The sequence below is a fragment of the Fuscovulum ytuae genome (assembly GCF_029953595.1).
Taxonomy (GTDB): Bacteria; Pseudomonadota; Alphaproteobacteria; order Rhodobacterales; family Rhodobacteraceae; genus Paragemmobacter; species Paragemmobacter ytuae.
Genome location: NZ_CP124535.1, coordinates 1,948,148 through 2,168,603, shown reverse-complemented (window position 1 = coordinate 2,168,603; position 220,456 = coordinate 1,948,148). Strand labels below are relative to the sequence as shown.

At 64.1% G+C, this 220,456-nt stretch carries 226 protein-coding genes and 3 riboswitches (2 of these 229 cut by a window edge); of the genes, 115 read left to right on the top strand and 111 right to left on the bottom strand.

Annotated elements, in window-relative coordinates:
- Window positions 1-615, bottom strand: the 5' portion of a protein-coding gene (locus QF092_RS10520) for a threonine-phosphate decarboxylase (protein WP_281463855.1). The gene continues 336 nt to the left of window position 1, outside the view; only the first 615 of its 951 coding nucleotides appear in the window; the start codon lies at window positions 613-615; its stop codon lies beyond the left edge, outside the window.
- Window positions 616-815: 200 nt separating this feature from the next.
- Between QF092_RS10520 and QF092_RS10515 the strand changes: the two genes are divergently transcribed.
- Entirely contained in the window at window positions 816-1,166 is a 351-nt protein-coding gene (locus QF092_RS10515) for a hypothetical protein (protein ID WP_281463854.1), read from the top strand.
- Here the strand turns inward: QF092_RS10515 and QF092_RS10510 are convergent.
- Window positions 1,148-2,203, bottom strand: a complete 1,056-nt coding sequence (locus QF092_RS10510; protein ID WP_281463853.1) for an NAD(P)/FAD-dependent oxidoreductase — start codon at window positions 2,201-2,203, stop codon at window positions 1,148-1,150. The genes QF092_RS10515 and QF092_RS10510 overlap by 19 nt on opposite strands.
- Before the next feature lie 49 nt (window positions 2,204-2,252).
- Here QF092_RS10510 and mnmC2 point away from each other — a divergent pair, with 49 nt between their 5' ends.
- From mnmC2 to QF092_RS10495, 3 genes are read left to right on the top strand one after another with little or no spacing between them, the layout of a single operon-like run.
- The gene (mnmC2, locus tag QF092_RS10505) at window positions 2,253-2,945 is read left to right on the top strand and encodes a tRNA (5-methylaminomethyl-2-thiouridine)(34)-methyltransferase MnmC2 (protein ID WP_281469919.1); all 693 of its coding nucleotides are present in this window, start codon (window positions 2,253-2,255) and stop codon (window positions 2,943-2,945) included.
- Complete coding sequence (locus tag QF092_RS10500; protein WP_281463852.1) at window positions 2,942-3,814, top strand: DMT family transporter; 873 nt, start codon at window positions 2,942-2,944, stop codon at window positions 3,812-3,814. Before mnmC2 ends, QF092_RS10500 begins: the two co-directional genes overlap by 4 nt.
- A complete protein-coding gene (locus QF092_RS10495) occupies window positions 3,811-4,698 on the top strand; it encodes a DMT family transporter (RefSeq protein WP_281463851.1) in 888 nt (295 codons plus the stop codon). The genes QF092_RS10500 and QF092_RS10495 overlap by 4 nt, the downstream gene beginning before the upstream one ends.
- On the opposite strand, the gene recO is transcribed toward QF092_RS10495, so the two are convergent.
- From recO to folK, 11 genes are all read right to left on the bottom strand, one after another.
- Window positions 4,695-5,417, bottom strand: a complete 723-nt coding sequence (gene recO / locus QF092_RS10490) for a DNA repair protein RecO (protein WP_281463850.1) — start codon at window positions 5,415-5,417, stop codon at window positions 4,695-4,697. The genes QF092_RS10495 and recO overlap by 4 nt on opposite strands.
- Before the next feature lie 37 nt (window positions 5,418-5,454).
- Window positions 5,455-5,790, bottom strand: a complete 336-nt coding sequence (locus tag QF092_RS10485; protein WP_281469917.1) for a DUF1491 family protein — start codon at window positions 5,788-5,790, stop codon at window positions 5,455-5,457.
- A gap of 74 nt (window positions 5,791-5,864) precedes the next feature.
- Complete coding sequence (era, locus tag QF092_RS10480) at window positions 5,865-6,782, bottom strand: GTPase Era (protein ID WP_281463849.1); 918 nt, start codon at window positions 6,780-6,782, stop codon at window positions 5,865-5,867.
- The gene (rnc, locus tag QF092_RS10475; RefSeq protein ID WP_281463848.1) at window positions 6,779-7,483 is read right to left on the bottom strand and encodes a ribonuclease III; all 705 of its coding nucleotides are present in this window, start codon (window positions 7,481-7,483) and stop codon (window positions 6,779-6,781) included. The genes era and rnc overlap by 4 nt, the downstream gene beginning before the upstream one ends.
- Window positions 7,480-8,271: a signal peptidase I gene (lepB, locus tag QF092_RS10470; RefSeq protein ID WP_281463847.1), complete on the bottom strand. Its 792-nt coding sequence runs from the start codon at window positions 8,269-8,271 to the stop codon at window positions 7,480-7,482. The genes rnc and lepB overlap by 4 nt, the downstream gene beginning before the upstream one ends.
- A gap of 42 nt (window positions 8,272-8,313) precedes the next feature.
- Window positions 8,314-8,757 carry a holo-ACP synthase gene (acpS, locus tag QF092_RS10465; protein WP_281463846.1) on the bottom strand — a complete coding sequence of 148 codons (444 nt, stop codon included), beginning with the start codon at window positions 8,755-8,757 and terminating at the stop codon, window positions 8,314-8,316.
- Window positions 8,758-8,761: 4 nt separating this feature from the next.
- Window positions 8,762-9,520 (bottom strand): pyridoxine 5'-phosphate synthase, encoded by a 759-nt coding sequence (locus tag QF092_RS10460; RefSeq protein ID WP_281463845.1) that lies wholly within the window; start codon window positions 9,518-9,520, stop codon window positions 8,762-8,764.
- A 49-nt stretch (window positions 9,521-9,569) separates the two neighbouring features.
- Window positions 9,570-10,241: a DUF2062 domain-containing protein gene (locus tag QF092_RS10455; protein WP_281463844.1), complete on the bottom strand. Its 672-nt coding sequence runs from the start codon at window positions 10,239-10,241 to the stop codon at window positions 9,570-9,572.
- A gap of 73 nt (window positions 10,242-10,314) precedes the next feature.
- On the bottom strand, window positions 10,315-12,432 hold the full coding sequence (locus tag QF092_RS10450) for a RelA/SpoT family protein (protein ID WP_281463843.1): 2,118 nt from the start codon (window positions 12,430-12,432) through the stop codon (window positions 10,315-10,317).
- A gap of 31 nt (window positions 12,433-12,463) precedes the next feature.
- Window positions 12,464-12,817 carry a DNA-directed RNA polymerase subunit omega gene (gene rpoZ / locus QF092_RS10445; protein WP_281463842.1) on the bottom strand — a complete coding sequence of 118 codons (354 nt, stop codon included), beginning with the start codon at window positions 12,815-12,817 and terminating at the stop codon, window positions 12,464-12,466.
- A 49-nt stretch (window positions 12,818-12,866) separates the two neighbouring features.
- Window positions 12,867-13,454, bottom strand: a complete 588-nt coding sequence (gene folK, locus QF092_RS10440) for a 2-amino-4-hydroxy-6-hydroxymethyldihydropteridine diphosphokinase (RefSeq protein WP_281463841.1) — start codon at window positions 13,452-13,454, stop codon at window positions 12,867-12,869.
- A gap of 160 nt (window positions 13,455-13,614) precedes the next feature.
- On the opposite strand from folK, the gene QF092_RS10435 reads away from it, so the two are divergent.
- From QF092_RS10435 to QF092_RS10395, 9 genes are all read left to right on the top strand, one after another.
- Complete coding sequence (locus QF092_RS10435; RefSeq protein ID WP_281463840.1) at window positions 13,615-14,190, top strand: LabA-like NYN domain-containing protein; 576 nt, start codon at window positions 13,615-13,617, stop codon at window positions 14,188-14,190.
- Window positions 14,187-14,768 carry a hypothetical protein gene (locus QF092_RS10430; RefSeq protein WP_281463839.1) on the top strand — a complete coding sequence of 194 codons (582 nt, stop codon included), beginning with the start codon at window positions 14,187-14,189 and terminating at the stop codon, window positions 14,766-14,768. The genes QF092_RS10435 and QF092_RS10430 overlap by 4 nt, the downstream gene beginning before the upstream one ends.
- 55 nt (window positions 14,769-14,823) lie before the next feature.
- Window positions 14,824-15,261 carry a YqaA family protein gene (locus tag QF092_RS10425; protein ID WP_281463837.1) on the top strand — a complete coding sequence of 146 codons (438 nt, stop codon included), beginning with the start codon at window positions 14,824-14,826 and terminating at the stop codon, window positions 15,259-15,261.
- Between the two features lie 70 nt (window positions 15,262-15,331).
- On the top strand, window positions 15,332-16,282 hold the full coding sequence (gene ispH, locus QF092_RS10420; RefSeq protein ID WP_281463836.1) for a 4-hydroxy-3-methylbut-2-enyl diphosphate reductase: 951 nt from the start codon (window positions 15,332-15,334) through the stop codon (window positions 16,280-16,282).
- Window positions 16,279-16,728 (top strand): YdeI/OmpD-associated family protein, encoded by a 450-nt coding sequence (locus QF092_RS10415; RefSeq protein ID WP_281463835.1) that lies wholly within the window; start codon window positions 16,279-16,281, stop codon window positions 16,726-16,728. Before ispH ends, QF092_RS10415 begins: the two co-directional genes overlap by 4 nt.
- The gene (locus tag QF092_RS10410) at window positions 16,725-17,180 is read left to right on the top strand and encodes a DUF3429 domain-containing protein (protein ID WP_281463834.1); all 456 of its coding nucleotides are present in this window, start codon (window positions 16,725-16,727) and stop codon (window positions 17,178-17,180) included. Before QF092_RS10415 ends, QF092_RS10410 begins: the two co-directional genes overlap by 4 nt.
- Before the next feature lie 145 nt (window positions 17,181-17,325).
- Window positions 17,326-17,796 carry a ribonuclease HI gene (gene rnhA / locus QF092_RS10405; protein WP_281463833.1) on the top strand — a complete coding sequence of 157 codons (471 nt, stop codon included), beginning with the start codon at window positions 17,326-17,328 and terminating at the stop codon, window positions 17,794-17,796.
- Window positions 17,793-18,458, top strand: a complete 666-nt coding sequence (locus QF092_RS10400) for a trimeric intracellular cation channel family protein (RefSeq protein WP_281463832.1) — start codon at window positions 17,793-17,795, stop codon at window positions 18,456-18,458. Before rnhA ends, QF092_RS10400 begins: the two co-directional genes overlap by 4 nt.
- Before the next feature lie 61 nt (window positions 18,459-18,519).
- The gene (locus QF092_RS10395; protein WP_281463831.1) at window positions 18,520-19,002 is read left to right on the top strand and encodes a transcriptional regulator; all 483 of its coding nucleotides are present in this window, start codon (window positions 18,520-18,522) and stop codon (window positions 19,000-19,002) included.
- A gap of 25 nt (window positions 19,003-19,027) precedes the next feature.
- Here QF092_RS10395 and QF092_RS10390 read toward each other — a convergent pair whose 3' ends face one another.
- Genes QF092_RS10390 through def (QF092_RS10375) form a run of 4 tightly spaced genes read right to left on the bottom strand, consistent with a single transcriptional unit; the run spans window position 19,028 to window position 21,225 of the window.
- Window positions 19,028-19,264 (bottom strand): GlsB/YeaQ/YmgE family stress response membrane protein, encoded by a 237-nt coding sequence (locus QF092_RS10390; RefSeq protein ID WP_281463830.1) that lies wholly within the window; start codon window positions 19,262-19,264, stop codon window positions 19,028-19,030.
- A 43-nt stretch (window positions 19,265-19,307) separates the two neighbouring features.
- Window positions 19,308-20,204, bottom strand: a complete 897-nt coding sequence (gene fmt / locus QF092_RS10385) for a methionyl-tRNA formyltransferase (RefSeq protein ID WP_281463829.1) — start codon at window positions 20,202-20,204, stop codon at window positions 19,308-19,310.
- The gene (gene def, locus QF092_RS10380; RefSeq protein ID WP_281463828.1) at window positions 20,201-20,704 is read right to left on the bottom strand and encodes a peptide deformylase; all 504 of its coding nucleotides are present in this window, start codon (window positions 20,702-20,704) and stop codon (window positions 20,201-20,203) included. Before def (QF092_RS10380) ends, fmt begins: the two co-directional genes overlap by 4 nt.
- Window positions 20,701-21,225 carry a peptide deformylase gene (gene def / locus QF092_RS10375; protein ID WP_281463827.1) on the bottom strand — a complete coding sequence of 175 codons (525 nt, stop codon included), beginning with the start codon at window positions 21,223-21,225 and terminating at the stop codon, window positions 20,701-20,703. Before def (QF092_RS10375) ends, def (QF092_RS10380) begins: the two co-directional genes overlap by 4 nt.
- A 222-nt stretch (window positions 21,226-21,447) precedes the next feature.
- On the opposite strand from def (QF092_RS10375), the gene QF092_RS10370 reads away from it, so the two are divergent.
- Complete coding sequence (locus tag QF092_RS10370; RefSeq protein WP_281463826.1) at window positions 21,448-22,620, top strand: MalY/PatB family protein; 1,173 nt, start codon at window positions 21,448-21,450, stop codon at window positions 22,618-22,620.
- A gap of 144 nt (window positions 22,621-22,764) precedes the next feature.
- On the opposite strand, the gene bhcR is transcribed toward QF092_RS10370, so the two are convergent.
- The gene (gene bhcR / locus QF092_RS10365) at window positions 22,765-23,580 is read right to left on the bottom strand and encodes an HTH-type transcriptional regulator BhcR (RefSeq protein WP_281463825.1); all 816 of its coding nucleotides are present in this window, start codon (window positions 23,578-23,580) and stop codon (window positions 22,765-22,767) included.
- A 151-nt stretch (window positions 23,581-23,731) separates the two neighbouring features.
- On the opposite strand from bhcR, the gene bhcA reads away from it, so the two are divergent.
- The 5 genes from bhcA to QF092_RS10340 all read left to right on the top strand — a co-directional run bounded on the left by bhcA (window position 23,732) and on the right by QF092_RS10340 (window position 29,341).
- On the top strand, window positions 23,732-24,922 hold the full coding sequence (gene bhcA / locus QF092_RS10360) for an L-aspartate--glyoxylate aminotransferase BhcA (RefSeq protein ID WP_281463824.1): 1,191 nt from the start codon (window positions 23,732-23,734) through the stop codon (window positions 24,920-24,922).
- Between the two features lie 58 nt (window positions 24,923-24,980).
- Window positions 24,981-25,964, top strand: coding sequence for a beta-hydroxyaspartate dehydratase BhcB (bhcB, locus tag QF092_RS10355; protein WP_420026453.1), 984 nt, complete (start codon window positions 24,981-24,983; stop codon window positions 25,962-25,964).
- Between the two features lie 4 nt (window positions 25,965-25,968).
- Entirely contained in the window at window positions 25,969-27,132 is a 1,164-nt protein-coding gene (gene bhcC, locus QF092_RS10350) for a 3-hydroxy-D-aspartate aldolase BhcC (protein ID WP_281463823.1), read from the top strand.
- A gap of 72 nt (window positions 27,133-27,204) precedes the next feature.
- Entirely contained in the window at window positions 27,205-28,164 is a 960-nt protein-coding gene (gene bhcD / locus QF092_RS10345) for an iminosuccinate reductase BhcD (protein ID WP_281463822.1), read from the top strand.
- 202 nt (window positions 28,165-28,366) lie between these two features.
- On the top strand, window positions 28,367-29,341 hold the full coding sequence (locus QF092_RS10340; protein ID WP_281463821.1) for a type I glyceraldehyde-3-phosphate dehydrogenase: 975 nt from the start codon (window positions 28,367-28,369) through the stop codon (window positions 29,339-29,341).
- Window positions 29,342-29,346: 5 nt separating this feature from the next.
- On the opposite strand, the gene QF092_RS10335 is transcribed toward QF092_RS10340, so the two are convergent.
- The 3 genes from QF092_RS10335 to puuE form a co-directional block, all read right to left on the bottom strand.
- Entirely contained in the window at window positions 29,347-29,820 is a 474-nt protein-coding gene (locus tag QF092_RS10335; protein ID WP_281463820.1) for an ureidoglycolate lyase, read from the bottom strand.
- A 98-nt stretch (window positions 29,821-29,918) separates the two neighbouring features.
- Complete coding sequence (locus tag QF092_RS10330) at window positions 29,919-30,761, bottom strand: bifunctional allantoicase/(S)-ureidoglycine aminohydrolase (RefSeq protein WP_281463819.1); 843 nt, start codon at window positions 30,759-30,761, stop codon at window positions 29,919-29,921.
- Window positions 30,758-32,173: an allantoinase PuuE gene (gene puuE, locus QF092_RS10325; RefSeq protein WP_281463818.1), complete on the bottom strand. Its 1,416-nt coding sequence runs from the start codon at window positions 32,171-32,173 to the stop codon at window positions 30,758-30,760. Before puuE ends, QF092_RS10330 begins: the two co-directional genes overlap by 4 nt.
- A gap of 155 nt (window positions 32,174-32,328) precedes the next feature.
- On the opposite strand from puuE, the gene uraH reads away from it, so the two are divergent.
- On the top strand, window positions 32,329-32,688 hold the full coding sequence (gene uraH / locus QF092_RS10320; RefSeq protein ID WP_281463817.1) for a hydroxyisourate hydrolase: 360 nt from the start codon (window positions 32,329-32,331) through the stop codon (window positions 32,686-32,688).
- Here the strand turns inward: uraH and QF092_RS10315 are convergent.
- Genes QF092_RS10315 through QF092_RS10300 form a run of 4 tightly spaced genes read right to left on the bottom strand, consistent with a single transcriptional unit; the run spans window position 32,673 to window position 34,979 of the window.
- Window positions 32,673-33,098 (bottom strand): PIN domain-containing protein, encoded by a 426-nt coding sequence (locus tag QF092_RS10315; RefSeq protein ID WP_281463816.1) that lies wholly within the window; start codon window positions 33,096-33,098, stop codon window positions 32,673-32,675. The genes uraH and QF092_RS10315 overlap by 16 nt on opposite strands.
- Before the next feature lie 2 nt (window positions 33,099-33,100).
- Window positions 33,101-33,313 carry a FitA-like ribbon-helix-helix domain-containing protein gene (locus QF092_RS10310; protein WP_281463815.1) on the bottom strand — a complete coding sequence of 71 codons (213 nt, stop codon included), beginning with the start codon at window positions 33,311-33,313 and terminating at the stop codon, window positions 33,101-33,103.
- Between the two features lie 56 nt (window positions 33,314-33,369).
- Complete coding sequence (locus QF092_RS10305; RefSeq protein WP_281463814.1) at window positions 33,370-34,044, bottom strand: hypothetical protein; 675 nt, start codon at window positions 34,042-34,044, stop codon at window positions 33,370-33,372.
- Window positions 34,041-34,979, bottom strand: coding sequence for a LysR family transcriptional regulator (locus QF092_RS10300; protein WP_281463813.1), 939 nt, complete (start codon window positions 34,977-34,979; stop codon window positions 34,041-34,043). Before QF092_RS10300 ends, QF092_RS10305 begins: the two co-directional genes overlap by 4 nt.
- Window positions 34,980-35,103: 124 nt before the next feature.
- Between QF092_RS10300 and QF092_RS10295 the strand changes: the two genes are divergently transcribed.
- Window positions 35,104-36,351 (top strand): urate hydroxylase PuuD, encoded by a 1,248-nt coding sequence (locus QF092_RS10295; protein WP_281469913.1) that lies wholly within the window; start codon window positions 35,104-35,106, stop codon window positions 36,349-36,351.
- On the opposite strand, the gene QF092_RS10290 is transcribed toward QF092_RS10295, so the two are convergent.
- Together QF092_RS10290 and QF092_RS10285 are read right to left on the bottom strand one after the other, a co-directional pair.
- The gene (locus QF092_RS10290; protein ID WP_281463812.1) at window positions 36,348-37,334 is read right to left on the bottom strand and encodes an aldose epimerase family protein; all 987 of its coding nucleotides are present in this window, start codon (window positions 37,332-37,334) and stop codon (window positions 36,348-36,350) included. The two genes, QF092_RS10295 and QF092_RS10290, sit on opposite strands and share 4 nt — an antisense overlap.
- A gap of 56 nt (window positions 37,335-37,390) precedes the next feature.
- A complete protein-coding gene (locus tag QF092_RS10285; RefSeq protein WP_281463811.1) occupies window positions 37,391-38,353 on the bottom strand; it encodes a zinc ABC transporter substrate-binding protein in 963 nt (320 codons plus the stop codon).
- 70 nt (window positions 38,354-38,423) lie between these two features.
- Between QF092_RS10285 and QF092_RS10280 the strand changes: the two genes are divergently transcribed.
- From QF092_RS10280 to QF092_RS10260, 5 genes are all read left to right on the top strand, one after another.
- A complete protein-coding gene (locus tag QF092_RS10280) occupies window positions 38,424-38,945 on the top strand; it encodes a Fur family transcriptional regulator (RefSeq protein ID WP_281463810.1) in 522 nt (173 codons plus the stop codon).
- 2 nt (window positions 38,946-38,947) lie between these two features.
- Window positions 38,948-39,718: an ATP-binding cassette domain-containing protein gene (locus tag QF092_RS10275; RefSeq protein ID WP_281463809.1), complete on the top strand. Its 771-nt coding sequence runs from the start codon at window positions 38,948-38,950 to the stop codon at window positions 39,716-39,718.
- Window positions 39,711-40,502 carry an iron chelate uptake ABC transporter family permease subunit gene (locus QF092_RS10270; protein WP_281469911.1) on the top strand — a complete coding sequence of 264 codons (792 nt, stop codon included), beginning with the start codon at window positions 39,711-39,713 and terminating at the stop codon, window positions 40,500-40,502. The genes QF092_RS10275 and QF092_RS10270 overlap by 8 nt, the downstream gene beginning before the upstream one ends.
- 237 nt (window positions 40,503-40,739) lie before the next feature.
- Window positions 40,740-43,238 carry a GcvT family protein gene (locus tag QF092_RS10265; RefSeq protein ID WP_281463808.1) on the top strand — a complete coding sequence of 833 codons (2,499 nt, stop codon included), beginning with the start codon at window positions 40,740-40,742 and terminating at the stop codon, window positions 43,236-43,238.
- 206 nt (window positions 43,239-43,444) lie between these two features.
- Window positions 43,445-45,163, top strand: a complete 1,719-nt coding sequence (locus tag QF092_RS10260) for a methyl-accepting chemotaxis protein (RefSeq protein ID WP_281463807.1) — start codon at window positions 43,445-43,447, stop codon at window positions 45,161-45,163.
- A gap of 3 nt (window positions 45,164-45,166) precedes the next feature.
- On the opposite strand, the gene QF092_RS10255 is transcribed toward QF092_RS10260, so the two are convergent.
- From QF092_RS10255 to xdhA, 12 genes are all read right to left on the bottom strand, one after another.
- Complete coding sequence (locus QF092_RS10255; protein ID WP_420026452.1) at window positions 45,167-45,991, bottom strand: glycoside hydrolase family 25 protein; 825 nt, start codon at window positions 45,989-45,991, stop codon at window positions 45,167-45,169.
- Window positions 45,992-46,039: 48 nt separating this feature from the next.
- Window positions 46,040-46,393 carry a carboxymuconolactone decarboxylase family protein gene (locus tag QF092_RS10250; protein WP_281463806.1) on the bottom strand — a complete coding sequence of 118 codons (354 nt, stop codon included), beginning with the start codon at window positions 46,391-46,393 and terminating at the stop codon, window positions 46,040-46,042.
- Window positions 46,394-46,484: 91 nt separating this feature from the next.
- Window positions 46,485-47,558 (bottom strand): NAD(P)/FAD-dependent oxidoreductase, encoded by a 1,074-nt coding sequence (locus tag QF092_RS10245; RefSeq protein ID WP_281463805.1) that lies wholly within the window; start codon window positions 47,556-47,558, stop codon window positions 46,485-46,487.
- On the bottom strand, window positions 47,555-48,460 hold the full coding sequence (locus QF092_RS10240; RefSeq protein ID WP_281463803.1) for an aldo/keto reductase: 906 nt from the start codon (window positions 48,458-48,460) through the stop codon (window positions 47,555-47,557). The genes QF092_RS10245 and QF092_RS10240 overlap by 4 nt, the downstream gene beginning before the upstream one ends.
- Before the next feature lie 74 nt (window positions 48,461-48,534).
- Entirely contained in the window at window positions 48,535-49,821 is a 1,287-nt protein-coding gene (locus tag QF092_RS10235; RefSeq protein ID WP_281463802.1) for an NAD(P)/FAD-dependent oxidoreductase, read from the bottom strand.
- Window positions 49,822-49,969: 148 nt separating this feature from the next.
- Window positions 49,970-51,067 carry a BMP family ABC transporter substrate-binding protein gene (locus QF092_RS10230; protein WP_281463801.1) on the bottom strand — a complete coding sequence of 366 codons (1,098 nt, stop codon included), beginning with the start codon at window positions 51,065-51,067 and terminating at the stop codon, window positions 49,970-49,972.
- A gap of 50 nt (window positions 51,068-51,117) precedes the next feature.
- Window positions 51,118-52,050 (bottom strand): ABC transporter permease, encoded by a 933-nt coding sequence (locus tag QF092_RS10225; protein WP_281463800.1) that lies wholly within the window; start codon window positions 52,048-52,050, stop codon window positions 51,118-51,120.
- A complete protein-coding gene (locus QF092_RS10220; protein WP_281463799.1) occupies window positions 52,050-53,138 on the bottom strand; it encodes an ABC transporter permease in 1,089 nt (362 codons plus the stop codon). Before QF092_RS10220 ends, QF092_RS10225 begins: the two co-directional genes overlap by 1 nt.
- Before the next feature lie 75 nt (window positions 53,139-53,213).
- Window positions 53,214-54,758 carry an ABC transporter ATP-binding protein gene (locus QF092_RS10215; RefSeq protein WP_281463798.1) on the bottom strand — a complete coding sequence of 515 codons (1,545 nt, stop codon included), beginning with the start codon at window positions 54,756-54,758 and terminating at the stop codon, window positions 53,214-53,216.
- The gene (gene xdhC, locus QF092_RS10210) at window positions 54,755-55,693 is read right to left on the bottom strand and encodes a xanthine dehydrogenase accessory protein XdhC (RefSeq protein WP_281463797.1); all 939 of its coding nucleotides are present in this window, start codon (window positions 55,691-55,693) and stop codon (window positions 54,755-54,757) included. The genes QF092_RS10215 and xdhC overlap by 4 nt, the downstream gene beginning before the upstream one ends.
- A gap of 110 nt (window positions 55,694-55,803) precedes the next feature.
- Window positions 55,804-58,104, bottom strand: a complete 2,301-nt coding sequence (gene xdhB / locus QF092_RS10205) for a xanthine dehydrogenase molybdopterin binding subunit (RefSeq protein WP_281463796.1) — start codon at window positions 58,102-58,104, stop codon at window positions 55,804-55,806.
- Window positions 58,101-59,558, bottom strand: a complete 1,458-nt coding sequence (gene xdhA / locus QF092_RS10200) for a xanthine dehydrogenase small subunit (protein WP_281463795.1) — start codon at window positions 59,556-59,558, stop codon at window positions 58,101-58,103. Before xdhA ends, xdhB begins: the two co-directional genes overlap by 4 nt.
- A 263-nt stretch (window positions 59,559-59,821) precedes the next feature.
- Between xdhA and dnaE the strand changes: the two genes are divergently transcribed.
- From dnaE to phoB, 7 genes are all read left to right on the top strand, one after another.
- A complete protein-coding gene (gene dnaE / locus QF092_RS10195) occupies window positions 59,822-63,253 on the top strand; it encodes a DNA polymerase III subunit alpha (protein WP_281463794.1) in 3,432 nt (1,143 codons plus the stop codon).
- Between the two features lie 275 nt (window positions 63,254-63,528).
- On the top strand, window positions 63,529-64,569 hold the full coding sequence (locus tag QF092_RS10190; protein WP_281463793.1) for a PstS family phosphate ABC transporter substrate-binding protein: 1,041 nt from the start codon (window positions 63,529-63,531) through the stop codon (window positions 64,567-64,569).
- 64 nt (window positions 64,570-64,633) lie between these two features.
- A complete protein-coding gene (gene pstC, locus QF092_RS10185) occupies window positions 64,634-66,088 on the top strand; it encodes a phosphate ABC transporter permease subunit PstC (protein ID WP_281463792.1) in 1,455 nt (484 codons plus the stop codon).
- On the top strand, window positions 66,085-67,437 hold the full coding sequence (gene pstA, locus QF092_RS10180; protein WP_420026451.1) for a phosphate ABC transporter permease PstA: 1,353 nt from the start codon (window positions 66,085-66,087) through the stop codon (window positions 67,435-67,437). The genes pstC and pstA overlap by 4 nt, the downstream gene beginning before the upstream one ends.
- Window positions 67,438-67,450: 13 nt before the next feature.
- The gene (gene pstB, locus QF092_RS10175) at window positions 67,451-68,248 is read left to right on the top strand and encodes a phosphate ABC transporter ATP-binding protein PstB (protein ID WP_281463791.1); all 798 of its coding nucleotides are present in this window, start codon (window positions 67,451-67,453) and stop codon (window positions 68,246-68,248) included.
- 13 nt (window positions 68,249-68,261) lie between these two features.
- The gene (phoU, locus tag QF092_RS10170) at window positions 68,262-68,975 is read left to right on the top strand and encodes a phosphate signaling complex protein PhoU (RefSeq protein ID WP_281463790.1); all 714 of its coding nucleotides are present in this window, start codon (window positions 68,262-68,264) and stop codon (window positions 68,973-68,975) included.
- A gap of 14 nt (window positions 68,976-68,989) precedes the next feature.
- Window positions 68,990-69,676, top strand: coding sequence for a phosphate regulon transcriptional regulator PhoB (phoB, locus tag QF092_RS10165; protein ID WP_281463789.1), 687 nt, complete (start codon window positions 68,990-68,992; stop codon window positions 69,674-69,676).
- Here the strand turns inward: phoB and cobF are convergent.
- The 7 genes from cobF to cbiT all read right to left on the bottom strand — a co-directional run bounded on the left by cobF (window position 69,661) and on the right by cbiT (window position 75,861).
- Window positions 69,661-70,434, bottom strand: a complete 774-nt coding sequence (cobF, locus tag QF092_RS10160) for a precorrin-6A synthase (deacetylating) (RefSeq protein ID WP_281463788.1) — start codon at window positions 70,432-70,434, stop codon at window positions 69,661-69,663. The two genes, phoB and cobF, sit on opposite strands and share 16 nt — an antisense overlap.
- Window positions 70,435-70,485: 51 nt before the next feature.
- On the bottom strand, window positions 70,486-71,151 hold the full coding sequence (locus QF092_RS10155; protein WP_281463787.1) for an energy-coupling factor ABC transporter permease: 666 nt from the start codon (window positions 71,149-71,151) through the stop codon (window positions 70,486-70,488).
- A gap of 33 nt (window positions 71,152-71,184) precedes the next feature.
- Window positions 71,185-71,402, bottom strand: a riboswitch (cobalamin riboswitch).
- A 62-nt stretch (window positions 71,403-71,464) separates the two neighbouring features.
- The gene (gene cobA / locus QF092_RS10150; protein WP_281463786.1) at window positions 71,465-72,187 is read right to left on the bottom strand and encodes a uroporphyrinogen-III C-methyltransferase; all 723 of its coding nucleotides are present in this window, start codon (window positions 72,185-72,187) and stop codon (window positions 71,465-71,467) included.
- Window positions 72,184-73,521 (bottom strand): cobyrinic acid a,c-diamide synthase CobB, encoded by a 1,338-nt coding sequence (locus QF092_RS10145; protein WP_281463785.1) that lies wholly within the window; start codon window positions 73,519-73,521, stop codon window positions 72,184-72,186. The genes cobA and QF092_RS10145 overlap by 4 nt, the downstream gene beginning before the upstream one ends.
- Window positions 73,518-74,297, bottom strand: a complete 780-nt coding sequence (cobM, locus tag QF092_RS10140; protein WP_281463784.1) for a precorrin-4 C(11)-methyltransferase — start codon at window positions 74,295-74,297, stop codon at window positions 73,518-73,520. Before cobM ends, QF092_RS10145 begins: the two co-directional genes overlap by 4 nt.
- A complete protein-coding gene (locus QF092_RS10135) occupies window positions 74,294-74,680 on the bottom strand; it encodes a cobalamin biosynthesis protein (RefSeq protein WP_281463783.1) in 387 nt (128 codons plus the stop codon). The genes cobM and QF092_RS10135 overlap by 4 nt, the downstream gene beginning before the upstream one ends.
- Window positions 74,677-75,861 carry a precorrin-6Y C5,15-methyltransferase (decarboxylating) subunit CbiT gene (cbiT, locus tag QF092_RS10130; protein WP_281463782.1) on the bottom strand — a complete coding sequence of 395 codons (1,185 nt, stop codon included), beginning with the start codon at window positions 75,859-75,861 and terminating at the stop codon, window positions 74,677-74,679. Before cbiT ends, QF092_RS10135 begins: the two co-directional genes overlap by 4 nt.
- On the opposite strand from cbiT, the gene QF092_RS10125 reads away from it, so the two are divergent.
- Window positions 75,860-76,627, top strand: a complete 768-nt coding sequence (locus QF092_RS10125; protein WP_281463781.1) for a cobalt-precorrin-6A reductase — start codon at window positions 75,860-75,862, stop codon at window positions 76,625-76,627. The genes cbiT and QF092_RS10125 overlap by 2 nt on opposite strands.
- On the opposite strand, the gene cobJ is transcribed toward QF092_RS10125, so the two are convergent.
- Genes cobJ through QF092_RS10090 form a run of 7 tightly spaced genes read right to left on the bottom strand, consistent with a single transcriptional unit; the run spans window position 76,585 to window position 84,498 of the window.
- Window positions 76,585-77,352, bottom strand: a complete 768-nt coding sequence (gene cobJ / locus QF092_RS10120; RefSeq protein ID WP_281463780.1) for a precorrin-3B C(17)-methyltransferase — start codon at window positions 77,350-77,352, stop codon at window positions 76,585-76,587. The genes QF092_RS10125 and cobJ overlap by 43 nt on opposite strands.
- On the bottom strand, window positions 77,349-78,089 hold the full coding sequence (locus QF092_RS10115) for a precorrin-2 C(20)-methyltransferase (RefSeq protein ID WP_281463779.1): 741 nt from the start codon (window positions 78,087-78,089) through the stop codon (window positions 77,349-77,351). Before QF092_RS10115 ends, cobJ begins: the two co-directional genes overlap by 4 nt.
- 2 nt (window positions 78,090-78,091) lie before the next feature.
- Complete coding sequence (locus QF092_RS10110; RefSeq protein WP_281463778.1) at window positions 78,092-78,721, bottom strand: precorrin-8X methylmutase; 630 nt, start codon at window positions 78,719-78,721, stop codon at window positions 78,092-78,094.
- The gene (cobG, locus tag QF092_RS10105; protein ID WP_281463777.1) at window positions 78,721-79,854 is read right to left on the bottom strand and encodes a precorrin-3B synthase; all 1,134 of its coding nucleotides are present in this window, start codon (window positions 79,852-79,854) and stop codon (window positions 78,721-78,723) included. The genes QF092_RS10110 and cobG overlap by 1 nt, the downstream gene beginning before the upstream one ends.
- Complete coding sequence (cobN, locus tag QF092_RS10100) at window positions 79,851-83,096, bottom strand: cobaltochelatase subunit CobN (RefSeq protein WP_281463776.1); 3,246 nt, start codon at window positions 83,094-83,096, stop codon at window positions 79,851-79,853. Before cobN ends, cobG begins: the two co-directional genes overlap by 4 nt.
- A gap of 9 nt (window positions 83,097-83,105) precedes the next feature.
- On the bottom strand, window positions 83,106-84,140 hold the full coding sequence (gene cobW, locus QF092_RS10095) for a cobalamin biosynthesis protein CobW (RefSeq protein ID WP_281463775.1): 1,035 nt from the start codon (window positions 84,138-84,140) through the stop codon (window positions 83,106-83,108).
- Window position 84,141: 1 nt separating this feature from the next.
- Window positions 84,142-84,498, bottom strand: a complete 357-nt coding sequence (locus tag QF092_RS10090) for a DUF1636 domain-containing protein (RefSeq protein WP_281469905.1) — start codon at window positions 84,496-84,498, stop codon at window positions 84,142-84,144.
- A gap of 97 nt (window positions 84,499-84,595) precedes the next feature.
- Window positions 84,596-84,826, bottom strand: a riboswitch (cobalamin riboswitch).
- Between the two features lie 45 nt (window positions 84,827-84,871).
- Here QF092_RS10090 and cobO point away from each other — a divergent pair.
- Window positions 84,872-85,513, top strand: coding sequence for a cob(I)yrinic acid a,c-diamide adenosyltransferase (cobO, locus tag QF092_RS10085; RefSeq protein ID WP_281463774.1), 642 nt, complete (start codon window positions 84,872-84,874; stop codon window positions 85,511-85,513).
- A 7-nt stretch (window positions 85,514-85,520) separates the two neighbouring features.
- Window positions 85,521-86,975: a cobyric acid synthase gene (locus tag QF092_RS10080; protein ID WP_281463773.1), complete on the top strand. Its 1,455-nt coding sequence runs from the start codon at window positions 85,521-85,523 to the stop codon at window positions 86,973-86,975.
- A gap of 9 nt (window positions 86,976-86,984) precedes the next feature.
- Here the strand turns inward: QF092_RS10080 and QF092_RS10075 are convergent, their stop codons facing one another.
- From QF092_RS10075 to QF092_RS10065, 3 genes are all read right to left on the bottom strand, one after another.
- Window positions 86,985-88,319 (bottom strand): sialate O-acetylesterase, encoded by a 1,335-nt coding sequence (locus QF092_RS10075; RefSeq protein WP_281463771.1) that lies wholly within the window; start codon window positions 88,317-88,319, stop codon window positions 86,985-86,987.
- A 107-nt stretch (window positions 88,320-88,426) separates the two neighbouring features.
- On the bottom strand, window positions 88,427-89,221 hold the full coding sequence (locus QF092_RS10070; RefSeq protein ID WP_281463770.1) for a hypothetical protein: 795 nt from the start codon (window positions 89,219-89,221) through the stop codon (window positions 88,427-88,429).
- On the bottom strand, window positions 89,218-90,252 hold the full coding sequence (locus tag QF092_RS10065) for a GSCFA domain-containing protein (protein ID WP_281463769.1): 1,035 nt from the start codon (window positions 90,250-90,252) through the stop codon (window positions 89,218-89,220). Before QF092_RS10065 ends, QF092_RS10070 begins: the two co-directional genes overlap by 4 nt.
- A 168-nt stretch (window positions 90,253-90,420) precedes the next feature.
- Window positions 90,421-90,632: riboswitch (cobalamin riboswitch) on the top strand.
- Window positions 90,633-90,663: 31 nt separating this feature from the next.
- On the opposite strand from QF092_RS10065, the gene QF092_RS10060 reads away from it, so the two are divergent.
- The 3 genes from QF092_RS10060 to QF092_RS10050 all read left to right on the top strand — a co-directional run bounded on the left by QF092_RS10060 (window position 90,664) and on the right by QF092_RS10050 (window position 93,559).
- A complete protein-coding gene (locus QF092_RS10060; protein ID WP_281463768.1) occupies window positions 90,664-91,530 on the top strand; it encodes an ABC transporter ATP-binding protein in 867 nt (288 codons plus the stop codon).
- Window positions 91,531-91,603: 73 nt separating this feature from the next.
- The gene (locus tag QF092_RS10055; protein ID WP_281469903.1) at window positions 91,604-92,506 is read left to right on the top strand and encodes an ABC transporter substrate-binding protein; all 903 of its coding nucleotides are present in this window, start codon (window positions 91,604-91,606) and stop codon (window positions 92,504-92,506) included.
- Window positions 92,507-92,548: 42 nt separating this feature from the next.
- A complete protein-coding gene (locus QF092_RS10050) occupies window positions 92,549-93,559 on the top strand; it encodes a FecCD family ABC transporter permease (RefSeq protein ID WP_281469901.1) in 1,011 nt (336 codons plus the stop codon).
- Between the two features lie 13 nt (window positions 93,560-93,572).
- Here QF092_RS10050 and QF092_RS10045 read toward each other — a convergent pair whose 3' ends face one another.
- Window positions 93,573-95,858 (bottom strand): adenosylcobalamin-dependent ribonucleoside-diphosphate reductase, encoded by a 2,286-nt coding sequence (locus QF092_RS10045; RefSeq protein WP_281463767.1) that lies wholly within the window; start codon window positions 95,856-95,858, stop codon window positions 93,573-93,575.
- A 127-nt stretch (window positions 95,859-95,985) separates the two neighbouring features.
- Here QF092_RS10045 and QF092_RS10040 point away from each other — a divergent pair, with 127 nt between their 5' ends.
- Window positions 95,986-96,414, top strand: a complete 429-nt coding sequence (locus QF092_RS10040) for a DUF1489 family protein (RefSeq protein WP_281463766.1) — start codon at window positions 95,986-95,988, stop codon at window positions 96,412-96,414.
- Between the two features lie 148 nt (window positions 96,415-96,562).
- Here the strand turns inward: QF092_RS10040 and QF092_RS10035 are convergent, their stop codons facing one another.
- From QF092_RS10035 to hisS, 4 genes are all read right to left on the bottom strand, one after another.
- The gene (locus tag QF092_RS10035) at window positions 96,563-96,907 is read right to left on the bottom strand and encodes a hypothetical protein (protein ID WP_281463765.1); all 345 of its coding nucleotides are present in this window, start codon (window positions 96,905-96,907) and stop codon (window positions 96,563-96,565) included.
- Between the two features lie 66 nt (window positions 96,908-96,973).
- A complete protein-coding gene (gene hisG, locus QF092_RS10030) occupies window positions 96,974-97,684 on the bottom strand; it encodes an ATP phosphoribosyltransferase (protein ID WP_281469883.1) in 711 nt (236 codons plus the stop codon).
- Window positions 97,681-98,781 carry an ATP phosphoribosyltransferase regulatory subunit gene (locus tag QF092_RS10025; RefSeq protein WP_281463764.1) on the bottom strand — a complete coding sequence of 367 codons (1,101 nt, stop codon included), beginning with the start codon at window positions 98,779-98,781 and terminating at the stop codon, window positions 97,681-97,683. Before QF092_RS10025 ends, hisG begins: the two co-directional genes overlap by 4 nt.
- Window positions 98,778-100,277 carry a histidine--tRNA ligase gene (hisS, locus tag QF092_RS10020; protein WP_281463763.1) on the bottom strand — a complete coding sequence of 500 codons (1,500 nt, stop codon included), beginning with the start codon at window positions 100,275-100,277 and terminating at the stop codon, window positions 98,778-98,780. The genes QF092_RS10025 and hisS overlap by 4 nt, the downstream gene beginning before the upstream one ends.
- A gap of 73 nt (window positions 100,278-100,350) precedes the next feature.
- On the opposite strand from hisS, the gene QF092_RS10015 reads away from it, so the two are divergent.
- From QF092_RS10015 to QF092_RS09970, 10 genes are all read left to right on the top strand, one after another.
- Window positions 100,351-100,542: a SlyX family protein gene (locus tag QF092_RS10015; protein ID WP_281463762.1), complete on the top strand. Its 192-nt coding sequence runs from the start codon at window positions 100,351-100,353 to the stop codon at window positions 100,540-100,542.
- Window positions 100,543-100,552: 10 nt separating this feature from the next.
- On the top strand, window positions 100,553-101,623 hold the full coding sequence (locus tag QF092_RS10010; RefSeq protein ID WP_281463761.1) for an AbrB family transcriptional regulator: 1,071 nt from the start codon (window positions 100,553-100,555) through the stop codon (window positions 101,621-101,623).
- A complete protein-coding gene (locus QF092_RS10005; protein WP_281463760.1) occupies window positions 101,611-102,261 on the top strand; it encodes a hypothetical protein in 651 nt (216 codons plus the stop codon). The genes QF092_RS10010 and QF092_RS10005 overlap by 13 nt, the downstream gene beginning before the upstream one ends.
- Window positions 102,262-102,426: 165 nt before the next feature.
- Window positions 102,427-103,353 (top strand): lipid A-modifier LpxR family protein, encoded by a 927-nt coding sequence (locus QF092_RS10000; protein ID WP_281463759.1) that lies wholly within the window; start codon window positions 102,427-102,429, stop codon window positions 103,351-103,353.
- Window positions 103,354-103,455: 102 nt separating this feature from the next.
- Window positions 103,456-104,532: a Hint domain-containing protein gene (locus QF092_RS09995; protein WP_281463758.1), complete on the top strand. Its 1,077-nt coding sequence runs from the start codon at window positions 103,456-103,458 to the stop codon at window positions 104,530-104,532.
- Window positions 104,533-104,693: 161 nt separating this feature from the next.
- Window positions 104,694-105,314 carry a 30S ribosomal protein S4 gene (gene rpsD / locus QF092_RS09990; RefSeq protein ID WP_281463757.1) on the top strand — a complete coding sequence of 207 codons (621 nt, stop codon included), beginning with the start codon at window positions 104,694-104,696 and terminating at the stop codon, window positions 105,312-105,314.
- A 36-nt stretch (window positions 105,315-105,350) separates the two neighbouring features.
- Window positions 105,351-105,941, top strand: a complete 591-nt coding sequence (locus tag QF092_RS09985; RefSeq protein WP_337250637.1) for a TIGR00645 family protein — start codon at window positions 105,351-105,353, stop codon at window positions 105,939-105,941.
- Window positions 105,942-106,016: 75 nt separating this feature from the next.
- Window positions 106,017-107,102 (top strand): histidinol-phosphate transaminase, encoded by a 1,086-nt coding sequence (gene hisC, locus QF092_RS09980; protein WP_281463756.1) that lies wholly within the window; start codon window positions 106,017-106,019, stop codon window positions 107,100-107,102.
- Entirely contained in the window at window positions 107,102-108,031 is a 930-nt protein-coding gene (locus QF092_RS09975) for a prephenate/arogenate dehydrogenase family protein (RefSeq protein ID WP_281463755.1), read from the top strand. The genes hisC and QF092_RS09975 overlap by 1 nt, the downstream gene beginning before the upstream one ends.
- Window positions 108,032-108,982 (top strand): extensin-like domain-containing protein, encoded by a 951-nt coding sequence (locus QF092_RS09970; protein WP_281463754.1) that lies wholly within the window; start codon window positions 108,032-108,034, stop codon window positions 108,980-108,982.
- Here the strand turns inward: QF092_RS09970 and QF092_RS09965 are convergent.
- Window positions 108,979-109,959, bottom strand: coding sequence for a DUF2125 domain-containing protein (locus tag QF092_RS09965; RefSeq protein ID WP_281463753.1), 981 nt, complete (start codon window positions 109,957-109,959; stop codon window positions 108,979-108,981). The genes QF092_RS09970 and QF092_RS09965 overlap by 4 nt on opposite strands.
- Window positions 109,960-110,023: 64 nt before the next feature.
- On the opposite strand from QF092_RS09965, the gene QF092_RS09960 reads away from it, so the two are divergent.
- The 3 genes from QF092_RS09960 (at window position 110,024) to QF092_RS09950 (ending at window position 113,424) form a co-directional block, all read left to right on the top strand.
- On the top strand, window positions 110,024-110,572 hold the full coding sequence (locus QF092_RS09960; protein WP_281463752.1) for a gamma-glutamylcyclotransferase: 549 nt from the start codon (window positions 110,024-110,026) through the stop codon (window positions 110,570-110,572).
- Between the two features lie 72 nt (window positions 110,573-110,644).
- Entirely contained in the window at window positions 110,645-111,829 is a 1,185-nt protein-coding gene (locus QF092_RS09955) for a biopolymer transporter ExbB (protein WP_281463751.1), read from the top strand.
- A complete protein-coding gene (locus QF092_RS09950) occupies window positions 111,826-113,424 on the top strand; it encodes a peptidoglycan -binding protein (protein WP_420026539.1) in 1,599 nt (532 codons plus the stop codon). The genes QF092_RS09955 and QF092_RS09950 overlap by 4 nt, the downstream gene beginning before the upstream one ends.
- 234 nt (window positions 113,425-113,658) lie before the next feature.
- Here QF092_RS09950 and QF092_RS09945 read toward each other — a convergent pair whose 3' ends face one another.
- The 3 genes from QF092_RS09945 to gloB form a co-directional block, all read right to left on the bottom strand.
- Window positions 113,659-114,621 (bottom strand): M23 family metallopeptidase, encoded by a 963-nt coding sequence (locus QF092_RS09945; RefSeq protein WP_281463749.1) that lies wholly within the window; start codon window positions 114,619-114,621, stop codon window positions 113,659-113,661.
- On the bottom strand, window positions 114,618-116,939 hold the full coding sequence (gene clpA, locus QF092_RS09940; protein ID WP_281463748.1) for an ATP-dependent Clp protease ATP-binding subunit ClpA: 2,322 nt from the start codon (window positions 116,937-116,939) through the stop codon (window positions 114,618-114,620). Before clpA ends, QF092_RS09945 begins: the two co-directional genes overlap by 4 nt.
- A 166-nt stretch (window positions 116,940-117,105) precedes the next feature.
- Window positions 117,106-117,873 carry a hydroxyacylglutathione hydrolase gene (gene gloB, locus QF092_RS09935; RefSeq protein ID WP_281463747.1) on the bottom strand — a complete coding sequence of 256 codons (768 nt, stop codon included), beginning with the start codon at window positions 117,871-117,873 and terminating at the stop codon, window positions 117,106-117,108.
- Between the two features lie 107 nt (window positions 117,874-117,980).
- Between gloB and QF092_RS09930 the strand changes: the two genes are divergently transcribed.
- Window positions 117,981-118,745, top strand: a complete 765-nt coding sequence (locus QF092_RS09930) for a class I SAM-dependent methyltransferase (RefSeq protein WP_281463746.1) — start codon at window positions 117,981-117,983, stop codon at window positions 118,743-118,745.
- A gap of 22 nt (window positions 118,746-118,767) precedes the next feature.
- Here QF092_RS09930 and QF092_RS09925 read toward each other — a convergent pair whose 3' ends face one another.
- On the bottom strand, window positions 118,768-120,846 hold the full coding sequence (locus tag QF092_RS09925; RefSeq protein ID WP_281463745.1) for a calcium-binding protein: 2,079 nt from the start codon (window positions 120,844-120,846) through the stop codon (window positions 118,768-118,770).
- Between the two features lie 346 nt (window positions 120,847-121,192).
- Here QF092_RS09925 and QF092_RS09920 point away from each other — a divergent pair, with 346 nt between their 5' ends.
- The 8 genes from QF092_RS09920 to QF092_RS09885 all read left to right on the top strand — a co-directional run bounded on the left by QF092_RS09920 (window position 121,193) and on the right by QF092_RS09885 (window position 127,601).
- Complete coding sequence (locus QF092_RS09920; protein WP_281463744.1) at window positions 121,193-121,753, top strand: F0F1 ATP synthase subunit delta; 561 nt, start codon at window positions 121,193-121,195, stop codon at window positions 121,751-121,753.
- On the top strand, window positions 121,753-123,291 hold the full coding sequence (gene atpA, locus QF092_RS09915) for a F0F1 ATP synthase subunit alpha (protein WP_281463743.1): 1,539 nt from the start codon (window positions 121,753-121,755) through the stop codon (window positions 123,289-123,291). Before QF092_RS09920 ends, atpA begins: the two co-directional genes overlap by 1 nt.
- A gap of 24 nt (window positions 123,292-123,315) precedes the next feature.
- Window positions 123,316-124,185 (top strand): F0F1 ATP synthase subunit gamma, encoded by an 870-nt coding sequence (locus QF092_RS09910; RefSeq protein WP_281463742.1) that lies wholly within the window; start codon window positions 123,316-123,318, stop codon window positions 124,183-124,185.
- A 17-nt stretch (window positions 124,186-124,202) separates the two neighbouring features.
- A complete protein-coding gene (gene atpD, locus QF092_RS09905; RefSeq protein ID WP_281463741.1) occupies window positions 124,203-125,621 on the top strand; it encodes a F0F1 ATP synthase subunit beta in 1,419 nt (472 codons plus the stop codon).
- A gap of 15 nt (window positions 125,622-125,636) precedes the next feature.
- A complete protein-coding gene (locus tag QF092_RS09900; protein ID WP_281463740.1) occupies window positions 125,637-126,029 on the top strand; it encodes a F0F1 ATP synthase subunit epsilon in 393 nt (130 codons plus the stop codon).
- 140 nt (window positions 126,030-126,169) lie between these two features.
- Window positions 126,170-126,520: an H-type lectin domain-containing protein gene (locus QF092_RS09895; protein WP_281463738.1), complete on the top strand. Its 351-nt coding sequence runs from the start codon at window positions 126,170-126,172 to the stop codon at window positions 126,518-126,520.
- 105 nt (window positions 126,521-126,625) lie between these two features.
- Window positions 126,626-126,979 (top strand): hypothetical protein, encoded by a 354-nt coding sequence (locus QF092_RS09890; RefSeq protein ID WP_281463737.1) that lies wholly within the window; start codon window positions 126,626-126,628, stop codon window positions 126,977-126,979.
- A 166-nt stretch (window positions 126,980-127,145) separates the two neighbouring features.
- On the top strand, window positions 127,146-127,601 hold the full coding sequence (locus tag QF092_RS09885) for a hypothetical protein (protein ID WP_281463736.1): 456 nt from the start codon (window positions 127,146-127,148) through the stop codon (window positions 127,599-127,601).
- 4 nt (window positions 127,602-127,605) lie between these two features.
- Here QF092_RS09885 and QF092_RS09880 read toward each other — a convergent pair whose 3' ends face one another.
- Window positions 127,606-128,625: a ribose-phosphate pyrophosphokinase gene (locus tag QF092_RS09880; RefSeq protein ID WP_281463735.1), complete on the bottom strand. Its 1,020-nt coding sequence runs from the start codon at window positions 128,623-128,625 to the stop codon at window positions 127,606-127,608.
- A gap of 91 nt (window positions 128,626-128,716) precedes the next feature.
- On the opposite strand from QF092_RS09880, the gene QF092_RS09875 reads away from it, so the two are divergent.
- Window positions 128,717-129,310 (top strand): 2-hydroxychromene-2-carboxylate isomerase, encoded by a 594-nt coding sequence (locus tag QF092_RS09875; RefSeq protein WP_281463734.1) that lies wholly within the window; start codon window positions 128,717-128,719, stop codon window positions 129,308-129,310.
- Between the two features lie 132 nt (window positions 129,311-129,442).
- Here the strand turns inward: QF092_RS09875 and QF092_RS09870 are convergent, their stop codons facing one another.
- The 6 genes from QF092_RS09870 to QF092_RS09845 all read right to left on the bottom strand — a co-directional run bounded on the left by QF092_RS09870 (window position 129,443) and on the right by QF092_RS09845 (window position 134,576).
- Window positions 129,443-130,477 carry a threonine aldolase family protein gene (locus tag QF092_RS09870; RefSeq protein WP_281463733.1) on the bottom strand — a complete coding sequence of 345 codons (1,035 nt, stop codon included), beginning with the start codon at window positions 130,475-130,477 and terminating at the stop codon, window positions 129,443-129,445.
- Complete coding sequence (locus QF092_RS09865; RefSeq protein ID WP_281463732.1) at window positions 130,477-130,932, bottom strand: YcgN family cysteine cluster protein; 456 nt, start codon at window positions 130,930-130,932, stop codon at window positions 130,477-130,479. Before QF092_RS09865 ends, QF092_RS09870 begins: the two co-directional genes overlap by 1 nt.
- 93 nt (window positions 130,933-131,025) lie before the next feature.
- Window positions 131,026-131,952, bottom strand: a complete 927-nt coding sequence (locus tag QF092_RS09860; RefSeq protein WP_281463731.1) for a bifunctional riboflavin kinase/FAD synthetase — start codon at window positions 131,950-131,952, stop codon at window positions 131,026-131,028.
- 35 nt (window positions 131,953-131,987) lie between these two features.
- Window positions 131,988-132,443, bottom strand: a complete 456-nt coding sequence (locus QF092_RS09855) for a MaoC family dehydratase (protein ID WP_281463730.1) — start codon at window positions 132,441-132,443, stop codon at window positions 131,988-131,990.
- Window positions 132,444-132,686: 243 nt separating this feature from the next.
- The gene (locus tag QF092_RS09850; RefSeq protein ID WP_281463729.1) at window positions 132,687-133,562 is read right to left on the bottom strand and encodes a TIGR01459 family HAD-type hydrolase; all 876 of its coding nucleotides are present in this window, start codon (window positions 133,560-133,562) and stop codon (window positions 132,687-132,689) included.
- Between the two features lie 93 nt (window positions 133,563-133,655).
- The gene (locus tag QF092_RS09845; protein WP_281463728.1) at window positions 133,656-134,576 is read right to left on the bottom strand and encodes a manganese-dependent inorganic pyrophosphatase; all 921 of its coding nucleotides are present in this window, start codon (window positions 134,574-134,576) and stop codon (window positions 133,656-133,658) included.
- Between the two features lie 194 nt (window positions 134,577-134,770).
- On the opposite strand from QF092_RS09845, the gene QF092_RS09840 reads away from it, so the two are divergent.
- Complete coding sequence (locus QF092_RS09840; protein ID WP_281463727.1) at window positions 134,771-135,574, top strand: sulfotransferase family 2 domain-containing protein; 804 nt, start codon at window positions 134,771-134,773, stop codon at window positions 135,572-135,574.
- Between the two features lie 9 nt (window positions 135,575-135,583).
- On the opposite strand, the gene QF092_RS09835 is transcribed toward QF092_RS09840, so the two are convergent.
- A complete protein-coding gene (locus tag QF092_RS09835) occupies window positions 135,584-136,594 on the bottom strand; it encodes a TraB/GumN family protein (RefSeq protein ID WP_281463726.1) in 1,011 nt (336 codons plus the stop codon).
- A gap of 214 nt (window positions 136,595-136,808) precedes the next feature.
- On the opposite strand from QF092_RS09835, the gene QF092_RS09830 reads away from it, so the two are divergent.
- The 4 genes from QF092_RS09830 to QF092_RS09815 all read left to right on the top strand — a co-directional run bounded on the left by QF092_RS09830 (window position 136,809) and on the right by QF092_RS09815 (window position 140,767).
- A complete protein-coding gene (locus QF092_RS09830; protein WP_101919067.1) occupies window positions 136,809-137,096 on the top strand; it encodes a co-chaperone GroES in 288 nt (95 codons plus the stop codon).
- A gap of 80 nt (window positions 137,097-137,176) precedes the next feature.
- Window positions 137,177-138,811: a chaperonin GroEL gene (groL, locus tag QF092_RS09825; protein WP_281463725.1), complete on the top strand. Its 1,635-nt coding sequence runs from the start codon at window positions 137,177-137,179 to the stop codon at window positions 138,809-138,811.
- Window positions 138,812-139,025: 214 nt separating this feature from the next.
- Window positions 139,026-139,931, top strand: a complete 906-nt coding sequence (locus QF092_RS09820; protein WP_281463724.1) for a DMT family transporter — start codon at window positions 139,026-139,028, stop codon at window positions 139,929-139,931.
- The gene (locus QF092_RS09815) at window positions 139,928-140,767 is read left to right on the top strand and encodes a DMT family transporter (RefSeq protein WP_281463723.1); all 840 of its coding nucleotides are present in this window, start codon (window positions 139,928-139,930) and stop codon (window positions 140,765-140,767) included. The genes QF092_RS09820 and QF092_RS09815 overlap by 4 nt, the downstream gene beginning before the upstream one ends.
- On the opposite strand, the gene QF092_RS09810 is transcribed toward QF092_RS09815, so the two are convergent.
- From QF092_RS09810 to QF092_RS09800, 3 genes are read right to left on the bottom strand one after another with little or no spacing between them, the layout of a single operon-like run.
- Complete coding sequence (locus tag QF092_RS09810) at window positions 140,739-141,215, bottom strand: GNAT family N-acetyltransferase (RefSeq protein WP_281463722.1); 477 nt, start codon at window positions 141,213-141,215, stop codon at window positions 140,739-140,741. The genes QF092_RS09815 and QF092_RS09810 overlap by 29 nt on opposite strands.
- Window positions 141,212-141,703, bottom strand: coding sequence for a GreA/GreB family elongation factor (locus QF092_RS09805; protein ID WP_281463721.1), 492 nt, complete (start codon window positions 141,701-141,703; stop codon window positions 141,212-141,214). Before QF092_RS09805 ends, QF092_RS09810 begins: the two co-directional genes overlap by 4 nt.
- Complete coding sequence (locus QF092_RS09800) at window positions 141,700-142,152, bottom strand: NUDIX domain-containing protein (protein ID WP_281463720.1); 453 nt, start codon at window positions 142,150-142,152, stop codon at window positions 141,700-141,702. Before QF092_RS09800 ends, QF092_RS09805 begins: the two co-directional genes overlap by 4 nt.
- A gap of 206 nt (window positions 142,153-142,358) precedes the next feature.
- Between QF092_RS09800 and QF092_RS09795 the strand changes: the two genes are divergently transcribed.
- Together QF092_RS09795 and QF092_RS09790 are read left to right on the top strand one after the other, a co-directional pair.
- Window positions 142,359-143,078 carry an alpha/beta fold hydrolase gene (locus QF092_RS09795; RefSeq protein ID WP_281463719.1) on the top strand — a complete coding sequence of 240 codons (720 nt, stop codon included), beginning with the start codon at window positions 142,359-142,361 and terminating at the stop codon, window positions 143,076-143,078.
- Window positions 143,075-143,482, top strand: a complete 408-nt coding sequence (locus QF092_RS09790) for a low affinity iron permease family protein (protein ID WP_281463718.1) — start codon at window positions 143,075-143,077, stop codon at window positions 143,480-143,482. Before QF092_RS09795 ends, QF092_RS09790 begins: the two co-directional genes overlap by 4 nt.
- A gap of 21 nt (window positions 143,483-143,503) precedes the next feature.
- Here QF092_RS09790 and QF092_RS09785 read toward each other — a convergent pair whose 3' ends face one another.
- The 3 genes from QF092_RS09785 to QF092_RS09775 all read right to left on the bottom strand — a co-directional run bounded on the left by QF092_RS09785 (window position 143,504) and on the right by QF092_RS09775 (window position 145,408).
- Window positions 143,504-144,571 carry a 5-(carboxyamino)imidazole ribonucleotide synthase gene (locus tag QF092_RS09785; RefSeq protein WP_281463717.1) on the bottom strand — a complete coding sequence of 356 codons (1,068 nt, stop codon included), beginning with the start codon at window positions 144,569-144,571 and terminating at the stop codon, window positions 143,504-143,506.
- Window positions 144,564-145,049, bottom strand: a complete 486-nt coding sequence (purE, locus tag QF092_RS09780) for a 5-(carboxyamino)imidazole ribonucleotide mutase (RefSeq protein WP_281463716.1) — start codon at window positions 145,047-145,049, stop codon at window positions 144,564-144,566. Before purE ends, QF092_RS09785 begins: the two co-directional genes overlap by 8 nt.
- 140 nt (window positions 145,050-145,189) lie before the next feature.
- Window positions 145,190-145,408, bottom strand: coding sequence for a YdcH family protein (locus tag QF092_RS09775; protein ID WP_101919056.1), 219 nt, complete (start codon window positions 145,406-145,408; stop codon window positions 145,190-145,192).
- Window positions 145,409-145,627: 219 nt separating this feature from the next.
- Between QF092_RS09775 and QF092_RS09770 the strand changes: the two genes are divergently transcribed.
- From QF092_RS09770 to QF092_RS09760, 3 genes are read left to right on the top strand one after another with little or no spacing between them, the layout of a single operon-like run.
- Window positions 145,628-146,050, top strand: a complete 423-nt coding sequence (locus QF092_RS09770; RefSeq protein WP_281463715.1) for an Hsp20 family protein — start codon at window positions 145,628-145,630, stop codon at window positions 146,048-146,050.
- Window positions 146,051-146,059: 9 nt separating this feature from the next.
- Window positions 146,060-146,290 (top strand): DUF1150 family protein, encoded by a 231-nt coding sequence (locus QF092_RS09765; protein ID WP_281463714.1) that lies wholly within the window; start codon window positions 146,060-146,062, stop codon window positions 146,288-146,290.
- 39 nt (window positions 146,291-146,329) lie between these two features.
- Window positions 146,330-146,950, top strand: a complete 621-nt coding sequence (locus QF092_RS09760) for a YdeI/OmpD-associated family protein (protein ID WP_281463713.1) — start codon at window positions 146,330-146,332, stop codon at window positions 146,948-146,950.
- Between the two features lie 82 nt (window positions 146,951-147,032).
- Here the strand turns inward: QF092_RS09760 and QF092_RS09755 are convergent, their stop codons facing one another.
- Both QF092_RS09755 and trxB read right to left on the bottom strand, forming a co-directional pair.
- The gene (locus QF092_RS09755) at window positions 147,033-148,739 is read right to left on the bottom strand and encodes a bifunctional sulfate adenylyltransferase/adenylylsulfate kinase (protein WP_281463712.1); all 1,707 of its coding nucleotides are present in this window, start codon (window positions 148,737-148,739) and stop codon (window positions 147,033-147,035) included.
- Window positions 148,740-149,054: 315 nt separating this feature from the next.
- On the bottom strand, window positions 149,055-149,993 hold the full coding sequence (gene trxB / locus QF092_RS09750) for a thioredoxin-disulfide reductase (protein ID WP_281463711.1): 939 nt from the start codon (window positions 149,991-149,993) through the stop codon (window positions 149,055-149,057).
- Between the two features lie 225 nt (window positions 149,994-150,218).
- Between trxB and QF092_RS09745 the strand changes: the two genes are divergently transcribed.
- Entirely contained in the window at window positions 150,219-150,719 is a 501-nt protein-coding gene (locus QF092_RS09745) for an Lrp/AsnC family transcriptional regulator (protein ID WP_281463710.1), read from the top strand.
- A 63-nt stretch (window positions 150,720-150,782) separates the two neighbouring features.
- Here QF092_RS09745 and QF092_RS09740 read toward each other — a convergent pair whose 3' ends face one another.
- The 4 genes from QF092_RS09740 to lgt all read right to left on the bottom strand — a co-directional run bounded on the left by QF092_RS09740 (window position 150,783) and on the right by lgt (window position 153,913).
- Entirely contained in the window at window positions 150,783-150,935 is a 153-nt protein-coding gene (locus QF092_RS09740) for a hypothetical protein (RefSeq protein WP_281463709.1), read from the bottom strand.
- A 271-nt stretch (window positions 150,936-151,206) separates the two neighbouring features.
- Entirely contained in the window at window positions 151,207-151,956 is a 750-nt protein-coding gene (pgeF, locus tag QF092_RS09735) for a peptidoglycan editing factor PgeF (RefSeq protein ID WP_281463708.1), read from the bottom strand.
- A gap of 2 nt (window positions 151,957-151,958) precedes the next feature.
- Complete coding sequence (locus QF092_RS09730) at window positions 151,959-153,023, bottom strand: class I SAM-dependent methyltransferase (RefSeq protein ID WP_281463707.1); 1,065 nt, start codon at window positions 153,021-153,023, stop codon at window positions 151,959-151,961.
- Window positions 153,020-153,913: a prolipoprotein diacylglyceryl transferase gene (gene lgt / locus QF092_RS09725; RefSeq protein ID WP_281463706.1), complete on the bottom strand. Its 894-nt coding sequence runs from the start codon at window positions 153,911-153,913 to the stop codon at window positions 153,020-153,022. Before lgt ends, QF092_RS09730 begins: the two co-directional genes overlap by 4 nt.
- 273 nt (window positions 153,914-154,186) lie before the next feature.
- Between lgt and QF092_RS09720 the strand changes: the two genes are divergently transcribed.
- The 7 genes from QF092_RS09720 (at window position 154,187) to QF092_RS09690 (ending at window position 158,862) form a co-directional block, all read left to right on the top strand.
- On the top strand, window positions 154,187-154,468 hold the full coding sequence (locus QF092_RS09720; protein WP_281463705.1) for an accessory factor UbiK family protein: 282 nt from the start codon (window positions 154,187-154,189) through the stop codon (window positions 154,466-154,468).
- 259 nt (window positions 154,469-154,727) lie between these two features.
- On the top strand, window positions 154,728-155,231 hold the full coding sequence (locus QF092_RS09715) for a type III secretion system chaperone family protein (protein WP_281463704.1): 504 nt from the start codon (window positions 154,728-154,730) through the stop codon (window positions 155,229-155,231).
- A gap of 27 nt (window positions 155,232-155,258) precedes the next feature.
- Window positions 155,259-156,062 carry a pyrroline-5-carboxylate reductase gene (gene proC, locus QF092_RS09710; RefSeq protein ID WP_281463703.1) on the top strand — a complete coding sequence of 268 codons (804 nt, stop codon included), beginning with the start codon at window positions 155,259-155,261 and terminating at the stop codon, window positions 156,060-156,062.
- Window positions 156,059-156,394 carry a tRNA-binding protein gene (locus QF092_RS09705; protein WP_281463702.1) on the top strand — a complete coding sequence of 112 codons (336 nt, stop codon included), beginning with the start codon at window positions 156,059-156,061 and terminating at the stop codon, window positions 156,392-156,394. The genes proC and QF092_RS09705 overlap by 4 nt, the downstream gene beginning before the upstream one ends.
- Window positions 156,394-157,347, top strand: a complete 954-nt coding sequence (locus QF092_RS09700) for a 2-hydroxyacid dehydrogenase (RefSeq protein ID WP_281463701.1) — start codon at window positions 156,394-156,396, stop codon at window positions 157,345-157,347. The genes QF092_RS09705 and QF092_RS09700 overlap by 1 nt, the downstream gene beginning before the upstream one ends.
- A gap of 100 nt (window positions 157,348-157,447) precedes the next feature.
- Complete coding sequence (locus QF092_RS09695) at window positions 157,448-158,113, top strand: sulfotransferase family protein (protein ID WP_281463700.1); 666 nt, start codon at window positions 157,448-157,450, stop codon at window positions 158,111-158,113.
- 122 nt (window positions 158,114-158,235) lie between these two features.
- Window positions 158,236-158,862, top strand: coding sequence for a Hint domain-containing protein (locus QF092_RS09690; protein WP_281463699.1), 627 nt, complete (start codon window positions 158,236-158,238; stop codon window positions 158,860-158,862).
- Here QF092_RS09690 and QF092_RS09685 read toward each other — a convergent pair.
- From QF092_RS09685 to QF092_RS09650, 8 genes are all read right to left on the bottom strand, one after another.
- Window positions 158,829-161,015, bottom strand: coding sequence for a 3-hydroxyacyl-CoA dehydrogenase NAD-binding domain-containing protein (locus tag QF092_RS09685; RefSeq protein WP_281463698.1), 2,187 nt, complete (start codon window positions 161,013-161,015; stop codon window positions 158,829-158,831). The two genes, QF092_RS09690 and QF092_RS09685, sit on opposite strands and share 34 nt — an antisense overlap.
- Complete coding sequence (locus QF092_RS09680) at window positions 161,012-161,473, bottom strand: cupin domain-containing protein (protein WP_281463697.1); 462 nt, start codon at window positions 161,471-161,473, stop codon at window positions 161,012-161,014. The genes QF092_RS09685 and QF092_RS09680 overlap by 4 nt, the downstream gene beginning before the upstream one ends.
- The gene (locus QF092_RS09675) at window positions 161,473-161,946 is read right to left on the bottom strand and encodes a cupin domain-containing protein (protein ID WP_281463696.1); all 474 of its coding nucleotides are present in this window, start codon (window positions 161,944-161,946) and stop codon (window positions 161,473-161,475) included. Before QF092_RS09675 ends, QF092_RS09680 begins: the two co-directional genes overlap by 1 nt.
- A complete protein-coding gene (locus tag QF092_RS09670; protein WP_281463695.1) occupies window positions 161,946-163,157 on the bottom strand; it encodes an acetyl-CoA C-acetyltransferase in 1,212 nt (403 codons plus the stop codon). Before QF092_RS09670 ends, QF092_RS09675 begins: the two co-directional genes overlap by 1 nt.
- An 11-nt stretch (window positions 163,158-163,168) precedes the next feature.
- Entirely contained in the window at window positions 163,169-163,804 is a 636-nt protein-coding gene (locus QF092_RS09665) for a glutathione S-transferase family protein (protein ID WP_281463694.1), read from the bottom strand.
- Window positions 163,805-164,061: 257 nt separating this feature from the next.
- A complete protein-coding gene (locus QF092_RS09660) occupies window positions 164,062-164,274 on the bottom strand; it encodes a hypothetical protein (RefSeq protein WP_281463693.1) in 213 nt (70 codons plus the stop codon).
- Between the two features lie 63 nt (window positions 164,275-164,337).
- Entirely contained in the window at window positions 164,338-166,116 is a 1,779-nt protein-coding gene (locus tag QF092_RS09655; RefSeq protein WP_281463692.1) for an acyl-CoA dehydrogenase C-terminal domain-containing protein, read from the bottom strand.
- 14 nt (window positions 166,117-166,130) lie between these two features.
- The gene (locus QF092_RS09650; protein WP_281463691.1) at window positions 166,131-166,532 is read right to left on the bottom strand and encodes a MerR family transcriptional regulator; all 402 of its coding nucleotides are present in this window, start codon (window positions 166,530-166,532) and stop codon (window positions 166,131-166,133) included.
- A 182-nt stretch (window positions 166,533-166,714) separates the two neighbouring features.
- Here QF092_RS09650 and QF092_RS09645 point away from each other — a divergent pair, with 182 nt between their 5' ends.
- The 4 genes from QF092_RS09645 to QF092_RS09630 all read left to right on the top strand — a co-directional run bounded on the left by QF092_RS09645 (window position 166,715) and on the right by QF092_RS09630 (window position 170,481).
- On the top strand, window positions 166,715-168,733 hold the full coding sequence (locus QF092_RS09645; protein WP_281463690.1) for a M3 family metallopeptidase: 2,019 nt from the start codon (window positions 166,715-166,717) through the stop codon (window positions 168,731-168,733).
- A gap of 61 nt (window positions 168,734-168,794) precedes the next feature.
- Window positions 168,795-169,661 (top strand): branched-chain amino acid aminotransferase, encoded by an 867-nt coding sequence (locus QF092_RS09640; protein WP_281463689.1) that lies wholly within the window; start codon window positions 168,795-168,797, stop codon window positions 169,659-169,661.
- A gap of 152 nt (window positions 169,662-169,813) precedes the next feature.
- Window positions 169,814-170,269, top strand: coding sequence for a universal stress protein (locus QF092_RS09635; protein WP_281463688.1), 456 nt, complete (start codon window positions 169,814-169,816; stop codon window positions 170,267-170,269).
- 86 nt (window positions 170,270-170,355) lie between these two features.
- Complete coding sequence (locus tag QF092_RS09630; RefSeq protein ID WP_281463687.1) at window positions 170,356-170,481, top strand: hypothetical protein; 126 nt, start codon at window positions 170,356-170,358, stop codon at window positions 170,479-170,481.
- A 6-nt stretch (window positions 170,482-170,487) separates the two neighbouring features.
- On the opposite strand, the gene QF092_RS09625 is transcribed toward QF092_RS09630, so the two are convergent.
- Window positions 170,488-171,507, bottom strand: coding sequence for a cytochrome-c peroxidase (locus QF092_RS09625; RefSeq protein WP_281463686.1), 1,020 nt, complete (start codon window positions 171,505-171,507; stop codon window positions 170,488-170,490).
- A 137-nt stretch (window positions 171,508-171,644) separates the two neighbouring features.
- Between QF092_RS09625 and QF092_RS09620 the strand changes: the two genes are divergently transcribed.
- The 10 genes from QF092_RS09620 to QF092_RS09575 all read left to right on the top strand — a co-directional run bounded on the left by QF092_RS09620 (window position 171,645) and on the right by QF092_RS09575 (window position 180,696).
- The gene (locus QF092_RS09620) at window positions 171,645-172,205 is read left to right on the top strand and encodes a NifU family protein (RefSeq protein ID WP_281463685.1); all 561 of its coding nucleotides are present in this window, start codon (window positions 171,645-171,647) and stop codon (window positions 172,203-172,205) included.
- The gene (gene tsaB, locus QF092_RS09615; protein WP_281463684.1) at window positions 172,195-172,818 is read left to right on the top strand and encodes a tRNA (adenosine(37)-N6)-threonylcarbamoyltransferase complex dimerization subunit type 1 TsaB; all 624 of its coding nucleotides are present in this window, start codon (window positions 172,195-172,197) and stop codon (window positions 172,816-172,818) included. Before QF092_RS09620 ends, tsaB begins: the two co-directional genes overlap by 11 nt.
- Complete coding sequence (locus QF092_RS09610; RefSeq protein ID WP_281463683.1) at window positions 172,815-173,231, top strand: GNAT family N-acetyltransferase; 417 nt, start codon at window positions 172,815-172,817, stop codon at window positions 173,229-173,231. The genes tsaB and QF092_RS09610 overlap by 4 nt, the downstream gene beginning before the upstream one ends.
- 180 nt (window positions 173,232-173,411) lie before the next feature.
- Window positions 173,412-174,407: a BMP family lipoprotein gene (locus QF092_RS09605; RefSeq protein ID WP_281463682.1), complete on the top strand. Its 996-nt coding sequence runs from the start codon at window positions 173,412-173,414 to the stop codon at window positions 174,405-174,407.
- A 113-nt stretch (window positions 174,408-174,520) separates the two neighbouring features.
- Window positions 174,521-176,077: an ABC transporter ATP-binding protein gene (locus QF092_RS09600; RefSeq protein WP_281463681.1), complete on the top strand. Its 1,557-nt coding sequence runs from the start codon at window positions 174,521-174,523 to the stop codon at window positions 176,075-176,077.
- Window positions 176,077-177,183, top strand: a complete 1,107-nt coding sequence (locus QF092_RS09595) for an ABC transporter permease (RefSeq protein ID WP_281463680.1) — start codon at window positions 176,077-176,079, stop codon at window positions 177,181-177,183. Before QF092_RS09600 ends, QF092_RS09595 begins: the two co-directional genes overlap by 1 nt.
- Entirely contained in the window at window positions 177,183-178,151 is a 969-nt protein-coding gene (locus QF092_RS09590; protein WP_281463679.1) for an ABC transporter permease, read from the top strand. The genes QF092_RS09595 and QF092_RS09590 overlap by 1 nt, the downstream gene beginning before the upstream one ends.
- A complete protein-coding gene (locus QF092_RS09585) occupies window positions 178,151-178,945 on the top strand; it encodes a purine-nucleoside phosphorylase (RefSeq protein WP_281463678.1) in 795 nt (264 codons plus the stop codon). Before QF092_RS09590 ends, QF092_RS09585 begins: the two co-directional genes overlap by 1 nt.
- A 78-nt stretch (window positions 178,946-179,023) precedes the next feature.
- Window positions 179,024-179,941 carry a sulfite exporter TauE/SafE family protein gene (locus QF092_RS09580; RefSeq protein ID WP_281463677.1) on the top strand — a complete coding sequence of 306 codons (918 nt, stop codon included), beginning with the start codon at window positions 179,024-179,026 and terminating at the stop codon, window positions 179,939-179,941.
- On the top strand, window positions 179,938-180,696 hold the full coding sequence (locus QF092_RS09575) for a TIGR02186 family protein (protein ID WP_281463676.1): 759 nt from the start codon (window positions 179,938-179,940) through the stop codon (window positions 180,694-180,696). Before QF092_RS09580 ends, QF092_RS09575 begins: the two co-directional genes overlap by 4 nt.
- A 31-nt stretch (window positions 180,697-180,727) precedes the next feature.
- Here the strand turns inward: QF092_RS09575 and QF092_RS09570 are convergent, their stop codons facing one another.
- On the bottom strand, window positions 180,728-182,032 hold the full coding sequence (locus QF092_RS09570; protein WP_281463675.1) for an MATE family efflux transporter: 1,305 nt from the start codon (window positions 182,030-182,032) through the stop codon (window positions 180,728-180,730).
- Between the two features lie 205 nt (window positions 182,033-182,237).
- On the opposite strand from QF092_RS09570, the gene QF092_RS09565 reads away from it, so the two are divergent.
- Window positions 182,238-183,383, top strand: a complete 1,146-nt coding sequence (locus QF092_RS09565) for a protoglobin domain-containing protein (protein WP_281463674.1) — start codon at window positions 182,238-182,240, stop codon at window positions 183,381-183,383.
- A gap of 3 nt (window positions 183,384-183,386) precedes the next feature.
- Here QF092_RS09565 and QF092_RS09560 read toward each other — a convergent pair whose 3' ends face one another.
- Together QF092_RS09560 and QF092_RS09555 are read right to left on the bottom strand one after the other, a co-directional pair.
- The gene (locus tag QF092_RS09560) at window positions 183,387-183,905 is read right to left on the bottom strand and encodes a PaaI family thioesterase (RefSeq protein ID WP_281463673.1); all 519 of its coding nucleotides are present in this window, start codon (window positions 183,903-183,905) and stop codon (window positions 183,387-183,389) included.
- Complete coding sequence (locus QF092_RS09555) at window positions 183,902-184,348, bottom strand: PaaI family thioesterase (protein ID WP_281463672.1); 447 nt, start codon at window positions 184,346-184,348, stop codon at window positions 183,902-183,904. Before QF092_RS09555 ends, QF092_RS09560 begins: the two co-directional genes overlap by 4 nt.
- Before the next feature lie 130 nt (window positions 184,349-184,478).
- On the opposite strand from QF092_RS09555, the gene QF092_RS09550 reads away from it, so the two are divergent.
- The gene (locus QF092_RS09550) at window positions 184,479-184,862 is read left to right on the top strand and encodes a MerR family transcriptional regulator (RefSeq protein ID WP_281463671.1); all 384 of its coding nucleotides are present in this window, start codon (window positions 184,479-184,481) and stop codon (window positions 184,860-184,862) included.
- Here the strand turns inward: QF092_RS09550 and QF092_RS09545 are convergent.
- The 7 genes from QF092_RS09545 to QF092_RS09515 all read right to left on the bottom strand — a co-directional run bounded on the left by QF092_RS09545 (window position 184,859) and on the right by QF092_RS09515 (window position 191,352).
- Window positions 184,859-185,656, bottom strand: coding sequence for an amino acid ABC transporter permease (locus QF092_RS09545; protein ID WP_281463670.1), 798 nt, complete (start codon window positions 185,654-185,656; stop codon window positions 184,859-184,861). The genes QF092_RS09550 and QF092_RS09545 overlap by 4 nt on opposite strands.
- Window positions 185,657-185,723: 67 nt before the next feature.
- Entirely contained in the window at window positions 185,724-186,527 is an 804-nt protein-coding gene (locus QF092_RS09540) for a transporter substrate-binding domain-containing protein (RefSeq protein ID WP_281463669.1), read from the bottom strand.
- 209 nt (window positions 186,528-186,736) lie between these two features.
- Entirely contained in the window at window positions 186,737-187,774 is a 1,038-nt protein-coding gene (locus tag QF092_RS09535) for a HesA/MoeB/ThiF family protein (protein WP_281463668.1), read from the bottom strand.
- Entirely contained in the window at window positions 187,771-188,235 is a 465-nt protein-coding gene (gene dut, locus QF092_RS09530) for a dUTP diphosphatase (protein ID WP_281463667.1), read from the bottom strand. Before dut ends, QF092_RS09535 begins: the two co-directional genes overlap by 4 nt.
- Window positions 188,236-188,299: 64 nt before the next feature.
- Window positions 188,300-189,496 carry a bifunctional phosphopantothenoylcysteine decarboxylase/phosphopantothenate--cysteine ligase CoaBC gene (gene coaBC, locus QF092_RS09525; protein WP_281463666.1) on the bottom strand — a complete coding sequence of 399 codons (1,197 nt, stop codon included), beginning with the start codon at window positions 189,494-189,496 and terminating at the stop codon, window positions 188,300-188,302.
- 159 nt (window positions 189,497-189,655) lie between these two features.
- Complete coding sequence (locus QF092_RS09520; protein ID WP_281463665.1) at window positions 189,656-190,477, bottom strand: ChaN family lipoprotein; 822 nt, start codon at window positions 190,475-190,477, stop codon at window positions 189,656-189,658.
- Window positions 190,474-191,352, bottom strand: coding sequence for an RNA polymerase factor sigma-32 (locus tag QF092_RS09515; protein ID WP_281463664.1), 879 nt, complete (start codon window positions 191,350-191,352; stop codon window positions 190,474-190,476). Before QF092_RS09515 ends, QF092_RS09520 begins: the two co-directional genes overlap by 4 nt.
- Before the next feature lie 81 nt (window positions 191,353-191,433).
- Here QF092_RS09515 and cobU point away from each other — a divergent pair, with 81 nt between their 5' ends.
- The 4 genes from cobU to QF092_RS09495 all read left to right on the top strand — a co-directional run bounded on the left by cobU (window position 191,434) and on the right by QF092_RS09495 (window position 195,062).
- Complete coding sequence (gene cobU / locus QF092_RS09510; RefSeq protein ID WP_281463663.1) at window positions 191,434-191,982, top strand: bifunctional adenosylcobinamide kinase/adenosylcobinamide-phosphate guanylyltransferase; 549 nt, start codon at window positions 191,434-191,436, stop codon at window positions 191,980-191,982.
- The gene (locus tag QF092_RS09505) at window positions 191,973-192,557 is read left to right on the top strand and encodes a histidine phosphatase family protein (RefSeq protein ID WP_281463662.1); all 585 of its coding nucleotides are present in this window, start codon (window positions 191,973-191,975) and stop codon (window positions 192,555-192,557) included. The genes cobU and QF092_RS09505 overlap by 10 nt, the downstream gene beginning before the upstream one ends.
- Window positions 192,558-192,630: 73 nt before the next feature.
- Window positions 192,631-193,503 (top strand): glutathione S-transferase N-terminal domain-containing protein, encoded by an 873-nt coding sequence (locus QF092_RS09500; RefSeq protein ID WP_281463661.1) that lies wholly within the window; start codon window positions 192,631-192,633, stop codon window positions 193,501-193,503.
- Window positions 193,504-193,547: 44 nt separating this feature from the next.
- Window positions 193,548-195,062 carry a YifB family Mg chelatase-like AAA ATPase gene (locus QF092_RS09495; RefSeq protein WP_281463660.1) on the top strand — a complete coding sequence of 505 codons (1,515 nt, stop codon included), beginning with the start codon at window positions 193,548-193,550 and terminating at the stop codon, window positions 195,060-195,062.
- A 30-nt stretch (window positions 195,063-195,092) separates the two neighbouring features.
- Here QF092_RS09495 and gshB read toward each other — a convergent pair whose 3' ends face one another.
- The 3 genes from gshB to rsmI form a co-directional block, all read right to left on the bottom strand.
- The gene (gene gshB, locus QF092_RS09490) at window positions 195,093-196,037 is read right to left on the bottom strand and encodes a glutathione synthase (RefSeq protein ID WP_281463659.1); all 945 of its coding nucleotides are present in this window, start codon (window positions 196,035-196,037) and stop codon (window positions 195,093-195,095) included.
- A 134-nt stretch (window positions 196,038-196,171) separates the two neighbouring features.
- Window positions 196,172-196,513, bottom strand: coding sequence for a YraN family protein (locus tag QF092_RS09485; RefSeq protein ID WP_281469879.1), 342 nt, complete (start codon window positions 196,511-196,513; stop codon window positions 196,172-196,174).
- Window positions 196,514-196,662: 149 nt separating this feature from the next.
- A complete protein-coding gene (gene rsmI / locus QF092_RS09480) occupies window positions 196,663-197,538 on the bottom strand; it encodes a 16S rRNA (cytidine(1402)-2'-O)-methyltransferase (RefSeq protein ID WP_281463657.1) in 876 nt (291 codons plus the stop codon).
- A 140-nt stretch (window positions 197,539-197,678) separates the two neighbouring features.
- Between rsmI and QF092_RS09475 the strand changes: the two genes are divergently transcribed.
- The 3 genes from QF092_RS09475 to murJ all read left to right on the top strand — a co-directional run bounded on the left by QF092_RS09475 (window position 197,679) and on the right by murJ (window position 203,229).
- On the top strand, window positions 197,679-198,836 hold the full coding sequence (locus QF092_RS09475; protein ID WP_281463656.1) for a penicillin-binding protein activator: 1,158 nt from the start codon (window positions 197,679-197,681) through the stop codon (window positions 198,834-198,836).
- A 70-nt stretch (window positions 198,837-198,906) separates the two neighbouring features.
- Complete coding sequence (locus QF092_RS09470) at window positions 198,907-201,681, top strand: [protein-PII] uridylyltransferase (RefSeq protein ID WP_281469877.1); 2,775 nt, start codon at window positions 198,907-198,909, stop codon at window positions 201,679-201,681.
- 3 nt (window positions 201,682-201,684) lie between these two features.
- On the top strand, window positions 201,685-203,229 hold the full coding sequence (murJ, locus tag QF092_RS09465) for a murein biosynthesis integral membrane protein MurJ (protein ID WP_281463655.1): 1,545 nt from the start codon (window positions 201,685-201,687) through the stop codon (window positions 203,227-203,229).
- Here murJ and QF092_RS09460 read toward each other — a convergent pair.
- Window positions 203,220-203,903: a rhomboid family intramembrane serine protease gene (locus tag QF092_RS09460; RefSeq protein WP_281463653.1), complete on the bottom strand. Its 684-nt coding sequence runs from the start codon at window positions 203,901-203,903 to the stop codon at window positions 203,220-203,222. The two genes, murJ and QF092_RS09460, sit on opposite strands and share 10 nt — an antisense overlap.
- A gap of 97 nt (window positions 203,904-204,000) precedes the next feature.
- On the opposite strand from QF092_RS09460, the gene trpS reads away from it, so the two are divergent.
- Window positions 204,001-205,047 carry a tryptophan--tRNA ligase gene (trpS, locus tag QF092_RS09455; RefSeq protein ID WP_281463652.1) on the top strand — a complete coding sequence of 349 codons (1,047 nt, stop codon included), beginning with the start codon at window positions 204,001-204,003 and terminating at the stop codon, window positions 205,045-205,047.
- A gap of 24 nt (window positions 205,048-205,071) precedes the next feature.
- Window positions 205,072-206,157 (top strand): hypothetical protein, encoded by a 1,086-nt coding sequence (locus QF092_RS09450; protein WP_281463651.1) that lies wholly within the window; start codon window positions 205,072-205,074, stop codon window positions 206,155-206,157.
- A 235-nt stretch (window positions 206,158-206,392) separates the two neighbouring features.
- Here QF092_RS09450 and QF092_RS09445 read toward each other — a convergent pair whose 3' ends face one another.
- Window positions 206,393-207,400: a GlxA family transcriptional regulator gene (locus QF092_RS09445; protein ID WP_281463649.1), complete on the bottom strand. Its 1,008-nt coding sequence runs from the start codon at window positions 207,398-207,400 to the stop codon at window positions 206,393-206,395.
- A gap of 72 nt (window positions 207,401-207,472) precedes the next feature.
- Here QF092_RS09445 and bcoG point away from each other — a divergent pair, with 72 nt between their 5' ends.
- From bcoG to QF092_RS09405, 8 genes are all read left to right on the top strand, one after another.
- Window positions 207,473-208,387 carry a 3-dehydrocarnitine:acetyl-CoA trimethylamine transferase BcoG gene (gene bcoG / locus QF092_RS09440; RefSeq protein WP_281463648.1) on the top strand — a complete coding sequence of 305 codons (915 nt, stop codon included), beginning with the start codon at window positions 207,473-207,475 and terminating at the stop codon, window positions 208,385-208,387.
- Between the two features lies 1 nt (window position 208,388).
- Window positions 208,389-208,832 carry a hypothetical protein gene (locus tag QF092_RS09435; RefSeq protein WP_281463647.1) on the top strand — a complete coding sequence of 148 codons (444 nt, stop codon included), beginning with the start codon at window positions 208,389-208,391 and terminating at the stop codon, window positions 208,830-208,832.
- 14 nt (window positions 208,833-208,846) lie between these two features.
- Window positions 208,847-210,304, top strand: coding sequence for a carnitine 3-dehydrogenase (locus tag QF092_RS09430; protein ID WP_281463646.1), 1,458 nt, complete (start codon window positions 208,847-208,849; stop codon window positions 210,302-210,304).
- A complete protein-coding gene (locus tag QF092_RS09425; RefSeq protein WP_281463645.1) occupies window positions 210,301-211,056 on the top strand; it encodes an SDR family oxidoreductase in 756 nt (251 codons plus the stop codon). Before QF092_RS09430 ends, QF092_RS09425 begins: the two co-directional genes overlap by 4 nt.
- 11 nt (window positions 211,057-211,067) lie before the next feature.
- Window positions 211,068-212,231, top strand: a complete 1,164-nt coding sequence (locus QF092_RS09420) for an acyl-CoA dehydrogenase family protein (RefSeq protein ID WP_281463644.1) — start codon at window positions 211,068-211,070, stop codon at window positions 212,229-212,231.
- A 263-nt stretch (window positions 212,232-212,494) separates the two neighbouring features.
- Window positions 212,495-214,492: an acetate--CoA ligase family protein gene (locus tag QF092_RS09415; RefSeq protein WP_281463643.1), complete on the top strand. Its 1,998-nt coding sequence runs from the start codon at window positions 212,495-212,497 to the stop codon at window positions 214,490-214,492.
- Window positions 214,489-215,292, top strand: coding sequence for a carnitinyl-CoA dehydratase (locus QF092_RS09410; protein ID WP_281463642.1), 804 nt, complete (start codon window positions 214,489-214,491; stop codon window positions 215,290-215,292). Before QF092_RS09415 ends, QF092_RS09410 begins: the two co-directional genes overlap by 4 nt.
- A gap of 85 nt (window positions 215,293-215,377) precedes the next feature.
- Window positions 215,378-216,997: a GMC family oxidoreductase gene (locus QF092_RS09405; RefSeq protein WP_281463641.1), complete on the top strand. Its 1,620-nt coding sequence runs from the start codon at window positions 215,378-215,380 to the stop codon at window positions 216,995-216,997.
- Between the two features lie 202 nt (window positions 216,998-217,199).
- Here QF092_RS09405 and betC read toward each other — a convergent pair whose 3' ends face one another.
- Window positions 217,200-218,708, bottom strand: coding sequence for a choline-sulfatase (gene betC / locus QF092_RS09400; RefSeq protein WP_281463640.1), 1,509 nt, complete (start codon window positions 218,706-218,708; stop codon window positions 217,200-217,202).
- Window positions 218,709-218,896: 188 nt separating this feature from the next.
- On the opposite strand from betC, the gene QF092_RS09395 reads away from it, so the two are divergent.
- Window positions 218,897-220,456: the 5' portion of a CocE/NonD family hydrolase gene (locus QF092_RS09395; protein WP_281469706.1), read on the top strand. 459 nt of this gene lie beyond the right edge of the window; the window shows 1,560 of its 2,019 coding nt (coding positions 1-1,560); its start codon is at window positions 218,897-218,899; the stop codon falls past the right edge of the window.

Below are 220,456 nucleotides of genomic sequence, written 5' to 3'. Positions count from 1 at the left end.
GTCAATCAGCGCGGGGTCGCCGATGGCAAAGCCCAAGCGGGCCCCCGCGAGGCCCCAGAATTTGCCAAAGCTTTTCAGGATCAGGGTGCCGGGGCGGGCGGCCTGCGCGATGTGGCTGGCGTCGGGGGTGACGTCGCAGAAGCTTTCGTCGATGACCGCGAAAGGGGTGTCAGGGGCGGGGTGAAGGCGGCCATCGGGGTTGTTGGGGTGGACGATGACGCGCGCTTCGGTGGCGTCATCGGTGACGGTCCAGCCACAGGCGCGGAAGGCGCGGGCGTGTTCGTTATAGGTGGGGGCGGGGATGGCCACGTTTGCCGGGGCCAGCACGGCCGGGATGCGGGCGATGAGCGCCGAGGCGCCGGGGGCGGCGATGAGGGCGGCAGCGTCGGGGATGGCCCAGAAGCGGCGGGCGGCCTTCTCCAGCGCGGCGAAGGCTTTGCGGTCGGGGAGCGCGGTCCATGCATCGTCGGGAAGGGCCGGGATCGGGTAGGGACGCGGGTTGATGCCGGTGGACAGGTCAAGCCAATCGGCGCGCGTGCCACCCCAGCGGGCAGTGGCGGCATCTATGCCGCCGCCATGGTCGGGGTCTGCGATTCGGGGTTCAACGCGGATCATGCGGCGGAGAGAGCCGATTGCGCGGCGCAAGTCCACCCTGGGTTTCGCGCAGGCAGAACGGGCCTAGTGGCCCGTTTCCTGCAGGAAAGCCGTGGCTGCGGCTTTTGCGCCACGGTTTCTTAACATCACGGTCATGTCTTTCCGTTTCCTTGATTTGGCCGGGTTGCGACGCAGACTTTGACCGGACGGAGGAGGCAAGAATGCTTGAATTCCTTTCGAAAGAGATCCGTGAGGGCCTTGAGGCCGCGCGCAAGCGCGACTTGCGGCGCAAATCGCGCCTGCGCGTGCAGGTGGGGGGCGCGGTTTTTCCAATCCTGCGGTTCTGGGATGAGGGTTTCGCCCTGGATGCCACGCTGACGCCCAACCTGCGCGGGTTGGTGGATGTCTATGACGGGGCCAACCATATCTTCCAATGCCTGATCGTTGCCTCGGTCGAAGAGAACGGGGAATTGGTCTGCGATTTCAAACGGTCAACCGCGGTGCTGGATCGGCCCGCGCTGGATTACTGGCGGGATGAGAATGCGCCGGTGGGTTATCTGCCGCGCGCCTGAAGGCTGGCCTCGACGCGGAAGCCGGGGGGGATGGTATCCTGCCCATTCAGGATGAGGTCGGCCATGGTGGTGGCGACCTTGGGGGCCATGCCGAAGCCGATCTTGAAGCCGCCATTGGCGATGTAGTGGCCCGGTCTGCCGGGCCATGCCCCCAGCATCGGCGCGCGGGATCGGGCGCGGGGGCGGATGCCGGCCCAGCGGTCCAGGATCTTTGCCTTGGTCAGGATGGGAAGCGCGGCGCGGGCGCGGGCGAGGATGTCGTCAAGCTGGGCATCGGGTGCGGTGGGGTCTTGCCAATCGTTTTCGGAGGTGGAGCCGATGGCAGTGGTGCCGTCGGCATGGGGCACGATGTGAAGCTGATCCGCGAAAAGCTGCGGCAGGTCACGTGCGTCGTGTTGCAGCAGAAGGGCCTGACCTTTGACACCCGCGCCGATGTTTTGGCCGAGCGCGTCATTGAGGGCAAGGAGGCCGGGATAGCCCGTGGCCCAGAGGGTGGGGCCTTGGGGGTCTTCTGCGCCGAAGGTGATCTCGGCCCCCTTGGCGCGCAGGGCAGCGGTCAGGGCGGCGGCGGCACGGCGGGGGTGCAGGCGGGCGGTGAGCGTGTCGTGGATGAGGTATCCGGTGGGGCTGTGCGGTTCCCAATCCGCGCCTGTGGCGGGGATCACGCGCCATTCGGCGCGGCCTTGCCAGAGGGTTTCGGATTCCGCGATCCGGGCGCGGGCGTTTTGCAGGGCGCGGTCATCGGGGATGGGTTGCAGGCGGCCCGACTGAAGATAGCCGGGATCGGTGCCGCCTGTGGCCGCGACCTCGGCCCACCAATCAGGGGCCATGAGCAGGCTTTCCAGCTGAAACTGCTTCTTATCGTTCCAGTTTTCCGGCACATGCGGGGCGAGCGCGCCGACAAGGCCACCGGACGACCCTGCGCCGATCCTGTCACGTTCGATCAGGCGGACGCGGGCGCCGCGGCGGGCGGCCTCCCACGCGCAGGAGAGGCCGAAGATGCCGCCCCCCATGACCGTCAGATCGACCCTTGCCATTCCCCTTGCCCTTGCCCATGGTCCGCCGCGATTTCGGGGTTTAGGGCATATGGGCGGCGGGGAACAGGGCGAGGCGGGGCTGGACTGGCGCGATGGGATCGTGCCCGTGTCGCGGCGGTTTGATGACCCCTATTTCTCGTTGGCCGATGGGCTGTCGGAGACGCGGCATGTGTTTCTGGCGGGCAACGATCTGCCCGCGCGGCTGCGCGACGGGTTCCATGTGGCGGAGCTGGGGTTCGGGACGGGCTTGAATCTGCTGGCCCTGTGGAGCCTGTGGCAGGGGCTGGGCGCGCCGGGGGTGGTGCGGTTCACGTCATTCGAGGCCTTTCCCCTGACGGCAGAGGACATGGCGCGCGCCTTGGCGGCTTTTCCTGAGGCGGCGGCAGTGGCGGGGCCTTTGCTGGCGCAATGGGCGGCGGGGGCGCGGGTGATTGATTTGCCGGGGCTGCGGGCCGACGTGATCTTGGGGGATGCGCGGGTGACGCTGCCCGATTGGGGCGGCGTCGCGGATGCGTGGTTTCTGGACGGGTTTTCGCCCGCGAAGAACCCGGAACTGTGGTCTGACGACCTGATGGCGGCGGTGGCGGCGCATACGGCACCGGGCGGCACCTTTGCCACCTATACGGCGGCGGGGCATGTGCGGCGGGCGCTGGCATCGGCGGGATTTGCGGTCGAACGGCGACCGGGGCATGGTAGGAAGCGGCATATGACGGCGGGGCATCTGGTGGAGCGGCAGGCATGAGCCGCAACCGCAGGGCGGGCATCTGGCTGATGATCGCCGCCGTGGCAGCCTTTGCTGCGCAGGACGGATTTTCGCGCCATCTGGCCAGCGAATATAACACGCTGATGATCGTGATGGTGCGCTATTGGGTGTTCGCGGGGTTTGTTCTGTTTCTTGCCATGCGGCGGCCTGAGGGGCTGCGCGCGGCGGTGGCGACAAAGCGGCCCTTTACGCATGCGCTGCGCGGCACGCTTTTGGTGGCGGAGGTCTGCCTGATCGTCTGGGGCTATACGCTGATCGGGCTGATCGAGAGCCATGCGGTCTTTGCCGTCTGCCCCCTGCTGATCGCCGCGATGTCGGGGCCTTTGCTGGGTGAAAAGGTCGGCTGGCAGCGCTGGGCGGCGATCGGGGCGGGGATGGTGGGGGTGCTGATCATCTTGCGGCCCACGTCGGGGGTGTTCTCATGGCCGGCGCTCTTGCCCTTTGCGGCGGCGACGATGTTTGCGCTTTATTCCATCCTGACGCGGGCCTCGGCCCGGGATGAACCCGTCTTTGCCGGGTTCTTTTGGGCCGGGATCATCGGCGCGGGGTTCATGACGGTGCTGGGCCTGCCGAATTGGGAACCCGTGGCAGGCGTCGATCTGGCGTTATTGGCCATTTACTGCGCGCTGGCGATCCTGTCGCATTGGCTTTTGACCAAATGCTATGAGATGGCCGAGGCGAATGTGGTGCAGCCCTATGCCTATTTGCAGATCGTCTTTGTCACGATCATCGGGATCGTGGTCTATGACGAGGTGCTGGCCCCGGCTGTGGCCCTTGGGACGGTGGTCGTGGTGGCGGCGGGGCTTTATTCGCTGTTGCAGGAACGGGGCAGGAAGGTCGCGGTATGACGGGGCAGGCCACGGCACAGGACACGCGGCTGGGCATCTGGCTGATGGTGGCGACAACGGTCGTCTTTTCGGTGCAGGACGGCATTTCGCGCCATCTGGCCGAGGCTTACAACGTCTATATGGTGGTGATGATCCGCTTCTGGTTCTTTGCCGCCTTTGTGATGCTGTTGGCGGCGCGGGACAAAGGGGGGATCGGGGCGGCGGTGAAGTCGCAATTCCCTTGGTTGCAGGTGGCGCGGGGGCTGCTGCTGGTCACTGAAGTCTGCGTGATGGTCGTGGCCTTTGTGAAACTGGGGTTGGTGGAAAGCCATGCGGTGTTCACCTGCTATCCGCTGCTGATCGCGGCGCTGTCGGGGCCGATCCTTGGGGAAAAGGTGGGTTGGCGGCGCTGGACGGCGATCCTGATCGGGTTTCTCGGCGTGCTGATCATCTTGCAGCCGGGCTATGCGGTGTTTTCGCCTTGGGCGCTGGTGCCTTTGCTGTCGGCCTTCCTGTTTGCGATTTATGGATTGCTGACGCGCTATGTGGCGCGGGGGGATAGCGCATCGGTGTCGTTCTTCTGGACAGGCACTGTGGGGGCCTTGGCCATGACGCTGGTCGGCATGTGGTTCTGGGAGCCGATGACGGGCGCGGATTGGGGCTGGATGCTGACGCTGTGCTGCACGGCCTGCCTTGGGCATTGGCTGCTGATCAAGGCTTTCGCGGTGGCAGAAGCCTCGGCCATCCAGCCCTTTGCCTATCTGCAACTGGTCTGGGCATCGGGGATCGGGCTGTTTTTGTTCGGCGAGGATTTGCGGACCAATGTCGCCATCGGTGCGGGGCTGGTGGTGGCGGCGGGGGTATTTACCCTGTGGCGGCAGCGCGTGAAGGCGCAGCAAGGTTAGGCGCGGCGCGACAGGCGGTCGATCAGTCGCGCGCGCGCCTCGGGCAGGGGGCGGCCGTTCAGCATGGGCCCCAATTCGCGGTTCAGGAAATGGCCGGTCAGGGCGAGGGCCTGGGCGATCTCGCGCGCGGAGGCGGGGCCTTGGCCGAGCAGCACCTGTGGCAGGGGCAAAAGGCGACTGGCCCAGTCGCCCGCGCCTTGGCGGCTAACGGCGCGACCCGTTTTGGGTGAGACATAGATCAGGTCATCGCGGCTGCCGGTGACGGCGCAGGTGGCAAGATCAAGGCCGAAGCCGATGTCTTCGAGGAGGAGGAGTTCCCAGCGCAGATAGGCGGGGGGCCAATCCGCCCCGGCCTCTAGCGCGTCAAGCAGCGGCAGGGTGGCCGCGTAAAGCATCGGGTGGGGTTCACGTTCGGCCAGCGCCACGCGGAGCATCGCGCAAACAGCGTTGAGGCCCGCCAGTGCAAGCGGATCAGACAGAAGCGCTGTGCGGGCGCGTAAGGGTTCGACGGTGAAAATGCCCAAATGGTCATCCAGCCGCGCGCGCCATGTCACCTGCAGCTGCGCGCCGGGTTGCAGAAGGGGGGCGATGCGGCGGGATGTGCCGCCGCGCACGACCCCGGCATGGCGGCCATGTTCTTCTGTGAAGACCTCGATGATCGCCGCGCTTTCGCCGTGGGGTCTGACCGATAGAAGCGCGCCTTCGTCCCGCCATTCCATGCGCGTGACTATCGGCGCGGGGCGCGCGAAGGGCAAGTCAGTCGGACAGCCCTGCCTCATCCAGAAGGGTGCGGCCGTGGCGATCCTCTACCTCGATCACCCAGAGGTCGGGGTCGCGGTCGCGTTGGCGGCGAAGGGTGGCGTCCACCTCGGCCTCGGGCCCCTCGGCCAGCGTGACCCAGACGCGGGCGCCTGTCATCAGGTCATAGCTGCGCTGCACGGCCTTTGCCTGCCCGTCAAGCGTGGCGCATTTCACGATCACCGCGCCTGCCGTCGCATCGCCTTTGGCCGTGACATAGACGGGGATATCCGCAAGCCGCAGTCGCGTCAGATAGGCAGATACCCAGAGGTCTGTTGTCAGGCGCAACGGGATGCCCCTTCATCTTGGCAAAAATACTCTCTGGGGGTCCGGGGGGCGAAGCGCCCCCGGGGCATCCCCCCCGCGCGTCAGTCGCCGTCTTTGAAATCCAGCCCCATTTCGGAATAGCGCTCGGCCTCTTCCAGCCAGTTGGGGCGGACCTTCACGGTCAGGAAAAGATGCACGGGGCGATCAAGGAAGGTGGCGATTTCGGCGCGGGCCTGTTGGCCGATGGCCTTGATGGTTTCGCCCTTGGCACCCAGCACGATGCCCTTGTGGCCGTCACGGGCGACATAGACCACCTGGTCGATGCGGGTGGAGCCGTCGGGGCGGTCCTCCCATTTCTCGGTCTCGACCGTCAGCTGGTAGGGCAGTTCCTCATGCAGGCGGAGGGTCAGCTTTTCGCGCGTCATCTCGGCCGCGATCATGCGCATGGGCAGGTCGGCGATCTGGTCTTCGGGATAGAACCACGGGCCTTCGGGGATCTCTGCGGCCAGCCATTCGCGCAGGTCATCGACGCCATAGCCGCGTTCGGCGCTGATGAGGAAGGTCTTGGCGAAGGGGAAGGCGTCGTTCAGCTTGGCCGTCAGGGCGAGCAGGGTTTCGGCCTTGACCTTGTCGATCTTGTTCACCGCCAGCGCCACGGTGGCGGTGGAGGGGATCTTGTCCTTGAGGTTGTCGATGATGGCCTGCACGCCTTCAGTCAGGCCGCGATGCGCCTCAACCAGAAGGACGATGATATCGGCGTCGGCGGCCCCGCCCCAAGCGGCGGCAACCATCGCGCGGTCAAGGCGGCGGCGCGGGCGGAAGAGGCCGGGCGTATCGACGAAGACGATCTGGGACTGGCCTTCCATACAGACGCCCCGGATACGGGCGCGGGTGGTCTGCACCTTGTGGGTGACGATAGAGACCTTGGCCCCAACCATCCGGTTCAGAAGGGTGGATTTCCCGGCATTGGGTTCGCCGATCAGGGCGACGAAGCCGGCGCGGGTTTCGGTTGCGGTCATTCCTGTTGCTCCATGCGCGCCAGAAGGGCGCGGGCGGCGGATTGTTCGGCGGCGCGTTTGCCCGGCGCGGTGCCGGAGGCGGTTTCGCCATTGGCGAGGCGGGCCTCGACGGTAAAGACGGGCTGGTGGTCGGGGCCGCTGCGGGCGGTTTCGGTATAGGTCGGGGGCGGCAGACCCCGGGCCTGTGCCCATTCCTGAAGGCTGGATTTCGGGTCGCGGGTATCGACCTGCGCGGCCTTTTCGATGCGGTCGCCCCAAAGCCGAAGGACGATGTCGCGCGCGGCGTCGAAGCCTGCATCCAGATAGATGGCGGCGATGACGGCCTCGAGCGCGTCGCCCAAGAGCGCCTCTTTCCGCCGCCCGCCCGAAAGCATTTCAGACCGGCCAAGTTTCAAGACATCGCCCAAGCCTACCTCGCGCGCGATTTCGGCGCAGGTTTCCTGACGGACAAGGGCGTTGAAGCGTGGGGCAAGCTGGCCTTCGGCGGCGGTGCCGTCCTGTTGAAACAAGGCGGTGGCGATGGAGAGGCCAAGGACACGGTCACCCAAGAATTCCAGCCGCTCATTCGAGGGACGGGTGGGCGAGGAGAGGGAGGCATGGGTGACGGCGCGCGCCAAAAGCTCGGGTCGGCGGAAGTCGTGCCCGATGCGGGTGGCGAAGGCGGCAAGGTCTGCCGCCAGCTTGACGCGCTGGCCGCTCACTCGACCGCCTTAAAGAAGCGGTCGGCACGCCATGTCCAGAAGAAGAGCATGGACCGTCCGGCGGAGGAGAAGATGATGCGGTCGGCGCGGCCGATCAGGTTTTCGGCGGGAACGAAGCCCACACCGCCCACGGCCTGACCAAAGCGCGAGTCTTGGCTGTTGTCGCGGTTGTCGCCCATGAAGAAGTAATGGCCAGCGGGGACGGTGAAGACATCGGTGTTATCGGCGAAGCCATTGGCGTCGATGTTCAGCACGTCGTGCTGGCGGCCTTCGGGCAGGGTTTCGGTGAAGCGCGACGAGGTGCAGATGCCGCCTTCGCCCACGGGGCCGTTTTCACAGCGCGGCAATTGGCCCATGGGACCTTGCTTTTCATAGACCTCTTCGAAGGTGCCCGCCGGGGTTTGGGGGACCATTTCGCCATTGAGGTAAAGGATGCCGCCCTTCATCTGCACTGTATCGCCCGGCAGGCCGACAAGGCGCTTGATGAAATCGGTGCCGTTCACCGGGTGGCGAAAGACCACGACATCGCCGCGTTCGGGTTCGCCACCGAGGAGGCGACCGGAGATCGGGCATGCCGAGAAGGGGCAGGAATAGCGGGAATAGCCATAGGCCATCTTGTTGACGAAAAGGAAATCGCCGATCAGCAGCGTGTCCTTCATGGAACCCGAGGGAATCCAGAAGGGTTGGAAGAAGAGGGTGCGGAAGACCCCGGCGATCACAAGCGCCCAGATGACGGTCTTGATCGTTTCGACGATACCGCTTTCGTTCTTGGCCTTGCTGCCTGCCATGGGTCCACTCTGCTTTGGTTTCCCGCATTTGCGGGTCGGCGTTCATTGCGCGTTGGGCGCGGGGGAGTCAAGTTCCACTGGGGCGCGGAGGGGGCGGGCCTCGATCACAACGAAGGCCTGCGCCCAAGGGTGATCGTCGGTGAGGGTGACATGGATCACCGCTTCGTGACCTGCAGGCGTCATGTCGCGCAGCCGTTCGGCGGCCCATCCGGTGACATGCATCACGGGTTGGCCAGAGCGGAGGTTGGTCACCGCCATGTCCTTCCAACTGATGCCCATGCGAAGGCCGGTGCCAAGCGCCTTGGAGCAGGCCTCTTTCGCGGCCCAGCGTTTGGCGTAGGTGGCGGCGATGGCGCGGGGGCGACCTTCGGCCTTTTTCTGTTCGCGTTCGGTGAAGACACGGTCCTTGAAACGGTCGCCAAAGCGGGCGAGCGTCGCCTCGATCCGGTCGATATTGGCAAGATCGGTGCCGATGCCGAGGATCATGCGGTTAGGCCTGCCCTTCGCGCGCTTCGTCCATGCGGCGGCGCATTTCTTCGATTGCGGGGCCGAGGCCGCGGAAGATCGACTCGCCGATGAGGAAATGGCCGATGTTCAGTTCCATCACCTCGGGCATGGCGGCGATGGGGGCCACGTTGTCATAGGTGAGGCCGTGGCCTGCATGCACCTCAAGGCCGAGGGCATGGGCAAGGCGCGCGCCCCGGCGCAGGCCTTCGAGTTCGTCGGCCGCCTCGACATCGCGCCCTTCGGCGAGGAGTTCGGAATAGTGGCCGGTATGCAATTCCACCACCGCCGCGCCGATGCGGGCGGAGGCTTCGATCTGGCGGGGGTCGTGGCCGATGAACATGGAAACGCGGCAGCCCGCCTCGCGCAGGGGGGCGATGTAATCCGCAAGACGGTTGTCGTCGCCTGCGACATCAAGCCCGCCTTCGGTGGTGCGCTCCTCACGCTTTTCCGGCACCAAGCAGACGGCATGGGGTTTGTGGCGGAGCGCGATGGCCTGCATTTCCGCCGTGGCCGCGCATTCGAAATTGAGCGGGATGGAAATGCCCGCCACCAAGGCCTCGATATCGGCGTCGCGGATATGGCGGCGGTCTTCGCGCAGATGGGCGGTGATGCCGTCGGCACCCGCAGCCTCGGCCAGCAGTGCCGCGCGGAGCGGTTCGGGCCAAGTGGAGCCACGGGCGTTACGGACGGTGGCGACGTGGTCGATGTTCACGCCGAGACGGAGGCGCCCGAGAGGTTTCATGGCCGTGGCCTTTCCGTTGTTCAGGTCTTTTGAGCGAGTCGGGGGGAGATTAGGGCGGTGAGCCGCCTTCGTCATCCCCATGGCTATTTTGTCCCGCGCCATGGGCTGCTTCGCCGCGATGGGTGAGTTTGGCGGCAGCGGCGGCCAGCGTTTCGCGCAGTTTGCGGCGGCGTTCGTTGCGTTCCTTGGATTTGGCGTCGCGGGCCTTTTGATAGGCCGTCACCAGCGGGATGGTGAGGTAGTAGAAGATGACCGACAGGATAATCCCCGGACCGAGCGCGCCCAGAAAATAGGGCAGGTAGATTTCGTGCCAGAACTGGATCAGTCCGTCCCATTGGGTGTGGGCGGGGCCGAAAAGCGCCTTGAAATTGAACCAAAGATCCGACCCCGCATTGGCGAAGGCCATGCCGATATATTCCGGAGATAGCGGTTTCTGGATGCCGAGCATCCAATGCCCCAGCGTCATTGCGAGGACGGCGAAGAAGGGCGTGGTGAGGGGGTTGGTGTTGAAGGTGGCCAGAAGGGCCGCAAGCAGATTGCCCTTCACCGCCCGCGAGGCCAGCCATGCGGCGATGAATTGCATGCCGGGAAGGGGAAGAAAGCCCACAAGCGACCCGGCAAAGACGCCGCGCGCGATGCGGTGCGGGCTGTCGGGCAGGCGGCGCATGCGATGCAGGACATATTGCGTTGCGCGTTTGAACCCGCCTTGGGGATAGACCATCTCGCGGGTCCACCCCCAAAGGGTGCGAGGATTGCGCCGCTTGAAAACCAAGTCTTTCTCCCAACAAGCCCGATCAGGGCTTTCGCGTCATATCGCGGTGACGTGAAATCTGGGCGACATCGGTCTCGGCCTCCAGCGCGGTCATGACCATGTGCAGATGTTCGACATCGCGAAGGTCCACATCGATGATGAGTCGATAATAGTCCGGCTTGCGGTCTGTAAACCTCAGATCCGAGATATTTGCCTTCTGTTCCCCGATCAAGGTGCAGATGCGCCCCAAGACGCCTGCATCGTTCGATATGGTTATTTGCAGGCTGACGGTGTGAACGGCGGCATGGCGACCGGAATGCCAGTGCAGATCGACCCAGCGGCCGGGTTGTTCTTCGAATTCTTCAAGCGCGGGGCAGTCGATGGCATGCACGACCACACCCTGCCCGCGATAGGTGATGCCAACGATGCGTTCGCCCGGCACGGGCTGGCAGCAGGGCGCGCGGCGGAAGGATTGGTCATCCGACAGGCCAACCACGGGGCGGGAGGCATCCACCTCATCGTCTTGGGCGCGGGCAAGTTCGGGGTAGAGGGTTTCGATGACGCGGCGGGCCGTGATTTCGGCGCTGCCCAGACGGGCGAGGAGGTCGGTTTCATCGGCAAGACCCAGCATCTTGGCTGCGGTCCGGAGTGCCTTGTCGGTGGCCTTTTTGCCGACATGGTCGAAGGCCGCGCGGGCGAGTTCCTGACCCAGTTTGACAAAACGGCCCCGGTCTTCTTCGCGTAGGCTTTTGCGGATGGCGGCCTTGGCGCGGCCCGTCGTCACGATATCGATCCACGAGGATTGCGGGCGCTGGCCTTCGGCGGTGATGATTTCGACGCTTTGGCCGTTTTTCAGGCGGGTCCAGAGGGGGACGCGGATGCCGTCTACCTTGGCGGAGACGCAGGAATTGCCGATGCGGGTGTGGATGGCATAGGCGTAATCAAGGGGCGTGGCCCCGCGCGGCAACTGCACCACGTCACCTTTGGGCGTGAAGCAGAAGACCTGATCGGAATACATCTCCATCTTCACATGTTCGAGGAATTCGTCGTGATCCTCGGCATCGAAGCGTTCCGTCAGGGTGGCGATCCAGCGCGCGGGATCGACGGCAAAGGGGTTCTGGGCGCGCACGCCTTCGCGATAAGACCAATGGGCGGCGACGCCTGCCTCGGCCACTTCGTGCATTTCGCGGGTTCTGATCTGCACCTCGACCCGCTTGCCATCGCGGCCTGACACGGTGGTGTGGATGGAGCGATAGCCGTTCGATTTCGGTTGGCTGATGTAATCCTTGAAGCGGCCCGGGACGGCGCGCCAGCGTTGGTGGATCACGCCGAGGATGCGATAGCAATCGGCCACCGACCCGCAGATGACGCGGAAGCCGTAGATATCGGAAAGGCGCGAGAAGGCGAGGTCTTTTTCCTGCATCTTGCGCCAGATGGAATAGGGTTTCTTGGCGCGGCCGTAGACATCGGCCTCGATCTGGACCTTTTCCAGTTCGAGCCGGATGTCGGCGGTGATCTTGTGGACCACGTCGCCCGCTTCTCGTTGCAGGGTGATGAAGCGGCGGATGATGGAATTGCGCGCTTCGGGGTTGAGGACGCGGAAGGCAAGGTCTTCGAGTTCCTCGCGCATCCATTGCATACCCATGCGGCCTGCAAGGGGGGCGAAGATTTCCATCGTTTCGCGGGCCTTCTGGGCCTGCTTTTCCGGCTTCATCGATTTGATCGTCCGCATGTTGTGCAGACGGTCGGCCAGTTTCACAAGAATGACGCGCAGGTCTTTCGACATGGCCATGAACAGCTTGCGGAAGTTTTCCGCCTGCTGGCTTTGGGCCGAGGACAGCTGAAGGTTGGTGAGTTTGGTGACGCCATCGACAAGTTCGGCCACCTCGTCGCCGAAGAGGTTGGCGATATCGGTATAGGTGGAGCGGGTGTCTTCGATCGTGTCGTGCAGAAGGGCGGTGATGATGGTGGCATCATCGAGCCGCTGTTCGGTAAGGATGGCGGCGACAGCAACGGGATGGGTGAAATAGGGTTCACCCGATTTGCGCAACTGGCCATCATGCATCTGAAACCCATAGGCATAGGCCTTGCGGATCAGATCGGCATTGGTGCGCGGGTTGTAGTTCCGAACGAGGGCGATGAGGTCTTCGACGTCGATCATCACCGCCCCGCTGGACGGGCCGTAGCCCGGATCAGTTGTCGCCTTGCGCTTCCATCAGGGCGCGCAGAAGCTTTTCTTCGGACATGTCGTCCTGCATCGGACGGTCAATCTCGCCCGACATCAGAAGCGCCATCTGGTCTTCTTCGGGTTCGTCGACCTCGATCTGAGTCTGGTGCGATTCGATCATGCGTTCGCGCAGCACTTCGGCCGACTGCGTTTCCTCGGCAATCTCGCGCAGGGCGACGACAGGGTTCTTGTCGTTGTCGCGGTCGATGGTGAGCGGCGAACCGGCGGCGATCTCGCGGGCGCGATGCGCGGCGAGCATCACAAGCTCGAAGCGGTTCGGCACCTTGTCAACGCAATCTTCGACCGTCACGCGGGCCATGGGCGACTCCAGTTCGGATGGGGGGCATGGAAGCGCCTATCTAGTCGTATCAAACGGGCTTGACAAGCGCTGAATCCGGGGAAAGCGGGCGAACCTCGGCGCGATCGGCGGCGGGAACGGCCGCAAGCATGGCGGCAACGGTCTGGCCCGAGACGGGGTGGACCCAATCCGGCGCAACATCGTGCAGGGGCACAAGGACGAAGGCGCGGTCTTGCATTCGGGGGTGGGGCAGGATCAGACGGTCTGGGGTTTCGACGCGCTGGCGGGCGGGATCAAGGTCGTGCCAAGCGGCGAAGGTGGCCGGATCGGGGGCGACGGTCGCGCCAAAGGCGATCAGGTCAAGGTCAAGCGTGCGCATCCCCCAGCGGGTTTCGCGGGTGCGGCCGAATTCCGCCTCGACCCGGTGCAGAAGGGCAAGCGTTCGGGCGGCATCCCAACCGGGGGGAATGGGGGCAGCAGCGGCTGCATTCACGTAATCGGGGCCCGCGCCGGGGGGGAAGCAGGGGGTGGCGTAGAGAGGGCTGAGGCGCAGGTCCGAAAGCCCCGCCTGACGCAGCATTTCAACGGCGGAATGCAGGGTTTGCGCCAGAGGCGCGTCCGCGAAGGGCAGGTTTGCGCCGAGGGCGATCAGGAGCATTTCTTGGGCCATGAAACTTCGGTTACACTTTCGTATAGTAGAACTTGAATGGATTCATCTTTTACGCGTAGCGTGCCTACGTTCACTTGGTGTTTTCTCTTTTCGGCGTAGATCACTTCCACATGTGGCCAGTGAACTGTTTTTTTGAGGGGAACTCATAATGTTTTACAAGGACGAACGGCTTGCGCTGTTCATCGACGGTTCGAACCTTTACGCGGCGGCAAAGGCTTTGGGGTTCGATATCGACTACAAACTTCTGCGGCAGGAATTCATGCGCCGGGGAAAGTTGCTGCGGGCATTTTACTACACGGCGCTTCTGGAGAATGACGATTATTCCCCGATCCGGCCCTTGGTGGACTGGCTGCATTACAACGGCTTTACCATGGTGACGAAGCCCGCCAAGGAATACACCGACAGCCAAGGGCGGCGGAAGGTCAAGGGGAACATGGATATCGAACTGACGGTCGATGCCATGGAACTTGCGCCGCGCGTGGATCATATCGTGCTGTTTTCGGGCGATGGGGATTTTCGTCCGCTGGTGGAAAGCCTGCAGCGGCAGGGCGTCCGGGTTTCGGTGGTGTCGACCATCCGCAGCCAGCCGCCGATGATTGCCGATGAATTGCGCCGGCAGGCGGATAATTTCATCGAGTTGGATGAATTGCGCGACGTGATCGGCCGCCCGCCCCGCGAGCCGCGCGCGTTCGACCGTGAAGAGGCCGTTGTCGAGGTCAAGTGACTGGACCCACGGCCATTGAGGGCGGGGCGGGGGAGGCAGAGGCCCCCGCCACCGCTGCTGGACAGGCGGGCGCAAAGCCTGACCGGATCATTCATTACACCCAAGATTACAGCGACGCCTTGGTGTGGGAGCGGGAATCGCCCACCCATCGCAAGCGCGACAAGGTGGCCTTGTTCGCCGCCTTTTTCGCAGGGCTTGGCCTGTTGAAGATGCTGAGCGGGGTGATGACCGATTTGGCCCCGTTGCATTCCGTGCCAGTGGCGGCGGTTCTGATGGCCCTGCCTTTCGCGTTGGTCATCCTGTTGCAGCGGCGCGACCTGCATCAGCGCGCGCAGCGGCGGGCGGATCAGCGCACCGGCGCGCGGCTGGAAATTTGGGGGGATCGGCTGGTCGAATATCGCGATGACCGGAAAGAGCCGCTGGCCTTTGGTGCGCTGGCGCTACGCGAGGTGCGCGAGACAGAGGGGCATGTCTTTCTGTCGACCGGGCGCGAGGTCATGATCGTGCCGACCCGGGCCTTCGTGAACCCGGCGGCGAAGGCCGCCTTCGCGGCCGAGTGGCAGGCGAAGATCGCGTGACCCCACGGCGCGGGCGGCCCTTGCGGCGGCGGGCGGCGGGTGCCATCTGGGCGGGATGATTTTCGGTTCCGCCCTGCTTGGCCTGTTCCTTGCCGCCTTTGTGGCGGCGACGCCCGTTCCCTTTCAATCCGAGATCATCTTTGGCGGCATGATCGTGGCGGAACCGGAGCGATTCTGGCTGATCCTTGCGGTGGCCTCGGTCGGGAATGTGCTGGGGTCTTTTGTCAATTACGCGATCGGGCGAGGGCTGGCGGGGCTGACATTGCCCGCGCGGTTTCGCATCCCCGAGGCGGCGATGGCACGGGCGGAGGGGTGGTTCCGGCGGTGGGGGGTGTGGTCGCTGCTGCTGTCATGGATGCCCTTGGGGGATGTGCTTACGGTGGTGGCGGGTGTTCTGAAGACGCCGGTCTGGCTGTTTGCCCTGCTGGTCACGGTGGCCAAGACGGGGCGGTATCTGGTGCTGGGGCTGATCGTGATGGGGGTCATCGGCTGAGGGGCGGTTGGCGGTTTACCGGGCGGGGGTTTCGGCCTATTTCTGCGGGGACGGCCCGAAAGGAAATGCGATGACCCTGCCCCCCCTGACCCTGTATCTGGCCGCGCCGCGCGGGTTTTGCGCGGGCGTGGACCGGGCGATCAAGATCGTCGAGATGGCGATCGAGAAATGGGGCGCACCGGTCTATGTGCGCCATGAGATCGTGCATAACAAATTCGTGGTGGACGGCTTGCGCGCCAAGGGTGCGGTGTTTGTCGAAGAGCTGGATGAATGCCCGCTTGACCGGCCTGTGGTGTTTTCGGCCCATGGGGTGCCCAAGGCGGTGCCTGCCGAGGCGGCCAAGCGCGAGATGATCGCGGTGGATGCGACCTGCCCTCTTGTCACCAAGGTGCATAACGAGGCGGCGCGGCATCACGAAAACGGCTTGCAGATGATCATGATCGGCCATGCGGGCCACCCGGAAACGGTAGGGACCATGGGGCAATTGCCGGAGGGCGAGGTGCTGCTGGTCGAGACGGTGGAAGATGTGGCGGGGCTGGTGGTGCGCGATCCCGGCAAGCTTGCCTTCATCACGCAGACCACGCTTTCGGTGGATGATACGGCCGATATCGCGGCAGCGCTGAAGGCGCGGTTTCCGGCGATCCTTGCCCCTGCGCATGATGATATCTGCTATGCGACGACGAACCGTCAGGCGGCGGTGAAGGCGATGGCGGGGAAGATTGACGCGCTGTTGGTGATTGGGGCGCCGAATTCGTCGAACTCCAAACGGCTGGTGGAAGTGGGGGCGAATGCGGGTTGCCCTTATGCGCAGCTGATCCAGCGGGCAGCGGATATCGATTGGCGGGCGCTGGAGGGAATACGGTCCATCGGGATCACCGCCGGGGCAAGCGCGCCGGAGGTTTTGGTGAATGAGGTGATTGACGCCTTCCGCGCGCGGTTCGCGACCACGGTCGAGATGGTTGAGACGGCGGTGGAGAATGTGGAATTCAAGGTGCCGCGCATCCTGCGGGAGCCTGCGTGAGCGACTGGGTTGTCTTTGAAGGGGTGGTCGAACCTTTGGACTGGGGGAAAGCCACCTACACCATCCTGCGGGTGCCGGATGTGGCGGCGGCGGCGCTGGGGGCCACGAGGCGGGTGGAAGGCGAGATTGCCGAGCATTGGGTGAACCTTGCCCTATCGCGGGCCCCGGTGGTGGAGGGGGTGTTCCTCTGGGCGGGGGCGTCGCTATTGGACCGGGCGGGGATCGTGCCGGGGAAGCCTGTGGAGGTGCGGCTGCGGCCTGCGCCTGAGGATCAGGTGGACACGCCCGAGGATGTGGCCGCCGCGCTGCGGGCGGCGGATATGACGGCGGTCTGGGACGGGCTGACGGCTGGCAAGCGGCGCGGGATGCTGTATCAGATCGGCAGCGCCAAGACCGCGCCCACGCGGGCCAAGCGCATAGATGCGATGATCGAAGGCCTGAGATGACAGCGATTCCCCGTTCTGCCCTGATCCTTGGCCTTGCCGGGTTGATCCCGTTCCTTTGGGGGGCGACGAATGTGCTGTTCCCGGCGACGGTGGGCTGGGGCGGGCAGTTCATGCCGCCAATGTTCATGGGAACCTATCTCAGCCTGACCTATGGGGTGGTGATCCTGTCCTTCATGTCGGGCGTGCTGTGGGGGTTTGCCACCAAGGCCAAGGGCGCGCAGGCAGGCGTGGGTTATGCGCTGTCGGTGATCCCGGCGCTGTGGGGGCTCTTTATGGTCAACGGTGCGCCGGGGGATGCGGCGGTGAACCTGTTTGCGGGATTCGCCGGGCTTTTGATGCTGGATTATGGCTTTGCGCGGCAGGGGTTGGCTCCGCCATGGTGGATGAAGCTGCGGGTGCTGCTGACGGCGGTGGTTCTGGCCTGTCTTGCAGTGCCGATCCTGATGGGGTGATCCTTGTGGCGGGCGGCGCAGGGGGCGTTCCGCCCCCTCGTCGCTGCGCTCCTCACCCCCTGAGAGTATTTTCGCCAAGATGAAGCAGGGCGTTGCGTTGACGGTCCCTGCCTCGCTGCCTACACGGGGGAAAAAGGAGCCGCCGATGCCAGAGCTATTCGCCTATACCGATGGGGCCTGTTCGGGCAATCCGGGGCCGGGGGGGTGGGGCGTGTTGTTGATCGCGCGCGAGGGCGATGCGGTGGTGAAGGAGCGCGAGCTTTCGGGGGGCGAGGCGCTGACCACGAACAACCGGATGGAATTGCTGGCGGCGATTTCGGCGTTGGAGACGTTGGCGAAGCCGTCCGAGATCACGGTGGTGACCGACAGCGCCTATGTGAAGAATGGCGTGACGGAATGGATCCATGGCTGGAAGCGGAACGGTTGGCGCACGGCGGGGAAGGACCCGGTGAAGAATGCCGAGTTGTGGCAGCGGCTGGATCAGGCGCAGGCGCGGCACAAGGTGCAATGGCGCTGGATCAAGGGCCATGCCGGGCATGAGGAGAATGAGCGGGCCGATGCTTTGGCGCGCGCCGGAATGGCGCCCTACAAGCCGGGGAAGGGGCGTGAGGCATGATCGCACCGGGGCTGGAGGCATCGGTGGCGACGATCCTTCCGGTGCTGGATTATGCCTCGGTCGCGGTCTTTGCCCTGACTGGGGCCTTGGTGGCGAGCCGCTCGCAACTGGATATCGTGGGGTTCATCTTCATCGCCTGTCTGACGGCGGTGGGCGGGGGCACGCTGAGGGATGTGATCCTTGGGCGGCCGCCGGTCTGGATCGGGGACCCGGCGCTTCTGGCGGTGGCGACCTTGGCGGCGGTTTTGGTGTTTTTCGGGGCGCATCTTCTGGAAAGCCGATATCGCGCGATTGAATGGCTGGATGCGCTGGCGCTTGCCGTGGCGGTGCCGGCGGGGGTGGGGGTGGCCTTTGCGGAAGGTCTTGGCTGGCCTGTCGTGCTGGTGATGGGAATGGTCACGGGCTGCATGGGCGGATTGATGCGAGACGTGGTCTGCAACGAAGTGCCGTTGGTGTTGAAGCAGGGCGAGCTTTACGTGACCTGCGCCTTTTGCGGGGCGGGAGTGGCGGTGCTGCTGGGTCTGGCCGGGGTGGAGGTGTGGCAGGCGCTGCTGGCCTGTGGGGGGGTGACGCTGGTCCTGCGGGCGGGAAGCCTTGGGTTCGGCTGGCGTCTGCCGGTCTATCGGGCGCGGCCGCCGAAGCCCGGATCGCCGAAGCGATAGGGGTTGATCGGCGGGCGCGGCTGGCGCAGGCTGGTTGGCGAATGATCGTTCAGGATATGACATGGCCCGACCGCGTTCCATTCCCGATGCCGTTATTTTCGATGCCGTCTTGGAGATGTTGGAGGCGCGGGGGCAGGTGTCCTTTGGCCTGGTCTCGGCGGCGGTTGGCCTTGCGCCGCCCTCTTTGGTGCAGCGCTATGGCGACCGGGAGGGGATGCTGCGCGGGGCGCTGATCCATGGTTGGGACGGGGTGGAGGCGGCGACGCGCGCGGCAGATACGGCAGAGGCCAGCGCGCAGGGGTTTTTGAAGGCGCTGGGCGCTGCGCTGCGGGGGGCGCTGATCTGGGCGTCCTTGGGGGATGAGGTGGTGGCGGCGCGGGCGGCGGCGTGGCGCGCGGAGGTGGAAGCGTCGGTTGCGCGCAAGGCCGGGTGCAAGGCCGAGGCGGCGGCGATGATCTTTGCGGCCTGGCAGGGGCGGATGCTTTGGTCCGGTGCCGGGGGCGCGGGGTTCCGGTTGCGCGATGCGGTGAAGCGGATCGGTTAGCGCGACGCCCGTCAGCGCGAGACGGTCAGCGCGAGACGTATTTCTGCCAGAGCCAGATGAGGAGGACCGCCCCTAGCACGGCGCCGACAAAGGCTGCGACCCATCCGGTGACCGAGACGAGAAAGCGAAGGATGCCCCAGCCCACAAGTGCGCCCCCGATGCCGATGGCGATGGTGGTGGGCACGTCGGTCTGCACGCGCATGAAGCGGGTGGCGAGGAAGCCTGCGGCGGCCCCGATGACAATGAGGATGAGGACGGGCATGGGTTCCTCCGATCTGCGGAAGAGTGTGGCGCAGGTTGTGCCGTCAGTCCAGTCGGTCGGGGAGGGAGAAGCCGTTCAGAAAATCTTGCGGCGATTGGGCCTTTTTCCCCTCGCGCTGGGCAAGGGTGATGGCGATGGCCCCTGTGCCGCAGGCGATGCTCAGGCCGGGAAGGACGGTGCCGGGGGTGCCTGAGCCTTTGGCAAGCCGGGACCGGAGGAGTTTGATCCGTTCCGTGCCGCCCATGCACCATGCGCCGGGGAAGGGGGAAAGGGCGCGGATCTGGCGGTCAATCTCGGCCGCGGGACGGGACCAATCAATTCGCGACTCAGCCTTGTCAATTTTGGCGGCGTAGGTGACGCCCTCAGTGGGCTGTGGTTCAGGGGTGAGGGTGGGCAAGCGGTCGAGCGCCTGAAGGATCAGGCGCGCGCCGATCTGCGACAGGCGGTCATGCAGGTCTTGGGTGGTTTCTTCGGGGCCGATTGGGGTGGCCTCGCGCAGAAGGACGGGGCCGGTGTCGAGGCCCGCTTCCATCTGCATGATGCAGATGCCGGTTTCGGCATCGCCCGCCATGATGGCGCGGTGGATGGGGGCCGCGCCACGCCAGCGGGGCAGGAGCGAGGCGTGGATGTTGAGGCAGCCTGCGCGGGGGGCATCGAGGATGGCTTGCGGCAGGATCAGGCCATAGGCGACAACGACGGCGACATCGGCATCAAGCGCGGCGAAGGCCGTCTGTTCTTCTGGGGATTTCAGGCTTGTGGGGTGGCGGACGGGAAGGCCCAGCGCAGCGGCGGCAGCATGGACGGGGGTGGGGCGCAGGTCCTTGCCCCGGCCTGCGGGGCGCGGGGGTTGGGTGTAGACGGCAACGATCTGGTGCCGCGCGGCGAGGGCCTGAAGGACGGGGACGGAAAAGTCCGGCGTGCCCATGAAAACGATTTTCACCCACGCCTCCGCAGCTTTTCCGCCTTGGCGATCAGCATTTTGCGTTTCAGGGGGGAGAGATGGTCGAAATACATCTTGCCCGCCAGATGGTCGATCTGATGCTGGACCGAGGTCGCCCAGAGATGGACGAAGTCGCGGTCTTCCATTTCGCCCTTTTCGTTCAGGAAGCGGACGGTGACGGCGCGGGGGCGTTCGATCACGGCCGAGACGCCGGGAAGGTTGGGCGAGGCTTCCTCATGCGTGCGGGGTTGGACGCTGGCATGGAGGATTTCGGGATTGGCCATGCGAATGGCCTGACCGCGTTCGTCGGAGCAATCCACGACGGCGAGGCGCAAGGGAATGCCGATTTGCACGGCGGCAAGGCCGTAGCCGGGCATGGCATCCATCGTGTCGATCATGTCGGCCCAGATGGCGCGGATGTCATCCGTGATGGCATCCACCGTCGCGGCGGGGGTCTTTAGCGCCGGATGGGGCCATGGCAGGCAGGGGCGGACCGTCATCCGCCCTGCCGCGCGCGTTCGCGTTTCAGTTTCTCCATCTTGCGGGTGATGAGCTGGCGTTTCAGCGGACCCAAGTAATCGATGAAGAGTTTGCCGTTCAGGTGGTCGATCTCGTGCTGGACGCAGGTGGCCCAGAGACCGGAGAACTGTTCCTCTTGCGACTTGCCGTCGAGACCCATCCAGCGGACGCGCACCTCGGCTGGGCGCTGCACTTCGGCATATTGATCGGGGATAGAGAGGCAGCCTTCGTCATAGGTCGACAGCTCTTCGGACGCCCAGGTGACTTCGGGGTTGAAGAGGACGAGGGGGCGGGGGGCCTCATTCTCAGCTTTGACGCAATCCATGACGATAAGGCGTTTGGTGATCCCGACCTGTGGTGCGGCGAGGCCGATGCCGGGGGCATCATACATCGTCTGGAGCATGTCTTCGGCCAGTTTGCCCATGTCGGGTGTGATCTCGGCGACGGGGTCGCAGAGTTTCTTGAGGCGCGGGTCGGGATGGATCAGGATGGGGCGGATCATGTGCTGTCGATAGCGGAAAAAGCCCTATGGGTGCAATGGCGGGACAGGGGTGGTGGGTTTGCTGAATGATTTGGGATAGTATTCTGAAAATTTGCAAAAAAGTGGGACAAAATGCTAGGTAAATGGTTGAGGGCAGAACATTGTATCGGCATCAATTTCCCGATTGGAACGTATGTTCTGACTTGATATTCCTGATTGCGGCAGCAGGACCAGAGGGCGGATATGGACTTTGACACCCCGATCAACCGCATCGGCACCCATTGCGTGAAATGGGACATGATGGAGAAGCTTTACGGCGTTCCGGCGTCGGAGGGGCTTGCCATGTGGGTGGCGGATATGGAGTTCCGGCCGCCCGCCATCGTCCAGCAGGCGGTAGAACGGTTGGCGGCGCATGGCATCTATGGCTATTTCGGGGATGACCGCGCCTATCTGGAGGCGATCCAGTGGTGGATGAAGACGCGCCATGGCTGGAACGTGGCGGCGGGGGACATCTTTACCACGCATGGTCTTGTGAACGGGACGGGGCTTTGCCTTGAGGCCTTTACCGCGCCCGGGGATGCGGTCGTGCTGACGACGCCTGTCTATCACGCCTTTGCCCGCACGATCAAAGCGGCGGGGCGCGAGGTGCGGGATTGTCCGCTTGCCTTGGTCGATGGGCGCTATGAGATGGATTTTGACGCCTGGGACGGGCTGATGACGGGGCGGGAGCGGATGTTCATCCTCTGCTCGCCCCACAATCCGGGCGGGCGGGTCTGGACGGAGGCGGAGCTGCGCGGGGTCGCCGATTTCTGCGTGCGGCATGATCTGATTTTGGTATCGGACGAGATCCACCATGATCTGGTCTATCCGGGGCAGCGGCATGTGCCGATGACGCTGGCCGCGCCAGAGATTGCGGACCGTCTGGTGATGATGACCGCGACGACGAAGACCTTCAACATCGCGGGCAGCCATACGGGGAATGTGATCATCGCGGACCCCGCGCTGAAGGCGAAGTTTGCGGCGAAGATCATGGCCCTTGGCATTTCGGGCAATAGTTTCGGGATGCATATGGCGACGGCGGCCTATTCGCCCGAAGGGGCGGAGTGGGTGGATGCGCTGATGGCCTATCTGGAGGGGAACCGGCGGGTGTTTGATGCGGGCATGGCGGGGATACCGGGCCTGCGATCCATGCCGCTGGAGGCGACCTATCTGGCATGGCTGGATTTTTCGGGCACCGGGATGGCACCTGCGGAATTCATCGGGCGGGTGGAGAAGGAGGCGCGGATTGCCACCAATCATGGCGCGAGCTTTGGGCCGGGGGGAGAGACCTTCCTGCGGTTCAACATCGCTGCCCCGCGCGCGATGGTGGTGGAGGCGGTGGAGCGCATGCAGGCGGCGTTCCGCGATCTGCAATAGCGGTTATTGAGCGGCGCCGCGTGCCGCGGCATTCCTTTGCCCTTCTGCCGGGGACTTCGCCCCGTCAGAAGGGAGGGGGGCTGCCGCCCCCGGACGCGCTTTGCGCGCCCTCCCCCGCGAGTATTTATTGCCAAGATGAAGGGCTTAGGGCGTGGGCTGCTGACCACCCGTGGCTTCGGTCACCTTGTCTGCTGCGGCGCGGACGAGGGCGCCGAGGCGCGTCGCATCTGAGAGGCCCATGCGGAAGGCCGGGCCGCTGACCGAGAGGCCCGCGACGGGTTCGCCATGGGCGTTGAAGATGGGGGCGGCGACGCAGCGCATGCCTTCGGCGCGTTCCTGATCATCGATGGCGAAGCCACGGTCGCGCGTGCGGGACAGATCGCGCAGGAGGGCGGTTTCGGAAGTGTGGGTGAGGGTGGTGAAGCGTTCCAACCCCTTGCGGGCAAGGATACCTTTCACCTTCTCTTCCGGATACCAAGCGAGCAGGGCCTTGCCGATGCCAGAGACATGCATGGGCGCAATGGTGCCGGGGGGGAAGAAAGCACGGATGGCCTGATGGGTTTCGACTTGGGAGAGGAAGAGGACCTCATCCCCCACCTCGACCCCGAGATTTGCGGTTTCGCCCGTGTCCCGCATCAAGGCATCCATCGCGGCGCGGGCGCGTTCGACGACCTTGGTCCGGCGCAGGAAGGCGGAACCCACGCGGAAGGCACCCGGGCCGATATGCCAGACCTGAGCGGGGTCTTCGGATTCGACCATCCCGTGGGATTGCAGCGTGATGAGGGCGCGGTAGACCGTGGCGACGGCCTGACCGGAGGTTTCGGCGAGTTCCGACAGCGTGAGGCCCGGATGATTGGCAAGGGTGGAGAGCAGGCCAAGCGCGCGGTCGAGTGCCTGCACCGTGTTTTGGTCGGTCTTGTCGTGGAAGGCCTTGGGGCGGCCGCGAGGTTTTGTGGGCATTTGAGCGGGTCCGTTTGGGGTGAAAAAGCGCAAGTCTCTGATTTGGAAAGAGGATAGAGCATTTTTCGTTTGTTGAAAAATGTTTTCGAAAAAATTGTGATGCGGCGAGGGAGGGCGTAGGGTGCCGCCATGCCCAAGAGAGGTGGTCGCCATGTCCTTCCAGAATCCCGTCTTCATTCCCGGCCCGACGAATATTCCAGAGGAGATTCGCAAGGCCTGTGACATGCCTACGCTGGATCATCGGTCAGCGGCCTTTGGCAAGCTGTTCCGTCCGGCGGTGGCGGGGGTCCGGCGCGTGCTGGGGATGGCGGGGGGTGAGGTGATCATCCTGCCGTCGACCGGGACGGGTGGCTGGGAAGCCGCGATTAGCAACACGCTGTCGCCCGGTGACCGGGTGTTGGCGGCGCGGTTCGGGATGTTCAGCCATCGCTGGATCGATTTGTGCCAGCGCCATGGGCTGGAGGTGGAGATCATCGAAACGCCTTGGGGGCAGGGTGCGCCTGTGGCGGCCATCGAGGCGGCGTTGCGCGCCGATACGGGCGGACGGATCAAGGCGGTGCTGGCCACGCATAACGAGACGGCGACGGGGGTTCGGTCGGATATTGCGGGCATCCGGCGCGCGATGGATGCGGCGGGGCATGAGGCGATGCTTTTTGTCGACGGCGTGTCGTCGATTGGGTCGATGCCATTCGAGATGGCCGCTTGGGGCGTGGATATCGCCGTGGCGGGCAGCCAGAAGGGATTCATGCTGCCTGCCGGGCTGGCGATCCTTGGGGTGTCGGACAAGGCGCTGGCGGCGATGGACGGGGCACGGCTGCCGCGGACCTTTTTCGACTTCCGCGACATGCTGAAAAGCTATGCCGGGGGAGGCTATCCCTACACGCCATCGGTGGGGTTGATCGCGGGGCTCGCGAAATCCATCGAGATGCTGGAGGACGAGGGGCTGGAGGCGGTCTATGCCCGGCATGCGCGGCTGGCCGAAGGGGTGCGGCGCGCGGTGGCGGCTTGGGGAATGCGGCCCTGCGCGGCCTCGCCCGACCTTTATTCCGAGACGGTGACGGCGGTGGTGGTGCCTGCGGGGTGCAATGGCACCGACCTCGTGAAGCTGGCCGCGGAAAAGTATGGCGTGGCTTTCGGTGTGGGGCTGGGCGAAGTGGCGGGCAAAGTGTTCCGCATCGGGCATCTGGGGATGTTGACGGATGTGATGGTGCTGGGTGGCCTTGCCACGGCGGAGATGTGCATGGCCGATCTGGGCTGGAACGTGCGGCTGGGATCGGGCGTGGCGGCGGCGGCGGATTTCTATCGCGGGTCGGCGGTGCCGATGGCGATGGCGGCGGAATGATGGAACCCGTGGGACCGGGGGCAAGCCCCCGGCCCAACGGGATATTTTCAGACAGAAAATGGAGGCGGCGTTGCGCGACATGGTGGAGATGGTGATACCGACTTATGACGATGTGCTGGCGGCCCATGCGCGGATCGCGCCTTATATCCATCGGACGCCGGTTCTGACCTCCAGCTTCCTGAACGAGCTGACGGGGGCGGAGCTTTTCTTTAAATGCGAGAACTTCCAGAAGGCCGGGGCGTTCAAGGTGCGGGGGGCGTCGAATGCCGTCTTTGGCCTGCGGGACGATCAACTGGAGCGGGGTGTTGCCACGCATTCGAGCGGGAACCATGCGCTGTCTCTGTCCTATGCGGCGGGGCGGCGGGGCATTCCTTGCACGGTGGTGATGCCGCGGACGGCACCGCAGGCCAAGAAGGATGCGGTGCGAGGCTATGGCGGAGTGATCGTGGAATGCGAACCGTCGACCAGCAGCCGTGAGGCGGTGTTTGCCGAAGTGCAGGCGCGGACGGGAGCGGATTTCGTGCATCCCTATAACGACCCGCGCGTGATTGCGGGACAGGGCACCTGTTCGCGCGAGTTGATGGAGCAGGTGGACGGGCTGGATGCTGTGGTGGCGCCCATCGGTGGGGGTGGGATGATTTCCGGCACCTGCCTGACGCTGTCGGCCATTGCGCCGCAGGTGGAGATTTTCGCTGCCGAACCCGTGAATGCCGATGACGCGGCGCGCAGTTTCCGGGCGGGGCATATCATCGCCGATGACGCGCCGGATACGGTGGCGGACGGGTTGAAGGTGCCGCTCAAGGAACTGACATGGCATTTTGTGAAGACCTACGCGACCGACGTGCTGACTGCGACGGAGGATGAGATCGTCGAGGCGATGAAGCTGCATTGGAAGCGGATGAAAATCGTGATCGAGGCCAGCTGTTCGGTGCCGCTGGCGGTGATCCTGAAGAACCCGGATCGGTTCCGGGGCAAGCGGGTCGGGGTGATCCTGACCGGCGGGAATGTGGATCTGGACAAGCTGCCTTGGATGAAAGGGTAAGGATATGAACGCGCAGGTGAAACTGGACGGGTTGGAAGTGGGCTATGACATCCCAGCGCTGCCGGGGATGGATGAGAAGGACATCCAGACGCCTTGCCTTGTGCTGGATCTGGATGCGCTGGAGCGGAACATCGAGAAGATGGGGCGCTTTGCCCGCGAAATGGGCGTGCGGCACCGGGTGCATGGGAAAATGCATAAATCGGTGGATGTGGCGCTGTTGCAGGAACGGTTGGGCGGGTCCATTGGCGTCTGCTGCCAGAAGGTGAGCGAGGCCGAGGTCTTTGCGCGGGGCGGGATCAAGGATGTGCTGGTCAGCAATCAGGTGCGCGATCCGGCCAAGATCGACCGTCTGGCGCGTATCCCGAAATTGGGCGCGCGGGCGATCTGCTGCGTCGATGATCTGGCCAATGTGGCCGACCTGTCGGCGGCGGCGGTGAAGCATGGGACGACCATCGAATGTCTGGTGGAGATTGACTGCGGCGCGGGGCGTTGTGGCGTGACGACGACGCCCGCTGTGGTGGACCTGGCCAAGGCCATTGATGCGGCGCCGGGGCTGAAATTCGCGGGCATTCAGGCCTATCAGGGTGCGATGCAGCACATGGACCGCTATGAGGACCGCAAGGCCAAGATCGACATCGCGGTGGCCATGGTGCGCGACGCGGTCGAGGCGTTGAAAGGTGAGGGCCTTGAATGCGACATCGTCGGCGGCGGCGGCACGGGATCCTATTATTTCGAAGGGAATTCAGGGGTCTATAACGAGCTGCAATGTGGGTCCTATGCCTTTATGGATGCGGATTACGGACGCATCCTGGACAAGGACGGCAAGCGGATCGATCAGGGGGAATGGGAGAATGCGCTGTTCATCCTGACCTCGGTCATGAGCCATGCCAAGGCGGATCGGGCGATCTGCGATGCGGGGCTGAAGGCCCAGTCGGTGGATAGCGGGCTGCCGGTGATCTTTGGCCGGACGGATGTGAAATACATCAAGTGCAGCGACGAGCATGGCGTGATCGATGATCCGGAAGGCGTGTTGAAGGTGAATGACAAGCTGCGGCTGGTGCCGGGGCATTGCGATCCCACCTGCAACGTCCACGATTGGTATGTGGGTGTGCGGAACGGCAAGGTCGAGGTGGTCTGGCCCGTCTCGGCCCGCGGCAAAGCCTATTGAGGAAAAGGGGGTGCGGGGGGCGTTGCCTCCCCCCGCGCGCCACGGAATGAAGTTACCCTGCAAGGATATGCGATGCTGATCGTTCCCGAGGCGCTGATCGCCGACCTCGTTTCGCCTGAGGATGCCTATGAGGCCGTGGCCGCCACCTTTGCCGCGATGGCGCGGGGCGAGGCCTATAACTTTCCCGTGGTGCGCGAGGCGCTGGGTGAAGGGCGGCAATACGGGTTCAAGTCGGGTCTTGACCGGGCGGGGGGGATGTTGGGCGTCAAGGCGGGGGGGTATTTCCCCGGCAATATGGCGCGTGGGATCACCAACCATCAGTCGACGGTCTATCTCTTTGACCCCGATACGGGGCGGCCTGTGGCGATGGTCGGGGGCAACCTTCTGACCGCGCTGCGGACGGCGGCGGCTTCGGCTTTGTCCATCGACCGTCTGGCGCGGAAGGATGCGCGGGTTCTGGGCATCGTGGGGGCGGGGCATCAGGCGGGGTTCCAGCTGCGCGCGGCGGTGCGGGTGCGGAAGTGGGAGCGCGTGATCGCGTGGAACCTGCATCCCGAGATGCTGCCGAAACTTGCGGAGGTGGCCGCGGAACTGGGGCTGCCTTTCGAGGCGGTGGGGTTGGAGCGGATGGTGGAGGCGGAGGCCATCATCACGATCACATCGTCGCCAGCGGCATCGCTGATGGCGGCGCATGTGTCGCCGGGAACGCATCTGGCCTGCATGGGGACCGATACGAAAGGCAAGCAGGAAGTTCAGCCTGCGCTGGTTGGCAAGGCGCGGCTTTTCACCGACGAGGTGGCGCAATCGGTGAGCATCGGCGAGGCGCAGCATGCGGTGGCGGCGGGGATGGTATCGGATGCCGATATCGTGCCGCTTGGGGCGGTGCTGACGGGTGCGGATGCCGGGCGGCGGTCGGAAGCGGAGATCACGCTGTTTGACGGGACGGGTGTTGGGTTGCAGGACCTTGCGGTGGCGGCGGTGGCCGTACAGCGCGCGCGGGAGCGCGGGCTGGGGGTGGAGGTGTCGGTCTAGCGAAATCTGTCGCAGATTTCGTGACGATTTCTGCACGCAGAAATCGGGGCACGGGTGGCGCGACGTCCGGTGGCGGTTCCTGTGTCAGGAACCGTTCCTGAGTTTGCGGCCCACTCCGCTTTTGATCATATTTCATTACAGGCATTGAACCCCCTGCGGGGGCGTGGTCTGTCTGGCGCATCGGGCGGGGAGGCTTGGTCACATGCGCGTCTTCATCAACGGGTTTGGGCGGATCGGGCGGTCGGTGCTGCGGGCGGCCTTGCAGACCCCGGCGCGCTGGCCGGGGCTGGAGATTGTGGGCATCAACGACATCGCCGGGGCGGAGATGTGTGCCTATCTCTTTGAATATGACAGCGTCTTCGGGCCTTGGCGCGGGACCGTCACTTTGGAACCCGGCGCGCTGGTGGTGGATGGGCGGGTAATCCCGCTGCATCGGACACCGGATGTGGCGACGCTCTCGCTGGCGGGGGTGGATGTGGTGATGGAATGCACGGGCCGCGCCGATGCGAGGGATGTGGCCGAGCGGGGCCTGCGCGCGGGGGCACGGCGGGTGCTGGTGTCGGGGCCGTCGCGGGCCGCCGATGTGACGGTGGTGCTGGGGGCCAATGAGGGGGTGCTGGCGGGGCAGGCGGTGGTGTCGAATGCTTCATGCACCACAAATGCGTTGGCACCTTTGGCGCGGTTGATCGACGATCATTGGGGCGTGGTGACGGGGTCGATGACGACGATCCATTGCTATACTGGCAGCCAACCCACGGTGGATGCGCCGGCGGCGGATTATCCGCGGTCGCGGGCGGCGGCCCTGTCGATGGTGCCGACGACAACCTCGGCCAGCCGATTGCTGGATGTGGTCTTGCCGCAGATCGCGGGGCGGATCGAGGGGTCAGCGGTAAGGGTGCCGACGGCCTCGGTTTCCTGCGTGGACCTTGCGGTGATGACGGCGCGGAAGGTGACGGCTGAGGAGGTGAATGCAGTCTTGCGTGCGGCGGGCGGCGTGATTGGGGCGACGGATCGGCCGCTGGTTTCGACCGATCTGCGTGCGCGGCCGGAGAGCATCGTGATGGCCTGCCCCGAGACGCGGGTCACGGGCGGGGGGATGCTGCGCGTGTTTGGCTGGTATGACAATGAATGGGGCTTTTCCAACCGCATGCTGGATGTGGCGCGGCTGATGGGGTGATCGCCTCAGGCGACCACGGTCCATGGGGTGGGATAGCGGTGCTCTTGCAGGTTCGGGGTGGGACCGATGCGATCCACCACGGCGAAGAGGCCAGGGGGGTGCAGGGGGGTGAGCACGCCATGCCAGGTGCCGCGATGCAAGTTGATCCCCTGCCTGCCATCGGTGAGGAAGGCGCGCGGGGCATGCGCGGGGCTTTCGGCCACGATGACGAGGAAGGGGTCGGCGGTCATTGGCAGAAAGGCCTGTGATCCGTCGGGGTGGCATTCGATGAGGTCGAAGGCGTAGGGAAGCGCGCGGGGTTCGGCCTTGAAGATGGAAATGCCTGCGCGACCGTCCAAGCCAAAGTCGAGCACGCCACGGTCATGGTGGCGGCGGCAGAGGCCTGCGTTGATGAGGCGGAAGTCGCCAGACGCATCAAGCACATCGCCAAAGGGAGCGAAGGCCGTGGCGGTGAGCGGTTCGGTTTGGATCTGACGCATGGCGTGCCTTCTGTTTGGCTTCGGACCGGGGGTTTTGACTCCCCGGACACCCGCAGGATGTTTTCCGACAGAAAATGTGCAGGTGGAAGGCGGTTCGGTCAGCGGGTTGGTCCGAAAGCGCCGGGGCCGCGGAGTTTGGCGTGGCGGTTGACGTCCTTGTAGAGGAGGTAGCGGAAGGGACCCGGACCTGCGGCATAGCAGGCCTGCGGGCAAAAGGCGCGGAGCCACATGAAATCGCCTGCCTCCACCTCGACCCAATCGGTATTGAGCTTGTAGACGGCCTTGCCTTCAAGGACGAAGAGCCCGTGTTCCATGACATGGGTTTCCTCGAACGGGATCACGCCGCCCGGTTGGAAGGTGACGATGTTCACATGGGCGTCGTGGCGCAGGTCGGTGGGATCGGCAAAGCGGGTGGTGGCCCAGCGGCCTTCGGTATCCGGCATCGGGATCGGGGCGAGATCGCGTTCGTTGATGAGGATAGGGTCGGGCGGGGCGATGCCGGGGGCGGGTTCATAGAGTTTGCGCAGCCAGTGGAAGCGGGTGGGTTCCGCGCCTTCGGCAAGGAGTTTCCACGGCGTGCCGGGGGGGATATAGGCGTAGGAGCCGGCCTCTACCTCGGCTGCCTGATCACCGATTGTCAGGGTGGCGAGGCCGTGGGTGAAGAAGAGCCAATGTTCTGCCCCTGTTTCGGGATCGGGCGCGTCCGAGCCGCCGCCGGGGGCGACCTCCATCACATATTGGCTGAAGGTTTCGGAAAAGCCGGTCATGGGTCGCGCGATCAGCCAGAGGCGGGTTTTCGTCCAGCCGGGGAGGTAGGAGGTCACGATGTCGGAGAAGACGCCCTTGGGCAGGAAGGCATAGGCCGTGGTGAAGATGGCACGGCCTGTCATCAGGGCGGTTTGCGGCGGAAGGCCGCCCTTGGGGGCGTAATAGCCGGTCATGGCAGGATGTCCTTGAGGCGGAGTTCGGCGATGCGTTCGACCTGTGCGCAGGCGGTGGCGAACTCGGTGTCGCTGTCATTGCCGATGCGGGTTTCAAAGGCCTGCAGGATGGAGGCCTTGGTGTTGTCGCGCACGGCGATGATGAAGGGGAAGCCGTGCGTGGCAACGTAATCGGCGTTGAGGCGCTGAAACCGTGTGCGTTCGTCATCGGTCAGTGCATCAAGCGCGGCACTGGCCTGTTCGGCGGTGGATTCGGGCGTCAGGCGTTTGGCAGCGGCGAGTTTTCCGGCAAGGTCGGGGTGAGCGCGCAGGACGGCGAGGCGCTGATCGCGTGGTGCGCTGCGGAAGATGCGGGTCAGCGCGTTGTGCAGGCCTGTGGCGCAATCATGCGCGGGGCCGAGTTCGAGCGACCAGGCGCCTTCGGCGATCCATGGGGAATGTTCGAAAATGCCGCCGAAGCGGGTGACAAACCTTTCGCGGGTCATTTGCGAAGGGCGTTCGATGCGGCGGTGGGGATGCGTGGCGGCCCAATGGCGCGCGATATCGATACGGCGGGCGAACCAGACGCCATCATGCTCTTGCGCGTAATCGAGGAAGCGTTTCAGTCCGGCAATCTTGCCCGGCCGTCCGATCAGGCGGCAGTGCAGGCCGATGGAGAACATCTTGGCGCGTCCATCAAGACCTTCGGCATAGAGGGTATCGAAGCTGTCGCGCAGGTAGGTGAAGAACTGCTCGCCCTCAATATAGCCCGGAGCGGTGGCGAAGCGCATATCGTTGGCCTCTAACGTGTAGGGGATGACGAGTTGGTCGCGGTCGCCGAGTTCCAGCCAATAGGGCAGGTCGTCGTCATAGGTATCTGAAATCCAGTCGAGGCGGGCAGTTTCTGCCGTGAGCCGCACGGTGTTCATGGAGCAGCGGCCCGTGTACCAGCCGCGTGGGGGGGCCCCAACGACTTCCTCATGCAGGCGGAAGGATTCGGCGATCTGGGCGCGTTCGGCATCTTCGGGCATGTCGCGGTGATCGACCCATTTCAGGCCGTGGGAGGCGATCTCCCACCCTGCCGACTTCATGGCGGCGACCTGTTCGGGGTTGCGGGCAAGGGCCGAGGTGACGCCATAGATCGTGACGGGAAGGCCGCGCTCGGTGAAGAGGCGGTGCAACCGCCAGAAACCCGCGCGTGCGCCGTAATCGTAAAGCGATTCCATGTTCCAGTGCCGCATGCCCGGCCAAGGTTGGGCCCCGGCGATGTCGGACAAGAAGGCCTCGGATTGCGCGTCGCCGTGCAGGAGGTTGTTTTCGCCCCCTTCTTCGTAATTGAGGACAAGGGAGATGGCGATCTTCGCCCCCCCCGGCCATTTCGCGTCGGGTGGGGTGGGGCCGTGGCCCCGAAAGTCGCGCGGGTAGCGGTTCACGGTGGTGTTCCCGATTGTGCTGTGCTGGCCAAAGCTTAGGCGGGAAGCGGGGCGGTGTTTATCAAAAAATGCCTGAAAGACCTATCCGAGGCTGATCCAGTCGCACATGGCGATGGGATCGGTTTAGGATTGGGCACGCAAGGCAGGAGGATCGCATGAGCGGTGGACGGTTGACGACCCATGTTCTGGATACGGCGCGGGGCAAGCCTGCGGCAGGGGTGAAGATCGCGCTTTACCGGGTGAGCGGGAATTCCCATCGCAAGATCGCCGAGACCGTCACGAATGCCGATGGGCGGACGGAAGCGCCAATGCTGATCGGGAAGGAGTTCAGCGAAGGGACCTATGAGCTGGTTTTCTTCGCGGGGGACTATCTGCGGGAAACGGGGCAGGCGGGCGAGGGCGTGCTGTTTCTGGACCAGATCCCGATCCGGTTCGGCGTGCCGGATGCGGGGCAGCATTATCATGTGCCGCTTTTGATTTCGCCCTTTGCCTATTCGACCTATCGGGGGTCCTGAGCGAGAGGGTCGATCCAATCGATGCCGAGAGGGGCGTAGATATCGGGGGTGAGGGTGGCCAGCCGCGCGCCATTGGCGCGGGCGATGGCGGCGTTTTGGGCGCAGGCCATGGGCAGGCGGATACCGGCGCGGCTGCTGCGGGCAAGGATGGCGGCAAGATCGCGGGCGGCGGCGCTGTCCAGTGGGAGGACGCGGCCTGCGAAATCTTCACCGACCATGGCGTCGATCTGGGCGATGCTGCGCTGACGCTTGCCTTCGGGGAGGCGGGCAGCGGCGGCGAGAAGCTCTGCCTCGGTCACGGTGGAGATGTGCAGGAGGGAGGCGGGATGGCGCGCAAACCAGCGGAAAAGGCGCGGGTCGGGGTCGGGTGCCATCAGCGATGACAGGATCGGCGTGTCGAGGAGGATCATCGTCAACCCCGATCAAGCAACGGCAGGGGTTCACCCAGATCGGCGAAGCGGGCGGCGATGGCGATGCCGAGATCGGCGCGCGGGTCGGTTGCGCCAACGGCAAGCCGGAGGATGTCGCGGGCCTCTTCCTCCATCGAGCGGCCATGGGTGGCGGCGCGCAGCTTTAGGCGGGCCTTCACGTCCTCTTCGAGGTTGCGGATGATGATGCTTGCCATGGTGGCCGGACTCCCACGTCGTCTTGACTGGGGTTACGGCTGATATCGTCGATATCTTAGGCGGGCATACCTTTGCGGCGTTGCACCCCACCTGCGGCGGTGGTGATGCGCAGAAGGCGGCGTCGATCGCGGGTCAGGGCGGCGTCGATAAGGCCGGAGAGGAGGCCGCGTTCCTTTAGATACGGGCCGAGACGGGAATGGATGAGGCCGGGGAAGAGGATATGGTCGGTGCCGGGGGGTTCGGGAAAGGCAAGCGCCTGATCGCGGTCATCGTCGAGGGCGTGGAGGAGGATCGTCCAAGGGCCTGGGGTCAGGGGCGGCGGGCCGGGATCTTTTAGGCGGGTGGTCCAGTGCTGCCAGCGGGGATCGTCGAGGCGCGATTGTGGGCCGATGGCGATGATCGCGTCGAGAGGGATGTGCGCGGCGGCACGAAGGGCCATGGCCGCGCCCATCGAAGAGCCGATGGCTAGGCGACGATGGGCGGGGCCCGAAGCGCCAAGAGCGTGGTGGAGGATTTCCGGGAAGGCGGGGTCAAGGCCCCAGCTGCGGGAGGCATCCATGAAGAAAACCGCGCGGCGTCCTTTCGCGCGGCTGGAGGCCACGAATTCCGGTGAAGGCGGGCGCGTCGGGTCATGGCCGATGCTGGAGAAGGCGAAGATGAGGTCGGACCCTGTGCCCGGGGCCAAGTCCACGCGCCACGGCGGCGCGTCGATCAGGGTTGTCAGGGTCATGCGGTGGAAAGGCTGGGCAATCCGGCCATGCGGGCAGCCATGTCTGCCTTGATACGGGCGACGATGTAATCGGTGAAAAGGCGGACCTTTGGGTCCTTTAGGCGGCGGTGCTGGGACAGGACGGACAGCTGAGTGGGCAGTGGTGGCGTTGCGGTGGCGACGGGCAGAAGACGGCCGTCTTTCAGATGTTCGGCCACTTCGAAGATCGGTTTCAGGACGATCCCGTGGCCATCAAGCGCCCATCCCGTCAGCACATCGCCATCATCGGATTCGTAGGGGCCCGCGATTTCAAAGCGGCGGGGGCCTTCGGGGGTTTGCAAGGTCCATTGGAATTCCTTGGCCCCTGGAAAGCGGAGGTTGAGGCAATCATGCCGATCCTGCACCAGCGCCGCGCCATCGGCGGGCATGCCGCGGCGGGAGATATAGGCCGGGGCGGCGCAGAGGATGCGGGGGCAATCGGCGATGAGGCGGACTTTGAGGGTCGAATCCTCCAGATGGCCAAGATGGAAGGCGATATCCAACCCTTCGGCGGTGACGTCGATCACGCGATCCGACAGGCGAAGGCGCAGGTCGATTTGGGGGTAAAGATCCTTGAAGGCCGGGACATGGGGCGCGATGAAGCGCCGCCCGATGCCCAAGGGTGCCGCGATGAAGAGGGTGCCGCGCGGGTTTTGCGTGACGTCCATCACGGCGGCCTCGGCCTCGTCTATCGTGTCCAGCACGCGGCGCGCGCCATCATAGAAGATACGTCCGTTTTCAGTGGGTTGCAGGCTGCGGGTGGTGCGGTTGAAAAGGCGGACGCCGAGATGCTTTTCCAATTCGGAAATGCGGGCCGAGGCGACGGCGGGCGAGCAGCGCTGATCGCGTGCGGCCGCACTCATGCTGCCCAATTCATAGACACGCACGAACATTCTGATGTTGTTCACATAGGACATCGCCGCCGCGCCCCATTCTTTGCCGGGATTTGAAAGTGATTGGGCATTTGAAGGATTAACAGGGGAATGCGGGGCGGTATAGCCTGCCGTCAAAAGAAGAAGGGGAGCCGTGCCGATGGAAGGCATTTATGATTGGGCCGTGCTGTGGGAATGGGTGGAGATCGCGGCGCGCTGGACGCATGTGATCACGGCCATTGCGTGGATCGGATCGTCCTTCTATTTCATCGCGCTGGACCTTGGCCTGCGAAAGGCCCCCGGCATGCCGGAACTGGCGCATGGGGAAGAATGGCAGGTTCATGGCGGCGGGTTTTACCATATCCAGAAATATCTGGTGGCGCCTGAGCGGCTGCCCGAACATCTGACGTGGTTCAAATGGGAAAGTTATGCGACATGGCTTTCGGGTTTCGCCATGCTGGTGCTTGTCTATTACCTTGGCGCGGACCTTTTCCTGATCGACCCCACGGTGATGGAGTTGGAGGTGTGGCAAGCGGTGGCAATCTCGGTGGCCTCGCTGGCTTTTGGGTGGCTGGCCTATAACACGCTGTGCCGGGTCTTTGTGAACGCGAACCAGACCGGGTTGATGGTGGCGCTGTTTGTGCTGCTGGTGGCGATGGCGTGGGGCTATACGCAGGTTTTTTCTGGGCGCGCAGCCCTGCTGCATCTGGGGGCGTTCACAGCGACGATCATGTCGGCCAATGTGTTCATGGTCATCATCCCCAATCAGAAGATCGTGGTGGCGGACCTGAAGGCGGGACGCAGCCCGGACCCAAAATATGGCAAGATCGCCAAGCAACGCAGCACGCATAACAATTATCTGACGCTGCCTGTGTTGTTCCTGATGCTGTCGAACCATTACCCCTTGGTCTTTGCGACGGAATATAACTGGCTGATCGCGTCGCTGGTGTTCCTGATGGGGGTGACGATCCGGCATTGGTTCAACACGCAGCATGCCCGGAAGGGCAGCCCGCATTGGACTTGGGCTGCGACGGTGGTGCTTTTCCTGATCATCGCGTGGCTGTCGACCGCGCCGATGAAGGTTGCGGCGGCGGGAGACGAGGCGGGGGCGCAGCTTTCGGGGACGGCTTTGACCTATGCCTCGGCCAGCGGGTTTGAGGATGTGGTGGGCATCGTGCAAGGCCGCTGTTCCATGTGCCATGCGGCGGAACCGGTTTGGGAGGGCATGTATTGGCCGCCCAAGGGGGTTGTGCTGGAGACGCCCGCCCAGATCGCGCATGAGGCGCGGCGCATCTATATGCAGGCGGGGCTGTCGCATGCCATGCCGCCCGGCAACCTGAGCTATATGGAGCCGGAGGAGCGGGCGGCCATCGTGCAGTGGTTTCGCGCGGCGGGGACGGGCGGGATCGACGGCTAGTCGCGGGTAAAGCGCCAGACGGTGTGCTGGCGGTAGTTCTGCCCCGGTTCCAGCGTGATAGAGGGAAAGCCCGGGTGATTGGGCGCGTCGGGCCAGTTCTGCGCCTCGATCGCGAAACCTTCATGCGGGCCGTGACCGGGGCGAAGGGCGTTGCGCCCGTCATAGACCTGCACGCCGGGATCGGTGGTAGAGACGACGAGGCCAATGCCGGTTTGCCCGGTCAGGCGAAGCGCCTCGCGCAGTTCACCCGGTGCAGTGCCGAGGACGTAACAATTGTCGAAAAGATCGGTGCCCAGTTCGATCCGCCGGGCCTTGCGGAAATCCATCGGCGTGTTGTCGACGGCGCGGATTTCGCCTGTTGGCGTGAAGTCGGGGGTTGTGGGAAGGTAGTGGTCTGCGGCGATCATCAAGCGATGGCCTGACCATGTGGGCGCGCCGTCGAGGTTCCAATAACTATGATTGGCAAAATTCATGGGCGTGGCCCGATCGGTCGAGGCATGGACCTGCAAATGCAGGCTGGCCCCGTCGACTTGCCATGCGGCGGTGACGCGGCGGTTGCCGGGAAAGCCGCCCTCGCCATCGGGGAGGTCAAGTTCAAGGCGGAGGCTGTCTTCTGTCACCTCGGCCAGGCGCCAGACCTTGAGATGCGTGCCTGCGCTGCCGGAATGGAGGCAATGCTTGCCGTCCTGATTTGCCTCGAACTGCAGGTCTTGCCCGGCGATGGTCGCGCGCGCATTGGTGAAGCGGTTGACCACCGGCCCGATGAGCGAGCCGTGATAACGCATGCCGCCTTCGTAATTCGACAGCCTATCTGAGCCGAGGGTCAGGTTGCGGGCCGCACCTTCCAGCCAGACACCTTGTAGCACCGATCCGAAGGTAAGGATCGAGACGGTTAACCCGTCGCGGCCAAGGGTGATGCGCTGCACCGCCTCGCCCTGCGCGGTTTTTCCGAAGGGCGCGATGCCCAGTTGCCGATCCGTCATTCGCTGTCCCCCTGCCAACCCAAGTCGTGACTTCGGAAGGCGCGGGGGTCAAGCCGTCAAGAGGTCTGAACGCAATCGACCATGGTCTGCGCCAAGGATCGCAGAAGGGCCGCATAGGCGCCCGGACCCGGATCTTGCATCGACCCGTTGGGATCAAGCGCGCCGCCGATGCGGGCCCCGGTGCCTTCGGCAATCTGTTCGACAAGGGCAGTGTCATACTGCGCTTCGGGAAAAAGGCAGACAGGCGTGCCTGCTGCCACGCCATCGCGCAATTCGGCAAGGCGCGCCGCGCCGGGGGCGGTGGCATCGCCCAAGGCGATGGAGCCAAAGATATCAAGGCCGTAATGGGCAGCCAGATAGCCGTAGGCGTCATGATAGACGACGATGGGCTTGCCCTTGAGCGGCGCGAGGGTGGTGGCGAGTTCGCTGTCCAGCGCGGCGATCTCTTTAGTGGCGGCCTTGGCGTTGGCGGTGTAGGTGGCTGCATTGGCGGGGTCGATCCGGCCAAGTTCGGCGGCAATCGCGGTCAGCCAGACCTGCGCATTGGCCGGATCAAGCCAGGCATGCGGATCAAGGCCGTCATGGCTGTGGTCGTGTTCATCGGCGGCTTTGGCGGTTTCTTCGTGGTCATGGTCATGGTCATGGTCATGGTCGTGCCCCGTATGCGCGCCGTCTTCGGAGAACTCCTGTGTCGTCGTCCCCGGCACGGTCAGAAGCCCAAGCTTGGCCGCGTCTTCCCCCAGCCCGTCAAGCGCGCGGCCAAGCCATGGAGTAAGCTCTGGCCCGATCCAGACGATGAGATCGGCCTCGACAAGACCCGCCGCCTGTGACGGGCGAAGTTGGAAGTCATGCTCTGACGCGCCGCGTTCCAGAAGAAGCTCTGGCTTGCCCAGATCACCCATCACCTGCGCGACGAGGGAATGCACGGGATGGATATCGGTGACGACGCGCGGCGCTTCGGCCAGTGCGGGAAGGGTGGCGGCGAGGGTGGCAAAGGCGGAGGAGATGATATAACGCATCGGGATGGCCCTTCCTGTGCAGTGCTTCTGGGCCTATGTATGTTATAAGATAACATGTCAAGAGGCCCGCATGGCGCATGAGCATGATCATTCCGATGCCTGCCCCGGTTGCGCCGCGCCGCCGCAGGTGGCTTTTGCGCAGCATGATCACAGCCATTGCGCGGATGATGTGATGGCGCGGGCCGAGGCGCTGGCGCTTGCACAAGGGGCGCGGCTGACGCCAGTGCGGCGGCGGGTGTTGGAGATTTTGCTGGAGGAACACCGCGCGCTGGGGGCCTATGACGTGTTGCAGCGGTTGGCGGCGGAAGGGTTCGGGAACCAGCCGCCGGTGGCCTATCGCGCGCTGGATTTTCTGGTGGAAAACGGGTTGGCGCATCGCATCCGGCGGCTGAACGCCTTTGCCGCCTGCATGCATCCGGGCGAGGATCATGCGCCGGTCTTCCTGATCTGCCGTGAGTGCAACCATGTGGCCGAGGCCCCGGCTGCCCCCGTGCGCGCGGCGCTGGAAGTGGCGGCGGCAGGGCTGGGCTTTACGGTGGAGCGGTCGAATATCGAGGCGCTGGGCCTGTGCCCCGCCTGCCGGGGGGCATGAGAATGGGCGCGCTGATCGGGGCCGAGCGGCTTTCGGTGATGCTGGAGGCGCATCCGGTGCTGACGGATGTCAGCCTGTCGGTGCAGCCGGGAGAGATCGTCACGATCCTTGGTCCGAACGGATCGGGGAAGTCGACGCTGCTGCGGGCTTTGCTGGGGATCGTGCCAGTCAGCGGGGGGCAGGTTAGACAAAGGCCGGGGCTGGTTGTGGGCTATGTGCCGCAACGGCTGGCCATTGATCGGACCATGCCGATGACGGTGCGGCGGTTCCTGTCGCTGCCGCGCCGGGTTGGGGATGCAGAGGCGGCGGCGGCACTGGCCCGCGTGGGCCTGCCCGAAGTGGCGGGGCGGCAGATGGCCGATCTGTCGGGTGGGCAGTTTCAGCGCGTGCTGCTGGCGCGGGCGCTGCTGTCAAAGCCCGATATTCTTATACTGGATGAGCCGACGCAGGGTTTGGATCAGCCCGGCGAAGCGGCCTTTTACCGCCTGATCGAAGAGGTGCGGCGTGAGACGGGGGTTGCTGTCCTGATGGTAAGCCATGACCTGCATGTGGTGATGGCGGCGTCGGATCGGGTGATCTGCCTGAACGGGCATATCTGCTGTGAGGGGACGCCAAGGGTGGTATCCACCGCGCCGGAATATCGCGCGCTGTTCGGGTTGGGCACGCAAGGCGCGCTGGCGCTCTATCAGCATGTGCATGACCACAGCCATGATGATGGCGAGGGGCATGCGCATGGGCATGCGCATCATCACCATGACCATCATCATGCTTGACGATTTCCTGATCCGCGCGGCGCTGGCCGGGGTGGGGCTGTCGCTGGCGACGGGGCCTCTGGGATCTTTCGTGGTGTGGCGACGGATGGCCTATTTCGGGGATGCGACGTCCCACGCGGCGATCCTTGGCGTTGCGCTGGCGCTGGCGGCCGATCTGCCAGTGACATTCGGGACGCTGGTCGTAGCTTTGGCCATGGCCTTTACCGTAGCCACACTGGCAGCGCGGGGCTGGGCGATGGACACGACGTTGGGGGTTCTGGCGCATTCGGCGCTGGCCTTCGGGTTGGTGGCGGTGAGCTTTGTTCCTGGCGCGCGGACGGACCTGTCGGCATGGCTGTTTGGCGACATCCTTGCCGTGACGCGGGGGGATCTGGCGCTGGTCTGGGGCGGCGCTGCGCTGGTGCTTGGCCTTTTGATATGGCGGTGGCAGGGCTTGCTGACATCGACGTTGAACGAGGATCTGGCCCATGCGTCGGGTCTGAACCCGGCGCGGGAGCGGTTGGTGCTGACGTTGGCCTTGGCCGTGGTGGTGGCGGTGGCGATCAAGGTGGTGGGGGCGTTGTTGATCGCCGCCATGCTGATCATCCCGGCGGCGGCGGCGCGGGGGCTTGCACGGACGCCCGAGGCGATGGCGGTGATCGCGGTCGTCATCGGCGCGGGGGCGGCGCTGGCAGGGTTGCAGTTATCGCTGTGGCAGGACACGCCCGCGGGGCCGTCGATCATCGCGGCGGCGGCGGTTTTGTTCGCGCTGTCGGCCTTGTTCGGGCGGGTGGGGCGGCGTTAGGGCAGAACCCTCTTCATTTTCTGTCTGAAAATACTGCACGGGGTTCGTCATCGGCCCCACCATCGGTTCAAGGGCCGATGGCGGACGGGGTGTGACACCCCCGGGGGCCTGCCATCCGGCGCAGGTCGCGCATTTTACAGCCATGTCGCTTTTGTCTGCCAAGGGTCGGGTTGTCTTGCCCGGTTTGCGCAGGTTCGGGCAGATAGGGTGCAAAACACCCATCCGCGGAGTCGTCCCATGAAGACCCATGTCAAAGCCCTTGTCGTCGGCGGCGGTGCCGTCGGGAACGGCATCGCCTACCACCTTGCCAAGGCCGGTTGGGACACGATGCTGGTAGAGCGGGACGAATTGACCGCCGGGTCCACATGGCACGCGGCCGGCCTGCTGCCGTTGTTCAACATGAGCTATGCGACCACGCATATTCACAAGTACAGCGTCGATTTCTACAAGGGGCTGGAGGCCGAGACGGGGCTGAACCCCGGCTTTTACGTGGTGGGCAATCTGCGGATGGCCCAGCGGCAAGAGCGGATGGATGAGTATATGCTCTATTCCTCGGTCGCTGAAACCGCCGGGGTTTATCACGAATTCCTGACGCCCAAAGAGATTAAGGATCGCTGGCCGCTGGTGCGGACGGAGGATCTGGTGGGGGCGCTTTATCACCCGCAGGACGGATATATCAATCCGGCGGACGTGACGCAGGCCATGGCCAAGGGCGCGCGGCAGTTGGGCGCGACGATCGAGCGGAAGATTCAGGTCGATGGCTATCGCTGGACGGGATCCGAATGGATCGTGTCGGTCACCAAGATGGAAGACCGGGGCGGCAATCTGGTGCCGACGGAAGAGAAATACGACATCCATGCCGAACATGTGGTGACGGCAACGGGCAATCATGCGCAGCGCACCGCGCGCCTGCTGGGCATCAAGATCCCCGCCATCCCGGTGGAGCATCAGTATATCGTCACCGAACCGGACCCGGCGCTGGTGGAGTGGCGCAAGACCAACCCGCAGCATCCGGTTCTGCGTGATGCGGATGCCAAGTGGTATGTCCGTGAAGAACGTGGCGGCTGGATCCTTGGTCCTTATGAAAGGAACGCCCCGGCGCGGTTCCTGTATGACGTGCCGCAGTCGTTCCGTGCCGACCTGTTCCCGCTGGATCTGGAACGGATCGAGGCGGAGTATATGTCGATGATCCACCGTATCCCGTCTTCGGAAACCGTGGGTCTGAAGGACGATTACAACGGACCCATCTGCTATACCCCCGATGGTAACCCGCTGGTCGGGCCCGTGCCGGGCTTGCGCAATATGTGGATCGCGGAAGGGTTCAGCTTCGGGATCACGGCGGCGGGCGGGACGGGCTATTACCTTGCCCAGATGATGACCGAAGGCGAGGCCGAGATCGACATGGCCTCCCTCGATCCCAAGCGTTACGGCAATTGGATGACCACCGAATATGCCGCGCGCAAGAATGAGGAGTGCTATGAGCATGTCTTCATCCTGCATCACCCGGATGAAGAGCGTGAGGCCTGCCGCCCGCTTCGCACGGCGCCCAACTACGATGCCCAGATCGCCATGGGCGCGCAGATGGGGCAGGTGAACGGCTGGGAACGGCCGAACTACTATGGCCCCAAGGATGCGCCCGCGTCCTTTGATCATGACAGCCGGTCGTTCCGGCGCGGAGCATGGTGGCCCTTTGCCGAAGCCGAGGCGCAGGCGATCCGCAACACGGCGGGGATCATCGATGCCACGGCCTTTACCAAGCACCTGCTGCGCGGGCCGGGGGCGACGGCCTTTCTGGATTGGTTTACCTGCAACAAGTTGCCGAATGTGGGCCGGATCAACCTGACTTATGCGCTGACCGATCATGGCACGACGCGGACGGAATACACGATCGTCCGGTTGAAAGAGAACGAGTATTACCTGATCTCGGCGGGCGCTTGGACGGCTTATGACGCTGATTTCCTGATCAAATCAGCCGAGGATTGGGTGGCGCAGGGTGGTGGATATGTCGATATCCATGACATCACCACGCAGTGGGGTGTGTTCGCTTTGGCAGGCCCGAACAGCCGGGCGATCCTGAAAGAGATCGTCAAGGATGCGGATCCCGAAACTGTGCTGGGCAACAAGCGGTTCCCGTGGCTGAGCTATCGTGACATCGAATTGGGCATGTGCCCGGTGCGGGCGGTGCGCGTGGCCTATACGGGCGAGTTGGGCTGGGAATTGCATCACCCGGTGGAGATGGGCCGTTATCTGTGGAACCTGATCTGGTCGGTTGGCGAGAAGCACGGGCTAAAGCCTGTCGGTGCGCGGGCGCAGAACTGGCTGCGGCAGGAAAAATCCTATCGCGCTTTCGGTAATGAGCTAGGCCGGGATGCAACGCCGCTGGAGGCGGCGCTGGATCGGTTCGTAGACATGTCGAAAGAGTTCCGCGGCAAGGCCAAGATGATCGAGACGGGTATCCGCAGCAAATGCGTGACGCTGCTGATCGATGGGCCGTCGGACACCGATCCGTGGGGGAAGGAAGCGCTTCTTCTGGATGGCGAGAAAGTCGGGCGTCTGACTTCGGGTGGTTGGTCCGTGGCCTTTGGCAAGCAGATCGGCATGGGATATGTGCGCCCTGATCTGGCCGAAGTTGGGACGAAGCTGAAGGTCAGGATGCTGCGGCAGGAATGGGATGCCGTGGTGACCGAGGACAGCCCATTCGACCCCAAGAACGCACGTATCCGCATCGACGGCTGACGCCGCGGATATCATGGATTGCAAAAGGGCATCGGGCGCAGGTCCGGTGCCCTTTTCGCTTTTATCCGCGCCGATCCATCCGTTTGGCGGGGTAGGGGCATCCCTTCGCCGCAGCGCGCGCGCTAACGACTTTGCGCGCCGAGCCGTTCTGGAGGCATCGGAGATATCATCCTGCGCATTTCGGCGGGTAGGGAAAGGGTTTGACCATGGTGGCGACGGTGGACAAGGCGAAGGCGGGCAAGGCGGATGCGGCGCTGGAGGCGCTGGCCTCTGAAATTGGAGTGCTGCGCACCCTCGACCATCTGACGAACCCTGTGATGCTTGCCGATGCCGATATGATCATCCGTTTCGTCAACGAGGCGGGTTTCAAGATGTTTGAGGCGATTGAGGAGGACATCCGTCAAGACCTGCCGCATTTCACTGCGCGCGATGTGGTGGGCAAGTCGATCGATGTTTTCCACAAGAACCCGTCTTACCAGCGTGGGATCATGACCGAACTTGCGAGCCCGCATGACGGCAAGTTCACCATCGGCGGCCGCAAGCTGGCCTTCCGGGCGATTCCGCATCGGGATGCATCGGGCAAGATGGTCGCGATGCTGGTGGAATGGCAGGACCGTACGGTGCTTGCGGAAAACGAGGCGCAGGTGGCGAACCTTGTGTCGGGCTTGGGCAAGATGGCCAAGGCGCATGAGAATGGGTTCATCCACGAATACATGGATGCGGACGGTTTCAAGGGCGATTTCGCTGTCGTTGTGACGGCGGTGAACAAGATGGTGCAGGATCACATCGCAACGAAGCGCAAGATCATCACTTGCATCGAGGCCTTTGCGGAAGGCCATTTTGATTATGCGATGGAGCGGTTCAGCGGTGACCGCGCCTTCATCAACGAGGCGATGGATGCGATTTCCGCCAATTTCCGGCGCACGATCAAGGAAATCGAGGCGATGTCGCAGGATATTGTCGATGGTCGTCTGGATCGTGAAATCCGCCCGTCCGATTTCCCCGGTGAATTCCGTCTGATCGTAGAGGCCTTTGAAAAGGCCTATGACGGTCTGAACAACACCTTTGCGCAGATCGGGACGCAGGTGCAGCAGGTTTCTGCCACCGTGGGGCAGATTGCATCAAGCGCGCAGATGCTGGCCGACAATGCGCAGGTGCAAAGCACGTCAGTCGATGAAATCTCGGCCTCGGCGGAAGAGACAGATGCGCAAGTGCGGGCCAATGCGTCAGCTGCGAACCTTGCCAGCCATCGGGCGGGGTCTGCCTCGACCGCGACGCGCGAAGGGCAGGAAAAGGTGGGCGGCATGGTGCAGGCCATGGAGGCCATCCGCACCTCGTCCGACGATATCGCAAAGATCATCAAGGTGATCGACGAGATCGCTTTCCAGACCAACCTTTTGGCGCTGAATGCAGCGGTCGAGGCGGCGCGGGCGGGTCAATATGGCCGAGGCTTTGCTGTGGTGGCGCAGGAAGTGCGCAATCTGGCCGGACGGTCGGCGCGCGCGGCACGGGAAAGCAGCGAGTTGATCGAGGATGCGGCGCAGCGCGTGGCATCGGGTGTTTCCATCGCAGATGAAACGCAGCGCGCCTTTACCCGGATCGCGCATGACATTTCTGAAGTGGAATCGCTTGTGGGCAGCATCGCTTCATCGGGCGATGAGCAATCGCGGGCGGTGGCGCAGATCACCACTGCCATTGGTGAGGTGGCCAATTCCGCCACGACGACCAGCAGCCAGGCAGAGCAATTGGCCGCCGGAGCGGCAGAGTTGCAATCCTCGTCCGAGGCGATGCGGAAAGCGATTGATCATTTCCGCCTGCGTCCCGGCGCGAAAGCCGGGGGCAAGCTGGACCTGAGTGGGGTTCCTGCCGGGCTGATGAGCCAGATCAACGCGATGCTGGCCAGCCGGGGGATTGCGGCAGAGTGATCGTCACGGGTGGCGGTTGGCCGCAAGCCAAGCGCCCCATTCCGCGGAAGGCCCGTCGAAGACGTTGATATCCACCTCTCCGGCGATGCCGGGGATGAGGCCGGTGGACGTGTATTGCCAGAAAGTCCAGTGCCGTCCGCCGTAGATGTCATCGGGATGGGCGGCGACGGACCGCAGCCAGAACGGATAGGGGCCGACGCGCCACATCTGATTTTCTTGGTAGAAATCGACAGTGGAATAGATGATGGGGCGCTGGCCGTAATGCGCTTCGACGATGTCGAGGAAGATCTTCGCCTCGGCCCGCAGCACCTCGGGCGGGCGGCGGATGGTGCAGGTCGGTGAGAAGGGCGTCCATTCCATATCAAGAACGGGCGGCAGCGCGCCGCGGGTGCGGGGCACATTGCGGATGAAGAAGGCTGCCTGTTCGGCTGCCGGGCGGCAATGGTAGAAGAAGTGATAGGCCCCGCGGGCAACGCCCGCGCGCCCCGCCCCGCGCCAATGATCGCGGAACATGGGATCGACCAGATCGCCGCCTTCTGTTGCCTTGATGAAGGCGAAGTTGACGCCATTCGCCCGCGCGGCACGCCAATCGATCGACGTTTGAAAACGGGCCACGTCAATGCCGTGAACGGGATAGCCATCTGGGCCGCCACGGCCAAAGCTGACAGGTTTGGCATCGCTGAAATTCGGGCGGGTGACGGCAGGCATGTCTACTTGCGGCACGGGAAGAGCGCCGGTTGTCAGAGATGCCGTTGGGGGTGCGCCGCAGGCGGCGAGGAAGAGGGTGAAGAGGAGGACAAGGCGCATGATGGTCTGATGCTGGCCCATCGCGTCGCGCCTGTCACCTGTCTTTGCAAGCACCCTGCAGCGCACCGCCTATTCGGCGGCGATGGCAGGTGCGGCAAGTTCATCCCAGCAGGCCAAGGCATGGGCCGCGTACATCAGCGCGGGGCCGCCGCCCATCTGGATGGACATGGCCAGCACATCGCCCAATTCTTCGCGCGTGGCACCGGATTTCATCAGCGCCTCGACATGGAAGTTGATGCATGGCTCGCAGCGTTGGCTGATCGCGATGGCAAGGGCGATGTATTCCTTTTCCTTGAAGGATAGGGGGCCGTTTTCCTTGACTGCCTTGGACAAGGTGCCGAACCCTGCGGCAGCGTCGGGGATAAGCTTGTTCATCGCGCGAATCTCGCCGCGCATTTCAACGATTTTTGACTTGTAACTCATGGTCCGGTCCCTTGTTTGCGCCAGCAAGGGTAAGGCCGCCCGTGGCGGTGCGCCTTGATTCAGGTCAATTTACATTCACAAAGTGGAATGTTTATCCGAAGCGGGCTGGATTGAGCGCGGCCACCAAGCCAAGGGAAAGGGCAGTGGGGGCGCCCCCGATCAGATCGGCGGCAAGGCGGCTTGCAGCAGGACAGGTCTGGAAACCATAGCCGCCTTGGCCTGCCAGCCAGAAGAAGCTTGGGTCTCGCGCATCGCGTCCGATGACAAGCACCCGGTCGGGGGAAAAGGTGCGCAGGCCCGCCCAGTTGGAGATCAGCCGGGTGACGGGTTCGGTGACCATTTCCTCATACCGCGCCAGCCCTTCGGCCAGCACCATGTCGTCGGCCCATGCGTCATGCGGGACCTGCGGGTCTTCTTCAGCGGGGGAGACGATCAGGGCACCTGCATCGGGTTTTGCATACCACGCCTCTCCCGCCCCAAAGAGCATGGGCCAGCGGGAGATGTCATGCCCTCCCGGCGCGGGAATACGGGCCATGGAGCGGCGGTTGGGGATAAAGCCCAAGGGGCGGATGCCCGCCATGGTGGCGACCTGATCCACCCAAGCGCCGGCGGCGTTGATCAGGAGTGTTCCAGTAAACTCGCCCGCGCCAGTTGAGACGATCCAGCCATCGGTGCCTTTGGCAATGGCGGTGACGCGCGCGCCCGTGACGATCTGCGCGCCGCGCGATTTCGCCTCGCGCGCGAAGCCCTGCAAGAGAAGATCGGTGTCGATGTCCCATGCGTGATCGGCGAAGGCGGCCATGGCGACCGTATCGCGGTTCAGGATCGGGACGATTGCGCGCGCCTCGTCAAAGCTGCAGCGTGTCATCTGCATGTCGCGCACGTCGCTGTCGAAGTCATCCTTCTGGTCGGGCTTGGCCACGATCATCAGGCCGCGGGGGGAGAGGATGTTTTCGGCCGCACGAAAGTGATCTTCAGAGGCAAGCGAGAGCTCCACCACCGCAGGTGCGCCGTAGCGGGGTTCATAAAGCGCGGCAGAACGGCCAGAGGCGTGGTGGGCAAGTGCGGATTCGGCCTCGAGCACCGTGACGGAGCCAAGTTCGGACAGGCGGGCAGCGGCAGAGATGCCTGCGATGCCGCCGCCAATGATGAGGAAATCGGTCATGCTTCTTCCAAACGGTCGGTGGCCGGCGGCGGCGCGGGATAAAGGGCCGAAAGCTCCGCGCGCAGGTGTGGGGTCATCGGGAAGGTCAGCGCAGCGAGAGAGGGGGCAAGCTGTTCGGGGCTTCGGGCCGATATCAGCGGGATCACTGGGGTGATCGGGCAGGACATGACCCAAGCCACGGCAAGTGTGGCCGGATGAGTTCCGCCTTCCGTGGCGATGTCGGCAAGGCCCTTGGCGGCCTTGTGCATCGCCTCGGGCGCGTAGCGGGCAGCGTAACGGTGATCTTCGGCCAGACGGCCCGCGCCGCCCGTGGCGTATTTCCCGGTCAGAAGGCCCCCGCCCAAGGGGGAATAGGCGTGAACCGCGATCTGCTGATCGGCGCACATGGGCAGAAGCTCTACCTCGGCCTGCCGTTTCACAAGGTTGAACATGGGCTGGATCACATCCACCCGGCTGCCGAAACGGGCAAGGATGGCTTGGGCTTTCATCACCTGCCATGCGGCGAAGTTCGAAAGGCCGATGCGGGCGATGCGTCCGGCCTGCTGCCATTCGACGAAGAGCGACAGGGTTTCCTCTAGCGAGGTGCCGGGATCAAAGCGGTGGAGGTAAAGGAGATCGACGCCCTCGACGCCAAGGCGGCGGCGGCTTTCGTCGAATTGCCGGGTCAGATTGGTGCGGCCTGCGCCGCCATCATAGCCCACCTTTGTGGCGATGGAGATATCGTCGCCCTGAGCAAAGCTGCCAAGCAGGCGCTCGGATTGCCCGTCGGTGTAGACATGGGCCGTGTCGAAATGGGTGATGCCTGCCGCGCGGCAGGCGTCAAAGAGCGCGCGCGAGGCGGCGGGGTCCGCGCGGCCGCCGAATTGCATACAGCCGAAGGCAAGGGGGGAGGGTGTCGTCATGGTGGCGAAACTGCCACGACGCGGAACGGAAGAAAAGCCGGGGGCCGCCGCTTTTGCGGCGATCCCCGACCCGGTCAGCCTTGCTTGGTTTCCTTCAGCTTGTCGATCCCCAGCGTCTTGAGCGCGAGGGTTTCGTAGAAGGGTTCCGACACGCCTTTGCGCAGTTTGCGGATGAAGTATTTCTCGAACCCGATCTTCGCCATATGGACCCATTTGCCGGATGATGACCAGTTCACGTTGCGCGGTGGGATCTGGGGTTGGGCGACGAAAGCCACGCCCCCATCGCCGAAATCGGCAAGGCAGACGGCGTTCCATGTCCCGACCTGATCGGGTGCCTTGCCACGCACAAGGTTGCCGATGTTATGCGCGGTGGCCGTGACCATGGATTCGATCATGAAGCCGGTTTTGGGGACGCCCACGGGGACAGGCGTTGGCCCCATCGGGGGGATGGCGACGCAGACGCCCACGGCAAAAATGTTGGGATAAGTGGGGTTCTGCTGGTGGCGGTCCACGATGGTGAAGCCGCGCGGGTTCGACAGGCCTTCGATGCCCGAGACTGGTTTGATCCCCCGGAAGGCGGGCAGCATCATGGAGAAGGCGAAGGGAAGTTCCTTTTCGCCCTTTGAGGTGCCATCATCGGCGATCTCTTCCACCGTCATCTTGCCCTGCTCGACCTTTTTCACCTTGGTCGAGGTCATCCATTTGATGTGCTTGGCGCGCATCTCGGATTCCAGAAGGCCCTTGGTGTCGCCCACCCCATCAAGGCCGAGATGGCCGATATAGGGTTCCGACGTGACAAAGGTCATCGGCACGCGGTCGCGCACTTTGGCCCGGCGCAGCGCGGTTTCGAGGATGAAGAGGAATTCATAAGCCGGACCAAAGCAGGATGCCCCCTGCGCGGCACCGATGATGACGGGTCCGGGGTTCTTGACCAGTTCTTCGAACACGAGCTTGGCCTGTTCGGCGTGGTCGATATGGCAGACCGATTGGGTAAAGCCGCCATGCGGGCCAAAGCCTTCGATTTCGTCGAAGGCGAGTTCGGGGCCGGTGGCAATGACGAGGTAATCGTAGGAAACCGACTCGCCATTCACCAGCGCGATGCGGTTTTCCTGTGGGTGCAGCTTTTCGGCGGCAACGGGGATGAAGTTGATCTTCTTCTTGGCCATGGTCGGCGCGAGATCGACGGTGATCTCTTCGCGGTCACGCCAGCCGACGGCGATCCAAGGGTTTGACGGAACAAAGTGATAGGTCGGGTCTTTGGTGACCACGGTGACCGTGTCTTCCTTCCGCAATTGTTCTTTCAGTTCATAGGCCATGATGGCCCCGCCAAGCCCGGCCCCCAGCACGACGACATGCGCCATCTGACATCCTCCCATGATGAGTCGCAGACATCAGTATACATTCGCATGCATGAATGTGTTAAAGAACTTGGCCCCTGCGACCTTTGCACACGGGGTGCAAGAAAAAGGCCCGCCGAAGCGGGCCTTTAGCTGCCATTTGGCACTCTGATCAGGACGGAATTTCGCCCGTGATACCTTCGACATAGAACATCATGCCGAGCAGGTCGCCATCCGGCGCGGTCGCGCCTTCGGCCAGCCATGCGCTGCCGTCCTGCTTGTTGATCGGGCCGGTGAAGGGGTGGTAGGTGCCCGCCGCGATGGCGTCGCGCATTGCTTCGGCCTCGGCCTTTACATCGGCGGGGACGGCATCGGTGATTTCACCGATTTCCACTTCACCGCCGGCGATGCCTTCCCATGCGTCGATCTGGGCATAGGTGCCGTCGAGCAGTTCACCCACCCGCTTCACGTAATAGGGCGCCCAGTTGTCGATGATCGACGAAACGCGCGGCGTCGGCTTGTATTCCGACATGTCGGACGCCTGACCAAAGCCGATGACCGCGCCGTTGGTCTTGGCCGCTTCGGCCAAGGGGGCGGTCGAGTCGGTGTGGGATGCGATCACGTCCACGCCCTGATCGATAAGGGCCTTTGCGGCATCGGCCTCTTTCGCCGGATCGAACCAGGTGAAAGCCCAGACGATGGAGAGTTCCACAGCCGGGTTCGCCTTCTTGGCGTGCAGGTAGTAGCTATTGATCCCCATGATCACTTCGGGGATCGGGAAGGACGCGATGTAGCCGATCTTGTTCGACTTGGTCATCTTGCCCGCGATATGGCCCTGCACAGCGCGGCCCTCGTAGAAGCGCGCGTTATAGGTGGACACGTTCGCATGGTCGCGCTTGTATCCCGTGGCATGTTCGAACTTGATGTCCGGGAACTTGGCCGCGACGGCATTGGTCGGGTCCATATAGCCAAAGGAGGTGGTGAAGATCATGTTGCAGCCCGACAGCGCCATCTGGGTCAGCACACGTTCGGCATCCGCGCCTTCTGGCACGTTTTCCTGCCAGACGATTTCGACCTTGTCGCCATAGGCTTCTTGCACGGCCAGCGCACCTTGATGGTGCTGGAAAGTCCAGCCGCCGTCGCCGATCGGGCCGACATAGACGAAGCCGATCTTCGCCTTTTCGAGACCCTGTGCAAGGGCCATCTTGCCCCCCATCATCGAGGCGAGGCCAAACGCAGCGCCGCCCTTCAGGATCGTTCTTCTCTTCATTTCTTGCTCCCGTTTGCGGGATCGGCAGCCGACCCCGGGTTGAGTATGCCTCAGCGTGAGGCGTGGAAGTTCTGGCCCAGAGAGGCAGGCGCGTTCAGCGCCGCCTTTCCCTTGCCAGAGGACATGATGACCAACACGAGGATGGTTATCAGATACGGACTCATCGACAAGTATTCGACCGGGATTCGGGCCCCAGCCGCCTGCAAATTAAGCTGTAGCACAGTGATGCCGCCAAAAAGATAGGCACCAAGCAGGACGCGCCATGGTTTCCAGCTTGCAAACACCACGATGGCCAGCGCAATCCAGCCTGCACCGGCGGTGATGCCGTCGGTCCATTGCGGCACGCGGATCAGGCTGACATAGGCCCCGCCAAGGCCCGCCATCGCCCCGCCGAAGAGGATGGCCAGCACGCGGATGCGCGTGACCTTGTAGCCCAGAGCATGGGCGGCATCGTGGCTTTCGCCCACGGCGCGCAGGATCAGGCCCAAGCGGGTGTATTTCAGAACCGCCCAGACGGCGGCCACCACCGCGATGGAGACATAGACCATCCAGTCATGACTGAAGAGAACCTCGCCGAAGAAGGGAATATCGGTCAGGGGGCCCATTGGCACCTCGCCTGTTGCGGGGGGTTTGATGCCCACATAGCCCTGCCCGATCATCGACGACAGGCCAAGCCCGAATAGCGTTAGTGCAAGCCCAGTTGCCACCTGATTGGCCAGAAAGACCTGCGTCAGCACGGCAAAGACAAGCGACAGCGCCGCCGCGCCCAAGGCCCCGCCGACAAAGCCAAGAACCGGGCTGCCCGTCCCCACCGCTGTGGCAAAGCCGCAGATCGCGCCCATGATCATCATCCCCTCGACCCCGAGGTTCAGGACGCCGGCCTTTTCCACCACCAATTCGCCGATCGCAGCAAGGATGATCGGGACCGAGGCCACCATGAGAGAGGCGATCAGGATTGCCGGGTTGATGCCGCCGAGATCCATCACGCCACCTCTTTCTTTGTGCCAAAGCGGATGCGGTAATTCGTCAAAAGGTCCACGGCCAGAAGGAAGAAGAGCAGCATCCCCTGAAAGGCCTGAATCGCCGCCGAAGGAAGGGAGAGCATAAAGCTGGCCAACTCACCCCCGATATAGGTGAGCGCCATCAAGAGCCCCGCCAGCAGGATGCCGATCGGGTTCAGGCGGCCAAGGAAGGCCACGATGATGGCGGTGAAGCCATAGCCTACGTTGAAGTCGATGCTGATCTGGCCAGAGGGGCCAGCCACTTCGAACAGGCCCGCCATCCCGGCCAGCGCGCCGGATAGGCCCATGCAGAGGATCACAAGTCGGTTCGGGTTGACCCCGGCAAAGCGGGCGGCCTTGGGGGCCTGACCAGCCAGCTTGATCTGATAGCCGAAGATGTGCCGTTGCAGCAGGATGTAGGCCGCGATCACCACAACGAAGGCCGCAATGACCCCCCAATGCATCCCCGTGCCGGGGATGAGTTCGGGGTTTGCCATGGCAGGGATTTGGCTCAGGTTTCGGCTGCCGGGAAAGCCGCCGCCTTCGGGATTGCGCAAAAGGCCGATGGACATCGACGCAAGGATGTTCTGCGCCACATAGACAAGCAGGAGTGAGACGAGGATTTCATTCGTGTTGAAGCGCGTCTTCAGGATCGCGGGGATCATCGCCCAGAGCCAGCCACCGAAAATTCCAGCGATGACCATGAGCGGAAAGACCCAGCGCGTTTCCACCGGGTAAAGCGCAAGCCCCACGGCCGCGCCGAAGATCGCACCCATAATGTATTGGCCTTCGGCACCGATGTTCCAGATGCCCGCGCGAAATCCCAAGGACAGGCCCACCGCGATCAGGATCAGCGGGCCTGCCTTCACCAGTAGCTGCGGGCGGGAATAGGCGGCGAACTGTTCGTTGAAAAGCGGGTCCCAAAAGATGGTGCGGATCGCCTCGACCGGGTTCTTGCCCAAAAGCGAGAACATGATGCCGCCCGCGATCATCGTCAGGATCACGGCCAAAACGGGCGTGGCCCATTGCCAGAAGGCGCTGGGCGAGGGGCGTTTTTCAAGCCGGATCATGCGGGGCACTCCGATGCGGGGCAGGGACAAATTCCTTCGAAGGAATGTGCAAAAGTTTTCGAATACTTTTGGGATTCAGCCTGCATGATGCGCGACCTCCATCCCGTGGGCACCGCCCATCATCAGGCCGATTTCGTCGATGGTCAGCCCTTCGACAGGCCGTGGAGGCGTCAGCCGCCCTTCGTTCAGCGCGGCGAAATTGTCTGCAATCTCAAGCAGTTCATCAAGGTCTTGGCTGATGACCACAACGGCAGCCCCGGCGGCAGCGCGATCAAGGATCGCCTGCCGGATGGATGCAGCGGCGGCGGCATCGACGCCCCATGTCGGTTGGTTGATGACGATGACGCCGGGGTCTTGTGAAAGCTCGCGCCCCACGACGAATTTCTGAAGATTGCCACCCGACAGCGCGCGGGCGGCGACATGGGTGCCGGGGGTGCGAACGTCAAACTCCTTGACGATCCCCTCGGCAAAGGTGCCTGCGGCAGCCCAGTCGATAAAGCCGCCCTTCACCAGCCCCTGGCGCACTGCCCCGGAGAGAAGTGCGTTTTCCACCAACGACATGTCGGGGGCCGCGGCATGGCCCAATCGTTCCTCTGGGGCTGCAACGAGGCCCGCCGCGCGGCGCGCGTTGGGCCCTGTGGCCCCCATCGGCTGGCCGTTGATCATTACGGCACCAGGTGCCGACCGAAGTTCGCCCGACAATGCGAGCAGCAATTCATCCTGCCCGTTTCCGGCAACGCCCGCGATCCCCAACACCTCACCTTTTGCAACGCGGAAGGTGATGTCCTTCAGGCTGGTGCCGAAAGGGATGGGGGAAGCGACCGAAAGCCCCGCGACCTCAAGTGCCGTGGCCCCTTTGGGTTGGGCCGCGCGGGCAGGGGGGGTGAGCGTGGCGCCGACCATCAATTCGGCCATTTCGCGCGCCGATCTTTCGCGGGGTGTGCAGGTCGCCACGACCTTGCCGCGCCTGAGGATTGTCGCCTCGTCGCACAGCGCGCGGATCTCTTCCAGCTTGTGGCTGATATAAAGGATTGCTGTCCCTTCGGCGGAAAGTTGGCGCAGCGTTTTGAAAAGGATTTCAACCTCTTGTGGGGTCAGGACGGAGGTGGGTTCGTCCATGATAAGGAGTTTTGGGTCCTGCAAAAGGCAGCGAATGATTTCGACCCTTTGGCGTTCGCCTGCGGACAAGTCCCCCACCATCCGGCCCGGATCGAGGGGAAGGCCATATTCCTCTGACACCGCGCGGATACGGGTGGCGAGTTCACGCATCGGCGGCGGGTTCTCCATGCCGAGGGCCACGTTTTCGGCGACGTTCAGCGCCTCGAACAGGCTGAAATGCTGAAACACCATGGCCACGCCGGCCGCGCGGGCGGCGCGGGGTTCGGCGGGTTGATAGGGTTGTCCGCGAAAGCGCATCGCGCCGCTATCGGGTTTGACAAGGCCGTAGATCATCTTGACCAGTGTCGACTTTCCCGCGCCGTTTTCGCCCAGAAGGGCATGCACCTCGCCCTCGCCGATGGAGAAGGACACATCACTATTGGCGACGACACCTGGATAGGCCTTGGTCACGCCCTGAATGGCCAGAAGTTCCGGCCTTTGGGGGTTGGGGGGCACTGTCATCCCGCGTTCTCCTGTCGTGACGCGCGTTCGGTTCTCTGGCGCAGGAAGGCCGTGGCGACGCCAACGGCTATGGCCTGCGGATGCTTGCCAAGGGCGGGGTCGCCGATGGGGCAGTCGATGCAGGCGATGGCAGCCGGGCTGTGGCCCAATGCAGAAAGGCGCGACCTGAAGCGCGCCCATTTTGTGGCCGATCCGATCAGGCCGCATTGGGCGAAGCCATGGGTCAATAGGCGGTGGCACAGATCGAGGTCGAGCGCGTGTGAAAAAGTGACGATCAGATGTTCGGCATCCTTTGGGGCCAAGGTGACCGCCTGCGCGGGATCGTGGTCGACCCTTACTATAACGCTGTCGGGGATGGCTTCGGGAAAGCGGTCTGGGGCGGTATCGACCCATGTGATCGCCACCCCGGGAAGTGGGGCCATCACGTCCACCAGCGCGCGGCCTACATGGCCCGCGCCCCAGATCCACAGATGGCGGTCCGGGCGAGAGACGGGTTCCACCATCCAGCCTTGTAGAAGCACGGGGCGCGGCAGCAGGCCTTCGCCACGCGCCTTTGCAAGAAGGCGCTTTACCGAAAGGGGCATCGGGCGCCCATCGATGGGGCGGACAAAGACCCCAGCCTCGGTTTCAGGGAGCGTGGTTTCGGTAAAGACCTCGGTCAGCAGGGTAACCGCTCCGCCACAGCATTGGCCCAGTTTGGGACCCAAGGCTTCGCGCGTCAGCATGGGGCGGGTTGCCGCCAGATGGGCACGGGCGCGGATGGTGGCCTCATGCTCTAGAGCGCCGCCGCCAATGGTGCCGGATTGGCCGGTGGCCCAGACGAGCATGGAGGCCCCCACCTCGCGCGGGCTGGAGCCGTCATGCGCGGCTATAACGACGCGAGCGGTGGGGCCGTGGGCGGCGATTGTGGCGCGGAGGGAGGTTAGGTCAAACATCTGAGCCACCTCGTGGAAAGCGATTTCTGCACGCAGAAATCGCGGTGAAATCTGCGCGCAGATTTCGGTGCGGAATTTGCGTCAAATTCCGCTTCGCAATGAAACGTATGTCACGCATTGGCACGCACCCGCTTGACTGCCGCCAACACTCGCTCTGCGGTGGCAGGGGCGTCGAGGGCCGGATAGACGCTTCCGTCCCCGCAGGCGGCCACCGCATCCGACAGCGCCATCAGCGCCGATATGCCCAGCATGAAGGGTGGCTCCCCCACGGCCTTCGATTTCCCCACCGTTTCTTCGCGGTTGGCGCGGCCCCAGAGGGCGACGTTGAATATGCGTGGGCGATCGGAACAGGCGGGGATTTTGTAGGTGCTGGGCGCATGGGTGGTCAGCCGCCCCTTGGCGTTCCAGACCAATTCCTCGGTCGTAAGCCAGCCTGCGCCCTGCACATAGGCCCCTTCGACCTGCCCGATATCCAGCGCTGGGTTCAGACTGGTGCCAGTGTCATGCAGAAGGTCAGCCCGCAGGATGCGGTTTTCGCCCGTGAGTGTGTCTATCACCACCTCGGTCACCGCCGCGCCATAGGCGAAGTAGAAGAAGGGTCGACCTGTGCCACGGATGCGATCCCAGACGATCTTGGGCGTCGCATAAAAGCCTGTGGCCGAAAGGGAGACGCGCGCCTGATAGGCCCAGTTGGCCACGCGGGCGAAATCGTAAGCCTCGCCAGCGACATGGACGACACCATCGGCGAAACGCACCTTGGCGGGCGTTGTCTGGTGCTTTTCGGCCAGGAAGGCAGCAAGGCGGGCGCGGATGGTTTCGGCCGCCGCCTTTGCCGCCATCCCATTGAGGTCTGACCCCGATGAGGCCGCGGTGGCTGAGGTGTTTGGAACCTTACCAGTATCCGTTGCGGTGATCTTCACCATCCCGGCATCGACGCCAAAGACCCCCGCCACGACCTGTGCAACCTTCTGGAACAGGCCCTGCCCCATTTCCGTCCCGCCATGGTTCAACTGGATGGAGCCGTCCTGGTAGACATGGACCAAGGCGCCTGCCTGATTGAGGTGGGTCAGCGTGAAGGAGATGCCGAATTTCACGGGCGTCAGGGCAATCCCACGTTTCAGGATAGGGGAGGCTGCGTTCCATGCCGCGATCTCGGCCCGGCGTTTGTGATAATCACTCGTCCGTTCCAGTTCGGCGACGAGGTCTTGGCCGATGAAATCCTCAACCGCCATGTGGTAGGGCGTGGTCTGCACCGGCCCCGGTTCCGCCGCCGCGCGGTAGAAATTGGCACGGCGCACCTGAAGCGGGTCTTGCCCCAAGGCATGGGCGATGTGGTCCATCACCCGTTCCATCCCCACCATCCCCTGCGGCCCGCCAAAGCCTCGGAAGGCTGTGGCGCTTTGCGTATGGGTTTTCAGGCGGTGGCTTTCGATGCGGATGTCGGGCAGGTGATAGCAGTTGTCGGCATGCAGCATCGCCCGGTCGGCCACGGGCAAGGACAGGTCCTGCGCCCATCCGCAGCGGAAAAGATGGGTGAATTCCAGCCCCGTCACCTTTCCCTGATCATCAAAGCCTGCGCGGTAAAGGATGCGCAGATCATGCCGCTTGCCCGTGATCATCATGTCATCGTCGCGGTCATAGTGCATCTTGCAGGGACGCCCCGTGCGGGTGGCCATCACAGCACAGGCGATGGCGAGCGCGTTGCCCTGGCTTTCTTTGCCGCCGAAGCCACCGCCCATGCGGCGCACCTCGACCCTCACGCTGCTCATGGGGAGATGGAGGGCGTGGGCGACCTTGTGTTGGATCTCGGTCGGATGCTGGGTGGAGGAGAGGATGGTCACATCGCCCCCTTCCTGCGGCAAGCAAGCGGCGACTTGGCCTTCGAGGTAGAAATGTTCCTGCCCGCCGACCTCGAACGAGCCCTCCACGGTACGGGGGGCCTTGGCGATGGCGGCGGCGGGGTCACCTTTCGTCCAGATCACCGGGCCTTGTTCGAAGCGGCTGTTGGCGGCAAGCGCGTCATCCACCGTCAGGATCGCGGGCAGTTCCCTGTAGCTGACCTTGGCCAGATGGGCGGCGCGGCGTGCGGCAAGGTGGCTGTCGGCGGCGACGAGGAAAAGGGGTTGGCCGAGGTAATGAACCATCCCGGTGGACAGGAGCGGTTCATCATGCACCGAAGGGCTGCAATCCGGCATCTCGGCGAAGTCTTTGGCAGACAGGACCGCCACCACTCCGGGGGCGGTGCGGACGGCAGAGAGGTCCATCCCTTCAATTTCACCATGCGCGATGGTGGAGAGGCCGAAGGCGAGGTGAAGCGCATCGGCGGGCAGCGGGATGTCGTCGATATAGCGCGCCTGACCCGTTACATGGAGCGGGGCCGCATCATGGGGAAGGGGTTTGCCGATCGTCATGGCGTGACCTCCAGCACCGAGACGGGGCTGCCGTTCAGATCGTGGAAATAGCGGGTCAACAGGTTGGCGGCGGCCTCAAGCCGATAGGCGGCGCTGGCGCGCATGTCGGAGAGGGGCGTGAAATCCTGCGCGAAAGCGGGAAGGGCTGCGGATATGGTCGCGGCGGTCCATGGCTGGCCTGTAAGGGCCTGTTCGACATGGGTGGCGCGTTTGGGAATGCCTGCCATTCCCCCAAAGGCGATGCGGGCGGCGATGATGCGGCCATCTTCGATGGTCAGGTTGAAGCAGCCGCAGACGGCCGAGATGTCCTGATCGAAGCGCTTGGAAATCTTGTAGCAGCGCAGGGCGGGGGCCTGTTCTGCAAAGCTGATGCCCGCCACGAATTCGCCGGGGCGACGGTCTTGCTTGCGGTAGTCGAGGAAGAAATCCTCAAGCGGGATGGAGCGGAGGTCATCCCCGCGGCGCAGGTGCAGCGTCGCGCCGAGCGCGATCAGCGCGGGTGGGCCGTCGCCGATGGGAGAGCCATTGGCGATATTGCCGCCAATGGTGGCGGCATTGCGGACCTGTTCGCTTGCGTAGCGGCGGAAGAGTTCGGCCAAGGAGGGCAGACGGTCCTGCACAGCCTCGCGCAGGGCGGCGATGGTGACGGCGGCGCCGACATGGAGCATGCCACCCTGCCGTTCGATCTGTTGCAGGTCGCTGACGCCATTGAGGAAGGCGACGGGGGCAAGATCGCGGAGGTGCTTTGTAACCCAGAGGCCGACATCGGTAGCGCCCGCGATGAGGGTGGCATCGGGATGGGCAAGATACCAGTCGGCGAGGTCGTCCGAATTGCTGGGGCGAAAGGCTTCGCTGGGCACGGCTGGGGGGACAGTCGTCCCCCCAGACCCCCCGGCACCTTTTTTGGACACCTCGGTTCCCATGGACCCGTCGGATTTGAGTATTTGGGCCAAGATGAAGCTGCGGTCGGTTTTCATCCAGTCGGGGACCGGGGCATCGACCACGGCTTCGGCGGCGCGGATGATGGGCGCATAGCCCGTGCAACGGCAGAGGTTGCCCGCCAGCACATCGTCATGGTCACGCCGCCCGTTGAGATGCGCCACCGCCATGGAAACAACGAAACCGGGGGTGCAGAAGCCACATTGTGAGCCGTGATGGGTGACCATCGCCTCTTGCACGGGGTGCATTTCGCCCGTCGGGCCGGAAAGGCCTTCGACGGTGCGGACGGCTTTGCCGTGCAGCTGGGGCAGGAAGAGGATGCAGGCATTCAGCGCGCGGCTGCCGCCTTCGTCCGTCACCATCACGGTGCAGGCGCCGCAGTCGCCTTCGTTGCAGCCTTCTTTTGTGCCAGAGAGCCCACGCGTTTCGCGCAGGAAATCCAGAAGCGTGCGTGTGGGGGGCATATCCGCCACCCGGACAGGCGTTCCATTCAGGAGAAACGCGATCCCTGCCATCGTTCAACCCGCCGCCTTCTCCCCGTTCGAGGCGTTTTGCGTGGCCGCCCGATGCGGCGTAAAGCGGGCCACGCGCCCCATGCCCCCCGTTTGTCGGTTCGGGCCTTCTTCTCTTTCTAACAGTGAAGCGCGCCGCTTCGCCACATGGCAAGCGGAACCTTTCTGAAATCCGGCGAAGCAGTTTCCGGTTTTGCCGAAAGACTGTGCGTGGATGCAGTTTGGCTGACCTTTCCGTGGCGCTGGTGCTTCGCTAGGCTGGGGGTATGACAAATGCCCCCCGATTCATCCATCTGCGTGTCCATACCGAACATTCGCTGCTGGAAGGCGCGATCCCCGTGAAGAAGCTGGTCAAGCTGGTTGCGGCGGCAGAGATGCCTGCCGTGGCGGTGACCGATACCAATAACATGTTCTGCGCGTTGGAGTTTTCGGTTCTGGCCAAGGATGCGGGGCTGCAGCCCATCGTGGGGTGCCAAGTCGCTGTGGCGCATGATCCGGCGCAAGCGGGGGAAAAGCTACGGATGCCCGCGCCGGTGGTTCTGCTGGCACAGTCCGAGGCGGGTTACATGAACCTGATGAAGCTGAATTCCTGTCTCTATCTGGATAAGGCAGGCCAGCTTAATCAGGTCACGCTGGAGGAGTTGGAGCGGTACTCGGCGGGCCTGATTTGCCTGACGGGCGGGGCCGAGGGGCCGGTGGGGCGGTTTTTGCAGCTGGGGCAGGGGGCCAAGGCGCGTGCACTGATGGAGCGGTTGGCGGCGGCCTTTGGTGACCGGCTTTATGTAGAATTGCAGCGCCATCCGGGTGAGGGTGGGCGCCTGACGGAGGCCGAGACCGCGACAGAGCGGGGTTTCGTCGAGATGGCCTATGACATGGGCCTGCCGCTGGTGGCCACGAATGACGTCTATTTCCCGAAATCCGAGATGTATGAGGCGCATGATGCGCTGATCTGCATCGCGGAGGGGGCCTATGTGGACCAGAGCCAGCCGCGCCGCCGCCTGACGCCGCAGCATTATCTGAAGTCCGAGGCAGAGATGTGTGCGTTGTTCGCCGATCTGCCTGAAGCCCTTGAAAACACTGTAGAGATTGCGCGGCGCTGTGCCTTTATGGCGGCCAAGCGCAAGCCGATCTTGCCGCGCTTTGCCGATGACGAGGTGCAGGAATTGCGCCGTCAGGCCAATGAGGGGCTAAAGAACCGGCTGGCCGTGATCCCTCATGCTACGACGGTGGAAGAGTATCAGGCCCGGCTGGATTTCGAGTTGGACATCATCGAGAAGATGGGGTTCCCCGGTTACTTTCTGATCGTGTCTGATTTCATCAAATGGGCCAAGGCGCATGACATCCCGGTGGGGCCGGGGCGGGGATCGGGGGCGGGGTCGTTGGTGGCCTATGCTTTGACCATCACGGACCTTGACCCGCTACGCTATGCCCTTCTTTTTGAACGGTTTTTGAACCCAGAACGGGTGTCGATGCCGGACTTCGACATCGACTTCTGCATGGATCGCCGGGAAGAGGTGATCCGCTATGTGCAGGAACGCTATGGCCGCGAGAAGGTGGGGCAGATCATCACCTTCGGGGCGCTGCTGTCGAAGGCGGCGGTGCGGGATGTGGGGCGGGTTTTGCAGATGCCTTATGGGCAGGTGGACCGGCTGTCGAAGATGATCCCGCTCGAGGGGGTAAAGCCGGTTTCCATCACCAAGGCCTTGGCGGACGAGCCGCGGCTGCGGGAGGCGGCGAAGGAAGAGGTGGTGGGGCGCCTTCTGACCTATGCGGAACAGATCGAGGGGCTGTATCGCAACGCGTCGACCCATGCCGCGGGGGTGGTGATCGGGGACCGTCCGCTGGATGAGCTGGTGCCGCTGTATCAGGACCCGCGGTCGGATATGCCGGCCACGCAGTTCAACATGAAATGGGTCGAGGCGGCGGGTCTGGTGAAGTTCGACTTCCTTGGTCTGAAGACGCTGACGGTGATCCAGAACGCGCTGGACCTGTTGAAGCTGCGGGGTGTCACGCTGGATATCAGCTTGATTCCATTGGATGATCAACCGACTTACGAGCTTTATGCTGCGGCCAAGACGGTGGCGGTGTTCCAGGTGGAATCGAGCGGCATGATGGATGCGCTGCGGCGCATGAAGCCCACCTGTATCGAGGATATCGTGGCGCTGGTGGCGCTGTATCGCCCCGGCCCGATGGAGAACATTCCCGTCTATTGCGAGGTGAAGAACGGGCAGCGGGAGTTGGAGTCGATCCACCCGACCATCGACCATATCCTGAAGGAAACGCAGGGCATCATCGTCTATCAGGAACAGGTGATGCAGATCGCGCAGGTCATGGCGGGCTATTCCCTTGGGGGCGCGGATTTGCTGCGCCGCGCGATGGGTAAGAAGATCGCCGAAGAGATGGCAAAGGAACGGCCCAAATTCATCGAAGGGGCAAAGGCTACCCATAATATCGACGCCAAGAAGGCGGGTGAAGTCTTTGACCTGTTGGAGAAATTCGCCAATTACGGGTTCAACAAATCGCACGCCGCCGCCTATGCTGTGGTGAGCTATCAGACGGCTTACCTGAAGGCGAATTACCCGGTGGAATTCATGGCGGCGGTCATGAATTGCGATATCCACCTGACCGATAAGCTGGCCGTCTATAAGCGCGAGGTGGACAAACTGGGCATCACGACGGTGCCGCCTTGCGTGAACCGGTCGCTGGCGACCTTTACCGTGGTGGAGGGGCAGGTCGTCTATGGCCTTGGCGCGTTGAAGAATGTGGGCGTCGATGCGATGCGCACCATCGTTGAGGCGCGGGGTGGCCAAGCCTTTGTTTCCCTTTTTGATTTTGCGCGGCGTGTCGATCTGAAACGGGTTGGAAAGCGGCCCTTGGAGATGTTGGCGCGGGCGGGGGCCTTTGACATTCTGGATGCGAATCGGGCGCGGGTGTTTGAGGCGCTTGATTCGCTGGTCGCCTATTCGGCGGCGGTGCATGAGGCGAAGGTGTCTTCGCAGGTGTCGCTGTTTGGCGAGGCGGGGGCAGATATCCCCGAACCGCGGATTGCCAATCGGGATGATTGGTTGCCCGTGGAGCGGCTGGCGCAAGAGCATATGGCGATTGGGTTTTACCTGTCGGGCCATCCGCTGGATGACTATATAGCGGCGCTGAAACGCAAGGAAATCAAGACTTTGGCCGAGGTGACGAAGCTCGCGGAGCGGGGCACCTGCGTTGTGAAGATGGCGGGGTCGGTGTCGGCGCGGCAGGAGCGGAAGTCGGCCAAGGGGAACCGCTTTGCCTTTGTGTCGCTGTCTGATCCGACCGGGCTTTATGAGGTGACGGTGTTTTCCGACGTGCTGGAAGCGGCGAGGGATCATCTGGAACCGGGGCGGAATGTGGTGCTGACGGTGCGCGCCGACCCGGATGGCGATTCGGTCAAACTGCTGGCCAATGGGGTGCAACCGATTGATTCTGTTGCCTCAGAGGCGGGGGCGACGGCGCTGCGCATCCATTTGAACCGCGCGGAGGCGGCGGCGTCGGTGGCGGCCTTGCTGGCGCGGGTGGAGGGGCGGTCGAAAGCGCAGGTCACCATCTGCGTGCCCGATGACACGGGGCGCGAGATTGATGTGACATTGCCGCAGCCCTATCCGGTGACACCGCAGATCAAGGGCGCGATCAAGGCGATGCAGGGGGTGGTGCTGGTCGAGGATATCTGACCCCGGCAGGCCCCTTAACGCAAGGTGATTTCCCAATTCGGTCAACCGTTTACCCCCCGCAGGGGGGACGAAACGGTTGTGCCCTGTTTTGTGCCGGGTTTTGTGCAGCAAACTGTGGCCACGCACGCCGGGGTCAGGATTGGTTAACCCGTCTCTGGAACGGGTTCGTTACAGAACTGTCACATGATCTTTGCAGAGCCGTCACGCAGCAGCGGTAGCAGGGCGGGGAAGCGGCGCCCGTGCGGGGGGTCGCGGATCACCAGATGGAGAGAGACATGACCTCCCTGAAGCTTACCCTTTCCGCAGTTGCCGTGCTGGCCGGGACGACCGGTGTGGCGCTGGCGCGCGACAATGTGCAGATCGCCGGTTCGTCGACCGTGCTGCCCTATGCCACCATCGTGGCCGAGGCCTTTGGCGAGAACTTCGACTTCCCGACCCCGGTCGTGGAAGGCGGCGGTTCGGGTGCGGGCCGCAAGAAGATGTGCGAAGGCGTGGGCGAAAACACCATCGACATCGCCAACTCGTCGAGCCGCATCAGCAAGTCGGACATCGAACTGTGCATGGCCAATGGCGTGACCGACATCATGGAAGTGCGCATCGGCTATGACGGGATCGTTTTCGCGTCCAAGGTTGATGGCCCGGAATTCGCCTTCACGCCCGTGCATTGGTACAACGCTCTGGCGGCGCAGGTTCTGAAGGATGGCGCACTGGTCGACAACCCGAACAAGTCCTGGGCCGAAGTGGATGCAGCACTTCCCGCGCAAGACATCCTGGCTTTCATCCCCGGCACCAAGCACGGCACGCGTGAAGTGTTCGACACCAAGGTGATCGTGAAGGGCTGTGAAGACAGCGGCGCCTTTGAGGCCTTCAAGGCTGCCAATGGCGGCGACGAGGACAAGGCTGAAGAACTGTGCATGACGCTGCGCACGGATGGCGTGTCGGTCGATATCGACGGCGACTATACCGAAACGCTGGCCCGTCTGGACGCCAACCCGATGGCCGTGGGCGTGTTCGGCCTGAGCTTCTATCAGAACAACACCGACAAGCTGCGCGTGGCGACGATGTCGGGCGTGGTTCCGACGGTCGACTCGATCGCCAAGGGTGAATATCCGGTGTCGCGTCCGCTGTATTTCTACGTGAAGAAGCAGCATATCGGCGTGATCCCCGGCCTGAAGGAATACATCGAATTCTTCGTGTCGGACGATATGGCTGGCCCGGATGGCCCGCTGGCGGCCTATGGCCTTGTGTCGGACCCGGAGCTTGCGGCGACGCAGGCGGCCGTGGCGGCCGAAGAAGTGATGGCCCCGCTGCAATAAGCTGGACCAAGGGGGCGGTGCCGGTCGGTGCCGCCCCAGTCTTTCTTGCCAGCCGGGGGGCGGCATGTCGGTTTTCCTGATCCTTACCGTTTTGGGCGTTCTGGCGGCGGCGGGCTTCGTCCTTGCGCGTCAGCGGGCGATGGCCCTTGTGGGCGGTGATGCGCGGCAATTGCATTCGCGGCCGCATTATTATGGCTGGCACGGGGCGATCATGGCCGCGGTGCCGGCGCTGCTGTTTCTGGCGGTCTGGCAGATCGCGCAGCCTATGGTGATTGAGGGCCGTCTGGCAGGGATGTTCCCGGCCGAGATGGTGCAGGATGACAGCGCGCGCACGCTGCTTTTTGCCGATGTGCGGCGCATCGCTTCGGGGCTGGAGGCGGCGATTTCCGCAGGTGCGATGGGCGCGGATGAGGCGGCAGCCTTGGATGCAGGCGCGGTGCGCGAGCGGCTGGCCGCCACGGGCGTGGCGCTGGGTGCGGATGTTCTGCCCGAGACGCTGGCCGCAGCACAGGAATACCGGGGCTTGGCCACGGTGGGCGGGCTGTGGAAGACGGTTTTCGTGCTGGCGCTGGCGGTGGCGGGGCTTGCCTATGCCATCAAGGCGACGGGGCCGCAGTTCCGGGCGAGGAACCGGGTGGAGGGCGTGGTTCTGGCCCTGCTGATCCTTGCCTCGACCATCGCGATTCTGACGACGGTGGGGATCGTCCTGTCGATGCTGTCAGAGAGCATCCGGTTCTTCGGGATGTATCCCATTCAGGATTTCTTCTTCGGGCTGACATGGTCGCCCGCCTTTCAGGGCAATTCGCAGCTTGGCCTGATCCCGCTGTTGTGGGGGACGCTGTATATCACCTTGATCGCGATGCTGGTGGCGGTGCCTGTGGGCCTGTTCGCGGCGATCTACCTTGCGGAATTTGCAGATGCGCGCGTGCGGTCGGTGGTGAAGCCGTTGATCGAGGTGATCGCGGGGATACCGACGGTGGTCTTTGGCCTGTTCGCGCTGGTGACGGTGGGGCCGCTGATCCGCGATTGGATCGCCATGCCGACCGGGTTGGGGAATTCGGGGTCTTCCGTTGTGACGGCGGGGATCGTGATCGGGATTTTGAACATCCCGTTCATTTCGTCGCTGTCGGATGACATCATCACGGCGGTGCCGCAGTCGATGCGAGACGGGTCGCTTGGTCTGGGGGCGACGAAGGCCGAGACGGTGACGCAGGTGGTGCTGCCTGCCGCGCTGCCCGGCATCGTGGGGGCCGTGCTGATGGCCACAAGCCGGGCGATTGGCGAGACGATGATCGTGACGATGGGGGCGGGGGCTGCGGCGCAGCTGAACCTGAACCCGTTTGAGGCGATGACCACGATCACGGTGAAGATCGTGAGCCAGCTGACGGGGGATACAGAGTTCAATTCGCCCGAGACGCTGGTGGCCTTTGCGCTGGGGATTTCGCTGTTTGTCATCACGCTGTGCCTGAACGTTTTCGCGCTGTGGATCGTGCGGCGGTACCGGGAGCAATACGAATGACCGATGTCATGGCAGGGGCGCCCGGTGGGGCGCGCGGCGGATCGCTTTTGGAGGGCAGCGCGCGGACCAAGCGGCGGCGGGCGCGGGAATGGCGGATGAAGGCCTATGGCATCGCGGCCATCGTGTTGAGCCTGTCGACGCTGTTTTTCATGCTGGCGACGATCCTGCTGGATGGGGTTTCGGCCTTTCGGCAGGCGACGATCACCTTTCCGGTGATGGTGGATGCGGCCGTGGTGGACAAGGCGGGCAACCGCAACCGCGAGGAAATGGCGAAGGTCACGACCATCGGGTATAAGCGGCTTTTGTCGCAGGCCTTTGTCGCGCATCTGGCGGCGGAGGGGATCGATACGGCGGGGATGCCGGAGAAGGATCTTGCGGCGATGCTATCGGATGACGGTCCGGCGCGGCTGCGCGATAGGGTGCTGGCCGATCCGTCGCTGGTGGGGCAGGTGGTCGAGGTATCGGTCTATGCCACGGGGCGGATCGACGGCTATCTTAAGGGCCGCGTCACGCGCGAGACGGCAGAGCGGGATACCAATGTCACGCCTGCGCAGCTTGATCTGACGGATCGGCTGGTGGCGGCGGGGATGCTGAGCCTGCCATTCAATTGGGGGTTCCTGACGGGGCCGGATGCATCGGACCTGCGGCCCGAGGCATCGGGTCTGGGCGTGGCGATCATCGGGTCGCTGTATATGATGGTGCTGGTGGCGCTGATGACCGTGCCCGTGGGCGTGGCGGCGTCGATCTATCTTGAGGAATTCGCGCCGAAGAACCGATTCACGGACCTGATCGAGGTGAATATCTCGAACCTTGCGGCGGTGCCGTCGATTGTCTTTGGCATCCTTGGTCTGGCGATTTTCATCAACTTCATGGGGCTGCCGCAATCATCGAGCCTTGTGGGGGCCTTGGTCATCTCGCTGATGACGCTGCCCACGATCATCATTGCCACGCGGTCGGCGATCCGGGCGGTGCCGCCGTCGATCCGTGAGGCGGCGCTGGGGATTGGGGCGTCGAAGATGCAGCTTGTCTTCCACCATGTGCTGCCCTTGGCCATGCCGGGCATCATGACGGGGACGATCCTTGGTCTGGCCTCGGCCCTTGGCGAGACAGCGCCCCTTTTGCTGATCGGGATGGTGGCTTTTGTCACGAACTATCCTGCGGGGCCTTTGGAAGGCGGGATCATGGACCCGGCGACCGCGCTGCCCGTGCAGGTCTATTCCTGGGCGTCGCGGTCGGACCCAGCCTTTATCGAGCGGTCTTCGGGGGCGATCATCGTGCTCTTGGTCTTTCTCGTGATCATGAACGTGGCGGCGATCCTGCTGCGGCGGCGGTTCGAGCGGCGGTGGTGAGGGGGCGGTTGCAATGAACGACATGCGGTTGGTGGAGCGGGACGTGAGCAACAGGCAAGCCAAGATCGAGGCGCGCGGGGTGCAGGTGCATTACGGCGAAAAGCACGCGCTGAAGGATGTCGATGTGACGATCCTTGACCGGACGGTGACGGCGTTCATCGGGCCGTCGGGCTGCGGCAAGTCGACCTTCCTGCGTTGTCTGAACCGGATGAACGACACGGTGGCAACGGCGCGGGTCGAAGGGAATATCACGCTGGACGGGCAGGATATTTACGATCCGCGCATCGATCCGGTGCAGTTGCGCGCCAAGGTGGGGATGGTGTTCCAGAAGCCGAACCCGTTTCCCAAGTCGATCTATGACAATGTGGCCTATGGGCCGAAAATCCACGGTCTGGCGCGGACCAAGGCGGAACTGGATGAGATTGTCGAGACATCGCTGAAGAAGGCTGCGCTGTGGAATGAGGTGAAGGATCGCCTTGCGGCCCCCGGCACCGGCCTTTCGGGCGGGCAGCAGCAGCGTCTGTGCATCGCGCGGGCGGTGGCCACGGCGCCCGAGGTTCTGTTGATGGATGAACCCTGTTCGGCGCTGGACCCCATCGCCACGGCGCAGGTGGAGGAATTGATCGACGAGTTGCGGACCCATTTTTCGGTCGTGATCGTTACCCATTCCATGCAGCAGGCGGCGCGTGTCAGCCAGAAGACGGCCTTCTTCCACCTTGGCAGTCTGGTTGAATATGGCGAGACGGGGCAGATTTTCACCACCCCGCAGGACCCAAGGACCGAGGCCTATATCACCGGCCGGATCGGCTGAGGGAGCGCGCAAGATGAAAGACCCGCATATCCTTTCGGCCTTTGACCGCGACCTTGAAGCCGTGCAGGCGCATGTGCTGCGGATGGGGGGGCTGGTGGAGCAGGCGCTGCTGGATGCCGCCGAGGCCTTGGAAAAGCGCGATGAGGGGCTGGCCCAGAAGGTGCGGGCGGGCGATGAGGCCATCGATGCTCTGGAACAGCAGATCCAGAGCGAATGCGCGCGCCTTCTGGCGCTGCGGGCGCCGACGGCGGGTGATCTGCGGGTCGTGCTGTCGGTGATGCGGATTGCCGCCGCGCTGGAACGCGCGGGGGATTATGCCAAGAACCTTGCCAAGCGGGCGCTGGTTCTGTCGAACATGGCACCTTTGGAGGGCACCTCGGCGTCGATCCAGCGGATGGCGCGGACGGTGGTTCTGCGCCTGAAAGAGGCGCTGGATGCCTATATCGCGCAGGATGTGGCGGTGGCGCAGGATATCCGCGCCCGCGACCGCGAGGTGGACCAGATGTACAACTCGCTGTTCCGCGAGTTGCTGACGCATATGATGGAAGACCCGCGCAACATCAGCGCGGCGATGCATCTACATTTCATTGCGAAGAACATTGAACGCGTGGGCGACCATGCGACGGCGATTGCCGAACAAGTGATCTATCTGGCGACCGGCGAAGTGCCGGGGGATGAGCGGCCAAAGGCCGATCTGGTGCCGGGTGTTTCGACCCTTGAGGGATGAAGATGGAGCGCGTCATGGTTCAGCAGCCGAAGGTTCTGCTTGTAGAGGACGAATTCGCGCAGCGCGAGGTGCTGGCCTATAATCTTGAGGCCGAGGGGTTTGACGTCATTCAGGCCGATAATGGCGAGGATGCGCTTTTGCTGGTGGATGAGGATCATCCCGACATGATCATCCTTGACTGGATGATGCCCAAGGTTTCGGGGATCGAGGTTTGCCGTCGCTTGAAGATGCGGCCCGAGACGCGGGCGATCCCGGTTATCATGCTGTCGGCGCGGGCGGATGAGGTGGACCGCGTGCGGGGGCTGGAAACCGGCGCGGATGACTATGTCATCAAGCCCTATTCGATGGTGGAGTTGATGGCGCGGGCGCGGGCCCAGATCCGCCGCGTGCGGCCATCCACCTTGGGCGTGGTGCTGGAATTTGACGGCATCCGGCTGGATACGGAAACGCATCGGGTGTTCAGGGGCGAAAAGGTGCTGAAGCTGGGTCCGACGGAGTTTCGGCTGCTGACGGCTTTCATGGAAAAGCCGGGGCGCGTGTGGTCGCGCGAACAGCTTTTGGATCGGGTCTGGGGGCGGGATATCTATGTCGATACCCGGACCGTGGATGTGCATGTGGGCCGTCTGCGCAAGGCGCTGTGCGTGCATGGCGATGAAGATCCGATCCGCACGGTACGGGGATCGGGTTACGCGCTGGGCTGAGCGGTGCGGCGCATCAGGTAGATGTCCATGATCCAGCCGTGATCGGCGCGCGCCTTGGCGCGGGTGGTGCGGATGGTTTCGGCGACCTGCGCAAGCGGGCCTTGGATCAGGATCTGTTCTTCCATCCCGACATAGGCGCCCCACCAGATATGGATGCCCTCGGGGGGCAGCGCGTCGAAGGCGGCACCGCTGTCAAGCATGATGACCACCGTATCGGCATCCTGCGGCCAGCCTGAACTGCGCAGTTGGCGGCCTGTGGTGATGACCACGGGTTTCGCAAGGTCATTGAGCGGGATGGCATGGGCGGCGCAGAGCGCCTGAATGGCAGTGATGCCGGGGATCACACTGAGTGTCAGCGGCAAGTGGCCTGCGACACGGTCGGCGATGCGCAGCGTGCTGTCGTAAAGCGAGGGGTCGCCCCAGACCAGCAGCGCCACATTCGGGCCGCCGCCTTGGGCAAGGTGTTTCTCGATCTCGGCCCGCCAGAGCGCGGCGATGGTGTCGTGCCAGTCGTTGACGCGGGTCAGGTAATCGGGTGTTGCGGGGTCGCGCGTGGGCAGGTCAAAGGGCGCGATACGGGTGCTGGGGTTTGTCAGGTTGGCGCGGCAGATCGCCATGCGCAGGCCGGCGAGATCGGCCTTGTCGTCACCCTTGAGCGGCAGAAGGATCAGGTCGGCCGCGTTCATGGCGCGGATCGCCTGTCCCGTGACGTGATTGGGGTTGCCGGTGCCGATGCCGATGAGAGTGAGGTGGATCATGCTGTGCTTTTGGGGCGGCGGGGCCGGTATCGGCCCCGCGCCTTTGGGGGATCAGGCGAAGAGACGCGGTGTGACCAGCGCGCCGGGGGTGCGCCCCTTGAAGCGGCGGGCGGTGGCAAGGAGGGCCAGATCGACCAGCGGTTCGATCAGCACAACCGTCATATAGGCCGCGCCGAAGAGGGCCACGTCGGACATGGCGGATGCGCCCTGACCCCAGAAGACCCAAAAGGCCACCCAGGCGACGACGCCACCCTGATAGGTGGCCGAGAGTTTCACCACATCCGTGTAGCGCAGATCGACATAGGCTGTGCCCGCCGGGATGATGCGCCGCGCGATCATGGAAATCGCAAAGAGCGGGACAAGCAGCGTGGTGACGTTCATACCGTATTGCGGCAGGTCGATGGGGGCGAAGAAGAGGCCCTGAATAAGTAGGCCCAGCGCAAGGCCCAGCGCGGCGGGGCCGGCGCCGAGGATCAGGAAGAGGCTGGAGCCGAGGATGAGATGCACCTCGCTTACGCCAACGGCGGTGTGGGGGGCCAGTTCGAAGAAGGCGAAGGTCGCCACGGTAGCAATGGCGCTGCGGATCGCGATGGCGGCCGGGCCTTGCGCGCGCAGGTCGCGGGCGAGGATCATGGCCCCGGTGGCGGCAGCGGCGGAAGCCGTGGCGTAGCCGAGCATCAGTTTGGCCCCATCGACGAGGCCGGGTTCGATATGCATGTCTTTCTCCTTGCCGTCACACCCGACGGCGGATGGTTTCTTTGATGCGAGGCCGGTCTCCTGGCTGGCGGGTCGGTGCGGCCATCCGCCTTCCCGGCCCCAGAGGGGCCAGTGGCATGAAGGATGGCCGCTCGCCGCTGACAGTCGCGGGGGCGGCTGGGGTGGGGGCGCCGCGATTTGGTCCGCCCTTCCCCATTCCCGTTTGAGCCCGTTGCTGTGACGCGTGGGGCACCTTGCCCTGCCGTTCTGCGCCTGCGCCATGCGGCGGTCAAGCACGAAGGCGACATCGGCATAGGTGAATGCGTCGTCCCGATCAGGGATCGGCGAGGGGGCCGTAGAGGATGAGCGCGGGCTGGTCGCCGCGTGTTTCCGCCAGTTGGGCGGCAAGGGTGACGACGGTCAGACGGGTGAGGGTCTGTTCGGGATGGGTGACCGCCTCGGCCAGCAGGGCGGGGGTGTCGGGGGGCAGCCCGTGGGCGATGAGTTGGGCCGCGAGCGTTGGGAAGGTGCGCTTGCCCATGAAGACGACGGTCGTCGCCTCGGGGTCGGCCAAGGCGGGCCAGTTAAGGCCTTCGGGCAGGCCACCCGTCACATCGGCACCGGTGATGAATTGCACGCGGCGTGCGGTCAGGCGGCGGGTGAGGGGGATGCCAGCGGCGGCGGCGGCGGCACAGGCGGAGGGGACGCCGGGGATGATTTCATAAGCGATCCCTGCGGCGCGGAGGGCGACAAGCTCTTCCTCCAGCCGCCCGAAAAGGCCGCCATCGCCGGATTTGAGCCGCACCACCCGCGCGCCCGTGGCGGCGTGATCCACAAGAAGGCGGCTGACATGGTCCTGCCGGGGGGAGGGGCGGCCTGCGCGCTTGCCCACCGCCACCAATTCCGCCGAGGGCGCGGCATGGGTGAGGAGGGGGCCGGAGGCGAGGTCGTCGAAGAGGATGACATCGGCCTCGGCCAGACGGCGGGCGGCCTTGAGGGTAAGGAGTTCCGGGTCGCCGGGGCCGGAAGAGACGAAGGAGACGAAACCGGGGGTCATTGTGCTGCCTCGGCAGGGGCGATGAGGTGGAAGAAGGTGCCGCTGGTGATACCGCCCTGCGCGTGGCGTTGGTAGGAGCCGGTTTCCGCGACTGCAACCCCGTTTGCGTCGGTGACATGGGCAAGGGGGGCATCGGGCTGCGACAGGATCGTGGCGTAGTGGAATTCGTGGCCGCGGAGCGCGGGGGCATCGGCCAGCCCCGGCAGGCCGAGATGCGGGCGGGCAAGGCGGTAGCCAAGGTGCATGCGGCGTTTTTCGAAGCTGGTCTCTAGGCCCAGAAGGCCCGCCATACGGTGGCGCGTGCCATCGGCGGCGACGAGACCCGCGCCAAGGGCCATATAGCCCCCGCATTCGCCATGGACGGGGCGGGTTTGGGCGAAGGCGGTCAGCCCGTCGCGGAAGGTGTCGCAGGCCGCAAGGCGGGGGGCATGGAGTTCGGGGTACCCCCCCGGCAGCCATGCGACGGTGGCAGAAGGGTCGGGGGCCTGATCGGCGAGGGGGGAGAAGGGCAGGATGGTCGCGCCTTGCGCGCGCCAATCGGCGATGAGGTGGGGATAGACGAAAGAGAAGGCCGCGTCGCGGGCCAGCGCGATACGTTCGCCGGGGGCGGGGATTGGTTTTGCGGCCGTGGCGGGGGCGTGGGCGGGTCGGGCTGCGGCGCGGATGGCGGCGAGGTCGCAATGGGTGGCGACGAGTTGGCCGAGCGCGTCGAGTTGGGCGGCCAGTTCCGGCAGCTCTTCGGCCTGCACGAGGCCGAGATGGCGGGCGGGCAGCGCGATGTCGCTGCGTTTCGGCAGCGCGCCGAGGACGGGGAGGCCGGCGCGTTCGAAGCCCGCGCGCAGGAGGGATTCATGCCGGGGCGAGGAGACGCGGTTCAGGATCACGCCTGCCATGGTGACGGCGGGGTCGAAGCGGGCAAGGCCCACGGCGACAGCGGCGGCGGTCTGTGCCTGACCGCCCACGTCAAGGACAAGGAGCACGGGCCAGCCCATGCGGGCGGCGATATCGGCGCTGGCGCCGTTGCCGGTTTCACCGGGCGTGGCGGTGCCGTCGAAAAGGCCCATGGAGCCTTCGGCGATGGTGATATCGGCCCCGGTTGCTGTGGCAGCGAGTGTGGCAAGGCGGGCGGGCGTCATCGCCCAGCTGTCGAGATTGGCCGAGGCGCGGCCCCTAGCGGCGGCGCTGTGGAAGGCGGGGTCGATGTAATCCGGGCCGCTTTTGAACGGTTGCACGGTTAGGCCTGCCGCGCGGAAGGCCGAGATAAGCCCCAGCGCGACGGTTGTCTTTCCGGTGCCCGAGGCGGGGGCCGAGATGAGGAGGCCGGGGGGGATCATGCGGATTCGGGGAAACGAGGGGAGGTGCCGACGGGGCGATAGCGACGGTCGTAATCGCCGGCGTAAAGGCGGGATTCGTCGAAGTCTTCCGCCCCGAGGGCATGGCCCACAAGGATGAGGGCGGTGCGTTCACCTTCGCCGATCTTGGGATCGATCGTCGAAAGCGTGGCGCGGTGGATGCGTTGATCGGGCCAAGAGGCGCGGAAGACCACGGCGACGGGACAATCCGGGCCGTAATGGGGGGTGAGGCGTTCCTGCACATCGGCAAGGACATGGACCGACAGGTGGATGGCGAGGGTGGCCCCGGTGCGGGCGAAATTTTCCAACGTCTCGCCATCGGGCATGGCAGAGGCACGGCCCGAGGTGCGGGTGAGGATCACCGATTGTGCCACGCCGGGCAGGGTGAGTTCCGCGCCAAGGGCGGCGGCGGCGGCGGCGAAGGAGGGCACGCCGGGCGTGACATCGTAGGGGATGCCAAGGTCGCGCAGGCGGCGGAGTTGTTCGCCCATGGCCGACCAGACGGAAAGATCGCCTGAATGGAGGCGGGCCACATCATGGCCTGCGGCATGGGCGGATTGGATTTCTGCCATGATCTCGTCCAGCGACAGGGGGGCGGTGTTCACGATCCGCGCGCCTTGGGGGCAGTGGGACAGGAGTGCCTCTGGCACAAGGCTGCCAGCGTAGAGGCAGACCGGGCAGGCGGCGATAAGGTCGCGGCCACGCAGCGTGATGAGGTCGGCCGCGCCGGGGCCTGCGCCGATGAAATGGACGGTCATGGGTGGAATCCTTGGGGGTTTGGTCCTTGGCTGGTGGCGATGGCGAGGGTGGCCATGCCGTCGGGCGCGGTGATCCGCGCGAGGGTGAGCGTCGCGCCGGGGCCTGCGGCGGAAAGCGCGGCGGCCTCGGCCAGCGATCCGGTGTTGAAACGGGTCTGGATGCGAGGGGATTGGGTGGGGGTGGGGATGCCGTCGATGGCGACGGCATGGAGCGGCAGGGCGCGGGCCTTGGCCAGTGCGGTCAGGGCCGGATGGGAGGCTTTTTCCGTGGCGGTGGCGAGGGCGTGGACGGGGTGGCCTGTGGTTTCCTCGGCCCTGTGAAGGAGGGCCGTGAGGGTTGCGAGCGTGGTGGCCGCGCGCAGGCCGATGCCGGCGACGATCATCGCGTTACGCTCCATTGCACGACGGGGCGGGCGGCGGTCCAGCCGTGGAAGCGGCCCAAGGGGGTGGCCTCGGCGAGATCGATGCGCAGCAGGTGGCCGCCATGGGCGGCATGGCAGGCGGCAAGGGTGGATTCGGTTTCCAGCGTGACGCCATTGGCGACAAGGCGGGTGCCGGGGGGGAGTGTGTCCCAAAGATGGGCATGCAGCGCGGCATCGCCGCCGCCGCCGACGAAGACGGCATCGGGGGTCGGAAGGGGGGCGAGTGCGGCGGGGGCGGTGCCTTCTATCACGGTCAGGCGGTGTTCGATGCCGAAGGCCGCCGCATTGGCGCGGATATTGGCGGCGCGGTCGGGGCGGGCCTCGATGGCGATCGCGGTGCCGCCTGCGAGGCACCATTCGACCGAGATGGAGCCAGAGCCTGCGCCGATGTCCCAGAGCCTTTCGCCCGGTCTGGGGGCGAGGGCGGACAGCGTCAGGGCGCGGACGGGGCGGCGGGTGATCTGGCCATCGCTGGCGAAGAGGTCGTCGGAAAGGCCTGAGGCGCGGGGCAGGCCTGCCGAGGCGGGCAGGTCGCGGCCGTCAATGGCAACGGCGAGGGGGGCGGTGAGATCGTCGGTGATTTCAGAGGCGGGGCGCAGGCGTTCGCGGGGGCCGCCCAAAGCTTCGCCCACGGTCAGACGGGCGGCGGCGAAGCCGTTGTCGCGGAGCCATGATTGCAAGGCGGGCAGGGCGGCGGGGTCGCGCAATGTGCAGAGCGCGCGGGTGCCACGGGCAAGGACGGGGCGCAGGCGGGCGAAGGGCGCGGCGTGGAGGCCGAGGCAGAGCGTATCCTCCAGCCGCCAGCCCATGCGCGCGGCGAAGAGCGAGAAGGTTCCGGAAATGGGGTGCGCCTGCCATTCGGACGGGTCCAGATGCACGGCAACCGATCCGCCCGCGCCGAACCAGAAGGGGTCGCCGGATACGAGCATGGCGGTGGGTTCGCCACGCCGCGCGAGGAGGGGGGCAAGGTCGAAGGGAATAGGCCATTCCATGGCCCTTGCGGCGTCGATCCCGGCAAGCGACAGGTGGCGGGGGGCGCCGAAAACGGCGGTGGCGGTGGAAAGGGCGGCACGGCTTGCCTCGGACAGGCCTGCCGGTCCATCTTCGCCCAGACCGATGATGAAGAGCCAAGGATCAGCCATGACGCGCCTTCTTCTGCTGGGTGGCACGACCGAGGCCAGCCAATTGGCCGAAGCCCTTGCCGCGCGGGGCGTGGAGGCTGTCTTTTCCTATGCGGGCCGGACCGATGCGCCCAAGGCCCAGCCCCTGCCGCTGCGGGTGGGGGGCTTTGGCGGGGTGGCGGGCTTGGTGGAGTATCTGCGGGCGGGCGGCTTCACCCATGTTGTAGATGCGACGCATCCTTTCGCCGCGCAGATGAGCGCGCATGCCGTGGCGGCCTGCGCCGAGGCGGGGGTGGGCCTGATCGCGCTGGAGCGGCCCGCATGGCAGGCCGAGCCGGGGGATGATTGGCTGGGTGTGCCAGATGTCGAGGGCGCGGTGGCCGCGCTGCCCAATGCGGGCGCGCGGGTGTTTCTGGCCATCGGCAAGCAGAGTCTGGAGCCGTTTGCCGTGAAGCCAGGAAATTTTTATCTGCTGCGGTTGGTCGATCCGCCAGAGGGGGCGCTGCCCCTGCCCGATGCAAAGGCCGTGATCGCGCGGGGCCCCTTTACGGCGGAGGGGGATCTGACGCTGATGCGCGATCATGGGATCACGCATGTCGTGGCCAAGAATGCCGGGGGTGCGGGGGCGGAAGCGAAGCTGGTGGCCGCGCGCGCGTTGGGGCTGCGGGTGGTGATGATCGAGCGCCCTGCCATTCCCGCGCGGCGCGTGGTGGGGGATGTGGATGCGGTGCTGGACTGGCTGGGTCATTCGGCATCCGTGGGGGCGGGCACCGAACGGGGGGTATAGACCCAGCGGCCCACGCGGCGGGTGGCTTCGTTGCCGACAATGACGACGGTGCGCATATCGGCCATTTCGGGCGTCGCCTCGGCGAGGGTGACGGTGGAAAGCTGTTCCTCGGGCGTGGAAACGGCGCGGGCGAATGTGATCAGGCGGGCGGGTTCGCATTCCTCGCGCAATATCTCTAGCACGCGGGTGAACTGGTGCGGGCGGGATTTCGAGCGGGGGTTGTAGAACGCCATCGCAAAGCCGCCTTGGGCGGCGTGGCGCAGGCGGCGTTCCACCTCGGCAAAGGGTTTGAGGTTGTCGGACAGGTTGATGGCGCAGAAGTCATGCCCCAAGGGCGCACCCGCGCGGGCGGCGGCGGCCAGCATGGCGGTTATGCCGGGGAGGATGCGGATATCGGTGTCGGCCCGGTCGGGGCGGGTTTCCAGCGCCTCAAACAAAGCGGAGGCCATGGCGAAGACGCCGGGATCGCCAGAGGAGACGATGACCACGTGGCGGCCTTGGGCGGCCATGTCGAGGGCGGTCTGGGCGCGGTCAAGCTCGACCCGGTTGTCGGATGGGTGCAGCGTCAGGCCGGGGCGGGGGGCGATGCGGGCGACATAGGGGATGTAGCCGACGATATCCGTCGCCTCGGCCAGTGCGGCGGTGACTTCGGGGGTGACGAGGGCATCGGCACCCGGTCCAAGTCCCGCGACGGTGACACGGCCCGCTTGTTGGGTCGGGGTCATTCCTCGGCCTCCGTCAGGGGGCGGCGGCCATGGCCGTGGACAAGGACGATCGCGAAATAGGGGCAATCGGTGGCATCCACATCGGCGAGACGGGCGATACGCTGATTGGGCATGGTGCCACGTTCGACAAGCCATGCGTCGTCAAGGCGGCCTGCGGCGGCAAGGGCGCGGCGGACGCGGGGCAGGTTGCGGCCCGTTTTCATGATGGCGAGTGCGTCGGCGGCGCGGATGTGGCGGATCAGGTCTTCTTCGGGCAGGGTGCCCATGAGGACGGAGAGGACATCGTCGCCCCATGTGATCGGCTCGCCCGTCGCGTTCCAGCAGCCCACCATGCCGGGGATGCCGGGGATCACCTCGACCGTCACGCGGTCGCGCAGGCGGATGTGGAGGTGCATGAAGGAGCCGTAGAGGAACGGATCGCCTTCGCAGAGGACGACGATGTCGTGGCCAGCCTCTGCGAGGGTGGCGAGGCGGTCGGCCCAGTCATCGTAGAAATCCGAAAGAAGGCGGTTGTAGTCAGGGCTGTCGAAGGGGATTTCCGTCGTGACCGGGTATTCCATCGGCAGTTCGGTGGCATCGGGATGGAGCATGCCGTCCACGATGCGCCGCGCCTGCCCCTGACGGCCCGCCTTGCGGAAATAGGCCACATGCCGCGCAGAACGGATCGCGCGGTCAGAGCGGACAGAGATCAGATCGGGGTCGCCGGGGCCAAGCCCGGCGCAGATGATGCGGCCCATCGTCATTCCTTGCGGCTGGCCAGAGCGTTGACGGCGGCGACCGTGATGGCAGACCCGCCGAGGCGGCCCTTGACGATCACGCTGGGGACGGGTGGGGCGGCCATGAGGGCGTCCTTCGATTCCGCCGCACCGATGAAGCCGACGGGGCAGCCGATGATCGCGGCGGGGCGGGGGCAGGCGGGGTCTTCCAGCATGTTCAGAAGGTGGAAAAGCGCGGTGGGGGCGTTGCCGATGGCAACGATGGCCCCCGCCAGATGCGGGCGCCAGAGTTCGAGGGCGGCGGCAGAGCGGGTGGTTTTCATCTCTGCGGCCAGCGGGGGAACGGCGGGATCGTGCAGGGTGCAGATCACCTCGTTCTTTGCGGGCAGGCGAGGGCGGGTGATGCCTTCGGAAACCATGCGCGCGTCGCAGAGGATGGGTGCGCCCTGTTCCAGCGCGGCGCGGGCAGCGATGGCCATGCCGGGTGTGAAGTGGACGAATTCTTCGAGCCCGACCATGCCTGCGGCGTGGATCATGCGGACGACGACGATTTCTTCTTCCGGGGTGAAGCGGGCGAGATTGGCCTCGGCCCGGATGGTGGCGAAGGACTGTTCGTAAATCTTCGCGCCGTCGGTTTCGTAAATATGGGGCATCAGAACAGTCCTTTCAGGTCGATGCCTGTGGCATCGAGGGCGCGGGCGCGGGGGGCATCCTGCGCGGTGCCACCTTGGATCAGGTCAAAGCCTGACGGGGTGGCGACGAGGGTGAGGTCGGCGGGGCCGGGATGGGCGCAGCCCTTGGCGCAGCCGGAGAGGTGGAGGGTTCGGCCCGGTGGGACCTGTGCGGCAAGGCGGCGGGCGAGGGGGCGGATTTCGGCATGGGCCTGAAGGCAGCCGGGGGCGCCGGTGCAGGCCTCTACCCGCCGGAGGGGATCGTCTTGGGAAAGGATTAGACCGGGGAGGGTGGGAAGGGTTTGCAGCCCTTCGATCAGGACCATGCGCCATGGGGTGATGCGGAGGTTGCCCAAGGCGGCGAGGCCGGAGAGGGTGGTGGCGGTCATCTGGCCGAATTCGAAGGCGACGAGTGCGCCTTGCGGCACGAGGCCGGGGCCGGGGGGTGTTTGCGCGGGGGCGGGGGTGGCGGTGCGCGGTAGGGCAGGGCGGTGGCCGCGCGCGATATGGGCGGCCATGCGGCCGCGCCCATCGGTGATGCCGCCTGTTTCGGTGAACCAGCGGGCGAGGGCGATGGCCTCTGCGGCGGCGGTTTCGGTGGTGACGGGGATGCCGTGGGGCAGGCCGTCGGGGCGCAGGATCAGGCCGCCGTCATGCCCCCGCTCAAGGCGGATGTCACCTGCGGTGGCGGTCAGGATCGGGGCAGGGCCAGTGTCGATGACGAAGCCGAATTTGCCGGGGAGGGGTGGGACATCGGCAAGCGCGACCGCGAGGGTTGCCGCGAGCGCATCTGTTTCCCCATCCGCGAAAGGGGTGACGAGGATGTTGCGGCGGGTTTCCGACAGGATGTCGGGATCGATCAGGCCAAGCGCGCGGAGGTCGTCGATCAGCGCCGCATGAGTGCCTTCGGTCACGCCGCGCAATTGGACATTGCCACGGGCGGAAAGGTCGATCAGCCCGTTGCCGTGGCGGGCGGCGGCCTGTGCCAGCCCTGCGGCCTGCGCGGCTGTGAGACGGCCATTTGTGGGGCGGACGCGCACCACAAGGCCATCGCCCGATGCCATGGGGCGCAACGCGCCGGGGCACCAGCCTTTCACGGTGAAGGCGGGGGTCATGGCGCGACCTCCAGCGTGGCGGCGATGGAATTGCGGCGGGTGACCCAAAGCCCGGCCTCGGCCAGTCGGCGGAACATGTCGCGCAAGGCCGCGAGGGCGGCGGGGTTCTCACGCTCCATGAAGGCGGTGATGTCGTCCCGGCCCAAGGTCGCGTCGTGGTAGAGGTCGAAGAGATGCGGCGGCACCACGCCCGCGAGATGGGCGAAAGCGGCCATGTGGTCGAGTGTGGCGGCAATCTCGGCAGCACCCCGGAAGCCATGGGCGGCCATGCCATCGGCCCATGCGGGATCGGCGGCGCGGGCGCGGACAACGCGGGCAATTTCTTCGGTCAGGCTGCGGGCGCGGGGCCGGTCAGGTTGCGTGGCGTCGAGGTGGTAGAGCGCAGGCTGCGCGGCCCCAAGGCGCGAAAGGGCGGCGGCGAAGCCTGCCTCATGCGCGGCATAGTCTGCGGCGAGCAGCAGATCGCTTTCGGGTAGGTCCTGCGCATGAACGAAGCTATCGGCAGCGCGCAGGCGGGTTTCGAGGGCGGCGCGGTCATTCTTTGACTGGCCATCGATGCCGATGGACCATGAGGAGGCGGCGATCCACGCCTCGCCCGCTGCGGCGCGGGCCTCGGGGGTGAAGTCGTCAAGTTGCGCCATCATGCCGAGGCCGTATTGGCCGGGTTTTGGCCCAAAGACGCGGGCGGCGCGGGCGCGGTAGGGGTTGTCCTCGGGCGACTCGTCGCGTTCGGCAAGGGCCTGCGCACCGGTTTCAAAGAGGGTGGCAAGGCCGGGGAATACATCGCGGAAAAGGCCTGAGACGCGAAGGGTGACGTCGATCCGCGGGCGGTTCAAGAGCGCGAGGGGGATGATTTCCACCCCCGACACACGGCCCGATCCGGCATCCCAGACGGGGGCAAGACCCGCAAGGTGGAGGGCCATGGCAAATTCCTCGCCCGCCGTGCGCATGGTGGCGCTGCCCCAGAGATCGACGACAAGGCCGCGCGGCCAATCGCCGTGATCTTGCAGGTGGCGGCGGAGGAGTTCTTCGGCCAGTTTCACGCCTTGGGCCTGTGCTGCGCGGCTGGGCACGGCGCGGGGATCGACGGCAAAGAGGTTGCGCCCCGTGGGCAGGACATCAGAGCGGCCACGGGCAGGCGAACCGGAGGGGCCGGGAGCGACGCGGCGGCCCGAGAGGGCGCGGAAGAGGCCGTCGCGTTCCGCATCCCCGCATTGGCCGCGACCGAGGATGTGCAGCCCCTCGCCATATTGGCTTTCCTTGATGTCGCAGACGAAGCGATCAATCCGGGTGATGGCCTCGGCGGCGGAGGCGGTGGCGGGGAGGCCGAGATCGGCCTCAACCCCCAGCGCCTGCGCCTCGGCCCGGATGGAGGCGATCAGGCGGTCGCGGCGGGCGGGGTCAAGCCCATCGGCGGTGGAATATTCGTCCAGCAGGCGTTCCAGCCCGTGCATCCCTTCGGGTAGGGCGGCAGCGCGGAGCGGTGGGGGCAGGTGACCAAGGGTAAGGGCGCCGATGCGGCGCTTGGCCTGCGCGGCTTCACCCGGATCATTCACGATGAAGGGGTAAATGACGGGCAGGGGGCCGATCAGTGCCTGTGGCCAGCAAGTGGCCGAGAGGGCCACGGATTTGCCGGGCAGCCATTCCAGCGTGCCATGCGCGCCCATATGGACCAGCGCATGCAGGTTCTGCGCCCGCAGCCAGAGGTAGAAGGCGACATAGGCATGGCGGGGAGTGCGGGAGAGGTCGTGATATTCGCCGTCGCGCAAGGCGACCTCGCCCCGTTCGGGTTGCAGGGCGACCAGGGCGTTGCCGCGATGGAGTGCGGCGAAGCGGAAGGATTGGCCATCGCAGGCGGGGTCTTGGGCAGGTGCGCCCCATGCGGCGGTGAGGGCCTCTTGCAGGTCTGGGGGCAGGGTGGCGAGGGCGGCTTGGTAATCGGCCAGCGGCCATGCCAGCGTTTCGGCCATCAACGCCGCGCCGAGATTTTCGCCCGGTTCGACGCTGTGATTGGCGGCGGCGAGGTCTTGCAGAAGCGCCTCTGTCGAGGCGAGCGCGTCGAGCCCCACGGCATGGGCCAGTTGATGCGCGCGACCGGGATAGGTGGAGAGGACCACGGCGAGGCGGCGATCCGGCGCGGGCGTTGTGGCGAGGCGGTGCCAAGCGGTGACGCGGGCGGTGACGGCGGCAATGGCGGCGGCATCGGCGCGATGGGCAAAGCGCGAGAATTGCAGATCGGCGTCGCGCTTGCCGGGGGATTTGAACGAGGCGAGGCCTGCAAAGAGGCGGCCATCCACCTCGGGCAGGACGACATGCATGGCAAGGTCGGCGGGCGACAGGCCGCGGTCCGATGCGGCCCAGTCGCGGCGGCGGGCGGTGGAGAGGGCGATTTGAAAGACCGGGAAATCGCCCGCATCGAAGGGGGTGGAGCCATCATCGGCGCGGGCCGAAAAGGCGGTGGCATTGACCACGGCGGCGGGGTTCAGGCGCGTGAGGTGAGGTCTCAACCAGTCGGTGAAGCCCGGCACCTTGAGCGAGGGGGCAAAGACGCCCGTTGCTGCGAAGCCAGCGGCGCGGAGCGATCGGATCAGCGCATCGACAGTGTCGGTATCGGCGGCGGTGAGGTAGCTGCGGTAGAAGCTGACGAGGACGGTGGGTTGGTCGGCAGCGTCGGGCGGCGGGATCACGCCCCGGTCGGGATCGTAAAAGCCGAAATCGGGCATCCGCTTGTCGCCCGGAACGGGGGGGGCGTAGAGGCCTGCCGCCAGCGCCAGTTGTGCAAGCGCCGCCTGTGCAGCCACCGCGCCGCCGGCATCACAGAGCGCCTGAAGGCGGCGCAGGGTGGAGACGGGCAGGGTAGAGGCGGCATCCAGCGCGGGATCGGGGCGGCCATCGGCGGGGAGGATGGCCAGCGCCAGCCCCTTGCGCTGGGCAAGGTCGCGGATGGAGGCGATGCCGTAGGGCCAATATGCCTCGCCCCCGATGAGGCGGATGAGGATGGCGCGGGCACCCGAAAGGGTGCGGTCTATGTAGGTGTCGACAGAGACAGGGTGGCGCAGCGCCACGATGTTTTGCAGTCGGGTCGGGGGCAATGTGCCCCCCGCCCGGTGCCAGCCTGCGGCGAAGGCGCCAAGGTCGCTGTCGGAAAAGGACAGCACCACAAGATCGGCGGGGTCTTGGCCCGGATCATAGGGGGTGTCGGCTGTTTCCAGACCGTGGCTTTCGCGGAAGACGACGTGCATGGCGCGGGATCAGACCCCCAGAACGCGGCGGATCGCGGACTCATCAATGTCGTCATGTTCCGCGATGACGACGAGGCGGGATTGGCGGGGCATGGTTCCCCAGGGACGGTCGAACTGATGCCGGACGCGTTCGCCCACGGCCTGCAGCAAAAGGCGCATCGGGCGGCCTTCGACGGCGACATAGCCCTTCACCCGCAGGATGCGGTTTTCACGGGCGAGGGTTTGGACGCGGGCGACGAGGTCTTCGATATCGGCCACCTCGGGCAGGTCGATCACCACAGAGTCGAAATCGTCATGTTCGTGGTCGTCATGGCCATCATGATGCGAGGGGCGGGCGGCGAGGTCATCTTCGGCTGCGGCATTGAGGCCAAGGATCACGCGCGGGTCGATGCTGCCATCGGTGACGTGGATGATGGGCAGGCGACGGGGGGTTTCCGCCTCGATCACCGCGCGGGCGGCGGCGAGGCCTTCTTCGCCCGCGAGATCGGCCTTGGTCAGCAGGATGATGTCGGCGCAGGCGATCTGATCTTCGAAGACTTCGGAGAGGGGCGTTTCGTGATCAAGGCTGTCATCGGCGGCACGCTGGGCGTCCACGGCGACCGGATCGGGGGCGAAGCGGCCAGCGGCCACGGCTTCGGCATCGGCCAGTGCCACGACCCCATCGACGGTGATGCGCGAGCGGATCGCGGGCCAATCGAAGGCCTTGAGGAGCGGCTTGGGAAGGGCAAGACCGGAGGTTTCGATCAGGATGTGGTCGGGGCGCTGGGGCAGGGCCATCAGTGCCTCGATCGTGGGGATGAAATCGTCGGCCACGGTGCAGCAGATGCAGCCATTGGCCAGTTCGACGATGTTTTCAGCCGGGCAAGCCTCATCTGCGCAGGATTTCAGAATGTCGCCATCCACGCCCACGGTGCCGAATTCATTGACGAGGATGGCAAGGCGGCGGCCCTGCGGGTTCAGCATCAGGTGGCGGATGAGGGTGGTCTTTCCCGCGCCGAGAAAGCCGGTGATCACGGTGACGGGGATCTTGGTCAGGTCGGTCATGTCAGGACTCCAGCGGGGGAAGACGGGCAAGGCTTTGCTTGCGGAAAATGGTCGGGCGTTCGCGCCACGGCACAACGCCGTTCGATGAGGCGGCATAGAGCGCGGCACCGCGCAGAATCTCGGCCACGTCATCCGTGGTCATGCGGCCATAGATATAAGACCAAGCGCCGGGCTTTGTCAGCGCGACGGAACAGCCGTTGTCGCAGGCCGACAGGCATTCGACGGCGCGGATGGTGATCATGGCATCTTCATTGGCGGCGGTGAGCGCCTGATGCAGGCGCTGGCCGGGGCAATCCTGCCCTTCGGGCACGGGCTGGCCCGCGCGGCAGGTGGTGCAGACGTGCAGAATGGTGGTCATCCCACCCCCCAAGTTCATGGTGCCGACGGGGATGGCCTGCGGGCGGGCGCGCGTTGCCGCTGCCTGCATCCGAAGGTCGCGGAACACCCCGCCCGCGCGTTTCAGTCTGGCTCTGGCAGGTCTCCCGGCTTGCGGATATCGGGGCGGGGTTTCGCCCCGGCGCTCTGCCCGCCTTCCCGAACCTTGCGGCCAGTGGCGTGGGGCAGACCTTTCCGGTCACGGTCGCGGGGGCGGCTGCTTTCGGTGCCGCGACGTGATGGGTCGCAAAACCGGTCGCATTCCCTCTTGGCCTGTCTTATGGACAGGCACCAGCGCCTTTGTGGCTCCTCCTCTGCCACAAGGGGCGAGACTGTCAAGGAAAAGGAACGGCAGGATGAATGACGGGAACGACATGCCCATCCTTGACGATGCGGCGGAACTGGCGCGGCACGCGGCCAAGATGGCCAAGAAGAAGGCCGCGCGCGACCGGATGATGGCGCAGAAGACCGATGGCAAGGGGCTGGTCATCGTGCATACCGGGGCGGGAAAGGGGAAATCTTCCTCGGGCTTTGGCATGATCCTGCGCTGCATCGCGCATGGGATGCCCTGCGCGGTGGTGCAGTTCATCAAGGGCGCGTGGGATACCGGCGAACGCCGCCTGATCGAAGGGAATTTCGGCGATCTGTGCGAGTTTCACGCCATGGGCGAGGGGTTCACATGGGAGACGCAGGACAAGGCGCGCGACATCTCCGCCGCAAAGGCGGGGTGGGAGAAGGCGAAGGCGCTGATCCGCGATCCGGGTATCCGATTCGTCCTGCTGGACGAGATCAACATCGCGCTGCGCTATGATTATCTGGACATCGCCGAGGTGCTGGCCTTTCTACGCGACGAAAAGCCGCCGATGACGCATGTCTGCCTGACGGGGCGGAACGCGAAGGAAGAGCTGATCGAGATGGCCGATCTTGTGACGGAGATGACGCTGGTGAAGCACCCGTTCCGGTCCGGCATCAAGGGCCAGCCGGGGGTGGAGTTCTGAGGCCGTTATGCCTGCGCTGATGATCCAGGGCTGCGGGTCGAATGTCGGCAAATCCATGCTGGTGGCGGGATTGTGCCGTGCGGCGCGGCGGCGGGGGCTTTCCGTTGCGCCCTTCAAGCCGCAGAACATGTCGAACAATGCCGCCGTGACGGCGGATGGGGGAGAGATCGGGCGGGCGCAGGCCTTGCAGGCCTTGGCTTGCGGGTTGGAGCCGGTGGTCGATATGAACCCGGTCCTTCTGAAGCCCGAAAGCGAGACGGGGTCGCAGGTCATCGTGCAGGGGCGGCGGCTGACCACAGCCCGGGCGCGGGATTATGCGAGCCTGAAGCCGCAACTGATGGGGGCGGTGCTGGAAAGCTTTGGGCGGCTGCGGGAGGGCCATGATCTGGTGATCGTGGAAGGGGCGGGTAGCCCGGCCGAGGTGAACCTGCGCAAGGGCGATATTGCCAATATGGGATTTGCCCGTGCGGCGGGGGTGCCGGTGATCCTGACGGGGGATATCGACCGGGGCGGCGTGATCGCGCAGCTGGTGGGCACGCAGGCGGTCATTGACCCCGACGATGCCGCGATGGTGGCGGGCTTCCTGATCAACAAATTCCGGGGCGACCCGCGGCTGTTTGACGATGGCTATGCCTTTATCGAGGATCGGACGGGGTGGCGCGGGTTTGGCGTCGTGCCGTGGTTTGGGCAGGCGCATCTGCTGCCTGCCGAAGATGCGCAAGACATCCCCGCGCGGCCTGTGGGCGAAGGGGTGGTGATCGCCTGTCTGACCCTGTCACGGATCGCGAATTTCGATGATCTGGACCCGTTGAAAGCGGAGCCGGGGGTGAAGCTGGTGATGGTGCGGGCGGGGGAACCAATCCCGGCCGAGGCGCGGCTGGTGATCCTGCCGGGCAGCAAATCGACGCGCGGCGATCTGGCATTCCTTCGTGCGCAGGGCTGGGACGTGGACCTTGCCGCCCATGTGCGGCGGGGGGGGCACGTGCTGGGGATCTGCGGGGGGTATCAGATGCTGGGTGCGTCGGTCGCCGATCCGGAGGGGATCGAGGGGCCTGCCGGGGTAACGGCGGGGCTGGGACTGCTGGCGGTGGAGACGGTGATGACCCCCGACAAGCGGCTAGACCGGGTGCGGGCGGTGGAGGCCGCGACCGGCCTGCCGGTCGAGGGGTATGAAATTCATATCGGGCGGACGGCGGGACCGGATTGCGCGCGACCCTTTGCATTTGTTGACGGCCGGGCCGAGGGCGCGATCAGTGCCGATGGCCGGATCGTGGGAAGTTATCTGCACGGGCTGTTTGCAGCGGATGATTTTCGTGCGGGCTACCTGGCGCGGCTTGGCATCGCCAGCGCGCCGCGCCGCCATGCCGCCGAGGTGGAGGCGGCGCTGGAGGCGCTGGCCGATCATGTGGAGGCGCATCTGGATGTGCCGGGATTGCTGCGCGTGGCGGGTGTGGCGGTGTGACCTGCCCGGTCAGAGCAGGAAATCAGCGTCCGTCATGCGGGTGACACCGGTCACGAAGACGGACCAATCCTCGACGCCGTCACCATTCTGATCGCCAAGCAGGCGGCCCCCTGCGGCATCGAACCAGAATGACCGTTGCCCGCCGCCCAGAAGGCCCGATGTGCCGTTGTAGGTGGTATCGAAGGCGACAAGGTCGATCTTGTCGACCCTCGATTGGAAATCGGTTATGCGATCCGCCCCGTTGCCCGACCCCGCAGTGGCGGCGGAGGTGAAGATGAAGACATCGGAACCTGCGCCCCCTGTCAGCTCATCCTGACCAAGCCCGCCATTCAGCCGGTCATTCCCAGCGCCGCCAAGCAGCCTGTCGCGCCCATTGCCGCCGAAGAGAAGGTCGTCGCCATCGCCGCCTTCAAGAAGATCAGCCCCGGCGCCGCCTTGCAGGATATCGCGCCCGGCTTCGCCATAAAGGCTATCCTGCCCGCTGCCGCCGAAGATGCGATCATTGCCTTCGCCGCCCCACATCCGGTTGCGGCCAGAGGTGGCCTCGATCAGATCATCGCCCCTGCCGCCGCTAACGGCATCATTGCCGTCCCCGGCAAGGACGGTGTCATTGCCACCCGCGGCGCGGATCGTGTCATCGCCGATGCCGATGATCCGGTCGGCCCCGGATGTGCCGTCCAAGCTGCGGGGCTGCTGCGGGGCAGGGGCTGGAGCGGGGGCAGGGGTGTTGACGGCTTGTTCGGCAATCGCGCCTGCCAGACGGTCGAGCATGGCGGGGCTGTAATGCAGCGGGTCCTTGAACATGGCGGCGGGCGAAAGGCCCGCCTCACGCGCGACCGCATCGGGATCAAGCGACAGGATTCGGTCGGAGCCCGCGTCAAGCTTGCGCTGTTCATTGATGATGGTGGTCCAGTTCTGGCGACCCGCTGCCTCGGGCGCCTGAGTGGATAACTGAACGCTTAGCACGTCGAAGTCCGTCTGCCGGCCAGGAAGGGCGGATTGCAGCGCGGTGTCCACGCGGGTGAGGAGCGATTGAAATTGCGCAGCATAGGTTTCGGCGCGGGCGAAACCGTAGGTATCCGCCTCACCCTGCAGCCAGATCAAGCTGCGCAGGGTGGCATCGGGATTGGCGCGAAGGGTGGAAATCGCAGTGTTGATCAGTGTGTCGCGCATATCGCCGGATTGGAACCAATCCGTCCCTGCGCGGCCCCAGGTCAGGGGCGCGCCCCCGCTGGAGACCGACAGAACGATGGCGCCGGGATCGCGGGCGAGGAGTTCGGCGCGGATACGGCTTTCGGCGGCGACGGCGTTGCTTTGCCCGGCGATGATATAAACATTGGTCATGCGGCACCCCTTTTGAGATGCCCGCATGCTGGGTCCCGCTGGTTCAGAAATCCTTGACGCGCCTGCCCGATGCGCGCCGAAAATTCCTGCAATTATATATGTTTAGGTTAAGGGTTGGTGTCTGTTCGAGCAGTAATGCCCCGCAGCAGAAGTACCCCGTAGTCCTGATTGGCATGGAGGATGTCGGACTTGGGCTGCGCTTGGGCAAGGTTCACAAGACGGCGCGCCTCGGTCGAATAGGGGAGGGCGGTGAAGGCGTGGCGATGGATTGTCGTCTCTGGCTGGCGGTGAAGCTGTGCGCCGAAGTCGCGGGCGAGGTCTTTGGTGGCGTCATGGAACAGGGTCGCCGCGCGGGCCAGAAGCCGCAGCCGTGCGAGGCGGCGCAGGCCTGCGCCAGAGGCGATGCTGCGATCGGCCAACACTTTTTCAGAGGGGAAGGGTTGCGGCATGAGGTGGATGGGGCGGTCGGCAAGCGCCGGCACGGCCCGCAATTCGGCCAGAAGTCGCCCTGCGGGCGTGGCGCGAAACGCCTCGGCCACAGCGAGGCGGAGGACGGGTTCGGTGATGGTGGGCCGTGTCTCGGCCCCGATTTCGCCGCCCCAATCCAGGATGTCGTAGGTATTGAGGACCTGCACCAGCGGAAAGAGGCTGATCCCGCCGCCGATGATGACAAAGGCATCCTGCGCGGCAAGGTCATATTCGGCGGGCTGATCAAGGCGGGCGAGAACGTCACGGAAGGCGGGTGTGACGGCCCGGATCGTGGTGCCTGTCACGGCATGTTCAGGCGGGCCGCTGCCGGGACGGACGAAGAAGGACATCTGCCAATCGGTGGGCCAGCCGCCTCTGCGCCACGCCTCGATCATGCAGGCTGCGTGGGAATCGCCAAAGACAAGGACCCTCATTCGCGGACCGCCGCGAGAAGCACTTCGTCGCAAAGTTCGGCGGCGGCGGCCTCTTCTGGGTCTGGCCCGTCTTTTGGTTTGCGTCGGCTGAGGGCCGATTGTCCGGCGAAGAAGACATCCATGATGGTTTCAACGACTTCGGGGCGCACCTCGCGCTGATCGGGGCCAAAGGCATCGCGGAAGGTGGGGTTCTGCGTCGCGATTTCGTATGAGGGGAAGTAATCGGCGATGGCGTGGTTGGCGCAGACCTCATCCACTGCGGCGCGCAGCACGGCCTTGGAGCGGGATGTGGCCCCCAGAACATGACCACCCGTCGCCGTGGCCATCAGGGGCACGGGTGACACGGTGAAGATGAAGCGCAGGTCCGGGTTCAAGCGGGACAGAAGCGCGATGGTGCGATCCAGTTCACCGATAACCTCGGCCACGCGGGCATTGTGGAAGACATGGGCGGAATCCGCGAAGGCCGGGTCCACCACGGCCGGGCAGAGCGGATAGACTGTGCCCGTGCGGGCATCCTGCCAGCGTTCCGTCAGGCCAAGGGTGAAGATGAACACCTCTGCCTCAAGAAACATCCGGCGCAGTTGGGCGAGGTGGGAAAGGCGCGCGGCCTCGGCCATATCGCGGGAGGGGTAGCCGCCCGGTTCCAGCCTTGGGCGCAGGCCATCGAACCAGCGGCCATCCTTTTCCCAGAAGGTTTCGTCGCGCAGGTGATCGGCGAAGGCGTCTTCGGCCAGTTGGAGGAGTTGGGCCGTGCTGTAGATATTGCCGAAACGGGCGGAAAAGAGGCCAAAGCCCAGTTGTGCCGCCGTTGTGGGGGTTAGGCCCGCTGGCACGGGTTCCAGATCGAGGAAACGGGCCGAAGAGGCGCGCAGTTCATGGCCGATCTTTTGGGCAAAGCAGCTTCCTGCCGTGGCGACGGTTGCTTCGGGGGCGATAAGAACCTTGGGTTCATAGAGTTCGCGCAGGCGAAAGTCACCCGATGCGAGGCAGCGTCGCCAGAAGGAACGGTCGGGAAGCGCGGAATAGGACATGATACGGCACCAGAACAGATCGGACCCACGGTGCGCAGGTCTGGGGCAAGCCTAAGGCGGAAGGCGGGGGCTTGTCACCCGGTCGCGTGCGGCTTTGCCGCGGCGGGGATGGCGCGAAGGGTGGGGCGGATGCCGCTTTCGGATTTGACAGGGGCATGGGCGCGGGCGATGCTATAGGCGATGGTTCCCGGCAGGCCAAAGGCGTGGCTGGGTGAAAAGGGAATACGGTGTGGTGTAGCCATCAGGCGCCAAATCCGTGACTGCCCCCGCAACTGTGAGCGGCGAGCGACCCCCGATGCCACTGTGTCCGATTGGGCGCGGGAAGGCGGGGCAAGCCGAGACCCGCGAGTCAGGAGACCTGCCATCAGGACCCGAAAACCACCGGGCGGGGTGCCCCGGAAGGAGTGTCTGATGGATGCGTCATTGCGGCAGCCCCTTGCCGCGCCAGTTATCCCCATTGGTGCCGATGCCGGCACTGGCCCTGTTTTGCGTGCGCTGGCGGCGGATGCCGTGGCGGCGGTGGCCCTGCAGGGCGTGAGTTGGGGGCCGAAGGGGCAGGATGATATCCTGACCGATATCAGTTTCGCCGTGCCGGTGGGGCAGATCGTGGCCGTCTGCGGGGCGAACGGGGCGGGGAAATCCTCGCTTCTGCGGCTGATCTATCGCCATCACGCGCCGCGCCGGGGTGAGGTGCGCTTGATGGGGCAGGACCTGTGGAAGATGGGAGCCGATGCTGCGGCGCGGCAGGTGGCGGCGGTCTTGCAGGACACGCCGGGGGAGTTGGACCTGACCGTGCGGCAGATCGTGGCGCTGGGCCGCCTGCCGCATCGGCGGGGATGGGGCGCTGGCTTCGCGCGGCCCGAGGCGGGCGCGGCAGTTGAGGCGGCGCTGGAGCGGATGGACCTTGCCGCGCTGGCGGATCGGCGCTTTGCCACCCTGTCGGGGGGAGAGCGGCAGCGGGCAATGGTGGCGCGCGCCTTGGCGCAAGAGCCGCGGGTGATCGTGCTGGATGAGCCGACCAACCATCTGGACATCCGCCATCAGCTGGACCTTTTGCATCTGCTGCGGGGGCTTGGGCTGACGGTGATCGCGTCCTTGCACGACCTGACGCTGGCGGCGGGCTTTGCCGACCGGGTCTTGGTGCTGCATGGGGGCCGTCTGTTCGCCGATGGACCGCCTGCCGCCGCGCTGGATGAGGCGGTGCTCGCCGAAGCCTTCCGCGTGCGCGCGGTGGTGGACCGGAGCGGCCCGCGCCCGCGATTTTCCTTTCATCTGTGACAACTTGACCTGAAAGACCTGACCCATGTTGACGACGATCGGCCGAGTGGCCGCCTTTGCCTTGCCCGCCCTGATGATGGCCGCCCCTGCGCTGGCCTATCCTGTGACGGTGCAAAGCTGCAGCCGCAGTGTGACCTTCGACGCCGCGCCCGCGCGTGCGATTTCGAACGATTCGAACCTGACGGAGATGATGCTGGTTCTGGGCCTGCGCGACCGGATGGTGGGCTATACTGGCATTTCCGGCTGGAAAACGCTGGATGAGGAGATGCGCGAAGGTGTGGCGGAACTGCCGGAGCTTTCGGCCAAGTATCCCACGAAAGAGGTGCTGGCGGGGGCCGAGGCGGATTTCTTCTTCGCGGGCTGGAATTACGGGATGAAGGTTGGCGGCGAAGTGACGCCTGAGACGGTGGAGCCTTTGGGGATCAAGGTCTATGAACTGACCGAAAGCTGCATCCATATCGGGCCGAAGGCGAAGTCGAGCATGGAGGACATGTATGTCGACATCCTGAACCTTGGCCGCATCTTCGGGGTGGAGGCGAAGGCCGAGGAACTGGTCGCGGGCTGGAAGGCACGGTTGGCAGACCTGACGGCGGGGGTTGATCGCAGCGCCCCCTTGCGCGTCTTCGTCTATGACAGCGGGGAAGAGGCACCTTTCACCGCCGGGGCCTATGCGATGCCCACCGCGCTGATCGAGGCGGCTGGGGGCAGGAACATCCTTGATGATCTGGAAAAAAGCTGGGCCGAAGTGGGCTGGGAGGCCGTGGTGGAACGGAACCCGGAAATGATCGTCATCGTGAACTATGGCGATGTGACGGCCGAGCAGAAGATCGCCTTCATGAAGGGCAACCCGGCCTTCGCCAGCATCGATGCGGTAAAGAATGACCGTTTCGTGGTGCTGGACTATGTTGAGGCGACGCCGGGGCCGCGCAATATCAAGGCGGTGGAAAAGCTGATCGCCGGGTTCTGGGGCAACTGAACCGTGGCAGACCTCGCGCAAACATCATCGACGCCGCGCCGGATCGGCGCGGGGATCGGCCTTGTGCTGGGCGCGGGGCTGGTTCTGGCCTTGTCAGTGGTGGTTGCGGTGTCGGTCGGGGCGGTGCCGGTGCCCTTGTCCACAGTCTGGGGCATTGCGGTGGAGCGGGTGCTGCCCGGTGCCGCCGCAGGTGACTGGAGCGCGGGGCAGGCGGCGATCATCTGGGAGATCCGCTTTCCGCGTGTGGTGCTGGCGGGGCTGGTCGGGGCGGGGCTGGGCGTGGTGGGGGCGGCGTTGCAGGCCGTGACGCGCAACCCGCTGGCCGATCCACATCTTCTGGGCATCTCGTCCGGGGGGGCCTTTGGGGCCATCGCTGCGCTTTTGCATACGGGTATGTTCCTTGGCCTTCTGACCGTGCCGTTGATGGCCTTTGGGGGGGCGCTGGCGGCGACGCTGCTGGTTCTGGGCGTGGCGCGGGTGGCGCAGGCCACCAGTGCGGACCGCTTGGTTCTGGCGGGGGTCGCGGTCAGCTTTGTGATTATGGCAGGGGCGAATATCCTGATTTTCCTAGGCGATCCGCGCGCCACGCATACGGTTGTGTTCTGGATGCTGGGCGGGCTTGGGCTGGCGCAGTGGGATCATCTGATCTGGCCCGTGGCGGTGCTGCTGCCATGCGGGTTGTGGCTTTGGGCGCAGGCCGGGCGGTTGAATGCGCTGGCTTTGGGCGATGAGACGGCGGCGAGTCTGGGGATTGAAGTGGGGCGGTTCCGGCTGGCCGTCTTTGTCATGGCCGCGCTGGTGACGGGGGTGATGGTCGCCTTTTCGGGACTGATCGGCTTTGTCGGGCTGATGATGCCGCATCTGGTGCGGTTGGTGGTGGGCGGGGATAATCTGCGCGTTCTGCCCGCCTCGGCCCTTGCGGGGGCGGTGTTCCTGATCTGGGCGGATGCGGCGGCGCGCGTGGTGCTGGCCCCCGAGGATATGCCCATCGGGGTGGTCACCGGCCTGTGCGGCGGGCTGTTCTTCCTATGGCTGATGGCGCGGCGGGCGTGAGGGGATTACCCCCTCAGCCGCATTTGGAATAGCCGCAAGAGGCGCAGGTCATGCAGCCTTCGATCATGCGCATGTCATAGCTGCCGCAGGACGAGCAGGCCTTGCCTTTGGGGGCACCGAGTGCCACGACCTGCGCCTGGGGATCGGATTTCAGACCCAGCCCCTCCCCCTCGATAAAGCCGATATCGATGAGATGGCGTTCGATGACGCCGCCGATGGCCGCAAGGATGGAGGGGATATAACGCCCGTCCATCCAGGCCCCGCCGCGCGGGTCGAAGACGGCTTTAAGCTCCTCTACCACAAAGGAAATATCGCCGCCGCGCCGGAAGACCGCGCTGATCATGCGGGTCAGGGCGACGGTCCAGGCGAAATGTTCCATGTTCTTGGAGTTGATGAACACCTCGAACGGGCGGCGGTGGCCTGCGATGACGATGTCATTGATGGTGATGTAGAGGGCGTGTTCCGATCCCGGCCATTTCAATTTGTAGGTCTGGCCTTCCAGCGCGGCGGGGCGGTCGAGCGGTTCGGAAAGATAGACGACCTCGGCCCCGTCTTGCGATTGGCGGACGGCGGCGGGGGCATCGGCCGGGGTCTTTTCTGACGCCTCGGACACGGTGAGGACGGAGCCGGTGACATCGTTCGGCCGGTAGGTGGTGCAACCTTTGCAGCCCTGATCCCATGCGGCCATATAGACCTCTTTGAACGCGTCAAAGCTGATGTCTTCGGGGCAGTTGATGGTTTTGGAGATCGACGAATCCACCCATTTCTGCGCCGCCGCCTGCATGCGGACATGGTCGAGCGGGGGCAGGGTCTGGGCGTTGACGAAGTAATCCGGCAGGGGGGCGTCGCCCATCTTTTCGCGCCAGAGGCGGACGGCGTAATCGACGACCTCTTCTTCAGTGCGCGAGCCGTCTTTTTGCAGCACCTTGCGCGTATAGGCATAGGCGAAGACGGGTTCGATGCCAGAGGAGACGTTGCCTGCGTAAAGGCTGATCGTGCCCGTGGGCGCGATGGAGGTGAGGAGCGCGTTGCGGATGCCGTGCTGGCGGATGGCGGCCTTCACGTCGTCATCCATATGGGCAAGCGACCCGGAGGCGAGGAATTTCTCTGCATCAAAGAGTGGGAAGGCCCCCTTTTCGCGGGCCAGATCGGCAGAGGCAAGGTAAGCGGCGCGGGCGATGGCGTGCATCCACTGTTCCGTGATTTCTGCCGCCTTTTCAGAGCCATAGCGCTGACCGATCATCAAAAGCGCATCGGCAAGGCCGGTGACGCCTAGGCCGATGCGGCGTTTCGCCTGTGCCTCTTGCGCCTGTTGGGGCAGGGGGAAGCGGCTGGCATCCACCACATTGTCCATCATCCGCACGGCAGTGCGGACGAGCCGATCCAGCGCGGCCATGTCCATGGCGGCATCTTTGGTAAAGGCATCCTTAACCAGTGTGGCGAGGTTGATGGAGCCCAGAAGGCAGGCGCCATAGGGCGGCAGGGGCTGTTCGCCGCAGGGGTTGGTGGCGGCGATGGTTTCGCAATAGGCGAGGTTGTTCATCGCATTGATGCGATCGACGAAGATCACGCCGGGTTCGGCGAAATCGTAGGTGTTGCGCATGATGCGATTCCACAGATCGCGCGCCTGCACCGTCTTGTAGACCTTGCCATCGAAAACGAGTTCCCACGGACCATCCGCCTTGACCGCCGCCATGAAGGGATCAGTCACTAGCACGGAGAGGTTGAACATCCGTAAACGGGCGGGGTCTTTCTTCGCCTCGATAAAGCTTTCGATATCGGGGTGATCGCAGCGCATGGTGGCCATCATGGCCCCCCGGCGGCTGCCTGCGGACATGATGGTGCGGCACATCGCATCCCAGACATCCATGAAGGAAAGGGGACCGGAGGCATCGGCGGCAACCCCCTTCACCTCGGCCCCGCGGGGGCGGATGGTACTGAAATCATAGCCAATTCCGCCGCCTTGCTGCATTGTCAGCGCGGCCTCTTTCAGCCCGTCGAAGATGCCACCCATATTGTCGGGGATGGTGCCCATAACGAAACAGTTGAACAGCGTGACGGAGCGGCCGGTGCCCGCGCCTGCCGTGATGCGTCCCGCAGGGAGGTATTTGAAATCCTCCAGCGCGGCGTAGAATTCCGCCTCCCAATGGGCGGGATCAGCCTCCACCTCGGCCAAGGCGCGGGCGATTCGACGCCATGTATCCTCAACCGTGCCGTCGAGGGGCGTGCCGTCGGCCTCTTTGAGGCGGTATTTCATGTCCCAGATCTGCTCGGCGATGGGGGCGGCGAATCGGGACATGCGATTTTCCTTGGTTTTGCGGTTTTCGAGGAGGAACGCACAAGATAGGCGCAATGGGCCGGTGCGTCAAACCTTGCGGGGACGTTAACCACAGCTATCCTCTGGGGCCGGAAGCACCGGGGGATTCGTGGGCCATATCAACCTTCTGAAGCTGTGTGTCGGCGCGGATAGTGTCGAGGATCTGACCGATTGGCAGGAGAGCCAGCGGCATCGCTGGCCGAAGGGCTGCGCCATGCATGTGACGCGGATGTGGCCCAAGCGCGAGGCAGAAGTGCTTGCCGGCGGGTCGCTTTATTGGGTGATCAAAGGGGTGATCCTTGCGCGGCAACGCATTGTCGGGCTTGAGAAAGTGGAAGGCGCGGATGGCATCCTGCGCTGCGCGCTGGTGCTGGATGCCGAGGTGATCCGCACCGAGGCGGCGCCGCGCCGGCCGTTTCAGGGATGGCGCTATCTGGAGCCGGAGGAAAGCCCGCGCGACCTGCCCAAGGGGCGGGCGCGGGAAGAGGCGCTGCCGCCCGAATTGGCGCAGGCCTTGGCGGAGATCGGGCTGCGGTAGCGCCGCGCGCTGCGTTAATGGTTGGGGATGACGGTGGGATGGGCCCATGCCGAAAACGGTTGTGCCCTGTTTTGTGCCGGATTTTGTGCCGCAAACTGTGGGCACGCAGCGAACGCCCCGGTGATGGGGCGTTCACTTTGGCAAGGCCTTAGAAATTGTTCGGGTTGCCCTCGACCAGCGTGCCGGTGCCGTCTTCGGCCCCGTCCTTGATCCATGCGACCTGATCGCCGTTGATCCGCACGCCCCAGCAGCTTGCGCCTTCGCCATAGTCAAAGCACATGGCATCGCCGTCGACGGTCCATTTGCCCGTGTAGCCATCACCCTTGATGGTGCCGTCTTCGGCATAAAACTCGGTATAGGCGCCGGAGGCGATCATGGAGCCTTGGACGGTTTTTCCGGCGATGGTGCCCTTGATCTGGTCGCCTGTGGCGAGGTCTTGGGCAAAGGCGGGCAGCGCCAAAAGGAAGGCTGCGGCGGTGAGGCGAAGATGCATCTGGGGTTTCCCTTTCATTAACCTGAAGGGGAGCTAGCGCGGGGTGTCCGCCGTCAAGCCGGGATGTCAGAGATTGGCGGGAGTGGTCAGCCCAAGGCGGGTGCAGAGCGTGGCAAGGGTGGCGCGGTTCTGCGGCCCCCAATCGGCGGCACGGGCAAGGAAAAGCACCGCCTGCGATTGATGGATCAGCCCGTCGGAGAGGACCTTGAGGTGGTTGGCGCGCAGCGTTTCGCCTGTTGAGGTGATGTCGGCGATAGCCTCGGCCGTCAGGTTTTTCACGGTGCCTTCGGTGGCGCCTTGGCTGTCGACCAGCTGGTAATCCGCGACGCCGTTCTTTGTCAGGAAGTCGCGGACGAGGCGGTGGTATTTGGTGGCGATGCGCAGGCGGTGGCCATGGGTCGCGCGGAAGGCGGCGGCGGCGGCGTCGAGGTCGTCGAGCGTATCCACGTCGATCCACGCCGCGGGCACGGCGAGGACGAGGTCGGCATGGCCAAAGCCCAAGGGGGCGAGTTCGGCGACCTGCGCGGGCCAATCGGCCAGCTTGTCGCGGACGAGGTCGGACCCCGTGACGCCAAGATGGATGCGGCCTGCGGAGAGTTCGCGCGGAATCTCGCCCGCAGAGAGGAGGACGAGTTCGACGCCGTCGATCCCATCGACTGCGCCGGAATATTCGCGATCATTCCCGGTTTGGCGCATGGCGATGCCACGGGTGCCGAACCATTGAAAGGTCTTCTCCATCAACCTGCCTTTGGAGGGGACGCCGATCTTGAGCATCAGGCAACCCCTTTCAGGCGGGCGACGAGGCCGGGGCGGATGACGCCCCCCACGGCGGGGATGGAGCGGCCTTGACCCAAGACGGCGGTCAGCGCGTCATAGCGCCCGCCAGAGGCGACGGGGGGAAGGGCCGGGTCGGCGGCGTGGAAGCTGAACACGAAGCCGTCGTAATATTCGAGGCTGGTGCGGCCATGAGAGGCTTCGAAAGGCAGGGTTTCGGTATCGATCCCCAAGGCGGCCAGCGCGTCAAGGCGGGTGGCGAAGCGGTCCACCGCCGGGGCGATGGCGGGCAGCATGGGGGTGATGCCGCGCAGATGATTGAGCGCGGCGCGGGCCGGGGCCTGAAGCGAGAGGAGGTCGTAGAGGAGCGCGGCTTCGGGCGCGGCGATGGGGGGCGTGGCGGCGTCGTCGATCAGGGCGTGGGCGCGGGCGGCGATGTCATCCGCCGTGCGCAGGCCGACGAGGGTGCCTGCGGCGTCTATCAGCGCCTCGGGGCTGTCTTTTTGCAGATGGCGGAGGAGCGCGGCGCGGGCGGCGGGCATCGGCGCGCGGCCTGAGAAACGGTCAAGCAGCGCGCGAAAGCGGTTGGGGCGCCAGATGTGGCGCAGAAGGGCGGCCTTGCGGCGGTCGGTGGTGGACAGGCCGCGCACGGCGGCCATGAGGATGCCGATATCGCCTGTCGCCGCGCGCAAGGACAGGGGGGCCAGAAGGCGGGTGAAGAGGGCGAAGACCTGCGCATCAGCCTGTTCGGGGGCGGCGCGGTCGAAAAGCTCGAACCCGACTTGGAGGTATTCGTTGGCGCGGGCGCTGGGGCTGTCCTGTTTCCTGAACACCTCGCCCATATAGCAGTAGCGCGCGGGTTCCGCGCCATGGGCCATATGGGCCTGCACCACGGGGACGGTGAAATCGGGGCGCAGCATCATTTCGCCGCGCAGGGGATCGGTGGTCACATAGGCGCGGGCGCGGATGTCTTCGCCGTAAAGGTCCAGCAGGGTTTCAGCGGGTTGCAGGATGTCGGCCTCAACCGGGACTGCGCCTTCTGCGCGGAAGGCGGCGAAGAGGGTTTCGGCCTCTTGTCGGATGGCGGCTTTGGGGGTCATTTCCCCAGCATCTTTTGGACGGCGGCCACCAGATCGGCGCGCGGCACTTCGAGCTGTGCGGGCCGGTCCTTCCATTCCTCAAGCGTCGCGTTCTGCGCGATCTGCGCGCCAAGGATGAGGTCCTTGAGGATCACGGTGCCCTTTTCGGATTCGTTCCCGCCTTGGATCACGGCGATGGGAGAGGCGCGCTTGTCGGCGTATTTGAGTTGGTTGCCGAAGTTCTTGGGGTTGCCCAAATAGACTTCGGCCCGGATGCCTGCGTTGCGGAGATCGGCGACCATGGCCATGTAATCGGCCATGCGGTCGCGATCCATCACGGTGACGACGACGGGGCCTTGGGCATCGGTGCTGACGCGGCCCTTGGCGCGGAGTGCGGCAAGAAGGCGGTCGACCCCGATGGAGACGCCGGTGGCGGGGACGGATTGACCCGTGAAGCGTTTGACGAGGTCGTCATAGCGGCCCCCCCCGGCGACGGACCCGAATTGGCGCTTGCGGCCCTTTTCATCGAGGATTTCGAAGGTCAGTTCGGCCTCATACACGGGGCCAGTGTAATAGCCCAAGCCGCGCACGACACCGGGGTCGATGAGGATGCGGTCGGGGCCATAGCCTTGGCGGTCGAGGAGGTCGGCGATGGTTTCAAGCTCGGCCACGCCGTCCGATCCGATGGCAGAGGGGCCGACCAATTCGCGCAGGCGGGCGGTGGTTTCGGCACCTGTGGCGCGACGGGCGGCCATGAAGGCCATGACGACCTCGGCCTGTTCGGGGGCAAGGCCTGCGCCTTTTGTGAAATCGCCGCTTTCATCCTTGCGGCCTTCGCCAAGCAGGGCGCGGACGCCGGTTTCGCCCAGACGGTCGATCTTGTCGATGGCGCGCAGGACGATGCCGCGTTCATTGGCGAAGCGGCCGGGATCGGTGGGGTCGAGGACGCCTGCCACCTCCATCACGCCATTGAGGACTTTGCGGTTGTTCACCCGGACGATGTAATCGCCGCGCGGGATGCCGACGGTTTCAAGGGCGTCCGATAGCATCGCGCAAATCTCGGCATCCGCGGCCACGGAAGGGGCACCGACGGTATCGGCGTCGCATTGGTAGAATTGGCGGAAACGGCCGGGACCCGGCTTTTCGTTGCGCCAGACAGGGCCCATCGCATAGCGGCGATAGGGGGCGGGCAGGTCGTTGCGGTATTGCGCGGCGACGCGGGCCAAGGGGGCGGTCAGGTCATAGCGGAGCGCGAGCCAATCCTGATCTTCGTCTTGCCAGGCAAAGACGCCTTCATTCGGGCGGTCCACGTCGGGGAGGAATTTTCCCAGCGCCTCCACCGTTTCGACGGCAGAGGTTTCGAGGGGGTCAAAGCCGTAGCGGTGATAAACCTCGGCCACCTTATCCAGCATGGCTTTGCGTTCGGTCACCTCGGCCCCGAAATAGTCGCGGAACCCTTTGGGGGTTTCGGCGCGGGGGCGGCGTGCCTTGGACTCGGTGGGTTTGTCCTGTGCCATCGGTCGGACCTTCGCTTTCTGTCGCCGCCCGTGTAACGGAAGGGGCAGGACGCGGCAAGCGGCGGAGGGCGCGATGGTCGAGCTTGAGGAACGGGTGGCGCATCTGATGCGGGCGGTGGATGATCTGTCGGATGTGGTGGCAGGGCAGGCGAAGGAAATTGAGCGGCTGACCCGGCTGGTGCAGCTGCTGGTGGAGCGGGAGGCCGAGCGCGAGGCAATGGCCACGGATGGCCCGGCCGCCAATGTGAAGCCGCCGCATTGGTAGGTTGCGGGCGATGCGGGTGCCGGACGGACTGAGGCGGGTGGATTACCCCGCATTGGCCATGACGCTGTGCCTTGGCGCGGCGGGGGGGATGGTGGCCTTGATGCTGCATCTGCCGCTGGCACTGCTGCTTGGGTCGCTTTGCGTGACGGGGGTGATTGCGGCGGCGGGCTGGCGGCCTTTCGGGCGGGGGATCACGCTGCCCATGAAGCTGCGGTCGGCCTTCGTGCCGGTGATCGGGGTGGCCATCGGCGGGGCCTTCACGCCTGAGGTTCTGGGGCAGGCGGGGGCGTGGTGGCCGTCGCTGCTGGCGCTACTTTTGTTCCTGCCCTTGGCGCATGCCATCGGGTTTGCCGTCTATCGGTTGGGCGGATTGCCGAGGCTGGAGAGTTTCTTCGGTGCGGTGCCCGGCGGGTTGATCGAAACGGTGCAGATGGGGGAAGAGGCGGGTGGGGATGTGCGCCTGATGACGGTGCTGCAATTCCTGCGGTTGATCCTGACGATCCTGTTCGTGCCGTTGATCTTCATGGGGCTGACGGGGGGTGCCGTGGGATCGGCGAGCGGGGCGCAACTGCCTGCCGCTGCTGTTCATCTGACGGTTTACGAGGTGGCGGTGCTGTTGGCGGCGGGGGTCTTGGGTGTGTCGGTGGGGCGGCGGCTGCGGTTGCCTGCAGCGATCATGACGGGGCCGATCCTGTTTTCCGCCGTGGCCCATGCGGTGGGTCTGGTGCATGGGGTGCCGCCTGCATGGCTGGTGGGGGTGACGCAGGTGGTGGTGGGCTGCGGTCTTGGCGCGCGCTTTGTCGGGGCGGATGCGGCGATGCTGTGGCGGGCGGCGCGGCTGGCGGTGGTGAATGCGGTGCTGGCGCTGGGCCTTGCCTATGGGTTCGCCATGCTGTTGGCGGACTGGGTGCGCGAGCCTGTGGCGGCGGTCTTTCTTGCCTTTGCGCCGGGTGGGTTGGCGGAGATGAGCCTGATCGCTTTGAGCCTGCAAATGAGCGTGGTCTATGTGACGGTGCATCACGTCGCGCGCATCGTGCTGAGCGTGATGATAGCCAAAGGGGCGCGGCGGTGGATCGGATAAGGCGGATGCGGCAAAGGGATTGGGCGCTGGTTTTCGGGCTGGGCTGTGCGGCGGTGGCGGCGGGTCTGTCACTGGCGGGCCATGCGGGGGCGCAATGGGATGCTTTTGTGGTGCTGCTGGGGGCCTTGATGCTGCTGCGGGGGGCAGTGGAGGTGCCGATGGCAACCCGTGCGGAGGGCGTGGCGCGGGCGCTTGTGCTGATCCTGCTGATCTTTGCCTTTTCGGCGGTCAATCGCGCGCAGGGTGGTGTCGCCGGGGCGGTGGCAGGGGTTTTCGGGAATTGGATCCTATGGGCCGTGGCCGCGCTGTTGATTGCGCTGCCGATGCTGCGGCGGGGGCTGGGCTGGGGGATGTCAGGCGCGCGGGGCGCGGAGGTTTTGCTCTTGGCGGCGATGCTGGCGGGGCTGGCGCTGTGGTCGGGCGAGGATGCGCTGCGGCTGCGGCTATTGGTGGTGGCGGCGGTGCTGGCGCAGGTGGTGCTGATCCTTCCGCAGCGGGCGGGGCTTGGCTGGGGGCTGGCGCTGGGCGTGGCTGCGACGGCGCTGGCCGTGCCGCCGGGAGGCATGGTCTGGCCCGTGGCGGTGGTGGCGCTGCCCTTGGGCGCGGCGCTGGGCCTGTGGCGGGCGGCGCGGGGGTAAGGGGCGGAGCGGTGGGTGATAACCGCTTGGCCCCGAGGCAAAGATTGCCGATTTGACACAGTCGCAGCCGAGGTTCCGGGGCCGTCGGGTGGTTGGGCTGGCGTGAGGAATCAACAAAGGTTAATATCAACATCGGCCTGGGGGGGCTGATGAACGGATTGACCGATGACCTTACCCAGATCGGCTTTGGCCGCCCTTCCTTTGATGATTGCACTTGCCGCCGTGGCATCCCCGGTTGCCGCGCAAGAGCGGATGACCTTGGGCTGGGGCCGCCTTTTGACCAATGACGCCATCGGGGATGGCGAGGATCGCTGGCGGTCGGGGTCTTATGTCCTGAGTTGGGTGCGCGGGCCGGAATGGACGGGTGCTTTGCCATCGCGCCCCGGCGAGATCTTGGAGTTTCGGCTGCGGGCCGAGACGATTGCGCCTGCTGATCTGATTACCCCTGCGGCGCTGGATCGGCGCTATGTCGGGGCGCTGACGCTGGGTGTGCATACGCAGTTCGAGACGCGGGGGATTGAGTCAAGCCTTGGTCTTGATGCGGTGATCGTCGGGCCGCAGACGGGGATCAGCGATATTCACGGCGATCTGCATGATCTGCTGGGGCTGGCCGCGCCCACGGTGTTTGGGGCGCAGCTTGGCAATGATGTGCTGCCCACGGTGACGGCGGAATTCGGGCGGAGTTTCGAGATAGGGCCACAGGCGCATCTGCGCCCCTTTGTCGAAATGCAGGCCGGGGCGGAAACCCTGCTGCGGGTGGGGGGCGATCTGACCTTTGGCGGATTTGGCACGGGCGCCTTGATGATCCGGGATTCGACCACGGGGCAGCGCTATCGCGGCACAGGGATCAGCGGCGCGGATGGGTTCAGCCTGACGATGGGCGCGGATCTGGCCGAGGTCTATGACAGCCAGTTCTTCCTTTCCACCGATCCAATCACCCCCAAGGATAGCCGTGCCCGTGCGCGGGTTGGCCTGCATTGGCAGGGCAGCCAGAACGAGGTGTTTTACGGGCTGACATGGGTGGGAGAAGAGTTCGAAGAACAGCCCGAAGGGCAGGTTCTGGGGGCGATCAACCTTCGGTTGCGGTTCTAGCCTCTGCGAAAACGCAGACTGTTGCGTGAATGCAATAGCCATTGGAATGTAGTGCTGATAGCCTGTTGGTAGAAAAAAATAATACGAGCAGGCAAGACAGGCATGATAACGGGCTCTCGTGGCACGTTCGTCATTTCTTGGACGCAGACTGAAGTTGATGGTGTGGCGGGTGCGGCCATCGATCTTTTGACGGTCGGTGCCGCGTGGCGCTGGACGGGTTCGGCTGTGCGTGTGGATGGCGCGGCGGACCTTCTTCTTCTAGAGGCGGCCGAAGGGGCGGCGGAAATCAGGAAACGTGCGGCGCGCATGGTGCGCCGCTTGATTGGCACGGCCATCGGTCGAGCGACGGAAGCGGACGAGGAGCTTTCCGACGAAGACGAGGACGAAGTGCCGGATCAGGGGTTCATCGTCACCGATGGGGTGACGAGCTATGCCCTGACCATCATCCCGGTGCCGGACAGCGGCACGCGGCTTTTGATGATTTTGGGCGAGGTGCCGCCTGCGAACCGCGATCTGTGGGTGGTGCGGACATCGATTGACCGCGCGCGGGTTGCGGCGGGTGGGCGCGAGGGCGGCGGGGTCATCTGCTTTACCCCCGGCACGCGGATCGCGACGCCAGAGGGGCCGAAGCTGATACAGGCGCTGCGCCCCGGCGATCTGGTTCTGACCAAGGATGACGGGCCGCAAGAGGTGCTGTGGATGGGGCATCGGCGCATGTCGGGCGCGCGGCTTTATGCGATGCCGCATCTGCGGCCGATCCGGTTCCGGGCCGGGGCGATGGGCCTTGATCTGCCGGAGCCGGACCTGATCGTGTCGCCCGCGCATCGGATGCTGGTGAAGGGCGCGGCGGCGCAGGCCTTGTTTGGAACCGCTGAGGTGTTGGTGCGGGCGGAGGACCTGATCAACGATAACTCGATCATGGTGGACCTTGCTTTGCGCGAGGTGACCTATGTGCATATCCTGCTGGAGCGGCATAACGTCGTCTTCGCCAATGGGATCGAGACCGAAAGCTTTCACCCGTCCAACACCGCGCTTGAGATGATCGATTCAGGCCAGCGGGCGGAGCTTCAGCGGATGGTGCCGGGGATCGAACGGCGGCCCGATGCCTATGGCGATTATGCGCGGCGCAACCTTTCGGCCAGCGAAGCGGCGCTGCTGCGCCATGACATCGCCGCGTGAGGCGGCTGTTGACTCTGCCAAAGTGGGATGTATAAGTCCCCGATCCCGGCGTTCTGCGCCGGGGTTTTCATTGGTGTTGGTGGCCCCCGCAAGGGGATGCCTGTCGGGCCTTCGGGCCAAAGGACAACGCCCTTCACGACGACATATGAAGGAGATCAGCGGTGACGAAACGCACCTCTGCCAAGTACAAGATCGACCGCCGCATGGGCGAAAACATCTGGGGCCGTCCGAAATCCCCGGTGAACAAGCGTGAATACGGCCCCGGCCAGCACGGCCAGCGCCGCAAGAACAAGCTTTCCGACTTTGGCACGCAGCTGCGCGCGAAGCAGAAGCTGAAGGGTTACTATGGTGACCTGACCGAAAAGCAGTTCCGCAAGATCTATGCAGAAGCGGAACGGGTGAAGGGCGACACCGGCGAAATGCTGATCGGCCTCTTGGAGCGCCGTCTGGACGCGGTGGTCTACCGCGCCAAGTTCGTTCCCACCGTTTTCGCTGCCCGTCAGTTCGTGAACCACGGCCATGTGACCGTGAACGGCAAGCGCGTGAACATCGCGTCCTACCGCGTCAAGGAAGGCGATGTGGTGGAAGTGCGCCAGAAGTCCAAGCAGCTTGCGCTGGTTCTGGAAGCTGTTGCCCTGACCGAGCGTGACGTTCCGGACTACCTTGAGGTTGACCATTCCAAGATGGTCGCGAAATTCGTCCGCACCCCGGGCTTGGGCGATGTGCCCTATCCGGTGCAGATGGAACCGAACCTCGTCGTCGAATACTACGCGAAGAACTGATTTCTGCGCCTTAGCGTGGATGGAGGCCCGCCCTTTGTGGCGGGCCTCTTGCTTTTCGGATCGGGCATTCCAGTTTCGCTGAAAATGGAGGCCATGATGGGCGAACGGCAGACGGCTGAATCCTTGGTGGAGCGGGGGCTGTTTGCCAGCCGCTGGCTGATGGCGCCCATGTATCTGGGGCTGACCGTGGCGCTGTTGATGCTGCTGGTGATCTTCTTCCGCGAGCTGGTCTATTACGTGCCGCAGATGATGAGCCTGAGCCCGGAAAAGACGATCCTTGTTGTCCTGACGCTGATCGATCTGACGCTGGCGGCGAACCTGCTGCTGATCGTGATGTTTTCGGGCTATGAAAGTTTCGTGTCGAAGTTCGATTTCGACGTGGGAACGGATCGGCCGGGCTGGATGGGCAAGGTGGATTTCGGCGGTCTGAAGATGAAGCTGATCGCGTCGATCGTGGCGATTTCGGCCATCCATCTTTTGAAGCGGTTCATGGAGATTGGGGACCCGACCACGCCGCCGCCGGATGAGGGGCATCTCTTCTGGCTGACGGTGATCCATATGAGTTTTGTGCTGTCGGGCGTGCTGATGGCGTTGATGGATTGGCTGCAAGCGCGGTCGGCGAAGTGAAGGCGGCGATAAACCGTCTGGCCTTGGCCCCCGCGCAAAGCTAGAACCCCGCAGGAATGGGGGAATCTTGCCGATATGACCGACGCCATCCGACCGCAGCCCGGTATCCTTGACATCGCGCTTTACGAGGGCGGGAAGGCGCATGTCGCGGGCATGACCAATGTGGTCAAGCTTTCGTCGAACGAGAATCCGTTCGGCCCGTCTGACCGCGCGAAAGAGGCGTTTCAGCGCAGCGTGCATTCCCTGCACCGCTACCCGTCGACCGACCATGCGTCCCTGCGCGAGGCGATTGCCGAGGTGCATGGGTTGGATGCGGGCCGCGTGATCTGCGGTGTGGGGTCGGATGAGATCATCACCTTTCTGTGCCAAGCCTATGCTGGACCCAAGGATGAGGTCGTGTTCACCGAACACGGGTTCCTGATGTATCGCATCAGCGCGCTGGCCGTCGGGGCGACCCCGGTCGAGGTGCAAGAGCGCGAGCGGACCACGGATGTGGATGCCATCCTTGCCGCCTGCAATCGGCGCACGAAGCTTGTCTTTATTGCAAATCCGAACAATCCGACGGGGACGATGATTTCGAATGCCGAAATCGCGCGTCTGGCGGATGGGTTGCCGCGTCAGGCCATTCTGGTGCTGGATGGGGCCTATGCGGAATATGTCGAAGGCTATGATGGCGGGCTGTCGATCCTTGAGGCGCGTTCCAACGTCTTTATGACGCGGACCTTTTCCAAGATTTACGGTCTTGGCGGGTTGCGGATCGGTTGGGGCTATGGGCCGCGCGCGATTGTCGATGTGCTGAACCGTATCCGGGGGCCGTTCAACCTGTCTTCCACCCAGTTGGAGACGGCCGAGGCGGCGGTGCGTGATCAGGATTTCGTCAACCGCTGTCGGGCCGAGAATGCCCGGATGCGGCATTGGCTGTCCGAGGCGCTGGCGGAATTGGGCGTGCCATCGGATACGTCGATGGCGAATTTCGTGCTGGCGCGGTTCGCGAGCGAGGAAGAGGCCGTGGCCTGCGATGCCTTCCTTCAGCAGCAGGGGCTGATCGTGCGGCGGGTCGCGGGATACAAGCTGCCGCATTGCCTGCGGATCACGGTGGGGGATGAGGCATCCTGTCGTCGGGTCGCGCATGCCGTGGCGCAGTTCAAGGGCGTCAAGTGATGGCGATGATCTACGAACGGGTTGCGCTGATCGGGCTGGGGCTGATTGCTTCGTCCATGGCGCATGCGATGAAGGCCAAGGGTTTGGCGGGCGAGATCGTGGGTTACGCGCGCAGTGCGGAGACGCGGGCGGCGGCGCTGGAGATCGGGTTCTGTGACCGGGTGGAACCTTCGGCGGCCAAGGCTGTGGCGGGGGCCGATCTGGTGGTGCTGGCCGTTCCGGTGGGCGCGATGGGGGCGATTGCCGAAGAGATCGGGCCGCATCTCGCACCGGGTGCCACGGTCACGGATGTGGGGTCGGTGAAGCAGGCGGTGATTGCCGCCGTGGCCCCGCATATGCCAGAGGGCGTGCATTTCATCGCGGGTCACCCCATCGCGGGGACGGAACATTCCGGGCCGCATTCGGGCTTTGCCACGCTGTTTCAGAACCGCTGGTGGCTGCTGACGCCAGAGGGTGCGGATGTGGGAGCGGTGGCGCGGCTGCGCGCGCTTTATGAAGGGTTCGGGGCAAAGGTGGATGAGATGGATGCCGCCCATCACGACCTTGTGCTGGCGGTGACCTCTCACACCCCGCACCTGATTGCCTATACGATGGTGGGCGTTGCCGATGACCTGAGCCGGGTGACGGACAGCGAGGTGATCAACTATTCCGCTGCGGGCTTCCGGGATTTCACCCGGATCGCGGCATCGGACCCAACGATGTGGCGGGACGTGTTCCTGACCAACAAGGAGGCGACGCTGGATATCCTTGGCCGCTTTACCGAAGAATTGTTCGCGCTGCAGCGGGCGATCCGGCTGGGCGATGGGGACCATCTGCATGCCTATTTCACCCGCACGCGCGCCATAAGGCGCGGGATTATCGAGGCGGGGCAGGATACGGCGGCACCCGATTTCGGGCGCGTGGCGCTGGCCGCGCCAAAAGGCGGCTGAATGCGGTTCGGTGTGGTTGGTGCCTTGTGTCTGTGGTCTGTCTTCGTCCTGATGGCGGGGGGGGCTGTTGCGCAGGAGATGTCGACCTCACCCCGCCCCTTGCCGCGCCCCGGTGTCGAGGCGGCCCTTGCCGTGCAGCCTGCGCCCGTGATCGGAGGATTTACGTCGCTGCGCCCGCGTCCGCGCCCTTGGGGGGCGGTGGCTGCGGCCCCCGTCACCGCAGCGCCGATGACGCAAGCCCTGCCCCCGCAGCCTTCGGCGCTTGTGGCACAGATTCCGGTGGTGCGGCCAAGACCGCGCCCTGAAGGATTTGGCCGTACCGTGGCGCAGGCGGCATCAGCCCCGCCCCCCGTGGTGGAACAGGAGAGAGAGCGGCGCGGCGGTCTGCTGGGTGGTCTTTTTGGGCGGCGCGACCGCGAAGAGCGGGCCGAGCGCGGGCAATCCGGTGACGGTTTCGTTTGTGGGGATCGCGACATCCGGGGCGAGGAGCTGGCGCGGATCACGTCCAATGTGCGGGGCTGCGGGGTGGATGACCCCGTGCGCGTGACCATGGTGGATGGCGTGCGCCTTACAACACCCGCCACCATCGACTGCCCCACGGCGCGGGCCTTGAAGGATTGGATCAACGAAGGGGTGCGCCCCGCTTTCGGGCGGCAGGAAGTGGTGGAGCTGCGCGTGGCCGCGAGTTACATCTGCCGGCCTCGGAACAATATCCGGGGCGCGAAGATCAGCGAACATGGGCGCGGCAAGGCGATCGACATTTCGGGCTTCATCCTGTCGAACGGACGCGAGCTATCGGTCAAGGGCGACTACAATCGGCAGATGCGCCGCGCGCATCGTGCCGCTTGCGGCATCTTCGGCACAACGCTGGGGCCGGGATCGGATGGCTATCACGAGGACCATCTGCATTTCGACACGGCCAGCCATCGCGGCGGGCCCTATTGCCGCTAGTAAAAGCGCGGTGCCGGGCCAAGGGGCAGGGGGCCAAGGCTCATCCATCCGTTCTGGAAGGTGAGGGGGAGGGGCAGAACGTTCGGGTCGTCGCCTTGCTGTGCCAAGATTTCCAAGGCGCGGGTGACGGTTTGGGATTGCTGGGGGCCGATCAACCCTGTCGCGACAAGAACGGGCACAAGTTTGCGCCAGTTTTCCACCCGCAGGTCAATGCGGCCTTCGGCGGTGCCATCGGTGGCCGGGGTCACGCTGCCCGAGGCAGAGAGGACCATATCCCCCCAGCGGATCAGCCCTTCGCGCAGGGTGATGTCTTGCAGCGTGGGGGCGGTCTGGCCCATGTGGCGGTCAAGCGGGGCGGAGAGGCCAAGCAGGCTGTCGATGCGGATGAGGTCGATCTGTTCGGGCAGGTCTTCGGTCGAGGACAGGCCAGCGGAGGAGGAGACGGTGGTCATTTCCAGCGCCAGTTCCTGCGCATTGGCGCGGTCCACGGCGCGGCGCAGGCCAAGACGCAAGGTGGCGGCGGCCATGTCCCATCCGGCCGAAGAGCGCAGCGCCAGCGTATCCACAGCCACCGCGCTGCGATCCAGCGTCAGGTCGGTGCCGGGAACCAGCACGGCACTGGCCTGAAAATTGGCGCTTGTGATGGCAAGATCCTGCAAGGGCAGGGAAATGGTCTGTTCCGTGGGCAGTGTGGCGATGATGTGCCACGGCTTCCACGTCATCATGAAGACCTGCGCGAAGGGGGCCTGCCAGCCAAAGCCCGTTTCGGCGTTGGAAAGCCGGGGTTCTGTTACGGTCAGGTCAAAGCGGTTGGGAAAGCCCGCGACGGTGATGCCCTGCTGTTCGGCGGTCAGCGGGCCGCGGTCTTGTGCGGCAAACCAACCCGTGACGCCCCGTTCCATCGCCTGTGAGCCCACGACCCAATACCCGGCCCAAAGCGCCGAGACGACAAGGACGACGATCAGAAGCGCACGCATCTTCAACCCTTTCCTTCACTTGCGGGGTGCTGTTTACAGGGGGGCGCAGAGGAGGGCCAGTCGGATGGCGGATGCGCTTTGGGTCTTCGGCTATGGATCGCTGATCTGGGATCCGGGGTTCCCGGTGGCGGAACGCGCGGTGGCGCGGTTGGACGGGTGGCATCGTTCTTTTTGCATGCGGTCGATCCATCACCGCGGGAGTGTAGAGGCACCGGGGCTGGTGCTGGCGCTGGACCGGGCGGCGGGCGCGCATTGCGACGGCGTGGCCTTCCGGGTGGCCGAGGGGCATGAAGCGGCGACGCTGGCCGCGCTGCGCGAGCGGGAATTGGTGTCGTCGGCCTATCTGGAGGTGACGCTGCCTGTCTTACTGGCGGGTGGGGCCGAGGTGGCCGCGTTGGCCTATGTGATCGACCCGGATCACGTGCAGTATTGCGGCGGGCTGCCCCTAGAGGAACAGGCGCAGATCATCGCGCGGGCCACGGGCGGGCGGGGGCCGAACCGGGATTACCTGTGGTCCACCGCCGCGCATCTGGCCGAACTTGGCATCGGGGATGAGGATCTGGACTGGTTGGCGGGCCGGGTCCGTGACATCGTGACGATGACGCAACACTGATCAACGACCGCTTGGCAGGCAGGGCGGGCCTGCTATTCTGCGGCCAAGGGCAACGAGATACGGGCAGGGTGGATGGACAAGCAGCGCGGCGAAGTGTCAACGACCTTCAGCCAGCCGATCCGGCAGATCGTGATGATGCTGCTGGTAACGGGTCTGGTGGGCAGCGGGGCATGGCTGATCCACAGTCAGGTGACGGGGATCTTCCAATCGAACCCCTTGGTGAACGGGTTTATCCTTGGGGTGTTCCTGCTGGGGGTGGTGACCTGTTTCTGGCAGGTGCTGATCCTGATCCAATCCGTAAGCTGGATCGAGGATTTCGTCCGCCACGTTCCCGGCCATGACGCGACGAAACCGCCGCGATTGCTGGCGCCTTTGGCGTCGCTTTTGCGATCGCGGGGGGCGAAGATGCAAATCTCGTCCTCTTCTTCCCGGTCGATCCTTGAATCGGTCGCGACGCGGATCGACGAGGCCCGGGATATCACGCGCTATTTGGCCAACCTTCTGGTTTTCCTTGGTCTTTTGGGGACGTTTTACGGTCTGGCCACCACGGTGCCTGCGGTTGTGGAAACCATCCGTTCCCTTGCCCCGCAAGAGGGGGAGACGGGGCTTCAGGTTTTTGAAAAGCTGATGTCGGGGTTGGAAAGCCAGTTGGGCGGGATGGGGACGGCGTTTTCCTCATCGCTGTTGGGTTTGGCGGGATCGCTGGTGATCGGGCTTTTGGAACTTTTCGCCGGGCATGGGCAGAACCGATTTTACCGAGAGTTGGAGGAATGGCTGTCCTCCATCACCCGCGTCAGCCTGACGGGCAGCGATGGCGAGGGGGGCGATACGGCCGCCATGGCGGCGGTGCTGGATCAGGTGCAGGCGCAGATGGATGCGCTGCAAACGCTGTATACCCAATCCGATATCACGCGGGTGATGGTCGAGGATAAGATCGACGATCTTGCCCGCGCCATCGCGCGGTTGGCCGAACGGCGGGATGGCGGTGGCGGGGCCGATCTGGCCGCCGCCTTGACGCGGATTGCCGAGGGGCAGGAACGGCTGATCGCCGCCGTATCGGGCGAGGGGGGCGGGGCCATGGGGTCGGATGCCGAAAGCCGGATGCGCTTGCGGTCGATCGATGTGCAACTGTTGAAAATCCTTGAGGAAATGTCGGCGGGGCGCGAAGAGTCCTTGGCCGATCTGCGGGCCGATATCGCGGCCTTGACGGCGGCGATCCGGGCCATGGCGCGCGGCGCGCCAGCAGGGCGGGGCTGACCATGGCGCTACGGTCCCGGCGCGATTCATCAATCATCTGGCCCGGCTTCGTGGATGCGGTCACGACGCTGTTGATGGTGATGATGTTCGTGCTGACGATCTTCACCGTGATGCAGGTCGTGCTGCGCGAGACGATCACCACCCAATCGAACGAGTTGGACAGCCTGACCGACCAGATCGCGCAATTGGCTGATGCGCTGGGCCTTGAACGGCAGCGGGCGGCGGGGCTGGAGGCAGAGGTGGGCAACCTGACCGCATCGCTGACGGCGGCGCAGGCGGAAGGGGAGCGGCAGGCGGCGCTGATCACCACGCTGACGGGGCAGTTGGCGACGGCTGAGGGCGCGCTGGCCGATGCGCAGGGACGGATCGCGTCATTCGAGGCGCAGGTGGCGTCGCTGCTGGCAGAGCGCGACGCGGCGCGGGGGCAGGTGACGGAGCTGACGGCATCGGTCGAAGCCCTTGAAGATGCACAGAAAAGGCTGATCTCCGAGCAGGAGGCGCTGCAACTGGCGCTGGCGAAGGCGCGGGACGAGGTGGATGCCAATGCGGAAGCCGCACGCTTGATGGCGGCGCGGCGGGCGGCGGTGGAGGCGTTGATCACGTCACTGCGCAGCCGGGCCGAGGGGGCAGAGGCGCGGCTGTCGGAGGAAGAGGCCGGGCGTCTGGTGGATGCGGCGGCGCTGGAGGAGTTGCGGGAAAAGCTGAAGGGGGCGGATGACGAATTGGCCGCGATGACCCTTGCGCTGGAGGAGCAGAGGCGGCGGGCGGAAGAGACCTTGACCCTGCTTGCCGCGGCCGAGACCGAGGCGGCGAAAGCCGTGGAAGGGCAAACGGAACGCGATGCGGTCCTGGCGGCGGCGGAACGCGCGCTCAGCGAGGAACAGGCCAAGTCCTTGGACGCGCAGAGGAAAGTGGCGCTGCTGAATGAACAGATCGGGGCGCTGCGGTCGCAATTGGCGCAGTTGCAGGCGGTGCTGGATGAGAGTGCCGCGCGAGATGAGGCGGCGCAGGTGCAGTTGCAATCGCTGGGCACGCAGTTGAACGCGGCATTGGCGCAGGTGGCGGCGGAACAGCGGCGGCGGGCCGAGTTGGAGGCGGCAGAGGCGGCACGGTTGGCCGCAGAAAATGCCGATCTGGCGCGGTATCGGTCTGAATTCTTTGGAAAACTGTCCGAGCTTTTGGAGGGGCGCGAGGGCGTTCGGGTGGTGGGAGATCGGTTCCTGTTTTCATCCGAGGTGCTGTTCCAACCGGGGGCGGCGGAATTGGCGCCCGAAGGGCAGGCGCAGATTGCCGGGGTGGTGGAAATCTTGAACGAAATCAGGGGGGATATCCCGCCCGAGATCGACTGGATCATCCGTGTGGACGGCCATACCGACAATGTGCCGCTGTCGGGTCTGGGCGAGTTTGCGGACAATTGGGAATTGTCGCAGGCCCGCGCGCTGTCGGTTGTGCGGTTCATGCAGGAAAGCCTTGGCTTTCCGCCAGAGCGGCTTGCGGCGACGGGGTTCGGGGAATACCGCCCCGTGGCGGCCGGGGATGACGAGCTTGCCCGCGCGCAGAACCGGCGGATCGAATTGAAGCTGACCGAGCGTTGAAGACAGGCGTTAAGATCGCCAGTTTTTCCCTTTGATTTCAGAGATATGACCGATAACGGTTGTGCCCTGTTTTGTGCCGCCTTTTGTGCAGCAAAGTGTTCATACAAATTTCGGCAGGGATCGGTGTCGATTCATGGTTAACGGTGCGATTCTGCAGGGGTGGCCCCGCCCCAGCCTTGTGCCGTGGCCTTTTGAAACCCATGGGGCCCCGGCGCGGGGGGCGGGCGCGATTGGCTATTGCAGCGTCAGGGTTGCCGATTGGCGGCCGAGTTCCGCGCCATTGCGGGTCAAGACAGCCTCGCCCCGGTAATCACCCGCAGGCCAGCCGCCGGGGGGCGTGCGTTTGCCGCCCGCGCGGAAGGCCACGGCCTGCGTGCGGTCGATGGCGACGTCTTGGCGAAAGACCTCTCCCCCCGGGCCGGTGATGGTGAGGGTGAGGGTATCGCCCTGTTTCGGGCCGAAATAGGTGGCCCAGAAGACGAGGGCGGGGGTGTCGGTCGGCAGCGTGGCAGGGCTGGGCAGGCCGTCCTTGATGGCCTGCCATTCGGGGACGGCGGTGGCAAAGCCTGCGCCGGTGAAACCGAAGGGATCATAGGCGATGGGGGTGGCCCAGAGCTGGCCATCGATGGGCGCACCGCAGGCCGGAGTGGCGGCATCGGGTGCGAAAGGATCAAGCGCCACGCCATCCTTGCGGACAGCGATATGGACATGCGGGAATTCGGTATTGCCCGACAGGCCCACAAGGCCGAGTTGGGCGCCAGTGTCCACCTGATCGCCACTGCGCACGGCGATGGAGCCACGTTTGAGGTGGCAATATTGGGTTTGCCAGCCATTGCCGTGGTCGATCACAACGCCATTGCCGCAATCGCGCCCCTCAAGCGGTGGGGCGGCGGGGTCGGAGATGGCGATATCCGCCATCCCGTCACGGACGCCCGTCACCCTGCCGGGGGCAGAGGCAAGGACTGGGACGCCCGCCTGCATCGCGGCCAGATCGTCCAGCGCGAAATCGGTGCCGTCGTGGCCGTTATAGGTGAGATGGCCGCAGGCCAGATCGGCCATGCCGGGGCCGGGGTCGCGGTCGAAATGGTTCTGGATATGGCAATCCTCGCCCAAGGTGCAGGCGATGGGCAGGCCCAATTCAAAGGCCCCCGCCGAGGTGGCGAGGGCCAATGTCAGTGCTGCCGCAGAGCGGATCATTCCGCGGTAAGAAGCGGCGGTTTCTGGCCGGTGAGGCGGGGCTTTTGCGGTTCCTGCACTTGCAGGTCGATCGCATCGTCCTTGACCGCCACGCGGACCAGACCGCCTTTCGTGAGCTTGCCAAAGAGAAGTTCTTCGGCCAGCGGCTTCTTGATGTGTTCCTGGATCACGCGGCCAAGGGGACGCGCGCCCATCTTGTCATCATAGCCCTTGTCGCCCAGCCATTGGGCAGCCTCGGGCGTGAGTTCGATATGGACCCCACGATCCATGAGCTGTGCTTCAAGCTGGAGGACGAATTTCTCGACCACCTGAAGGATGATCTCCTTGCCCAAGGGCGCGAAGGAGATGACCGCATCCAGACGGTTGCGGAATTCCGGCGTGAAGGTGCGTTCGATGGCGGCGGTGTCTTCGCCCGTCCGACGGTCGCGGCCAAAGCCGATGGCGGCCTTGGCCTGTTCGGAGGCGCCTGCATTCGAGGTCATGATCAGGATCACGTTGCGGAAATCGACCTGCCGACCGTTGTGATCGGTCAGCTTGCCGTGGTCCATCACCTGCAACAGGATGTTGTAGACATCCGGGTGCGCCTTTTCCATTTCATCGAGCAGGAGCACGCAATGCGGGTGCTGGTCCACGCCATCGGTGAGCATGCCGCCCTGATCAAAGCCGACATAGCCCGGAGGTGCGCCGATCAGGCGGGAAACGGCATGTTTCTCCATGTATTCCGACATGTCGAAACGCAGGAGTTCCACGCCCAGCGAGCTTGCCAGTTGCTTGGCCACCTCGGTTTTGCCCACACCCGTCGGCCCGGCAAAAAGGTAGTTGCCGATGGGCTTTTCGGGTTCGCGCAGGCCAGCGCGGGCGAGTTTGATCGAGGCGCAGAGAGCCTCTACCGCCTTGTCCTGACCGAAGACCACGCGCTTGAGCGTCTTTTCCAGATCGCGCAGGGTTTCTGCATCGTCCTTGGAGACGTTCTTCGGGGGGATGCGGGCGATTTTCGCGACCACCGCCTCGATCTCTTTCGTCCCCAGCGTCTTGCGCCGCTTGCTTTCCGGCAAGAGGTGCTGGGCCGCCCCTGCCTCGTCGATCACGTCGATGGCGCTGTCGGGCAGCTTGCGGTCGTTGATGTAGCGATGCGCCAGTTCCACCGCTGCCTTGATGGCGTCGGCGGTGTAGCGCAGGTCGTGGTGTTCCTCGAAATGCGGTTTGAGGCCCATCAGGATCTTGATCGCATCCGGCACGGTGGGTTCGTTCACGTCGATCTTCTGGAAGCGCCGCGACAGGGCGCGGTCCTTTTCGAAGTGCTGACGGAATTCCTTGTAGGTGGTGGAACCCATGGTGCGCAGCTTGCCACCCTGAAGCGCGGGCTTCAGGAGGTTGGAGGCATCCATGGCACCGCCCGACGTGGCACCGGCACCAATGACGGTGTGAATTTCGTCGATGAAGAGGATGCCGTCGGGGTGATCCTCCATCTCTTTCACAACGGCCTTCAGGCGTTCTTCGAAATCGCCGCGATAGCGGGTGCCAGCAAGCAGAGCCCCCATGTCGAGGCTATAGATCGTGGCGCCTGACAGAACCTCTGGCACCTCTTTCTTGACGATCTTCCAGGCAAGACCTTCGGCGATGGCCGTCTTGCCCACGCCGGGATCACCGACGAGGAGGGGGTTGTTCTTGCGGCGGCGGCAGAGGACTTGGATCGCACGCTCCACCTCGGCCTCGCGGCCGATGAGGGGGTCAACGTCGCCCTTGATGGCCTTCACGTTCAGATCGACGCAATATTTGGAGAGGGCGCTTTCCTTCGCCTCGCCCGCCTCGGCCTTGGGGGTTTCCTGACGTTCTTCATCGGCACCGGACACCGGGCGGCTTTCGCCATAGGACGGGTCCTTGGCGACGCCATGGGCGATGAAGTTGACGGCGTCGTAGCGCGTCATGTCCTGTTCTTGCAGGAAATAGGCGGCGTTGGATTCCCGTTCCGCGAAGATGGCGACAAGGACATTGGCCCCCGTCACCTCATTCCGGCCCGACGATTGCACATGGATCGCCGCGCGCTGGATGACACGTTGGAAGGCGGCGGTGGGCACAGCCTCGGACCCTTCGACATCCGTCACAAGGGTGGAGAGGTCGTCGTCGATGAAATCGATCAGCGTCTTGCGCAATTCGTCAAGGTTGACCGAGCAGGCTTTCATGACGCGCGCGGCATCGGGTTCATCGATCAGCGCGAGCAGCAAATGTTCAAGCGTCGCCAATTCGTGGCGGCGGGCATTGGCGAGGGCCAGGGCGCCGTGGATGGCCTGTTCAAGGGTGGTGGAAAACGATGGCACGTTTGTGGTGCTCCTGTCTCTCAGGGCGCGGAGGAGGGTCCTCCGAACCGTGGCCTCATACAGTTAGAGTTCGGCTAATTTCGACCCACTTCAAGGGTTTTCTGGCCAGTTTCGTGCTTTCCTGCATCCTGGACGCAAAATGTGATCATCATGCGGCAGGCATTGTTCAGAACCTGTCCTTGCGCGCGCGGATTTCGGCGAAGGTTTCGACGTCGGAGGCATCGGGGCGGCCTATGGCGGACTTCAGGCCGGGCAGGTGGGCGCGCAGGAAAGGGTTGGTGTCGCATTCCTCAGAGAGCGGGACGGGGACGGAGGGAAGGCTTTCGCGGCGCAACCCGGCGACCCGTTCGATACGAGAGATAAGCGCGGGGTTTGCGGGTTCAAGGGTCTGGGCGAAACGCAGATTGCCGGTGGTGTATTCGTGGCCCGAGCAGATGAGCGTTTCCCCCGGCAGCGCAGCGAGGCGCGAGAGGGAGGCCCACATCTGCGCGGGCGTGCCTTCGAAGAGGCGGCCGCAGCCCGCGGCCATCAGGCTGTCGCCGGTGAAGGCAAGGTGGGCAGCGGGGATGTGAAAGGCGATATGGCCGATCGTGTGGCCGGGGACGGGGAAGGTTTCCACCGTCTGGCCCGCAAAGGTAAAGGTGCCATCGTCGGGCAGCGCCGTGTCGAGGGGCGGTAGGCGATGGGCATCGGCGGCGGCCCCCGTCACCTTCGCGCCTGTCGCCGAACGCAGGGCGGGGACGCCGTCGATATGATCATTGTGGTGATGCGTGAGCCAGATGTCGGTCAGCCCCCAGCCGCGCGCGGACAGCGCGGCAAGGATCGGCGCGGCCTCTGGCACATCGACCACCGCCGTTGCGCCGCTGGCCGGATCATGGACCAGATAGGCGTAGTTGTCGGCAAGGCAGGGAAGGGTGACAAGTTCAAGCGGCATGGTCTTTGATCCGATCCTTTGTAGACTGGCCCGCAGAAGGGGCCTTGCATGTTCCGCGCCAGATGGGGCGTCATGCACAGAGTGAACCGGGGAGAGAGCCAGAGGCAATGCATCTTGATGTGCAGGACCTGCGGAACTTTTACTACCGCACCCAGCTGGGCCGGGTGGCGCAAAGGGCGATCCGGGATCGGGTCGTGGACCTTTGGCCGGTGCAGAGCGGGCAGACGGTGGCGGGGTTCGGTTTTGCCGTGCCACTCTTGCGCCCTTATCTGGCCGATAGCCGACGGGTGATCGGTCTGATGCCGGGGCCGCAGGGCGTGATGCCCTGGCCTGCCGGGATGGAGAATGTCAGCGTCCTTTGCGAAGAAACGCATTGGCCTGTGCCGACCGGGCTGGTGGACCGGCTGGTGATGCTGCACGGGCTGGAGACTTCGGAACACCCGACGGCGGTTTTGGAAGAGGCGCATCGCGTGCTGGGGCCGGGCGGGAAGGCGCTGGTCGTTGTGCCGAACCGGTCGGGGCTGTGGTCGCGGCGGGATGGCACGCCCTTCGGCTTTGGCCGCCCCTATTCGATGACGCAGCTGGAGACGCAGCTGAAGCGGCACGGGTTCACGCCGGAACGGACCTGCGCCGCGCTGTTCGTGCCGCCGTCATCGGCGCGGTTCTGGCTGCGCACGGCGGATTTCTGGGAGGGGATCGGCCGGCGCTTTGGTCCTTGGCTGGCGGGGGGGGTGCTGATGGTGGAGGCCAGCAAGCAGGTCTATGCCCCCACGCGCGGGGGTCTGGGGGCCTTGGCGCGCAGGCCGTTGAAGGTGCTGGAAGGCGTGGGCAAGGGCGTGCCGGAACCGGCGATGAACCGGAAGGGGGGGTGAGCCCCCCCTTTTGGCGCCGCCATCAGGCGAAGGCGACGCCACGGTTGATGGTCAGACGCGGATCGTCGAGGGCGAGGTTCTGGTTCCAGATGATGGCCACCCGATCGTCGCCGACAAGGATTTCGGTGTAAGGGTCATCGTTTATGTCATCGAGGGGATCGACCGGAAAGTAGCGCGTGGTCAGAGCACCGGTCAGATCCTTGTCGATATCGAGGATAAGTTGGTCGCTTTCGGATAAGTCCCGGACTTCGGCAGGCGCGCGGCCTGCGATGACGTGATCTTCCGCGATGCCGAAGGTGATGCTGTCATTCCCTTCGCCGGAAATGACAGTGCTGCCCATCCATGCGCGGATCGTGTCGTCGCCGGATCCGTCCCCGATCTCGAGGCCTTGGGCGTAATTGAGGTCCGCGGTGACGACATCGTTGCCAGCGCCCATATTCATCAAGACCCGAACGGAGCGCAGTTCCGTCGCAGGGGCCGACGGGTCGTCGCGCAGCATGGCGCTATCATCGCCATCGCCCCCAAAGAATTCGTCCTCGAAGAAGTTGTCCTGTGCCGATGGGGCGAAGGTGCCATCCGAGATGAAGCTGTCATTGCCTGCGCCTCCAAAGACGACGGATCGACCATCGCTGTCGAGGTAGATGTCGTCACCATCGCCCAAGCCGACGCGCCCGGCGCGCGCGGAATCGCCGCCGGTGACGGAGTCATTGCCCGCCCCCATCATGGCGAGGGGTTGATCTCCGGCCAGCGTGATGGTGTCAGCCGCACCAGTCCCGGTGGTGATGCTGTCGTAAAGGCCCTCAGTGGGCGGGGGCGGAGCATCGGCCAGAAACGCGCTGACGGTGCCACGGCTGAAGGTGAAATCGTCAAGCTTCAGTCCGGTCACCCCCTTGACGATGATCGTCGAAATGTTCGGGACGGTGTCAAAGGGGCCAACGTACGGCTCTTCCCAGACAATGGATAGGGTCGTGTCGATGCCGTCATCGGTAAGATCAAGCGCGCTGGGCGTACCCTGCATGTCGACTTGGATGCGGTCTTGAGATTTGGTGAAGTCAGTGATCGTTGTGGTATTGGACGGATCGGGCGCGAATGAATTTTCCAAAGTCTGGACGTAGAATAGGTCGTTGCCTACCCCGCCGGTGATTTCTCCGCCGATATCGGCAAGCAGCGTGTCATTCCCGGCGTCACCGAAGCCATGCACGCCCTTGCGGATGATGACAATGTCGTCTCCGATTCCACCAAAAAATTCGATAGGCTCGTCCTGGCTGGACAAGGTCAGACCCATATTCAAACGGTCGTTCCCGGAACCGCCGAAGAGTTTGCCTGCACCCGTTTCCGAGGGATCATTCGGCATACCCAGTACAAGGCCCGGAAGGAAGGTGAGTTGGTCATCTCCGTTGTTGCCATAGAGGGTCGTGTTTACGGTGCCCCGCAAGGTGTCGTCTCCCGCTCCCCCATAGGCGGTGCTGTCTTCCACTGCCGTCAACCAGTCGTCCCCATTGCCACCATAGGCGGTGCTGCTATCGAATGTTCGCAGCCAGTCGTCCCCGGAGTCGCCATAAACAACGCTTGAGTCTGCCGCGGCGAAGCCGTCGTTGTCGTCGCCGCCATAAGCGGTGCTGGAGCCTTCTGTAGAAAAGAAGTCTGAACCTGCGCCGCCATATGCGAAGCTTTGGTCGGTCTGGATGAACTCATCGTTGTTTTCGCCTCCAAAGAGGACGCTATTGTCCGCGCCTTTCAATAGGTCTTTGCCGAAGCCACCATAGCCGATACTGCGGTCAGAAATGGTGAGGGTGTCCCGCCCGACATCGCCATAGGCGGTGCCTGATCCGCGGGCAGAGAGGGTGTCGTCGCCGCCAAGCGCATGGACACTGTCATCCCCGGTCAGGATCAACTCGTCTCCCCCAGCCGTGCCGCGCGGGCCGGAGGGGGTGTCGTTGTCGTCGTCATCCGCGCCGTCATCAACGCTGCCGCCGCCTGCGTTGCGGGCGGAGGGGGAATTCGTTCCGTCGGGGACGGCCGCGTCGTCGTCATCATCATCCATCATGAAGCTGACGCCGGCGGCGGCGGCGAAAAGGCCGGCAAGCAGGAAGAAACCCATGATTCACTCGCACAAAAGAAACTCGGAACACAAAAATGCTACCAAAGGTTGCGCTTTTGACAAAGCGATTTTGCGATGCCGCCGGGCGGGTGATTCTGCGCTGCGGCGACGGTGTTTGGCCCCGTCTGGGGGCGCAAAGAGTCGCAGGGGCGGATGTCGGGCGCTAACGTTCTGGAAAAGCTGACCGGAACAGTCACGTTCCCGCGACCTTCCCGGTTGCAGGGTTGGTGGACCTCTGCTAATGACGCCGCGAAATCAAGAGACGCGGGTGGTTGCCCGCGCCCACTGACCCTTTGTGCCCCAGCGTCCTGCGCGGGTGCGGGGTCCTGACAGCGGAAGGGTTGACGTGTCCGAACCTGCTTCGATCTCCTCCGGCATCGCCGCAAGATATGCCACTGCCTTGTTCGAACTGGCCAAGGACGCCAAAGCGCTGAAGGCGCTGGAAGCGGATGCCGAGGCTTTGGGTGCCGCGCTGGAGGCCAGCGCCGACCTGCGCGAGATGATCGCCTCGCCCGTCATCAGCCGTGACGATCAGGCGGCGGCCATTGCCGCGCTGGCCAAGAAGATGAAACTGTCGGAACTGACCGCAAATACGCTGGCCCTGATGGCTGCGAAGCGCCGCCTGTTCGTGCTGGCGGCGTTGGTTGCCGACCTGAAGGCCCGCATCGCCGAGGAAAAAGGCGAAGTGACGGCCGAAGTCACCAGCGCCGCTGCGCTGTCGGCCGATCAGGCGAAGAAACTGGCCGCGACGCTGAAGGCGCGTGTCGGCAAGGATGTGAAACTGAAAGTTGCCGTCGATGAAAGCCTCATCGGCGGTCTTGTCGTCAAGCTGGGCTCGACCATGATCGACACGTCGGTGCGGTCGAAGCTCGCGGCTCTCCAGAATGCAATGAAAGAGGTTGGGTGATGGGAATCCAGGCTGCTGAGATCTCTGCGATCCTCAAGGAGCAGATCAAGAACTTCGGCAAGGACGCCGAAGTGGCCGAAGTGGGGCGTGTGCTGAGTGTCGGCGACGGGATTGCCCGCGTGCATGGTCTGGACAATGTCCAGGCCGGCGAGATGGTCGAATTCCCCGGCGGCATCCGCGGCATGGCGCTGAACCTTGAAGTCGACAACGTCGGCGTCGTGATCTTCGGGTCCGACCAGGACATCAAGGAAGGCGATGTCGTCAAGCGCACCAAGTCCATCGTGGACGTGCCCGCCGGTGACGCGCTTCTGGGCCGCGTGGTGGACGCGCTGGGCAACCCGATCGACGGCAAGGGCCCGATCGCGGCGACCGAGCGTCGCGTGGCCGACGTGAAGGCCCCCGGCATCATCCCGCGGAAATCGGTGCATGAACCCATGGCGACCGGCCTGAAGGCCGTGGACGCGATGATCCCCGTTGGCCGTGGCCAGCGCGAACTGATCATCGGCGACCGCCAGACCGGCAAGACCGCCGTCGCGCTGGACACGATCCTGAACCAGAAGGTCTATAACGAGGCCGCCGGTTCGGATGAATCGAAGAAGCTGTATTGCATCTATGTCGCGATCGGGCAGAAGCGTTCGACCGTGGCGCAGCTGGTGAAGAAGCTGGAAGAGACGGGCGCGATTGCCTACACGATCGTGGTGGCCGCCACCGCGTCGGACCCCGCGCCGATGCAGTTCCTTGCGCCTTATGCCGCGACCTCGATGGCGGAATATTTCCGCGACAACGGCCGCCATGCCTTGATCATCTATGATGACCTGTCGAAGCAGGCTGTTGCCTATCGTCAGATGTCGCTGCTGCTGCGCCGTCCGCCGGGGCGTGAAGCCTATCCGGGTGACGTGTTCTACCTCCACTCGCGTCTGCTGGAGCGTTCGTCGAAGCTGAACGAGGATTTCGGTTCGGGCTCGCTGACCGCGCTGCCGATCATCGAAACGCAGGGCGGCGACGTGTCGGCCTTTATTCCGACGAACGTGATCTCGATCACCGACGGGCAGATCTTCCTTGAAACCGAACTCTTCTATCAGGGCATCCGCCCGGCCGTGAACACCGGTCTGTCGGTGTCGCGCGTGGGGTCTTCGGCGCAAACCTCGGCCATGAAGTCGGTGGCGGGCAAGGTGAAGCTGGAACTGGCGCAGTATCGCGAAATGGCGGCCTTTGCGCAGTTCGGTTCCGACCTTGATGCCGCGACGCAGCAGCTTTTGAACCGCGGCGCGCGTCTGACGGAACTGATGAAGCAGCCGCAGTACTCGCCGCTGACCAATGCCGAAATCGTCTGCGTGATCTATGCGGGCACCAACGGCTATCTGGACAAGGTGGCGGTCAAGGATGTGGGCCGTTTCGAAGCCGGTCTTCTGAAGCATCTGCGCACCAAGGGCGCGGCGCTGCTGGAAGACATCACCAAGAACGACCGCAAGGTGGCGGGCGATCTTGAGAAGGCGATCCGCGCGGAGCTTGATGCATTCGCCAAAGACTTCGCTTGATTTGGCCCTTGAGGGAGTAGGCAGATGCCCAGCCTGAAGGACCTAAAAAACCGTATCGGAAGCGTGAAGAACACGCGGAAGATCACGAAGGCGATGCAGATGGTCGCGGCGGCGAAACTTCGCCGCGCCCAAGAGGCTGCGGAAGCGGCCCGCCCCTATGCCGAGCGGATGAATGCCGTGATGGCGGGGCTGGCCTCTTCGGTTGGCAGCTCTGCCTCGGCCCCCCGTCTGTTGGCGGGTACGGGGTCGGACAAGGTGCACCTGTTGGTCGTGATGACCGCAGAGCGCGGGCTGTGCGGCGGCTTCAACTCCACCATCGCGCGTCTGGCGCGGGCGCATGCGCAGCAACTGCTGGCACAGGGCAAGACGGTGAAGATCCTGACCGTCGGCAAGAAGGGGCGCGAACAGCTGAAGCGCGACCTTTCGGCCCATTTCGTGGGCCATGTCGACCTGAGCGAAGTGAAGCGCGTGGGCTATGCCAATGCGCAGACCATCGCCAAGGACGTGATCGCGCGCTTTGAGGCGGGTGAGTTCGATGTGGCGACGTTGTTCTACAACCGTTTCCAATCGGTCATCAGCCAGATCCCGACCGCGCAGCAGGTGATCCCCGCGCAGTTCGAGGGCGATGCGGCGGTCAGCACGCTGTACGATTATGAACCCGGCGAAGAGGCGATCCTTGCGGATCTGCTGCCGCGCGGGGTAGCGACGCAGGTCTTCGCGGCGTTGCTGGAGAACGGGGCGTCCGAGCAGGGCGCGCGGATGTCGGCCATGGACAACGCCACGCGCAATGCGGGCGACATGATCAACAAGCTGACGATCCAGTACAACCGTTCGCGTCAGGCCGCGATTACCAAAGAGCTTATCGAAATCATTTCGGGCGCTGAGGCGCTCTGAGGAACCGGAGAGACAAGATGGCACAAGGCAAAGTCACGCAGGTGATCGGCGCCGTCGTTGACGTGCAGTTCGATGGGGCGCTTCCGGCGATCCTGAACGCGCTCGAGACGGACAACAACGGCAAGAAGCTGATCCTCGAAGTTGCGCAGCATCTGGGCGAAAGCACCGTGCGCACCATCGCCATGGACGCGACCGAAGGTCTGGTTCGTGGCGCGGTGGTCAAGGACCTTGGCGCGCCGATCTCGGTGCCGGTGGGCGACGCAACGCTGGGCCGCATCCTGAACGTGATCGGCGAGCCGATCGACGAAAAGGGCCCGATCGCCGCGACCGAGACCCGCGCGATCCACCAGCCCGCCCCGGACTTCGCGGCGCAGGCCACGGAAAGCCAGATCCTTGTGACCGGCATCAAGGTGATCGACCTGCTGGCACCTTACGCCAAGGGCGGGAAGATCGGCCTGTTCGGCGGTGCCGGCGTGGGCAAGACGGTTCTGATCATGGAACTGATCAACAACATCGCCAAGGTGCACTCGGGCTATTCGGTGTTCGCGGGCGTGGGTGAACGGACCCGTGAGGGCAACGACCTCTATCACGAGATGATGGAATCGGGCGTTATCAAGGTGGATGACCTTGCCTCGTCCAAAGTGGCGCTGGTCTATGGCCAGATGAACGAACCGCCGGGCGCGCGTGCCCGCGTGGCGCTGACCGGCCTGACGCTGGCCGAACAGTTCCGCGACCAGTCCGGCACCGACGTGCTGTTCTTCGTGGACAACATCTTCCGCTTCACGCAGGCGGGTTCGGAAGTGTCCGCGCTTCTGGGCCGTATTCCTTCGGCCGTGGGTTACCAGCCGACGCTGGCCACCGACATGGGCGCGCTGCAGGAACGCATCACTTCGACCAAGGCGGGGTCCATCACCTCGGTTCAGGCGATCTACGTTCCGGCCGACGACCTTACCGACCCGGCGCCGGCAACCTCCTTCGCGCACCTTGACGCAACGACCGTTCTGTCGCGCGCCATTTCGGAACTTGGCATCTATCCGGCGGTGGACCCTCTCGACTCCACCTCGCGTCTGATGGACCCGCAGATCCTTGGCGATGAGCATTACGGCGTCGCTCGTCAGGTGCAGGGGATCCTTCAGCGCTATAAGTCGCTGCAGGACATCATCGCCATCCTTGGCATGGACGAACTGAGCGAAGAGGACAAGCTGACCGTGGCCCGCGCCCGGAAGATCCAGCGTTTCCTGTCGCAGCCCTTCGACGTTGCGAAGGTCTTCACCGGATCGGACGGCGTGCAGGTTCCGCTGGAAAAGACCATCGCCTCCTTCAAGGCTGTGGTGAATGGCGAATATGACCACCTGCCCGAGGCCGCCTTCTACATGGTGGGCGACATCGACGAGGTGATCGCCAAGGCGCAGCGCCTTGCTGCGCAAGCCGCGTAAGAAGGGAACAGGCCGATGGCAGGCACGGTGCAATTCGACCTCGTTTCGCCGGAGCGGAGGCTTGCCTCTGTCGCCGCGACCGAGGTGCAGATCCCGGGGGCCGATGGCGACCTGACGGCGATGGAGGGGCATGCCCCCACCATCACCACGCTGCGCCCCGGCATCCTGAAGGCGGTCGCCGCTGGCGGGGCCAAGGCCTATGTCGTGACGGGCGGTTTTGCCGAGATCACGGCGGGCACGGTTTCGGTTCTGGCCGAACGCGCGGTGCCGGTGGAAGAGGCGAATGCCGCCCTTTTTGACGCGCTGGTGGCCGAGGCGAAGGACGCCGCTGCCGGGGCCGAAGACAAGGACAGCGCGGAAAAGCTGATCAGCGACATGCTGGCGCTGCGTGCGGCGGTCGGGCAATAAGCCCCCGCTGGTAAGATAAAGAAAAGGCCCCGTCGGTTTGGCGGGGCCTTTTTTCTTGCTGGCAGAGTGGTTGTCGCCACTATGATGATGTGATCGGTGACGTAGTAAAGGGTGAATGGTTTCGCATGAGAAAGCCGAGGATGAAGCGTCTCTCCCCCCATTCTGTCGGGATTTTGCAGGGCAGCCGCGTGCTGTTTTCTGATTATGCCACCGATGGCGTGATGTGGACGGGCGAGGGGGACCGCGAAAGCCGCTTCACGGTGAATTTCAACGAACCCTTCCTTGCGCCACCTGCGGTGATGGTGGGCATTTCGCTGTGGGATACCGATCACAAGACGAATATGCGCGCCGATCTGGTGGCCGAAAACATCACCGCGACCGGGTTTCACCTTGTTTTCCGCACTTGGGGCGACACACGCATCGCCCGCGTCCGCGCGGATTGGACGGCGATCGGCCCCGTGCGGGATGAGGAGGATTGGGAGATCGGGTAGCAGAAAACCTTTGGATTTCTGGGGGTTTCCCCCTAGCATTCATGGCGTTCTGTGCCCATTTCCGCCTGCTATGCATGGCAGGGCTGATTGTTCTGGAGTGAATTGATGATCGGAGTGGTGACCCACAGCTATCCTAACGGCAGTTTTGACGTGTTTTTTCCGGAAGGGCAGTTTGGAGCGAAGGGATTCTCCAAAGCTGCGCCGACCGGTGAACGGTTTGAACCGGGCGACCAGATCGATTGCCAGTTTTCGCCAGGCGGAAGGGGCACTGTCATCAAGGCCGTGCGGGTGACGGCAGAGCAAAATCTTCCGGAGCCAGAGGCCGGCGTTGCCGCGACGAGGACAGGAAAGCCAACAGCCATGGTGGTCAGCGGGTGGCGAGGGCCTATCCCTGAGGAGAAGGCAGAGACCGTTTCGATGCCGAAGGACGCATCGCAGATGCGCTTTCATGTGAAATGACTGAGCGGAGGTCGGCATCCACCTTGGTTTGATGCTGCCACTTTTAAAGAGTGCCCTGTTGTTTTCGCAAGCGCCCATAACCCACCGCAGATCTGTCATCTGTTCATCCCATGTCGCGTTGGCGGCGCTTCGCGCCTTGATCCAACCGGGAGACGTTCTCTTTGGGATGGATGGGCCAAAGCCGATCACCGCATTCCAACGCAAGCGCGGTTATCCCGAAAGGGGCGCATCGGCGACCCACGCTGCGATTGCGGACGAGAACGGGCTTATCTTGCACGCGGTCGCTGGCGGAACCTGCTTGCAAGGTTCGTTGGATTACTTCCTTGGTCGGGAAGTTGCCGTCGGACGGTGGTCTATGCCGGAAAAGGATCGCCGGGTGGGCGAGTTGCTGCATCAGGCCCGGCTGATGGTGGGACGACGCTACGAAATGGGACGAATGTTCCTGTCGCTGGTCACATCAGCGCGCGCGAGGGACCCATTCGTCTGTTCCACATTTGTGGACGCAGTATTCCTGATGGCATTTGACGACGAAACGCCCCTGCACCGTGAGGGGCTGCCCTTGCTGGCGCCTTTTGTTTGCCCGGCCCATCTCTTCATTCAGCCGGGCCTTCACGACCCCTGAGGCGTTAGCCCCGCTGATACATGCCTTCATAAATCGGGACGAGGGTTTCCGTTTCGAAGAGCGACGAGACCGAGGTTCCGTTCCAGATGTTCAGGATGGCCTGCGCGAAGATCGGCGCGGTGGGGACGATGCGGATGTTGCTGGCGGATTTCACGCGGTCGGTCGGTTCGATGCTGTCGGTGATGACGAGCGACTTCATCACTGAATTCTGCACCCGCTCCACCGCCGGGCCGGACAGGACGCCGTGGGTGATGTAGGAATGCACCTCGGTTGCGCCATTTTCCAGCAGCACCTCGGCCGCTTTGCACAGCGTCCCGGCCGTGTCGCAGATGTCATCCACGATGATGCATTTGCGGCCCCGGACATCGCCGATCACCGTCATGCCCGCCACTTCGCCCGCTTTTTCCCGCCGCTTGTCCACGATGGACAGGGGCGCGTTGATCCGTTTGGCCAGTTCGCGCGCCCGCGCCACGCCGCCCACATCGGGCGAGACGATCATCAGATCCTCCATCTGCCCCTTGAAATGATGTTCGATATCAAGGGCAAAGACGGGGCTGGCATAAAGGTTGTCGACGGGGATGTCGAAAAACCCCTGAATCTGCGCCGCGTGCAGGTCAAGCGTCAGGACACGGTCCACCCCCGATGTCTCGATCAGGTTCGACACCAGTTTCGCGCTGATCGGCGTGCGGGCCTTGGCGCGGCGGTCCTGACGGGCATAGCCGAAATAGGGGATCACGGCGGTGATGCGCGCGGCGGAAGACCGGCGCAGCGCATCGACCATGATGAGAAGTTCCATCAGGTTGTCATTGGCCGGGTTCGAGGTGGGCTGGATGACATACATATCCTCGCCCCGGACATTTTCGAACACTTCGACGAAAATCTCCTGATCGTTGAAGCGTTCGACCCGCGCATCGACGAGGTTGACCGACATGCCCCGGTGCATCGACATGCGGCGGGCGATGGATTTGGCAAGTGACAGGTTCGCATTGCCGGAAATCAGTTTCGGCTCGGTGATGGCGGGCATGTGGTTCTCCGGTGGGCGGCGGATTCGCTGTTGGCCGTGTGTTAACACCGCGTTACGGTCTTGGGAACCAAGGGCAAGCGAGGGCGCGCAAATGGCGCAGATCGACTACTTTTTCACCCCCATTTCGCCATGGGTCTATCTGGCCGGGGATCGGTTGGAGCGGATCGCGGCGCGCCATGGCGCGTCGATCCGCTATGTCGCGCTGGACGGGCCAGCGCTCTTTCCCCGGACGGGGGGGCAGGTGTTGGCCGAGCGGCATGAAAGCCGGAAGGCCTATCGCTTGCAGGAACTGACGCGGTGGTCAAAGCGGTTGGGGATGAAGCTGGATTTGCAGCCCTTTTTCTTTCCGGTGAACCCCGCCCCTGCGAGTTACGCAATCATCGCGGCACAGGCGGCGGGGGGCGGCGATCTGGGGGCCTTAGTGCAGGCCTTTCCGCGTGCCGTTTGGGCCGAAGGGCGCAATATTGCAGAGGATGAGGTGGTAAAGGCGATCCTGGCCGAGAACGGGTTTGACCCTGCGGTGGCGGATCGAGGGATGTTCACGGCGGCGGATGTCTATGTGAGGAACCTTGACGAGGCTGTGGCGCGGGGCGTGTTCGGCCTGCCCTTCTATATCGTGGGGGAAGAGCGGTTCTGGGGGCAGGACCGGCTGGAGCTGTTGGAAGATCATCTGGCGGGGCGATAAGGCCGCGCTTTGGGGGGTTCCCCCCTCTCCCGCGTGAAGAGCGGGGGCGGGAGGGCACCTTCAGGCAGCCGGGGTGAGGGTGGCAGCCTTGCAGGTGAGTATTTGGGCCAAGATGAAGGGGCAGGTCGCGCCTTAGGGGGCGAGGGCCGCGAGGAAGCGGTCCACGTGATCCTCGGCCGTGTTCCATGAGGCGACCATGCGGGCGGTTTCGCGGCCATCGGGCAAGGGGCGGAGGTCGTAATAAATGGCGCCCGCCTTATGCAGGCGGGCATGGCCGCCCGGTTCCCAATTGGCAAAGACCATATTGGCATGGGCCGGATGGGTGAGGGCCGCGCCTTGGGTGGCGGCGATCCCTTGGGCAAGGCGCTGGCCCATGGCATTGGCGTGGGTGGCAAGCCGTAGCCAGAGGTCATCTTGCAGATAGGCCTCCATCTGGGCGGAAAGGAAGCGGTGTTTGGAAAAGAGGTGCCCGCCGCGTTTGCGACGAAGTTCGAGTTCCCAAGATTTCGCGGGGTCGAAGAGGATGACGGCCTCGACCCCCAGAAGGCCGTTCTTGGTGCCACCGAAGGAGAGGGCGTCGATGCCCGCCTGCCATGTCATTTCGGCTGGTGTGGCCCCTGTGGCGACCAGCGCATTGGCAAAGCGTGCGCCGTCGAGGTGGCAGGGCAGTCCGTGGCCCTTGGCAATGGCGGTGAGGGCGGCGATTTCGGCGGGGCTGTACATGGTGCCCGCCTCGGTCACATTGGTGAGGGAGAGGCAGCCCCGCTGCACGCCATGCACGCCGGAGGCCCCGGTGGTGGCCAGTGCCTCGGTCAGGGCGGCGGGGGTGATCTTGCCATGGTCCCCGTCGATCAGGGCGAGTTTCGCGCCATTGGTGTAGAATTCCGGCGCACCGCATTCGTCTTCGGCGATATGGGCGTGGCGATGGCAGAAGACCGCGCCCCAAGGTGGGGTGAGCGTGGCCAGCGCCAGCGCATTGGCCGCCGTTCCGGTGGCGACAAGGTGGACAACCGCCTCTGGCGCATCAAAGAGGCTGCGCAGGTGGGCGGTGACGCGGGCCATGATGTCATCGGCGCCATAGCTGCGGGCATAGCCTTCATTGGCGCGGGCGAGGGCGGCCATGATTTCGGCAGGCACGCCGGAGGTATTGTCAGAGGCGAAGAACATCAGGGTTTCTCATCGATAATGTAGTCGTCCCAGTCATCCTCATCGACCTCAAATTCGGGGATGGTCTGGCCACGGACGGAATTGCCGGAGCTGTGTGTGCTTTCGGGATCGCCGGTGATGAGGGGGTGCCAGTCGGGCAGGGGCTGCCCTTGGTAAAGCAGGCGATAGGCGCAGCTGCGCGGCATCCAATAGGCGATCTTTGGCAGGGTCTTGGGGGTAAGGCGCACGCAGTCGGGGACGAATTGGTGGCGGATTTCGTATTGCGAACAGCGGCAGGTCTGACCGTCCAGAAGGCGGCAGGCGATGCGGGTGTAATCTACCTCGCCCGTGTCTTCATATTCGATCTTGTTCAGGCAGCATTTGCCGCAGCCATCACAGAGCGACTCCCATTCGTCTGGGGTCATCTTGGCGAGGGGGACGGTTTCCCAGAAGCGGGGGCGTGGTTTCGCGGTCATGCGCGCGAAGGTGCGCCGGGGCGGGGGAAAAGGGAAGGGCTGGGTCAAATGCGTTCGACCGAATTTGCAAATTTCTTCGAGAAATTTGGTGGGTCAGAGCGCGGCCAGAATTGTGCGGGCTTGCGTGCAATCCGCCTCCATCTGGGTGATGAGGGCATCAAGACTGTCGAATTTTAACTCTGGCCGCAGAAAATCGATGAAGGCGATGGAGAGGTGCTGGCCGTAGAGGTCGCCCTGGAAATCGAAGAGGAAGGTTTCAAGGTTGGGTCGGTTTTCGCCGAACATGGGCCGCACGCCAAGCGAGGCCGCGCCGATCTGGGGGCCTGCCTGCGGGCCGGTCAGAATATCGACCTTTACCGCATAGACGCCATGGCGGGGCAGGTGCAGGCCATCGACCGACATGTTGGCGGTGGGATAGCCCAATTCGCGGCCGCGCTTTTCGCCGTGGATGACCTCTCCCTCGATCCGGTGCCAATGGCCGAGCATAGCGGCGGCGTCTCGAGCGCGGCCATCGGTCAGGGCCTGCCGGATCGCGGTGGAGGAGACCTCGGTCCCGCCAACGGAAAGCAGGGGGGCGATGGTGACGTCGAAGCCGTGGCTTTGTCCCAGCGCGGTCAGGTCGGCAGCGGTGCCTGCGCGGCCCTTGCCAAAGCAGAAATCGGCACCGACGACGACATGAGACACGCCAAGGCCCTCTGCCAGCACGTCACGGGCGAAGGCATCGGGGGTCAGCGCGGCAAGCGTCCGGTCGAAGGGCAGTTGATAAAGCTGCTGCACGCCCAGTTTGGCAAGGCGGTTTGCGCGCGCCTCGGCATTCATCAGGCGGAAGGCCGGGGCGTCGGGGGCGAAGACCTGCCGCGGATGGGGCTCGAATGTGACGATGCCCAAGGGGGTATCGGCGCGACGGGCAAGGTCGATCACCGAGCGGTGGCCCAGATGGACGCCATCGAAATTGCCCATGGCGACAGAGGCGCCGCGGCAATCGGGGGGCAATCCTTGCCAGTGGTGGTGAACGCGCATCTTTCCCCGGGGCGGGGTACTTTGCCCCGTCAGTATCAGTCGAACTTCCGCGAGGGCGCCAGAACCAGCGCCTCGCCCTTGAGGACGACGGTATTACCCACGGCGCAATGGGTTTCAAGGGTCACGCGGCGGCGGGCATGGTCGATCGCGGTCACCTTCACCTCGGCCCGGACGGTATCGCCGGGGCGGACGGGGGCCATGAACTTGAGGCTTTGGCCCAGATAGACGGTGCCATGACCGGGAAGCTGTTCGCCGATGACGGCCGAGATCAGGCCCGCCGTCAGCATCCCATGCGCGATGCGGCCCTGAAAGATCGTGTCCTGCGCATAGGAATCGTCGAGGTGGACGGGGTTCCGGTCGGTGGAGACTTCGGCGAACATTTCGATATCGCGGTCGGTCACGGTTTTCAGCAGCGAGCGGGTCATCCCGATTTCGAGATCCTCGATGCAGATGGTGCCGCGGGGCTGGTTGTCGATGGCGCGAGCGAACATGGCCGAATCCTTGACTGTGCTGGCGCGACACTAGCCTATGCCGCGCTGCGGCGCAATTCGGTTGGGTAACTTTTTATCCTGAGTGCGACTTTTCGCGCAAGAATGTTGCGAGTGGGGTGTAAATCCCGGCGCAGATTTCGCGGCGGTTTCTGACGCGAGGGGCCGGCCTTTCATCCGTCGCGCAGCGGAAAAGACCCGGAATGTGGGTCACATCCCGGGGCGATTTCTGCGTCCGAGATCACATCATGCCAGGAAGGGGATCGCGTGGGTGGGCGACAGCTGCTGCGCATCCAGCCAAGCGCGCAACCGGGCCGGGTCGGGGCGGGCGGGATCGGGGCCGAATTCTGGGGCGGCGATGCCTGCCGTGACGAAGAGCGTGTCGATCCCTTCGCCGATGCCGCCTTGGACATCTGTCGCGATGCCGTCGCCTATGGCAAGAATGCGCGCGTCATCCTGTCCGGTCAGCGCGGCAAGGCGGCGGCGGGCAAGGTCATAGATCGGCGGATGCGGCTTGCCGTAGTAAAGGGCGGTGCCCCCCATCTCGGTATAGGCCTGTGCCAGCGCACCCGCGCAGTAAAGCCGCCGTTCCCCCAGATCGACGATCAGGTCGGGATTGGCGCAAAGCATGGTCAGCCCGCGCGCCTTCATCATCAGGAGAGTGGCGCGATAGTCGTCGGGCGTTTCGGTCAGATCGTCCTTGAGGCCGGTGCAGACCACGCCCTCTGCCTCGGCCAGCGGCACGCGGGTGATGGCAAGGGAGGGGGCGTCGGCGGGCAGATCGGTGAAGAAGGTTTCGTCCTTGGCCGCGCCGATATGGTGGATGCGCGTGCCGATCACGCCGGACAGAAGGGCGTATTGCGTCGCGTCACCAGAGGAGACGATTTCATCCCAAGCATCGGTCGGAACACCAATGCGGGCAAGCTGCGCAATGACCGAGGATTTCGGGCGGGGGGAGTTGGTCAGCAGAAGGACAGTCTTGCCGTGCGCGCGGAAGGCACGCAGCGCCGCGACGGCGGCGGGGAAGGGGGTCTGGCCATTGTGCAAGCACCCCCAGAGATCGCAGAAGATGGCGTCATAATCGCCCGAGATGCTGGCAAGGCTGGGGATGAGGTCGGTCATGGGGCAGGCCTTTCCGCGCGGGGGCAGGATGGGAAAAGGCCGGAGCTTGCGCCCCGGCCCCAAGGCAGGATGGGCAATGTTGCCTATCCTACCTTACAGTTTCAGCGCCGGGATGATCTGCTTTTTGCGCGACATGATCCCCGGCAGGACGACGGTATCGCCCGTGACGGTGCAGCCGAAGGAGGCTTCGGCGATCTGCTTGACCAGATCGTTGGGCACCAGAAGGGTCGCCTCTTCGCGGATGATGTCCACGACAAAGAGAAGCACCTGATCGGCCCCGTCTTCCTTGGCCACATCGACCATCGACGCCATCAGGCTGTCCTTGCGATCCAGAACGACTTTCGGCGCGGTGGTTTCAAGGACCGAGACGCGCAATTCCTTGCCCGCGACGGTGTATTCCTTGCTGTCCATGCGAAGGAGTTCCGCATCCGAGAAGGCCGAGACGTCAGATTTCGCCTCGAACATCTTCGATGCCAGATCGCCCATGTCCACGCCCAGATCGGCGGCGAGTTTCTCGGCCACCGCGCGGTCATGCGGCGTGGTGGTGGGCGAGCGGAATTCCAGCGTGTCGGACAGGATGCAAGACAGCATCGCGCCCTTGATCGCCTTCGGGGCCTGCGCCACGGCAGCGCCCATCAGATCATGCATGATGGTGGCCGTGCAGGCGAGCGGGCGGATCGTGATGTCGATCGGCGTCTTGGTCTTGATGCCGCCCACCAGCAGGTGGTGGTCGATGATGCCTTGAATCTTGGCCTCGTTGATCGAGGGCGGCAGTTCGGCGGGGTTGTTGGTGTCGACGATAACCACATGGTCATCGGCGGTCACGTCGGCGATGATGGCGGGTTTCTCAAGGCCCCAATGTTTCAGCACGAAGGCGGCTTCGGTATTGGGTTCGCCCAGAAGGACGGGTTTGGCGGGGGTGCCCATCACCTCGGACAGATACCAGGCCCAGATGATGGGCGATCCGGTCGAGTCGGTGTCGGGGGATTTGTGGCCGAAAACGAGGGTGGTCATGACATACGCCTTGGATGGGTGATTTTGCCGCGCTTATAGGCAAGCTGCGCAGGCTTGTCACGCTTGGCCATGCGGAAATGCTGCGCTGCGGCAGGAAGGCGCGGGTTTGCCGCTAGGTGGGTCAGCGGGTTGACTGGAGGCGAGGGTCCGGGGCACTCAGGGAGGGTAATCCGGGTCTGTTGCGGGTAGCGAGTATGGTTGGGGACGGAAATGCCGCGCGCCGGGTGGCCCGCGATCTGGCCAAGGAATTTGGCACGACGGTCAAGACGATGGAGGCGTTTCTTCACCGCTTTGGGCCGCGCTGGACGCAAGAGGGGCGGTTCGCCTCGGATGCCGATCTGATGTTCTTTGTGCATATCCCCAAGACGGCGGGCATGTCTTTGGGCGAAAGCTTGGCGGCGGCCTTTACCAAATTCCGATCGGTGGCATGGCCGCATGTGGAGCGGAACTTTCGCCTGCAGGTGCGGCAGGCGCTTTATCTGCAGACGCAAAAGCCAATGCGGCAAGTGGTCATGGGCCATTTCGGCTGGAAGGAATTGCAGACTTTGCACCAGCAGGACCTGCCGTTGAAATGCGGGGCATTGCTGCGCGACCCACTGGCGCGGCTGGTGTCGAACTTCAACTACAACCGATCCGAGGCGCATCCGGGGCATGGCGCGTTTCGCAAGCGATTTGCCGATGTGGAAAGCTATGCCCGCCAACAGCCCTTTGACCTGCAGATGACACAGGCCATCGGTTGGGTGGATTCCTTTGATCGCGCGCTGGCGCGGTTCACGATGCATTACAGCTTTCTTGGCGTGACCGAGCGGATGACGGCATCCCTTGCCCATCTGGCGCGGACGCATGGACTGACGGGGCTAGAGGAGCGGCGGGTGAATGTCGCGCTGATCCCGCCGACGGAAAGCATTTCGGAAGAGCTGATCGAGATCGTCGAGAGGCGCTTTCACAACGATGCCAAGCTGCACCGTTTGCTCATGCGCCTTTATGACGAGGTTTAGGGGCAGGGGTCAAAGCGGCAGGCGTTCCAGCGCAAAGCCCGCCTCTTCCAAGAGGCGCAGCACGCCGGTATCCCCCGGCAGGTGAAGGGCGCCGAAGGCCGCAAGGACCGGACCTTCCTCTGCCGCCGTGACAAGGACGGGGATCCAGGCGCGGTTGCGATCTGTCATCAACACCTGTTCCATGCGGGCGAAATCGGCCTCGATCTGTGCGGGGTCCTGCCCCGGCAGACGCAAGGACAGCGCGCGGGTCAGTTCCCAGATCACACGGCTTTCCCCTTGGAAATAGGCATCGGCCAGCGTGACGGAATAATCCGCCGAGATGGGTTCAAGCGCGAGGGAAGAGCGGATCATCGCCAACTGATCCTCCAACGACATGGCGGCGAAGAGGCGGAAAACGGTGTCATGACTTTCCAGCGCTTGCAGCGGAATGCCGTTTTCCTGCGCGCGGGCGATGACTAGGCCATCCAGCCCGCCCATGCCCTCCTCCATCCCGTCCAGCCCGCAGGCGGGCAGGGCCAGCAGCATGGAGACATACCAAGGCCGGAACTTCGACACCATGAAGGGCGGCATCCCGCGTTCGCGCATCGCATCGGACAGAAGTTGCCATTCCGGGTCGGTGAGTGCCTCGCGCAGGGTGGGGCCTTCGGTCTGCACCATGAGAGAAGGGTCGCGCGCGAGGTCGGACATGAGGGCGGCTTCCTCATCTGGCCCGGCCTCGACCAGAACGGTGGAGGCGCTGTCGATCAGGGGGGAGATGCGGTCCATGGTGGCGGCGTGGCGCGGATCGTCGAGGTGATAGGTGCCGATCAGGTGGATGGTCTGGTCGCCCCGCGTGGCACGCCAGAAATTGCCGCGCGGATAGGGCACCCGGTCGGCGGCATCGAAAAGCGCGCGGCGTTCGGCCTCGGGCATCGAATCGATCAGGTTTTCCCCCACGCATTCGGCCCGCGCCGCGGGCAGCGCGACCGTGAGGGTCAACGCAAGCGCCAGAAGGACTGTGGACAAGCGGGCGGGAACCATGGGCGCATCCTTGACCGGACGGAATGCGGCAAAGGTGGCATCGGCAACGGGGTGAGAAAAGGGGGCGCGGCGGATGTCGCGGAATTTTCACACAATGCAGCGGGCCGGGGGTGTTGACAGGTCGAAGGGCATTGCCTAACTGAAGCGTCGTTAGCACTCAGCCAATGCGAGTGCTAAGATCAACATGAACCTGGAACCTAGGGAGTGTTCTCAGATGGCATTCAAACCGCTGCATGACCGTGTGCTGGTCCGCCGCGTCCAGAGCGACGAAAAGACCAAGGGCGGTCTGATCATCCCCGATACCGCCAAGGAAAAGCCCGCCGAGGGTGAGATCGTCGCCGTGGGCGACGGCGCGCGCAAGGATTCGGGCGAACTCATCGCTCCGGCCGTGAAGTCGGGTGACCGCGTGCTGTTCGGCAAATGGTCGGGCACCGAAGTGACCGTCAACGGCGAAGAGCTGCTGATCATGAAAGAAAGCGACATCCTCGGGATCATCTCGTGATGCGCCGGTGGGGTTGAACCCCACCCTACGGGCAGATGCCCGCATGATCGTTGCAACCAGAATTCAGAGGAGTAAGCACCATGGGTGCCAAGGACGTACGTTTTGATACCGATGCCCGCGACCGTATGCTGCGCGGCGTCAACATCCTTGCCGATGCGGTGAAGGTGACGCTGGGCCCGAAAGGCCGCAATGTTGTGATCGAAAAGAGCTTCGGCTCGCCCCGCATCACCAAGGACGGCGTTTCCGTCGCCAAGGAAATCGAACTGGCCGACAAGTTCGAAAATATGGGCGCGCAGATGGTGAAGGAAGTCGCTTCCCGCACCAATGACGAGGCGGGCGACGGCACCACCACCGCCACCGTTCTGGCCCAGGCCATCGTCAAGGAAGGCATGAAGGCGGTCGCCGCCGGCATGAACCCGATGGACCTTAAGCGTGGCATCGACATGGCCACCACCAAGGTCGTGGAAGCCATCAAGGCTGCTTCGCGTCCCGTCAAAGACTCGGACGAAGTGGCGCAGGTCGGCACCATCTCGGCCAATGGCGAAGCGCAGATCGGCCGTTTCATCGCTGATGCGATGCAGAAAGTCGGCAACGAGGGTGTGATCACCGTCGAAGAAAACAAGGGGATGGAGACGGAAGTCGAAGTCGTCGAAGGCATGCAGTTCGACCGCGGCTACCTGTCGCCCTATTTCGTCACCAATGCCGACAAGATGATCGTCGAGCTGGAAGACGCCTTCATCCTGCTGCACGAGAAGAAGTTGTCCTCGCTGCAGCCGATGGTTCCGCTGCTGGAAGCCGTGATCCAGTCGCAGCGCCCGCTGCTGATCGTGGCCGAAGACGTGGAAGGCGAAGCGCTGGCGACCCTCGTGGTCAACAAGCTGCGCGGTGGCCTGAAGATCGCTGCCGTCAAGGCACCGGGCTTCGGTGACCGTCGCAAGGCCATGCTGCAAGACATCGCCATCCTGACCGGCGGTCAGGTGATCAGCGACGATCTGGGCATGAAGCTGGAATCCGTGACGATCGACATGCTTGGCCGCGCCAAGAAAATCTCGATCAACAAGGACAACACCACGATCGTCGATGGTGCCGGCGACAAGGCCGAGATCGAGGCCCGCGTGTCGCAGATCCGCACGCAGATCGAGGAAACCACCTCGGACTACGACCGCGAAAAGCTGCAAGAGCGTGTGGCCAAGCTGGCGGGCGGCGTTGCCGTCATCCGCGTGGGCGGCATGACCGAAGTCGAAGTCAAAGAGCGTAAGGACCGCGTTGATGACGCGCTGAACGCGACCCGCGCTGCGGTGCAGGAAGGCGTGATCGTCGGTGGTGGCGTGGCGCTGGTGCAGGCGGGCAAGGTGCTGAACGGCCTGAAGGGCGCGAACAGCGACCAGGATGCCGGGATCGCCATCGTCAAGCGCGCGCTGGAAGCGCCGCTGCGTCAGATCGCAGAAAACGCAGGCGTGGACGGGGCTGTCGTCGCGGGCAAGATCCGCGAAAGCAACGACGTGACCTTCGGCTTCAACGCGCAGACCGAAGAATATGGCGACATGTTCAAGTTCGGCGTGATCGACCCGGCCAAGGTGACGCGCACCGCTCTGGAAGACGCGGCTTCGGTCGCCTCGCTTCTGATCACCACGGAAGCGATGATCGCGGACAAGCCGGCTGACAAGTCCGCTGCCCCCGCCGGTGGTGGCATGCCGGGCGGCATGGATTTCTGATCCCCTTTCGGGATCGGATGGGGAAGGGGCGGCCGCAGGGCCGCCCCTTTTTCTTTCCGGCTTGTGTGGATGCAACTGCGGCGCGGGATGTCCCATCCTGCGGGACGCCCGCCTCCTGCCCTGCGTTGCGCGGGGGGGCGACGGTTTATTTGAGTATTTGGGCCAAGATGAAGGGGGCTTTTGCCTTTCCCGTGGCGGCGTTAGGCTGCGCGCCATGAACAGGAATTTCATGATCGCAGCGGGGCTGGCGGCGTTGGCGTCGCTGTGTTGGGCGGGCAATTGGGTGCTGGGGCGGGCGATCCGCGCCGACGTCCCACCATTCGGCCTGACCTTCTGGCGCTGGGCCTTGGCGGCGATGATCCTTTTGCCATTTGGCTGGTCGCGGCTGCGGTCGGATTGGGCGGTGGTGCGGGCGCATCTGCCACTGGTCGCGGGGATGGCCCTGCTGTCGGCGGCGATGTTCCAGTCGATGACCTATATCGGCCTGCATTCGACAGAGGCGATCAACGCCCTGCTGGTTAGCGCGACGATGCCTGTTTTCATCGTCATCATCGCATGGATTGTCTTGCGCGAAAGGTTGACGGCGCGGCAGGCGGCGGGGATCGGGGTAAGTTTCTGCGGCGTGGCCTTCATCATTGCGCGGGGCGATCCGGGGCGACTGTTGGACCTGCATTTCAATGTTGGGGATGCGTGGATTTTGGCGGCGCTGGTGGTCTGGGGGCTGTATTCGGTGCTGCTGAAGTTCAAGCCCAAGGCACTGTCGCCGGTGGGTCTGACCTTTTTCATTGCCGTGATGGGGGCGGGGTTCATCCTGCCCTTGCATCTGTGGGAGGTGGCGCAGGGGATGAGCGTGCCGCTGACGGCGGCGGGGATCGGGTCGGTGCTGTATACAGGCATCTTTGCATCTGTCGTTGCGCTCTTGTCCTATAATGCTGCCGTGGCGCGGATCGGACCGTCGCGGTCGGTCTTTTTCCTGCATCTGATGCCCGTCTTCGGCGCAGGCTTGGCCGTGGTCTTTCTGGGCGAGCGGTTGGAGGCTTTTCATCTGATCGGCTTTCCCATCGCGCTGGGGGGCGTTCTTTTTGCCACCTCGTCGCCCCCCGCAAAGGCGCGGGCATGAGACTGTTTTTGCTGACCGCGCTGGTGATGGTGGCCTTCGCGGCAAATTCGGTTTTGAACCGTCTGGCGGTTGGCGCGGGCGAGATCGGGGCGGTGGAGTTTGCGCTGATCCGTCTGCTGGCAGGGGCGGTGGTTCTGTTGGCGCTGGTCGCGATCCGGGGGCGGGGCTGGCGCGGGGCGACGATTGCAGGCGTGGCGGGGCTGGCGGTCTATCTGTTCGGCTTTTCGCTGGCCTATGGGCATCTGGATGCGGGGACCGGGGCGCTGATCCTGTTTGGTGTCGTGCAGATGACGATGTTCGGCGGTGCGCTGCTGTCGGGCGAGGCGGTGCCCATGCGGCGCTGGGCGGGGGCGGGGCTGGCCTTGGCGGGGCTGGCCGTGCTGGTGGCCCCGGCAGGTGGGGCTTGGACGGGCTTTGCCGCCATGGCGGCGGCGGGTCTGGGCTGGGGCATCTATTCATTGGCCGGGCGCGGGGCGCGGGATGCGCTGGCGGCAACGGCGGGAAATTTCGCGCTGGCGCTGATCCCGGCGGCGGGGGTGGCGCTGGCGGTTGGGGTGGAGTTTGAGGCGGTTACGGCTTGGGGCGTCGTGCTGGCGGTGCTGTCGGGGGCCGTCACGTCGGGCCTTGGCTATGCGCTGTGGTATGCCGTGCTGCCTGCACTGGGGGCCGCGCGTGCGGGGGTGGCGCAGCTGACGGTGCCATTGATCGCGGCAGCGGGCGGGGCTGTGCTGATCGGGGAGGGTGTCGGCTGGCGCTTTGCGCTGGCGGCGGCGCTGGTTCTGGGGGGCGTGCTGCTGGCCAGCCTGCCTAGAGCGGCTTTGAAAGGCGATGGATGAGGTTGCGGCCGTCGTGCCGGGTGACCCCGGTGGGGCGGAAGCCTTCGCGTTCCCAGAAGGTGCGGCCGCGGGGATTGGACTCGAGCACGGCGAGATAAAGGGCAGGGGCGCCCGCCGCACGCGACAGATCCTCGATATGCGAAAGCATTCGCGCGCCGTGACCTTGGCCGCGCACCCAAGGGGCAAGGATCAGAAGGCCGAGATAGGCATCCCCCGGTGCAGGAAACCCGAAACTGAGTTCTGCAAGCCCTGCCAGCCGACTTTCGCGGAACAGACCCAGCCGAATGGATTGCGTCGGATCGCAGCCCGGCGGGCAATCGGTGAAATACTCTCGTGCGGCCGAGGGGCCGGGGGCCTCGCCATCGGCGAGGATGTAGTAATCCGCCGCCTCTTGCAGAAAGATGGCGACGGCGGGCAGGTCGGTTTCGGGGAAGAGGGGCCGGATCATGGATGGGCTATGGTGATGACCTCAAGTTCCGTCCTACCCGACGGCTTTACCCAAGTTACCACATCCCCGACCGACGCACCTATCAATATCCGAGCAAGCGGGGATTGCGGGGAAATCCTGCCCTGCGGGGGATCGGCCTCATCCTCGCCCGTGATCTGAAAGCGCTGTTCGCGGCCTTCGTCATCAAGGACGGTGACGATCAGGCCAAAGGCGACCTCGGTCAGGGGAAAGGTGGCCGGGTCGATCAGGATGGCCGAGCGCAGGCGCGCCTCAAGATAGCGGATGTCGCGTTCGGCAGCGGCCTCGGGGAGTTTGTCCAGCCTGTCAGGGCGGGCTTTCAGGGCGGCCAGACGTGCCTGTGTGTCGCGCAGGCGGGAATGGAGCGCCGCAAGGCCCGTAGGGGTGACATGGTTGGGATAGGGCGAGATCGGCAGATCGGGCAGGGGGTCAAGCGCGCCATCGCCTTCCTTGACGAAGGCGCGGCTCATCGGACGATCCGCTCCAACGGGTCATAAAGCGGCACGTCCCCCCATGCAGCGGCGGGCAGGCTGTCGGGCTTGAACCGGATGCGCCCAAGGGTCAGGTCTTCGCGGCTGAAGAAATGGCGATCGGTGACGATGCCTTCGGGGTCTTTCCAGCGCGGATCAAGGCTGCCGCCCGTGATCGTGGCATGGAAGAAGAGGTCGATCTGGTGAAAGCCGGTTGCCGGGTCGTGGAATTCATTGACCATGGCCGGGGCATGGACGGCGATGGTGAGGCCCGTCTCTTCCATCACCTCACGGGCGAGATTGTCGGGGATCGACTGGCCGGAATTCAGCCCTCCGCCGGGCGCGCACCAGAGATCGGATTTGCCGGACGGATAGGCATTGACGAGGAGAAGGCGGTCCTCGTGCAGGATCAGGGCGCGGGCGGCGATGCGGTGCGGGCGATAGGGCATGGGCCGCAGCGTGGCGCGGGGCGGTGGGTTTGTAAATGGGAATGCGGGTATTCTGCGACGGTCCGGGCTTCGCATGGGCGGGTTTCCCGGCCGGATGCGGCGGCGCGGGCGGACAGGGCGGCAGATGAGTATTTGGGCCAAGATGAAGGGGCAGGATCGCGCGCTTGGGATTTGGCCTTTTGTCATGGCCGGGGTAATCTTGCCCCATGATCCGGCTGGTATTTCCCCTTTTCCTTCTGGCCACGCCGGTGCAGGCGGATTGCGTGGTGCTGCTGCATGGTCTGGCGCGGACCTCTACATCGCTTGTGCCGATGGCGGCGGCCTTGGAGGCGCAGGGCTATCACGTGGTGAACGAAGGCTATCCATCGACAGAGTTTCCAATTGAAGAGCTTATCCCCCGCGTCGGCGCAGCAGTGGCGGAATGCGGGGCGGAGCGGGTGCATTTCGTCACCCATTCCATGGGTGGCATCCTTGCGCGGGGCTGGCTGGCCCTGCATCGACCACAGGTGATGGGGCGGGTGGTGATGCTGGCCCCGCCCAATGGTGGATCGGAACTGGTGGATGCCTTTGGCGATATCGGGGCTTTTGAATGGGTAAACGGCCCGGCGGGGATGGAACTTGGCACCGGGGCGGGATCGATGCCCAAGGCGCTGCCTTTGCCGGATTACGAGCTTGGCGTGATCGCAGGCGACCGGTCGCTGAACCCGATCTATTCAAGCGTCATTCCGGGGGCGGATGACGGCAAGGTATCGGTTGAAAGCACGCGCCTGCGGGGCATGACCGACCATATCGTGCTGCCTGTGACCCACACATTCATGATGATGAACCCCGTCGTCATCGCCGAGGCGGTGGAATTCCTGCGCCACGGGAAATTCGACCCCGGCATCGGCTATGGCGCGGCGGTGGAACGGCTGGGGGGGCCATGAACGCAGATTTTTACGGCGGCATTTCCAAACGGGTGTCGCGCTGGACGGGTCGGCCATCGACCTTTCTGCTGGCGCTGGGCGTGATCGTCACATGGATCGTTACGGGGCCGATCTTCGGCTTTTCCGATACATGGCAGTTGGTCATTAACACCGGCACCACGATCGTGACCTTCCTCATGGTCTTTCTGATCCAGAACACCCAGAATCGCGACACGGCGGCGATCCAGTTGAAGCTGGACGAATTGATCCGGGCCACGGCGGGCGCGCATAACGCGCTGATGGATCTGGAAGAGTTGGACGAAAAGCAGATCGAGGCCTTCCGCAGCCGTTATGAGCGGCTGGCGGCAAGCGCGCGGGCAAAGCTGGCGCAGGGCGGGGTGGATACGGATACGCCAGAGGCGTGAGGCTTGCCCCTGTCCGGGGCCTTAGCCGACGATCCGGTTCACATGGCCCATCTTGCGGCCCGGCCGCGCCTCGGCCTTGCCATAGAGGTGAAGTGCTGCGTTGCGCTCTTTGGCAATGGCGGGCACGCGCAGGATGTCATCCCCGATGAGGTTTTCCATCACCACATCGGAATGGCGCGACCCGTCGCCCAAGGGCCAGCCTGCCACGGCACGGATATGCTGTTCGAACTGGTCCACCGCGCAGCCATTCTGCGTCCAATGGCCGGAATTATGCACGCGCGGCGCAATTTCGTTCACGATCAGGCCGGAGGAGGTGACAAAAAGCTCCACCCCCATGACGCCCACATAATCCAGCGCATTGAGGATGCGGGCGGCCAGAAGGATGGCATCCGTGCGCTGGCCGGGCGAGAGGCGGGCGGGGATGGTGGTGGTGGCAAGAATGCCGTCCTTGTGGACATTCTCGCCGGGGTCATAGCAGGCGACCGATCCATCGGCCCCGCGGGCGGCGATGACGGAAACCTCGTGGGAGAAATCGATGAAACCTTCAAGGACGGCAGGCGCGCCCTGCATGGCGGCCAGTGCCACCTCGGCATCGGCGGGGCTGTGCAGGCGGGCCTGCCCCTTGCCGTCATAGCCGAGCCGCGTGGTTTTCAGGATCGCGGGCGTTCCGATCCGGGCGATGGCTTGGCGGAGATCATCAAGCGTCTGCACCGCCGCATATGGCGCGGTTGTCAGGCCGAGCGAGGTGAGGAAATCCTTTTCGGCGATGCGGTCCTGACTGACGGCCAGCGCGCGGCGGTTCGGGCGGATGGGATGCGTCGCCTCTAACACATCAAGTGCGGCGGTAGGGATATTCTCGAACTCATAGGTCACCACATCGACCGATGCGGCAAAGGCCGCCAGCGCGGCAAGATCGTCATAGGCGGCGGTGGTGACGCGGTCTGCCACATGGGCGGCGGGCGGGTTGGCGCTGGGCTCAAAAATATGGCTGCGAAAGCCAAGGCGAGAGGCTGCGACCGACAACATGCGCCCCAACTGGCCACCGCCAAGGATGCCGATGGTCGCGCCCATGGGCAGGGGATCAGTCATCCGAGGGCTCCTCTGGGATAGAGGCAGAAAGCGCGTCACGCCACGCCTGCAGGCGCTGGGCCAGCGCAGGGTCGGCAAGGGCAAGGATGCCCGCCGCCATCAGCCCTGCATTGGTGGCCCCGGCAGCACCTATCGCCATGGTGGCCACCGGAAATCCCTTGGGCATCTGCACGATGGAATAAAGGCTGTCGACACCGGAAAGGGCCTTGGTCTGAACCGGAACGCCGATCACGGGGAGGCGGGTCTTTGACGCCATCATGCCCGGCAGATGCGCGGCCCCGCCTGCGCCCGCAATGATGACCTTCAGCCCCCGTTCGGCGGCGGTCTTGCCATAGGACCAAAGCCGGTCGGGCGTGCGATGGGCCGAGACGATCTTGGCCTCATATGTGATGCCAAGCTCTTCAAGGATGGCGGCGGCTTCCTTCATCGTGGCCCAGTCGGATTGCGACCCCATGATGATTCCAACGTCGATGGCCATGCGCGCCCCCGGATTGCGTTATTTTGGCGGGTATAGAGGATTGGGGCGCGGGGGCAAGCCTGCCGGACTGACGGGCCACATGGCCCCTCCTAAAGGCCTCGGTTGTAAGGTAGGACGGGCCATCCGGCCCATCCGCCCTGTCAGGCGATGATGTCGGGGATAAGCTGGTCTTCCAGCTTCACGATCTGGTCTTTCAACGCGAGCTTTTGCTTTTTCAGCCGCCGCAGGGTCAACTGATCGGGCCGCCCGGCGGTTTCAAGTGCATGGATTGCTTCATCAAGATCGCGATGCTCGCGCTTGAGCACTTCCAGACGGACGCGGAGCATGTCTTCGAAGTTCATTTCGCTGGGCGCGTTCATGGCCTTGCCTTTGGCGTGAGTGGCTTCTTCTTCCCTTTCATCAATATAGTGATTCTCTGGCCTTGCGGGAAGGAATCTGTCTGAAAAACGCGGAAATCCGCATCCTTCCTTCCCATCAGGGGGACTTGCAGCCCTGCAATGCGCGCCCCATATTTCAGGGGCTGGCGGTTGCCGTGACCGGGGCCGCCGGGAATGTCGCTTTGACGAAGGGCATGACCGATGACGAAACTAACCTTTGGCACCCATCCTTTCCTGCTGGGCTTTGAACAGCTGGAACGTCTGGTGGAACGCACCGCCAAATCCTCGGAAGGCTATCCGCCGTTCAATATCGAGGCGACTTCGGAAAACGCGTACCGCATCACGCTGGCTGTAGCAGGGTTCCGCGAGGATGATCTGGCCATCACGGTCGAGGATCGACAGCTTGTCGTGCGCGGTCGTCAGGCCGAAGAAGTGGGCGAGCGGGTCTATCTGCATCGCGGCATCGCAAGCCGCGCCTTTCAGCGCAGTTTTGTCCTTGCTGATGGGGTCGAGGTGGCGGGGGCCAGCATGGAGCATGGGCTTTTGCATATCGACCTGAAACGGGCGATCCCCGAAACGGTCGTGCAGACCATCGCCATCAGTTCGCGTCCCGGTCGGAAGTGAGGAAGTGCCATGGATGTGAAATTCGAAGGTTTCCCTGAAGGCGGTGCGCGGATCGTCTATGTTCGCCCCGTGAAGGTGGCCGACCTGCCCGCCGAGGTGCAGGCCCATGCGGGCGGTTTGCAGACGATCTATGCGCTGCATGATGCGGCAGGTGGCGACCGGCTGGCGCTGGTCAAGGATCGCGCGCTGGCCTTCGCACTGGCGCGGCAGAATGATCTGGCGCCGGTGAACGTGCATTGAAGGGGGCTGCGGGGTGTACCCCCCCCCTACGGGTGGCGTATGATCACCGAGATTGAGGACTATTTCGCCAAAGGCTGCGGGCGTTGCGCGCGCTTTGATACGGCGGACTGTTCTGCCCTGCGCTGGGGTTCGGGCGTGGCTGCGCTGCGACAGCTTTGCCTTGCCGCAGGGTTGGAAGAGACGGTGAAATGGGGCCATCCCTGCTATGTCCATGCCGGGCGGAATGTGGTGCTGATCGGGGCCTTGCGGGGTGACTTCCGGCTGAACTTCTTTGAGGCGGGGTTGATGACGGATCCCGATCAGATTCTGGAACGGCAAGGGCCGAACACGCGCCATCCTGACATGATCCGCTTTACCGATGCGTCACGGGTCGCGGCGCTGGCTCCTGTGATCCGGGCCTATCTGAACGAGGCGATGGGTCATGCCGCAGCCGGGCGACGCATGCCCAAGGCCGCAGACGATATCATCTTGCCCGATGAATTGGTGGAGGCGTTGGCTATGGACCCAGAGCTTGCCGAGGCCTTCCACGCGCTGACACCGGGGCGTCAAAGAAGTTATGTCATCAACCTGAATGGGGCCAAGGGGGCCGAGACGCGGGTCCGGCGGATCGCAGGGTTTCGCGCGAAGATCATGGCAGGTAAGGGCGCGACGGAACGCTAGGCCGTCTGAACGCGAAAGGCCCCGCCAGAGGGCAGGGCCTTTGTCTCTTGGGCCGAGGCGGGGTGAACCCCGCCGCTTGCCATCACGCCTTGATCAGACCCATCGCTTCCAGCTTCAGGATCACCTGCTGGGCGCAGTAATCGACGTCGGTGCCTTCGGTATCCACCCGCAATTCGGGCGCGTCGGGCGCTTCGTAGGGGTCGGAAATCCCGGTGAATTCCTTGATCTTGCCTTCACGGGCGAGCTTATAAAGCCCCTTGCGGTCGCGCTTTTCGCATTCCTCGATGCTGGTTGCCACATGCACCTCGATGAAGGCGCCAAAGGCTTCGATCATCTCGCGCACGGCCCGCCGCGTGGCGGTATAGGGCGCGATCGGGGCGCAGATGGCGATCCCGCCGTTCTTGGTGATCTCGCTTGCAACATAGCCGATGCGGCGGATGTTGATGTCGCGGTGCTCCTTGCTGAAGCCCAGCTCAGACGACAGGTGCTTGCGGACCACGTCGCCATCCAAAAGCGTGACCGGGCGCCCGCCCATTTCCATCAGCTTGACCATCAGCGCGTTGGCGATGGTGGATTTGCCCGAACCGGAGAGGCCGGTGAAGAACACGGTAAAGCCCTGCTTGGACCGGGGCGGCGAGGTGCGGCGCAACTCTTTGACCACTTCGGGGAACGAGAACCAGTCCGGAATCTCCAGCCCTTCGCGCAGGCGGCGGCGCAATTCGGTGCCGGAAATGTCCAGCACGGTGGACCCTGCCGGAACTTCATCCACCGGATAATATTGGGCCTTTTCCTGCACAAAGACCATCTGTTTGAAATCGACCATTTCGATGCCGATTTCCTTTTGATGCTGCGCCACAAGTTCCTGCGCGGCATAGGGATCGTAGAAATCCTTGCCTTGAGAGTTCTTGCCGGGGCCTGCGTGATCGCGGCCCACGATGAAATGGGTCAGGCCGTGGTTCTTGCGGATGATGGCGTGCCAGACCGCCTCGCGCGGGCCGGCCATGCGCATGGCAAGGTTCAGCAAGCTTAGGTGGGTGGTGGAGGTGGGGTATTTGTCCAGCACCGCCTCATAGCAGCGGACACGGGTGAAATGGTCCACGTCGCCGGGCTTTGTCATGCCAACGACCGGATGGATCAGAAGATTGGCTTCGGCCTCTTTCGCGGCGCGGAAGGTGAGTTCCTGATGCGCGCGGTGCAGCGGGTTGCGGGTCTGGAAGGCCACGATGCGGCGCCAGCCCATCTTGCGGAAGAAGGCGCGCAACTCATTCGGCGTGTCGCGGCGGGCGCGGAAATCGTAATGCACGGGCTGCTGGATGCCGATGATCGGGCCGCCCAGATAGACGGGCCCTGCCACGTTGTGCAGATAGTTCACCGCAGGATGGGCAAGGTCATCCGCGCCGAAAACCAATTCCGCCTCACGTGCCTTGTTGGGCACCCATTTGTCGCTGATCGACAGGATCGCAAGGATGACGCCTTCCTGATCGCGCAGCGCGATGTCCTGACCGGGTTCCACCTTATCGGCAAAGGCCTGTGACACATCGAGTGTCACCGGGATCGGCCAAAGCGTGCCATCGGCGGTGCGCATGTTTTCCACGGTGCCGTTGTAATCGGCTTCGGACTGGAAACCCTTGAGGGGATGGAAGCCCCCATTCATCAAAAGCTCCAGATCGCAGATCTGACGCGGGGTCAGGTCCCATGAGGGCAGCGCCGCCGCCTCGTGTTTCATCTTCAGCGCAGACTCATGCGAGATATAGAGTTCGGGAATAGGGGCGGTATTGGAAAGCGTCATGCGAAACGGGCCTCTGGTGCGATACGCGCGGGGCGGGAACGGCCCCGCCTGTCGCGGCGCGCTTTACGCCTTTGGCGAACGGATTTCCAGCAAACAAGGGTTAACGCAGGCGAATAGGGCAGAAATGCCGCGCTTTCCGCGCGGGATGGAACGCTGTTCCAGAGGCTGGGTCGAGGGGTGGAGGGTGTTTCGCCCTTTGCCCTGCGCCCAGATCAGCGCATCGTTACCCAGAAACCGCGCCGTTTTCTGATACAGAAAACGGGGCCGGAATTTGTGTCAAATTCCGGGGAAATTTCTGCGTCAGAAATTTCCGGCTCAGTGACCGGCCAGCCAGCGTTCGGCATCGAGTGCCGCCATGCAGCCCATGCCCGCGCTGGTCACAGCCTGACGATAGACATGGTCGGTCAGATCGCCCGCCGCAAAGACACCGGGGATAGAGGTGCGGGTCGATCCCGGTTCCACCTTCACATAGCCGCCATTGTGCATCTCAAGCTGGTCCTTCACCAGTTCGGAGGCCGGCGAATGACCAATCGCCACGAAGAAGCCCGCACAGGGGATATCCGTCGTCTCGCCCGTATTCACGTTACGCGCCCGGACAGCGGTCACGCCAAGGGGTGTTTCGTCGCCCAGCACCTCTTCGACGGTGTGGTTCCACAGCACCTCGACCTTCGGGTTCTTGAACAGGCGGTCCTGCATGATCTTTTCGGCGCGGAAACTGTCGCGGCGGTGGATCACGGTCACCTTGGTGGCGAAGTTCGTGAGGAACAGCGCCTCTTCCACCGCCGTATTGCCGCCGCCGATCACCACGACCTCTTTACCGCGATAGAAGAACCCGTCGCAGGTCGCGCAGGCAGACACGCCAAAGCCCTTGAATTTTTCCTCCGACGGCAGGCCCAGCCATTTGGCCTGTGCGCCCGTGGCAAGGATCACGGCATCGGCGGTATAGGTGGTGCCGCTATCCCCCTGGGCCGTGAAGGGGCGGTTTTGCAGATCAAGGCTGGTGATGTAATCGGTGATCACCTCGGCCCCCATGGCGCGGGCATGTTCTTCCATCCGCACCATCAGATCGGGGCCCTGCACATGGGTGTCACCGGGCCAGTTTTCGACCTCGGTCGTGATGGTCAGCTGCCCACCGGGTTGCAGGCCTTGGACAAGGATCGGCTCCAGCATGGCGCGCGAGGCATAGACGGCGGCTGTATAGCCCGCCGGACCCGAACCGATGATCAGAACCTTGGTATGCCGCGTCTCGCCCATCTTATCCCCCGTTCACGATTGGCCCCACGATATAGGCAAAGCGCAGCGCGGGGGGAAGGGTGCGCGGGGCATGGCCGGTTTGCGCGGATTTTGATCGTTTGTTTGAAACGAAGGCGATTTTTTCTTGCGCATCGTTGAAACAATATTGCGCGCAGGGCGTGGCGGGCCTATCTACACGGTCAATCCGGTATGCGATAATAGACCGGAAGAAGGGAACCTCGCGCCATGGCCGGATCGAAGCTTGACCCGATCGATCGTCACATCCTTGCCGAATTGCAGGCCGATGGGCGGATGACGAATGTGGAACTGGCCAAGCGGGTGGGCATCTCGGCCCCGCCTTGTCTGCGGCGGGTGCGCACGCTGGAAGAGGCGGGCTATATCAAGGGCTATCACGCCGATATCGACGCGCGCGAACTGGGGTTCGAGGTGCAGGTTTTCGCCATGGTCCGCCTGCAAAGCCAGGCCGAGGCCGACCTGTCGGCTTTTGAAGAACGCTGCCGGAACTGGCCGCTTGTGCGCGAATGCCATATGCTGAACGGCGAGATCGACTTCATCCTGAAATGCGTGGCCCCCGACCTGTCATCCTTCCAGAGCTTTCTGACGGGCGAGTTGTTGAAGGCCGAAAATGTGGCGACGGTGAAGACCTCGCTTGTGATCCGCTGCGCCAAGGATCAGCCGGGCGTTCCCTTTGACGTGCTAGAGGCGCGGTTGGCGCGCAGCGCCTGAGGCTGGGTTCGGGATTGGCAAAGGCCGGGCAGGGTGCCCGGCCTTTTTGCATGTCGTGCGGGATTAGCGCGCGGCGATGGCGCGCGGTTTGGCGGGGGTGGCGGCGGCCTTCACCGCCTCGGGGCGGCGGCGGGTGTTGCGCTGCCAAGGCAGGTTCGGCATCGGCTCAAGGCTGGCGGCGATCACCGATTTCAACCAGCGGCGTTCCTTTTTCATCGTCCCTCTCCGTCCGTGATGGGTGTCGGGCTCTGCTGCCCTGTTGAGGTAAATTTGCCCTCGGTTTGCGGCAGGGTTTGGGCTGATGACGCAGAAAATGCGGGTCGGGTGGCGGGGATGGGTGGCCAATTATGGCGGCTTTGCCATGCCAAAGGTGGGCTGCTAAGGCATTGAATCTTTTATCGTGTTTCCAATATCGCAACAATCGGGCGTGGTTGTTTCCACAAATGCGACAATGCCGTGGCAGCCGCTTGCCGGATTGTCGCCGCAATCACAGCCGGATGGTCGAGATCAGGCGCCCGTAATCCGCTTCACCCGCATGGGTGGTGCGGCGGTAGGAAAAGAATCGCTCCGAATCGCGATAGGTGCAGTGGCGCGTCCATTCCGCATGGCCCACACCCGCCGCGCGCAGGCGCGACAGGCCGAAGGCGGGCAGGTCAAACAGATAGCGCCCGTTCTGGCCCGCGATGAAGAAGCGGGCGCTGTCGCGGTCGTCATCGGTGAAGGTTTCAAAGAATTCGGGACCGACCTCATAGGAGGGCTGGCTGATCGTGGGGCCGATCACGGCGACGATATCGTCATGCCGCGCGCCAAGGGTCACCATGGCGTCAACCGTCGCCTCCAGCACCCCGTCGCGGGTGCCGCGCCATCCGGCATGGGCCGCGCCGATCACCCCGGCCTTGGGATCGGCGAAAAGGACAGGCTGGCAATCGGCGGTCAGAACCCCCAGCGCAAGGCCCGGCGTTGCCGTCACCATTGCATCGGCGCGGGGGCGTTCCGTGAGGGGCGCGGTGACATGGATCACATCGGGGGAATGCACCTGATGGATAGAAATCAGGTGATCCGGCCCCACCCCCATCGCCTCGGCCACGCGGGCGCGGTTGATCGCCACCACCTCGGCCTGATCCGACGATCCGGGGCCGCAGTTCAACCCGGCAAAGATGCCGGACGAGGCCCCCCCCTTGCGGGTGAAGAATCCGTGATGCACGGGCAGAGCGTCGGAGGTGATCTTTTCAAGCATGATTACGCATCAAATCCGGGCGGGGGCGGGAAAGCGGAAGGGTAAAGGGCCAGCGCCTTGAACAGCGAACCCATTTCGGTGGCCTCGGTCAAGCGGCGATGCGCGGCAAGGTGAGATTGCAGCGCTGCCCCCGTCAGCCCGCGCGCCAGACGTTCGGCCCGCGCGCCGATCCCCAGCCGCTCCAAAAGCACGCCCTGCGGGATCATGCGGCTGGCACGGGCTGGGGCGGCGGCCATGGCCAGCGCCTCGAAATCCACATGGGCGGTCAGATCGGCCTCGCCCGGTTCGGCAAGCGGGTCGGTGAAACGGTGGTCCTTCAGCGCCTGAAACGTGTCCCCTTTGGACCGCCAATCGCCATAGTCGATGATCAGGGCCGCGCCGCCATGGGCGGCGATGCGCGCGCCGATCTGTTGGGTGATGGGGGCGGCGGCGGGGCATAGCTCGACGATATCGCCTTCGGCGGTATCGGCCAGACGGTGGGACAGGGCGGCCAGCGGGGCGGGGGCGCTTTTGCCAAGCGCCAGCCGATCGCCCGCCAGCCCAACCACGGTTTCGGCCCAGCCATCCCCGGCGCGGGTGAATTGCCGGATCGGGAGGGCATCGAAGAATTCGTTGGCCATCAGGAAGAGTGGCGCATCCGGCAGCTCCTCAACGCGGCTTGCCCATGAGATCGGACGGTCCCCCAGCGTAGCGCGCTGCACCTGCCGCAAGGTGGCCGATGCCTCTACCAGAACCACCTGCGCTGCCGCATGGAACCCGGGCACGCCGCGTGTGGCCCGGAGCGCATCGGCCATCAGCGTGCCGCGACCGGGACCAAGTTCCGCCAGCGTGAAGGATGCGGGCGCGCCTTGGTCAATCCATGACTGCGCAAGGCAGAGGCCCAGAAGTTCTCCAAACATCTGGCTGATTTCCGGTGCGGTGGTGAAGTCGCCGCCCCTGCCAAAGGGATCGCGCGTGGCGTAATAGCCGTGTTGGGGGTGGAGCAGGCAATCCGCCATGTAGTCGGCCAGCGTCACAGGCCCCATGGCCGCGATGCGTGCCGCAAGGAGGGCGGCCAGCGCCGTCATGGGGCGGATCGGTTGGCGCTGCGACGGGCGCGGGCGATGAACCAGACCCCTGCCGCGATCATCGGCAGCGACAGGATCTGCCCCATCGTCAGCCCCCAGCCGCCGACCTGAAGGGCAAGGCCCAGCGGATTGCCTGTGGTGACGAATTGCGCATCGGGCTGGCGGACGAATTCCACGACAAAGCGTCCCGCGCCATAGCCCGCGAAGAACAGCCCCGCGATGCGCCCGGGTGTGGAAAGCCACCCCTTGCGATAGGTGACATAAAGCAGGACGAGGAAGAGGATCAGCCCTTCAAGCGCCGCCTCGTAAAGCTGCGACGGGTGGCGCCCGCAAAGGCCCACGACGCCGGGGCAAGTCTGCGCCGCCTCGCCGGGGAAGGCCACAGCCCAAGGTAGGGTGGTGGGGCGCCCCCAGAGTTCGGCATTGATGAAGTTCGCAAGGCGGCCTAGGCCGATGCCGATCGGAGCCACGATGGCCATCAGGTCGGCCAAGGACAGCATCGGTATGCCTTCGCGGCGGCAGAACCAGATGCCCGCGACCACGACACCAAGGAAACCGCCATGGAAGGACATGCCGCCTTCCCAGATGCGCAGAATTTGCAGCGGGTTTTGCAGGTAATGGCCGGGCTGGTAGAAAAGCGCAAAGCCAAGCCGCCCGCCTAGGACAACGCCAAGAATGACCCAAGTCAGCAGGTTTTCCACCTGCGCGGGCGTCATCGGCGCGCCTTTGGGCCAGAGTCGGGGGGAAGAGACGATGCGTGCGATTAGTTTCCACCCCGCGACCAGCCCCACGATATAGGCCAGCGCATACCAGCGCAGGGCGAAGGAAAAGCCGCCAAGATCAATGCGAAAAATCTCGGGCGAGATGTCGGGAAAGGGGATCGGAGACATGCGGCTTCCTTGTGCGGTCGGCGGTGGTTTTCCGGGGAAGGGGGCAGGAAGTCAACTGGCGCACCCCTCACGCCCGCGTGGGCGCCTGTGGCGGGCGACCCCCTCCCCGACCCTCCCCCACTTTGCGGGGGAGGGAGAGGCACCCGGATCTGAGGCGGGTCATGCGGGTCGGGCCGGGCAAGATGAGTATTTGTGCCAAGATGAAGCAGGGCAGGCGGGTTGTGCATGGGCCTTCCGGGGGCCATATAGGGGATAACGAAAAGGAGTGCCGCGATGCAGACGCGATCCAAGTTCTTTGACGACATGTCGCAGCTGATGACAAATGCCATGGGCGTGGCGCAGGGCGCCAAGACTGAGGCCGAGACGGCGATGAAGGGTCTGGTCGACCGCTGGATGGCCGACCGCGATTTCGTCACGCGCGAGGAATTCGATGCCGTCCGGGCCATGGCCGTGAAGGCCCGCGAAGAGAACGCGGCGCTTGAAGCGCGGCTGGCCGTGCTGGAGGCAAAGCTTGCAGGGGAAGCGCCGAAGGCCGCGAAGAAGAAGGCCGAGTGACTTCAGGCAAACTGCTGAAGTCGGGAGGGCGGTCCACGCGGGCCGCCTTTTTCTTTTTTGCGGCTTTTGGTCCGGATTGGGTGAATTGCCCCTGTGGACGGATTGTCCACAGAAGATTTGCCCAGAATTCGCTTTACAGACTTTCGCTTTCGTCACACCATATTTAGTAAGGGCTGCGTCGGGCAAACGCTGACCCTTGCCAGACGCCCAGCTTCTTGTGGGTTTGCACCCGGAAGAAGCGTTATCATGAGGCCGGGTAATGTCGCTTGCGGAAGATTTTCTCACCACCGACGATCTTCATCCGATCGACATCGTGGAAACCCTGGCTGAACGCCATGATTGGGAGTTTGACCGCGTCACCGATGACCAGATCGCCATGGCCGTTGAAGGGCAGTGGCGCACCTATAGCCTGACCCTTGCTTGGTCGGCGCAGGATGAAACGTTGCGCCTGATCTGCACCTTCGAGATGGAACCTCCGCTCGGCCGGATGGGCGCGCTGTTTGACGTGCTCAACCGCTGCAATGATCTGGTCTGGACCGGGGCTTTCACCTTCTGGGAAGAGCAAAAGCTGATGGTCTGGCGGCATGGTCTGCTGCTTTCCGGCGGGCAATGCGCGACGGCGGATCAGATCGACCGGTTGATCGGCGCAGCGGTGCAGGCGGCGGAACGGTTTTATCCAGCCTTTCAGCTTGTGTCATGGGGCGACAGGACGCCCGCTGATGCCATGAAGGTTGCCATTGCCGAGGCTTACGGGCGCGCCTAACCTGCCCGTCCAAGGATGGGGGGCGCAATGGCGTTGGAACGGGTGGCCCAAGACGGGCTGGTTCTTCTGGGATGTGGCAAGATGGGGACGGCCCTTTTGACGGGCTGGCTGGGCGCGGGGGTGCCTGCGGGATCGGTCTGGGTGATCGAACCGAACCCATCAGACTGGCTGCGGGCCTCTGGTGTGCATCTGAACGATGGTGCTCCGGCGGCGCCTGCCGTCGCCCTTCTGGCGGTGAAGCCGCAGATGATGGGCGCGGCGCTGCCTGCGCTTCGGGCGCTGGGCAACGGCACGACGTTGTTCGTTTCCATCGCCGCGGGCACCACGATTGCGGCCTTTGAGGCGGCCTTGGGGGACCGTACCCCCATCGTGCGCACCATGCCCAACACGCCCGCCATGGTGAACCGGGGGATCACCGCGCTGTGCCGCAACGCCCATGTGACAGAGGCCGATATGGCGCTTGCCGTGGCGCTGATGGCGGCTGTGGGCGAGACCGTGATCCTGGACGGCGAACATCAGATCGACGCGGTGACCGCCGTTTCCGGCTCTGGCCCCGCCTATGTGTTTCATCTGATCGAGGCGATGGCCGCGGCGGGTGAGGCTGAGGGGCTGTCGCCCGCTGTCGCGATGCAGCTTGCCCGCGCTACGGTGTGCGGGGCAGGGGAATTGGCGCATCGGTCAGAGGACAGCGCGGCGCAGCTGCGCATCAATGTCACCTCACCGGGCGGCACGACAGCGGCGGCGCTGGCCGTGCTCATGCCGGAATTGCCGGGGCTGATGGCGCGGGCGGTGAAGGCAGCAGCCGATCGCGGGCGGGAGTTGGGCAAGTGACGATCTCGTATGACGATTTTCAGAAGGTCGATATCCGCCTCGGCCGGATCACCCGTGCCGAACCTTTCCCCGAGGCGCGTAAGCCCGCGATCAAGCTTTGGGTCGATTTCGGACCAGAGATTGGTGAAAAGCGCTCTTCCGCTCAGCTGACGCGGCACTATACCCCAGAGGGGCTGGTTGGCCGTCTGGTGATGGGGGTGGTGAATTTTCCACCCCGCCAGATCGGCAAGGTCATGTCCGAGGTGCTGGTGCTGGGCGTTCCGGATGCGGAAGGGGAGGTTGTCCTTCTTGCGCCGGATCGTGACGTGCCGCTTGGGGGGAGGATGTTCTGATGAAACTTCTGATCACGCGCCGGATGCCCGCGCGGGTTCTGACCGCCGCGAAAGCGCGGTTTGATGTCACCTCGCGCGAGGAAGAGGCGCGGGTTCTGACGGCGGATGAGCTTCGCGCTGCCTTGCGCGATTATGATGCGGTGATGCCCACGCTGGGCGACCGTTTTTCGGCCGAGGTGTTTGCCGATGTGCCTGCCCCGCGCTGCCGTTTGCTGGCGAATTTCGGGGTTGGTTACAACCATATCGACGTGGATGCGGCCCGCGCGGCGGGCGTGGCGGTCAGCAACACGCCCGGTGCAGTGACGGATGCGACGGCGGATATCGCGCTGTCGCTTATCCTGATGACGGCGCGGCGGCTGGGCGAGGGAGAGCGTATCCTGCGCGCAGGGAACTGGGTCGGCTGGGGGCCGACGCAGATGCTGGGCACCCACGTGTCGGGCAAGTCTGTGGGGATCATCGGGATGGGCCGGATCGGCAAGGCCATCGCACGGCGCTGCCATTTCGGCTTTGGCATGGAGGTGGTGTTCCACAACCGCTCCACCGTCGAAGATGTGGGTTTGCCCGCGCGGCAGGTGGGCATGGCCGAGGCGATGGCGCAGGATTTCGTGGTGGTCGCGGTGCCGGGGGGCAAGGCCACCCATCACCTCATCAATGCCGACGCCTTCGCCGCGATGAAACCCACGGGCATCTTCGTCAATATCGCGCGCGGCGATGTGGTGGATGAGGCGGCGCTGATCGCCGCGCTTGCGCAGGGCCGCATCGCGGGGGCGGGGCTTGATGTCTATGAATTCGAGCCGACGGTTCCCCCCGCTTTGATGGCGATGGAGAATGTCACGCTGCTCCCCCATCTGGGCACTGCGGCGTTGGAGGTGCGCGAGAATATGGGGATGATGGCGGTCGAGAACCTGATCGCCCATCTGGAGGGGCGCGATCTTCCCAACCGAGTGAACTGATGCCGGGGGGCGATTTCTGCACGCAGAAATCGCAGCGGAAAATGCGCGCATTTTCCGTCACGGAATTTGTGTTCAAATTCCGTGGGCGCAGGGGGTGGCCGTGATCCTGTCGCGCGGGCGGGGGTATCTCTTCATCCATATCCCCAAGACCGGGGGAACGGCGCTGACGCTCGCGCTGGAATCGCGGGCGATGAAGGATGACATCCTGATCGGTGATACCCCCAAGGCACGGGCGCGGCGCGGGCGGCTTGCCGCCCTGCCCGCCAAGGGGCGGCTTTGGAAACATTCTACGCTGGCCGATCTGGATGGCCTGCTGACGGCAGATGACCTTGACGGCCTGTTCCTCGTCACGCTGATCCGCAACCCTTGGGATCGGATGGTCAGCTATTACCACTGGCTGCGCGCCCAAGGCTTTGACAATCCCTCCGTCACCTTGGCCAAGTCGGTGGATTTTTCGGCCTTCCTGTCCCATCCGCTCACCACCGCCGCCTTTACCGCCTGGCCCTATCCGGCCTATCTGCGCGATGCGGCGGGGCAAGAGCGCCCCGCGCTTTATGCCCGGCTGGAACATCTGGAACGGGACCTTGCGCCATTCGAGGCGCATCTCGGCTTTCGCCTGACGCCCCTTCCCCGCGCCAATGACAGCGCGCGGGGGCGCGACTGGCGGCCCTATTATTCCGATACCGATGCCGCCCGTCTGGCCGCGCTTTGCGCGCCCGATATCGCGCGGTTCGGTTATGGTTTCGATCCGGATCACGGTGGTTGATCGTTCTCGATCCCGACACAATCTTCCCGGAAATGCCTGTCTTCTGCCCTTTGCAGGCCAAATCCCACAGGCAGCCTGTCCCCATCGATGCTTCAGGGAAGGCATATCAGGTGCAGTCTTCTATGGTTACAGGTCAACCGGCAGCCGCGCCCATCCTTGTGGACGGGCTGCCGGCCTCACTTCAGCTTTCCACACCCGATGGCTGGGTCGAGGCGGGCGCCTTGGTCGCGGGCGATGCGGTTCTTACCTTCGAAGACGGGCAGGTTCCCTTGCGGGCCGTGCATCGGTCGCGGCAGGCGGCATGGGTTCCCTCGGCCTTCTGGCCCGTGATCCTGCCCCCCGGCGCAATGATGAATGACCGCGCGCTGGAAATCCTGCCGGGCCAGATGGTGCTTTTGGAAAGCGATCTTGCCGAAGACGAATATGGCGAACCCTTCGTCATGGTTCCGGCGCTTGCGCTTGTCGGCTGGAACGGTATCCGTCGCTGCGCCCCGCGCGAGACAGAGGTCGTGCATCTGCAATTTGACACACCGCAGGTGATTTTTGCCGGGGGCAGCCTGTTTGTCGGCTGCGGCGGGCATGGGCAGACGGCGGCGAACCTGTTTCGCGGCGACGGCCTTATCACCCTGAGGCTGGCCGAGGCCCGCCGTTTGGTGACCGACCTTATTGCCGAAGGCAATCGGGCGGCGCGGATCGCCGCCCGTCATGGGTCGCATTATGCGGCTTTTGCCCCCGAAGCGCGGGCGTAGAAGGTTTCGCCCTTATCTGCCATGGCGCGCAAAAGGGCAGGCGCGGTGAACCGCGTGCCTTGCGTGGTGGTCAGGTGGTCGCAAATCTCCACCGCCCGCGCAGCCCCGATGATGTCCAGCCACGAGAAGGGCCCGCCCGACCAGGGCGCAAAGCCCCAGCCAAGGATCGCGCCCACATCGCCTTCGCGGATATCGGTCAGCACGCCCTCGTCCAGCGCGCGCACCGCCTCAAGCACCTGCGCCATCAGCAGGCGATGCTGCACCGTCGTAAGGTCGGGCTGCACCTCGGCCACCGGATACTGGGTGGCCAGACCCTCCCATAGCCCTTCGCGCTTGCCGCCCGCGTCATAGGCGTAAAAGCCTGCATTGGCCTTTTTCCCCAGACGCCCCTGATCGGCCATGGCAAACAGCACCGCATCCACCGCACCATCCGGATAGGCATCGCCCATCGCGGCGCGCGTCGCCTTGGCGATCTTCACCCCAAGGTCGATCGAGGTTTCATCGACCAGTTGCAGCGGCCCCAAAGGCATCCCCACCAGCTTGGCCGCATTCTCCACCAGCGCGGGTTCCACGCCTTCGGCCACCATGCGGATGCCTTCGTTGATATAGGGAATGATGCAGCGATTGGCATAGAAGAAGCGCGCATCATTCACCACGATGGGCGTCTTCCTGATCTGGCGCACGTAATCCAGCGCCTTGGCCACCGCCACATCGCCCGTCTCTTTCCCCCGGATGATCTCGACAAGGTTCATCTTGTCCACGGGGCTGAAGAAATGGATGCCGATGAAGTTCGCAGGCCGCGCGCTGGCCTTGGCAAGGCCCGAGATCGGCAGGGTAGATGTGTTGGTGGCAAAGATGCAGTCCGCACCCACCGCCGCCTCGACCTTTGCGGTCACCTCGGCCTTGATCTTCGGGTCTTCGAACACGGCCTCCACGATCAGGTCGCAACCCGCGAGGGCCGCGTAATCCGTGGTGGCATGGATGCGACCCAGAACCTCGGCCTTCTTTTCCGCCGTGACCTTGCCGCGCTTCATCCCCTTGTCCAGAAGGTCCGCCGAATGGGCCTTGCCGCGTTCCGCCGCCTCTTGCGAGGCATCGATCAGCACCACCTCGATCCCGGCATTGGCCGAGACATAGGCGATCCCCGCCCCCATCATGCCCGCGCCGATCACGCCCAGTCTCTTCACCGTCTGGTCATCGACCTTGGGTCTGTTCGCCCCCTTTTCCAGCGCCTCCTTGTTGATGAAGAGCGACCGGATCATCGCGCTGGAGGACGGGTTCATCAGGACAGAGGTGAACCACCGCGCCTCGATCTTCAGCGCGGTGTCAAAGGGCACCAGCGCCCCCTCATAGGCCGCCGACAAAAGCGCCTTGGCAGCGGGATAGACGCCCATCGTCTTGCCAAGGATCATGGCCGACGCGCCGACATAGGTCATGAACCCCGCCGGATGATAGGGCGCGCCACCGGGCATCTTGTAGCCCTTGTCATCCCAAGGTTTCACCAGATCGGCATCCTTTGCCGACAGGACCCATTCCTTGGCGCGGGTCAAGAGCGCATCTGGCGCCACCACCTCATCGACCAGCCCTGCCGCCTTTGCGGATTTCGGGTCGGAAAGCTTGCCCTCCAGAAGGAAGGGCGCAGCCATCATCGCGCCCATCTTGCGCACAAGCCGCGTGGTGCCACCCGCGCCGGGGAAGATGCCCACCATGATCTCGGGCAGGCCGATCTTGGCCTTGGGGTTGTCGGCGGCGATGATCCGATGGCAGGCGAGCGGCAGTTCATAGCCGATCCCCAGCGCCGTGCCAGGCAGGGCGGCGACAATGGGCTTGCCGCCCTTTTTCGTCTTGGGGTCCATCCCCGCGCGTTCGATCTTGCGCAGCACGCCATGCATCTGCATCACGCCATCGAAAATGGCCTGCGCGCCGCCCGCCCGCATTTGGGCGATGACGTTCAGATCCATCCCCCCCGCGAAATCCTTCTTGCCCGACGTCAGGATCACGCCTTTCACGGCCGCATCGGCCAGCGCGGTATCGATCAGGCTGTCCAGCAGGGCAAAGCCTTCCGTCGACATGACGTTCATGGACTTCGCCTTGACGTCCCAAGTGATGGTGGCCACGCCATCGGCGTCCACGGCATAGGTGAAATCGGTCATGGGGTTTCTCCATAAGGGGTGCCGTCGCGGTGCAGGTAACGGCGCGCCGCGCCATCCTTTTCCGTGATCAGGTCATGGTCTGTGTAATGCACGCGGTCCCGCGCAAGGCGCGTCCCGATGATAAGGTAACGGGCCGGGGCGTCGCTGCGATTGTCCAGCCGGTGGCCCACACTGTGACCGGCAGGCCAGCAGGCCACATCGCCCGCGCGCAGCGGTGTCTCGGTCTCTTCGACCAGCACCACTTCGCCGGATAGTATCATCACCATCTCATCCTCGGCCGTGTGCCAATGGCGATGGCCAGAGCGGGAGCCGGGCGGAAGCTCTTCGAAGAACGCACCGAATTGCGTGATCCCGCCCGGATCGGACAGCAGTTGCGCCCGATAAGGGCCGGGGCCGGGGCCAAGGATCGGATGGGTCGGGTTTTCTTCAAACCAGTCGGGCGGGGTGATCTTTGGCATCACACGCCCTCTGGCACGTAAGCAGAGCCATCCTTGCGGGTGAAGGTGGCGGTGCCGTCCTCCATCACCACCATCAGGTCCACGTCGGAATAGGTCGCCACTTCGCGCGGGGCCTTGGTCCCCACGACAAGGAACCGCGCCGGGGCGTCGGTTTGATTGAGGAAATGATGCCCATCCGCCACGCCCGCCGGAAAGGCCGCACAATCGCCCGGACGCATCACCTCGGCCCCCGCATCGGTGACCATGACGCATTCGCCCTCGGTCACCATGACGAACTCATCCTCATGCAGATGCCAATGCCGCAGCGACGACATCGCGCCGGGGGCCAATGTCACAAGGTTCACCCCGAATTGCGTCAACCCACCCGCTTGCCCCAGCCGCAGGGAAGACCGCCCCGCCATCATCGCGGCGTAAGGGTCGGGATAGATTGATCCGGTCTTCACCGGGACGTCGGAAAGGTCGAGCTTGGGCATCACACCCTCTCGATGATCGTGGCGGCACCCATGCCCGACGCGATGCACAGCGTGGCAAGACCCACGCCTTTGCCCGTCCGCTCCAACTCGTCCAGCAGCGTGCCGATGATGATGGCTCCCGTCGCGCCCAGCGGATGGCCCATGGCGATCGACCCGCCATTCGGGTTCACCTTGGCGGGGTCCACATCAAAGGCCTGAAGGAAGCGCAGGACGACCGAGGCAAAGGCCTCGTTCACCTCGAACAGGTCGATATCGGAAATCGACATGCCGTTGTCTTTCAGGATCTTTTCCGTCACCGGGACCGGCCCGGTCAGCATGATCGTCGGGTCCGTCCCGATCTTGGCCGTGGCCCGGATGCGGGCGCGGGGTGTCAGCCCATGCGCGCGTCCGAATTCCGCATTGCCGATCAGTACCGCCGCCGCCCCATCCACGATGCCCGAAGAATTGCCCGCATGGTGGATATGGTTGATCCGTTCCAGATGCGGGTATTTCATCAGGGCGATCTTGTCGAAGCCCGGCATCGCCTCGCCCATCTCCTTGAAACTGGGCTTCAGGGCACCCAGCGTTTGCATGTCGGTGCCGGGGCGCATGTATTCGTCGGTGGAAAGAATGGTCAGCCCGTTCCGATCCGTCACCGGGACCACGGATTTCGCGAAACGGTTGTCCGCCCAGGCCAAGGCCGCGCGGCGCTGCGATTCCACGGCCAAGGCATCCGCCATGTCGCGGGTGAACCCGTATTCCGTGGCGATGATATCCGCGCTGATCCCTTGCGGCACGAAATAGGTTTTCATGGCAAGGCTGGGGTCCACCGCGATGGCCGCGCCATCGCTGCCCATGGCGACGCGGCCCATCATCTCCACCCCGCCCGCGATATAGGCTTGGCCTGCGCCACCCTTCACCTGATTGGCGGCAAGGTTCACCGCCTCCATCCCGCTTGCGCAAAAGCGGTTGATGGCAAGGCCGGGGATGCTTTCATCCAGATCCGAAGCAAGGACAGCCGACCGTGCAAGGCATCCACCCTGTTCGCCCACCTGGGTGACATTGCCCCAAATCACATCCTCCACCGCATGGCCCACAAGCCCGTTGCGCGCGGCCAAGGCGTTCAACACCCCTGCCGACAGCGCGACCGAGGTCACCTCATGCAGCGCCCCGTCAGGGCGGCCCTTGCCGCGCGGGGTGCGGATGGCGTCAAAGATATAGGCGTCGGTCATCATCGTCTCCTTCATGCCCGATCAGACGGGTTGCCGGGCATCATGTCATAGGGGTGTTTCCAGCCGGGCAGGGCAGCGATGCCGTCCAGCCAGCGGTCGATATTCGGCCAATCCTTGCGGTCAAAACCGAAGGGTTCGGGGTAATAAAGGTAGGAACAGCAGGACAGGTCCGCGATGGTGGGGCCAGTGCCGACAATCCAGTCGCGCCCCGCAAGATGGGCGTCCAGCACCTTGTAGGCCGCCTTCATCCGCCCCTGCAGGAAAGGGATCACACCTTCGGGCCGTTTCTCGGGGGCAAGGAAATTGCCAAGAAAGCGCGTGGTGCCCGCCTGCCCCGAAAGCTTGTGATTGTCCCAGAAAAGCCAGCGCAGGACTTCGCGTCGCTCTGCCGCCGACCGCCCGCCCAATTGCCCGGTCTTGGAACTGAGATAGTCAAGGATAACGCCCGATTGCGTGAGGGTCGTCTCGCCATCCACCAGCACCGGCACCTCACCCATCGGGTTTATTGCAAGGAAGGCAGGGCTGCGCGCTTCGCCCCTGAAGAAGTCGACGAAGACAGGCTCCCACTCCGTCCCCGTCAGCGTCAACGCCAAGGCGCATTTATAGGCGTTTCCACTTTCGCCAAAACAATAGAGCTTCATTGCCATCCCTTCCTCCCTGCCCCAACCCCCGGGGGCCTTGCCCCCGGACCCCCAGAGTATTTTCCCCAAGATGAAGCAACGTTTTCTTCATCTTTTGCGGTCAGACTCCCCCTGCGGTACAGGCTGGAGAGCCGATGACCGCCCAAGGTGAAGCGTCGCATCCCGCGTCCTGCGGATAGCCAAGCCCTAGGCCTGGGATGCGGCGTGACCTTGCCTCTTCATCTTGGCCCAAATACTCAACTTCCTCCGCATCCAACCCCGCGCTAGCGTTTCCGGTCTTCCAGTTCCGAATTGAACAGGCGCAGGCGGTGGGTCAGGTTGTCCTTATCCGTCACACTGTCAAAATTCTCGAACAGGAAGGACAGTGCCTCCCCCTCGTCCAGCCCCGCCTCCTGCGCGAAACGTTTCAGCTTGCGATAGCCGTCCTCGGTCATGGCGACGGGAAAGCGGCGGGTCAGGCGGAAACGTTTGGGCATAAGGCACCTTTCATGCGACGGGGGGCGCAGAATTTTCGGATGAAAATTCTGCATCCCCCAAGATTAGAACGCCTCCGCCGCCAGCGCCATCACCGGCTCGGCCCCGCTTTCGATGCGGGCCAGATGCATCGCGCAGGCGGGCAGTTGGCGGGCCATGTAATAGCGCCCGGTGGCGATCTTGGCCTCGTAGAAGTCGCGATCCGTGGCACCTGCATCCAGCGCGGCATAGGCGGCCTTTGCCATCTTGGCCCACATCAGCCCAAGGCAGACATGACCCATCAGATGCATGAAATCATAGCTGCCAGACAGCGCCGCATTGGGGTTTTTCATGCCATTTTGCATGAAATACATCCCCGCCCCCTGCATGGCCTTGGAGGCCTGCTTCAACGGGTCAAGGAACCCGGCCTTCAGCCGTGCATCCCCTTCGTTTTCCTTCAGGAATTCCTTCACCAACTCGAAGAAGGCCATCACCGGCTTGCCGCCATCCGCCGCCAGTTTCCGCGCCACCAGATCAAGCGCCTGAATCCCGTTCGCGCCTTCATAGATCATCGCGATCCGTGCATCGCGGGCGAATTGGGACATGCCCCATTCCTCGATATAGCCATGCCCGCCATAGACCTGCTGCGCCGCCACGGCGACATCGAACCCCTTGTCGGTCTGGAACCCCTTGATGACCGGGGTCAGCAGGGAAATCAGCCCCTCGGCCCCCGCATCCCCCGTGCGATGCGCGCGGTCGATCAGCGACGCGCCCCAGTAGGTGAAGGCCCGCGCCCCTTCGACGAAACTCTTCTGGTCCATCAGGTTGCGGCGGATGTCCGGATGCACGATCAGCGGATCGGCAGGTCCGTCGGGGTTCTTCACCCCCGTCACATCGCGCCCCTGCAACCGATCCTTGGCATAGGCCAGCGCGTTCTGATAGGCGGCCTCGGCCACCGCGTAACCCTGCACGCCCACGCCGATCCGCGCTTCGTTCATCATCGTGAACATGGCGCGCATGCCCTTGTGCAACTCGCCCAGCAGATAGCCCGTCGCGCCGTCATAGTTCATCACGCAGGTGGCATTGCCGTGGATGCCCATCTTCTCTTCGATCTTGCCGACCGACAGCGCGTTTCTTTGCCCCAGCGACCCGTCGGCATTCACCAGAAACTTCGGCACGATGAACAGCGAGATACCCTTCGTCCCCTCGCCCCCCCCGGGGGCCTTGGCCAGCACCAGATGGATGATGTTCTCGGCCATGTCATGTTCCCCGGCCGAGATAAAGATCTTCTGCCCGGTGATCTTATAGCTGCCATCCGCCTGCGGTTCGGCCTTGGTGCGCATCATCCCCAGATCGGTGCCGCAATGCGGTTCGGTCAGGTTCATCGTGCCGGTCCAGTCGCAGGACACCATCTTGGGCAGATAGGTCGCCTTCTGGGCATCCGTGCCATGGGCGTGGATCGCGGAATAGGCCCCATGTGTCAGGCCCTGATACATGTTCAGTGCCATGTTGGCCGCGACAAAGATCTCGCCCACCGCGGTGCCCATCAGATAGGGCAGGCCCTGCCCGCCATAATCGGGGTCGCAATCCAGCGCGGTCCAGCCGCCTTCCTTCAACTGCTCGAATGCCGCCTTGAACCCGGCGGGCGTCCGCACCACACCGTTTTCCAACCGGCAGCCTTCGCGGTCGCCCACGGCGTTCAGCGGCGCCAAGACATCGGTCGCCAGCTTCCCGGCTTCCTCCAGAACGGCGGCGGTGAAGCCTGCATCAAGATCGGCATAGCCGGGAATGTCGGATGCGGTGACGTTCAGCACATCATGCAGCACGAACTGCATATCCTTGATCGGGGCGGTATAGCTGGGCATCCTGTCATTCCTCCTTATTCGGCGGCCTTGCGGAAAGCGGCCAGAACGCCAGCCCCCCAAGCCATCTGTTCCTTCAGTTCCACGATCGCCTCATCCAGTTCGGCGCGCTGACGCTCCATCTGGGCCAGACGTTCGGCGGCCACCTCATAGGTGCGGCGCAACTGCGCCTCCTGCTGGCTGCCCTCGCGGTCATACATGTCCAAAAGCTGGCGGATATCCTCAAGCGAGAAGCCGAACCGCTTACCCCGCAGGATCAGCTTCAGCCGCGCGCGGTCGCGATAGGTGTACAGCCGCGCGGAACCCCGCCGGAGGGGCGAGATCAGCTCTTTCGACTCGTAGAACCGCAGGGTGCGCGGCGTCACCTCAAAAGCGTCGCACATCTGGCGGATGGAAAGAAGGTCGTCCTTCGTCGTCATCTGGTTACTCGCGCCTACGGGCTCTGTGACCCGGAATCTGGTGATGTGACGCGATCTTACCAGACAAGTTGACGCGAACGTAAACGTAACGTGGCGTCACGAATTCGCGCGGCTTTGCAAGGGCCCAAGACTGGACCTTTGCCCCGCGCCTGCCTAGCTTTCGTGGCAAAGGAGTGCCCCTCATGACCAATCCCCTGCTTGCCCCCTGGACTGCCCCCTTCGGCCTGCCGCCCTTTGCCGATATCAAGGATGACGATTTCGCCCCCGCCTTCGATCAGGGTCTGGCCGAGGCGCGCGCCGCCATCGCCGCCATCGCCGATCAGGTCGAGGGGCCGACCTATGCCAACACAATCGCCGCGCTGGAATTGGCCGAAGGCACGCTCGACCGCGTGTCGGGGGTCTTCTACAACCTCGCCGGGGCCGACAGCACGGAGGCGCGAGAGGCGCTGATGCGCGATCTTGCCCCGAAACTCAGCGCGTTTTCCTCCGAGATCACCAACAACAAGGCGCTCTTCGCCCGGATCGAGGATCTGTGGCAGCGGCGCGATGATCTGGGGCTGGAGGCCGAACAGATGCGGGTGCTGACGCTCTATCGCCGGATGTTCGTCCGGTCGGGGGCGGAACTGACGGGCGAGGCGGCAGATCGCCTGACGGCGGTCAAGGCGCGGCTTGCGGTCCTTGGCACGCAATTCGGGCAGAACCTGCTGGCCGATGAACGCGAATGGTTCATGGTGCTGGCGGAAGAGGATCTGGACGGCCTGCCCGGTTTCGTTGTCGATGCCGCCCGCGCGGCGGGCAAGGAACGGGGGCAGAACGGCCCCGTCGTTACCTTGAACCGCAGCCTGATCGTGCCTTTCCTGCAATTCTCGCCCCGCCGCGACTTGCGGCGTCTGGCCTATGAGGCATGGGTCGCCCGTGGTGCCAACGGCAATGCCCATGACAACCGCGCCATCGCGGCGGAAATCCTGCGCCTGCGCGAAGAACGGGCGAAGCTTCTGGGCTATGACAGCTTTGCCGCCTTCAAGCTGGAACCCGAAATGGCCAAGACGCCGGATGCGGTGCGCGACCTCTTGATGCGCGTCTGGACGCCCGCGCGGGCCAAGGCCCTGTCGGATGCCGCCGTGCTCGAAGGGATGCTGCGCGCCGATGGCATCGCCGATGCGCTGGAACCGTGGGATTGGCGCTATTATTCCGAAAAGCGGCGCATGGCGGAACACGACCTCGATGAGGCCGCGCTGAAACCCTATCTGGGGCTTGAGGCCATGCTGGCGGCCATGTTCGGCTGCGCGTCGCGCTTGTTCGGATTGGAATTCCGCGAAATCGACGGCCCCTTCTACCACCCGGACGTGCGCGGCTGGGAAGTCACCCGCAAGGGCACCCATGTCGCCGTCTTCCTTGGCGATTATTTCGCCCGCTCCTCCAAACGGTCGGGCGCGTGGTGTTCCGCCATGCGGTCACAAAGGAAACTGGGCGGGGATCAGCGGCCCATCGTGGTGAATGTCTGCGACTTCGCCAAGGGCGACCCCGCGCTTCTGTCTTGGGACGACGCGCGGACGCTGTTTCACGAATTCGGCCACGCGCTGCACCAGATGCTGTCGGATGTGACCCACGGCTTCATCTCCGGCACCTCGGTCGCGCGCGATTTCGTGGAACTGCCCAGCCAGCTTTACGAACACTGGCTTGAGGTGCCCGCCGTGCTGGAGGAATATGCCCGCCACTGGCAGACGGGCGAACCCATGCCCGCCGACATGCGCGCCCGGCTTCTGGCCGCAGGCACCTATGACCAAGGCTTTGCCACGGTGGAATTCGTGGCCTCGGCCCTTGTCGATCTGGCCTTCCACGAAGGCGCAGCCCCCGCTGACCCGATGGCCATGCAGGCAGAGGTTCTGGACCAGATCGGCATGCCGCAGGCGATCCGCATGCGCCACGCCACGCCGCATTTCGCCCATGTCTTTTCCGGCGACGGTTATTCGGCGGGCTATTACAGCTACATGTGGTCCGAGGTGATGGATGCCGACGCCTTCGCCGCATTCGATGAGGCGGGCGATCCCTTCCATCCCGAAACGGCGGCACTGCTGGAAAAGCACATCCTCAGCGCAGGCGGATCGGAAGAGGCAGAGGTTCTCTATACCCGCTTCCGGGGGCGCATGCCGGGGGTCGAGGCACTGCTGAAGGGCAGGGGCCTTCTCGACGCGGCCTGATCCGGTCTTTCCCTTCCTGCGGGGCGGTGCTTTAGTCGCCCCGCAATTCGGGAGGGCATCCATGACCATCGGCACCAATATCCGCACCTATTTCGAAGGCCGCTGGCATGACGGCGATCTGGCGGTGATGAAGGCCGCCGATCACGGTATCTGGCAGGGGTCTTCGGTCTTTGACGGCGCGCGGATGTTCGACGGTCTGGTCCCCGATCTTGCCAAACATTGCGCGCGGGTGAATGACAGCGCGCGCGCCCTGATGATCACCCCGACGATGGGGGCAGACGAGATGGAGGCCATCATCCGCGACGGCCTGTCTGCCTATGCGCCCGGCGCGGCGGTCTATATCCGGCCCATGTATTGGGCGATCGACGGGTCCGACCTTGGCGTCGCCCCGGCCGAGGGAAAGACGGGCTTTGCCATCAGCCTTGAACAGGTGGCCATGCCGCCCGCCACCTTCCAGACCACCGTCACCCGCACCCGGTTCCGCCGCCCGGTTCTGGAAGACAATGTCTGCAACGCCAAGGCGGGCTGCCTTTACCCCAACAACGCGCGTATGCTGGTCGAGGCAAAGGCCAAGGGCTTCGGCAATGCGCTCGTAGCCGATGCCATGGGCAACCTTGCCGAAAGCGCGACGGCGAATGTCTTTCTGGTCAAGGACGGCGCGCTGTTCACGCCGATTCCAAACGGCACCTTCCTTGCCGGGATCACCCGCGCCCGCCACATCGCCAATGCCCGCGCGGCGGGGATCGCGGTCTATGAGACGGTGCTGACCTTTGACGATGCGCATCAGGCGGATGAGGTGTTTCTGTCTGGCAATTTCGCCAAGGTGACCTCCGTGCGCGCCTTTGACGGCACCGAATACCGGACCCGCGCGATGACAGAACGGATTCGCGGCCTTTACATGGATTGGGCCGCGTCCCAGCCCGTGTAACGGCGAAATCTGACGCAGATTTCGCGCCGGAAACTGACGCAGTTTCCGGCCCCGGAATTTGCGTCAAATTCCGACGCGGTTTTTGTGTCAAAAACCGCGTCTTGCACGGAACCCGCCCCCCCGGCATGATACCGCGGTCTTGGGAGATGAAGATGCGGAAATTCCTTGTCGTCCTTGACGACACGCGCGAATGCCTGAACGCCATGCGCTTTGCAGCCCTCCGCGCCGCCCATACCGGGGGCGGCGTCACCATATTGTCCATCATCCCGCCGGAAGAATATCAGCACTGGATGGGCGTGGCCGACCTCATGCGCGCCGAAGCCCGCGAAAGGATTGAGGCGCATTTCGAGGTTTTCGCCAAATGGATGCGCGACAAGCAGGGCATCAACCCCGAACTCGTGATCCGCGAAGGCGACCCGGTGGTAGAAATCCTTGCCCAAGTGAACGAAGACCCCGAAATCGGCATCCTCGTCCTTGGGGCAGGAACGGATAAATCCGGTCCCGGCCCCCTCGTCACCCAGATGACCCGCAATTCCGGCAACTTGCCCATCCCGATCACCATCGTGCCGGGCGACATGTCCAAGGAACGGCTGGAAAGCATCACCTGATGCCGCGCTGCGGCGCGAATCGGTGACATGCCTGCCGCAATGCAGCATGATGCATTCGGGGAGGACTGACAGGAAGGAGCATGCAGATGCGCCATCGCCGCCCCTATTCCCTGATCCTGCCCGCCCCCCTGCGCCTTCTGATGCGCCGCGCCACCGATCCGCTGCGCTGCCGCGCGGCACTGGCGCAGATGTATGGCTATTGGGAACCCTGACCCTGCCTAGTTTGGCGCGGGCGTCAGCGCCGTCTCGTCGGGCAGCACGGGCAGCGTGATCGGCGGGACCCGTCCTTGCAGCGTTGCAAGGAAGGCCGTGATCAGGTCCGCCTCTGCCTCGGTCAGGTCTGTGCCCAGTTGGCTCCGACCCATGATCTGCACGGCCAAAGGCAGGGATCGCACACTGCCCTCGCTGAAATAGGGGGATGTCCGCGTGATGTTGCGCAAGCTGCCCGCGCGATACAGGTATTCCGCCCCATCCGCCTCTTCCAAGGCAAAGCAGACACCGCTTTCCGGCAGCGCCTCGGTCCCCGGGACGCGTGCCACACGCAGCGGGTGATAGCTGTCACCGCCAAGGTTCACCCCTTGATGGCACCCGGCGCAGCCCCTGTCGATGAACAGGGCAAGGCCCTTGCGCGCCTCATCCGGCAGCGCACCCTCACCCCGCAACCAATCGTCGAACGGGGCGGGCGTCAGTAGCGTGCTGGCAAAGGCCGCCAACGCACGCGACGCCGTTTCGGGGCGGATCGGGTTCGTCTCGCCGGGAAAGGCGGCCTCAAAGGCCGCGACATATCCGGGCATGGAGGCCAGCACCGCCACCATCCGGTCGGGTGTGGCAATGCGCTCGGCCCGATAGGGATCGCGCGTCCCCGCTTGGGCCAGATCTTCATCCCAGCCCTGCCAGAACCGCGCGCCATTCAGCGTGGCGTTGAATATCGTGGGGGCATTTTGCGGCCCCCCTTGCCAGGCATGGCCCATCGACATGGGGCGGTTCCCATCGCCCCCTGTCGCCGGATCGTGACAGGCTGTGCAGGCGGTGGCCCCATCATCGGCCAGACGCGGATCGAAGAACAGCATCTGGCCCAGCGCTACCTCGGCCTCGGTCACGGTGCGGCCGTCCAGCGTTGCGATCCGCTCCGGGAGCGGCTCGAACAAGCTGAGCGCATGGTCGCGCAGACTGTCCGCCAAGGCCGACATCGGCGCCGCCAATGCAAAAAACAGGCAGAGCGCGGGAAAGACTCTCATACCGCGAGTTTAGCGCATCCGCCGCCCCGCGCAACGCCGCACCAAACACAGTTTAGAACGGTTCCAAACTTGACAGCCCGGGTCCGAGGGCGCATATCCGAGGGGAATAGTAAGACAAGCCCCCCGGAGGTGGCGACATGTTCATCCAGACCGAATCCACCCCGAACCCCGCCACGCTGAAATTCCTGCCGGGGCAAACTGTGCTTGAGCTTGGCACGGCCGACTTCCCCAATGCCGAAGCCGCGTCGAAATCGCCGCTGGCACGGCGCATCTTTGCCACGGGGGGCGTGACAGGCGTCTTCTTCGGCACCGATTTCGTGACTGTGACCAAGGCCGAGAAGGCCGAGTGGGACCATATCAAACCCGCGATCCTTGGCGCGATCATGGAACATTACCAATCCGGCGCCGCCGTGATTGAAGGCGAAGGCGCGGCGGGCGGCCATGCTGAACATACGGGCGAAGATGGCGACATCGTTCGCCAGATCAAGGAACTCCTCGACACCCGCGTGCGCCCTGCCGTGGCGCAGGATGGCGGCGACATCACCTTCCACGGCTTTGATCGCGGCGTGGTCTATTTGCACATGCAAGGCGCTTGTGCGGGCTGCCCCTCCTCGACCCTCACGCTGAAAATGGGGATCGAGAACCTTCTGCGCCATTATATCCCCGAGGTGCTGGAGGTCCGGCCCGTTGCGGCCTGATCCCTTGATCCTTGCCTTTGACACATCGGCCGCGCATTGCGCGGCCGCTTTGCTGTCGGGCGACCAGATCTTGGCCGAAGCATGGGAAGAGATGGATAAAGGTCAGGCCGAGCGTCTGCTGCCGCTTTGCGAGGCGTTGCTGGCGCAAGCCGGGCATGACTGGCGCGACCTTGCCGCGCTGGCCGTGGGCACCGGCCCCGGCAATTTCACCGGCATCCGCATCGCGGTGGCGGCGGCGCGGGGGCTGGCGCTGTCCTTGGGCATCCCGGCCATTGGCGTGACACGGCTGGAATCGTTGGCCCATGGCCTGCCGCGCCCCGTGACGGTGATCGAGGATGCCCGCCGGGGCGAGGCCTATGTTCAGACCTTCACCGCCGATGGGGCAGGGCGTGCCGCCCTCTGTAAGATGGGCGATATCGCCCATCCTGCGCCATACCTTACCGGTTCCGCCGCAGGGCCGATGGCCCTGCCGCCCGCCATGCCCCTGACCCATGCCATCGCCCGCATCGCGGCCTCTCGCCTTGGGACTGACCAGCCCCGTCCCGCGCCCTTCTACCTGCGCGGGGCGGATGCCGCGCCCCCCTCCGACCCGCCGCCGGTGATCTTGCCGTGACGCCTGCCGAACTCGCCGCCCTGCATGCGCGCTGCTTCACTACCCCGCCGCCGTGGTCCGAAGCGGCCTTCACATCCTTTCTGACCGACCCATTGGCCTTTCTTCTGGTCGAAGGAGATGCGGCCTTCCTCCTTGGCCGTGCCGTCGCGGGCGAGGCAGAGCTTTTGACCCTTGCCGTGGCCCCCGAATCCCGCCGCCTTGGCCTTGGGCGCAAGCTTCTGGCGCGCTTCCTCTATCAGGCCCGCCTGCGCGGCGCGGCCAGCGCCTTTCTGGAAGTGGCAGAAGACAATGCCGCCGCCCGCGCCCTTTATGCCGCGCAGGGATTCGCGGAACTGGGCCGCCGCCCCGCTTATTACGTCCGCCCCGATGGCACCCGGATCGCGGCCATCGTGATGCAGCGCGCGCTTGCCTGACGGCTTGCCGTAACGTCCTCCGCACTTGATTTGATCAATAAGTCAAAACAGCCCGCCTCGGCTCACAATGAGGTGTTGACCCTCCGTCCCGAATCCGCCCTAAACTACGGGTGAACGGCTGCCCGGCCAAAGGGATGGGCGGCACGTGAGACGGGATAGAATAACAACCGGGAGACCAGCATGACCCTCATGAAGCAATTCCTCGGCGCTGCGGCCACTTTGGCCCTGACCGCCGGTATTGCCACCGCCGAACCCGCCATCATCTTTGACCTTGGCGGCAAGTTCGACAAATCCTTCAACGAAGCCGCCTTTAACGGGGCCGAGCGCTGGGCGCAAGAAACCGGCGGCACCTACAAAGAGCTTGAGATGCAGGACGAAGCCCAGCGCGAGCAGGCGCTGCGTCGTCTGGCCGAAGCAGGCTCCAATCCTGTCGTCATGACGGGCTTTGCCTTTGGCGATGCGCTGACCAAGGTCGCCGCCGATTTCCCCGACACCAAATTTGCCATCATCGACATGGTCGTGGATGCGCCGAACGTGAAATCCGTCGTGTTCAACGAACATGAAGGCTCCTACCTCGTCGGCATGATGGCGGGTCTGGCCTCCAAGACCGGGACCGTCGGCTTCATCGGCGGCATGGACATCCCGCTGATCCGCAAATTCGGCTGCGGCTACGCGCAAGGCGTGAAGGCTGTGAACCCCGATGCCACCGTCGTCCTGAACATGACGGGCACAACCCCGGCCGCATGGAATGACCCGGTCAAGGGTGCAGAACTCGCCAAGGGCCAAAAGGCGCAAGGCGCCGACGTGATTTATGCCGCCGCAGGCGGCACGGGCGTGGGCGTGCTGCAAGCTGCCGCCGACGAAGGCATTCTGTCGATCGGCGTGGACAGCAACCAGAACTACCTGCATCCGGGCAAGGTTCTGACCTCCATGCTCAAGCGCGTCGACAACGCGGTCTATGAGGCCTTCAAGGAAGGCACCGACCTGACCCCCGGCATCAATGTCATGGGTCTGGCCAATGATGGCGTGGGCTACGCTATGGATGAAAACAACGCCCCGCTCGTCTCGGCTGAAATGCAGGCAACTGTCGATGCCGCCGCCGCCAAGATCAAATCGGGCGAGTTGGTGGTCCACGACTACATGTCTGACAACACCTGCCCTGCGGCGACCTTCTGATCGCCTGACGGCATTTGCGAAAACATGCCGCGCCAAACCCTTGGCGCGGCATCTTTGATAAAGACTGGCCGAACCCGCAGCAAAAAGACGGGCCACGGAACAGGGGGAACCACATGGTGACGCAGGCGGCGGATGCGCGCTACGCCATCGAACTGAAGGGCATTTCCAAGGCCTTCGGTCCGGTGCAGGCCAACAAAGACATCCACATCGCCGTGCCCAAGGGCACGATCCACGGGATCATCGGCGAAAACGGCGCGGGCAAATCCACGCTGATGTCGATCCTCTACGGCTTTTATCGCGCCGATTCCGGCGAGATTTTCATCAACGGCACCCCCACCGCCATCCCCGATAGCCAAAGCGCCATCCGCGCGGGCATCGGCATGGTGTTTCAGCATTTCAAGCTGGTGCAGAATTTCACCGTCCTTGAGAACGTGGTCCTCGGTGCGGAAGAGGGGGCGCTTTTGGCGGGCTCGCTCTCCAAGGCGCGCAAGGTGCTGACGGACCTGTCGCGCGAATACGAACTGGACGTCGATCCCGACGCGGTGATCGAAGACCTGTCCGTCGGCCACCAGCAGCGGGTGGAGATTCTCAAGGCGCTTTACCGTCAGGCCGATATCCTGATCCTCGATGAACCCACGGGCGTCCTGACCCCGGCCGAGGCGGACCACCTGTTCCGCATCCTCAAGGGGCTGCGCGATCAGGGCAAGACGATCATCCTGATCACCCACAAACTCCGCGAGATCATGGAGACGACCGATAACGTATCGGTCATGCGTCGCGGCACGATGGTGGGTACCGTCAAGACCAACGAAACCAGCCCCGAACAACTGGCCGAGCTGATGGTGGGCCGCAAGGTCCTTTTGGAGGTGGAAAAGAAACCCACCATGCTGGGGCGCACCGTGCTCAAGGTCGAAGACCTGCGGGTTGTCGATGAACATGGCGTCGAACGTCTGAAAGGCGTCAGCTTCGAAATCCGGTCGGGCGAAATCCTTGGCATCGCGGGCGTGGCCGGGAACGGCCAATCCGAACTGCTCGAGGCTTTGGGCGGCATCGCCCGCGCCACGGGCAAGGTCACGCTGAACGGGGCCGATCTGCCCTTGTCGGGCAAGGGCGCGGATGGCCGCGCGCGCCGCAAGGCAGGCATCGCCCATGTGCCCGAAGATCGGCAAGCCCTTGGTCTGATCATGGATTTCACCGCATGGGAAAACGTGGCCTTCGGCTATCACGACGCGCCGGAATACCAGAAGAACGGCCTTTTCATGGATAACGACGCCCTGCGCGCCGATACCGAAAGGAAGATGGCCACCTTCGACGTGCGTCCCCCCATCCCGACCCTTGCCGCCAAAAGTTTTTCAGGCGGCAATCAGCAAAAGATCGTCGTCGCGCGCGAGATTGAACGCAATCCCGACCTCCTTCTGGTGGGTCAACCGACGCGGGGCGTGGATATCGGGGCCATCGAATTCATCCACAAGCAGATCGTGGCGCTCCGCGATCAGGGCAAGGCGATCCTTTTGGTTTCCGTCGAACTGGATGAAATCCGCAGCCTGTCGGACCGTATCGCCGTCATGTTCGATGGACGCATCATGGGATTCCGCGACCCAGAGGCTACGGATGAACGCGATCTCGGTCTGATGATGGCCGGGATGACCGGAAAGGGAGAGGCCGCCTGATGGAACGCCTACCACGCTGGGCCGATGTGGCCCTTGTTCCCTTCATCTCGCTTCTGCTGGCCGCGATCATCGCCGCCCTTGTCATCCTCGCCATCGGGCAAGACCCTTGGGAGGCGATCACCGTCATGGTGCAAGGCTCGGTGATGAACGCCTATGGCTGGGGCTATACGCTTTACTACGCAACCTCCTTCATGTTCACCGGGCTTGCGGTCACCGTGGCCTTCCATGCGGGCCTCTTCAACATCGGGGGCGAAGGGCAGGCCCAGCTTGGCGGCCTTGGCGTCGCGCTCTGCTGCCTCTTCCTGCCTTGGCCACATTGGTCGCTTGCGCTGATCGGCGCCACTGTCGCGGGGGCGGCCTTCGGCGCGGCATGGGCCGCGATCCCGGCCTATCTTCAGGCCAAGCGCGGCAGCCATATCGTGATCACCACGATCATGTTCAACTACATCGCCGCCGCCTTCCTGATCTTCATGCTGGTCGATGTGCTGCGCCCCGATGGCCAGATGGACCCGGCCACGGCGAACTTCCCCGAAGCCACCCACCTGCCCACGCTGAACCAGATGCCGGGGCTGAACCTGATCTTCACCTCGGGTGTTCCGGCCAATGTCACCCTATTCATCGCGCTGGCCATGGCGGTGGTGGTCTGGGCGCTTTTGTGGCGGACCCGCCTCGGCTATGCGATCCGCGCCTATGGCAAATCCGAACCCGCCGCGCGCTATGCGGGCATCTCGCCCTTCCGCATCATCATGGTGGCGATGCTCATCTCCGGCGGGTTGGCGGGCATGATGGCCATCAACAACGTGATGGGCGAGGCGGAACGTCTTTTGGGCAACTCCGCCTCTGGCGCAGGCTTCATCGGCATCGCAGTGGCACTGATGGGCCGCAACCACCCCATCGGCGTGGTGCTGGCGGCGCTTCTTTTCGGCTTTCTGTTCCAAGGCGGGGCAGAGCTGGGCCTCTGGACCAAAATCCCGATTGAGATGCGGACCGTGGTCCAAGGCCTTGTCATCCTCTTCACCGGGGCCTTGGACATGATGGTGCGCATGCTGCTGACGTGGATCTTCAACCTGTTCCGCGCGGGACGCATGGCGAAGGGGGCCGCGTGATGGATTACGCCACGCTTCTGCAAATCCTCGATTCCACGATCCGCCTTGCCACGCCGCTGCTCTTTGCCTGCCTTGCCGGGCTTTATTCCGAACGCGCGGGCATTTTCGACATCGGGCTGGAAGGCAAGATGCTGATGGCCGCCATGGCCTCGGCCTCGGTCGCCTTCCTGACAGGGTCGGTCTGGCTGGGCCTTCTGGCAGGCATCCTTGCCTCCATGATGCTGGCGGGGGTGCATGGCATTGCCTCCATCACCTTCCGGGGCAACCAACTGATTTCCGGCGTCGCGCTGAATTTCGTGGCCGCCGGGATCACGGTCCTCATCGCGCAACGCCTGTTCGGGCAGGGCGGCCGCACGCCGCCCCTGTCGGGCGAGGCGCGCTTCAACCCCGTCACTCTTCCCTTTGCAGAAGAATTGCAGGGCGTCCCGATCCTCGGCCCGCTGTATTACGAGGTGATCTCGGGTCATTCCCTCTTGGTCTATATCGCACTTCTGACCGTGCCACTGACATGGTGGATCCTGTTCCGTACCCGCTTTGGCCTGCGCCTGCGCGCGGTGGGGGAAAACCCGGCGGCGGTGGATACAGCCGGCATCTCGGTCGTCGGCCTGCGCTTTGCCGCCGTGGCCATCACCGGCATCCTCTGCGGTCTTGCGGGGGCCTATATGGCCACCGCGCTTCAGGCGGGCTTTGGCCGCGACATGACGGCAGGGCGCGGCTATATCGCGCTGGCGGCCCTGATCTTTGCCAAATGGCGGCCCGTTGCGGCGCTCTGGGCTTGTCTTCTGTTCGGCTTCTTCCAAGCGCTGGCCCTGCGCCCCGACGTGGTCGAGGCGGTGGTGCAGGTCAAGGTCCCCGTGCCCTTCCTTGATGCACTGCCCTATGTTCTGACCGTGCTGGTTCTGGCGGGTTTCGTCGGCAAGGCCATCCCGCCGCGTGCGGGGGGCGAACCCTATGTGAAGGAACGCTGATGTCCGACGCCCTCTCTCTCGTCCGCACCCGCGCGGGCGATGCCCCGGTTCGCCTGGGCCTGATCCTTGGCTCCGGGCTTGGCCATCTGGCGGGGGCTGTGGATGGGGTGGCGATCCCCTATGCCGATCTGCCTGGCTTTCCCCATGCGGGCGTGTCGGGGCATAACCCAAACCTCGTGATCGGCGATCTGGAAGGGGTGCGCGTCGCCGTCTTTGGCGCACGGGAACATTATTACGAAAAGGGCAACCCGGCGGCGATGCGCCCCGCGCTTGATCTGCTGAAAGGCCTTGGCGCCGATAGCCTGATCGCCACCAATGCCGCAGGCTCCTTGCGCGCCGATATCCGCCCCGGCGACCTGATGCTTCTGTCGGACCACATCAACTTTTCCGGCCTCAACCCGCTGATCGGTGAACCCACCGATGCGCGCTTTGTGCCGATGACGGATGCCCATGACCCCGCCCTGCGCGCCGCGCTGACGGCCAGCGCACAGGCCGAAGGCGTCCCCCTGCCCGAAGGTGTCTATGCTTGGTATTCCGGCCCCTCCTTCGAAACCCCGGCCGAGATCAGGGCCATCCGCATCCTTGGCGGCGATGCCGTGGGGATGTCGACGGTGCCCGAGGTGATCCTAGCCCGCTTCCTTGGCCTGAAGGTCGCGGCCATTTCCACCATCACCAACATGGCGGCGGGCCTGTCGGACGAGAAGATCAGCCATGAACACACCAAGGCCATGGCCCCCTTGGGTGCGGCAAAACTGGAACGGGTGCTGCGGCATTTCCTACGCCACCTCCGATGAGGCAGGCAAGCGTTTGACTTCACCGCCAAAGGCGCGCAACCCTTTGGCAAGACGCCGCTTCCCCATCGGGCAAGGCCCATGCAACTCTATCTTCCGATCGCCGAGGTCTCGGTCAATGCCTTCCTCCTTTTGGGTTTGGGCGGCATGGTGGGCTTTCTGTCCGGCATGTTCGGCGTGGGCGGCGGCTTCCTGATCACGCCGCTTCTCTTTTTCATCGGCGTGCCGCCCGCTGTCGCCGTGGCGACCGGGGCCAATCAGGTGGTGGCCTCGTCCGTGTCGGGCGTTCTGGCGCAACTGCGGCGCAAGGCGGTGGATTTCCGCATGGGCATCGTCCTTTTGATCGGCGGGATGGGCGGGTCCGTCGTGGGCATCTGGGTCTTTCAATGGATGACGCGGCTGGGTCAGGTCGATCTCTTCGTCCAGCTGTCCTATGTCCTGTTCCTCGGCCTGATCGGGGCGATGATGTTGCAGGAATCCCTGCGCGCATGGTTCCGCGCGCAAAAGGGCGGCCCCGTGCGCCGCGCGCATGTCCACACCTGGGTGCATGGCCTGCCGCTCAAGATGAAATTCCGCGCCTCTGGCCTTTACATCAGCGTCCTGCCCCCGCTCGCCGTGGGCGCGCTGGTGGGTTTCCTTGCCGCCATCATGGGGGTGGGGGGCGGCTTCGTCATGGTGCCCGCGATGATCTACCTGCTGGGCATGCCCACCAAGGTCGTCGTCGGCACCTCGCTCTTTCAGATCATCTTCGTCACCGCCTTCACCACCTTCATGCATGCCGTCACCAGCCAGACGGTCGATATCCTGCTGGCACTCCTTCTCATTCTTGGTGGCGTGATCGGCGCGCAGATCGGCACCACCGTCGGCGTCCGGCTCAAGGCAGAGCAACTCCGCATCCTGCTCGCGCTTCTCGTTCTGGCCGTATCGGTCAAGATCGCGCTCGACCTTCTCATCCGCCCGATGGAACTTTTCACCGTCATGCCGGGGGTCCTGCCGTGATCCGCGCCCTGGCCCTCGCTGCGCTTCTTTCGGCCGCGCCTGCCATGGCCAATGAAGGCATCGTCGCGGGCATGAGCCAGAACCGCGTCTCCATCACGGCGAATTTCGACGGGTCAGAGATCCTGATCTATGGCGCGGTGAAGCGGAACGCCCCCGCGCCGGACACACCGCTTGAGGTGATTATCACCGTCGAAGGCCCCTCCACCCCGCTTACCATCCGCAAGAAGGCCCGCGTCGCGGGCATCTGGGTGAATACCGAAGCGGTCGCCGTCGATGCCGCCCCGTCCTTCTATGCCGTGGCCACAACAGGCCCCCTGCGGTCCATCCTCAAGGAAACCGAAGACCTCCGCCACCGCATCACCCTGCCGCGCGTCATCCGCGCCATCGGTGCGGCGACCGAGGCCGGAGATAGCGGCGATTTCATCGACGCGATGCAGCGCATCCGTATTGGCGAAGGCCGCTACCGCGTGCTGCAAGGCGCGGTGGAACTGACCGAGCAGACCCTGTTCCGCGCCGATATCGTGCTGCCCGCCAACCTGACCGAAGGGGAATACCGCGTCCGCATCTTCCTCACGCGCGAAGGCCGCGTCATTGATGCACAAGACCGCGTCATCGGTGTGCGGAAAGAGGGGCTTGAACGCTTTCTCTTCAACCTCTCGCGCGAACAGCCATGGGCCTATGGCCTTCTGTCGCTGGCCCTTGCCGCGCTGGCAGGCTGGGCCGCCTCGGCAGGCTTCCGTCTGCTCAGGGCCTGATGCAGGCACCACCCCGGCGGCATGAACGCCCCTAGGTTATGCGCGCCGCGATCCTTGGATAGACCCTCGCCATCGTCGCCCCCCGGGCGGCGAAAAACACGATCAGCGCCGCCCAGAGCCCGTGATTGCCCGCTATCGGCACCAGCACCGCCAGCGCCCCGGCATAAATTGCCGTCGACAGGATCATGGTCTGCCGCATCTCAGTCGTCATCGTCGCCCCGATGAAAATCCCGTCATAGATGAAGGGAAACGCCCCCACGACCGCCGCGACAGCGACCCAAAGCAGATAGACCCGCGCCTCTGCCCGCACCTCGGGCGCAGTGGTCATCAGGTCGATGATCCAAGGCCCCGCTGCGACAAAGACCAACCCCAGCACAACGCCCCCCGCCACGCCCCACGACATCGCCATCCGTGCCGCCCGCCGCGCCGGGGCCAGCGCCCGCGCCCCGACCGCTTGCCCCACCAGCGTTTCGGCGGCAAAGGCGAACCCGTCCAGCGCATAGGCGATGATGCTGACAAACTGCATCAGCACCTGATTGGCCGCCAAGGTCACATCCCCCTTGCGCGCGCCAAGGAAGACAAAGGTGGTAAAGCTGATTTGCAACAACACCGACCGGATCATGATATCCCGGTTCACCGCGAACATGACCGCCAGCGCCGCGCGGTTGCCCAACCGTGCCCATGCCGCGCGCCAGACCGGGACCAACCCGTCGCGGCACAGCCACAACCCCAGCACCAGCCCGCTCCATTCCGCGATCAGCGTGGCCCATGCCACGCCCGGCACGCCCCAGCCAAGGCCAAGGACGAACCACAGGTCCAGCCCGATATTCACCCCATTGACCCAAAGCTGCAGGACCAGAACGCCCCGCGTTCGCTCCACCGCGATCAGCCAGCCGGTCACGGCATAGGCCGCGATTGTTGCAGGCGCGCCCCAGATGCGGATGGAAAGGTAATCGCGCGCCAAAGCCTCCACCTCTGCCCCCGCCGGGGCAAGGGCAAAGGCCGCGCGGAAAAGCCATCCCTGACACAGGATGAACAGAACCCCCGCCCCCGCCCCAATCAGCAGGGCGCGCATCAGGATCGCCCCCCGCTCGGGCCAATCCGCCGCGCCATGCGCCTGCGCCGCAAGCCCCGTCGTGCCCATCCGCAGAAAGCCGAATACCCAGTAAAGCATGGTCAGGATCACCGCCCCGACCCCCACAGCCCCTATGGGCGCAGCCTGCCCCATCTGCCCCACCACCCCGGTATCCACCGCCCCCAAGATCGGCACGGTCGCGTTCGAGATGACGATGGGCGCGGCGATCTTCAGGAGGCGGCGATGGGTCAGGTCGGTCATGATGCGGGCAGATTGGCCCAACCACCGCGCCGGGGGAAGGGGCGGCTTGCGCGGCACCGATACACGCCAGAAAATAGGATTATCAGACTCGGAATATTCACATTTTATGTTTCAATCTTTACTTGTGCTAATCCTGTTCTAATCGCGCCCGTAGCACTTGATGAAGGGCAGGGGATGGCCTGCCTGCGTCAAGGAAGACCACGCCATGCAAACGGATCTACAGGAACGGCTCACCTATCTTGGTCTCACAGCAGATGACCTTGCCCTTGCCGGGCGGCATTCGGCGGCGCTGATGAAAGCCTTGGGTCCGATCCTTGATCGCGCCTATGTGACGATCCTGAACACGCCCAAGACCGCGCATTTCTTCCAAGATGCCGCCCATGCCGAACGGGCAAAGCAATTGCAGATGACGCATTGGGGCCGCCTCACCTCGGGTCGGATCGACGAAGAATATGTCGCCCTCGTCACGCGCATTGGGCGCATCCATGCCCGTATCGGGCTGGAACCGCGCTGGTATATGGACAGCTATTCGCTCATTTTCCGGGGGATCATCGAGGATTTCTTCCCCCGCCTCCTCTCCTCCGGCCTCTTCGGGCGCATCAAGACGGCCGAGGCGACGCGGCTTTTGTCCGTCTATTTCCGCCTTGCCATGCTGGATATGGATTACGGCATCTCCACCTATTTCGAGGCGCTGGATGCCGAACGCATCGCCAAGGCCGCGCAGGAACGTGAGATCGCCGATACGCTGGCCGAATCCGTGACCGAGGTTTCCGCCACGATCGAAGAACTCTCGGCCTCCATCAAGGAAAACGCCACCGCTGCGCAGGCCACCAAAGAGGCCGCGCTGCGCGTTTCCACCAATGCCGTCGAAGGCGGTGAGGCAGTGCGTTCCACCATGCTGGCGATGGAAGAGATCGCATCCCGCATCAAGGTGGTGTCCGAAATCGCCCGCCAGACCGACCTTCTCGCCCTGAACGCCGCCGTCGAGGCGGCACGGGCCGGTGCCCAAGGCGCAGGCTTTGCCGTCGTCGCAACCGAAGTGCGCCGCCTTGCCGAACGCTCTGCCGAAGCCGCCGCCGAAATCGACGCGGCAACGGGCAGCAGCCTCAAGGCCGCCCGCTCCGCCGCGGCGACCCTGACCCGGCTTGTCCCTGAAATTCAGGAAACGGGCGGCCTCGTCGCCTCCATCGCCGATACCTCGGTCGAACAGGCAACTGCGGTGGAAGAGATCAACACCACCGTCCTGCGCCTTTCGGGCCTTGCGGGCGAAATTGGCAGCGGCGCGCAAACCACCCGCAGCCGGGCCAAGCCTAAACCCGCCCCCGCCGCCCGCTTCGCCTTGGCCAGCTGACCCTTATTCCGCCGCCTCTCCGGGGGCGGCGGGCATCAGGAAATGCCCCGTCCCTTGCGCAAACAACCGCGTGCGGTTGTCCTGCCACGCCTCCACATGCACCGATGCATAGCGCCGTCCCGACCGGTTCACCCGCGCCCTAGCATAGGCATCGCGCGGCAGCCCGGTCCGCAGGTAATCCACCGTGAAATCAATCGTCTTCGGCAGCCGCAACGGCCTGTCCGCGATGGCCGAAGGGTCAAGTTTCCCCGCCTCCATCTCTTCCCACAGGATCGACCACGACAGCTCGATGATCGCCGCCACCTCAAGGAAGGCCGCCGTCACCCCGCCATGCAGCGCGGGCAAAGACGGGTTCCCGATCAGCTTTTCGTCAAAGGGCAGGATCGCCGTCAGCTCATCCCCCCTTCGGTCGAATTGGATGCCCAGATACTGGATGTAGGGCACCCCCGACAGCAGCGTCCGCAGCGCCCCGTCGCGCCTTTGCTTCACAACCTGCACCGGTTCCGGCCGTTCGCGCGTCATGCCACCCCCCGCGGACGGTCCAGCGTGAAGGCCCCTGTCGCCGCCGCCACCGGGCGGCTTTCATCCTCATCCACCGCCGTCACCCGAACGAATGCCACCGACCGCGTCACGTGATAGCACTCCGCCCGCGCCGTAATCGCCTGCCCCGGCGTCGCCGGGCGGAAATAATCGATCCGCAGGTCCAGCGTCGCCGTCGAAACGGGTGCCGAGGGATGACACATCACCGCCGCGCCACTGGCCGTATCCATCAAGGCCGACACGGCCCCCCCATGCAGCACCCCAGTCGCCGGATCGCCCACGAACCGCGCATCATATGGCATGGTCATCACAACCCGCCCTTCGCCCAGCGATTCAAGCCGCATCCCCAAGGCCCGCGAATGCGGAATCGCCTCGATGAACCGCCGCGCCAGCGCAACCACTGCCTCTGCCGTAACGTCAGACATTGCCAAACCCCTTCGGTCCCCATAATCGCGCCCCGCCGTCCAAGTGCAAGCCCGGCCCCGCCTTGCCGTCGCGGCAATTCGTTGCGTCACAGGTTCCATCGGCTTATGCTTTCGCCGCAAGGAGATGCCAATGTCCGACACCCGCCTCAGCTTCAAGGAGATGTGCGCTAGGTTCGACGTGACGCCGCGCACCCTGCGCTATTACGAATATATCGAACTCCTCCAACCCGAAAAGGAAGGCCGCGCCCGCTTCTACGGCCCGCGCGAAGTGGCACGCATGACCCTCATCCTGCGTGGCCGCCGCTTTGGCTTTTCGCTGGAAGAGATTCGTCAATGGCTGCTCATCTACCGGCAAAAAGGCACCCGCCCGCAGCTTGAAACATGGCTCGCCCTTGCCGACCGCCAGCTTGACGCGCTGGATCGCCAGATCACCGATCTGGCCGCCGCGCGCGAAGACCTAAAAAGCCTGCGCGCCACGGCGGAAGAGGAACTTTCCCGCCTGCCCGAAGCCTAGCGCGTCTCGCGCGCCTTCAACCGCCGCTCCAGCCGCCGCATCAGCAGGCTCAGCCCGATGGTCATCGTCAGATAGATCAGCGCGGCCACGTTATACGTCTCGAAATATTTGAAATTCCCGGCCGCCGTGACCTTGGCCAATTGCGTGATGTCCCCCACGCCCAGCACGGACACCAAAGACGAATCCTTCACCATCGCCACGAAATCATTGCCAAGGGGCGGCAGGATCATCCGAAAGGCCTGCGGAAAGGTGATATGGCGAAACCGCTGCCACCCATTCAGGCCAAGCGCTTGCGCCGCCTCCACCTGCCCCTTGTCCACGGCCTGCAATCCGGCCCGGAAAATCTCGGCCAGAAAGGCCGCATAGGCCAGAACAAGGGCCAGCACCGCCCGCCATAAAAGCGGGAAATCCCGCGTCCGCACCGGATCGAACCCCAAAGGCTCCAGCACCGCATTGACCCCCGCCACGCCCAGCGGCGCCAGCACGAAGGCCACATAAAGCAGCAATACGATGATCGGGATGCCCCGCATCACCTCGATATACAGCCGACAGACCTGCCGCAGGATCAGAAACCGCGACAGGCAGCCCACCGCAAGGCCAAGCCCCAGAAGGCAGGCCCCCAGATAGGCCACCACCGACACCATCACCGTGATCCAGATGCCCTTGGTCAGGGTGGACAGCACGGCAGAATAGTCTGCATTGGCCAGAACCTCGTAGAACAGCCAAAGCCCCACCCCGCTGACAAGCAGCAGCCACCACGGAAAATCCTTCTCCGGCTGCGGGTTCGGCGTCATGCGAAAGGCTCCCAAAGGAAAGGCCCCGGCATTGCCTCCGGGGCCTTCATGTCACTGAAACAGGGGATCATTCACCCATCTTGTATTCAAGGAACCACTTGGTGTTCAGCGCGTCCAAGGTGCCATCCGCCTTCATGCTGGCAATTGCCGCATTCATCGGGGCCACAAGATCAGACCCTTTCGGGAAGATGAAACCGAAATCCTCGGCCCCCAGCGGCGCGCCGATGATCTTCAACCCGCCATTCGACGCCGAGACATAGCCATTGGCCGCCGTGCTGTCCGACAGGACAAGGTCCACATCGCCTGCCCGCAGCGCCTCAAGCCCCGCGCCAAAGGTTTCGAACTTCACGATGCGGGCATTTTCCTCGTTGCCGTCCAGCACCTCATAGACCCCCACATAGAAGGGCGTGGTCCCCGGCTGCGCCGCCATCAGAAGGTCGGCATCGGCTGCAAAGGATGCGGCATCCGTGAACCGATCCTCATCCCCGCGCACCATCATCAGCATCTCCGACCGCATATAGGCGTCCGAGAAATCCACCTTGTCCTTTCGGTCGTCGCGGATGGTGATCCCCGTCATGCCCATGTCGAACTGGCCTTCCGACACAGAGGCAATCATCGCATCCCATGAGATGTTTTCGTATTTCACCGTGATGTTCAGCCGCTTGGCGATCTCCGCCATCGCGTCATATTCCCAGCCCACCGCGTTCCCGTCCTTGTCGAGGAATTGCAGCGGCGGATAGGCGTTCTCGGTCACGACCACGACCTCGCGCCCGCCCAGATCGGGCACGTCCTGCGCGAAGGCAGGGGCGGTCAGGCCAAGGGTCAGGGTCAGGGCACCCGTCACTCCGGCGGCCCAAGCTTTCAGCGTCATCGGTTCTCTCCCCATTGGATGATCCATTCTGGCGCCAGACTATGGGGTGCGCCCCTGCCCCTGTCCAGAGAAGGGCAGGGGGAATCGCGGCCCAAGGATGGTTAATTGTTCATTCCACAGGCGCGCGTGGCCACAGTTTGCTGCACAAAAGGCGGCACAAAACAGGGCACAACCGTTTTCGCCAGTCAGTTGCGGTAAATGCAGCGTTCTCAGGGGCTTGTGCCACAGACCGGGCAATCCGCCCGCCGCTTGACCGAAATCACCCGCGTCTCGGCAAACAGCGCGTCATGGATCATCAGGCGGCCGGCCAGCGGCTCACCCGCCCCGGTTATCACCTTGACAGCTTCCATCGCCATGATCGACCCGATCACGCCGGGCAGGGGGGCCGCCACGCCCGCCTCGGCGCAGGATGGCACCATGCCGGGGGCAGGGCGGGTAGGAAAGACGCATTCATAGCACGGCGTGCCCTGCGCTGGGTGGAACAGGGAAACCTGCCCCTCCCATTGCGTGATGGCCCCTGAAATCAGGGGCTTGCCCGCCGCGACCGCCACACGGTTCACCATGTAACGCGTGTTGAAATTGTCCGTCCCGTCAAGGATCAGGTCATAATCGGCAAAAAGTGCGCGCGCCGTCTCCTCATCCAGCCGCCGCTTATAAGGGCGCAGCTCGATGAAGGGATTTATCGATCTGAGCGTGATCTCCGCCGAGAAAACCTTTGGCATCCCGATCCGCTGATCGGCATGGATGATCTGGCGTTGCAGGTTCGACCCATCCACCATGTCGTCATCGACAAAGCCGATGGTGCCCACCCCCGCCCCTGCCAAATACATCAGCGCAGGCGACCCAAGGCCCCCGGCACCAATCACCAATACCTTGGAATCCTTCAGTTTTCTCTGGCCCGGCCCACCAATCTCGCGCAGGATGATATGCCGCGCGTATCGGTCCAACTCAGCAGGGCGAAAGGCGCCGGAGGGTGCCGCCACCTCCTGCGGCGCGGCCCGCAGGCGCAACCGCGACACAACCGATTGATATGCAACAACAATCCCGGCAACCACGCCCAAGGCCAGCCAGCCCCGCGCCTCCCCCCCTGTCGCTGCGCGCAACGGATGCCCCTCCGGCAGCACCAAATGCAGCCCCACCACCCCCAGCCACAGTAAGAGGATCATCCCCGACCGCAACCGCACCGGCGCCTTCATCAGCGCGCCAACCCCCCAAAGCGCAGCCGCCATCGCAAGGACAAGGATCATCTTTTCCCCGTGGACCCAAAGCCGCCCGCGCCGCGTGACGTATCCGACAAGGCCTCAACCTCTTGGAATTGCACCTGAATAACAGGGGCTATGATCATCTGCGCGATGCGGTCACCATGCCGGATCGTGTAGGGCTCCGCCCCCAGATTGACCAGCGCGACCCCCAAGGGGCCACGGTAATCGCTGTCAATCGTGCCGGGCGTATTGGGCAAAGTGATCCCATGTTTCAACGCCAGCCCGGACCTTGGCCTGATCTGCATCTCGAACCCCGGTGGAATTTCCACCCGCAATCCCGTCGGCACCACCGCCCGATGCATGGGGTCCAGCGTGAAACCGCTCTCACGATCCTCGGGCAAAAGGTTCGCGCGGATATCCGCCCCCGCCGATCCCGGCGTTTCATAGGTAGGCAGGCCGAGCGAACGATCCGCCCAATCCTCCCAGAGCAGCTTCAGGACGGTCATGCCCAACCCCTTGCGAAACCAAAGGTTTTTGAAAACTTTTGCAAAAGTCTTCCAAGAATTTTGGTCACCCCAACGCCTCCGCGATCCGGATCGCCAAACGGCGCGCGACCTCATCCTTGGGCAATCGCGGCCAAGGCTCTGCCCCCGCCGCGGTGATCAGCGTCACCGCATTCTCAGCCCCGCCCATGATCCCCGTCCCCGGTGAGACATCATTCGCCACGATCCAATCGCATCCCTTCCGCGCCCGCTTGGCCTGCGCATGGGCCAGAACATCATCGGTCTCGGCGGCAAAGCCCACCACCAGACGCGGGCGGCGGTCGATGGATTGCGCCACGGATTTCAGGATATCTGGGTTTTCGGCAAAGCTCAGAGACGGCGCAGCCGCCCCTGCCACCTTCTTGATCTTGCTTGAAAATTCCTCGGCCACACGCCAATCGGCCACCGCCGCCGCCATCACGGCGGCATCGGCGGGAAGGGCGGCTTCCACCGCCTCCAGCATCGCGCGCGCGGTTTCCACCCGCACGACTTGCACGCCGTCAGGCGGCGGCACGACCGCAGGGCCAGTGACAAAAGTCACCCGCGCGCCCAGATCGCGCAGCGCCGCCGCAATCGCCGTGCCCTGCGCCCCCGACGACCGGTTGGCGATATAGCGCACCGGGTCAATCGGTTCATGCGTGGGGCCAGAGGTCACCAGCACATGCCGCCCCTTCAGCGGGCCGTCCGACAGGGCCGCCGTGATCGCCGAAAGGATCGCCGCAGGCTCTGCCATCCGACCGGGGCCGTATTCGCCACAGGCCATCTCGCCGTCATCCGGGCCGATGAGGCGCAGGCCATCCCCTTGCAAAACCTTGATATTTCGTTGCGTCGCTGGATGCTGCCACATCCGCACATTCATCGCAGGTGCCGCCATCACCGGCGTATCGGTCGCCAAAAGCAGGGTCGAGGCCAGATCATCCGCCCGCCCCTGCGCCATCTTCGCCATCAGATCTGCCGTCGCCGGGGCCACAACGAGAAGGTCCGCCACGCGCGACAATTGGATATGGCCCATCTCGGCCTCATCCGTCAGATCGAAAAGGGCGGTATAGACCTTCTCCCCCGCCAAGGCCGAAACCGAAAGCGGCGTCACGAATTCCGCCCCCGCCTTTGTCAGCACAGGCGTCACCGTAGCCCCCGCCTTTTTCAAAAGCCGGATCAGTTCCAGCGACTTGTAGGCAGCGATTCCGCCACCGATGATCAGAAGGATGCGCTTGCCGGTCAGCATGGCGATGCTCCAATGGCCCCGATCAAGGTGTAGGCGGCAGGGGCGCGGAACTCAACCTTTCCCGCTTAGGGTTGGAGTCGCAGGGGGGGGCTCATCCCCCCTCGGCCTGCGGCCTCACCCCGTGAGGATACCGTTCGACAGAAAATGAACAGTTTCGCCTTAGCCGCCTTGCGTTTCGAAGATGGCGCAGGGATCGCCACGTGTGGGTACGCCTTCGGTGAAAAGCCACAAGTGATGTGGTGGCCGCCCTGTCGGGATCGATTCAATCTGTGCAATCGACAGGACGGTGACTCCCGGATCGGCCCGGCGCAAAAGGGAAGGCGCGCCGATATCCGTGCGGGCATGTTCCACCCCCGTGATCACCACGACAGGTCCGCCGGTTTCCGTCAGCGCCAGAAGGGCGGCGCGGGCCAGTGCCGCATCCCGCAGGCGTTGTGCCTCAACCATTCCCGGCAGAGCCTCGGGCGGAAGGGCATCGCAATGGGCGGCCTGAAGGTCGGCCTCTCGGGCGGCCTGCTGCGCCTCGGGCAAAGGTTCTGTTAGGCCAAAGCGGTCGGCATCTGCACCAAAGACCGCTGCGGCACCTGTCCGAAGCGATTGGCGCACCGCATCGATCCCCAGATCGCCCGCATAGATGCGGGCCTCTGGCGCGGCGGTGAAGATCGGATGATACATGGCAAAGTCCGGCCAACCGCGCGCTTCCCATTCCGTCGCCTCGGCGATGGCGCGGGCATTACTGCGGTCATCCGGCATAGCGGCAACCTGTGCATCGCCCAACATTTCAAACACAAGCGCGGCGGGCGCAATGGATCGTACGGCGCGCGCCTGATTGCGATGCTGCGCCGGGTTGTCATGGATTTCGCCTAAGAAAAACACATCCACTTCGGGCAGACGATCCAGTGCCTCTGGCCCAATTTCACGCGCCTCCACTGCCCCGGCAAAGTGCAGGGCAAGCAGCAGGGAAATGGCGTGCAACCTCATGAAAGCAGAGCGTAAACCTCGCGCGACTGCGATTCAAGATTGCGCCGCATCTTGGCGAAGGCGGCGGCTTCAAGTTGCCGAACCCGTTCCTTGGACAGCCCCAATTCCTCACCCAGCGATTCCAGCGTGCGGGGTTCATCCTTAAGCTTGCGTTCCGCCACGATATAGCGTTCGCGGGCGTTCAGCGCCTGCATCGCCTTCACCAGCCAAGACCGCAGCCGTTCGGCATCATGCGCGCCTTCCACTGCCTCGGCCGCCTGAACGCCATCATCCTCAAGCGCGTCGATCCATTCGCGCCCATCCTCATCCGACGACTGGGTCGCATTGAGCGAAAAGTCAGACCCTGACAGCCGCCCTTCCATCATCTCGACATCGGCAAGCGGCACGCCCACTTCTGTCGCCACAAGCTGGCGCAGTTGGAACTGATCCAGCGTTTCGCCCCGTGCGGCTGCCTCACGCTCCAGCTTTGCCTGCACGCGGCGCAGGTTGAAAAACAGCGCCTTCTGGCTGCTGGTCGATCCGGTCCGCACCATGGACCAATTGCGCATCACGTAATCCTGGATAGATGCCTTGATCCACCAGACGGCATAGGTGGAAAACCGCACGCCACGATCGGGATCGAACTTGTCTGCGGCCTTCATCAGGCCAAGGCTCGCCTCTTGGATAAGGTCATTCATCGGCGCGCCATAGCGCCGGAATTTCGCGGCCATGCTGATCGCTAGACGCATATAAGCGGTCACCAGCCGGTGCAGCGCCTGCTCATCGCGATGGTCGCGCCAAGCATAGGCGAGGCGCAGCTCAGTCTCTGCATCCAGAAGCTCTGCCCGCATCGCTTGGCGGGACATGGTTTGGTCGCTATATCCGTCGAGTGCCATCGAAACCCCCAGTCAGATAGACGCATCGGCCCGTTTATTGCCGTTTTGTGAATTCTACGGGTCGCATCGGATACTGGATCAATGCCGGACGAAATTTTCTTGCTTCCACAACTCAGCCTCGTGATCGGCGGGGCCCGGTCCGGCAAATCGGGCTTCGCTGAACGTCTGGTTACCGGCAGCGGCCTGACCCGCCGCTATATCGCCACCGCCGAGGCCTGGGACGATGAGATGCGCGACCGCATCGCCCGCCATCGCGCGGATCGGGGGCAGGGCTGGATCACCGATGAGGCCCCGCTTGATCTGACCGCGGCACTGGCAATGGCAAAACCGGGTGAGGTGGTGTTGGTGGATTGTGCCACACTCTGGCTGACCAATCACCTTCTGGCCGAACACGATCTGGTGTCTGAGGCGGCGGCGCTGCTTACAGCCCTTGCCGCCTGCCGCGCCCCTGTCGTCGTCGTATCGAACGAGGTGGGCTGGGGCATCGTGCCAGACAATGCGCTGGCCCGCACCTTCCGCGATGCACAAGGCCGCCTGAACCAGCAGATCGCAGGTCAGGCGGGGCTGGTGGTGGGGATCATGGCAGGCCTGCCCATGGTGCTGAAGGGGCGGATGCCCGCATGGATGTGACGCGCCTTTGGTGGGTGCGGCACGGACCCACCCATGAAAAGACGATGGTAGGCTGGCGCGACGTGCCTGCCGACCTGTCCGATACGGCGACACTTGCCCGCCTGAACGCGCATCTGCCCGCTGATGCGCTTCTCGTCTCGTCCGACCTGATCCGCGCCGTGGCCACCGCCGATGCCTTGGCCAAGGGACGCCAGCGCCTTCCCCATCACCCCGGCTTGCGCGAGCTTCACTTCGGCGACTGGGATGGCCAGACATGGGATGCCGTCGCCAACACCCACCCAGAACTCTCCTTCGCCTATTGGGACGATCCCGGCGATCACCGCCCCCCGAATGGCGAAAGCTGGAATGACGCCGCCGCCCGCATCAACGCCGCGACCGATGCCCTGATTGCCGCCCATCAAGGGCGCGACCTGATCCTTGTCGCACATTTCGGCGCGATCCTGACGCAGGTGCAGCGCGCTCTTGGCAGCACGGCTGCCGAGGTCTTCGCCCATCGCATTGACAACCTCTCTATCACCCGCATCGACCACGGCCCGCAGGGATGGCAACTCGGTCTGATCAATCATCTTCCGTGATGGGGCGCATCAGCAATCGGCGTTTCCCTGCGCGGCTCGCCCCGGATAAGGTCGCACAAAAAAGGGGAACAGCATGACCTACGACCTTGTCATCGGCGACCGCGCCTATTCGTCATGGAGCCTGCGGGGATGGCTTTTCTTCGATGCCTTCGGCATTCCGGTGAACCTCCACCGCGCACGGCTTTACACCAACGAATTGCCCAACCTCCTGAAATCCTTTCACCCCGCCCGCACCGCGCCAACAATGCGCACGCCCGAAGGCGCCGTTGTTCCCGAAACCATCGCGATTGCCGAGGAACTCGCCTCCCGCCACCCGGAGGCGGGGCTATGGCCTGCGGACCCGAAGGCCCGCGCCATCGCACGCGCGCTTGCCGCCGAAATGCATGCAGGCTTCACGGCCCTCCGCTCCTACTGCCCGATGAACCTGCGCGTCAGCTATACCGACTGCGCGCCGCCCCCCGAAGTGTTGGCCGATCTGGCCCGCCTTGACGTGATCTGGACATGGGCAAGGTCGGAAATCGGGGGCGCAACCCCATGGCTTTGCGGGGCCTATTCCGTGGCCGATGCCATGTTTGCCCCCGTCGCCACGCGCATCGCCACCTACAACCTGCCCGTCACGCCTGCCGCGATGGACTATGTCATGGCGCATCTCGCCCATCCCTCCTTCCGCCGCTGGCGCGCGATGGGGATGGTGGATGGCCCGGATCAGGAATTCTACCGGCGCGACTATCTCCGCCGCGATTGGCCGGGGCCGAAACCACTCCCCGCCCGCGCGGTTGAAGGGACGCAGGCTGAAAACAGCCTCTGCCCCTATTCCGGCAAACCCGTCACCCATGCGCTGGAACTGGATGGCCGCCGCTTTGGCTTTTGCAACGCCTTCTGCCGCGACAAGACGGTGGCAGACCCCGAAGCCTGGCCCGCCTTCATGACCCTTTACCAAGCGTAAACCAATCTCGCGCTATCCCTGATGCCGAAAGGGCAGGGGGTGGCATGCTGGCACGGGCCTTCACAGTGGCCTTCGAAGGGGTCGAGGCGCGGATGGTCGAGGTGCAATGTGCCGTCGCTCCCGGCATGCCGCATTTCGGCATCGTAGGCCTTCCCGACAAGGCCGTGTCTGAGGCGCGCGAAAGGGTGCGCGCCGCGCTGGCCGCTCTGTCAATCGCGCTGCCCTCGCGGCGGATCACCGTGAACCTCGCCCCCGCCGACCTGCCCAAGGAAGGCGCGCATTTCGACCTGCCCATCGCGCTCGCGCTGCTGGCCGCCTTGGAGATTATCCCGAAAGACAGTGTCGAACGCACTGTCGCGCTGGGGGAGTTGTCGCTTGATGGCCGCCTCTTGCCGGTGATCGGGGCGCTGCCTGCCGCGCTTGCCGCCGCAGAAGAGGATCGCGCCCTCCTCTGCCCAAAGGCATCCGGCGCCGAAGCGGCATGGGTCGGCGCGGTGCAGGTGCTGGCCGCCGCGTCACTCGATCAGGTGCTGCGCCATTACACCGGCCAATCCCCGCTGACCCCGGCCGAGGCGGGCGAAGTGACGGATGGCCCTCTCCCGCGCGATCTGGCTGAGGTGAAGGGTCAAGAACGCGCGAAACGGGCGCTTGAGATTGCGGCGGCGGGGCGTCACCATATGCTGATGGTCGGCACGCCGGGATCGGGCAAATCCATGCTCGCTGCCCGCTTACCGGGCCTTTTGCCTCCGCTTTCTGCCCCCGAGGCACTTGAAACCTCAATGATCCACTCGCTTGCCGGGCTCATTTCCGAAGGCGGCATTTCGCGCCGTCGCCCATTTCGTGAACCCCATCACACCGCATCCATGGCCGCCATCGTCGGCGGTGGCAAAGGCGCTAAACCGGGCGAGATTTCCCTTGCCCATAACGGTGTCCTTTTCCTTGACGAATTCCCCGAATTCGCGCGCCCCGTGCTGGAAACGCTGCGCCAGCCTATCGAAACGGGCGAGGTGGTCGTCGCCCGCGCCAATGCCCATGTCCGCTATCCTTGCCGCTTCCTTCTGATCGCCGCCGCCAATCCTTGCCGCTGCGGCTATCTCTCCGATCCCGGCCGCGCCTGCACCAAGGCCCCGCTTTGCGGCGAAGATTATCTGGGCCGCATCTCCGGCCCTCTGATGGATCGCTTCGACCTGCGGGTGGAGGTGCCGCCCGTCGCTTGGCAGGACCTCGACCTTGCTGCCACGGGCGAAAGCTCCGCCACCGTCGCGGCCCGCGTCGCCGCCGCCCGCGCCCTGCAGGCACAGCGCTTTGCCACCCATCCCGGCCTGCGCGTCAATGCCGATATGGAAGGCCGCTTGCTGGAAGAAACCGCCACCCCTGATGCCGAAGGCCGCGCCTTTCTGACCCGCGCGGCGGAACGTTTCGGCCTGACCGCGCGCGGCTATCACCGCATCCTGCGCGTCGCCCGCACCATTGCCGATTTGGACGCAAGCGCCGATGTCCGCCTGCCGCATTTGGCCGAGGCCGTCAGTTACCGCCTCGTCCTTGGCCCGCAGGGCTGACGACGAATTTTCCTTCGAAAATCCCCGCCGTCACCCCGCCCGCTTCGCTTCGATCACCTCCCAGATGCGGGCCGCGCCATTCGTGCCGTCGAACCGCTCCAGCTCCTGCAACCCGGTGGGCGAGGTCACGTTGATCTCGGTCAGCCAGTCGCCGATCACATCGATGCCGACGAAAACCTGTCCCTTCTCCCGCAAAACCGGGCCGATGCGGGCGCAGATCTCCAGATCACGGTCGGTCAGCCCAATCTTTTCGGGCCGCCCACCCACATGCATGTTCGATCGCGTCTCACCCGCCTGCGGCACGCGATTTATCGCCCCGATGGGTTCGCCATCGACCAGAATCACCCGCTTGTCCCCCTTCGCCACATCCGGCAGGAACTTCTGCACGATCAGCGGCTCGCGGCTCATGCCGGTAAACAGCTCGTGCAGCGAGGCAAGGTTTCGGTCATTCGGGTCCAGCCGGAAGACCCCCGCGCCGCCATTGCCGTAAAGCGGTTTGAGGATGATATCGCCATGCCGCGCTTTGAAAGCGCGGATCGTCGCCAGATCGCGAGCGATCGCCGTTGGCGGGGTCAGGTCAGGAAAACGCAGCACCAGCAGCTTTTCGGGCGAATTGCGAACCCAAAATGGATCATTCACCACCAAGGTCGACGGATGGATCATCTCCAGAAGATGCGTCGTCGTGATATAGCCCATGTCGAAGGGCGGGTCCTGCCGCAACCAGACCACATCGAATTCGGCCAGATCGACCTCTGCCTCTGGGCCATAGCTCACATGGTTTCCTGCCTCGCGGCGCAATTCGATCGGAAATCCCCGCGCCGTCACCCGGCCTTCGACAAAAGCCAGCTTGTCTGGCGTATAGAAAAACAGCTCATGCCCGCGCACCTGCGCCTCAAGCGCGATGCGAAAGCTTGAATCGGCATTGATATTCACCGAACCAATCGGGTCCATCTGGAAGGCGACCTTCAGTGGCATGTCTCTCTCTCCGCGCTGTGCCGCCCTTTGATGGCGCAAGCGCGCAGCGGATGCAAATGCCCGCCGCCGCACAGCACCTGCGCGCAGATACCCTCCCCGATCGGGCAAACGTCGCCCCCGCGCGTCTTGCGCCGTCAGCACATCCACGCGTCGCGGATCACCTTCACCCGTCCCGTGCCATCGACCAGCGCGACGTCCAGCCGAACTTCCGTCATCTGACCCTTCGGTTCCCCGGCAAGAAATTCCGATGCAGCGTCCCAAATGCGCTGCATCTGTCGCGGACCCAGATGCGCCGCCGCATCATCATGCGTATGGCTTTGCTTGACCTCAATGAAGATAACCTTGTCGCCATCGCGTGCGATCAAGTCGATCTCTCCAGCCCGGCCGCGCCAGCGTCGCGCACAGATAGCTTCACCCAAATCACCATAGTGACGGGCGACCTGATCCTCTGCCGCCAATCCTGCCTTAAAGGCCATGGCACCGCGCGCCCGCCGCGCGTCACCACTGCGACCGCACCGCCCGCCAAATGGGTCACTGTGAAACTGTGTCGGATCGGCCTGAAATCCCATCGCCTTCCCCATTCCTTCTTTCCGACTCACTCTGAACCAAAGAAGCGAATTTTCCCCTAATCCCCTTTCCCCTTGCGCAGTGCTGCCTGATACACATCCCGTCTGGGCAGATCGAAGGCCTCGGCCACCATCGCGGCGGCATCCTTTACGCTCATCCGCGCCATGGCCTCATCCAGCGCGGCTTCCCATGTTGCTGTTTCCGTCGTTTCGGGCGCGGCACGGTTGACCAGCACGACCACCTCACCCTTCACCTGTGTATCTGCATAGTCCGCCGCAAGCTGGTCCAGCGGTCCGCGCCGCACCTCTTCGAAGCGCTTGGTCAGTTCCCGACAAATTGCGGCATCGCGCGCGCCACCCAGACGGTCCGCCAGATCGGATAAAAGCGCCGGCAATCGGCGCGGTGATTCATAGAAAACCAGCGTCGCCTGTACAGCTTTCAGCCCATCCAGAAAGACGCGCCGTGCCGCCTGTGCCGGGGGTGGAAAGCCTGCGAAAAGAAACCGGTCCGATGGCAGCCCCGCCACCGCCAGCGCGCAGAGCACCGCCGAAGGCCCCGGTGCCGCTGTCACTGGCAGATCCGCCGCCACCATGGCGCGCGCCAGTGCAAAGCCCGGATCCGAAACCAGGGGCGTCCCCGCTTCGCTGGCATAGGCGACCGACTTCCCCTCGGCAACTGCCGCCACCAGCCTGCCCGCCGCCTCCCCTTCATTATGGTCGTGGCAGGGCACAAGCGGCCGCCCGTCCAGAGGGATGCCGTGAATTTCCATCAAATGGCGCAGGGTCCGTGTATCTTCCGCCGCCAGCACCTCAGCTGACGCAAGGATATCAAGGGCGCGCAGCGTGATATCCCGCGCCGCCCCGATCGGCGTGGCCACCAGATAAAGCCCCCGCGCCAGTGCCCGCTTTTCCCAAACCGTTCCCGGCGAAGTCATGCCCGAAGCCCTCCTGACATTGCCCGCCTTCCCCCTGACAAGTTTACATCCCAAGTGGAACCCCTTAACCTGCAGAGCGATGTTTGGGCGATGCGTTCCATTCCGGGTTGCCATCGCCGGTAAGGGAGTGAGGAAACCGCATGTTCTCTGTTTTGCGCACCGCCCGCAAGTCGCTGGGCAAGGCCGTTTTGGCCCTTTCGGCCCTCGCTCTTGCCGCCTGTCAGCCGACCTCTGGCCCCTCCGTCTCACAGGGTGGCCCCGTGCAGGTCGCTCTGTTGGTGCCTTCGGGGTCTGGGCAGGCAAGCGACCAACTTCTTGCCCGGTCGATCGAGAATGCGGCGCGCATGGCCATAGGCGATCTGGCCGGAGTGCAGATTGATCTGCGCATCTATCCGACGGCAGGCCAAGCGGCGCAGGCTTCTGCCGCCGCCTCGCGCGCGGTTGCGGAAGGCGCAAAGGTCATTCTTGGCCCCGTCTTCGCAGAAGAGGCGAATGCAGCGGGCCTTGCCGTTGCTTCGGCAGGGGTGAATGTTCTGTCATTCTCGAACAACCCGGCCATTGCGGGTGGCAATGTCTTCGTCCTTGGCCCCACCTTCGACAACACCGCGCGTCGTCTGGCCAGCTATGCCGTGCGCGCGGGCAAATCGCAGGTCATGATCATTCATGACCGCAACGCGCAAGGCGAAGCCGGGCGCACGGCCATTCAGGCCGGTGTTGCCGCCGCAGGGGGCAGCGTGGTGGCGACGGGCAGTTACGAATTTTCGCAAAACGGCATCGTGCAGGCGATCCCGCAACTTGCAGCCCAAGCGAAATCTTCGGGCGCGCAGGCCGTCTTCCTGACGGCCGACACGGCCGGCGCCCTGCCGCTCGTGACGCAGCTGTTGTCGGAAAACGGGGTTGATCCCACGATCACCCAATATGTTGGCCTGACGCGCTGGGACATTCCGGCCGCGACACTTGCCCTGCCGGGGGTGCAGGGGGGTATCTTCGCAATGCCCGATCCCGGGCTGTTCGGGCAGTATCAGGCGCGCTACCAATCCACCTTCGGCGAACAGCCGCATCCCGTGTCGGCGATAGCTTATGACGGCATCGCCGCCATTGGTGCCTTGGCCAAACAGGGCCGTGGTCTGGATCGGGCCTCGCTTACGCAGGGGGCGGGTTTCGCCGGCGTGAACGGCGTCTTCCGCCTGCTGGCCAATGGCACGAATGAACGCGGGCTGGCCGTCGCACGTATCCAGAACAACACCGTCACTGTCATCGATCCTGCCCCGCGCAGCTTTGGCGGGGCCGGGTTCTGACAACCGCACGCAGCCCCAGATCATGACCAAGGCCCCTACGGCCCGATCCGGTTCGACGCAGAGCGAACGCATGCAGACGGACCGGTTCTTCCCCGATGCCCCGAGTGGCCTGATCCTGCCAGTGGCGCAGATCATCGACGCCGCCACCCTGCGCGCGGCGATCCTTGCCGATCTGCCCGCCGCCGCAGATCCCCGCGCGGCCCGTGCCATCGCCGTGCGCCACCTGTCTGATGCGCGCGCGCAGGGCAACGCGGCCCTTGCCGCCGCCTTTTCGACCCGCCCGCATGACGCCCGCGCCATGATCCGCGCGCAGGCGCATCTGACCGATATCCTTGTCGCAACCGCCTTTGACATCGCCCGACACCACCTTCACCCTTTGGCCAACCCGACCGAGGCAGAGCGGATGGCCGTCCTTGCCGTGGGTGGGTTTGGCCGGGCCGAAATGGCCCCGCATTCCGATGTGGACCTGCTGTTCCTGACGCCGTGGAAGATCACGCCCTGGGCCGAGTCAGTGATCGAATCCATGCTCTACATCCTGTGGGACCTGAAGCTGAAGGTCGGCCATGCGTCGCGCACGGTTAGGGATTGCCTTCGCCTTGGACGTGAAGACATCACGATCCGCACGGCCCTGCTGGAGCATCGCTTCATCGCCGGGTTCGAACCCCTCGCCCTTGATCTGGGCGACAGGCTTTGGGGCGACCTCTTCCGCAACACCGGTCCCGAATTCATCGATGCCAAGCTGAAAGAACGCGCCGACCGTCACCGTCGCCAAGGCGGGCAGCGCTATGTCCTTGAACCCAACGTGAAAGAGGGGAAGGGCGGCCTGCGCGATCTGCAAACGCTGTATTGGATCGGCAAATACCTAAACCGGGTTTCCTCGGCAGAGGGGCTTGTCGCGGCGGGGCTTCTGACTCGCGATGAATATGACATCTTCACCCGTGCCGAAGATTTTCTCTGGGCCGTGCGCTGCCATCTGCACCTGATTTCCGGGCGGGCGATGGATCAGCTCACCTTCGACCTTCAGGTCGAGGTGGCCGCACGCATGGGCTATGCCGACAAGGGCGGTCGTCGGGCCGTCGAACATTTCATGCAGGACTATTTCCGTCACGCCACCCGCGTGGGCGAACTGACCCGCGTCTTCCTGACGGAACTTGAGGCCCGCCACGCCAAACCAGAGGCCAGCCTTTTCGGCCTTTTCAAGCGGACGAAACGGGTGAAGGCGGGCTACAAGCTGGTGCAGGGGCGGCTTGATCTTGTCGATCCACGCCGCTTCTTCGCCGACAAGCTCAATATCCTGCGCGTCTTCGAAGAGGCGCTGCGCACCGGATACCTGCTGCATCCCAATGTGATGCGCCAGATCACGACCCATCTCGACCTGATCGACGAAGACATGCAATCCGACCCCGAGGCGGTCCGCATCTTCCTTGATCTTCTCCTGAAACACGGCAACCCGGAACGCGCCCTACGGCGGATGAACGAATTGGGCGTACTCGCGGCGTTCATTCCCGAATTCGAACCCATCGTCGCGATGATGCAGTTCAACGTCTACCATCACTACACGGTGGACGAACATATCATCCAATGCATCTCGGTCCTCGCGCAGATCGAACGGGAAGAGCTTCTGGAAGAGCTGCCGGTCGCTTCCAGCATCCTCAAGGCAGGGGTGAACCGCAAAATCCTTTATGTCGCGCTGTTCCTGCACGATATCGGCAAAGGGCGACCCGAAGACCATTCCATCCTTGGCGCGCAGATCGCCCGCCGCGTCTGCGCCCGCCTTGGCCTGACGCAGGATGAAACCGAAACGGTCGAATGGTTGGTCCGCTATCACCTTTTGATGTCTGACACGGCGCAAAAGCGCGATCTGGGCGACCCGCGCACGGTGCGCGATTTCGCCAAGGCGGTGAAGACGCGCAGGCGGCTTGATCTGCTTACCGTCCTGACGGTTTGCGATATTCGGGGTGTCGGCCCCGGAACATGGAACAACTGGAAAGCCATGCTCCTGCGGTCCCTGTTCGGCCAGACGGCAGAGGCGTTGGAAGGCGGTCTTGAATCCCTCAACCGCGAAAACCGCGAAGATGAGGCGAAACGTGCTATGCGCGAACGGCTGGCCGAATGGTCCGCTGCCGATCTGCGGCGCGAGGCGGGGCGCCATTACGCCCCCTATTGGCAGGGGCTTTCGACCGACACCCATGTCGTCTTCGCCCGGCTTCTGAAGGATCTTCCCGATAGCGAGATCCGTATCGACCTGCATCCCGACGATGGCCGAGATGCCACGCGGGCCTGCTTCGCGCTGGCCGATCACCCCGGCATCTTTTCGCGCCTTGCGGGGGCCTTGGCTCTGGTCGGGGCCAATGTGGTGGACGCGCGGACCTACACCTCCAAGGATGGCTATGCGACCGCCGTCTTCTGGGTGCAGGACAGCGAGGGCAAACCCTACGAAGTCGCCCGCCTGCCGCGCCTGAGCCAGATGATCCGCAAGACGCTCAATGGAGAGGTGGTCGCCCGTGACGCCTTGAAGGACCGCGACAAGGTCAAGAAACGCGAACGCGAATTCCGCTTCCCGACCCATATCACCTTCGACAATGAAGGGTCTGACATCTACACGATCATCGAGGTGGATACCCGCGATCGGCCCGGCCTTCTTTACGATCTGACCCGGACATTGGCCAACAATAACATCTACATAGCCTCTGCCGTCATCGCGACTTTCGGCGCGCAGGTGGTGGACAGTTTCTATGTGAAAGACATGTTCGGCCTCAAGCTCCACGCCAAGTCCAAGCAAGAGGCGCTGGAAAAGAAACTGCGTCAGGCCATAGCCGAAGGCGCGGAACGGGCGCAGGGGTAGGGAATGCAGCCTATCCGTTTGATCCGCTCCATCATCACCGTCGGGGGATGGACACTCCTGTCGCGCGGTGCGGGTTTTGCCCGCGACGTGATGATGGCCGCCTATCTTGGCGCGGGCCCGGTGGCCGAGGCCTTCCTCGTGGCCTTCTCGCTGCCGAACATGTTCCGCCGCTTTTTCGCGGAAGGGGCCTTCAACATGGCCTTCGTGCCGATGTTTTCGAAAAAGCTGGAAGGCGGCGAAGATGCGGCCGGGTTCGCCCGTGACGCCTTCAACGGTTTGGCCACCGTGCTGATTGTCTTTTCCGTGATTGGCACGGTTGCGATGCCTTGGCTGGTCTGGCTGATGGCCTCTGGCTTCGTGGGGGATGAACGCTTTGACCTTGCCGTGCTTTTTGGGCGTATCTCCTTTGTCTATATCCTGTTCATCTCGCTCGTGGCCTTGCTTTCGGGGGTTCTGAACGCCTTTGGCCGCTTTACCGAGGCCAGTTTCGTGCCCGTCCTGATGAACCTGATGTTCATCGCCGCAATGCTGATCGCCGACCGTGCGGGTTGGGATATGGGGCTGACCTTGGCCTGGACCGTGCCGCTCACGGGTATCGCGCAACTGGCGTTCACTTGGGTTTCTGCCCATCGCGCGGGCTTCCGCTTTGCCCCGGGTCTGCCGCGCCTGACGCCCGATCTGCGGCGGCTTGCGGTGATCGCCGCGCCCGCTGTTTTGGCGGGGGGGGTGGTGCAGGTCAATCTGCTCGTCGGCCGTCAGGTCGCCTCTTTCACCGAGGGTGCGGTGGCTTGGCTTTCCTACGCAGATCGGCTTTACCAACTCCCGCTGGGCGTGGTGGCCATCGCGGTGGGAACCGTCCTTTTGCCTGATCTCTCCCGCCGCTTGCGGGCCGGGGATGCCGAAGGGGGGCGGGCCTCCTTCAACCGTGGTACAGAATTCGCGCTTTTCCTGACAATCCCCGCCGCGGTCGCGCTTGTGGTGATCGCGCTGCCGCTCTGCACGGTTCTTTACCAGCGCGGTGCCTTTGGCCCCGATGATGCGGCGGCGACCGCCCTTGCACTGGCCATTTACGGCGCGGGCCTGCCCGCCTTCGTGCTGCACAAGGTGTTTCAGCCGCTTTACTACGCCCGCGAGGACACCCGCAGCCCTTTCCGCTTTGCCGTCTGGTCGATGATCGTGAATGCCGCCATCGCGGTGGGGCTGCTGCCCGTGATCGGCTTTTCTGCAGCCGCCCTTGCGACCACCCTTTCCGGTTGGATCATGGTCCTGCAGCTTTGGCTTGGCACCCGCAAGATGGGTGACGAGGCGCGGTTCGACACCCGCTTCCGCCAGCGTTTGCCCCGCATCCTGATTGCGTCCTGCCTGATGGGCGGCGTGCTCTGGTTCGCTATGGTCCTGCTCGGCCCAATGCTTGGCACCGAAGGCTGGCGCTACGTCGCCTTGGCCCTTTTGGTTGTGCTTGGCATGTCCAGTTACGCCCTCGCCGCCCTTGGACTTGGCGCGATTCGGCCAGCGGATCTCAAATCTGCGCTGCGCCGTCAGCGCTGACGGATCTTGTCCAAGACCCGGCCCCAGCCGCCCGGGCTCACCAAGAACGATAGCAGGAACCCTGCGACGAACCCCGACACATCCGCCACCCATTCGTAGCCGCCCCCGAACAGCAGTCCGAAAAGCAACTGGATCGCCAAAAGGAACCCGATCAGGCTGAAGGCGCGGTACTTGTTCGCCCCTACGGCTGCCAGATTGACCCAAAGCAGAAAGGTGAACCCGCCGATCAACCCATAAGTCGCGGGATAACCCCCAAACAGCGGGGCGGAATTTCCCGGCACCAGCATATAGGCAAAGGCTCCCGCCAGTGCCGCGCCAAAAAAGACCACCAGAACGGCCCACCAGCGGAACACCTCGCCGACCATCTTTCCCAAGGCCAGAAGGATAACCACGACGAAGAGCGCATGCGTCGTCGATCCATGGACAAAGGGATAGGTCACCAGACGCATCACCTGCTGAGGGGGATATTCCCCCCGCGCCATCATCGCCTCCATCAGAGGGGGCGAAAACACGAACCGCTCCAACGCCTGCAAGCGCCAGCCCGCTCCATCGATCCCGCCAAGGATCCCGGCTTCGCCAAGTCCGACCACCACTTCCATCGCGATGATCGGTAAGGCCAGCACCCAGACGATTGCGGGCAACGGGTTCAACGGCGGGGCATTGCGGTCCTGCATCGGGCCTATACTCATCGATCGGGGGCGGGCGTCGATTGACGCCCCGTCGCCGCATCGTTAAGCGGAAACCGCGACCTTTTCCAGACGGAGCGATATCATGGCCGAGCCGGTCCAAACGCCTCAGGCTTCCTTTCCGACCCGCATCTTTTCGGGGATACAGCCTTCGGGAGGGCTGACCCTCGGCAATTATCTCGGCGCGCTCAAGCGGTTTGTCGAAAAGCAGGAAGAAGGGATCGAAACGATCTACTGCATGGTCGACATGCACGCGATCACCGTCTGGCAGGATCCCGAAAAACTGCGCCAGCAGACCCGCGAAGGGGCCGCCGCCTTCATCGCCGCCGGGATCGACCCCGCGCGGTCCATCCTGTTCAACCAGTCGCAAGTCACGGCCCATGTCGAACTGGGCTGGATCTTCAACTGCATCGCCCGCATGGGCTGGATGAGCAGGATGACCCAGTTCAAGGACAAGGCCGGGAAGAACAGCGAGAATGTTTCCCTTGGCCTCTTTGCCTATCCGTCGCTGATGGCCGCCGATATCCTTGCCTATAAGGCGACCCATGTCCCTGTGGGCGAGGATCAGAAGCAGCACCTTGAACTGACCCGCGACATCGCCATCAAGTTCAACAATGACTATGGGGTGACCTTCTTCCCGGTGGTCGAACCCGTCATCGAGGGGGCTGCAACGCGCGTGATGTCTTTGCGCGACGGCACCAAGAAGATGTCGAAATCCGATCCATCCGATCAGTCGCGTATCAACCTGACCGATGATGCCGACACGATTGCGAAGAAAATCCGCAAGGCCAAGACCGACCCCGAACCTTTGCCCGACACTCTTGACGGGCTGAAGGATCGGCCCGAGGCGCGTAATCTGGTCAATATCTATGCCGCGCTGGCGGGGCATTCTGTGGAACAGGTGATCCGTGATTATGCCGGTGCACAATTCGGCACCTTCAAGCCCGCCTTGGCCGATCTGGCTGTGGCAAAGCTTGAACCGATCACGCTGGAAATGAACCGCCTGATGCAGGACCCGGCCGAGATTGATCGGATCCTTGGTCAAGGCGCGGCCCGCGCCGATGCCATCGCGCGCCCCATCGTCGACCAGGTTTATGATATCATCGGGATGATCCGATCGCGGCGTGACTGACGGGAAACGGGCCATGGGGGGTGGATGTTCCGACGCTGGACGCGATATGCCCTGACCTTGGCGCTGGTGGGGTCTTTTGCCCTGACGGCGCTTGCGTCGGCACGTATCGCGCTTGACCCGAACCTCACCCCCCTTCGCGATGCCACGGCGGCCGAGATCACGGCCGCTACCGAGGCCACCCTCGCCCGTCTTGCCCCCGGCACCATCCCGGATCGCATCACGGATCACCTCGCAGCGACCCGTCGCGATTGGGTGGTGCTGCAAGCGCTGCATGACCTTGCTGCCGATCTGGGCCAACCCTTGCCGTCCGATGTGCAGGCCGCATACGCCGCCGCTTGGGCCGAGGATTCGGGCTTCTGGGCGAATGCCGCGAATTGCGCGGCCTGCACGCTCGACCCCGCCGCCTGCACCCTGTCGAACTTCCTGATGTGCCAAGCGCCCATCATGCTGACCCCGATTGGCGATCTGGCCACAATCCTTGATGGCGGGATCGACTATATGGCGGGCGAAGAGGTGGATCGCATCGCCATTGCCCTGTCCATCGTGGGGCTGGGAGCGACCGCTACAGTCGTAGCCAGTGGCGGGACTTCGGCGGCGGCAAAGCTTGGCGCTTCGGGGATCAAGCTGGCCCGGGGCATGGGCCGCCTTTCGCCCCGTCTGACGTCCCTGGTCACCCGCGCCGCGACCGATGGGGTGGATTGGATCGCGCTGCGCCGCGCCCGCAGCCTTGATGATGTTGCCCTTACCCTGCGCGCAGATGCCTTTGCGCCGCTGGTCAGCATCGCTGCCGATCTGGACCGCATCCGCAAGACCACAGACACGACCACCGCGCTCCATCTTCTGTCGCGGATTGACGACGCGACGGAGGCGCGCCGCCTTGCCAACGCGACCGAGGCGCTTGGCCCCCGCATCCTTGCCAAGGCCGAGATCTTGGGCAAGGCCCGTCTCCTGCGCGCCACGGTCCGCGTCACGGGGATCGGCTATGCATTGGTGGGCGGGTTGGTGACGCTTCTCCTCTCCATCTCCATCCTGTTGGGCAATGCGTTGCAAACCCGCCTGTTCGCCGTCCTGCGCCGGGCTGCCGCGCGGGGGGAAGAGCAAGGCCCATAGCCCTTTCATCTTGGCCCAAATACTCAATCACCATCTCCACCCGCCCCTCCGCCGCAAGAGGGACGCCTAACCATCGATCATTAAATGCAGGATGCGTCTGAAAGGGTGAAGAAAGCCTGTGCTCGACGCCCGTCCAAAAGGACTTTCTGCGCAATTGGTTAACGCCTCGTCACCGTACGCTGCGTGCCCACAGATTGCTGCACAGAAGGCGGCACAAAACAGGGCACAACCGTTTTCACACCTTTGGGGAAATAAATACTGCGTTCGCAAGCCCTTGCCCCCTGCGCAAGGCCGAAGGCGCCATCCCGAACCGCCGACTGAAGGCCCGGCTCAAGGTTGACGGGGATGAAAACCCTGTCCTCAGCGCCACTTCGGCCAAAGGATGGCGCGTATCGGTTACCATGCGCCGTGCAGCTTGCAGTCTTAGACCCATCGCATAGGCCCCCGGACTTTCGCCAAGATATTGATGAAAAAGGCTTTCCATCCGCCGCGGACTTAACCCAACGGCGCGGGCAATACGGGCCATGGGTTCGGGATCATCGATCCGCGCCTCCATCCGCGCGATGGCCTGTGCCACCCGACCGTCCAGCCGCAGATCGCGTGCGGGCGGTGCCACTTGCGGTTCCTGTCCCGCGCGCTGTGTGGTCAGGAACGAGGCCGCCACCTGCCGTGCCAAAGGCGCCCCATGCCGCGCCCCGATCAGGTGCAGCATCAGGTCTTGTGCAGGGGCGGCCCCCCCCACCGTCACGCGGTTTCGGTCGATGACATAGCGGTCCGGCAGACACTCCATTTGGGGGAAGGTCGCTGCGAAATCCTCAAGATCTTCCCAATGGACAGTCGCGCGATAGCCGTCCAGAAGCCCCGCCCGCGCCATGACCCAAGCCCCCGCATCCACCCCGGCGATCAGCCGAAAGCGCGGTGCCATCCGCCGTAGTGCCTGAAGGAAAGGGGGTGTCGCCACCTCGGCTTGCCTGTATCCAACGATCACCATCAGCACATCCGCCCCCTCGGCCGAGGCCAAAGGACCAGCCGAGGGCAATTCAATCCCGCAAGTCAACGGAACGGGCCGCCCATCCGGCGACACAACGCGCCAGCGAAAGGCCTCTTGCCCCAGATGCCGGTTCGCCGCCCGCATTGGATCAAGTACTGACGCCACCTCAAGGATCGAGGCATGCGGCAGCACCAGGACCGCCATGGTCAGCGGCGCGCGGGATGGAAGGAAAATGTTGACGTTTTCAGCCATAGCTATTGCGTAAAGAGCAAAGCATTGCGGTGCAAGGCGGGTAATGTGGCGCGAAGATAAGGGAGGACCGCCATGCCGCTCGCCATGAACCGCGAGGTTTTCATCACCTGTGCCGTCACTGGATCGGGGGGCACGCAGGACCGCAGCCCGCATGTGCCGCGCAGCCCCAAGCAGATCGCCGAAAGCGCCATCGCGGCGGCCAAGGCGGGTGCCGCTGTGGTGCATTGCCATGTCCGCGACCCCGAAACCGGCAAGCCCGCCCGCGACCCTGCGCTTTATCGCGAAGTCACTGAACGCATTCGGGATTCTGACACGGACGTGGTCTTAAACCTGACCGCAGGCATGGGTGGTGATATCTATTTCGAAGGAACCGAGGATATGGGCCGCATCGGCCCTCGGTCTGATATGGCAGGCGCCACGGAACGGGTGGCCCATGTGGTGGAATGCCGTCCCGAAATTTGCACGCTTGACTGCGGCACGATGAATTTCAACGAAGCCGATTACGTCATGGTCAACACGCCCGGCATGCTGCGTGACATGGCGCGTCGCATGACGGCGGCCGGCGTGCGGATCGAGATTGAGGCGTTTGACACGGGCCATCTCTGGCTTGCCAAGGAACTGGTGAAGGAAGGCGTGATCCCTGAACCCGTCCTCGTACAGCTTTGCATGGGCGTGCCGTGGGGCGCGCCGGATGACCTGAACACCTTTATGGCGATGGTGAACAACGTTCCCCAAGGGTGGCACTATTCAGCCTTCAGCCTTGGCCGCAACCAAATGGCCTATGTCGCGGCGGCGGTGCTGTCTGGTGGCAACGTCAGGGTGGGGCTTGAAGACAACCTCTGGCTCGACAAGGGGGTGCTTGCCACCAACGCGCAGCTTGTGGAACGCGCGGCGACGATCGTTGAAAACATGGGGGCCCGCGTCATAACCCCCGCAGAAGTGCGCGCCCGGCTAAAGCTGGAAAAGCGCGCGCCCTTGCCGAAATAGGGTGGAAAAGGTCAGCCCCATCCCCCCGCCACACGCCCTTTTGGCTGCGGGCAAAGTGATCCCTCTGGGTCAGGGATGGGTGCTGGAACCGCTTGAGACGGGTTTTCTTCTAAAAAGTCTCGTGCAGGCGATGCAGGTACAGGTGACGCCGGAAGAGGCACAATCCCTGCGTCAGGGTGAGGTGACGGTCGAAAGCTTTGCCACCCGCTTAGGTGCGGTGCCCACGTCACTGCCGCATCAGGCCTTGCCGGGGGCGGCCATAACGGTCGCCTTTTCGGATGAGGCGATGCGACTGGCGGCCAAGGAAAATCCGGCTGGCAAAGGGCGTGGCACCGATTTGCCGCAACGCCAAGGCGCGGGGGCCGGGCTTGACCTGTCCGGCACCACAAAGATCGGGGCGGTGGTGATCGCCCTTCTGCTATTGGTCCTGATCTGGGCCATTTAAGGGAGAAGACGGAAATGGCGCGCAAGGCGGGCATCATTGGGGGCGGGGTTATCGGCGGCGGCTGGGCCGCGCGCTTCCTGCTTAACGGCTGGGATGTGGCGGTCTTTGACCCCGATCCGGAAGCCCCCCGCAAGGTGGGCGAGGTGATCGCCAATGCCAAGCGCGCGCTGCCCGCTCTGTCGGATGGCCCGATGCCACCCGAAGGCAAACTGACCTTTGCTGCCACGATCACCGAGGCGGTCGAGGGCGCAGACTATATCCAAGAATCCGTCTCCGAACGGCTCGACCTGAAGCACCGCGTCTTTGCCCAAATTCAGCAGGTTGCGCCGGATACCCCCATCGGCTCCTCCACTTCAGGGTTCAAGCCTTCGGAGCTGCAAGAGAACGCGGCGAACCCCGCCACGATCTTCGTCGCGCATCCGTTCAACCCGGTCTACCTCTTGCCGCTTGCCGAAATCGTGCCCTCCGCCAAGTCGGACCCTGCCCTGATCGAAGGCGCCAAGGAAACACTGCGCGAGATCGGGATGTTCCCTCTGCATATCCGCAAGGAAATCGACGCCCACATCGCTGACCGCTTCCTCGAGGCTGTCTGGCGCGAGGCGCTCTGGCTTGTGAAGGACGGCATCGCCACGACGGAAGAGATCGACGAAGCCATCCGCATGGGCTTTGGCCTGCGCTGGGGCCAGATGGGCCTGTTTGAGACATATCGCATCGCGGGCGGCGAGGCGGGGATGAAGCATTTCATGGCCCAATTCGGCCCCTGCCTCACCTGGCCTTGGACCAAGCTAATGGATGTGCCGGAATTCAACGACGAACTCGTCGACCTGATAGCAGGCCAATCCGACGCGCAATCGGGCCATCATTCGATCAGGGAATTGGAACGCATCCGCGACCAGAACCTGATCGGCTTTCTGCGCGTTTTGAAAGAAAGGAATTGGGGGGCGGGCAAGGTTCTGCTGGATCATGACGCCCGCCGCCGTCAGGCGATGCCCGACCCTTCGCCCGATCACGCCCAGCCGATGGAAATGGCGCGAATGCATGTCCTGCCGGGCTGGATCGACTATAACGGGCATATGACCGAAAGCCGGTATCTCTTCGCGGCATCGGAAACCTCGGACGCCTTCCTGCGCTATATTGGGGCGGATATCGCCTATGTCGGCACGGGGTTCAGCTATTACACCGCTGAGACCCACATCATGCATCTGGGCGAGGCAAAGCTGGGCGATGCCCTGACAGGAACAGTGCAGGTGATCCATGCCGATGAGAAGCGGCTGCACATCTTCCTCCGCATTCTGAAGAACGGCGAGGCCGTGGCCACGCTGGAACAGATTCTGCTGCATGTCGACATGAAGGCGGGCAAGACCTGCGCCGCGCCCGCCGAAATCCTTGACCGCCTGCTGCCCATCGCCGATGCGCACAAGGCCCTGCCGCGACCGGAAGCGGCGGGCCGCTTCGTGGGGCAGAAGAAATGACACGCCGCGTTCTGATCACGGCCGGAGCGAACGGGATAGGGCTGGTCATGGCGCAGGCCTTTGCTGATGCTGGCGACCGAGTCTGGGTTACGGATGTGGACGCCGCCGCCGTGGCCGCCGTGCCGAGCGGGATCCGCGCGACGTGCTGCGATGCCTCGGACGAAGCAGCGATGATCACCCTTTTTGCTGCAATTGCCGACGATTGGGGTGGGCTTGACGTGCTCTGCGCCAATGCCGGGATCAAGGGGCCGACCGCCGGGATCGAGGATATGGACCTTGCCCAATGGCACGCTTGCCTTGCCGTAAACCTCGATGGCGCGATGATCGCGGCAAAACACGCAGCGCGGATGATGAAGCCGGCAAGAAGCGGTGTGATGATCTTCACCTCATCCACCTCCGGCCTTTACGGCACGCCCTTCCGCGCGCCCTATGTTGCTGCGAAATGGGGTGTGATCGGCCTGATGAAAACGGTGGCTATGGAACTTGGCCCACACGGCATCCGGGCCAATGCGATCTGCCCCGGATCGGTCAACGGCCCCCGCATCGACCGTGTGATCGAGGCAGAGGCGGCAGCCAAGGGCATGACGCCCGATGCCGTCCGCCAAGGCTATGCCAGCGGCACCGCGATGAAGCAGTTAACCGATCCTGAAGATGTTGCCGCCATGGCGCTGTTCCTTGCCTCGGACGGGGCAAAAATGGTGTCTGGGCAGGCGCTTGCCGTCGACGGCATGACCTACAACGTTGATCCGTAAGGGAAATCGCCATGCAATTCGGGCTGACCGAAGAACAGCAGATGATCGTCGACACGACGCGCAGCTTTGTCGAGAACGAGCTTTACCCCCATGAGATAGAGGTGGAACGCACGGGCCATCTCCGCATGGACCTGATCAAGCAAATTCAGGCCAAGGCCATGCAGGCAGGCCTTTATGCCGCCAATATGCCGGCCGAGGTGGGGGGCGCGGGCCTCGATACCCTCTCTTGGCTGCTTTATGAAAAGGAACTGGGCAAGGCAAATTACGCCCTGCACTGGACCTGCGTCGCACGCCCCTCGAACATCCTTCTGGCCGGGACGGAAGAGCAGCGTCAGAAATACCTCTATCCCTGCATCCGCGGCGAGAAATGGGATTGCCTTGCCATGACGGAACCCGGCGCCGGGTCCGACCTGCGCGGCATGAAGGCCAGCGCGCGGCCAGATGGCGATGATTGGGTGCTGAACGGCACCAAGCATTTCATCAGCCATGCGGATCTGGCCGATTTTACCATCTGCTTCATGGCCAGCGGCGAAGAAGACACCCCACGCGGCAAGAAAAAGCTGATCACTGCGTTCTTCGTCGATAAAGGCACCCCCGGCTTCACGGTCCGCGACGGCTATCGCAATGTCAGCCACCGGGGCTATACCAACGCCATCCTCGAATTCGATAATTGCCGCATCCCGAAAAGCCAAATCCTTGGCGAAGTGCATAAAGGGTTCGAGGTCGCGAATACTTGGCTTGGTGCCACGCGCCTGCAAGTTGCCGCCACCTGCCTTGGCCGCGCTGAGCGCGCGCTGGCCCATGCCGTGCAATATGCAGCGGAACGCCAGCAATTCGGCCAACAGATTGGCAAGTTCCAAGGTATAAGCTTCAAGCTTGCGGATATGGCGATGGAGTTGAAGGCGGCCGAGCTTTTGACATGGGAAGCCGCTTGGAAGTTCGACCAAGGCACCGTGACCGAGGCCGACATGAGCATGGCCAAGCTCAAGGCCACCGAAGTACTGGCCTTCATTGCGGATGAGGCGATCCAGATCCACGGCGGCATGGGCCTGATGGATGACCTGCCACTGGAACGCATCTGGCGCGACGCGCGGGTAGAGAGGATCTGGGAAGGCACCTCGGAAATCCAACGCCATATCATCAGTAGGCAAATGCTGAGAGCCTTCGGCGCCTGACGGCACCCCCGGGGGCGCTTTGCCCCCCGGACCCCCAGAGGATATTTTGGACAGAAAATGCAGGGTTCGCTTCATCCTTTCTCAATCTTTTGGCGTCAATCTGGAAGCATGGTAAAGGCGGGGACGCCGATGACCGTGACAGGAAATGGCACCTCGCTCGCCTTCGGTGGGCCGGGTTTTTCGATTTTCTGTCTGCAAGTATCTTCTGGGGGTCCGGGGGGCGACGCCACCCCGGGTCTGTCCACCCGCGCCCGGGATTGGACATGACGGACCTTCGCCGCCTTCTGCGCCCGCGTTCCATCGCCGTGCTTGGCTCTGGCTGGGCTGCGAATGTCGTGGAACAATGCGCCAAGATGGGTTTCGACGGCCCGGTTTGGCCCGTTCATCCGACGCGTGATCAGATCTCTGGGGTGCCCTGCTACCGCAGTCTTGCCGATTTGCCGCATGCCCCTGATGCCACCTTTATTGGGGTCAACCGACATGCCACGCTGGATGTGGTGGCGGAACTGGCGGCGATGGGGGCAGGGGGGGCAACTTGCTTTGCTTCGGGCTGGGAAGAGGCGGGAGAGGCCGATCTTCAGGCCCGCCTCGTACAGGCGGCAGGCGACATGCCGATCCTTGGCCCCAATTGCTACGGCGTGATCAACTATCTCGACGGCGCGCTCCTTTGGCCGGATCAGCATGGCGGGGTGCGGGTGGATCGCGGGGTGGCTCTTCTGTCCCAATCCTCCAACATTGTCATCAACCTGACGATGCAGGCGCGCGGGCTGCCCGTGGCCTATGTCGCCTGCCTTGGCAATGCCGCGCAGGTGGGTCTGGCTGAGCTTGCGGATGCGCTCTTGTCCGATGAGCGGGTGACGGCGCTGGGCATGTATGTTGAAGGCATCGACGATGCTACGGCCTTCGCCGATCTGGCCGAACGCGCGCGGGCGGCAGGCAAGGGGATTGTCTGTATCAAGTCCGGCAAGACGGAACTGTCTCGCACCGCCGCTGCGTCGCATACAGCTTCGCTTGCAGGCGGGGGGGCTGCTTCCTCTGCTTTCCTGCGGGCCTGCGGTGTGGCTGAGGTGGCGACCCCTGCCGAACTGATCGAAACGCTTAAAATCTTCCACCATTGTGGCCCACAGATCGGCCCGCGTCTTTGCTCGCTTTCCTGCTCCGGTGGCGAGGCGGGGCTGGTGGCCGACCTGGCTGCGCCTTTCGGCGTGGACTTCCCGCCACCGTCGGATGCTCAAAGGCAGCGGCTGAGCGAAATCCTTGGCCCGATCGTCTTCATCTCCAATCCCTTGGATTATCATACGTTCATCTGGGGTGACGGGCCGCGCACAACGGATGTCTTCACAACTATGCTGGCAGGCTATGATGCTGGCATCTTCATCATCGACCCGCCCCGCCCCGACCGCTGCGACCCGTCTAGTTTTCAGCCCGCCTTGGATGCCGTTGTGGCGGCGTCGCAAAACACGGGCAAGCCCGCCTTTGCCGTGGCCTCTCTGCCCGAGAATTTTGATGAGGCCTTGGCGGTTAAGATGGCCGCGCCAAATGTCGTGCCAATGATGGGTCTGGAAACTGCTTTGGGTGCTATCAAGGCTGCGCAAACCGGTCCGAACCGGGGGGGGTGGCGCCCATGGCCCGCAATGGGCGGCCGCAGATTGCAGATGCGCGATGAGGGGTCGTCCAAGGCCCTCATCGCGGGCGCTGGGGTGGCCGTTCCGCGCTCTGCTACCGCGCCAACTCTGCTGGAATTGGCTGCCAAGGCGGCAGGGCTGACCGCTCCGCTCGCGCTTAAAGGGCTTGGTTTTGCACATAAGACCGAGGCAGGTGCGGTGCGTTTGGGCCTTGTGACGCTGGACGGTCAGGCCGAAATGGCGGGGGCGCAGGGCTATCTTGCCGAAGAGATGGTGACGGGCGTCGTGGCCGAATTGCTGGTCGGACTGCGCCGCGACCCCGTCTATGGCGCGACGGTAACTTTGGGTTTTGGCGGGGTTACGGCAGAAGTTTTGGCCGATACGGTAACCCTCGTTTTGCCCGTGACAGAGGATGCGGTTGCGCAAGCCCTGCGTGGTCTACGGCTCTGGCCGCTGCTTGATGGCTATCGTGGGCGGCCCAAGGCGGCGGTGGCGGCGGCGATTAGAGCGGTCATGGCGCTGCAAGACCTGATGCGGTCGACCCCGACACTGGAAGAGATTGAGATCAACCCGCTCATGCTGACGGCCAGCGATGCCGTCGCGGTGGATGCGGTCATCTGGGAGGAAACGGAATGAGCGGCATGCAGATGCGGGTTGAAGGCCCGATCCGGACACGGCGCGAGGGTGCTATCCTTGAGGTCACTTTGGATCGGCCCAAGGCCAATGCGATCGATCTGGCCACCAGCCGGATCATGGGCCTTGTCTTCCGCGACTTCCGAGACGACGACAGCCTGCGCGTGGCGATCCTGCGCGCGGAAGGCGAGAAATTCTTCTGCCCCGGCTGGGATCTGAAGGCCGCCGCCGATGGCGATGCGGTGGATGGCGATTATGGCGTGGGTGGCTTCGGCGGCTTGCAGGAATTGCCGAACCTGAACAAGCCTGTGATCTGTGCCGTCAACGGAATATGTTGCGGGGGTGGGTTAGAACTTGCGCTCTCCTGCGATCTTATTCTGGCGTCAGGCAATGCAACCTTCGCCTTGCCGGAAATTCGGTCTGGCACAGTGGCGGATGCGGCCTCGATCAAACTGCCGAAGCGGATACCCTATCATGTGGCGATGGATCTGCTTTTGACCGGGCGTTGGTTCGATGCCGAAGAAGCGCTTCGCTGGGGCATTCTGAAAGAAATCACCACGACCGAGGATCTTTTGCCCAAGGCTTGGGAATTGGCGCGGCTTTTGGAAAGTGGTCCCCCGCTGGTCTACGCCGCAATTAAAGAGGTGGTGCGCGAAGCCGAGGCGATGCGCTTCCAAGATGCGCTCAACCGGATCACCAAGCGGCAATTGGCGACGGTGGACAAGCTTTACTCAAGCGAGGATCAGCTAGAAGGTGCCCGCGCCTTTGCCGAGAAGCGCGATCCCGTCTGGAAGGGGCGTTGATACGGAAACGACGCAAAACTGTCGCGCAATGTCACGACGTGGCCTATTCCGCCGCTAGGCTCCGCCGCAACGAATGGGTGGGCTGATGAGCGACGAGACAGATTACATCATCGTAGGGGCAGGTTCGGCAGGCTGTGTTCTGGCCGATCGGCTTACCGCCAACGGCAAACACCGGGTGACGGTGTTGGAAGCAGGCGGGTCAGACCGGCGCTTTTTCGTCATGCTGCCATTGGGTTATGGGAAGCTTTTCTACGATCCGACGGTGAACTGGCTTTACAAGACGGAACCAGATCCGGGCCTTGCGGGGGCACGCGATCACTGGCCGCGCGGCAAGGTTCTGGGTGGATCGTCCAGCATCAACGCCATGGTCTATATCCGGGGCCATCGGGCGGATTATGAAGAATGGGAAGCGGCAGGAAACCCCGGTTGGGGTTGGGATGAGGTGTTGTCAGCCTATAAGGCCATGGAGGACACCGAAGCTGGGGCAGATACGTTTCGCGGTGCCGGCGGGCCGCTTTTTGTCTCGGCCAACCGCAAAGGGCTGCACCCTCTGGTCAAAGATTACATCGCGGCCTGTGAAAGTGCGGGCCTGCCGCATAATGCCGATTTCAACGGGGCCGAACAGGAAGGGGCGGGCATCTATCAGATGACCATCCACAAGGCCCGACGCAATTCGGCGGCGCGGGCTTTCCTGCGCCCGGCGATGAAGCGTCCGAATTGTCGTGTCATTACCGGGGCAATGGTGACGCGAGTGATCATCGAAGAAGGCCGCGCCGTAGGGGTCGAATATGTGCAAGGCGGGCAGACCCATAGCTTGCGCGCAAAGGCCGAGGTGATCCTGTCCGGCGGGGCAATCAACTCGCCCCAACTGCTGCAACTGTCCGGGATCGGGCCTGGGGCGCTTTTGCAGGGGATGGGTATCCCGGTTTTGCGCGATAACCCCAATGTCGGCGACCATCTGAGCGATCATCAGGGCATCAACTATACGTGGAAGATGAAAGTCCCCACCTATAATGACGAGCTGCGCCCATGGTGGGGCAAGCTGATCGCGGGCATGAAATACGTGCTGGCTGGGGCTGGTCCTCTGGCCAAATCGATCAATCACGCGGGTGGGTTTTTCCGCACCTCGCCCGATCTGCTGCGCCCCAATATGCAGCTTTACATGCAGGCCTTTTCGACCTTAATCCCGCGCGATGGGGAACGTCCGATCCTGACGCCAGATCCTTTCCCCGGCATGTCCTTGGGCCTTTCGAATTGCCGCCCGACGAGCCGGGGGCATATCCGCATCGGATCGCCCGATCCCTTCCTGCATCCGATCATCACCGCCAACGCCTTTTCAACGGACCATGACGTGCAAGAGATGCTTTTGGCTGTGAAGTTCCTCCGCCATCTGGCCGCACAGCCCCCCATGGCCCGCCTGATCGCCGAGGAATTGCGACCGGGGCCTGAGGCGGTAACGGATGAAGCCTTGATCGCAGATTTCCGCGCGCGATCCGGCACGGTGTATCACCCATCCTGCACCTGCCGGATGGGGCCGGATGCAGACAGCAGCGTGGTGGATGCGCGCCTTCGGGTGCACGGAGTCCAGGGGCTACGGGTGATCGATGCATCAAGCTTCCCCAACCTAATCGCGGGGAACACGAATGCGCCGGCCATGATGATCGGCTGGAAGGGCGCGGAACTGGTTCTGGCCGACGCAAGCTGATCCCGGACGGGGTGCCGTTGAAGGGGGCATCGAACCCCCTTCAACGGCGTTTCCACGGAAGGCCGTGGTCGGTCGCCCCAACCTTTGATCGCGCGCGGGTGGTGGTGTTCAGTTTGAGTATTTTCGCCAAGATGAAGGGGCTATGCGGTCTTCATCTTGGCCCAAATGGGTATCTTTCGAGTGGCCGTCTTGGTGTGCCCGGTCATTCACCGCGAGGGAAACGCTTGTTTTCCTCGAGCACGTTCAAGTCCATGTGGTTGCGCATATAGCGTTCCGATGCCGCCCGAAGCGGTTGATGATCCCACGGGAAATAGGCGCCGTTCCTGAGCGCCTCATAGACCACCCAACGGCGGGCCTGACTTTCGCGCACGGCTGCGTCATAGGCAGCAAGGTCCCAACGGGCATCAGCTTTCGCGCGGAAATCGTTTAGCACTGAGACATGGCTCGGATCGGTTGCCAGATTGAATCGTTCCTCCGGGTCCGTCGAGAGGTTGAACAGAAGTTCCGGGTCGGCGGCGCAGCGGATGTATTTCCATGGTCCTTCACGCAGGCAGACCATCGGCGAGATTGTACCTTCGGCGGCGTATTCCATGGCGACCGGGCTTTTGCGCGGGGCACCTTGCGCCAGAGGGACGAGGTTTTCACCATCGGTCCAAGGCTGGATTTCCGCCATGTCGATGCCTGCAAGCGCCCCGAGTGTTGGTGTGACATCAATGGTAGAGACGGGTGTATCGATCCGCTGCGGCGCAAGGTCGGGCGCGGCGATCATCAGGGGGACGCGGGCCGATCCTTCAAAGAAGTTCATCTTGAACCAAAGGCCCCGTTCCCCCAGCATCTCGCCATGGTCGGAGAGGAACAGGACGATCGCCTCCTGCCGTGTCGCGGTCAGCGTATCAAGAATCTCACCAATCTTGGCGTCGACGTAGGAGATGTTGGCGAAATACCCCTGCCGTGCGCGGCGAATGTGGGTGTCGGTGATGTCGAAAGCCTGCCAATCGCAAGCGTCCATCAGGCGCTTGGAATGCGGATCCTGATCTTCGTAGCCGATGGCCTTGGGCGGTTCCAGTTCCGGTGCGCCTTCGTAGAGATCCCAGTATTTCCGCCGCGCGACGAACGGGTCGTGGGGATGGGTGAAGCTGACTGTCAGACACCATGGCCGGGCATCATGGCCGCGTGACAGGTCATAGAGTTTCTGGACAGCCTGAAAGGCCACGTCATCGTCATATTCCAGCTGGTTCGTGATCTCGGCCACTCCGGCCCCGGTGACGGAGCCGAGGTTGTGATACCACCAGTCGATCCTTTCGCCCGGTTTGCGATAATCGGGCGTCCAGCCGAAATCGGCGGGGTAGATGTCGGTTGTCAGCCGCTCTTCAAAGCCGTGCAACTGATCGGGGCCTACGAAATGCATCTTGCCCGAAAGCGCCGTCTGATAGCCCGCACGGCGCAGGTGATGCGCATAGGTGGGGATATCCGAGGCGAATTCGGCGGCGTTGTCATAGACGCGGGTCCGTTTCGGCAGGGCTCCTGACATAAAGGCCGCGCGGGCCGGCGCACAGAGGGGCGACGGCGTATAGCTGTTGGCAAAGCGCACCGATCTTTCGGCGAGGCGGCGCAGATTGGGCGCATGCAGGAAGGGGGCAGGGCCGTCGGGAAAAAGCGTGCCGGTCAGCTGGTCCACCATGAGGATGAGGATATTGGGGCGATTTGACATGGCGTTTTCCTTTCGCGTCATCGCCGCAGGATAGGGAGGTGGTCTGGCCGCCGATAGGGCGCGACCGTCTTTTGCTGGCTTATGCCCGACATGGGCGTGCATGTCGCGATTGGTGGGCGAAGTGACGCGAATTGGCTGTGTCTTGTCTTTGGCCTGGCGTCAGATGGTTCAGACCGGAGGATGGTGCCATGACGATAAAGACAGAGTTTCCCTGCCGAGTGATCGAGCAAGACGACATGGGCATCGTGCTGTCGGATGGTTGCCGCCTTTCGGCGCGGGTCTGGATGCCTGAGGACGCGGTGGCGAATCCCGTCCCGGCTGTTCTGGAATATATCCCCTATCGCAAGCGTGACGGAACCCTCCCCCGGGATGAGATGATGCACCCCTATGTGGCGGGCCATGGCTATGCCTGCATTCGGGTCGATATGCGGGGAAATGGTGACAGCGAAGGGCTAATGGAGGACGAATACACGCAGGTCGAAATGGACGATGCGGTTGCCGTCATCGATTGGCTTTCACGCCAGCCTTGGTGCAGTGGCGCGGTGGGAATGATGGGCAAATCATGGGGCGGGTTCAACTGCCTGCAGGCGGCCTTTCACCAACCGCCCGCGTTGAAAGCCGTGATCTCGGTCTGTTCCACCACCGACCGTTTTGCCGATGACATCCATTTCAAGGGCGGCTGCCTTCTGGGCGAAAATTTCGGCTGGGGGGCGGTGATGCTGTCTTATTCATCGCGCCCTCCGGACCCGATGCTACGGTCTGATTGGCGCAAGATGTGGATGGAGCGGCTGGAGGCAGAGCCATGGCTTGCCCCACGCTGGGCCGCCTTGCAGGAATGTGGGGCCTATTGGAAACATGGGTCGGTCGGCGAGGATTACGCCCGGATGCAGACGCCCGTTCTGATCTGGGGTGGCTGGGCCGACAACTACATGAACACTGTGGCGCATCTGGTTGAGAATGTGCCAGCGCCCTGCAAGGGGATTGTCGGGCCATGGGTGCATCAATATCCGCACACGGCGGTGCCGGGGCCTCAGGTCGGTTTCCTGCAACAGGCGCTGCGCTGGTGGGATCGTTGGCTGAAGGGCATCAAAAATGGGGCCGAGGATGACCCCGCCTATTGCGTCTGGATGATGCATTCCGCCCCGCCGGATGCCTGTGCGAAGGAACGGCCCGGCCATTGGGTGGCCGAGGTGGAATGGCCTTCGCCGCGTGTTTCCCCTTTGGTGCTTCACCTTGGCGCTGGGGTATCCAATGCGTCGCAAGGGAAAATGGATGAGCAAGTGGCGGACGCCTTTGCCCTTACGATCGCTACGCCACAGCATCTGGGCCTAAAGGCTGGGGAGTTCTTTCCCATGGGCCTGAACGCCGAGATGCCGGGTGATCAACGCGAGGATGATGCGTTGTCGTTGTGTTTCGATGGCGATCCGATGGAGGCGGGGCTTGACCTGCTTGGCGCGGCCGAGTTGCGTCTGCGCCTGTCATCAGACAAACCTCTGGGCTTTGTCGTGGCACGGCTTTGTGATGTTGCGCCTGATGGGGCATCGCTCAGGATCGCGCATGGGATGCTGAACCTCTGCCATCGCGATAGCCGCGAACATCCGTCACCGATGGTGCCGGGGCAGGTGGTAGAGGTGGCCTTCAGTCTCGACCAGATGGCCTATCGACTGGCACCGGGGCATCGGCTGCGGATTGCCTTGTCGAACAGCTATTGGCCTTTCGTTTGGCCCTCGCCGGGTGCGGGGCGGTTG

Excerpts from the sequence above, each read along its gene's own strand:
- QF092_RS10515 (WP_281463854.1), top strand. The coding sequence starts at position 816 with ATGCTTGAATTCCTTTCGAAAGAGATCCGTGAGGGCCTTGAGGCCGCG.
- QF092_RS10510 (WP_281463853.1), bottom strand. The coding sequence starts at position 2,203 with ATGGCAAGGGTCGATCTGACGGTCATGGGGGGCGGCATCTTCGGCCTC.
- mnmC2 (WP_281469919.1), top strand. The coding sequence starts at position 2,253 with ATGGGCGGCGGGGAACAGGGCGAGGCGGGGCTGGACTGGCGCGATGGG.
- QF092_RS10500 (WP_281463852.1), top strand. The coding sequence starts at position 2,942 with ATGAGCCGCAACCGCAGGGCGGGCATCTGGCTGATGATCGCCGCCGTG.
- QF092_RS10495 (WP_281463851.1), top strand. The coding sequence starts at position 3,811 with ATGACGGGGCAGGCCACGGCACAGGACACGCGGCTGGGCATCTGGCTG.
- recO (WP_281463850.1), bottom strand. The coding sequence starts at position 5,417 with ATGGAATGGCGGGACGAAGGCGCGCTTCTATCGGTCAGACCCCACGGC.
- era (WP_281463849.1), bottom strand. The coding sequence starts at position 6,782 with ATGACCGCAACCGAAACCCGCGCCGGCTTCGTCGCCCTGATCGGCGAA.
- lepB (WP_281463847.1), bottom strand. The coding sequence starts at position 8,271 with ATGGCAGGCAGCAAGGCCAAGAACGAAAGCGGTATCGTCGAAACGATC.
- acpS (WP_281463846.1), bottom strand. The coding sequence starts at position 8,757 with ATGATCCTCGGCATCGGCACCGATCTTGCCAATATCGACCGGATCGAG.
- QF092_RS10460 (WP_281463845.1), bottom strand. The coding sequence starts at position 9,520 with ATGAAACCTCTCGGGCGCCTCCGTCTCGGCGTGAACATCGACCACGTC.
- QF092_RS10455 (WP_281463844.1), bottom strand. The coding sequence starts at position 10,241 with ATGGTCTATCCCCAAGGCGGGTTCAAACGCGCAACGCAATATGTCCTG.
- QF092_RS10450 (WP_281463843.1), bottom strand. The coding sequence starts at position 12,432 with ATGATCGACGTCGAAGACCTCATCGCCCTCGTTCGGAACTACAACCCG.
- rpoZ (WP_281463842.1), bottom strand. The coding sequence starts at position 12,817 with ATGGCCCGCGTGACGGTCGAAGATTGCGTTGACAAGGTGCCGAACCGC.
- folK (WP_281463841.1), bottom strand. The coding sequence starts at position 13,454 with ATGCTCCTGATCGCCCTCGGCGCAAACCTGCCCTTCGCGGACGCGCCT.
- QF092_RS10435 (WP_281463840.1), top strand. The coding sequence starts at position 13,615 with ATGTTTTACAAGGACGAACGGCTTGCGCTGTTCATCGACGGTTCGAAC.
- QF092_RS10425 (WP_281463837.1), top strand. The coding sequence starts at position 14,824 with ATGATTTTCGGTTCCGCCCTGCTTGGCCTGTTCCTTGCCGCCTTTGTG.
- ispH (WP_281463836.1), top strand. The coding sequence starts at position 15,332 with ATGACCCTGCCCCCCCTGACCCTGTATCTGGCCGCGCCGCGCGGGTTT.
- QF092_RS10410 (WP_281463834.1), top strand. The coding sequence starts at position 16,725 with ATGACAGCGATTCCCCGTTCTGCCCTGATCCTTGGCCTTGCCGGGTTG.
- rnhA (WP_281463833.1), top strand. The coding sequence starts at position 17,326 with ATGCCAGAGCTATTCGCCTATACCGATGGGGCCTGTTCGGGCAATCCG.
- QF092_RS10400 (WP_281463832.1), top strand. The coding sequence starts at position 17,793 with ATGATCGCACCGGGGCTGGAGGCATCGGTGGCGACGATCCTTCCGGTG.
- QF092_RS10395 (WP_281463831.1), top strand. The coding sequence starts at position 18,520 with ATGGCCCGACCGCGTTCCATTCCCGATGCCGTTATTTTCGATGCCGTC.
- QF092_RS10390 (WP_281463830.1), bottom strand. The coding sequence starts at position 19,264 with ATGCCCGTCCTCATCCTCATTGTCATCGGGGCCGCCGCAGGCTTCCTC.
- def (WP_281463828.1), bottom strand. The coding sequence starts at position 20,704 with ATGACGGTCCGCCCCTGCCTGCCATGGCCCCATCCGGCGCTAAAGACC.
- def (WP_281463827.1), bottom strand. The coding sequence starts at position 21,225 with ATGATCCGCCCCATCCTGATCCATCCCGACCCGCGCCTCAAGAAACTC.
- QF092_RS10370 (WP_281463826.1), top strand. The coding sequence starts at position 21,448 with ATGGACTTTGACACCCCGATCAACCGCATCGGCACCCATTGCGTGAAA.
- bhcR (WP_281463825.1), bottom strand. The coding sequence starts at position 23,580 with ATGCCCACAAAACCTCGCGGCCGCCCCAAGGCCTTCCACGACAAGACC.
- bhcA (WP_281463824.1), top strand. The coding sequence starts at position 23,732 with ATGTCCTTCCAGAATCCCGTCTTCATTCCCGGCCCGACGAATATTCCA.
- bhcB (WP_420026453.1), top strand. The coding sequence starts at position 24,981 with ATGGAGGCGGCGTTGCGCGACATGGTGGAGATGGTGATACCGACTTAT.
- bhcC (WP_281463823.1), top strand. The coding sequence starts at position 25,969 with ATGAACGCGCAGGTGAAACTGGACGGGTTGGAAGTGGGCTATGACATC.
- bhcD (WP_281463822.1), top strand. The coding sequence starts at position 27,205 with ATGCTGATCGTTCCCGAGGCGCTGATCGCCGACCTCGTTTCGCCTGAG.
- QF092_RS10340 (WP_281463821.1), top strand. The coding sequence starts at position 28,367 with ATGCGCGTCTTCATCAACGGGTTTGGGCGGATCGGGCGGTCGGTGCTG.
- QF092_RS10335 (WP_281463820.1), bottom strand. The coding sequence starts at position 29,820 with ATGCGTCAGATCCAAACCGAACCGCTCACCGCCACGGCCTTCGCTCCC.
- QF092_RS10330 (WP_281463819.1), bottom strand. The coding sequence starts at position 30,761 with ATGACCGGCTATTACGCCCCCAAGGGCGGCCTTCCGCCGCAAACCGCC.
- uraH (WP_281463817.1), top strand. The coding sequence starts at position 32,329 with ATGAGCGGTGGACGGTTGACGACCCATGTTCTGGATACGGCGCGGGGC.
- QF092_RS10315 (WP_281463816.1), bottom strand. The coding sequence starts at position 33,098 with ATGATCCTCCTCGACACGCCGATCCTGTCATCGCTGATGGCACCCGAC.
- QF092_RS10310 (WP_281463815.1), bottom strand. The coding sequence starts at position 33,313 with ATGGCAAGCATCATCATCCGCAACCTCGAAGAGGACGTGAAGGCCCGC.
- QF092_RS10305 (WP_281463814.1), bottom strand. The coding sequence starts at position 34,044 with ATGACCCTGACAACCCTGATCGACGCGCCGCCGTGGCGCGTGGACTTG.
- QF092_RS10300 (WP_281463813.1), bottom strand. The coding sequence starts at position 34,979 with ATGTCCTATGTGAACAACATCAGAATGTTCGTGCGTGTCTATGAATTG.
- QF092_RS10290 (WP_281463812.1), bottom strand. The coding sequence starts at position 37,334 with ATGACGGATCGGCAACTGGGCATCGCGCCCTTCGGAAAAACCGCGCAG.
- QF092_RS10285 (WP_281463811.1), bottom strand. The coding sequence starts at position 38,353 with ATGCGTTATATCATCTCCTCCGCCTTTGCCACCCTCGCCGCCACCCTT.
- QF092_RS10280 (WP_281463810.1), top strand. The coding sequence starts at position 38,424 with ATGGCGCATGAGCATGATCATTCCGATGCCTGCCCCGGTTGCGCCGCG.
- QF092_RS10275 (WP_281463809.1), top strand. The coding sequence starts at position 38,948 with ATGGGCGCGCTGATCGGGGCCGAGCGGCTTTCGGTGATGCTGGAGGCG.
- QF092_RS10270 (WP_281469911.1), top strand. The coding sequence starts at position 39,711 with ATGCTTGACGATTTCCTGATCCGCGCGGCGCTGGCCGGGGTGGGGCTG.
- QF092_RS10265 (WP_281463808.1), top strand. The coding sequence starts at position 40,740 with ATGAAGACCCATGTCAAAGCCCTTGTCGTCGGCGGCGGTGCCGTCGGG.
- QF092_RS10260 (WP_281463807.1), top strand. The coding sequence starts at position 43,445 with ATGGTGGCGACGGTGGACAAGGCGAAGGCGGGCAAGGCGGATGCGGCG.
- QF092_RS10255 (WP_420026452.1), bottom strand. The coding sequence starts at position 45,991 with ATGGGCCAGCATCAGACCATCATGCGCCTTGTCCTCCTCTTCACCCTC.
- QF092_RS10250 (WP_281463806.1), bottom strand. The coding sequence starts at position 46,393 with ATGAGTTACAAGTCAAAAATCGTTGAAATGCGCGGCGAGATTCGCGCG.
- QF092_RS10245 (WP_281463805.1), bottom strand. The coding sequence starts at position 47,558 with ATGACCGATTTCCTCATCATTGGCGGCGGCATCGCAGGCATCTCTGCC.
- QF092_RS10240 (WP_281463803.1), bottom strand. The coding sequence starts at position 48,460 with ATGACGACACCCTCCCCCCTTGCCTTCGGCTGTATGCAATTCGGCGGC.
- QF092_RS10235 (WP_281463802.1), bottom strand. The coding sequence starts at position 49,821 with ATGGCGCATGTCGTCGTGCTGGGGGCCGGGCTTGGCGGGGCCATCATG.
- QF092_RS10230 (WP_281463801.1), bottom strand. The coding sequence starts at position 51,067 with ATGAAGAGAAGAACGATCCTGAAGGGCGGCGCTGCGTTTGGCCTCGCC.
- QF092_RS10225 (WP_281463800.1), bottom strand. The coding sequence starts at position 52,050 with ATGGATCTCGGCGGCATCAACCCGGCAATCCTGATCGCCTCTCTCATG.
- QF092_RS10220 (WP_281463799.1), bottom strand. The coding sequence starts at position 53,138 with ATGATCCGGCTTGAAAAACGCCCCTCGCCCAGCGCCTTCTGGCAATGG.
- QF092_RS10215 (WP_281463798.1), bottom strand. The coding sequence starts at position 54,758 with ATGACAGTGCCCCCCAACCCCCAAAGGCCGGAACTTCTGGCCATTCAG.
- xdhC (WP_281463797.1), bottom strand. The coding sequence starts at position 55,693 with ATGTTTGACCTAACCTCCCTCCGCGCCACAATCGCCGCCCACGGCCCC.
- xdhB (WP_281463796.1), bottom strand. The coding sequence starts at position 58,104 with ATGACGATCGGCAAACCCCTTCCCCATGATGCGGCCCCGCTCCATGTA.
- xdhA (WP_281463795.1), bottom strand. The coding sequence starts at position 59,558 with ATGGCAGGGATCGCGTTTCTCCTGAATGGAACGCCTGTCCGGGTGGCG.
- dnaE (WP_281463794.1), top strand. The coding sequence starts at position 59,822 with ATGACAAATGCCCCCCGATTCATCCATCTGCGTGTCCATACCGAACAT.
- QF092_RS10190 (WP_281463793.1), top strand. The coding sequence starts at position 63,529 with ATGACCTCCCTGAAGCTTACCCTTTCCGCAGTTGCCGTGCTGGCCGGG.
- pstC (WP_281463792.1), top strand. The coding sequence starts at position 64,634 with ATGTCGGTTTTCCTGATCCTTACCGTTTTGGGCGTTCTGGCGGCGGCG.
- pstA (WP_420026451.1), top strand. The coding sequence starts at position 66,085 with ATGACCGATGTCATGGCAGGGGCGCCCGGTGGGGCGCGCGGCGGATCG.
- pstB (WP_281463791.1), top strand. The coding sequence starts at position 67,451 with ATGAACGACATGCGGTTGGTGGAGCGGGACGTGAGCAACAGGCAAGCC.
- phoU (WP_281463790.1), top strand. The coding sequence starts at position 68,262 with ATGAAAGACCCGCATATCCTTTCGGCCTTTGACCGCGACCTTGAAGCC.
- phoB (WP_281463789.1), top strand. The coding sequence starts at position 68,990 with ATGGTTCAGCAGCCGAAGGTTCTGCTTGTAGAGGACGAATTCGCGCAG.
- cobF (WP_281463788.1), bottom strand. The coding sequence starts at position 70,434 with ATGATCCACCTCACTCTCATCGGCATCGGCACCGGCAACCCCAATCAC.
- QF092_RS10155 (WP_281463787.1), bottom strand. The coding sequence starts at position 71,151 with ATGCATATCGAACCCGGCCTCGTCGATGGGGCCAAACTGATGCTCGGC.
- cobA (WP_281463786.1), bottom strand. The coding sequence starts at position 72,187 with ATGACCCCCGGTTTCGTCTCCTTCGTCTCTTCCGGCCCCGGCGACCCG.
- QF092_RS10145 (WP_281463785.1), bottom strand. The coding sequence starts at position 73,521 with ATGATCCCCCCCGGCCTCCTCATCTCGGCCCCCGCCTCGGGCACCGGA.
- cobM (WP_281463784.1), bottom strand. The coding sequence starts at position 74,297 with ATGACCGTCCATTTCATCGGCGCAGGCCCCGGCGCGGCCGACCTCATC.
- QF092_RS10135 (WP_281463783.1), bottom strand. The coding sequence starts at position 74,680 with ATGATCGTCGCCGGCATCGGCCTGCGCGCGGCCACCACGCTCGCAACC.
- QF092_RS10125 (WP_281463781.1), top strand. The coding sequence starts at position 75,860 with ATGACGCGCCTTCTTCTGCTGGGTGGCACGACCGAGGCCAGCCAATTG.
- cbiT (WP_281463782.1), bottom strand. The coding sequence starts at position 75,861 with ATGGCTGATCCTTGGCTCTTCATCATCGGTCTGGGCGAAGATGGACCG.
- cobJ (WP_281463780.1), bottom strand. The coding sequence starts at position 77,352 with ATGACCCCGACCCAACAAGCGGGCCGTGTCACCGTCGCGGGACTTGGA.
- QF092_RS10115 (WP_281463779.1), bottom strand. The coding sequence starts at position 78,089 with ATGGGCCGCATCATCTGCGCCGGGCTTGGCCCCGGCGACCCCGATCTG.
- QF092_RS10110 (WP_281463778.1), bottom strand. The coding sequence starts at position 78,721 with ATGCCCCATATTTACGAAACCGACGGCGCGAAGATTTACGAACAGTCC.
- cobG (WP_281463777.1), bottom strand. The coding sequence starts at position 79,854 with ATGACCCCCGCCTTCACCGTGAAAGGCTGGTGCCCCGGCGCGTTGCGC.
- cobN (WP_281463776.1), bottom strand. The coding sequence starts at position 83,096 with ATGCACGTCGTCTTCCGCGAAAGCCACGGTCTGGAAACAGCCGACACC.
- cobW (WP_281463775.1), bottom strand. The coding sequence starts at position 84,140 with ATGACCGACCTGACCAAGATCCCCGTCACCGTGATCACCGGCTTTCTC.
- QF092_RS10090 (WP_281469905.1), bottom strand. The coding sequence starts at position 84,498 with ATGACCACCATTCTGCACGTCTGCACCACCTGCCGCGCGGGCCAGCCC.
- cobO (WP_281463774.1), top strand. The coding sequence starts at position 84,872 with ATGAATGACGGGAACGACATGCCCATCCTTGACGATGCGGCGGAACTG.
- QF092_RS10080 (WP_281463773.1), top strand. The coding sequence starts at position 85,521 with ATGCCTGCGCTGATGATCCAGGGCTGCGGGTCGAATGTCGGCAAATCC.
- QF092_RS10075 (WP_281463771.1), bottom strand. The coding sequence starts at position 88,319 with ATGACCAATGTTTATATCATCGCCGGGCAAAGCAACGCCGTCGCCGCC.
- QF092_RS10070 (WP_281463770.1), bottom strand. The coding sequence starts at position 89,221 with ATGAGGGTCCTTGTCTTTGGCGATTCCCACGCAGCCTGCATGATCGAG.
- QF092_RS10065 (WP_281463769.1), bottom strand. The coding sequence starts at position 90,252 with ATGTCCTATTCCGCGCTTCCCGACCGTTCCTTCTGGCGACGCTGCCTC.
- QF092_RS10060 (WP_281463768.1), top strand. The coding sequence starts at position 90,664 with ATGGATGCGTCATTGCGGCAGCCCCTTGCCGCGCCAGTTATCCCCATT.
- QF092_RS10055 (WP_281469903.1), top strand. The coding sequence starts at position 91,604 with ATGATGGCCGCCCCTGCGCTGGCCTATCCTGTGACGGTGCAAAGCTGC.
- QF092_RS10045 (WP_281463767.1), bottom strand. The coding sequence starts at position 95,858 with ATGTCCCGATTCGCCGCCCCCATCGCCGAGCAGATCTGGGACATGAAA.
- QF092_RS10035 (WP_281463765.1), bottom strand. The coding sequence starts at position 96,907 with ATGCATCTTCGCCTCACCGCCGCAGCCTTCCTTTTGGCGCTGCCCGCC.
- QF092_RS10025 (WP_281463764.1), bottom strand. The coding sequence starts at position 98,781 with ATGACCCCCAAAGCCGCCATCCGACAAGAGGCCGAAACCCTCTTCGCC.
- hisS (WP_281463763.1), bottom strand. The coding sequence starts at position 100,277 with ATGGCACAGGACAAACCCACCGAGTCCAAGGCACGCCGCCCCCGCGCC.
- QF092_RS10015 (WP_281463762.1), top strand. The coding sequence starts at position 100,351 with ATGGTCGAGCTTGAGGAACGGGTGGCGCATCTGATGCGGGCGGTGGAT.
- QF092_RS10010 (WP_281463761.1), top strand. The coding sequence starts at position 100,553 with ATGCGGGTGCCGGACGGACTGAGGCGGGTGGATTACCCCGCATTGGCC.
- QF092_RS10000 (WP_281463759.1), top strand. The coding sequence starts at position 102,427 with ATGACCTTACCCAGATCGGCTTTGGCCGCCCTTCCTTTGATGATTGCA.
- QF092_RS09995 (WP_281463758.1), top strand. The coding sequence starts at position 103,456 with ATGATAACGGGCTCTCGTGGCACGTTCGTCATTTCTTGGACGCAGACT.
- hisC (WP_281463756.1), top strand. The coding sequence starts at position 106,017 with ATGACCGACGCCATCCGACCGCAGCCCGGTATCCTTGACATCGCGCTT.
- QF092_RS09975 (WP_281463755.1), top strand. The coding sequence starts at position 107,102 with ATGGCGATGATCTACGAACGGGTTGCGCTGATCGGGCTGGGGCTGATT.
- QF092_RS09970 (WP_281463754.1), top strand. The coding sequence starts at position 108,032 with ATGCGGTTCGGTGTGGTTGGTGCCTTGTGTCTGTGGTCTGTCTTCGTC.
- QF092_RS09965 (WP_281463753.1), bottom strand. The coding sequence starts at position 109,959 with ATGCGTGCGCTTCTGATCGTCGTCCTTGTCGTCTCGGCGCTTTGGGCC.
- QF092_RS09960 (WP_281463752.1), top strand. The coding sequence starts at position 110,024 with ATGGCGGATGCGCTTTGGGTCTTCGGCTATGGATCGCTGATCTGGGAT.
- QF092_RS09955 (WP_281463751.1), top strand. The coding sequence starts at position 110,645 with ATGGACAAGCAGCGCGGCGAAGTGTCAACGACCTTCAGCCAGCCGATC.
- QF092_RS09945 (WP_281463749.1), bottom strand. The coding sequence starts at position 114,621 with ATGATCCGCTCTGCGGCAGCACTGACATTGGCCCTCGCCACCTCGGCG.
- gloB (WP_281463747.1), bottom strand. The coding sequence starts at position 117,873 with ATGCCGCTTGAACTTGTCACCCTTCCCTGCCTTGCCGACAACTACGCC.
- QF092_RS09930 (WP_281463746.1), top strand. The coding sequence starts at position 117,981 with ATGCATCTTGATGTGCAGGACCTGCGGAACTTTTACTACCGCACCCAG.
- QF092_RS09925 (WP_281463745.1), bottom strand. The coding sequence starts at position 120,846 with ATGGGTTTCTTCCTGCTTGCCGGCCTTTTCGCCGCCGCCGCCGGCGTC.
- atpA (WP_281463743.1), top strand. The coding sequence starts at position 121,753 with ATGGGAATCCAGGCTGCTGAGATCTCTGCGATCCTCAAGGAGCAGATC.
- QF092_RS09910 (WP_281463742.1), top strand. The coding sequence starts at position 123,316 with ATGCCCAGCCTGAAGGACCTAAAAAACCGTATCGGAAGCGTGAAGAAC.
- atpD (WP_281463741.1), top strand. The coding sequence starts at position 124,203 with ATGGCACAAGGCAAAGTCACGCAGGTGATCGGCGCCGTCGTTGACGTG.
- QF092_RS09900 (WP_281463740.1), top strand. The coding sequence starts at position 125,637 with ATGGCAGGCACGGTGCAATTCGACCTCGTTTCGCCGGAGCGGAGGCTT.
- QF092_RS09895 (WP_281463738.1), top strand. The coding sequence starts at position 126,170 with ATGAAGCGTCTCTCCCCCCATTCTGTCGGGATTTTGCAGGGCAGCCGC.
- QF092_RS09890 (WP_281463737.1), top strand. The coding sequence starts at position 126,626 with ATGATCGGAGTGGTGACCCACAGCTATCCTAACGGCAGTTTTGACGTG.
- QF092_RS09885 (WP_281463736.1), top strand. The coding sequence starts at position 127,146 with ATGGATGGGCCAAAGCCGATCACCGCATTCCAACGCAAGCGCGGTTAT.
- QF092_RS09880 (WP_281463735.1), bottom strand. The coding sequence starts at position 128,625 with ATGCCCGCCATCACCGAGCCGAAACTGATTTCCGGCAATGCGAACCTG.
- QF092_RS09875 (WP_281463734.1), top strand. The coding sequence starts at position 128,717 with ATGGCGCAGATCGACTACTTTTTCACCCCCATTTCGCCATGGGTCTAT.
- QF092_RS09870 (WP_281463733.1), bottom strand. The coding sequence starts at position 130,477 with ATGTTCTTCGCCTCTGACAATACCTCCGGCGTGCCTGCCGAAATCATG.
- QF092_RS09865 (WP_281463732.1), bottom strand. The coding sequence starts at position 130,932 with ATGACCGCGAAACCACGCCCCCGCTTCTGGGAAACCGTCCCCCTCGCC.
- QF092_RS09860 (WP_281463731.1), bottom strand. The coding sequence starts at position 131,952 with ATGCGCGTTCACCACCACTGGCAAGGATTGCCCCCCGATTGCCGCGGC.
- QF092_RS09855 (WP_281463730.1), bottom strand. The coding sequence starts at position 132,443 with ATGTTCGCTCGCGCCATCGACAACCAGCCCCGCGGCACCATCTGCATC.
- QF092_RS09850 (WP_281463729.1), bottom strand. The coding sequence starts at position 133,562 with ATGACCGACCTCATCCCCAGCCTTGCCAGCATCTCGGGCGATTATGAC.
- QF092_RS09845 (WP_281463728.1), bottom strand. The coding sequence starts at position 134,576 with ATGACCACCCTCGTTTTCGGCCACAAATCCCCCGACACCGACTCGACC.
- QF092_RS09840 (WP_281463727.1), top strand. The coding sequence starts at position 134,771 with ATGGTTGGGGACGGAAATGCCGCGCGCCGGGTGGCCCGCGATCTGGCC.
- QF092_RS09835 (WP_281463726.1), bottom strand. The coding sequence starts at position 136,594 with ATGGTTCCCGCCCGCTTGTCCACAGTCCTTCTGGCGCTTGCGTTGACC.
- QF092_RS09830 (WP_101919067.1), top strand. The coding sequence starts at position 136,809 with ATGGCATTCAAACCGCTGCATGACCGTGTGCTGGTCCGCCGCGTCCAG.
- groL (WP_281463725.1), top strand. The coding sequence starts at position 137,177 with ATGGGTGCCAAGGACGTACGTTTTGATACCGATGCCCGCGACCGTATG.
- QF092_RS09820 (WP_281463724.1), top strand. The coding sequence starts at position 139,026 with ATGAACAGGAATTTCATGATCGCAGCGGGGCTGGCGGCGTTGGCGTCG.
- QF092_RS09815 (WP_281463723.1), top strand. The coding sequence starts at position 139,928 with ATGAGACTGTTTTTGCTGACCGCGCTGGTGATGGTGGCCTTCGCGGCA.
- QF092_RS09810 (WP_281463722.1), bottom strand. The coding sequence starts at position 141,215 with ATGATCCGGCCCCTCTTCCCCGAAACCGACCTGCCCGCCGTCGCCATC.
- QF092_RS09805 (WP_281463721.1), bottom strand. The coding sequence starts at position 141,703 with ATGAGCCGCGCCTTCGTCAAGGAAGGCGATGGCGCGCTTGACCCCCTG.
- QF092_RS09800 (WP_281463720.1), bottom strand. The coding sequence starts at position 142,152 with ATGCCCTATCGCCCGCACCGCATCGCCGCCCGCGCCCTGATCCTGCAC.
- QF092_RS09795 (WP_281463719.1), top strand. The coding sequence starts at position 142,359 with ATGATCCGGCTGGTATTTCCCCTTTTCCTTCTGGCCACGCCGGTGCAG.
- QF092_RS09790 (WP_281463718.1), top strand. The coding sequence starts at position 143,075 with ATGAACGCAGATTTTTACGGCGGCATTTCCAAACGGGTGTCGCGCTGG.
- QF092_RS09785 (WP_281463717.1), bottom strand. The coding sequence starts at position 144,571 with ATGACTGATCCCCTGCCCATGGGCGCGACCATCGGCATCCTTGGCGGT.
- purE (WP_281463716.1), bottom strand. The coding sequence starts at position 145,049 with ATGGCCATCGACGTTGGAATCATCATGGGGTCGCAATCCGACTGGGCC.
- QF092_RS09775 (WP_101919056.1), bottom strand. The coding sequence starts at position 145,408 with ATGAACGCGCCCAGCGAAATGAACTTCGAAGACATGCTCCGCGTCCGT.
- QF092_RS09770 (WP_281463715.1), top strand. The coding sequence starts at position 145,628 with ATGACGAAACTAACCTTTGGCACCCATCCTTTCCTGCTGGGCTTTGAA.
- QF092_RS09765 (WP_281463714.1), top strand. The coding sequence starts at position 146,060 with ATGGATGTGAAATTCGAAGGTTTCCCTGAAGGCGGTGCGCGGATCGTC.
- QF092_RS09760 (WP_281463713.1), top strand. The coding sequence starts at position 146,330 with ATGATCACCGAGATTGAGGACTATTTCGCCAAAGGCTGCGGGCGTTGC.
- QF092_RS09755 (WP_281463712.1), bottom strand. The coding sequence starts at position 148,739 with ATGACGCTTTCCAATACCGCCCCTATTCCCGAACTCTATATCTCGCAT.
- trxB (WP_281463711.1), bottom strand. The coding sequence starts at position 149,993 with ATGGGCGAGACGCGGCATACCAAGGTTCTGATCATCGGTTCGGGTCCG.
- QF092_RS09745 (WP_281463710.1), top strand. The coding sequence starts at position 150,219 with ATGGCCGGATCGAAGCTTGACCCGATCGATCGTCACATCCTTGCCGAA.
- QF092_RS09740 (WP_281463709.1), bottom strand. The coding sequence starts at position 150,935 with ATGAAAAAGGAACGCCGCTGGTTGAAATCGGTGATCGCCGCCAGCCTT.
- pgeF (WP_281463708.1), bottom strand. The coding sequence starts at position 151,956 with ATGCTTGAAAAGATCACCTCCGACGCTCTGCCCGTGCATCACGGATTC.
- QF092_RS09730 (WP_281463707.1), bottom strand. The coding sequence starts at position 153,023 with ATGACGGCGCTGGCCGCCCTCCTTGCGGCACGCATCGCGGCCATGGGG.
- lgt (WP_281463706.1), bottom strand. The coding sequence starts at position 153,913 with ATGTCTCCGATCCCCTTTCCCGACATCTCGCCCGAGATTTTTCGCATT.
- QF092_RS09720 (WP_281463705.1), top strand. The coding sequence starts at position 154,187 with ATGCAGACGCGATCCAAGTTCTTTGACGACATGTCGCAGCTGATGACA.
- QF092_RS09715 (WP_281463704.1), top strand. The coding sequence starts at position 154,728 with ATGTCGCTTGCGGAAGATTTTCTCACCACCGACGATCTTCATCCGATC.
- proC (WP_281463703.1), top strand. The coding sequence starts at position 155,259 with ATGGCGTTGGAACGGGTGGCCCAAGACGGGCTGGTTCTTCTGGGATGT.
- QF092_RS09700 (WP_281463701.1), top strand. The coding sequence starts at position 156,394 with ATGAAACTTCTGATCACGCGCCGGATGCCCGCGCGGGTTCTGACCGCC.
- QF092_RS09690 (WP_281463699.1), top strand. The coding sequence starts at position 158,236 with ATGGTTACAGGTCAACCGGCAGCCGCGCCCATCCTTGTGGACGGGCTG.
- QF092_RS09685 (WP_281463698.1), bottom strand. The coding sequence starts at position 161,015 with ATGACCGATTTCACCTATGCCGTGGACGCCGATGGCGTGGCCACCATC.
- QF092_RS09680 (WP_281463697.1), bottom strand. The coding sequence starts at position 161,473 with ATGCCAAAGATCACCCCGCCCGACTGGTTTGAAGAAAACCCGACCCAT.
- QF092_RS09675 (WP_281463696.1), bottom strand. The coding sequence starts at position 161,946 with ATGCCCAAGCTCGACCTTTCCGACGTCCCGGTGAAGACCGGATCAATC.
- QF092_RS09670 (WP_281463695.1), bottom strand. The coding sequence starts at position 163,157 with ATGACCGACGCCTATATCTTTGACGCCATCCGCACCCCGCGCGGCAAG.
- QF092_RS09665 (WP_281463694.1), bottom strand. The coding sequence starts at position 163,804 with ATGGCAATGAAGCTCTATTGTTTTGGCGAAAGTGGAAACGCCTATAAA.
- QF092_RS09660 (WP_281463693.1), bottom strand. The coding sequence starts at position 164,274 with ATGCCCAAACGTTTCCGCCTGACCCGCCGCTTTCCCGTCGCCATGACC.
- QF092_RS09655 (WP_281463692.1), bottom strand. The coding sequence starts at position 166,116 with ATGCCCAGCTATACCGCCCCGATCAAGGATATGCAGTTCGTGCTGCAT.
- QF092_RS09650 (WP_281463691.1), bottom strand. The coding sequence starts at position 166,532 with ATGACGACGAAGGACGACCTTCTTTCCATCCGCCAGATGTGCGACGCT.
- QF092_RS09645 (WP_281463690.1), top strand. The coding sequence starts at position 166,715 with ATGACCAATCCCCTGCTTGCCCCCTGGACTGCCCCCTTCGGCCTGCCG.
- QF092_RS09640 (WP_281463689.1), top strand. The coding sequence starts at position 168,795 with ATGACCATCGGCACCAATATCCGCACCTATTTCGAAGGCCGCTGGCAT.
- QF092_RS09635 (WP_281463688.1), top strand. The coding sequence starts at position 169,814 with ATGCGGAAATTCCTTGTCGTCCTTGACGACACGCGCGAATGCCTGAAC.
- QF092_RS09630 (WP_281463687.1), top strand. The coding sequence starts at position 170,356 with ATGCGCCATCGCCGCCCCTATTCCCTGATCCTGCCCGCCCCCCTGCGC.
- QF092_RS09625 (WP_281463686.1), bottom strand. The coding sequence starts at position 171,507 with ATGAGAGTCTTTCCCGCGCTCTGCCTGTTTTTTGCATTGGCGGCGCCG.
- QF092_RS09620 (WP_281463685.1), top strand. The coding sequence starts at position 171,645 with ATGTTCATCCAGACCGAATCCACCCCGAACCCCGCCACGCTGAAATTC.
- QF092_RS09605 (WP_281463682.1), top strand. The coding sequence starts at position 173,412 with ATGACCCTCATGAAGCAATTCCTCGGCGCTGCGGCCACTTTGGCCCTG.
- QF092_RS09600 (WP_281463681.1), top strand. The coding sequence starts at position 174,521 with ATGGTGACGCAGGCGGCGGATGCGCGCTACGCCATCGAACTGAAGGGC.
- QF092_RS09595 (WP_281463680.1), top strand. The coding sequence starts at position 176,077 with ATGGAACGCCTACCACGCTGGGCCGATGTGGCCCTTGTTCCCTTCATC.
- QF092_RS09590 (WP_281463679.1), top strand. The coding sequence starts at position 177,183 with ATGGATTACGCCACGCTTCTGCAAATCCTCGATTCCACGATCCGCCTT.
- QF092_RS09585 (WP_281463678.1), top strand. The coding sequence starts at position 178,151 with ATGTCCGACGCCCTCTCTCTCGTCCGCACCCGCGCGGGCGATGCCCCG.
- QF092_RS09580 (WP_281463677.1), top strand. The coding sequence starts at position 179,024 with ATGCAACTCTATCTTCCGATCGCCGAGGTCTCGGTCAATGCCTTCCTC.
- QF092_RS09570 (WP_281463675.1), bottom strand. The coding sequence starts at position 182,032 with ATGACCGACCTGACCCATCGCCGCCTCCTGAAGATCGCCGCGCCCATC.
- QF092_RS09565 (WP_281463674.1), top strand. The coding sequence starts at position 182,238 with ATGCAAACGGATCTACAGGAACGGCTCACCTATCTTGGTCTCACAGCA.
- QF092_RS09560 (WP_281463673.1), bottom strand. The coding sequence starts at position 183,905 with ATGACGCGCGAACGGCCGGAACCGGTGCAGGTTGTGAAGCAAAGGCGC.
- QF092_RS09555 (WP_281463672.1), bottom strand. The coding sequence starts at position 184,348 with ATGTCTGACGTTACGGCAGAGGCAGTGGTTGCGCTGGCGCGGCGGTTC.
- QF092_RS09550 (WP_281463671.1), top strand. The coding sequence starts at position 184,479 with ATGTCCGACACCCGCCTCAGCTTCAAGGAGATGTGCGCTAGGTTCGAC.
- QF092_RS09545 (WP_281463670.1), bottom strand. The coding sequence starts at position 185,656 with ATGACGCCGAACCCGCAGCCGGAGAAGGATTTTCCGTGGTGGCTGCTG.
- QF092_RS09540 (WP_281463669.1), bottom strand. The coding sequence starts at position 186,527 with ATGACGCTGAAAGCTTGGGCCGCCGGAGTGACGGGTGCCCTGACCCTG.
- QF092_RS09535 (WP_281463668.1), bottom strand. The coding sequence starts at position 187,774 with ATGATCCTTGTCCTTGCGATGGCGGCTGCGCTTTGGGGGGTTGGCGCG.
- dut (WP_281463667.1), bottom strand. The coding sequence starts at position 188,235 with ATGACCGTCCTGAAGCTGCTCTGGGAGGATTGGGCGGATCGTTCGCTC.
- coaBC (WP_281463666.1), bottom strand. The coding sequence starts at position 189,496 with ATGCTGACCGGCAAGCGCATCCTTCTGATCATCGGTGGCGGAATCGCT.
- QF092_RS09520 (WP_281463665.1), bottom strand. The coding sequence starts at position 190,477 with ATGAGGTTGCACGCCATTTCCCTGCTGCTTGCCCTGCACTTTGCCGGG.
- QF092_RS09515 (WP_281463664.1), bottom strand. The coding sequence starts at position 191,352 with ATGGCACTCGACGGATATAGCGACCAAACCATGTCCCGCCAAGCGATG.
- cobU (WP_281463663.1), top strand. The coding sequence starts at position 191,434 with ATGCCGGACGAAATTTTCTTGCTTCCACAACTCAGCCTCGTGATCGGC.
- QF092_RS09505 (WP_281463662.1), top strand. The coding sequence starts at position 191,973 with ATGGATGTGACGCGCCTTTGGTGGGTGCGGCACGGACCCACCCATGAA.
- QF092_RS09500 (WP_281463661.1), top strand. The coding sequence starts at position 192,631 with ATGACCTACGACCTTGTCATCGGCGACCGCGCCTATTCGTCATGGAGC.
- QF092_RS09495 (WP_281463660.1), top strand. The coding sequence starts at position 193,548 with ATGCTGGCACGGGCCTTCACAGTGGCCTTCGAAGGGGTCGAGGCGCGG.
- gshB (WP_281463659.1), bottom strand. The coding sequence starts at position 196,037 with ATGCCACTGAAGGTCGCCTTCCAGATGGACCCGATTGGTTCGGTGAAT.
- QF092_RS09485 (WP_281469879.1), bottom strand. The coding sequence starts at position 196,513 with ATGGCCTTTAAGGCAGGATTGGCGGCAGAGGATCAGGTCGCCCGTCAC.
- rsmI (WP_281463657.1), bottom strand. The coding sequence starts at position 197,538 with ATGACTTCGCCGGGAACGGTTTGGGAAAAGCGGGCACTGGCGCGGGGG.
- QF092_RS09475 (WP_281463656.1), top strand. The coding sequence starts at position 197,679 with ATGTTCTCTGTTTTGCGCACCGCCCGCAAGTCGCTGGGCAAGGCCGTT.
- QF092_RS09470 (WP_281469877.1), top strand. The coding sequence starts at position 198,907 with ATGCAGACGGACCGGTTCTTCCCCGATGCCCCGAGTGGCCTGATCCTG.
- murJ (WP_281463655.1), top strand. The coding sequence starts at position 201,685 with ATGCAGCCTATCCGTTTGATCCGCTCCATCATCACCGTCGGGGGATGG.
- QF092_RS09460 (WP_281463653.1), bottom strand. The coding sequence starts at position 203,903 with ATGCAGGACCGCAATGCCCCGCCGTTGAACCCGTTGCCCGCAATCGTC.
- trpS (WP_281463652.1), top strand. The coding sequence starts at position 204,001 with ATGGCCGAGCCGGTCCAAACGCCTCAGGCTTCCTTTCCGACCCGCATC.
- QF092_RS09450 (WP_281463651.1), top strand. The coding sequence starts at position 205,072 with ATGTTCCGACGCTGGACGCGATATGCCCTGACCTTGGCGCTGGTGGGG.
- QF092_RS09445 (WP_281463649.1), bottom strand. The coding sequence starts at position 207,400 with ATGGCTGAAAACGTCAACATTTTCCTTCCATCCCGCGCGCCGCTGACC.
- bcoG (WP_281463648.1), top strand. The coding sequence starts at position 207,473 with ATGCCGCTCGCCATGAACCGCGAGGTTTTCATCACCTGTGCCGTCACT.
- QF092_RS09430 (WP_281463646.1), top strand. The coding sequence starts at position 208,847 with ATGGCGCGCAAGGCGGGCATCATTGGGGGCGGGGTTATCGGCGGCGGC.
- QF092_RS09425 (WP_281463645.1), top strand. The coding sequence starts at position 210,301 with ATGACACGCCGCGTTCTGATCACGGCCGGAGCGAACGGGATAGGGCTG.
- QF092_RS09420 (WP_281463644.1), top strand. The coding sequence starts at position 211,068 with ATGCAATTCGGGCTGACCGAAGAACAGCAGATGATCGTCGACACGACG.
- QF092_RS09415 (WP_281463643.1), top strand. The coding sequence starts at position 212,495 with ATGACGGACCTTCGCCGCCTTCTGCGCCCGCGTTCCATCGCCGTGCTT.
- QF092_RS09410 (WP_281463642.1), top strand. The coding sequence starts at position 214,489 with ATGAGCGGCATGCAGATGCGGGTTGAAGGCCCGATCCGGACACGGCGC.
- QF092_RS09405 (WP_281463641.1), top strand. The coding sequence starts at position 215,378 with ATGAGCGACGAGACAGATTACATCATCGTAGGGGCAGGTTCGGCAGGC.
- betC (WP_281463640.1), bottom strand. The coding sequence starts at position 218,708 with ATGTCAAATCGCCCCAATATCCTCATCCTCATGGTGGACCAGCTGACC.